We start from the raw sequence: 230,686 nt of genomic DNA, 5'->3' as shown, positions 1-230,686 counted from the left end.
TTTTGAAAAATTTCGGGACATTGACGGACTCATCGTTGCCACACCGGTAATGACGATGGGCATTCCGGGTGCCCTGAAATCATTCATGGACCGTTTTCAGGTATTTTTCATGGCGAAATATTTCCGGAAAGAACCGCTTGTTATCCCTGAAAAGAAGGCACACCGCAGGACACTCCTCTTAAGCATAGGAGGAATGAATATCGAGAATGATTTTGATGGCGTTATTCTTTCCATGAAGGCCTTTTGTGACATTATCGACTGTCCTTACTGGGATGAGGTGCTGCAAAATAATATGGATGGGGTGATAGACATCACAACACGACCTGATGTGATGAAGGCCGCCTATGATAAAGGGTATCATATGGGCGAACTTATCGTTCGTGATATGGCAGAATAGAAAGTCAGTACGGTTGTGAGCACTGCTCTTTGTGCATATGTTTTTAATTGTATTCTGAGATGGAACCGTTCGTTTTCATACGTTTAGATGAGAGATTGAGATATGATTCCCGTTAGTGGAGATGCCTGTTTTGCTCAGGAAATCCATGTTTTTTTGAGTTTGATTTCTCCGTTCAGAAGATTCCCCGTTCCTTCAGACTGGTGTGCCCTGTCTTTGCAACGATGACATGGTCAAGCACCCGGATACCGAGAATTTCTCCTGCCTCGGCAAGTGTGCGGGTGATGGTGATGTCAGCATCTGAGGGTTCTGTATTACCAGAGGGGTGGTTATGGACAAATATCACGGAAGCAGCATGATCGGTGAGGGCAGGGGCAAAGACTTCGCGGGGGTGTACCGGAGAATGAGTGAGAGTGCCCTTCGTTATTGTATGACGCCGTATAACTTCACCAGCTCCGTTGAGTGTGAATACGATGAAATATTCCTGTTGTTTGTGGAGAAGATCAGCAGTCATCATCAGGATATCTTCGGGCCGTGAGATCGTAGTGCCCGGTTTTTTGATGTAGCGGCGGGCCAGTTCAAAGGCTGCGACCATCTGTGATGCCCGACTTCCCCCGATTCCTTTTATTCCGGTCAGGTCATCGTAGGTTATTTCAGTCCCTTTCTCATCCAGAAGGCTAATAATATCCTTTGATATTACGTTAACATCACGGCCGGGGATTCCCTTGCCGATGATTGCTGCAACAAGTTCCCGGTTCTCCAGAACCGTTGGCCCGATTGCGGCGATCCGTTCGCGTGGGCGGTCAATCATGTCTGTATCCCGCATCCGTTTTAATACCATTTTATGTCATTTCCATTTTTTTGACGATTTATTAAAGATAAAATAGGAAACAGGGAATAAAATGGTAACGGTATGAAACAATTTCTCTGTGACAGGCGAAGTATTTAATAATAAGTATGTCTGTTCTATTCCCTATCCAATAAGAGGTTAGAAAATATTATGACAACAGAAGAGAATGCATGGGAAGCGTTCGCAGGGGAATCACAGGCGAACCGCAAATATGCAAATTATTCAGTGAAAGCGAAGGATGAGGGATATCCGGTTGTTGCAAAACTCTTTGCTGCAGCATCAAAAGCAGAAGAAATTCATGCGAGGCGTCTTCTTGGTGCCCTTAAGGCAGTAGGATCAACCGAGGAGAACCTTGCCGGTTCCGTGGAAGGGGAGACACACGAGTTCACCACGATGTACCCTGCCTTTGTTGAAGAGGCAACGGCTGAAAATGCTACCGAGGCACGGACTGTCTTTACCCATGCAATGAAGGCAGAAAAGGTGCATGCAGGTCTCTATACGAAAGCACTTGCTGCAGTGAAGGCTGGTGGCGATCTCGCGGAAACTCCTGTTCACCTCTGCCCGTTCTGTGGCAATGTCATTCTCGGTGAAGTGCCGGAGCGCTGCCCTATCTGTGGAATTCCAGGCTCGAAATTTGAATTGATAGAATAATCATCTTTTTTGGACTTGCTGGTAAGTCTTATCTGTTTCTGTGGTGTAGATGAGATCATGCCGAATGTCACAATATATTCTACGGAAGGCTGTCAGTACTGTCGTCTGACCAAGGGTTATCTCTCACGGCTGGGGGTGCCGTTCACTGAGGTTGATGTCGGCCGTGACAAAATTGCTGCAGAAGAGATGGTGAAACTCTCCGGCCAGTATGGGGTTCCGGTCACCGTGGTTGATGGGGAGGTCATCATCGGGTTTGATGTGGCACGGTTCCGTGAACTATTTGAGACAGCAGAGGCGCCGGCTGTCTATGACATACTCATCATCGGTGGCGGGCCTGCAGGTCTCACAGCAGCGATGTATGCCTCAAGAAAGATGCTCTCTGTGTTGGTGATATCAGAGAATATCGGGGGGCAGGCCCTTGAATCATGGGCCATCGAGAACTACATGGGGTTCCGTCTGGTGACCGGTGGGGAACTAATGCAGAAGTTTGAGGAGAAGGTGCGTGAGGAAGCGGGTATTACTCTTGAACTCGACTCTGTCATTGCCCTTCACGAAGGTGAGGAAGGCAAATTTGTGGCAGATACTGCTTCTGAGCGGAAATTCACTGCCCGGTCTGTCATCATCACGTCCGGTCTGCGTCCGCGGTGGCTGGGTCTTCCGGAGGAGAAACGGTTCATCGGCCGGGGGGAGAGTATCTGCTCTACCTGTGATGGCCCGCTATTTGCCGGAAAGACTGTTGCCGTAGTTGGCGGCGGCAACTATGCCCTCACCACTGCAATCGAGATGAGCGGTATTGCAAAAGAGGTGCATCTTATTGTACGCTCAAATCTGCGGGCAGATGAAATCTACCAGAAAGAGTATGCATCTGTTAAAAACATCATCACCCACAAACCGGCATTGGTGACTGCCATCCATGGAGAGACGCTGATGCAGGGCATCACTATCACCGACCCGGAGACGAAAAAAGAGACCCGGCTTGCGGTGGACGGCCTCTTCCTTGCGATAGGTCATCAACCGAATAACGGCTTTTTAGAAGGGTTTGTGGATACGAATGACCACGGTGAAGTTACGATTGATGTGAACTGCTCGACTTCACGCCCCGGTGTCTTCGCGGCAGGTGACATAACCGAAATTCATGGCAAACAGGTGATCATTGCCGCCGGAGAAGGGGCCAAAGCGGCGCTTGAGGCATATCAGTATCTTTCGCGGAATCACTGAAGAGAGATTTTTGTTCTCTTCTCTGCTTCCGAATTTTTCATTCTCGGAGTGTGGGATTTTTCTCTTTTTACGATATAACGGGTATATATGCGACCATCTTTGGCATTGAAAGTCGGTGTCCTCATTCTTCTGCTCCTCGCTGCCTGCATCTGCGGATGTACGGATAGCACAGGAGGAGGGGCAGGCACCAACAGCGTGATTGACCAGCAGATACAGGCACTTTCGTCTGATGATTCAGACACGGAGCTTGCAGCCATCACCGCTCTAATCCAGACAGGTGAACCTGCGGTGCAGCCAATCATCGACTCCTTTGCGGTCAGTGACAACAAGACCCGTATCTACGGGGCCTTCATCCTTCAGGAGATAGGTGATCCAGCAATTCCGTCACTTGTTGCCGCCCTGAATTCAGAGAATAAAGACACCCGTTCCATCTGCGCAACAACACTTGTGGGTATGGGTGCTTCTGCGGTGCCCTATCTGCTGGATGCTCTTGAACGTGGAGACTCAGACACACAGAAAGTAAAAGAGGTCATCATCCGCATCGGAGATCCGGCTATCCCTGCGTTGCAGATTGCTGCTCTGAGTCAGAATCCGACATTTGCTGCTGAAGCAGATGCCCTTATCAAGTCAATATATTTCTCAGGAAAACTGAAGACTGGTGGCCTGGCAGGATCACAAAATACAACCGCTGATTCAGAGGACTGAGGTAGTAGAGCACAAACACATAAAAAAGGAAGAGGTAACCGTTTTTCCTCTTATTCCTCTTTTTTCCTGTTCTATTTTTTTGTGGTTATTCAATATCTCTGCAGGGGAGATCCTTCCAGTCGGTTTCCTCTCCTGACTCTTCATCATTCTTCTCGTATGCCTCAAAGAGAAGGGTTGTGATGTTGATGACGGGGACGGCGGAGTGTTCGCCAATATGAAACTCACAGAATGGGCATGACGTAACAATTGCCGCTGCTCCGGTCTTTGCAATTGCATCCCGACGGTCACGGCCGAGATCTGCTGCTACCTCGGCCATGCCGGACCGTACACCGCCGCCTGCCCCGCAGCAGCGTGCAGGCATTTCACGGAAGTCGTCTGTCAACTGGCGGAGAATGGCCCGCGGTTCTTCAGTGATGCCCTGGCCCCGGCGGAGATGGCAGGGGTCGTGGTAGGTCAAAGGAACCGAGGATGAGACCGGTGGTTCGATGCCATATTCCATCAGTAGTTCATTGATATCGATGACACGGTACGGTGTGTCATAGTCGTTTTTCAGGGTGGAACCGCACCCGGCACACATGGTGAGCACCGTGTCAATACCACGTTTGGTGAAACAATCAATATTAATCCGTTTGAGTTCAGGAATGAAGTCTGTCTGGCCGGTCCGTATGAGGGGGGACCCACAACAGACCTGTTCCGGCGGGATGATGACCCGGATGCCGTTTCTGCGCAGGACTGCAAGCATCTTTAGGGCAGTGTCCGGCAGACGGCCGTTGTACATACAACCGACAAAGAATCCGACCTCCCCTCTGACCTCACCCACCGGTTCGATCACATCAGGCACCTGTTCCAGCACGGTGGGCATGATATGATCCACACTCCGACCAGTGGCGCGGACCATCTCTGCGACCGTCTGGTGCTTTGGGATGGTGAGCCCTTCGCGGTGTGCAATCTCCCGCAATTTCTCAATGGCCTTCCCTGGTATTGCAATATGTTTCGGGCAGACCTCGAGGCAGCGCTGACATGTAGTGCAGGTGAAAAGTCCCTCATCAACGGTGAGTGCGGCACGGTCGCGGTCATCCCTCGGGTCAAGAGCAATACGCATCTCCTGGCGCATCGCGGTTGGACCTGCAAAGTCGGCGACTGCAATCGCGGGACACTCGGATACGCAGGCAAGGCATTCGATACAGTCCCGGATGGGTCGTATTGCCTCATTTGCTTCCATTGTCAGGTAGCCGCTGAAGATACCAGGTGTGATGCCTGCAAGATCCTGCAGATAACTTTTCATCTCCACCATAAGATCACGTTCCACGGGGAGATTCAGGGGGGATACTGCCATTCCGTCATATGCCTCGTGCATGCAGGCAAGCACCGGTTCATTGTTCACACGGACAGAACAGCTTCCGCATTGTCCTGACCCACAACAGTAGCGGTAGGCAAGGGAGGGGTCACACTGTTCCCGGACAGCGTGAAGGGCATCGAGTACTCGTGCCCCCTCGTTTACATCAACAGTGTAGGTCTCAATATGCGGTGCCGGGTCTTTTTCCGGGTCAAAGCGTTCAATCGTAAAGGTAATTGTGTTCATGCTGTCCCTCGTTTGTCTTCAATGGATGTCCCGAACAGTGACTGCACTGTATGGCCAAAGGGCGAGTCTGCAGGTGTCCAGTCCTGTTTGATGTCCTGCCTGACGTGGGCCCCGCGTGACTCCTCTCTCAGGAGTGCACCGTGAACGATGAGGCGGGCAACTGTGAGCATATTGGTGACAGTGCAGCACTCGTTGAGCATCCGGCGGGTTGTTGCCTTTGGGACCAGATTCTGGAGGCGGTTGATGGTGGCTTCTGCCCTCTTCAGATCTGTTTTTGTCCGGAAAATACCTGCATTTTCCCACATCGTGCGCTTCAGTTCCCTGGTGATTTCATGTGGGGTGATGGTTCCGTTGCAATATGCCTCACATCGTGCAGCTTCGGTTGCGAGCACCTCTTTTATATCCACTGAAATGGCAAAAACTGGCGATTTCCCTGCTGATTCTCCGGCACGTTTTCCGAATACCTGTGTGTCCGCAAGGGCGTTGCCACCGAGGCGGTTTGCCCCGTGGATGCCCCCTGTCACCTCGCCACATGCATAGAGTCCCGGAAGTGTGGTGGCCGCATCCGGCGTTATCTTCAGTCCACCCATGAGGTGGTGTGCGGTGGGGGCGACTTCCATTGGCTGAACCCGGATATCCACACCGAACTGAAGGAACTGTTCAAGCATGATGGGTAGCCGGCGTTCAATCTCTGCTGCGGGGAGGTGTGTCACGTCAAGATAGACGCCACCATGTTCTGACCCGCGGCCTTCAAGGATCTCAGTCGCGATGGACCGTGAGACCACATCACGGGTGGAGAGTTCCATTCTCTCTGGGTCATATCGTTCCATAAATCGTTCCCCAAGGTTGTTTTTCAAAACCCCGCCTTCTCCACGGACAGCCTCGGTGATGAGACGGCCGCGTGAGTCTGGTGGATAAACAGCACCTGTCGGGTGAAACTGCACCATCTCCATGTCGATAAGGGTGGCCCCTGCCCGGTATCCAAGGGCAAAGCCATCTCCGGTTCCTGCAGCGCAGTTTGTGGAGATATCATAACACCGGGTGCCACCGCCGGTAGCAAGAATTGTTGCATCAGCGGTGATTGCGCCCAGATTTCCGTTTCCGTCCAGCGTGATGGCTCCTGCCACCCGCCGACCGTCCATGAGGAGATCGATAGCACTTGTCTCCTGCACCTGTTTGATGCCGGTATTTCGTATCTGTTCGGTGAGGGTTGCGATCATCTCATGGCCTGACCGATCTCCTGCATAACAGGTGCGGCTGAACCGCTGGCCACCAAAGGGGCGCTGGGCAGGAACGCAGTCACCATCCACATCAAAGACAGAACCCCAGGCGGCGAGATCACGGAAACGGTCCGGTGACTCGATTACCAGTGTCTCTGCCAGTTTTGGGTCATTGAGGTATGCTCCCCCGCGCATGGTGTCTTCAAGGTGAAGGCCGGTTGAATCGTCCTCTGAAAGGACTGCATTATATCCCCCTTCCGCCATGATGGTGCACCCTCCTTTTCCCGTCAACGTCCGTGAAAGGAGCACTGTTTCGCCGTACTGACTGGCTTCGAGTGCCGCCCTGCAGCCAGCTCCGCCGCTGCCGATAACAAGCACATGGCAGTCAGTCACAAGATCTTCAGGCATGATATTATCCATTATGCAGTATACTTACATAAAGAAATAGATAGGATTGTGGAGCCAGAATGAGGCTTTTAATGAAATTTGGAGGGACCTCGGTCGGTGATCAGGACTGTATCGGCCGGGTTGTCAAAATATTGAACCATTACCATACCGTGGGCAATGAGCTCTGTGTTGTGGTTTCGGCGATGGCGGGAGTGACTGATCAGCTTCACGCAATCGCAGCAGAAATAGAAGGTGCCAGTGACGAACCGCCCATTGATACGTTTATTACATCGATGCGGACGCGCCACGGAAAGGTCTTACAGGCAGTGGCACCCGGTGAATATGACGCCGTCATGGAGATTATCGACGAAAGGCTCTGTAACCTTGAGAATATTCTTACTGCGGTCTATAACCTGCGGGAACTGACGCCACGGTCACGTGATTATATCATATCGTTTGGCGAGCGCCTCTCTGCACTCATTGTTTCTGCGGCACTGCGAGAGGTGGGAGTTTCCTCTATGGCACTGAACGGCTGCGAGGCTGGTATCCGGACTACAGACCGTCATGGGTGTGCTGAGGTGCTGCCGGAGAGCAGGACTCACATCCAGTCCCGTATCATCCCGCTTCTTGGTGAGTCGGTTCCTGTTGTTATGGGCTATATGGGCTGCACCGGAAACGGGATTGTGACAACACTCGGTCGTAGTGGTTCGGACTACTCAGCTGCCATTGTAGGTACTGCAATTGATGCAGATGAGATTTGGATCTGGACCGATGTTGACGGTGTGATGACCGCTGATCCCCGACTTATCGAAGATGCCCGGGTGCTCTCGGCTGTATCATACCATGAGGCAATGGAACTCTCGTTTTTCGGCGCAAAGGTGCTACACCCACGTTCCATTGAACCGGCGATGCAGAAAGGAATCCTTGTCCGGGTGAAAAACACATTCAACCCGGAGGCCGCGGGCTCCTGTGTGATGGACACGAGCACTCGCGATCATCGGGTGGTGAAAGCTATCACCTACATTGACAAGGTCTCGTTAATCAATATTACCGGTTCCCAGATGATCGGACGGCCAGGTGTTGCCCGTGCCATATTTTCGGCACTGGGTGAATATGAGGTGAATATCATGATGATCTCACAGGGATCGTCTGAGGCCAATATCTCTCTTATTGTGGATGATGAGCACCTGGCTTCCGCCCTTGCTGCCCTCAATGAAGTCATGCAGAGAGGGTCTATTCAGGAGGTTGGACACGACCGCAATGTGGTGGCGGTTGCTGTGGTCGGTGTTGGTATGGCCGGTACACCTGGCATATCCGGCCGGATATTCACCGCTCTTGGGCGGGAAGGCATTAACCTCATGATGATCTCACAAGGATCATCTGAGGTGAATGTGTCATTTGTGGTGAAACAGGCAGACGGGCAGCGGGCCGTCCGTGTGCTGCACGATGAATTCGGGCTTGCAGAGGAGACAGAATAGATGAAGAGACTCATCAAAAAACATACATACAGTGAAGCGGGCGTTGATATCGGGCTGGAGGCAACTGCGGTGAAAGCACTCGTCTCCACACTGACCTTCCGGCGGTCCGGGGACTGTGCACCAGCAGGCGGCAGTGGACATTTTGCCGGTCTGATTGAGTTTGGCGACTACTATCTTGCGATGGCAGTGGATGGTGTTGGTACAAAGATGCTGGTTGCTGATGTGATGGAGGACTGGAGCACCATCGGAATTGACTGCATCGCGATGAACGTAAACGACCTCTATGTGATGAATATCGAGCCTGTTGCCTTTGTGGATTATGTGGCCACCGATAAACTCTCTCTCATGAAGATGGAGCAGGTGGGCATGGGACTAAATGAGGGGGCCCGTCAATCCAATATGACGGTCATCGGCGGTGAAACTGCGACCCTGAAGGGTATGGTGACCGGCCTTGATGTGGCGGGCACCTGTCTGGGAATCCAGAAAAAGGATGCTATCATCACCGGAGAGACAATTGCCGCAGGAGATATTATTGTGGGCGTTCCTTCCTCAGGTATTCATTCAAACGGGCTTACCCTTGCTCGTGAACTGGTGAATTCCTATGCGGGCTATGATCAGGAGATGCCGTGGGGCACAACTCTTGGTGAGGAACTTCTCACTCCTACCCGCATTTATGCAGGAGTACTGGACGTTACTGCTGCCTGTGATGTGCACGGCATGTGCCACATTACAGGAGGTGGCCTTCTCAACCTGAAACGTCTGGGTGACTGGGGCTATGAAATAACCGATCCCCTTATCCCGCAACCGGTTTATCCCTGGATGCAGTCTGTGGGCGATGTAGATGAGGCAGAGATGTACCGTACCTTCAACATGGGCATGGGCTATGTCTTTATCGTCCCGGAAGAGTCCGTGCATGTGGTGCAGAAGATCTTTACTGATGCCCGTCCGGTGGGGAAAATCACAAATACGCCTGGTGTTTTCCTCCGGGGAAAATCAATAGAATAATGATTCACCCCATAATTTTCCAATTTTTATGAGAATTATACGTATTTCCGGGTAATTCCGTCTCCCATTAAAGGGACGTCACTTCCGGATCGAGGTAGTAATACTGATGTTAGATTGGATACCTGCCAAAATATGTATGCAGATCGTCTGTGTGTGCCTCTTGTGCGACGGTCTGCAAAAATGAGGTAGGATTGCCGCCCCCGCATAGCTCCGTCAAACCGGGCGGCATCAGGATATTGTGGTATTCTGCTATTTGGATCGGGTGTTTTCCGCATCCATGTGGTATTGTTCAGTCAGATGCGGGGCATGTCTTTCTGTACAATACAGATCCGATACGTACTGTATTTTCATTGGCATTCCCCGGTCATGGTGGGTGCATCCTTTCACGGGTATATGATGAAACACATTCAGTATGGTGGGTTCTTGAGCCTCGGATTGACTCTTTATCGTTCGTGAATGCCGCCCTGACAACCTTCTTTCATGGGTAAAGAAGGAGGTCAGTATGACAGTTAATTATCAACATCTGTCTTCTGATTCATTCATCTCTGTTCTTCTCTAACCACCCCCTTTGTGGTAGGTGGTGCATACTCCATTCAGGGGTAGATATACTTTTTCCGGGGACTATCCAGAAATGAAAAAATGGATTCGAATATGGTGATAAATTGTTCTTTAACCATAGATTATGCTTATTTATTGTTTGAAAATTCTGGTAAATTCATGTTCGGGGAGACGTCCGGTTCCATACTGACTGTTCTGTTTTTTACGACATTCGCATGGATTGGATGCGATGTTTCCGCACGATCTTCAAAAATCAGGTGTCTTCTCTCATTTTCATAATAGAATATGGACTTTCTATAGAAATTTAGGCCATATCTGTCGCTAATTGGTGCATATGCTACAGAAATTTCTCTTTTTCTTTTCCCCTGCTATTCTGTTCTGCACTATTTTTACTATAAATGTCGAAATTCCAAGTTGACTTCTGTCGGTTTTTGTGTGATGGCCGCGGGCATCATGCGGGTTTATCATGTATATGAAAGAGGGCGCGAACCCGCATTTTCTGGTGGAAAAAAAGGGGAAAATGGTTGATAGATTATTCGATTCTGTCTTCATACTCGATGAATGCGCTTTTCTCTGCATTTGGATGAATGATGGCACTGTTCCCGTCCTTGTCCTGGACGATCAGAACGAAGGGCACGGTGCCTGACCGCATCTCTTCAATACGCGCTTTGAGTTCATGGGCACGATCCAGTTCTTCCCCCTCTGACCAGGTAATCACGCGATCAATGACATCTTCAATGCGGACCAGCACCCCTTCCACATTCGTGATGAATCCTTCACAGATGGGGCCAGGTTCCACGAGTATGCCCAACTCGGGGATTTCTATCGTACCGGTCGTTGATCGAACCACACGGCCTTCCATATCCTTTGGAGAGGTTACTGCGAGTGTGTAACGGGCCGGGTCGTTCTCTCCGAGTATCATTACATCAACAGAGCGGAATCCACAGGAGGGACATACAACGGTTGTAATGAGAGCATCGGAAAAATATGGGATTTCCACAGTTTTATACAGATATTCGATCTCTTCTGAACATTGAAGGCATGGGGCACGGATGACCCGATCCACCCTCACATTCCTCCGCCGATCTTGTCACGGGAAATTTTCACAGCATTTGGAGTAAGAATCACGTATTTCTGGTCACCAAGGCCAACAATATCTCCGTTGATATCGTTTGCAACGGCACGGAGATCTTTGAGAACCCGTTCATAGGTGATTTTGTCCATCTTAAGCCTGGATACGTCTACAATAACGATGTTTCCATTATAGATCTCGTCTTTGACCCGCGGAGTATCCTTAAGGTCATTTATTGCGGCAATTTTGACATACATTGAGGCCGGTGATGCATCCCCTGAAGTGGATTCAAAAGATGCAAGATCAAGCTCCATGTAATCTGACTCAGCTGCAGATGTGGAACTCTTGCCAAGGATAGAATCCAGAAATTTAGCCATGAAAATCGTTTTAGAGTGAATTTTATTTAATGGTATCTTTTTTCCGGAATTTTGTCAGATTTCAAGGTTCCAGAGTTCATCCCCAACATAGTGGAAGGTACGGACCATCTTGCCGGTCTCTGAAGCGTTAATCTCCGCTGCATCGAGTGCTGCAATGCCAACTGCAAGTGGTTTGCCATATGTCTCCTCGGTGATAAGAACTGGGTGCCCTTCCCGGATGTCATCACTCACGCGGACAATACCGGGGCGCATCACATCAGCACCCTTTGCCATGAACCGGACGGCACCTGCATCCACGACTATGTTCCGCGCCGAAAATGGGTGGGCGATGGCTCCCCTGATGGTTGGAAAGACCATCTCCTGGTATTCCATCAAAAAGGGCTTTTTTTCGATGAGATAGAGGGAAATGTCTCCGGTGGTGTCTACCACTTCTACGGTTGATGAACGAAAGAGATCGGTGTCTGGTCCGATCTCTTCTTCAAGTCCCCGGAAGAGGCGGGATAGATCAGATTTTCGTATCGTGTGTCGTTTTCGTGAGTTAATCTTTGCCATTTTTACAATTCCCCGTCATTTTGTATGTTTTTTATGATTATATTCCGGCCTGGAGGGTCGGGTCGTTATGTTTATGTATGTTACTGCCGCAATTATACTAATCCTCATCGATTAGAGCAGGGAGTCTAATGACCAGAAGACCATTGGAAATTTTAGATAAGGCCCTTAACCAGAAACCGGTTATTGTTAGTCTCAAAGGCGGAAGGGAGATCAGGGGTATCCTCCAGGGGTATGATGTTCATATGAACCTCGTCCTCGATAATGCAGAGGAAGATATTGAAGGCGTGGCTGAGAAACGCGGTACTTTAATCGTCCGTGGAGATAATGTGATATACATATCTCCGTCTGTGGAATAAGATATCATTCAGGTTGGTGAAAAAAAATGAGTAAAGGCACACCCTCAATGGGTAAACGGCAGAAAACGACGCATATTGTATGCAGACGCTGTGGTAAGATTTCATTCCACAAGCGCCATGGAGTATGTGCGTCATGCGGGTTTGGAAAATCTCCACGCCTGCGTAAGTACAACTGGATATCGAAGAACTAGATGACTCGATTTCACTGATTTTAGGAATTTATTATGTGTGGAATTGTTGGCATCGTCGATTCAGGCGATGTCTCATTCCCCCTGTATTATGCACTTTATGCCCTGCAGCACAGGGGTCAGGAGAGTGCAGGTATTGCGACATTTGATGGTCTGACACTTTATAAAGAGAAGAGCCAGGGCCTCGTTGCGGAAGTGTTCAATAAGAAGATTCTTTGTGGTCTTCTGGGAGGAACAGGTCTGGGGCATGTCCGGTATCCGACAACAGGAGAGAAGATCCCGGAGAATATCCAGCCTTTTACCTTTACCTTTCGGGGACGGAAGGTGGCACTTGCCCACAACGGAAATCTTGTTAATACCAATAATCTCAGGGAGGAATATGAGGGACGCGGGCAGATTTTCTGCACGACATCCGATACAGAAGTGATCGGCAACATAATCGCTGATGAATATAGGGTGTCTGAGGATGTCGTAGAGGCAGTTGCGATGTGCATGCGCCGCCTCCAGGGCTCTTACTCGGTAGTGATGATGCTTGACAATGAAATTTGGGCATTTCGTGACCCGCTGGGTATTCGTCCGCTCTGTATTGGAAGGACTGATACCGGGCATGTGGTTGCTTCAGAGTCTGTCGCGATTGATGCTCTGGGTGGTTCGTTTATCCGTGACGTCCGTCCGGGCGAACTGGTATGCCTGAAAGGCGGGGAGGTAGAATCTCATCAGATTGCAGAGGCATCTCACCATGCACACTGTATCTTTGAGTATGTCTACTTTGCCCGGCCTGATTCCGTCATCGACGGGCGTCTTGTCTATGATGTGCGGCGCCGTATTGGCCACTCTCTCTTTGAAGAGGCGCCGGTGGAGGCAGATCTTGTCTCTCCTGTCCCTGACTCCGGGATGGCGCATGCGGCAGGGTATGCAGAGGCATCTGGTATCCGCTATAGGGAGGGGCTCATCAAGAATCGCTACATGGGCAGGACCTTCATCATGCCCAATCAGAAAGATCGTGAGATAGCGGTCAGAATAAAACTGAATCCGGTCCGTGGTCATCTGAAAGATCGGTCGCTCATTCTCATCGATGATTCCATTGTCCGTGGAACTACTTCACGCCGCCTGGTGAACATTGTCCGCGATGCAGGGGCCAGGGAGGTACACATGCGCATTGGATCGCCTGCCATTAAGGCTCCGTGTTATCTGGGTGTTGATATGCCCACACGGGCTGAACTGATTGCAAGCGACCTCGATAATGATGAGGTGTGTTCGTCCATTGGGGCGACATCACTGCATCATATCTCTATTTCTGCATTGATCCGTGCCATTGGTATCCCTAAGGAGGACCTGTGTACTGGGTGCCTGACTGGTGAGTATCCACTTGCCATTGGGGAAGAACGGTGCTGCCCGCGTAACGTTACCTGTGTTGCAAAACACTATCAGGCGGGGCTGGAGTCATTTTCTAAGGAATGACCCGTACCGATTTTTTTGGTTTTATCTGAATTTTATTCTCTATTTTCCGTTTTAGGGGCATGTATTGGTCCCAAACATAGTGTGTGTCAGAAAACAATATCTGCTGTAAACGTAGGATATAAAAAAATTCTTAAAAATGAATGCTTAAAATAGCGAGGGATGGATTTGAACCATCGATCTACGGGTTATGAGCCCGTCGGGATTTCCTGACTACCCCACCTCGCTCCAAGAGCTACACAACTAACCTTGTGTCATCTTACTTTAACTCGTATATTGATATATGTTTTGATTTGAATCGGTTGATTCTCCACATATTAGGGTGTGAATGCTCGCGAACATCAGTTTTAAGTAAATATCCCCTCCCATCTGTTCTCATGGATGATGACAATCTGAATAAGGATAAATGCGTACAGCTGCGCGAGAGAATTCGGGAGATATGGTGGGTAAAGTGACTTCTTCTGTCAGATATCCAGGGGCTGTGGTGGAGGTGACTGATATGAATTTCACTGATTTAATACAGAGCCATCAGTATTTTGTGGTCGGCTGCTGGGCAGAGTGGTGTGGTTCGTGCACGACAATGGCGCCGATTATTGAGGAATTGGCAGGGGAGTTTGGAGGGGAGGTCATGTTCGGCACATGTGATGCTGAAATGAACCTGGAGGTGATGGCTTCATTTCATATCCTTGCCATACCAACTCTGCTCTTCTTTGCAAATGGATCTCTTGTGGGGCGTCTCACCGGTGTCCATCCGAAAGAGTCTATACATGCGTCCCTGTTGCGGGTCTTTGTGCTCTGAATTTTATATCGCCTATCGAAACGTGCCGGGTATTCTTCCGGTGATCCGGTTCTCGTGATGGAAAATCTATGTCACGAGTTTTGCATAGAGCATGTTGAGCAGGGATGGTGGAATAGTGTTATGGGGTGCTGGTGAATGTGGTGGATTTGCCTGTTCTTTATAAACTTGTGTGCGGCACTCTGGTGATCTGTCCTGAATTTTTGGGTTTTTTTCTGCGCGATCACGTGTCTGTATCTCCTTATAGGGTGGGTCTGTGGTGGTTATAGTGGCTTATTGTGGTTGAATTCCTGAAAGGTTGCCTTTTTAGTAGTTTTTTGAATCATTCGCCTGGATAATGTGCCGGTTTTTCCAAATATCGACCTGATATTGAATTAAATGTATCTCCATCGCTTTTTGTAATATTTTATGGAATTTCATGCTCATATATGGTGTTGCAATCTGCACAAAGTTTATATGTGTGGCACTGTGACTATCCTTCTGTAGAGATATCATGGGGTTCATGAGAATTACCGGAATCGAGTGCCTGAAACCAATGGGGGAGTATGATCTTGAAGAGCGTGATGAGCTTGTCTGTTCATCCGTTTCTGACGTCTATTGTCTGGATTATGAGTCGTCCTGGCATGTAAACGGTCATGATGATATCCGCATTATGGTTTCTGAGCGCGATGAAGCAGACTGAAACACAGATTCGCTATTCCTGGCCGGAAAAAATACAGGATGGCGACGCCCGGGAAGACATAGTGGGCCATTCCCGGGATTGATGAATATTCTTTTTTGCCTTGCCTGAGTGAATCTCTTTACGGTAAACCGTATTTGGGTTTATGGGGCGGGCAGTATGTCTAATCTTCTGTCTGTGAAAATGCGTGTGGTGCAAGAATGTGTTCCTTCTGAAATGTTTGTGGTACTGTAAAAATATTTTATAATCTTTTTTAGGACAGGTGCGCCTTTTTGCAGGAAATTTCAGCGTTTCTATACCCGAAGTGCCCCGTCATAATTTATTTTTGTCTATACCATTTATTTCAATCAGACTTTCAGACTTCTACCAATTTTACAGGCACGCCCAAGGAATTCGCCAATCTCCCAGTAAGAATTGTCCGGCATAGTGAGTAAAAGCGGTTTTATCTCTGTGACATCCGGTTTTCCGCCGATAAAACAGTTTTCATCCCCATATGCACCTTTTATTTCGCCAATAAATAGATAGTTGGTTGGAAGGTCAATTGTCTCTATAAGTTGGCATTCAAGAGTAATCGGGCAATTCTTAATCATGGGTGCATTGTTCAGGTCACCATAAAATATGTCAAACAATTGTGATTTATCCTTGTTTTTTCCGGATACAAGTCCACAATAATCTGTTTCTTCAATAAGGTCGGTGCCGGGAAAATTTACCGAAAATACCTTATGCATGAGAATGCCGTCTACAGACACGTTTGATTTGTTAATTCCTATGGCTATCATTGGGGGATTTATGTTTGCACGTGTCACCCACCCAACGGTTAAAAAATTGGGACGGTTGTTCAGGCGTGTTCCGACAATAGTTACCGGCATCGGGCAGATGAATACGTTCTTGCCGATCGGTATTTTCTTAGTCTCAGATAGTCTATTTCCATTGGTTTTTGTGGTCTCATTTTGTGCTATCATCGTAAATATCTCCTGATGACCTCCGCGCAGAATGGCCTTCCAAGCCCCCCGATGGATCTGCCAGGTACGGATAATCGTTGAATCGTGTTGCTGATATTTATATATATGTCAGGATGCACATTTTCCGGGGGTAATATCCGAATTTAACCCGTATTCAGAGTTATATCCTAAAAATATACGAAATTATGGAATTATTGTTAAATTTTAAAAATTTAAGCAATAATTGGCATTATAATTAAAAATAATAGTATTTTTGGGCATATTTGGATATTTTATGATCCATCTCATGGACCATCCTGCATATGCCTGTTTTCGGAGCAAAGTGTGTAATTATGTTCTGGTATGGACAAAGCCGTCCATGTCGGTTCGTTTAGGTACTGGGCAACTCTCTTTAACGGACAGGGGATTCTCAGTCGGTTTCAGTGCTGGAGATTTCCTTCCATGAGACCCGTTTCCACATGCCGTCTTCAATTCGCATCACATCAAAAGCGGGAGGGACTCCCCCGTCATCCTCAAAGACTTTTGGCCCACAGACACCCAGATACCGGATATCCCCGAATGCCTCCCGGATTTCATCTGCAGAATATCCGCCATGCCGGATTGCCTCTGCAACAATCATCACGGTGTCATAGGAATAAGGAGCCATCCAGTTGACCGTCCTGGATTTTGATCGTACCTGGTATTCATCAATAAATTCCGGATCCCGAACTTCGCTCGCCTGCATCGTAGCAATGAATCCTTCTGCATAGGATCCGACATGAGAGCAAAGTTCGGTGGTGACAATGCCGTCTGACCCAACCCATTCAACGTCAAGTCCCTGTGCCTCTGCTTCTTTCAGGATATAATCTGCTTCGGTGATATGGGAGATGAGGGCGATACCCTCAGTATTCGGGGTGATGGATGCTATTTCACGAGTGAAATTTACCTGTCCCTCCTCAAAGGATATTGTCTGCTGTACGGTATATCCCCCATCCTCTCCTGCAAGGGAAAAAGACTCCGCGAGGCCGTTTCCATAGGCATTATCGATATAGATGACGGTGATATTATCTACATCAGGGTGGAATATCCGGAAGATTCGGCCCATGCCTCTCCCCTGGTAGGTATCAGATGAGATGGTCCGGAAGACATAGTCGCCATATTCACTCAGTTTTGGTGTTGTAGCCGCCTGGGAGATGAGGACAATATGTTTCTCTTCGGCAACATCTGCGCAGGCGAGGGTACCAGCACTTGTGATGTCGCCAATGACAACGGGGATGCCTTCCTCTGCACACTCCTCCATGAGTTCTGCCGCGTGTTCGGGGAGTCCCCATGTGTCCTTAAAGACTGCCTCCACCTCTTTGCCGCCGATGCCACCGTCTTCATTTATTTCATCGACTGCCATATCCACACCAATCTTCACGTCCATGCCATATTCTGCAAGACCGCCGGTAAGGGGTACCATGATACCTATTTTTATTGTCTCATTATCCCCGTAATCAGGCGTATTTAGTACAGCACTGAAGATGAGGAAACAGCAGATAATACCTGCGATGATGAATGGGAGGTGTTCAAGGAGTGTTTTTTTCATTGTTCTTTCTCCGTTTCCAGTGCTGGGTCAATGTTGGTATTTTCCTCTTTCTCTCCTCCAAACCGGGTCGTGAGGAAATACCCCTTCATCCGGACGATATAGATGAAGAGTATTACTCCGAGCGTTATTGCAAAGACCATCGGAAGCAGGGTGGCCCGGACGATGGTCATGAAATCAGCAAAGGTGGCAATATCCGAGAAGAGTGGTACAAAGATGAAGATGTGTATCACCTCGACAATGGCGACAAGGATGAATCCACGGAGATAGGTGATGTTCCCACGGTACATCCGGGTAAAGCATCCTGCCACAATACCTGCCACGATGGTTGCTATCGCACAGGCAAGGGCGGTCTTCTCCATGCCGGGGACTTGGTAACGGTATGCCGCACCGATAATGCCCGCGCATGCCCCAATAAGGGGCCCCCCCACGATGCCTGCGAGAATTGGGCCGAGATCACGGAAATTGACAATGATACCCTCGTATGCTATTCCACGGAAGGTACCGTATATGGAGAGTGCACCAAAGATGAGAATCGTCCAGAGCCGGTCAACCCAGGTTGGTTTTCCCCTGATGACATCCCGGAAGAGTGTGGTGCCAGCGAAGACAAAGACCACAAACGCGACGACGATCATTCGCTCCGCAAGTGGCAGGCCAAACTTGATGATACCTTCCTCCATGAAAAGTGCCATCAGAAGAAAGATGAGGCTACCAATGGTCATTATGGCGGTCCAAAGGCGGTTTGGTCTCTCAGGTTCTTTGATCTCCATATTGAGGTAGATGAGGATGAACCCCATCACCGCAAAAAAGATCGACGCAATGGCTGAGACGCCGTGGACCAGTGCCATTGGTTCCCCGATGATGACGCCGGTTATGATTATTGCAGTGAAGAGGAGAAGAATAAGGCGGAAGGTGGTCTTTTTTTCCCATTTAATGGAGTATCCAGTGTGAAGAATATCAGAAATGGCCCGTGCGCGGCCGTCCATCCCTGTGAGCACCGCACCGAACATGATGAGGTAGCCTGTCACAAGAAAAGTCTGGGGGCCATAGGGGATGGAGGCAATGACGTAGAGTACCTGGGAAATGAGGGCATCGACACTGAATGTCTCCCCATGTGCCAGATAGGAGATGGAGAATCCGGTGACGCCAAGAGAAATGAAGAGGATGGTGATGATACCCACGAAAAGAAAGGCAATGATGAGGTCAAGGTTCACTCCCTTGATCGATCTTCGGTAAAATGCCGGCCCCATCTTACTTCCTGTCTTTTCTTTGAGCCATATGGAATATAAAAGGAGGTTCAGGGATGAACCGACTGCCCCCATCAGTGCCATAATGGAGAGCAGGGAGCCTGGGGGGATTTCAGGAACCATTCCCGGCAGTATTGCTGAAAAAGAGATGGGATATTGTGTGAGGGAGAAGGCAATGCCAAGGAAAAGAAGGAGTGCTATTGCAATAATCGTGTGTTCCAGCTGTTCATAGGATTCTTTCCAGAGTAGGATGAGGATGGCTGAAAGAGAGATGAATACGATAATCGCAATCGAGTTGATGCCTGGGACGATGTAATCCATGAAGATGCCACCTAATAGCAGCATCCCTGCGAAGGCAAACATCTCAAGGAGATAGATAAACATCACAAGAATCCCTCCCCAGTTCTTCGGGCCGGGAATGGAGGTGATGCCCTGGAAGATGGTTTTCCCGGTGATCATCGTATACCGGGCGATACCGTTTACGAATGCAAATTTATAGATGAGAGTAATGGCGATGACCCAGATGAGTGCGTAGCCGAAGTGTGCACCAATTTCTATTGCTTCTGCTATGCCACTTTCACCTGCAGCAGCGACTGCCAGCAGAAGCCCGGGTCCGAGAAAACGAAGATAATCGGGGATGTGTTTCTTGATTTTGTGACTATATTTTCCGACCATCTCTGTGTCTCTTTAGAATTATAGAATAGTCTCTTTTCAGGGACACTTAAGGATGATGAAATCGGTACATCCGGTGATTTGATGATGAACCTTTTTTAGTCTGTCAGCGTAGTATTGATTATTATGTGTGCACAGGTCGGTTCAGCTCCTGTTTTTGAAAATATTCAGTTCCTGTCCGTCTGGGAGGGGTGATCACGTTTGTCTGTAAGAGAGAGTATGCCACTACCGGATATATGCCGTGGATTCTGTGAGAATGCACCTCACGCCATGCTCATTGCAGATGTGGGTGGGAAGATAATCTGGGCAAATGCAGCGGCGGCCCGGACTCTCGGTAAGGAATCTCTGGATGATCTATTCCAGAAACCATTTTGTTCGTTTCTTTTCTCCATAAGAGTGGGTAGTTGGGGTGACCTCTCTTCCCGGATACGGGAAACCGGGACATTTTCGTATTCTGCTCTCCCTTCTGGCCTGATGAATGCGGGGACTTCCCTCGATGTCATGGTCTCCTGTGCGACAGAGGATGAAAAAGAAAGGTATTTCATTTATCTGACACCGGTTTCCGGAACAGTGAACGCCCCGTGTTCGACACGGAGTGATGAGGAGCGGCTCGATCTGGCTCTTCAGTGTGCTGATCTTGGAACCTGGGATATGAATCTCCGTTCGGGTGAGATGATAGTGGACGGGCGCTGGGCAAGGATGGTTGGCTACCGACTGGAGGATCTGCTGCCCCTTACCTCAGAGCGTTTTATGCAATATGTGCACCCGGACGATCGTGATGCGTTTTTCAGCCTGTTTTCTGGTTGGAGTAAGGGTAAAAACCCGACTGGTTCTCATGAGATGCGTCTGCAGCACAAGAATGGCACCTGGGTCTGGATCCGTTCACAGTGGCAGGTGTTCTGGAGTCCTGAGGATGAGCCGGTGTTGCGGGTGGTGGGTGTCCACCAGGACATCACAGATGCAGTCAAAATAAATGATGCCATTCGTGAGGCGCAAAAGAAGATCACGACGCTTTCCTCTGTTACCCGGCATGACATCCTTAACCAGGTGACGGTCATCCGTATGCTTTTTGACATCATGGAGATGACAGGTGAGGTACCCGTTGATTCGGATACATGGGTGCAGCTCTCGAAAATAAATGATGCGGCGGTTACCATTGAGCGCCAGATTGGTTTCACCCGTGACTACGAAGATCTTGGATCACAGCCACCTGCCTGGCAGGATATTGGTAACCTGGTGATCCTGATGGGTGGGATGTCTGAATTTACCCATCTCACGGTTACGTGTACCTGTAAATCCCTAATGGTATATGCTGACCCAATGCTGGAGCGGGTGGTACATGAACTCTTCATGAATGCTGTTCAGCACGGTGGTGACGTAACCACCCTTACTGTCTCGTGCAGGACAGAGGAAGACGGCACGGCGGTAATTGATGTGTCAGATGACGGTATCGGTATCACTGACGACCGGAAAAATAAGGTATTTTCCCGTGGGATTGGTATCCAGACCCGCTATGGATTGTATCTTTCACGAGAAATTCTCTCTGTCACGGGCATCACTATCCGTGAGACTGGTACAGAAGGGAATGGTGCTGTCTTCTCTCTGTTCGTACCACAGCAGAACTGGAAGATGCGAAGGAACCATCACATCCCTTCATAAAACAGAGGAAAAAAAGAAATCTTTTTTTCAGACGCTTGCGTCTGCCTCATCGTCACTCATCAGGATGGCAAGCCAGCGGGTGCGCTCATCTCCTGCAAGCAGAGTCCGGAAGATGACAGTGAGGGGAATGGCGAGGAACATGCCGACGATGCCCAGGACTGCCGTCCAGATTAACAGGGCAATAACGACTGCGAGCGGGGTGAGCCGCATGTCATTTGCGGCGATTTTTGCAAAGACAATGTTCTCAACGACGAAGTTGAGGATGGCAATCCCTGCGAGGACGAGAATGACGCCCCCCCAGCCGAACTGCAGCCATGCAAGGATAACAGCAGGTATGCAGGCGATGAAGAGACCGATATAGGGAATATAACTGAGGATGATGGCGAGGACTCCCCAGAGAATGGCAAGGTCAACACCGATGATATAGAGGAATGCCCCAAGAGAGCCACCGAGGACGACATTGGTCTTTGTCCGCACAACCATGACATCATAGGTGTTGCGGATAAGAGTGGGCAGGTTACGACTGACGCTGCTTTCCGGGCCAAATGAACGGTTCAGTTTCTCCTGCAACGTAGGCAGTTCGAGAAGGATAAATGCTGTTACCACGAGGACAAAGAATCCGTTGACAATCACTGATGAGATGTCGCCTGCTATCGTCATCGCGGGTTCAATGAAGGACTGGAGTTTAATTGTGTCCGGCCCGATTATGTCAGAGAGAGAGATGCCATATGAACCCAGAAGTGTGGTAAGTCCGGTGAGGTTTGCGTTCAGTTCTTCCTGGTATTCCGGTAGTTCCCCGGCAAAGACGACGAGTGAGGCAGCCGAGAGCACAAAGAGGCCGACTCCTATAAGGAGATAGAACAGGGTGATTATGCCGGTGCCTGCCCAGATTGGGATATTTTTCCCCTGCAGCCAGACGAGCATGGGAGCGGCGAGAAACGCCATCACAAGTCCCAGCAGGATAACAGAAAAAACATCTGTAAACATCGTGATCCCGACAAGAATCACGAAGAGGGCAGCGCCTGCAACGAGTGAACGCAGGGGCCCTATTGGTGATTCCTTATATTTTTGAATGGTGGTGGTTGACTCTGGCATATTAGTTAGTTGTTGTTAGGGATTTGGAGATATGTGTTTGTATTTAGGAGGGGAGCGTTTGAAGGGGAATAATCTGGGTTCTGAGGTGTTATTTGCCTTGTAGAAATCCTGTAGATGAGGTGCATGATTTGCATTACTTTGGGAAAAATTGTTTCATTGAAGGCCAAATGGTGCATAAATGACCTTTCCTGCGGATATTTGCCAAAAAAAACGTATCCACACAACAGGCCGGAGCGGGCAGATTTCAGTTAAGACAGTACATACGCCCTCTCAAAATTTCCATCAATGGTGACCCTTTATTAGTCCACAATAATCCATATTTTTGGCTAATGGCAGGTATTACGGCCATCATTTCCCAACAGGAATGTGAGTCCGAAAATCCGTTCATTCTAGCCTTTAATCCCCTAACGCAGGGAATTAAAAAGGGTAGGTGTGCGTGAAAAAATATAGGAAAATGCATCCACACAACAGGCCGGAGCGGGCAGATCTCAGTTAAGACAGTCCATACACCCTCTCAAAATTTCCATCAATGGTGACCCTTTATTAGTCCACAATAATCCATATTTTTGGCTAATGGCAGGTATTACGGCCATCATTTCCCAACAGGAATGTGAGTCCAAAAATCCGTTCATTCTAGCCTTTAATCCCCTAACGCAGGGAATGAAAAAGGGTAGGTGTGCGTGAAAAAACATAGAAAAATGCATCCACACAACAGGCCGGAGCGGGCAGATCTCAGTTAAGACAGTCCATACACCCTCTCAAAATATCCATCAACGGCGACCCCTTAATAGTCCACGATTCTCCCTATTTTCGGCAAATAACCGGCATTCCAATGGTCATTTCCTGGTGGAAACGATGACACAAAAATACGTCCATCCTATCCTTCAATCCCCTAATACAGGGAATCGGAAAGGGTGGGGATACGTGAAAAAGCGTAGAAAAATGTATCCACACAGAAGCCCGGAGCGGGCTGTTTTCAACCGGGACAACCCATAAAATCCTCCTAAAATATCTATCAAATGTGACCCTTTATTAGTCCGCAATTTATCGTAATTTGAGCAAATAGAAAGCCTCCCGGCTGTTATTTTCCTGCAGGAAATATGATCTGAAAATACCCCGTTTCAGCCCCAAATTTCCTCTGGGTTGGGGTAAAATAGGGTGGAAAACCTTACCTATCCAGTTCTCGCATGATATTTTATCCATTTTAATGAGTGCAATACAAACTCCCTCCCCTCAGATTGAAATGTATGTTGATCGGGTTCTTAGGATGATTGAAGGCATGGGCAACGTATGTTTGGAAAATGGTAATGAAGACGCAATCATGGGGATATCTCATGAATTAGCTGGATTTGTACGTTTTGCCAAAATGAATGGGGATGATACAACATTTTCCAAAACTTTAGACGCAATGTTTAGCATTCGTGAGAGTGCACCTCCCAGGACGCTGAGAGACCTGGCAAAAAAGACGCTGGAACAGTTGGATATTAAATATCAATAAAATGTATAGACGTCCACTTTTTGTCCATCCCGGAAACCTATCCTGCTCCCCTCTAAAAAAGAATTATTCCGGAAGAAGACTTTGGTCAACCCCGAGATGATCCATCCAGTTTTTCAGGTCGGTTTCATTGATATTTTCTTTGCAGGTATTATAGAGATATGCAACCTCTTCGGACGTACCGCGGTCACCTGGCATTAGGATGAACGGAATAAGGAGTTCGAGGGGTGCGACAAAGAAACGTTTCCCGTTCACCATAACCTTCAGCCGTTTCAGATAGGCGTAGCGGTCACTGTCCCGTGGGTTTGCCCGGAGGGATACATTGGGGAAGAATTTGTCATCGCGTGCGATGCGTACACCCGCACCGGATATGAAGAGACGGAACAACTCTTCGCCGTCTCCGGGACTCATCATATGATACCCAGCTTCATAGAGCGATTCTATCATGGAGTAAAAGCGGTCGAGGCACAGTATCGGGAGGGTGAACTCCACTTCATTACACTGTCCGGTATACCCAAAGAGGGATGCTGCATATCCGCTGGTGATGGTATATCCGCTGAACTTCCAGATATCATCTGTGAGTGTCTCAACGAATTGGTCAGTATCTGTCGGTATCTTGCCGTCAATGGTTACGTTTCTGCCATTCCATTCAATCATTAATTCCTGCATTATCTGTCACGTCCCTGAATTATCTGCCCTGTTTTCTGTGTGCCCGGTGTGCCAGAATGCGTGTTCCGATCCCGGCGGCATGGGAGATGACGGCTCTCCGTGCTCCCCATAACGGGCCTTCATATTCCTGTTGTATCTCTCTGAGTGCGTCCGTGATGGGGATCTCCTGCGGACAGTGTGTCAGGCATCTTCCGCAGTTCTGACAAAGTCCGGCGTTTCCGGGTGCATCTCCCAGTGCCCCTCCAAGGCGGGCGGCATACTCAGTTTTGGTTCCCCGCCTCTGTTCCCTCAAAGAGTGGTTGTTCCAGAGATTAAAACACTCCGGGATATTCACGCCGTATGGACAGGGCATACAATAGCCACATCCTGTGCAGGGAACCCGCATTGCCTGCCGCCACGCATCCCGTGCCCCTGCCACCATTGTCTCTTCATCCGGGCTGAGGGTTCCAGGCAGTGTATCCCGGGCAATCTTCAGGTTCTCTCTGAGATGCCCTTCATGATTCATCCCGGAGAGGACAACGGTCACCTCAGGATGATTCATCACCCAGCGCAGGGCATGGGCGGCGGGGCTTCGTTTCACCGTGGCAGTACGATACCATGCCTCTGCTTTGGGTGGGACGGCGTTTGCGAGCATACCGCCCCGCAGCGGTTCCATTATCATTACGGCAAGATCGTTTTTGGCAGCATAACGGAGTCCTTTTGTTCCTGCCTGATGTTCTTCATCAAGAATATTGTACTGGATTTGGCAAAATTTCCAGTCCCTTGCGTCCACGATTTCACGGAATGTCTCAAGGTCGCCGTGAAAGGAGAACCCGGCATTTTGTATCCTCCCGCTTGCTTCGGCCTCGTCAAGGAAGTCCATCACACCCAGAGCGAGGAATTTTTCCCAGTTTTCCCGGTTCAGACTGTGCAGAAGATAATAATCGATGGAATGAGTCTGCAGGCGGGAACACTGTGCTTTGAGAGTCGCATCCATATCAGTGCGGCTGTGTGTGGTCCACGGCGGTAGTTTGGTTGCCACCTTAACCTTTCCGCGGTATTTCCTGTCAATCACCCGGCCGACGAATGCCTCCGAGGCACCCATATGGTAGGGTACGGCGGTATCGATATAATTCACACCGCCATCGAATGCTGCATGAATGAGAGCGGTAGCCCGTTCTTCATCGATGGCCCGCCCCTTTGTGGGGAGACGCATTGCCCCAAACCCCAGTATTGAGAGCTGGTCACCTGTTTTAGGAACTGTACGGTACTGCATATGTGGTTGTTCCTCAGGGCGCATACCAAGAATCTGGTGTTGAAGGGATAATTACCTTTACCGAATCTGCGAGGGTTGACAGAAAAAAAATAGTATGTATTTTGAAGAGAAGGCGAAAGGTGTAGTGATTCGTCACATCCGGGAGGAATTGTCTGTATGTTTTGTTGGTATACAGACGTTCTCCTGTTGGGGCGGGCGACATATGGGGGAGGGGCTGATTCTGGATTGAAATTCTCCTGCAGGATTCATAATTCTTTCTGAGAATGTTCTTTTTCTCCACTTCCTGATTGACATGTGTCCCTGCAGGATTATGTCTGTATCAGATGGTGGGTGTGCATCCCCCGCATGACGATTATGCGGGGGAGATGTGGTCATATCCTGTAGATTCAGAGGAATTCAGGGCAGGCTAAAATTCCAATGACCAGGAACAAGGTGAAGATTTCAATGATTGTGGTGTCTGTTTTCATGCTCGTCTCCATAGCATGTGGATGCATCTGGCATTCACCTTATAATCTGTTAGTAATAGTATACATTTTTGTTGATCAGGTGAAATATGGGGGGGTTATTGCCGGAGATGAATCAGTTTTTTCAGACCAGCGGCCGTATCCGTGCACTTGCAAGGGCGGCAAGGTAAATTTCGCGCCTGCGGTCGTACCCTCCGTTGTCATTCCCATATGGCAGGTATTCATGTACCTTCCATCCTGAGTTTGCCATCCCTAGCATCGTTTCGGTTCCCAACCCCTTTAGAAATCCAAAGGTAATGCGTGATCGTGCTTCAGGGATCGATTCCTGTAACCACCGGATCAGATCTGCGTCCTGGGTGCCGACAGAGAACTGCGGATGCCTGCGCGAGATAAGAAATGCCTGCGTCCGGAGTGCTGATATTATTTCATCATGCTGGTTGAGATCACCGATATATGCCCCTTTCACAAGGCGCACGGGAATGCCTTCTTCTGCGGCCCTATTGATGTCTACCGGCGTCCGTTTCAGATATGCCTGAAGTGAGAGGGTAAAGGAGTATCCGTGTTCTGCTGCCTGGAAAGCACCTTCAATTGTGTCTTTTACCAGAGGTGTGCCCTCCATATCGATTCCTACCGGCACGCGTTTTGCCATTGCATAGGAAAGGATCTGTTCGAGATATTCGTGAAATGTCTCTGTCTGGAGTGCGACACCGATTGCGGAAGGTTTGACTGCCACCGATGCGTTCAGGCGATGAGTATGGATAGCTGAGATACAGTCCTCGTATGTACGTGCGGCATCCTCTGCTGCATCCTGATCTTCTACAAACTCACCAAGGGGATGCATATTACAGGCGATGCCCCGTTCATTACATGCCTTGCACCAGGACACTGCCTCCTCCAGCCCCGGGAGATGCCATCTGTTTTTTGTGTGCTGTATGCTCTTCATCATGGCGCTCATTTTGCAAGCCTCGTTTGTGCCTGTTCACGCATGTAAGAGAGGAGATAGTAAGGTCCTCCCACTCCACGCCCGGTTGAACCACTACCTTTCCACCCGCCGAATGACTGGTACTCCGGCCATCCGCCGGTGGTCGCTCCATCTTTTCGGTTGGCATAACAGACTCCGAATCGGATATGGGAGAAGAACTCTTCCACTTCTTCTGGTTTTTCTGAGAAGATGCCTGCAGTCAGGCCAAATTCTGTGTCATTTGCAAGTCTGATGCCCTCTTCTATTCCGGTGAATGTGGCCAGTGCCACCAGAGGAACAAAGAGTTCGTTTTTCATCACCGGATGGTCATGTGGAATGCCGGTTACAATGGTTGGTTCGGCGAAATACGCTCCCTGAGTTTCTGTTCCATAGAAACTCCGGCCACCAAGAAGAATATACCCCCCGGCAGCAGAAACAGATGCAACCGCCGCATCAAACCGTTCTTTTGCCGCACTGTCAATGAGCGGGCCCATGAAGATCCCTTTCTGCCGCGGGTCACCGAAGGTGCAGCGTGCAGCCTGGTCAGTCAACATCTCTACAAAGGTATGGAAGATTGGTTGTTCGATATACACCCTTGAGGTGGCGCTGCATTTCTGGCCGCTGAAACCGAATGCACCCCGTATTACGCCTTCTACCGCCTTTTTCAGGTCAGCCTGTGCTGTTACGATACAGGGATTTTTACTGCCCAGTTCAAGGATTACCGGTTTAGGATATGGTTGGTGTGTGGTAAACTCCTGCCGTAGCCACGTGCCGGCATCCCGTGATCCGGTGAAGGTCAGTCCTGCAATACCAGGCGACTGGGATACTGCCTTTCCAAATGCCAGCCCACTGCCGGTGATGCAGTTTGCTGCCCCTGTGGGTATGCCTACATCTTCAAGAATCCGGCAGAAGGTGAGCATGGATAATGGCGTAGCAGATGCCGGTTTCATGATGACTGTATTGCCGGTGATAAGGGCTGCAGCTGCTGCCCCTGCCCCCAAAACAAGTGGAAAGTTGAACGGTGAAATGACAGCCCATGCCCCAAACGGGCGCATCACACTTTCGTAGCGGTCGGTTTCTGTATCGGCGGGCATTGACCGTAAAAATCCATCATTGTCCCGGATAACAGTGCTGTGGTAACGCAACAATGCCACCGCTTCGCCGACCTCAGCAAGGGACTCGTTTCTGGTCTTTGCACATTCAAGTGTGATGAGTGCTGCAAGGTGGTAATATTCCTCTTCCAAGCGGTCGGCTGCTTCATCGATGAACGCACAGCGGGTCTCCCACGGTGTATGCGACCAGTCATCATAGGTCTCATTTGCTGCCAGTATTGCAGCTTCAGTCTCTGCCATTCCGCACTGCTGGAAAACACCTGTTTTCAGTGTCTTCCCGATGGGTGACCAGACGGTAAAAGTCTCCCGTGCATGTATTTCCTCTCCTGCCACCCGTGCAGGGTGGACCTGGCCCATGTGTGTTTCTGCTTCGATTAGGGCCTCTTCGTATTTTCGGTCAATACCAGGATCTCCTGGTCGTGACGTGTACATAATCTGTTCTTCCAAAATCCAGTTCCCCCTATGAATCATTCTCCTTGCCCCCCCCCGGAGACAGGATTGTACGCTCCTAATACCTGTTCGCACAAATAATGGTTTGCCAGAGAGAGAGAGGGAGAGGGAGAGAGAGAGACAGGAGGGACAATAATTATGTGGGGTTATACCGGATCACGTCTGAGAGGACATGTCATACAGTGTGTGCCGCCACGTCCCCTGCAGAGTTCTGCACCTGATATTTCCAGTACTTCGATACCTTCTTTTTCCATACTGCGGTTGGTATGGATATTGCGAGCATAGGCAACGATGACACCCGGTCGGAGGGCAACCACATTGTTTCCGTCGTCCCATTGTTCCCGTTCTGCTTCATAGCGGTCACCACCGGTGGGGATGATTGTAAGCCGCTCCCCGAGTGCGTCTGCCACTGCTCTGGTGAAACTAACCTCCCGTTTTACCATGACATGTGTCATACCGTCCGTCGTCTCTTTTCCGGGGTGAAGAGAGAAGGCAGGAGCTTTTTCGATCACCGGGGGGTAGATGGTGGCCGTGCCCGGATCCAGGAAGGTAAAGACCGTATCGAGGTGCATATGGGCACGATCAGGGCTGAGTTGGCAGACGATGATACGGTCCGCTGCATCTGCTGCAAAGAGCCGGGATGCAATGGTCTCGATTGCCTGTGGACCGGTGCGTTCGCTCATGCCGAAGAGTATTGTCCTTGTGCCGGCATGCATCACGTCCCCTCCTTCCATGGAAGTAGTTTCACGTGTCGCCGGTGGATGCCCGGCATCTGTAGAATCTCCTCCGTACCAGATCGGATTGTCCTTTGCAATGAAGCAGGGGTGGTGGCGGTAGACTGCAGCGGTGTTCATCGTCTCCCGACGCCTCACCGGCCAGTACATTGGGTTCAGGGTGAGGCCGCCGGCAAACCAGGAGGAAGTGTCTCGGGTATACATCGTATTCGGGAGGGGGGGGATGATAAAACTGTCCGGATCAGAGGAGGCTGCCACAAGAGACTGTTGTTGCAGATGTAGGGTGTCCCTCCCGGCAAGATCGGCAAGCCGGAGTCCTGCTGTGAGATGGTGAACCAGTGCGGCGGGTTCGCTCTCGATGAGGTATTCAAATAATTTCTCCGCAAGTGGTGTGCTGCTGCCGGCTGCCTGCAGTGCTGAGGCAGCCAGTTCACTGCGGCATGCCGGGTTCTGGCCGATACTCTCTTCAAGGAGGTCTTCAAGGCGACAGACTGTAACACCCTCTGATTTCATCAGGTGGGTGAACTCGTCATGTTCACTGGCTGCACGGTCAACCCAGAGGACATCGTCAAAGAGAAGATCCCGCCGGTTTGAGGGGGTGAGGTGGCGGAGCTCGTCGCCTGGACGGTGGACAAGTACGGTGTGCAGCCTGCCGGTTTCTGAGTATACTCCAAATTCTGACATGGTTTTGTTCTTCTTCCTCTTATTCTGTATTTTCACCTTAACTGTTGGATGTCGTCTGAAACTGTGCTCCCAAGAATACCTGGGTTCCGCTGGTTCGTGCCACCATTGTAGGGATATCTGCGAGTGCACCGATCACGGCACGTTTTCCGGGAATATTGGCAAATCGGCAGGCTGCTTCGACTTTCGGGCCCATTGAACCGTCGGGGAAGTCCCCTGAATTGAGTGCATCCGGTGAGGTAGAAACGATGCGCCGGGCATCTGGTGTGCCCCATTTTTCATATACTCCGTCCACATCGGTTGCCATGATGAGGAGATCTGCCTCTGTCTCCTGGGCAAGGAGGGCACTTGCACGGTCTTTATCGATGACTGCCTCCACGCCTGTCAGAATCCGTCTCCCGTCCGGGGCAAACATCGTTGGAATGCCTCCGCCACCGGTGCATATGACGACGGTTCCGTGTTCCAGCAACCAGCGGATGGGGCGGATTTCAAAAATTCGCTGTGGTTCCGGTGAAGGGACGACCCGCCGCCATGGTTCCCCGTCCTGCCGGAATGACCAGCCATGTGCTGCTGTGAGTCTGTCTGCTTCCCGGCGGGTATAGAGGGGCCCGACAAACTTTGTCGGATGAGTGAACGCAGGGTCGTCCGGATCGACCTCCACCATTGTGAGGAGGGTGGCAAGGGGTTGTCCTTCCGGGAGGAGGTTCCCCATTTCCTGTTCTATCAGGTAGCCGATCATCCCCTCCGTCTCGGCGCCGAGGACATCTAAGGGAAATACGCCGTTTTCCCCATTCCCTTCGTTTTCGGCGGCTGCGGCCTGGAGAGCAAGGAGACCCACCTGCGGGCCGTTTCCATGAGAGAGAATTACTTCGTGGTCTCTGGTAACCGGTGCAATCGCCTCTGCTGCTATCCGGATATTCTCCCGCTGTGCTGCTGCTGTCATCGGTTCTCCCCGGGAAAGGAGGGCATTTCCTCCGAGGGCGATTACGATTCTCATCGTTTCTCTACTCCGCGTTCCATCTCTTCGCAGGGAAGATCCACGAGTGTCGCCACCATGATGGCCTTGATGGTATGCATCCGGTTCTCTGCCTGGTCAAAGACGATGGAGTATGGTGACTCGAAGACTTCGTCTGTTACCTCCAGTTCTGAAAGGCCGGTTGCACTGAACAGTTCTTCACTTACCTCGGTGTCCCGGTTGTGGAAGGAGGGCAGACAGTGCATGAAGCGTACATTTGGATTGTCAGTGGCCCGTATGACATCCATTGTCACCTGATAGGGCAAAAGTAGTTTGATGCGTTCGTTCCACACTTCTTTGGGTTCTCCCATTGAGACCCAGACATCGGTATAGATGAAATCCACCTGTAAAACAGCCTCTGCAACAGATTCTGTGAGGGTTAGTGAGGCCCCGGTCCGGGCTGCTATATCCTGGCAGGTAGCGATGAGTCCCTCGTCAGGCCAGAGTGAGTCAGGGCCGCAGATGCGGATGTCCATGCCCAGTTTTACCGCACCGACCATCAGTGAGTTGCCCATATTGTTGCGCCCGTCGCCCATATAGCAAAAGGAGATTTTTTCCGGTGTGCGGCCGGTTTGTTCGGTCATCGTGAGGACGTCAGCGAGGATCTGGGTTGGGTGAAATTCGTCTGTCAGACCATTATATATCGGCACTCCGGCATATGCTGCGAGTATCTCTACACTCTCCTGTGAGTATCCGCGGAATTCTATTGCGTCATAGAGGCGTCCAAGGACACGGGCTGTGTCTTTGATGGACTCTTTGTGGCCAATCTGTGAACCTTCCGGACCAAGATAGGTGACGTGAGCTCCCTGATCCCGTGCCGCCACTTCAAACGAACAACGGGTGCGGGTAGAGCTCTTCTCAAAGATGAGTGCAATCTGTCGGTCTTCCAGATATTTATGTTCCGTTTTGCTCTTTTTTGCCGCTTTGAGCTTTCCTGCAAGAGAGAGGAGTGTCTGCAGTTCTTCTGCCTCAAAGTCAAGAAGTTTCACAAAACTCCGGTGGCAGACCATGTTGGTGATTGCCTGTCTGGATAGAGATCCTGTTATCTGCGTCATGAAAAATATCCTCCGGTCCTGTTTGCCGTCCTATTTACCCCCTTCTTTTGGGGATAAGAGAATCGTACGGATAATACCGGGATTTTGATGGTAGGCGAAATTTCTTCTGTAATTATATATGGTTTCTCCCATCGCCAATCGTTTCAGATGGCGGGTTTTATCCCTTCTGGCAGACATCTTTTTTTCATGGAGAGATATGATGCTATTGTGCTCCTGCAGGAACATGTGGCAAAGGAGAGCCTCATTGGTCACTGTCGTGCAACCGCCGCCATTATGCGTGCAACGGCCGAAGCGATGGGCGAAGATGCTGATCTTTGGGAAGTCATCGGTATTCTGCATGATATTGATTATGAAGAGGTGGGCGAGGACATGGAACGCCACGGTGATGTGGGTGCCCGGATGCTCATTACCGCAGGGCTGGGAGAAGAGGTGGCAGGCCCGGTTCGCCGGCACAATTTTATGAAGTACGGCGACACCGATACCCCGGTGGATGTTGCCCTCACGGCCGCAGACAACATATCCGGCCTTGTAATTGCCTGTGCCATGGTGAAAGGCGGTTCTGTGACTGATGTCACCGCAAAAACGGTCAAAAAGAAGGTTAAGGATAAGGCGTTTGCCGCCGGATGCAACCGGGAGCGTATCAGAAAAATAGAGTCATATATCGAACTGCCTGAATACTATGCCCTTTCGGTTGCCGCCCTGCAGGGTATAAAAGAGGACCTTGGTCTTTCATGAGCGTCCCCTGTTCTGTGGGAGAAAGGAATCTGGTGATTTATCAGTCCCCCTATAATGACACAGAAAAAGCGGGTAGATACTGATGTCACTCTCATCCCGCTGTGCAGAACGTCTTCCTCCCCATGTGACCCGTCTCGTGCCGGATCACTATGATGTGATAGGTGATGTGGCCATTCTCACTCTGCCTGATCTCCTTCTACCCTATGGGGAGGTGATTGGACGGTGCCTGACGGAGGAGCGCCACAGCATACGGTCGGTCTGCCTGCGGACAGCCCCCGTAGCAGGAACCCGTCGGACGGCAGGGTATGTGGTCATTTATGGCCCTGATGATATCAGGACGGTTCATCGTGAGTATGGATGTATCTATCATCTGGATGTGAGATTGGTCTTCTATAACACGCACCTTGCCTCAGAACGTCATCGTGTGGCAGGCTATGTCCGGGAAGGTGAACGGATAATAGTGCCGTTTGCCGGTGTCGGCCCCTTTGTTGTGCCCGCCGCACAACGGGGTGCGCAGGTGACTGCCATTGAGATGAACCCGGATGCATGTGGATTTCTCAATGAGAATATTCGGGAAAACGGAGTGGAGGATGTGGTCACGGTCTTTGAAGGCGACGCCATGCAGTTGCTTCCCTTCTGTGGGGGGGCATATGACCGTGCCATTGTTCCCACGCCATATGGAATGAATACTGTTCTTGATGAGGTTATCCCCCTTGTCCGCCGGGGAGGTATCATTCATTTCTATACCTTTGCTGTTCCCGAAGAGACTGACATCCTCGCAGCAAAATTTCGGGGGATGGGATGTGTGGTGGGCGGTATGCGCCGGTGTGGTAATGTGGCCCCCGGTGTATCCCGTTGGGTCTTTGATCTTCGTATACGGTAAAAGGGTTTTGGACGTTTTTTATATGGTTGAGAGTTTTGGCAGGCGATGGAGTCAGACGCCAAATGCCGGAATAATATATGCAATGCTGCATATCAATAGGATGAGGGCAAGGAGATAATGGATAAGTTTTTGCATTAAATTCACCACATTTTGGATAATAAATGGAATATTGGGTTTTTTTATTGAGTGTTATAATAATCTTGTTTGGGAAATATTTATAGCTTACTTTGTTGGGGGAATGTAAGCAAAATCTCTGTGCATGAAGATATCAGGAATCTGCATGCAAAGAGATTTCCTGCTTTTTTGCCAGAAAATGTTTCAGGTTTTCCCAAATATAATTGAGTAAGTCCCGTTTTTGGTTCCGGTATAATTATCTAATTCTGAGAAACCATTTACCTATTATCTAACGGTTGGCAATGATGGCAATTCGTAAGGGAGAATGAGCAGATGAATATGTCAGGGGAACAGGTTTTGGGAACCCCGGCGGGGGTAATCTCTAAAAACCGGATATTTTTTGTTATTCTTATTCTGATCCTTGCGGGGGCGGCGCTCACCTCTCTTTACAGCTTTCTTCTTTTTCATGTCATCACTGAGATGTTCTCCATTCTCATCGCAGGGGCAATCTTCATCATTGCATGGAATACCCGCCGGTATCTTGAGAATAACTATCTTCTCATGCTGGGGATTGCCTATCTTTTTATTGGTGGCATTGATTTCATCCATACGCTTGCCTATTCCGGGATGAATATCTTCATCGGATATGATGCAGATCTCCCGACCCAACTCTGGATTATTGCCCGGTACATGGAAGCAGTTACCCTTGTCATTGCACCCCTGATGTTTGGCAGGGCTATGAAACCATACCGGGTGTTGGGCATTTATGCAGTGGTGACAGTCATGCTCGTCATTGCTGTCTTTGTGCCCGGACTCTTTCCTGCCTGCTATATAGAGGGGTCAGGACTCACCCTCTTCAAGGTAGTGAGTGAATACCTCATCTGCATTCTCCTTCTTTTGGGTGCTTTCCTGCTCTGGCGGCGCCGTGATCACTTCGAAGAGGACATATTCTGGCTGGTTGTTGCATCAATCATCTGTACCATATGTGCCGAACTGGCATTCACCTTCTATGTCAATGTCTATGGATTCTCAAATCTTGCTGGTCATCTCTTTAAGGTGGCATCATTTGCACTGATTTACCAGGCACTTGTGGTTTCTTCGTTCCAGCGTCCATATGAGACAGTATTTCGTGAACTTCGGCAAAGTGAAGCGGAAGTCAGAAAAGAGCGCGACCGCTTTCAGCGGTATCTGGATATCGCGCCGGCCATGTTCATTGTCATTGACAGGAATGGTGATTTGAAGCTCATAAATCGGAAAGGGGCGGATATTCTGGGGTATCCGGCAGAGGAGATTATCGGGAAGAACTGGTATGCAACATTCCTGCCGTCCCCTATACGAAATGAGGTGAGTAATCGTCTTGGAAATTTGATAGCAGAAGATATCCAGCCCGGTGATGAGATTGCCGAGAACCTGGTCCTCACAAAGGGTGGCGAATACCGGAGAATCCTCTGGCATAATGTGGTGATACGCAATGCTGAAGGGATGATCACCGGAACCCTGAGTTCTGGTGAGGATGTCACTGATATCCGTGAGGCAGAGCGCGACCTCCACCTGAAGAATGCAGCCATTGAGGCGACACAGGACGGTATTGCCCTGCTTTCGATGGATGGCACCTTGCATTATGCAAATGCGGCTTTCACAGAGATGACCGGACATGATGAGACCGCACTGGTGGGACGTTCCATCCTTGAGATGAGTGAGATATGGGCGCAGGGTGATTCTGTCTTTCATGAAATCATAGAAACCGGGAGCTGGTTTGGGGAACAACACGGAACAATGCCAGATGGGCGTTCGACTAATCTGTTAGTCTCGGCCACGGTCATTTCAGACATCCGTGGAGAACCGGTGAATATTGTGATTTCATTCATGGACATCACTGAGATGCATCGTTTCCGGATGGCACTGCGGGAAGCGAATAAAAAACTGAATATCCTCTCCTCTCTGACCCGGCATGATATCCTGAATCAGGTTCAGGTACTGCTCTCATACTCTGAACTCCTTGATGAGACAACGCAGGAAGATGACCCTGGCCATGAGTATATCGGAAAACTACTCGAAGCTACCCGCCGGATTTATCGGCAGATTTCGTTTACCCGTGATTATCAGGATATGGGGGTAAAGGCGCCGCTGTGGCAGGAAGTGACGTTTGTCTGTGCAGAGGGTGCCGATGCCGTTGATCGAAATGATATTGATGTTTCCTGTGGGACGGGATCACTGGAAATATATGCCGACACGATGTTTGTGAAGGTATTCTACAATCTCTTTGACAATGCCGTACGGCATGGGGAAAGGGTCACAGAAATAAATATAACTTTCAATGAAGAGCCGGACGGTTCCGGCCTTCTCTCTGTCGTTGACAATGGTGTGGGTGTGGGAAATGATAAGAAGGAGCGGATTTTTGACCGGGGTTTTGGCTCAAATACCGGTCTTGGTCTCTTTATCATCCGTGAAGTGCTGGGCATCACAGGTATATCCATCACAGAGACGGGAACGGAAGGGGAGGGCGCCCATTTCTCCATTCATATTCCGGCCGGCACCTGGCGCTATGGGCCTCCCTGATTGTGGGAAGCGGTTCATTTTTTCCTGTATGCCTGGCAGTGGCACCACTTCGGCACCTATATATTTCAGTATCTCTGAAAATCTGCTATGGATGTGATGGGAATTGGTCAGGATTCTCAAAGGGCACTGAAATTATTTGTTATTGCCTGCCTGACGCTCCTTTCATTTGTGGTGGTAACCGCAGGCATCTCCGTTGGATTTACGATTCTGCTGGTTTATCTCTTCTTTATCCCGATCATCCTGGAGGCGTACTGGTTTCACCGGAGATTCCCTGTCTTTGCAGTCGGTATCGGTATTGTCTATCTTCTTCTCATGGCAGGATTTGACAGCAACCCCCTGGTATTTTTTACGGCCGGCGGGAGTGCGGTGCTTTTTGTCATCGTTAGCCTCCTCGTCTCGGATCTTTCGTCAGAGGTGCAACGTGAAGAACGTCGTTTCTCCCGCCTGGTTGGCAGTGTGGGTGATCCCCTGCTCTGGATGACCGGGGCAGGTACGGTTGCATATGTGAACGATGCCTATTGCAGCCTTGCGGGCACTACGCCTGACGCACTTACCGGAACATCATATCTTCCTGTATTCTTCGGGGATAGTGTGGCGGGAATGGAGGAATTTATACGCTCTCTCAGCCCCGTGCACCCTGCCGGAATGATTGAGTCAGTAATTGCTGATAGTGGCGGGGATGAGCATGTTATTCAGTGGAATGTACATGCCTACTTCGCCAGGGACGGGACCTTGTCCGGGTCGATTACGATTGGTCGTGATATCGCCCCACTACGAAAGGCAAACAAGAAACTGAATGTCCTGTCCTCTTTAACCCGGCATGATATCCTGAACCAGGTGCAGGTGCTTCTCTCGTACTCTGAACTGCTTGAGGATGAAACGCCTGATGGCGCCCCTGGCCATGGGTATATCGACAAAATTGTTGAGGCGACCAGACGAATTTACCGGCAGATTTTATTCACCCAGGATTATCAGGATCTTGGTGTTGAAGCACCCCTGTGGCAGGTGGTGGATGTTGTCTGTGGAGAGAGTGCCGATGCCGTTGACAGCAGTGTGATTCAGATATCGTGTAACGTAGGAATGCTGGAGGTCTTTGCCGATAGAATGTTTGTGAAGGTCTTTTACAATCTCTTTGACAATGCGGTTCGGCACGGAGAAACCGTCACAGAAATTCATGTCAGCTTCACCGAAGAGCCGGACGGTTCAGGTAATCTCACTGTCGAGGATAATGGTGTTGGGGTTCCGGAAAGCCAGAAGGAACGGATCTTTGAACGGGGTTTCGGGTCAAATACCGGCCTTGGCCTCTTTTTAATCCGTGAAGTGCTGAGCATCACCGGGTGCCCAATAACAGAGGTAGGGAAAGAAGGCGAGGGGGCCTGTTTCTCCATTCATATTCCGGCAAATGCCTGGCGTTATGTCCCTTCCCTATCGCAGTGAATGGTTCTCTTTCCCTGATATCAGAATGGTGGTTTTTTTGGAGAGGGTGACGGTAAAAAAAGGTTCAGGGCCAGACATGATTCCGGAGACAAGACTGGAAAAACGCGTGGTGCAGACGGCACAGGGAGACTTTTTTGTTACGCTTGTCTGTGGGGATTATACCCATCTCTATCCTGGTATGGAACGATATGGGGTGCGGGTCAGTGATGCATTGGGCCATCCCGTGACGCAGTTTTTCACCAATACCTATGAGTATACGCCAGCAATGGGTCTGGATGCAAAATCTGCTGCAATAAAACAGGCAGATGAATGGGTGGAGGAGTTTGCAGACCATCCGATTGACATGGTAGAATATTTCCGCCGTCTGCATCCCCGCTGTCTCCCTGCAGCAGAGGCAGTAGATGTGGTAATCATCCAGGGAAGTCCCCGCCCGGACGGTAATTCCGGGCAGGTAGCACGGTGGGCTGCATCAGAGGTGGTTCGATTGGGGGGAACGGTGCAGGTCATTTACCCGGATGATATGAATATCCATCCCTGTATCGGGTGCTACCAGTGCTATAATACTGGTTTCTGCACATTTTCTGATGATATGGATGAGGTATTTGCACTGGTGCAGCGCTGCGGGGTGCTTGTTGTCTGTGCTCCGGTATATTCCTGCAGTGTCCCCGGTGCCCTGAAAGTCCTCATTGATCGGTTTCAGGCATACCATGCACATCGGAACCTTATGGGTGAAGATGATACTAAATCTCAGGCAGGGCTTTTTTTTGGTGTCTGTGGCAGGGAAGGCGATGCAAATTTCAGACCCCTGCGTGATATTGCAACGGCGTTTTTTGCAACTGCGGGTATTCCATTGACCGGATCGGTATGGGCGGATGGGATGGATACGAAACGTGACATACGGCGGGTGCCGGGTTTTGCTGCAGAAGTCCGTGATTGTGTCCGCCAGGCACTGCAGAAGACAGAGTATAATGGAGAGGATTAACAAAAATTTGGGCGTTCGAAATGGATGTTCTGGAGGGGTATCTATCCGGCTACTAGTACCTTTATTATCTTGCGGCTCGTTTTGAGCCGTATGAAGATCACCGAAATAGCAAGCCTCCCGGTGGGTAAAAATCCCCACAATGTGGACGTCCGTATGGCATATGACACTGAACATGCGGTGGCGGTTGTCATCAGTCTGCAGCCCGGTGAGGAACTCAAAAAACACATCACACCGGTTGATGTTTTCTTCTATGTCCTTGAAGGAACAGGGGTCGTTGAGATCGGCGATGAGGAGGAAGAGGTGGGAAAAGACATGCTTGTTGAGAGTCCGGCAAAGATTCCTCACCGCTGGTTCAACCGGAGTGACGCCCTCTTCCGTGTCCTCGTCGTGAAGGTGCCAAAACCCACAAAAGGAACGCAGATGCTCTGAGTTTTGGCACAGAATCCCACCTTTTTATAATGGATATGGTGAGGTATTGTCTCGTACAGTTTAGCGGGAGCGATATGATGTGATATCCACTGGAAATGGTGGGAAATACAGTTTCGGGCCGCAGTCCTCTTCTTTATACCAGAATAGTGTCAATCATAGTGCAATGTACCTTTCCTGCATTCCTTGGTGTGGGCCCGCACGGGCGGGCTTTCCTCTGCTTTCGATAGGCATAGGTGTGGTTGTGGGTAGGTCTTTGGTGATTGTGAGGTGAGGGGAGACGATCATGTTGTCCTCTCAATGGCAACCGCACTCCTCTGTATTTCCCCTTTTTTAGCGGTAGATCTCACCGTGGAATGCCTCTGGGGATGTGTCTTTTTTATGGTGGGAGTCTATGGTGGCAGTCGTCTGCCTGATGCGGATGTTGCCGCCACAAAGGGGTTGCATCCAAGGAATTGCAGAGGCCTTCTCTTCTCTGGTATTAGCATCGTTATCATATCCGTCGTGCGGGTCATCTACCGGCTGATGGGATTGCGGTTTAACCGGCGACACCGACATTCTCTCCATACCATATTTGGTGTATTTGTCGCTGTATGTGTCATAGGGGGACTTACGGGTATTATCCTTGTTGATGGAGGCTGGTGGTCAGATGCTCTTTACTTATTGTATGCAGGCATTCTCTGTGGGGGATTTCTCCATCTGGCTGAGGACTGCTGTACTGTCACTGGTCTCAACCCCTTCATGCCGTTTTCTTCCCTCCATCTAAATGGTGCAATAAATACTGGCGATTATGGCGACCGGCGGCCGGTTTTGTATGCGAAATTTCTGGTATGCATGGCGGCGTTGGTTATTGCAGGGGGGTATGTGTATCATGTTCCGGCAGGAAATCTCTTCATTCCGGTGCTGGCTTTTACCGTAGTCTTCTGGTTCATTTTCTATCGCTTCTCGCAGTATCTGCATGCCTGATAGAGTTGAACGCGTTTGGACAGGACGTGACAGGATGGAGGATTATTCTGTTGTTTCCCATGCCACACATCTTTTATTGCAGGTATGATCCAAATATCGGGTATTGCACTGTATGCATACGGCATACGACAGGTGATTTTTTTGACTGAAAATAACCGGGATGAATTAAAAGGGAAGGTCCTGCATCTCGCAGACCTTGTAGAGTATCAGGAAGGTGCGGTTGCAAGTCGGATGATCGTGAATAAACCGGTGGGAACAATTACGCTCTTTTCGTTTGATGAAGATGAAGGGCTGAGTGAACATACTGCCCCCTATGACGCGGTGGTCACTATTCTTGATGGTGAGTGTGAAGTATGGCTCTCCGGGGAGACGCATATGATGAACGCGGGGGATACCATCATTTTCCCGGCGAATGCACCACATGCCCTCTCTGCGGTCACGCGGTTTAAGATGATGCTCGTGATGATCCGTGCGTAGATTAGAGGGTTTTAGCAGGATGGATTTCCGGGTGGAGAACGAGGTGATTAAATAAATGGCGGATGAAGAAGGGGAGTACTGTAAAGTCTGTGGCGGGATGGTCCCGAAGGCAGGTGATGTGCAGCAGATTATGGTGGATGGCAAAACGGTTGGTATCAAAGGGCTTGATCAGATCCTGAGGCAAGTGGCAGAGATGGACTTCTCCGGTCCTGTGCAGGTGAAAGAAGCCCTCCTTACGGCGGTGAAGGCAACAAACTATGTCCCGACAAAGAAGGTTGGGGCGTATGAGGATGCCCTGTATAGCGAATATCTGCGATATACAGAGCTGAGGGGGTGATATTATCCGGGGCATGGATATTCCGATAAAATGTGGTTCCCTGTTTCTGAAATCGGTGATCACTCTTCCGCGGATGGTATTGTATTTCATGCAGCCGATTGTGTTTAATGGATCACTCTTTCGGGACGGCTCTGAGGAGAAGAATAAGTGGTGAGGGTGCCCGCAGCAGAGGTTCCCTTTTGTTCTTCCTTTGTTTCCTGTTCTTAATCTGCACTGACCATTTTCAGCCCGACAATCCCTGAGATTATCAGGAGCAGGCAGAGTATCCGCAGCAGATCCCGTGACTCACCGAAGAGATACATACCTAATATGACGGTTCCCACCGCACCGATTCCCGTCCAGACAGCGTAAGCGGTGCCGATGGGGAGGTCACTGAGTGATTTTGAGAGGAAATAAAAACTGCCCGCCATCAGGGCTATGGTGATAACAGATGGCACAAGACGTGAGAACCCCTCGGTATATTTGAGGCCTATTGCCCATCCTGTCTCCATGACGCCTGCCACAAGAAGGGAGAGCCATGCGTTAACTGCCATACCTATTTCTCTGTCCTGCAGAAGGATGGAACTTTTCATGACTGAAAAGACTGCCCGGATTCTTATCTATTCTGATTCAGGTGTCAGTTCTGCTGATTTACGAATATGGGCAATCGTTTTTTGATTCGTTCATCGCTCCTTTTTTTTCAGGAAACCGGGTTGGTTTATCCTGTTTTAAAAGGGATACTGCCGATCAGATACACGGAGTGACGGGGATGAAAGAAGCGGATTAGGGATTGCCCTGGTGGTTGCATCTATGGTAAAGTATGACAAAACGGTATATGATATCATATGAATCGAGAGACACAGACAACGATTGATGAGTTCCTTGTGGGCAAAGAAGACGTGTGCGACGGCATCATGGATGATTTTAAGCAGACTCTCGGAGTTGTCCCCTTTATCCTGCCAATCCTCAGGGAACGGCCTGACTCCTTTGTATTCAACGGACTCGGTGATTTATATACGTTTAATCCTACATCGATGGACCGTAAAACTGTAGAGCTTGCCGCTGTTTCTGCAGCAGCTGCCGTTGGTGCAGATGCCTGCCTGAAGGTGCATATCCGTGCAGCCCTCAAAGAAGGTGCCACCCGTGAGCAGATCCGGGATATCATCAGCATTGCAGGGCTCATCGGCAAGACGGGCATCCTTGGTGCATCATTCCGGGTGATGAATAAAGCCATTCCTGAAGACGAGTAATTCGAAAATATTTATTATTCGGGCTCGTTTACGTATTGAATAGGCCGTGGTACTGTCAGCAAATGGCGGGGCAGTAACGGGCATCCTTTTTTTCTGAATTTCTTGGCATCCCCAAAGTAGTTAGGCAACGTAGATGATGCATTTGCTACTGCTGTGAAGACATATGTTCTCTTTCTGCATGATCTGTTTCGCGCCGGGTTTCCGGTCTGCTCTTTATCCCGCTGTTTTTTCCTCCCACATGCCGTTTCGTGGATTCTTTCTGTATCGCCGTTTAACCGCTGCCCAGGCGACACGGTGGGCGGTTTCTTCTCTGGTCTCTTTTCCGTGGCGTTTTTCAGGGTCTGCATACTCCTTCCATGCATTGTCAAATGCAGCCAGATAAATTTCCTGTGCGTGCAGCGGAAGGTGCAGTTTCACCCGTCCCGGGAGTTCTTCTGTCTGTTCATATGGCATAGTCCCGTCATTGTCACTGGAATGGCAAAAAATGTTTGCCGGGTGTTTTTCTGTCCATTGAGTAGTTGTGTAACAAAAAAAGAGCCAAATCTCTCTTTCAGGACCACAAAAAGGAGAGAATGGCTACGACACCGATCATGATGGTGACCCGGAGGCCGGTGGAAAGGCCCTGAATTATTGCACCTGTGCGTGGCCCGAATATTGCTGCATAGGAGGTGCCATACCAGCGGATGCCCCGGGTGGCACTGGTGAGAATATTTCCCACAAGAAGTGTAATGAGGATTTCCTGTGGTGAGAGTGTCCCTGCGGCAAGGAGGGTTGATGCGACACTTGCGCCTGCGATGAAAGAACCGAATTGTGCGGCGATGATCGCAAAACCTGCTGCAGGGACAGGAAACCAGGACCCAAAGCCCTGCATCACGTCTGCCACCGTATCGAACACACCAAGGTTGATAAGGGCGGCCACGATCACAATCGTGGGCACACTGATGAGAAGAATCTGGCGCAGGGGGGCGACAGACGCCATTAGGGCTGTCTCTGTACCTTCTTTCCATTTCGGACGGGGAGGCTCTTCGGGTGTATTTTTCTTTGTTTCATCAGGGGTAGGGAGTATTTTTCTCCCGACGATCATGACGATGACGGTCTTGATGATGCCAACGAAAACCAGGATGAGAAAATAGAAGAGGCCGGTAAGGCCCAGGAAGGGGATATACACTGGCAAAAGGGTGCGCCAGTGCATCATAACATTGGGAAATGAGTTCATCAGGGCAGCGATTACCATTTCACGGCGGGTGATAATTCCATCCCGGTGATATTTAGCAAGCATTGTGTTTGCCGCTTTGGGTGAAACAAAGGCCATCATGAATGAGATGCCGCATTCGTTGTGGAGGCTCGTCCAGACGGTGAGTGGTTTTGAGATGCGGGATATCCGGGCGGTCGCATTGAATGCCATGATGAGCTCTGCTACAAAGACCCCTGCTACCATCATGGGGATGGTGCGGGAGAGAAGGCTGAGTGCAAGGAGGGCAGTCTCCTGGAGAAATGTGATCATGGATTTCCAGGGGTTATGGGCATTCTTGTTTTTGGACTTTGGTGGGGGTTGTGATTTATCCTTGTGGTAATTCTGATGTTCTCTTTTTTTCTGTAATCAGAGAATGATTTGGGCGTTTATGCTGCCCGGGCTGTGTGCATCATGGGGAGGATTGGAATGGTTCTGAAGCGTCTGTGATGGCGTCAATGGATGGGGCATAGGGTTTGATATCAAGGACGGGCGTCCCGTCAAGGGCATCGAGCCCTGCCACCCGAATGGTCCTGCCGGTGATGCTGATGATTTTTCCGATGTCAAGGCCGATTGGGTTGGGACGGTCCGGAGACCTGGTGGAAAAGACTGGCCGGATTCCCTTTGCCCATGAAGGGCGTGCCGAGAGGGTGGTCCGTGAGGAGCGGTCAAACCAGAGGAGGACAAAGAGATGGCTGATGCCGGCAAAATCACCGATGCCATCCTTGTAGTCTTCAAATATTTCAATATCCATCTCAGTATCGGGGGTGAACCTCCCCTGCCGTGGGGCGTCACCGCGGTTCTGGTAAGGGGATCTGACAATGCCTATGGGGTGTACTTCTGCTGCGTTCATTATTGCTCCGTGAACAGATGCCAGCCAGGCCGGCGATCCATTTTGAATAACAATGATACATTTCATGCTTAACCTTACGATTTTGAATTTTGCGTTTATGGAGGGTTCCAGAGTTCCTGAGTTCCGGAGAAGAATGGTCGGCCACTCTTTTGCAGCACACCATCTCTTATCTCTGCTTCGCCTCGCATTATGAGGCTGGAGCAGATTTATGAAAATATTTCGGCATCTATGGTGATATACTGAAAAGCTCTGTGAGGGCCGTAATAATGTCTTTCGCTGTGGCAGAGCCTATTATAAGCACACGGAGCATAAATCCGGAAATTCTCTCATAAACCGCCCGCGAGTATATGGTGCAGCGCCACTCTACAACATTCTCTGCATAGTAGTCCGGCAGAAACCCTGGTGTGTCCTTGTGCTGTAGGACGGCCGCCCTGATCTCGGTGGCACCACATCGTCGGAGGTAGAAGATGGCTTCTGTGAGCGTGTCCCCCGTATCTGTGACATCATCGATCACCAGCAGGTGTGCCCCTTTCACATCGACTGCGAGCGGGAACCGGATGATGGTCTTCGATTTCTCAACGCCCGCCACTCCCCAGTGCTTGATTTTTATGCTGGTGAGCATCTCATGCAGAAGATAGTCGCAGACCACCCGTGCCGGTACATATCCGCCCCACCCGATGGCGACGATGATGTCCGGCTGGTAACCGGAATCACGGCTGGTGATTGCCAGTTGTTTTGCAAGTGCACAGGAGTTTTCCCAGTTTATGAGTTCACAAGGGAAAGTGTTGGGCAACATTAACGGGGGATAGGCAGTGGGTGTTCAAATGTATTGGGGCGGGTGGAAGAATGGGAGGGTATGTTCGGTAGAAAAAGAGCTGTTTCGTTCAGCCCGGAGGTCGGATGACTCTCTTCTCTGTTACGCCTGTTCTTTTTCAGGTGTTCAGTGTGTCCACTCGATAATTTTGATATCCGGGCCGATTGCCTTCGCCACAGCGTCCCGCATGTTTGCATAATGTGGGCAGGGATATCCGATGGGGTTACCCTTTGAGATGCAGGACGCGAAGACAATTGCCTCAGCACCTCGTTCGACAAGCATTTTTGCCCGTGGGATGGCTCGTTTTCCCGGGCAGCCGCCACATGTGACAAACCCGACAATATTGACAGGGCCGGTTTCTTCAAAGGCGCCTTTCCCTTCTGCAGTTATTTTAAAGTCCGTTGTCCCCGGGCAGATGTCTTCTGTCATGAGGCAGCGGATGATGCCGACATTCATGGTTAATCATGGAATCTGTGGTGTGCGCCTGCATAAATATTCTGGCTCTTTTTGGCAGTGAATGTCAGGTTTAATGCGTTTACGTCCCGAATATTTCGGTTTTCTGTTAAATTTCCGAACATATCCGGTGTTCCTGAAAAAAACCGAATTTCTTTTGGATGCTATTGATACCAACCGAACCACAGAACGTATATCAGACAGTTATGATCCTGAATGAGTTACATCCTGGTGAACGTGGACGTGTCACCGGGATTGTGGGCGGACGCCGTCTCCAACAAAAACTTGCCCTGCGGGGTATTGCGGAGGGATGCACGCTAACTATGGTATCATCATCGTGCGGGCCGATTGCAGTGGAGTTCAGGGGGAACACCGTAGCCCTTGGGCGCTGCATGGCTCATCATATACAGATTGTACAGGTGGAATAATGCTGATAAAACTCTCTGATTTGCCTTTTGGTGAGAGGGCAGTCGTCCGGGAGATCCGGACTTCAGCGCATGACCTGAACTGCATGGGGCTCCGGATTGGCAAGGAACTGAAGATGGTCACGAAACAACCTATCAAGGGACCGGTGGTTGTTCTCCTCGGCGAGTTGGAGATTGCAATGGGGCTTGAGACAGCCGAACTGATTGTGGTTGAGACCGGGACGGATGCATGACAGAGGAAAAAGCAAAGGGAAATGCAGATCTTCCGGAGAAAGGGACAACAGTCCTGATGCTCGGCAACCCGAATGTGGGCAAAAGTGCACTATTTAACCGGATGACCGGCGCAAATGCCATTGTATCCAACTATCCCGGCACAACGGTTGACTTCACGAGTGGCACCTTCATCGAGGGTGGGCATACCTATACAATAATCGATGTGCCCGGCACCTATTCTCTTGAACCACGGGATGCAGCAGAAGAGGTCGCCGTTCGGATGCTCCGGGATTCTCCGGATGCGACTGTGATGATTGTGCTTGACGCCACCAAAACTGATCGGGGTCTCTACGTCGCCCTTGAAGTGATGGAGCGTGGCATGCCCTGTATCGTGGCGGTCAATATGATGGACGCCGCCCATGAAAAGAAGATCACCGTCGACATTGCTGAACTCCAGCGTATTCTCGGTGTCCCCGTGGTCTCAACAACCGCAACGAGTGGCGAAGGAGTCCGTGACCTTGCAGAGATGCTCAGGAAAGCGAAGGTTGCGGACATTGGCGCCATCGCACAGCGTCTGCGGGGCGAAGAGCAGGAACGTGAATCCGTCCGTGGCTGTGGTGGCTGTGGAGGGTGCTGAAGCCATGGTCTTCTCTTCTGACGCCCGCTGGGAGATGGTGGATGCCATCACCCGCCAGACAGTCACCTATGGCACGTATAAACATACTCTTGGGGATGTGCTGGGAGACCTGACGGTCAAACCACTCACCGGAATTCCGGTGGCTTTCGCTGCACTCTATGCATTCTGGAGTGTTTTCACTTCGTTTGCCGGCACGCTCATGACCGATGGGTTCATGGTAAAGTTCTTTGACGGCTTCTGGCTGCCGTGGATGCAGTCTGTCTGGCCCGACCCCGCGAGTTGGCACTACTTCCTCTTCGTGGGGAATCCTGCAGCAGATACTTGTTTTGAAGCATTTGGGATGCTTACGTCGGGACTGTTTGTCTCGATTGGTGTGGTGCTCCCGGCAGTTCTCGTCTTCTATCTGATGATGACCCTCCTGGAAGACTCAGGGTACCTGCCGCGACTCGCGGTTCTCATGGACTCGGTGCTCCACCGCATTGGGCTGCACGGCTATGCGATTGTGCCCATCATTCTTGGCCTCGGGTGCAATGTGCCGGCGGTGACTGCCACCCGTATTCTGGAGACGAAGAAACAGCGGTTCATCATGATGACGCTCCTTGCCCTCTTCATTCCCTGCGGGGCGCAACTAGGTATCATGATGAGCGTGCTCCCTGATTTGGTGGGCATTGTGATGCTTTGTCTTATCGTCGGTTTTTGCATCTTCGGTTTTGTCTTAAACAAGGTGATCCCGGGAGAAAATCCCGAGATCCTTGTGGATGTGCCTCGCTACCACTGGCCCGTAAAAGAGTACGTCGCAAAGAAACTCTGGAACCGGACCAAAGGCTTCCTAAAGGAGGCGGTGCCCTTTGTCCTTTTCGGCATACTGGTCGTCAACCTCCTCTATCTCGGGGGTGTCATACAGGGGCTTGCAAATCTGCTTGAACCGGTCTTTGTCACCTGGTTTGGCGTTCCCAAAGAGACCGTCGGGCCGCTCATTGCGGCATTCCTGCGAAAAGACCTTGCAATCGCGCAGCTCTCGACAATTCCTATGACCACCTACCAGATGGTCGCATCTGTCGTGCTCGTCACCATCTACTTCCCGTGTGTTGCTACCTTTGTGGTCATGCTCCGCGAAGGCTGGAAAGAACTCATTGCCGCTATTGTGGTGCTTTTCGTGGTGGTATTCATCTATGGTGGTATCATCCACGGTATCGGCATCCTCCTGGGGGTCGCATAATATGGAACAGAATGAATCAAAAGAGCAGAATGAACAGAAAATTACCCTCATTGGGATATATGTCGCTTTGCTGGGCCTCGTGACACTTGCGTTTGGCATTGCCGATATCCTTGTATGGGCGGGCATCAGGCCCGGTATTCAGGTTGGCATCCTTGCCATCGCCGGTGATGACTTCTTCCGCTGGGCATGGGGCGGCTTTATCATGATCTGTGCCGGCCTCTTCATGCTTGCGGGGAGCACCCGGGTTGCGACGCTTCAGCAGTCTGCAAAGGTAGTATTGGGGGGTGTTCTTGTCTGGTTGATTGCAGGCACTGATATCTTTGCCCGCCTCTGTGTGGCGATACCTGCAGATGTTGCGTCACCTGCGTTTTTCAACTCTCTCTCTGGATTCCTCGCCGCATTCGCCCCGCCGTACACCCCGGCAGTGCTTCTCTTCCCGTTCACCCTGGGTATTCTGTATCTGATCTGGATACATGATACCGACGATTCCTGATTCTTCCGGGTTGTGCTCCCTCCTGAATCACCCATTTTATCACCTTTTGCAGATGAATATCAATGCAGGAAGAGTATGGAGGAAGGATACATTGCAAAACACCTCAGCAGGAAAGCTGAGGACTATCTGGAAGCTATCCTTAATGTGACCCTCGAGAAAGGCTATGCCCGAACAAAGGATGTGGCTGACCAGCTTGGGCTCAGCCCCTCAAGTGTGGTCGAGATGTTCCGGAAACTTGACAGTCTGGGCCTTGTTGAATACCGACGGTATGAAGGGGTGGTCTTTCGGCCGGAGGGGCAGAAGATTGCCGAGGTTATTAAATACCGCCATGATACCCTGAAGAAATTTTTACTGCTCATCGGTGTGTCTGACAGGACGGCAGAGAAAGATGCCTGTTTTATGGAGCACGAACTCAACCCGGAGACCGTACGTCGTATCCGGGTATTTTTGGAGACAATGGATGATGACCCATCCTTCTGCCGGCAGATTCAGCAGGAAATAGGACGGAGAATACAGAACCAATAATCTATTTTTTCACTGATTCCTGCTGTATTCTCACCTGGTGTTCGGTGGTGAAGGAATGGTTGTAACAGGGTGTCTTTTTTATGGCGCTATTTTTCCCCTGTGCATTGTAACAGTGATCAGGTTAATGCTCCTGCATCTGCTATCTAACTCTTTAGTTATGGTATACCAGTATCTCTTTGGGCCCGTACCTTCCAGACGACTGGGGGTCTCGCTCGGGATAGACCTTGTGCCTCACAAAACCTGCAGTTACAACTGCATCTACTGTGAGTGCGGGAAAACAACTGAACTTACAACAGAACGGGCTGAATATTATTCGACAGATGCCATCATCCTGGAGATTGATGACTATCTCTCGACACACCCGAAACTCGATTTTATCACATTTTCCGGGTCTGGTGAGCCAACGCTCCATTCCGGCATGGGCAGGATTGCCCGGCACATCCGGGAGAATTTTCCGGAGTACAGGATTGCACTTCTCACAAATGGCAGCCTCCTCACAGATCCGGCAGTGCGTGCTGAGGCGGCCGATGTGCATGTCGTCGTGCCGTCCATGGACGCGGTATCGGAGTCTGTATTCAAAAAGATCGACCGACCCTGCTCTTCGATCTCCGCAGCAGATGTCCTCTCAGGTCTGATCACCTTCAGAAAGGAGTTCAAAGGCGAGATCTGGCTTGAGATATTTATCGTCCCCGGCCTGAATGACACAGAAGAGGAGTTGCTCTTTTTGCGGGATGCGATTGCAGAGATACGGCCTGATCGGGTACAGCTCAATGCGCTTGACCGGCCGGGCATCTACGACTGGATCACGACACCCACAAAAGAGGAGATGGAAATTATTGCAGATTCTCTTGGGTTCCCTGGCATTGATATTGTGGAAGGTCTCCAATCACGTTCGGATATCGCCTCGTTTTCGCAGGATGTTCGCGAGTCAATATTAGGTACTATCCGTAGGCGCCCCTGCACCATCGATGACCTCTCTCGCATCCTCGGGCTACACCCGAATGAGGTGCGAAAATATATCGATCCCCTTCTTGCAGAGGGATGTATCACTGAGGAGCGGGAAACTCGCGGGATATTCTATCGGCCCCGGTAGAGCGGAATCGTGTGCTCTCCCGTTCAGCTTATTTTTTGATACAGTTCTGCTGCAGCACCGGCTAGTTCATAGCCACGGCAGGTGAAGAAGCGGTCACAGGGGTTCCCCATTGCCCAACTGGTGGGACGGACCAACCTCGCTTTCCTGTCGCAGGCTACCTCGCCGTGGGTATGCCTGATGTGACAGCGCTGCTCATTTTCCTCTTTTTCTACCCGTATCCCCTTGTTTATCTCGCGGTAAATGACCTTGGCGACCTGAAAAATGACCTCATACGAGGGATGAAGACTGTTTCGGTGCTGTGCTCTATGGGGAGCAGGGGACAGTTATCTGGGTGGTGGTCTGCACCGCCCTGCACGGCATTGTGGCGCTCTTCTTTGCAGGCGTTATGGGGCCTGTTGGACGTATGGGAATTTTCGTAGGGTTTCTGCTACTGGTGGCTGCAAATGTCATAATAATACGGGGAGGGACCCCGGAAGCAGGGATGCGGGCACTGCCGCTCTTCCATGGTGCAATTGTGGTGTATGCGGTAAGTATTCTGCTGGAGTTTTTTGTATGAATGCTGTCTGCATCCCGGATCTGACTGATGAATGGTTTATACCATGCTATTGGCTGTCCGGTGGTGTAGTTATCTCCTCGTCTGCGATCACAGTGGGAAGGTTGGGATAGAGCCATCCTGCAAAGGCACGGGTCATAAGCGGCATCAACAGATATGTCATCAACAGGATCGCGACTGTTGCTATCACTGCCCCGGGAAGAGGGAAGGGTAATGGTGCCATCAGAGGCATCAGCGTGAGAAGGAGAATGCTGATGATTGGGAATATCGCACACCAGCTGACGAAGGCCATCTTCTATTTTGGCGGGGGCGGTGTCACCACCGGGCCGGGGAGGGAGAACCAGGTCTCAAGCCCGGAAAGAGTGTGCAAAAAAGGGCGGTGCGTGGACCTATGTTGCGTTGTTTCTTGTTTCATCCCTCTTTGATACATGTTAATTAGTCAGGTGTTTGTATCTTTTTCAGGAGCCACGCCATGTTCTGCCCGAGGTTCTTCATCGTTGCCATGCCTTCCTCATCTTTTTCAACCTCGCCCGGTTCAAGCCCGATGCCGATGTTCCAGTAGGATGAGCCGACGGTGATCATATTGCTTATTCCGAAGAGGTGGTTGATGGTGTCAAAGGCCTGGATGGCACCGCCACGGCGGACTGCGACAACGGCAGCGCCTACCTTGCGGGTGAAGAGCCCGCCGTTAGCAAGCCCTACAAACCCGGCCCGGTCGATGAGTGCCTTTATTTCAGCGTTGACATCGGTGAAGTAGGTAGGTGAACCGATGATGATGCCGTCTGCTTCGGCCATCTTTGCGATGCATTCATTGATGATATCATTGTCGATGATGCATTTTTTGTCCAGATTCTCCCAGCATTTCATGCAGGCGGTGCAGCCATGGATATTTCTGCCGCCGATATGCATAAGTTCGGTTTCGATACCTTCGTTTTCAAGTTCGGTGAGAACAGCCCGGAGCAGATGGGTGGTGTTCCCGTCCTTTCTCGGGCTTCCGTTGATTGCGATGACCTTCATGGTTTGTTTCCTGTGTATGGATACCTGTGATATGGTTTATCTCTATCTGAGGCTAAACGAAAATAATATCCGTGCATAGGGCCGTGATGCCCTGTGGGGGTGAGGAGATTCCGCTGATATCAGTGGTCATCGCACTGGGTCACCAGGGACTGTCTGAGTGGTCCGTGAGAGGGAGGATGTTCAGTTGTCTCCACTGAATGTCTTGGATCAGTTTACCTGTGGGGAACATTTATGATTGGAAAAAATGGTTTTTAATGGGAAACAACGTTTGAAATTCCGAAAAAAGAATCTCACTGTTTTGTAATGGCACTGTGGGCACATTGGTTCATTCGCGTGTTTCAAAATCCTGACAGATAATTGTGGAAAAATCCGAAGTCAAAGGAACTTTAATGTGTTCATTTGTCCATTCACCTGTTGTGATCTGATATGGTAGGATACCCGATTTCTCTGGCTGTGCTTCTCTGTCTCGTGGCAGCTGCCGTGTGTGTATGCGGCTGCACCAGTGACGGGGGGGTAGATAACCCGGATGCTGTGAGTGGCACCGGGACGGTAGTGTATAATGATCTTGAAGGAGGGTTCTATGGGATTGTCACCGATGACGGTACCCGGTATCTCCCGCTCAATCTACCGGATGCGTTTGCAGAGGACAATCTGGCGATCACGTTTACGGGGATTCCCCGGAATGAGGTCGCAACTATCCAGCAGTGGGGCATTCCCCTCGAACTGACGGAGATCTCTTCGGAGGATATGACGGAGGTTTTGCCTTTATTTGATTAGAATCCCTTTTTTTCCATGAATTCTTCTGAAATTCGGTTTACGGGCCGGTCCTCCGGTTCCTTTTATGCTGTATCTGAATCGTTATTATTTTCCTTCCTTTTGTTTTGGAGGGTATCTACTCCCTTTGCAAGTGCGGTACCGCACTTCCCGACGAGATAGTGGTTGGGAAATTCGTATGATTTCCGAACCGGGATGCCCACCTCGCGGAGTGCATCTTTCAGGGGGGTTGCGGCCCTCCCGGCATGGGCAAAGCACGTGGTGAAGACAATCGCTTCGGTGCCTTTTTTTACCCCCCGTAATGCGGCAATAGCTCCGTTTATGACCGGTGTCGGGTGCTGTGACCACACAGGAGTGCCCACGATGATGATATCAAAGGGGGATATGTTGATCTCTGCGGGGTAGACTGCATCTTTCTGGCTTTTTGCTGCTTTCATCGCTCCATGAAGATATTTGCCCATCCTGCAATAGTGATGCTGCGGCCTGACTTCGATGAGTGTCGCTCCTGTTTTCTCCGCAGCATTCAGGGCGATGGCCTGTGTATGGCCCGTTTCGGAGTGGTAAATGATGGCAACCGCCCCTTCTCCTGATTCTGCCACAGGTATGGGTACTTTGGGTGGTGTTTTATCGGTATCCGGTGTCATGGGTGTTCCTCACCCCTTCATCAGCACGTCCGGATATATAATGGAGTGCCGGGTTATGTCACCGTTGAAGCGCTATGGTCAGTCTATGCGGTTTGGAATAATTGAGGTGAATCAGGTATACCGGCGGCGGGCCCTTCATGCTATGAAATAAATAGTATTTCTTATCCGGCGCACTGGCATCTGAGAGACAATTGAGTTTATCACTGTATACGCAAACAAGGGGTATGGTGAAGACCATGACAGCACTTACCGAAGAGATGAAAGCCGCCTTTTTAACGATGAAGGCATTTCCCGTTGCCACTGCTTCAGCGGATGGATGGCCGAACGTTGTCCCCATTGGATTTGTGGAGCTTGTTGATGACGAAACAATATGGATTGCAGACAATTTTATGAAAAAGACCCTTGCAAACATCAGGGAGAACCCGAAGATATCCATCTATGTCTGGGGGCCGGATACGAAGGGGTGTTTCCAGATCAAAGGCGATGTTGAGCTGAAGACAATTGGTGAGGATTTTGAGAAGATGCAGGAGACTGTTCGCTCGAAGATGGCAAAGGCACCCGCAAAGGGACTTATGATCGTAACTATTCGTGAAGTATTCCAGTGTAATCCAGGTCCTGATGCCGGGAATAAACTTCTTTAATCCATCTTTTCGGACGGACGGTGTATTGGTCTGCCTTTCGCTGACGCTATTGTATCAGCAGTTCAGCTGATTGTCTTCTGAATTCGTGGTCAGATTATGCTGTCTGAAAAAAGAGGGTAATATTTATTCTGGGGAGGAAATCCCGCGGGGTGTTTTTATTTGAATTCGTCTACGAGCATCCGCTCCATCCGCAGTTCTTGCAGGTGCCCTGGTTGCAGCCTTCTCCGAAGTCGAGTTCAGCGTTGCATTCCGGACAGCGGTTCTTTGTATCCCCGGCCCCTTCAGTGATGGTCCAGTTGTCAAGGGTGGTGATTGTCTCCATGTGTGCCGCAAGGTCGATGCATCTCCCTACGACATCAGCACAGGAGTACCCTTCGGATTCCGCATTTTTCACCGCTGACAGACAGTTGACCTTTCTGAACTGTTTGACGTATTTGGTGTAGGGAACACCACTCTGCAGGCCTGTTGATATCGCCCGCCCGATTGCATTGGAGTTTGCTTCGCACCCTCCGCTTCCCACGGTTCGGATAAATACTTCCCAGGGATTCCCTTCAAAGAGGTTTACTGTCACATAGAGACGGCAGCATCCGGACTGGCAGAGGTAGGTCTTTCCGATGAGTTCTTTCGGGCGGCAACGTTCCTTTGTCTCCGGTTCTGCCGGTTCCTTCTCGCTGAGTGCCAAAACGACCTCGTTCCGGCTTCCGGTACGGTAGATGGTCATTCCCTTGATGCCGTTTTTCCATGCCATCATGACGGCTGCTGCCATGTCGTCTTTGGTCGCCTCCTCGGGCATATTAATGGTCTTTGATATGGAGGCATGGACATGCTTCTGGAAGACTGCCTGCATCATGATGTGGTCCTTCCAGCCGATGTCCATCGCGGTTCGGAATACCCGCCGGAATGATTCCGGAAGCCACCCAAGGTCCTGCACCGTTCCGGTTTTGTGGACATGTTCGATGACTTCCCGGACCTGGCGGTCACATTCATCCGATGATTTTCCGGGGGTGGCAAGAACCCTGCGGAGTTCGGCGGCAAAGATTGGATGCAGAATTTCAAACGATTTATTTACCGTATTATTCCGGGTGTATGCAAAGGAGAATACCGGTTCAATGCCACTGGAACAGTTTGCCATGAGAGAGATGGTTCCTGTTGGTGCAATGGTGGTCAGTGCGGCATTCCGCATCGTTTTCTTGCCCCAGATACTTCCTTCCCATGCGGGGAAGACGCCGCGTTCTTCTGCGATGCGGTGTGACTCTTCCACCGCCGTTGTTGTGACCAGTTCCATCATTTGTTCACAGAATGCCCTGCCTTCCTCTGTGTCATAGGGAATCCCTAAGAGGAGCAGTGCATCATGGACACCCATAAGGCCAAGGCCGGTCTTCCGGGTCTTTTCTGTCGCCTCTTTTATCTGTGGAATGGGGAAGGAGTTATTGTCAATAACTGCGTCAAGGAACCGGGTGCCAATGCGTGCAGTCTTTTTGAGTTGTTCTTCGTTGATTTTTCCGTTTTCCACAAATTTTGAAAGATTAATGGATCCCAAAACACAACTTTCGAAATGCAGAAGTGGTTGTTCCCCACAGGGGTTGGTGGTGTCGATGTCCCCGAGGAGGGGGGTGGGGTTTCGGCGGTTTATTTCGTCATAGAAGAGCACTCCGGGTTCTCCGTTCTTCCAGATTCCGTCAATAACCGCATTCCAGATGTCACCTACCGTGATCTCCTCACCGGAATAGGGGTGGGTCATCCAGACCTTTTCCATTTCACCTCTCTCAACCAGTTCCATGAAGGCGTCATTCATCATCACCGAAATGTTGAAGTTTTTGACCTTCCCCTCTTCTGTCTTTGACCGGATGAAGTCCAGGATGTCCGGGTGCCAGACGTTGAGAATCCCCATGTTTGCACCGCGGCGTCTGCCACCCTGTTTGATGACTTCTGTCGCTTCATTGAAGATGTTCATGAATGAGACGGGGCCGGATGCAACGCCCTCTGTAGAGAGAACAGGTGCATCTTTTGGGCGGATATTGGAGAAATTATAGCCGGTGCCGCCTCCGCTCTTGTGAATGAGGGCACCCCATTTGAGGGCGTCAAATATCTCCGGAAGTGAGTCATCCACCCGCAGGGTAAAGCAGGCAGATAGCTGGTTGATTTCTGTCCCTGCATTCATTAGTGTTGGTGAATTTGGGAGGAATCTGAGTGATTCCATCTCTTCGAAGTATGCGGCAGTCTCTGCCTCATCGTTTCCCAAAGCGGCAGCGACACGCCTGCACACATCCTCAAATGTGGTCTCCCCATTGCGGAGATAGCGGGCACTTAGTATACTGTCAATGATTGAATCTGTCATCTGTATCTTTGATCCATTGTTATAATAATGCAGAAAGCGGGTCGTTTGATCCAATTCCATGGGAGGAATGGATTCATGGCGCCGGTGATGCATCCATCGGTCGCCATTCTTTCTGCAGGTCCCCAATTGCGCAAATGGACAATTTGACGCCACATGGGGTTTATTTTCGTCTGGTCGAATTCGTTTCAGCAGTCTTGTGTGTCCCTGGCTTTCCGGAGTGGGCCGCACTCATTTTTCCTGCTGAGTGCGACCTGCCTCTCACGGGCAGGGGTCTGTTCAGACCGGGTCTTTTGCCTCTCGTGTTGAAGGTGCCAGGGAGGTTTGTCTCATTCTGTTTGTTGGATGGTATGAAAGAGAAATGGGTTATAGCAAATACCTGATCTGATACCCCGGGTGGATGGTATTGCCCCTGTTATAGTTATTCCAGTCCATAATGGCCGATATATTGAATTTTGGTGGGTAGATTCAGTTTCTATGTTTTGCACTGTGCTGTATGTGTGCTGTTGTTTACTCTTCTCCCACTTCATATCCCGCGCCTCTCGATGTATCTTCTGGTCACTTTGGGACTGCTGAAAAATTGGTGAGAAGTGGCGGGGATATCCACTATTCAGGTACCCCGTGCCAGGTGTGTCCCCTCCGACCATGCCTTCCCAGCATACTCCCCCAGGGTCCGGTAGGCGTTGTCAGGCATGGTGAGAATCAGGGGTTTCATCGCATTTATGTCTGGTATTTTCTGGTTCAGAATATTTTCATCTGCATATCCTCCCACGATTTCGCCGATAAAAAGCAGGTGTGTGGGTAGTTCCACGGTATCGATGAGTCGGCATTCCATTGTAAGCGGGCAGTTCTGGATCATCGGTGCACCGATGAGGGTTCCACGGAAGAATTCGAAGAGGTCTGATTTATCGGTATATCTGCAGGATACCAGCCCGCAATAGTCAGCCACCCCCATCATTGCCGCGGTGGGCAGGTTTATGCTGAAGGTCCCGTTCTCCCGGATTCCCTCCGGTGTTGCATTGATTTGGTTGATACTGACGGCAATCAGGGGAGGGTCCGCATTCACCCGTGAAACCCACCCTGCCGTCAGAACGTTTGGCCGCCCGCCAATTTCGGTGCCAACCAGAACCACCGGCATTGGCAGGAATACATTGGTTCCAATTCTGATCTTCTTCATATGCCTTACTACACCGTATCTTTAATGAATGTTGGTGCCGTGGGGAGGCCGGGTTGCCTAAAATGGGCTAAATCTGCCTTTTCCTGCCCGTTAGGAATTATCCGGTACATTGGAATTCGTCTCTTAATTTATCGAAAAAATTTCCAAATATCTCTGAAATGGGTAGAATCGGAGAGTTTGATAATAATGGCTGTAAGAACAACTGATTATTTAAATAAAATGGAGGCCGGATAATCGTCATCCCGTTGGTTCTGTTCTTATCGTCACAGGAAGAGGTAGGGAGCACCTGTGGCACCAACGATCGGGATTGAGACCAAGTGGCAACTCTCCTGCGGAGGGGTGGCACTATTATCATCACCAGCTGCTGTTTCTGTGTTGGCTTTTTATGACCTGTCTTACCAAGAATCTCTCACTACGCCCCCGGCTGCACTCCCGGCGATAGCAAAGGAGGAGAGCTGGGTATCAAAAGAAGGATGCCTGCAACAATACAGAGAGATAGTATTTGGCTCATTTCAACAGTGCCTCAGATTTGGAAAATAATTATGTCCATAAAATGTTTCGATTTATATGTCAATGGGCTAAATTCGGCATAATCTGAATTATATTCTGGTTGATGAAGAACCAGGTCATCAGTGGGGTATGGTTTTTGGAAAAAATAGTCATATCCACTGTTTTTTTCTGAAATAGAGGACCATAATTCCGGCCGTAACAAGCATGGCAAGGATGGCTGCCGGATAGCCAAATTCCCATTGGAGTTCTGGCATCGATGCAAAGTTCATCCCATAAATGCCTGCGATGAAGGTCAGGGGGATGAAGATGGTTGCAATGATGGTCAGGACTTTCATCACCTCATTCATCCGGTTACTGAGGGTCGAGAGGTGAATTTCATAGAGTCCGGTTGACATCTCGCGGTATGATTCTAAAATATCATTTAACTGATAGAGATGGTCGGATACATCTTTGAGGAATACTTCCGTCTGTTCGGATATGAAATCCGGTTTACTCCTTATTATTCCGGAGATAGTTTCCCGAAGTGGCCACACCCGTTTTCGTATGTCCAGAAGATTTCTCTTAAGGGTATAAATTTCCTCCATGACATCCGGGTCTGTCCCGTCAATTATTTTCTCTTCGAGGTCCTCTATGTCCTCTCCGATTCTTTCGAAGACTAAAAAGTAGTTGTCGACAACGCAGTCAGTGAGGGCATACATCAGGTAATCCGGGCCATATTTTCGAATTCGGCTTTTTTCGTCAAAGAGTCTCGTAATAACGCTGTCGAAAATATTACTTTCGTTTTCCTCAAATGAACAGACGCCTCTTTCGGTAAGGATAATGCTTAACTGGGCAGAGGTGATGTTGTATTTTTCGTCAGATTGTTCATCATTGTCCTGTCTGATGCAGGGAGTCTCTTTTCCTGCTTCTGCACTGTTATCCCCGGTGGATGCACCCCCGTCCTTTTCGATACGGATTATTTTGAGCACCAGATACAGATAATCGTCAAACTCCTCATATTTCGGGCGCTGGTTGGTATTCAGAATATCTTCAAGTGTCAACGGATGGAGGGAAAGGAATGCTCCGATTTGTTTGATTTTTTCAATGTCTGCAAGGCCCGATATCTTAATCCAGGTACATGTGTCGGTATTGGTGGATAATTCGTCAGGATTTGTGGGTTTTTTTTCTTCAGTACCATTCTGATTATATTCAAAATATCGGGCATGGGTTGGTGCAGGATCCCTGTCACCAACGTGTATCAGGGTTCCCGGGGGAAGTCCTGATTTTGAGGACTCTGAGACTGCAATTTTTCTGCCCAATTTCATATGCTTGCATCATACCTGCAAGATGAAATATATTGCTGAAAAGAGGTAGCCAATATTTGCAAGATTCTGCTATGGTTTCAGATTATATTTCATGTCTATACGGTATCAAAGATAGTCCCGTTTTCGCTCTGATGGATCTGTTTTTTTTCACATTTGGTGAATATGTGTGGAGTATGAAACCGTATGATGTACGAATCCTGGCCATTTTCACATCATTTTGGAATCAAAATGGTGATAATTTGATTTTATTATGCGGGGGGCGGTATTGAATTGTGGAACTTCTTTCTCTCCAAACGGTTTTTCCTGTGCGACGCAGAAAAGAGGAGTATGGCAACAAACCCTGAAACAGAACGAGTCGTCCGCGAATTTCTTGATCATACCGATGCAATCTCAGATGAGATCACATCACAGGCAGAAGAGGTGCTGGGGAAAGTGCCGTTCATCTTCTCTTACATGAACGAGCGGCCCGAATCATTTGTTTTAAGCACGCTTGGCGACTTTTATACCGCCCGGCCGAAGAGTATGGACGTGCAGATGGCTGAGAAATTGCGACCATTGCCGCTGCCGCTGCTCTTGGTGCGGATGCCTGCCTGAAGATGCATATCCGGGTGGCTCTCGATGCGGGTGTCTCCCGTGATCAGGTGCTGGATACGCTTCTCATTGCCGCTTTAATCGGAAAGACATCGGTTCTTACCTCCTCTCTCCGGGTGCTGCGGGATGTGGAAGAGAGGATGTGATTATTTGCCCGGATGGACCCTCATTTTTCCGGAATCCGGTGAATTACTTCACGAACATATCTCGTGCCATCTGTTTTCTCTCTTCGAATCCCTCTCCTTCCATCTCTCTGACAATGATTTCCAAAAGGGCGGGAATGTCAATATGCTGGGGGCATTTCTCAAGGCATTCCATGCACTGAACACATTGCGAGGCAAACTGTTCCGGGCTGTTTGACAGGACACCGGAGAGCCGGACGACATAGAACATCTCTGCATCCGGGTTTTTGAACATGTATTTGTTGTTATAGAGCTCAAAACAGAGCGGGATATCCACACCCGATGGACAGGGCATGCAGTACTGGCAGCCGGTGCAGCCAACCTTCATCAGTTCACGGTATTTTTCGGTTGCCACTCCGATGATGGTCCGTTCTGCATCTGAGAGGGAGTCAGGGTGGGCTTCATGTGCCGTCCGGATGTTCTCTTCGATATGTTCCTCTCTGTTCATGCCAGAGAGGACAACGGTTACTTCCGGGTGGTTCCATACCCAGCGAAGTGCCCACTCTGCAGGTGTCCGCTGAACGGGGGAACTGTCCCAGATGTCTGCTACTGCAGGGGGAACCGGATCGGTCAGGTTGCCTCCCCTGAGTGGTTCCATGATGATGACACCAAGACCTTTTCCGGCAGCGTATTCCAGCCCTTTTGTCCCTGCCTGGTTCTGTTCATCGAGAATATTATATTGAATCTGGCAGAACTCCCACGGGTAGGCATCGACAATCGGTGCGAAATCTTCTGCCGGGCCATGGAATGAGAAGCCGGCGTTGATTATTTTCCCTGCCTTTTTTGCCGAATCAAGAAATTCTGTCAGGCCGCATGCTTCCATTTTTGCGAGTTTTTCTGTGGTGTTTAATACATGGATGAGGTAGTAGTCGATATGGTCTGTCTGCAGCTTTGCGAGCTGTGCATCGAGATAATAGTCCATGTCTTCCGGTGTCTCAACGAGCCATGATGGGAGTTTGGTGGCAAGACGCACCTTCTCCCGATACCCATCCAGAAGGGCCCGCCCGACGAATGGTTCGCTCTCCCCCATGTGGTAACTCCAGGCCGTGTCAACATAGTTCACGCCATGGTCAATTGCGTACCTGAGCTGACGGGTGGCCCGTTCTTCATCTATTTGCCCGTCTTTCTCCGGCAGGCGCATACAGCCATAGCCGAGGATGGAGAGTTTGTCACCTGTTTTTGGTATTGTGCGGTAGAGCATTTTGGATCCCTTCTGGTAGGGGAGATTAATCTTTTGTATGGTATATATGGGTTTTTGAGGGGGGGTGGTAGTGGTAGTTGTAAGTAGTCAATGATTCGATAATTAACAAAAAAAATAACAAACCATTTAGCTTAGTGCCTTGAATATCCTCAACAGAGGGAATTGCTGATGTTAAAACTTGAGGAAGTGACAATTGAGAAATATAAATCCTTCAATGAGGCGCAAACCTTTAGTGTCGATCCTAAAGTTACAGTTTTGGTGGGAATGAATGAAGCTGGGAAGAGTACTTTGCTTGAAGCGGTCGCAAAGACAAACTATTTTCAGGAAGATGATACTTCTTTTCAATTTGATACGACCTATGATTATCCAAGAAAGGAGAAGAAAAAGTACGATAAAAGAGGAATCGTGGCTGAGGTCGTGAAGTCAAAATATTCAATTTCTGATGATTTAGTTGTTAAAGTCAATCAAGATCTAGGAAGTGATTTGTTTTCTGGGACAGAGCTCACTCATATTAAGTTATATGATAATTCTGAGAAGATCGAGGGAATAGAGATTAATGTCGAGGAATTTATCAAAAATAAATCATCTGAATTTGATTTTGATGACGCAATAGTTGGGAAATTATTAGAAATAAAAAGTAATGATGAATTTGGGCAGTTAATCGGTCAAATAGAAGACCCACAATTGAAAGAAGCTTTAAAAGATTTAAGAGTATATTTTGAAAATACACTTCAATTTGAAAATCCTTTGGTAGAATATATTGTCCGTAAATGGATCAAACCAAATATCCCTAAATTCCTTTATTACGATGAGTATTATGCCCTTCCTTCGGAGGTCAACATGGAAACCCTTCGAACAAAGGGTTCTCAGGATGAATCATTAAAGACAGCTAAAGCCCTCTTTGATTTAGCTCAGATTGATTTGGATGAGGTAGTGGATGGCAAGAATTCAGAGTTATTTATTGCCGAACTTGAAGCCACATCAAATGAAATATCTGATACTCTATTTAAATATTGGAAAACCAATCAAAATTTAAAAATTGAATTCAAAACCCATAAATTACCGGTCTTGCTCATCAGAGTTGAAAATCAAAATCAGGGTTTGTCACTTCCTCTCAAAAACCGAAGTAAAGGTTTTAACTGGTTTTTCTCATTCATTGTGTGGTTCAGTAAAATTCAGGAAGACACGGATTCGAACTATATTTTATTGTTGGATGAACCGGGGTTGAATCTTCATGCTGCTGCTCAAGCTGACTTATTGAAATTTATAGAAGATTTATCTGACAATTATCAGGTCATCTATACTACACATTCACCATTTATGGTTGATTCTCAACATTTGGATCGTGTAAGGACAATTGTTGAAACAGATAATGGATCGAAAATTTCAGATTCAATTCAAGAAAAAGATCCAAATACACTATTTCCGCTTCAAGCAGCTTTAGGATATGATATTGCTCAGAACCTGTTTATTTCAAAGAAAAATTTGTTAGTTGAGGGTCCGGCCGATTTACTATACTTAGAAGTTATGTCAAATATTCTTAAAGAAAATGAACGAAAAGGTCTGAGGGAAGATGTCACAATAGTCCCTGTTGGTGGCTTAGACAAAGTTTCAACATTTATCTCATTGCTTCGGGGTAATAAATTGGATATTGCATGTTTGCTGGATTCTATCGCTGATCCTAAAAGTAAACAGAAGATGGAAGATCTTATTAGAAAAAAGATTATTAAAAGCAAAAACATCCGATTTTTCGATGAATTCGCCACGAAAAATGGCGGAAAAGCAGACATTGAAGATATGTTCGAAAAAAGTGATTATTTGAAGATTTTTAATTCAACATTTGAAAAGTATGAGGATATTAAAATTGAAGATGTCGAGAAAGATGATGGAAGGATTATTCCTCAGATTTCGAATCACCTTGGTATTGAGAGATTTAATCACTATCGTCCGGCAAATGCCCTCTTGAAAATGGGTGTTGAAATGGATTATTTTGCTCCTTCAACCCTTGATTGCTTTGAAAAAATGTTTATTGAGATTAATAAGTTGTTATAATACCAACTTTGAGTTTCAATTTTTTTCTGAACGAATTTGAATAGATTTCAATAAGATGGACTTGAATTATTTTATCTACCATTGAAAATATTTCCTTTGTTCAATCAGATAAATGGCTATAAAATGGTGTCCATGTGGGATGCGTTTGTCTTGTGTGCTGGTCAATACTGGTACAAGTTGAGTAAAGGGGGGGATATATTTGAAGTTTAAAGCCCAATTGTATTCTTAATAATCTCTTCTTCTCTGAGTATGGAAAGCAAATCCTCTATGGTTTCATTACATTCTGCTCGTATTTTCCAATGAATTTCATGCAAAACAAGGCCATATCCTTGATATCCAATTATTTTTGTACAGTGACTCAGACCTGTAGTCCTTGCAAGAATACCTGTTGCTCTATATGCTGTTTTATATGCCATATTTTCCTTTGTAAATGCGACATCTACTGCGAATATGAATAGATTCTTGTAGAAAATGTAGTAATCAGCATTTTCTTCACTATGCAATTTTTGTGATGCGATATGTAGCTCATTATAGGAGTCAATGACGGGTATAAAGGATGAAGTTTTTCTGTACAATTGTAATTGTTTGTAAAAATTCTTTGAAACATCTAATGTTTGATAATGTGTGTCAAAATTTTCATTTATTGTTTTAATTAGACGATCAAATTTTTCTGTATTCTCCTTAAAATAATCGTAATCTGTAAAGAATGCCTCATCAATTTCTCCAATCTCACAAACTCTCTTGGCAATATTATCAGCAATAATGATGTGAGTTTCATTGATTTTAGGTGGATTATTTTCTGCGAATTCAAAAAATAAATCAACAATTCCTTCAGCAGCTTCGGGTGTTAAGTTTGAAATTGTGTCAGTCATCTCAGAGGGGAGTACTGAATTCAAATCGTTGTATCCCACTTTTTCACTAATATCTTCGAAATTAAAAATTTCTGTTGAATTTAATGGATATTCATTGTTATTTTCTGTTATGCAGCCACAAATGGATATATTCGCAATTATTAGAATTATCAGAATGACATTAAGGTAAGGTTTCACTACTTGAATATCAGAATATGGAAAGAAAAATGGTTGTGCTGAATTTCATAATTTTCTCTCCACTCACATCTCATTTTCTACCATCCATGTAATTGTGTCGAAAAAGTATGAAGAAAGAATATGGCAAAAAATCAAGTCGAAAACCGCTCCGAATTGATCTCCACCGTCTCAAAATTACTGCCCTGCAACACACACTGAATCTGGGACACTGAATCACGGGGTATTGATACTGTAGCTTCCGCCCATCCACTCGCACCTTCTGAATAATCCTCCAGAACAACTGTTTCCTGGCTCCATACTTTGTCCGCACCCTCCGTCGGGGCACGTGCGGCAATATAGATAACCGGATTATATGCCGTTCCGGAACCGATATTTTCGATATCACAGTGTACCCGGTAGTAAACAGAACCGGAGTCGTAATCCTCGTATTCTGCATTCATTGACATACTCATGCGGGGAACCTGTATCATTGGTTGAATGATGACGTCCTTTCCCCCATACTCTTCAGGGATTTCACCGATATCCCAGCCTACGCCTGTCGTCTCCAGATAATAATAGCGGGAACCCTGATACTCGTAATATGTACCGTAGAAATCGTCAGAGCATTTCACCCCTACCGCCATATGGTCCGGCAGTTCGATTAATACCGAGCCATAGTCCATTTCCCTTAAGAGTGCAGCGGTAAGAATTGCCGTATCTTCACAATCACCACCGGAATCCACCAGTGTTTCCAGCGGATAACGTGGGTATTCATCATAGCCCGTGGTCACACTGTCGGAGGTATAGGGAAGGGACTGAACAAATGAGACGATCATCATAACCGTATCATACTCATCATATCCTTCCTCCCGCCCCGCTTCCCTGAATTTATTCACAATACCCTGGATATACGTTCTGTCGTAATCCGAAAGAGCATACTGAGAATAATCGCTTTCCCGATTGTGGGGCTTATCGCGGTAATAATCGTAGGCATCCCGGGGAATTATCAATGAATAGGTCCATTCGGTGTTGTCATATGACCAGTCAAAGGTGCGGTAGTAGGAATCTGCTGAATCAGTGGGGCGTGGTGTCAGTGTTGGGGTAGGAGTAAAGGTTTGAGTAAGAGTTGGCTTTGGGGTTTTTGGTGTCTGAACCGGCGTGGCTACCGTGGGAACCTGAGTTGGTTGAGTCGTAAAAGAAACCTCACTGAGGTCAGAACTGCTCCCTGTTTCCATACCTGAATTTGGAAATTCGACAAAGCCCTGAGTAAAAACAGCAATCATTGCAGCAAGAACGATGATGACAACGATTGAAATGATAAATACCAGAAGTCTGCTCCGCCCTCCGGAACCATTGGATTTACCTGATTTCACCGTGTGACGGGGTATGTCCTCACCCTGATTTGGCTGAACGACTTCTGCCCCACATTCCGGGCAAAAATGTGTGTCATCTGATATTTCTGCCCCACATTTCCTGCAAAACAAATCCAACACCTAATCTAGAGAGTATTAATGTGAATGAATCATTGTTCGTATTTGTACCTACCCCCCGCAAAGAACCTCTCCGTCTCGTCCATTTACATCACCCATGTAATCAGAATCAGGTAACACCCAATCCCGATAAAAACCACCGCAACTCCCTTCTTCATCCAGAATTCCATCGACTGCGCCCGCTGCATTAGCCGTGCCGCCTGCCCGACACCGCCAGCAAGCAGGAAGGAAACCACAATAACAGGCAGGGCCGTTGCAATCCCGAAGACGGCAGGGACGAGAAGGGCATCACCGGTCTTCAGGGCGATGGGGATGAGCATGCCGAAAAAGAGAACCGCACTGAACGGGCAGAAACTGAGTGCAAAGAGAAACCCCAGAATAAAACTCCCGGCAAATCCCTTCTCTGAATATGTCTCCATGAGGGTGGTGAGCCGTTTCCCGCCTCCCGGAAAGGGGATGTCAATGATATCAAGCATCAGGATACCAAGAACCAAAAGCAACGGCCCGAGGATCAGCTCGCCGTATTCCTGTAAGAAAAAAGAGATAGCCTGCACATTGAGCCCGGCATACACGATTGCCACAGCGATGGCCACATAACCGGCTGTTCTTCCTGCAGCATACAGCAACCCCACAAGAAGCGTATGCCGGCTGTTGTCCAGCTTCCGGGAGATGTAGGCGATGGCGGTGATGTTGGTTGCAAGAGGGCAGGGACTCATTGCTGTCATCAGCCCGATAAAAAAAGCGGCGATGAGCGGAACGCCACTCATCCCCATCGTCTGCATGAACCCCATTATGTCCATAGGGGCTCCCTATCCTCTCTGTTGCTCGATGACTGCCCTGAGATACTGTGAATACTCATTCTTATCGCTGAGCATGTACCAGGGAGTGACGAGTTCCTGCTTATAGAACCCGTTATCGTCGTAGATCCCTATCCAGAGAGAGGATCCTGTCGGAAGATACTGTTCAACAAGGTCGCTGTTCTCAGGTTCGTCGTAGTTAATATGACCGAACACCAGCCGGCCCGACTCCAGATCCGATGCATACCATTCTGTGACCGTTTCTTCGGCAAAATCACCCAGCACTACGCAGGATGTGCAGCTTCTGTCGCCATGAAAATGATAGAGCTCGACTTTTTCAACATTCGATCCCGTGTAGGTGACTTCTGTCTCTGCGGTATTTGTCGGGGTATCCGGTGTTGGAATCGCCGCCTCGGCCCCGTCTCCCGTACAACCGGCAGAGCACACTATAATGACTGCGACAACAAGGAGCATCATGCCTGTTATAATCCCGCGGAGCCGTTTTTGGTCTGTTTTTTTCACACTCATGATTCCTCTGTATATATTGCAGTATGGGGGCAGGCAAGCCGAACCATATCTCAGACAGGGCGGTGCCTGGCTATTTCAAATTATTTTGTAATACAATCTGGTGCTGTGTATTATTTTAATCATTCGCACACCGGTTGGCATGGCGGCATACGCCATTCATGGTCTGCTGTAATCGGCGGAAACTGTTGTAATCCTCAGTAATCGGGATGTTTTTAAAAAAGTGAGGGAGGTGACGGGTGTGGGCGGCTGAATCACAGGGTGGGTGGACACATCTCATCCCGTGCCCCTGAATTTCCTTTTCGGCCATGGTCACATCCACAGAAGAAACTTGATTCAAACCCGTTTGTCTTCGATGCCAGGATCTCATCCGGGGTGCCTGAGACGGTGATCAGTCCCTCCTCCATCACCGCAATCCGGTCACCGTGTTCGTGGGCATCTTTGAGGGCATGGGTGACAATTTGACCGCAGGAATCCCGGCTTCTTTGATGCACTCCCGTAGCTCTTTTCGCATCGTCGCCTTTGTCCTGACGTCAAGGGCAGCGAGGGGTTCATCAAGGAGCAGAATATCAGGGCTTTGTGACGAGTGCCCGTGCGAGGGCCACCCGCTGCCGCTGCCCGCCGGAGAGTGCATCCGGGAAGACGTCTGCAAAGGCAGCGATTTTCATCCTCTCAAGCATTCGGGCGGAGCAGTCCTGCAGTCACGTTCATGATATTTTCTTCGTATCATTTCCGCAGCATGAACCCGCTTCTCCCCCGCATCCACACGTGCCGCTGTCCATATCCTTTCCCCGCACTGCAGCAGAGATCATTGCCCATGCACACCCGACACCGCTTTCCACTTCAATTGCCTGAACCGGGCAGTTCAGGGCACAGGCACCACATTCCATGCAGGCCGAAGGAGCGGAAAGAATTGCGGCTTCTTCTCCGTGGGTAAACACACCGTGGGGGCAGACAGAGCTGCACATCCCGCAGTTGATGCATCGCTCCTGATTATAGTGGAGGGTGTTTTCAGCATATGAGTCAAACATTCAGATCACCCCGAAAAGTCGGCTTATTCCAAGAATGATGCCAAGAATGATTCCTGCCCCAGCCATGATGGCCATCACCGGCACATAGTGGAAGATCTCTTTTTTCACTCCGGACCGTGAGGCAAATGTCGTGCAACCGGTGAAATTGAGGGCAAGATACGCGGTCACCGTGGGGATGAGGAGGAACGGGACCGCTGCTGCCATCGCATTCGCCCAGGGGGGAAGTGATGGACTCATTGCAAAGGATGCCGCGAACGGGAGGGCAACAACGCCCCCGAGGATGAGGCCTTTTGTGCTGAAATCCTGGGTGGGGATGAACGGAAGAAACGCCGGGAACAAGACTGTTCCTGCAAGCACCGCAGCGATTGCGGCGAGGGACGCACCAATGCCTGCCAGAAAATATAGAATAATCGCTGCGGCTATCATAGGCAGAACGACATGAACAAACTCTACCGGTGTCAGCACGACGCGGTCCCACAGAGGAAATTCCACCCGCCGCATTGCCGGTGTCACCGTGCCAGCATCAAGATATGCGGGAAGATCACCGGCCCGCACCGGCCCGTATTCCACTTTGAATCCTGTTTTTCGTATGACATCAGGCCACGAAACACCGGGAGCACCCAGTTGAGGCAGGATAATCTTCCGGTGTCCGACAATCCCGGCAAGACCCGTGGATTCGATTTGCCGGATCAGTTCATCTGTGCCAAATGTCCCTTTCCCGGCCGCACACCAGACATTGATCCCTTTGGTATCCAGTACAATGATGTAGCAGTCGAAATCAACCAATGCGGACCGCAGGGCATCGAAACTGAGTGTATAATTGGCAGATGCAAAGACGGGTGAGTTGTTGTCCGGATTCCCGAGCCGGTACAAACCCGGTTCAACACGGTGCTCCATCCGGTTGATGCCCACTCGTGCAGAGACGTGATCAAGCCGGTTTTGTATTGTGACTGTACTGGTGGCTCTGTTGATTGCTGCGTGTGATTCAGTGAGGGAACTGCAGCAGCAATTCGATTGATTGGTCCCATCTGTGCATGAACAGCATGAAAAATTTTCCTTATTCTGTGGATGGGTCATTCAAGTCCTTCCTGATTATACCGGTTTTTCCCTGTGGATGGGATGAATGGTCTGGGTCGCTCCGGCATTTTCAGAATCCGAAGCGGGTACCATGGCAGTCCCTTAGTCATTCTCTTCTGTTTCTTTCGTCTCTTTCGGAACGATTTTTATCTCATTGCAGCAGCCGCCGCACCCTTCACCGCATTCACCGCCGCAGCCCAGCACTGCCTTTTTTAGTATTTCTGCAAATCCATATTTTTTTGATTTCTGATCTTTTTCCGGCATGGTTATGAATCACTCCTGATATTTCAATATTATTTGAACAATAATGGTAGGGGGTGACAAATAATCGTATCTATTTCAACATGTTTTGAAACAGGACATTTGAGGTCTGGCCCCGGAGTTTCCGGTGCCTGTCGGGCAGAATTCTTATTACCGGTGCCCGGTTATAGTACGTCAGATGCCTGTGAACCAGAAGAATACCGTTCTCTCTGTTCCGGAAGGTCGGGGCAGAGAAGGCCATGAAATGCCTGAAGAGGTGGCAGCAGCACTTATCGTCTGCGGCGGGGTCCGGGCAATGGAGGAGCGCCTCCCCGATGAAGAGCAGCTGGCCCGCCTCTGTGCGTTTCACCGTGCCTGTGCAGACCCGGTCCGTCTGAAAATTCTCTTTATGCTCTTCCCACAACCACTCTGTGTCTGTGTGATAAAAGAGGTGCTGGGGATTGCCGACTCAAAACTTTCCTATCACCTGAACGTGCTCAAAAAAGCGGGGCTTATTGAGGGCGAACCATGTGCAAACTGGATCATCTACTCCCTGACCGAAACCGGGCGTACGTGCGCCGGTTGCAGGCTGGTGGCCCGGTAGGTCTGTTTTTAAATTCAAAACTATTTTTTTACTCCGGGTGACATATATTCACAGAAATATCTGTGGAGACGCTGCGATGATAAAAAAATTACATTCTTCAATATGGTTTACCGCACTTGTGGGAATTTGTGTCATTCTTGCATGTGGGTGTGTAAACGAGGATACGCCTGTAACACCGGACAGCGGTGCAGTGGAACCCACTGTGACGGAACCACCGATTGTGGAGCCCACTGGGGAAGAAACCCTCAAAACTGACGTACAGCCCCTGGACTACACGGAAGACTACAACTGGCTCACCATCCCATCCATTGATAAATCAGTTGATGTATTCTATGTCTATCCGACCGTCAGCAGTAACACGACCGGCGTTATGGATATCACCAGCGATGATGAGCGGGCGCTCGCAGGAGCCACCTATCAGGGACAGGCAACGGTCTTTGAACAGGATGCCAATGTCTTTGCCCCGTACTACCGTCAGATGACAACGGGTGTGGACCTGTCCGGATACGACCTTGCCACCGATACACCGGAATTCAAACAGGGTGCCGTTGATGTGCAGGACGCCTTTGAGTATTACCTTGACAATCTCAATCGTGGCCGTCCGTTCATCATCGCCGGTCACAGTCAGGGGTCGATGGCATTAATTGAGCTCATCAAAAACCGCTTCGGGGATGACGAAGTGCTCCGGAACCGCATGGTTGCGGCATATCTCATTGGCTACACCGTAACAGACGCCGACCTCGAGAAGGCAGGCCTGAGAGCTGCAGAGCGTGCGGATGACACCGGCGTCGTTGTCACCTATAACACACAGTCCCCGACATCCGCCGGCGGCGCCATGCTCCTCGATGGGGCCAACTGCATCAATCCGCTGAACTGGAAGACGGACGACACCTATGCTCCAAAGTCAGAGAATCTGGGTGCGGTCTTCTACGATGACACAACAGGCGAGTTCCTGAGTGAAGAACTCAACTACTGTGACGCACAAATCAACCTCACAACGGGAGCACTCATAACCGTACTTCCGGAAGACAATGACCTGAATTTTGGCAATCAGCCGGAGGGCGTGTATCACCGCCAGGACTATGGCCTCTATTACCGGAACCTCGAACAGAATGTCGGGGATCGGATTAAGGCCTATTTTGAACAATAATACTATTTTTTCCTCCGGTATGATCCCGGTTTCATATATGCCGTTCCTTCTGATCACACCTCGAATTTGTTTTCTGTCTTCTCCGGAATTGCATTCCTGAAGGCAACATCCACATGCGGGTAGGGAATCTCAATTCCTGCTGCTGTCAGTTCTGCATGCAGCGAGCGCAGAATGTCCGCCCGTGTCCCGTAGTAGTCAGGAGTTTTTGTCCAGCAGCGGAGCGTGAAGTTCACCGAGGAGTCCCCCATCTCAGAGAAGATGACTGCAGGCTCAGGCGTATCCAGCACCTTTGGATGCTCCCGTGCGATGGAAAGTGTGATGTGCACGACCTCCGTCATATCAGATTCATAACTCACCCCGAACGACTGGTCAATACGGCGTTCCGGATTTCGGGTGTAGTTGATTATTGAGTCATTCCAGACCTGACCATTCGGTATCGTGATGATATTTGACCCGGCAGCCGTGATCTGTGTCGCCATGATGCCAATTTCCTGCACAAATCCCCAGTGGCCCGCGATGGTGACTTCTTCTCCTTTATCAAACAGGTTCATCGAGGCAATCCAGATGCCTGCCGCGAAGTTGTTGACCGTGTCTTTCATACCAAAGGCAACGACAAGGCCGACTATTGCAGAAAGACCAAGAACAATACCGTTGACATCCACACCCAGGAAGCTTACGGCGATGAGGATGACGATGATGTAAAGGAGAATGGAGATGATGCGTCCAAGGAGGCCCGCCGCCACTTCGGTCATATGTCCCTGCCTTCGGAGCACCCGTTTTGTCCACCGGACAATGATTTTTGCAATGATATATCCAAGAACCAGCGTAAGGACAGCAAAGATAACTGCCTCTGGTGTGATATTCAGGGAATTGTTCATTATTGATGCACCAGTCCCATCACCGGTGCTTCCTGTGATAATCTGCATTTTGTTCACCTCAATGTGCTTCAACCCTGACGGAAGAAGTGAACCGGGAGTTTACCCCGGTTATATGGCACTGGTATGGATGGGGATATAAATGCAATGTGTGTCTCCACTGGACGTTTGTCACTGGAACAGCTCCGCTGCATATTTTCTCTTTGGTATGCAAACACTGTGCCACTGTGGTTCGGAATATATGCGGGTAATTCTATCCATCAGGGAGGAGATTCTGCATGAAGAAATGCCTTTAGCTCCTTTGTTTGTTAAAATACGCCGAGAGGGAGATTTGAACTCCCGAGGTGCGGACACCAGTGGCTTTCGAGGCCACCGCCTTTCCGGGCTAGACTATCTCGGCATGAGAAATGTGCGGATTACAATTGCCCCTCCGGGAGTATAATAGTAACGAAGCAGTGCAGGGAAGGAAATGTGACAAAGAAGTGTCTGAATATGCAGGGATTCATAATATGCGTGAGAGGGAGATATCAGGATTTGGCAGATGATGTCTGCCATTTATCTGAATATGGCTAAAAATACAGGACGTGAAAAGGCCTGCCGGGGATAATAGTGGGGTCCTGAACAAATGATCATGTATTTCCGGCAGAAAGAACGGATCTAAATATAGGCGGTGCCCGGAATGAGTGTTAAATCCTTTTCTCAACCGGGATGTGCTGCACCTATGGAGTATGCTGAGGTATGAAACACGTTATCAAGGCAGACGGAACACGCCAGCCCTATGATCGCTACCGGGTGATGCGGACTGCCCGTAATTACGGGGTTCCGGATGATTATGTCACTGAGGTCGCCGCAGAGGTTGAACGGCACCTGTATGATGGCATCCGTACCCGTGATGTCCTGCGCATGATCCATACCTACGCACGCAAATATCAGCCATCCGTTGAAGGCCGGACGAATGTGCGTAGGGCAATCGCCCTTCTCGGTCCGAAACCGGACTTTGAACTCTATGTACAGGCTCTTCTGAGAGGCTCCGGCTATGAGGTTGAAGGTGGGAGGATACTGAAGGGGAGGTGTGGTGAGCATGAAGTGGATGCAATAGCCCGCAAAGACGGTATCACCTATTTTGTCGAGGTGAAACACCACCATAGTCATCACCGCACGACCGGTCTTGATGAAGGGAGAATCGCCCGTGCCATTGTCGAGGATGTTCAGGAAGGGTACAAGGCAGGAAAAAATCATTTCACCATCGATAAGGCGATGATTGTCTGCAACACCAAACTCTCCGCCCACGCAAAACGGTATGCTGCATGCTGGGACATAAAACACATCGGGTGGGACAACCCGAAAGACGAGAATATCGCATCAATGGTTGCCAATATCGATCTCTGCCCGGTGACGCTTATTAAAGGTGTTAATGCGAGGATGAGAACAAGACTGGTGAATGCAGGGATTGTGACGGTGGGACAGCTTCTGAAATATTCACCTGATGTCCTGGCTGAACAGACTGGTATTCCGGCAAATGAGACTATTCTCATGGTTGAACGGGCGAGAAAGTTGAAAAACTGATGATGAATCTTCGTTATTCCGGTTATCCTGGTATACGGAATCCCGAAAAGCGGTTCATGGTATTTTGTGGTGACACGCACTTCCATCTCACGGTATGACACCAGCCAGAAGGAACCCGTCAACCAGGAAACAGAAGATTACCAGTGCCATAATATTCTCCTGCACGAGGGGAAACCTTCCGTCCGTCTCCCCGCTTTTCATATACCCCCGGACGGCACTGGCGAGGGGAATGAGGGATAAAACGGCGATGAAAAGGATTCCTTCACTGAAGGATGAAAGCCCCATATACCAGAGTGTCGCAGCAAGTGCGGATATGAAAATTACCTGCAGACCAAATGTCCTCCCCCGTTTTGCAATAAGGGTCATCTTTCCGGCCCGGCGGTCTGCCCCCTCATCGGGAATCTCTACATTCAGGATGAAATACCATCCGTAGCAGAAAATCGGAACTGAGAAAACTGCAAAGAAGGGGTCAAACGTTCCTGCAGTTACCAGATACCCCATCCCCGGCAGTATCCAGCCGATAGCAAGGGCTGTTGACATCTCACCCCATCCCCGTTCCACAAATCGGAGAGGAGGCGCTGAGTAATACCAGCCCAGCAGGTTTCCAGCCAGAATGAGGGCAAAAACAGAGAGGGAGTTTGGGTAGAGGGTGGCATACACCAGCCCCGCTCCCAGTGAGAGTGTGATGAGGAGGATGGCCAGACGGTGTGCTGTTTCTGCTAGTTCCGGGTGGCAGACAAGCACACCGCTTCCGCCGGAAAATGACAATGGTGTCCCGAAACGGTCTGAATCGCGGTCGAAATATTCATTGCTGTAGTGGATGGAGAGATGTCCCGTCCCCACTGCCAGATACCCTAACAGAAACCGGTTGAGGGAAAAGGTGGCTCCCCCATATACTGGCAGAAGCGATCCCATCACAAAAAGCAGAAATCCGGCGATAAGAAAGCGGAAGCGTCCGATTCGTATGATCTCTCTAAGGTTTTCTGTCTCCATCATTCAGCCACTGGTTTTCTTTCTCCCTCTGTTTTTTTTGCATGAACCATACAGGAGAGTTGGGATCTATGTTTGCATAGGTCAATAGTCATATAAAGGATTATGTCATCTCTTCGTCCTTTAGGGAGAGGAAGTATCGTGGTGAGAAGTTTTGTAACCCCAACTGTCGTTGTAAGTAAATGCATTGAATTTGATAACTGCCGGTGGAATGGCAAGATAATTGCCAGTCATATCGTGAACCAGCTAAAGGGATTCGTCCATTTCATTCCTGTTTGTCCGGAGATGGAGATAGGTCTCGGCGTGCCGCGTGATGCTATCCGCATTGTTGGTGGAAAAGCTGGAGAACATCTGGTGCAGCCTGCAACCGGAAGGGATGTTTCAGATGATATGACCCTGTTTGCCGATTCTTTTCTCGATACGCTCCGCCATGTCGACGGTTTTATTTTGAGAAACAAGTCTCCCTCCTGTGGGATGAAGGATGTCAGGTTGTATGCGGGCCCGGATACGGGGGGCAGCATTGGCAAGACCGAAGGGTTCTTTTCCCGTTCTGTGTTTGCCAGGTTCCCGGGGATGCCCGTCGAAGATGATGGACGGCTCCGGAACATGCGTATTCGTGATCACTTCCTAACACGGCTCTACACGTTCTCGGAGTTTAAGACGGTGCAGGCTTCAGAGCGTATGAATGAACTTGTCCGGTTCCATTCAGAGAACAAACTGATGCTCATGGCGCACAGCCAAAAACTGCAGAAGGAGATGGGCCGGACCGTCGCAAACCAGAACCGGCTCGAACCTGTCATGGTAATGGAGCAATACAAAGAGCAGCTTGCCCGTGCACTCGCACAGGCGCCCCGCTACACTGCAAACATCAATGTCCTGCTCCATGCGAGCGGGTATTTCCGGGATGGGCTGAATCACGAGGAAAAAGCGTTTTTTCTTGATGCCATACAGAAATACCGGGAAGGCCGGGTCTCCATATGTGCACCAAAAAATATTCTCAAGGCGTGGATCGTACGGTTTGGCGAGGAGAATCTTAATAATCAGACGTTCTTTGCCCCATATCCTGACCAGCTGATGGAACTTGACCCGCTGGACATGGACCGTGGCCGGGACCTCTGGACTTAAACGCCTTTGGAACTTTGGAGTATACTAACAATGGATCTCACATTCATACAGGACCCCCAGTTTTTCTCTCTCGTCATCCTTCCGATTCTCATATTCTTTGCCCGCATTGCTGACGTCACCTTCGGGACGCTCCGTATCATCTTCATATCACGGGGAATGAAACTGCTTGCTCCCGTTGTGGGTTTCTTCGAAATACTCATATGGCTGGTCGCCATTGGTCAGATATTCCAGAATTTAGGGAGTTTTGTCAATTACATCGCCTATGCAGCAGGGTTTGCTGTCGGCAATTATGTCGGCATCATCGTGGAGGAGCGGATGGCGATTGGGATCAATCTTATCCGTATCATCACCCAGTATGATGCAAATGACCTGATCTCCGCACTGAAATCCAGTGGTTTTGGTGTGACTGCTGTTGATGCGGCTGGCAAACATGGGCCGGTGAAGCTGATCTTTTTGGTAGTGAAGCGAAAATACATCCGTTCGGTGATAAAAATGATTCATCAGTACAATCCGACTGCCTTCTATACCATCGCTGATGTCCGTTCCGTGAAGGGAGGGGTTATCCCTCATGCCTTCAAAAAGCCGCGAAAACGGTATCTCGGTCGTTTTCGAAAAGAAAAATGATGCGGGGCCGGAGGCGGAGACGGACGTATTTCATTTGAAGGTGAAAAGAGCACATGATGGGGTAATCATCTCATAAAATCCTTTTGCGGCATTTTCATAGGTCATGGGGGACATTCTCTCCCGGAACCTGCGGGCCGGAAATGTATCCATATCTGATGATGGCCGCTATCATGAAAGAGATGCAAAAAAAGTGGCAATCATACCTTGAAAAGAAGAATCGTTTTTTTTAGAATAACAAAGAAAACCGGATAACCGGTTTCTCTGTAATTCATCTATTCCCCCATCTTCCTTTTTACCGTCGCCGGAAGAGAAGTGCAGCACATGCCGCTGCTCCGCCAATGGCCGTGATAAACCCAATCGGGCTCTCCTGCGGAGTGGTGGCGCTTTCTGATGGATTTTCAGTGTTTTCTTCAGGAATGGTGACCGTCAGCGGCGGTTCTGTAACCGTCTCATTCCCAGATTCCTTTTTCACGGAAACAGTTACATCGGACGTCTCTGTCCCTGCATTGGTATTGTTATCCACAGCATCGGTCTCCATAATCAGACTATCAATTGCACCTCCGGCGATGGCAAAGGTGGAGAAACCGGGTGTTGTTGAGGTAAAGTATACCCATCCGCCCTCTTCACTGATGATGGTGGTAGAAAGCTCCTGCCATGTTCCGTTGTGGAAGCGCCATAATGCCACATCCACTGAAAGAAGTCCTTCTGCCTTCAGCCATGCAGCAGGCACCCGGAAGGAGAAGTCGGCCTCACGGATTTCATCATCTGTCATGCCGCTGAGCTGTGCATTGAGATACTGGTAGACCGGTCCTTCGAGTCCATCGGGGCCGTTTCTGGCCGGATCAACCGTGAGAAGAATTCTCCCGGTTCCAACTGCTGCCGTGACGGTGACTTCCTGCACGGCCGAGCCGGTGAAGGTGAGTGTCGCAGAATCACCAGCGCTCAGGGCCGGTGACGTTGCCATATCGGCCGAAGCATCTTCACTTCCGGAATCAGGGTTTTCGTCCAGGTACCAGGCAAATGGTTTCACCAATGGGAAGGTATCGTTCTCGGTTTCAGATATTGCAAAGGGCGTGTCCCCGATGCCATCATGGGTAGTGTCGGTGCCGTTGTAGGTGCTCCAGTAGTTTCCCATCGTCCGGGTGAATGGTTGTCCGCGGTACCAGTATGATTCCTCTGTCGGGGAGTGCCAGGTGACATCTGCCACATTGGTCTGCTGTGCAACAAAGATCGTATCGACCTCCACGCTCATTTCCCTGGATTTCCCGGTCCGGCTGAGATCGCCCGGCAGGGCGTTATCGGTGAAGAGTCTACGGTCACGTGCGATTGCTGCGATATTCGCTGCTTCCATCATGCTGTCTGTCGCAGTAGAGTCACTGAGGATGCTCCCAAATATGGGACCATCTGTCAACACAAAGTCATTGCGGTAGACAAAGGCATCTCCTTCTTCATCCATTTCTTTAATGGTTGGATACGCCGCCCCGGAGAAGTGGTTCCCGAACACCACAGAGTCGCTCAGTTCCATCTGTGCCTGTTCTGAGCAGTTCTCTATGGTATTGCCGATGATATCTGCTCCATCTACTGAGATCTGCATGCCCATTCCCGTGTCATTGCACTGGACGGCATTGCCGGAGACGGTGGCCTTCTCTGCGTTTCCAATCCGGATTCCATATTTGGTGACATCCATCGTGTTGTCGGATATGGTGATCCTGTCTGCATTTATGATGTCGATGCCGTAGCCCGTGCCGCCTTCGAGTGTATTTCCGGACACAATTAACCCGGATGTCTCATCTCCCACCACTCCCGTACTGTCTTCATCGCCACTCATGGTGTTGTTTGTTATGAGGGAGTCATTCACTCTTATGAGGGACACCCCTGCAAAACCGTACTGGTAGGCAAAATTGTTTCCTGCTACCTGCAGTCCGTTGGTTTCTTCCGCAAAAATCCCACGATACATCTCCGGACCAAACGAAGAGTCATGCACGATGATATTCTCTGAGGAAGAAACCCACACTCCGTCGCTAAATATCCTGTCCGCGGTTACATTCTCTACGTACACGTCCCGGCAGAAGATGAGGTTAATTCCGTCTCCCATGGCCTCTGTTGTGGTGTCACGGATAATGATGTCCGTAGCATTCACACAGATGACGGCTCCTGCGTTTGAGGAGGCATCGATGGTCTCCCCTGATACACCTTCCCGGTATATGACCGGCCGGCCGTCCACCGTGACGGTCTCGTCAATGGTGTTGCCGGGATTTTTGCAGTCGCTCCAGTAAAAGAAATTGTAATCATTGTCGTGCATTGTGATTGTGGATAAGGAGAGTCCCTGGACGGCGTACCTGACATACAGGCCGAATGTGCAGCCGGTGATTTCAGTGTCAAACAATGTGCAGTTATCTCCTGAGATGCCCACGGCAAGGTGTTCTCCCTCCTCTGATCCCTTTACGGTGAATCCGGATATGGTGCAGTTGTCTGCATAAATGTCAACACCAGTGCCACCCTTCGGGGTGGTGATAACCGGCATCCCCACACCGAGGAGGGTGAGGGATTTATTCAGCACCACTTGTTCGGGATAGGTGCCTCTCTCAACGATGATGGTGTCACCGTCTGCCGCGGCATTCACTGCAGCCTGAATTGTTGCGTAGTCGCGTGGGACGACAGTGACAGGGCTGGTGAACGCCTTGATGCAGACATTGGTATTCGGATAGGATAGGGTCACATCTTCCCAGGCTTCCCCATCGTCACTCACGTAACTCTCGCCCGGGCCTGCGGTGGCGCTGGATGAGTCTCCGGGAATCGGCTCCTCTACTGCCAGCGGGTGAACACTGGTTGGGGAGGAGACTTCGAGAACCACGGAAAATACCTCTCCGGGCATCAGGAGGACAGTCTTCGGCAGGGAGATGGTGTGGTAGCCCGGCAGTGCACTGGTGCCGGACGTCCAGGTGACCGGTGCGGCATCGCCTGGCGGGGTGGTGAAGTTCGTAAAGACGGCAATGGAGTAGTCTGTCTCCGGTTCGCGGGTGTAAAAACTCACGTCGGTGAGCGCTTCGTAGTTGTCTGCCGTGAAGACATTGGCTCCATAGAAGGTGGATTCTGTGCCGGTGCCAATGCTTTTCGTCCATCCGAGGGGATCGTACTGGTAAATCTGTCTCTCTGCATCGGCGGGGACCCCGGTGAAGAGTGTCGGTTCACCAGTATCTAATGTGCGGTCGTAGTAGGAGATGTAGAAGTATCCGTTCTCCCCTGAACCGGTGCCCCAGCTGTTCTTCAGAATGAAGGCGCCGTCACCCGGGGGGGTGGTGGCAAAATTTTCTTTCGGGAAGGTATCATTCCATCCGACGAGCGTAACAGCATGGCCACCGATGGTGGGATATCCCTCTTCCGGGTGGTAATAGGTGATATCGTTGTCTGAAAAACAGGACCAGTTTACGAGGAACCGAACCCGGAGGGCACCCTCATCCATGAGTGTCTGCTTTAAGAGACTGTTATCGAGAGGACCTGTCCGGGTCGGCAGAAAGGTGACTTCGTTGACGTCCAGCACGGGCGGAAGATTGGTGGGTGAGATGGTGGACGGAACCGGGAGTGCATAGAGATCATCTGCCTCCCGTATCGGCCCGCCTCCGCGGGTGAGATAGGCAGCAGACATAAGGGCGTTTCCTCCGTCGCAGGGGCCCTTGTCATATCCGTCCGGGTAGAGGTTTGATAGGAGATTTTTCATATTGTTTTCAGAGAAGTTTTCTGCGGTTTCCGTGTCGGTGAGATATGTCGACTCAAGCGAGCCATACGCGGCAAATGCCCAGCAACTGCCGCAGTTACCCTGATCACGAACCGGAGTGACCCGGTCGTCATCCCTGAGGTCAAAACGGGCGGGGAATGTATCTTCAGCCGCATTTGTCACTTGGAAAATATCTTTTGTATCAGTGTCCGGCCAGACCATAACAATAGGTGCGGGGATATCCCCGGTTGCATAGGGCATTCTGTCAGTACCTGAGGCAGGACAGGAGTCCCCGGAGCATTCGATGGAATACTGTTTGTCGTCTGTGTCCAGCCCTTCCGTGTATGCCACAAATGCCGGATTGAGCGGTGCCTGTTCAATTGTGAGTGCTGCTGACCCCTGTACGAGGATGAGAATAATAATAAGAATAATTGTTGATCTGCTGAATTGTATTGGAACCATGGCGTCACCATAAATTGTATCGTAAATCGTCGCCAGAATCAGGTATTAATGTGCAGGAATGTACCTCTTTCTTCAAATTCTCCGGGAAGCGGGCATTCAATGGACTTGTATCGCTTAAATACCCTGAAAGAGGATGTGGAAATAATTGGAAAACTGTATTGGGATTCTAAAAAGAGAGAACCGGATGTGGCCGGTTTTCAAAGATTCATTCACTCTTTTTTAGTAACGTTTCCGGAAGAGAAGAGCAGCACATGCTGCCCCGCCAATGGCTGTGATAATCCCAATCGGGCTCTCCTGCGGAGTGGTGGCGGTTTCTGCCGGAGTCTCTGTGCCTTCCTCTTCAGGAATGGCGACTGTCACCGGTGGTTCTGTAACCGTATCATTCCCGGATTCTTTTGTCACGGAAACAGTTACATCGGACGTCTCTGTCCCTGTATTGGTATCCGCAGCATCTGTCTCCATAATCAGACTTTCAATTGCACCTCCGGCGATGGCAAAGGTGGAGAAGCCAGGCGTTGTGGCTGTAAATTCTACCCATCCGCCCTCTTCACTGATGATGGTGGTGGGAAGCTCCTGCCATGTTCCGTCGTGGAAGCGCCATAATGCCACATCCACTGAAAGAAGTCCTTCTGCCTTCATCCATGCAGCAGGCACCCGGAAGGAGAAGTCAGCCTCACTGATTTCATCGTCCGTTATACCGCTGAGCTGTGCGGAGAGATACTGGTAGACCGGCCCTTCGAGTCCGTCCGGGCCGTTTCCTGCCTGATCAATCGTGAGAAGTATTCTCCCGGTTCCATCTGCTGCGGTGATGGTGACTGACTGCACGGCAGAGCCGGTGAAGGTGAGTGTCGCAGAATCTCCGGCACTCAGTGCCGGTGATGTCGCCATATCAGCTGACGCGTCTTCATTTCCGGAATTTGGGTTTTCGTCCAGGTACCAGGCAAATTCTGTCATCAGTGGATAGCTGTCGACGGTATAATTCTGGTATATGAACGGCGTCCCGATGCCGTCATGGTTTGTGTCGGTACCGTTGTATGTGCTCCAGTAGTTGCCCATGAAATTTGTGAAGCCCTGTGTACGGTACCAGTATGTCTCCTCCGTCGGGGAATTCCACACCGCCGTATCATAGCCCACATTCATATCTTCGGTATGCTGTCCGGTCGTTTCAGCAGTGTTGGTGAACGCATCGGAACTGTAATCATTGTTCCGGAATGCATTGTCATTTCCATCATCGCTCAGGAACGCATCCTTCCACATGCTGATGTCCGGAATCGCGTCTGTTGTGTCCCGCATCTCCTCCGGGAAGGTGCCTGTCCCGGTGATATCTGTGGTGAGTGTATCCGCTTCGTTCTCATCTTCTGTTAAAACGAAGTCATTGCGATATACATAGACATCCACTCCCGACTCAACGACATCGATCAAAGGATAATCTGCGCCGGAGAAGTGGTTCTCCTCCACCACCGAATTGTTCAGAATCATCAATGCCTGAATCGAAGAGTTTTCTGCAGTATTGCCGATAATTTGTGCTCCATCTGCGAGAATTATCATGCCGTACCCTATGTCATTGCACCGGATGGAATTGTCAGAGACCAGAATGTCCCACACTGATTCTGTAATGATTCCCAACTCAGGGGAATCCACCGTGTTGTCAGTCACTGCCAGGTTCTCTCCATACAGGATGGCGATGCCCAGAAGAAGGTTGTCACCACTGATGGTATTGCCGGTCACTGAACTGTTGAGAAGGATGACTCCCATCATTCCGCCACCACCGATGCCACTGGTTATGGTATTGTTTGCTATAGTGGTGTCCTCTGCATCAGTGAGTTGTATCCCTAAACCGCCATCACGGCAGACAATCTCATTTCCCTCTGCCAAAAATCCGGTAATATCGGATATTTTCATGCCATACTTTGCATCTGGGCCGAACGAAGAGTCCTGCACGATGATATTCTCTGATTCATATGCCTGCACTCCGGCGTACACCTTGTTTGCGGTGACATTCTCGACCATAATATCCCGGCAGGCAAACAGGAAGATACCGTGTTCGACGGGTTCTGTTGTGATGTCACGGATTATGATGTCCGTAGCGTTCACACAGATGACGGCTCCTGCGTTTGAAGATGCATCAATAATTTCCCCTGACACACCTTCGCGGTAGATAACCGGCCGGCCGTTCACGGTGACCGTTTCATCAATGGTATTACCCGGTTCATCCTGGAAGTCTGCATACTCGAGATTGTTGTCGTTGTCATACAGGGCAGTGGCAGATAGTGAGAGGCCCTCGATTGAGCTGATATACATACCATCTTCGTAGCCGCTGATCTCAAGGTCATACATGGTGGTGTCATTTCCCAAAATGCCAATCCCACCGCGTGCAACTCCGTTTCCGTCGAACGTGAACCCTGCGATGGTGATGTTGTCCGCTTCACTCTCAACGGCAATTCCATCCTCGGGAGTGGCGACAACCGGTGTTCCCACACCGAGGAGAGTTACTGGTTGTTCCAGTTCCAGTTCTTCCAGGTAGGTGCCACTTTCAACAATGATGGTGTCACCGGACGCTGCGGCGTCGACTGCCGCCTGAATGGTTGGGTAATCGCGTGGCACGACAGTGAGAGGCTGCGTGAACGCTTTGATGCAGACATTGGTATTCGGGACTATTTCAGCCAGGTCATACCATTCATCCCCGTCGACGCTCACATAGCTTTCGCCTGCCCCTGCGGTGGCATTGGAGGAGTAGTGCTCAATCGGCATCTCGATACTGATGGGGAACTGATCGGTCGGGGACGTGATTTCAAGGACGACAGAGAATATCTCACCGGGCATCAGGGGAACTGTGTCCGGCAGAGTGATCGTATGATACCCGGGCAGGGCACAGGTGCCGGAGGTCCATGCGACCGGTGCGGCGTCACCTGGCGGGGTGGTGAAGTTCGTGAAGATGGCAACCGTGTACTCCGCCTCCGGTTCGCGGGTGTAGAAACTCACGTCGGTGAGCTCTTCATATGTGTCTGCCGTGAATACATTGGCCCCATACAAGGTGGTGGATGGGTCGTCGGTGCCGATGCTGTTTGTCCACCCGAGGGGGTCATACTGGTAGATTGTTCTGCCTTTTTCGGCAGGAACGCCGGTGAAGAGCGCACCAGGGGTATTGGAATAGGTAAAGCCGTAGGGATTCAGGGATTGGTCATCGAAATAGCCGAGGACGGGGTCATAATATGAGATGTAGAAGTATCCGTCTTCCCCGACATCGGTGCCCCAGCTGTTTTTGAGGATGAAGGCTCCGTCACCCGGTGCAGTTACGGCAAATGCCTCTTTTGGGAAGGTGTCGTCCCATCCGACAAGGGTGACCGCATGACCGCCGTCGATGGCATATTCCTCACCCGGCCAGTAGTAGGTGGTGGAGTCGTCTGCAAAGCAGGACCAGTTTACATTGAATGCGACCCAGATAGCACCCTCGTCCCGGAGCGCCTGCTTAAAGAGGTCATTGTCAAGGGGACCTGTGCGGGGGGGGAGGTAGGTCACATCCCGGACATCAAGCACCGGTGAGAGATCGGTGGGGGATATGGTGGATGGCATCGGGAGTGCGTAGGGGTCGTCTGCCTCCCGCACCGGACCACTGCTGCGGGTGAGATAGGCGGTGGCCGTGCCTGCAAATCCGCCGTCGCAGGGCCCGGAGTCAAACCCGTCCGGGTAAAGGTTTGAACAGAGATTTTTCATATTGTTTTCAGAAAAGTTTTCTGAGGTCCCGGTATCGGTGAGATAGGTTGATTCAAGGGAGCCATAGGCAGCAAATGCCCAGCAACTGCCGCACTTCCCCTGGTCACGGACCGGGGTGACCCGTCCGGCCCCACGAAGATCAAAGCCGGTGGGGAAATATTCATCATCTGTTTCTGCTGCATATCCGTCCGGCCAGACGATATTGACAGGCGATGGGAGGAGGCCTGTCATATAGGGTGTTGTCCCTGTGGCGGGACAGGAATCGCCGAAGCATTCGATGGAGAACTGGTCTGTGTCACCTGCATCCAGCCCTTCCGTGTATGCCACAAATGCCGGATTGAGTGGTGCCTGTTCAATTGTGAGTGCTGCTGCCCCCTGTACGAGGATGAGAGCAATAATGAGAATAATTGCTGATCTGCTGAATTGTATCGGAATCATGGTATCACCTGAAGCGATGATAATTTGTCAGCAGAATCAGGGATTAATGTGTTGAATATTACCTGTTTTTTTATGTCCCACAAAGTTCAGGATCTCACGCACCATGTTTTTTGCCTGACGGATATTTTGTGTTACTCCCTCTCCGGCGATGACTGAGAATAGATGCGGGAAAGGAACCGTAAAAAAAGTATGGATTCTCAGTTGATTTTACCAGCCACGGGTGTATTCATCGAAACAAGGGATGCAGACAATTTTTCCGTCCTGCACCCGTGCCTTCTGCTCGGATACCGGCTCTCCGCAGACTGCGCAGGGAACAGAGCGGAAGATCCGGGCCCGTTCGGGGAGTTCCGGTTTGACCTCTTTGCACTCATATATCTCGTCCAGAGGTGCGGTGAGGATTTTTTCAATCATCTCTGTTCTTATTTCCTGCATCCGTGCCCTGTCCGCATCGGTGGCAGTGCCTTCGGCCATCCGTGCCTGAATGTCCACCACATCCGGGAAGAGATTTTCCTGTCCGAATGCCGGTTTCTGCGCAATGCGCACAGCTTTCTCGCCATTTCTCAGGATGAAGGTGTAGACCGGTTTGCCGTGGTCACGGAAGATCATGTTTCCTTTCCCCATCGTGCACCCGGTGATGTACTGGATGGCGTCAATCATGCAGGCGTCGTTCTCTACAATCGCGACCATCTCTTCATCCTCTGAACGATCGGCGTTTAGGCATTCTTTCGCATACTCGGAAGCACGGTACCCGAAGGCAAGTCCGGGGCAGATGTGGCCATGGAATACGGCCACCTCTTCAAACGGAGGAAGTTTCACTGTCATAATCCCATATCTTTGCCCGCCAGAGTGATAAATGCCTGTATGAACGGATATTTTTGTACAGTTGGGTGGGTATTATTTGCCGCAGGAGCAATGGTTCTGTCATGAATAAAACCCGGATTTCTTCCGATATGCGTTTGGCAGGTCTCTTCGCCTGTCTTGCCTGTGTCCTCATCGCCGCAGGATGCACCGATGCACAGCCGGAGATGATCGTGGAGGCGACAGACATCACGATAACAGACTCGGATGCCGCCTCTGAAACAATCTGGTATTCAATGACAGTTACAGCAACAAACACGGGAGAGGCGTCAGCCAACGATGTGATTGCAGGTGTTACCATTCAGACTCCTGACCCCACCCAGATGTCCCGGATGGCCCACGAAAGTGTGGAATTCGGCACCATTGCACCGGGCGATTCCCGGTTGGAGACGGTGACCATCATGCTCGAGGCAGGCCCGGTGGGATACACGGATCTCGTAACCAAAGGGATGGACCCGGTTGTGACAACGAAAATTGAACAGATGGAATTTTTCACCCTTCCCTTCTAAAGGGTGGGCCTTTGTTTCCGTCCCTTTTTTTATCCGGCACTCCCAGATAATGAGTATGCCTGTTGTCAGATTCTGTTTTTCCCGTTCCCGGACGGTACGAGAGGTTGCCTACGAAGAAGGGGAGACCTATGCAGATCTCATTCTGCGCTGCGGTCTTATCCCGGACACGGTTCTCATCTTTACAGGAGACCAGTCTCTCCCCGAGGACGCACCCGTGTGTGAAGAGGAAGTAACAATTGAAGAGACTGCATCACGGGGATAACGAACGAATCAGAACCAGAATAACAAACAGCCAAAACAAAAAAAAATCAGAAAAAAAGAATGGACCGGGGATCACTCCTCAGTTTTTGCTTTCTTCTCAACTTTTGGTGGTGCAGGTGGCCCCTGTACTAACTCCACGACCGGCCCGACGGACGATGGGTGGTAGTCGGGTTCAATAAAGATACAGTCTTTCGGGCAGACCTCTGCACAGACACCGCATATGATACAGCGGAGGCGGTCAATTTCCCATGTCCGGGCTTCACGGTCAACAACAATTGCCTGTGAAACACAGTGACGCTGGCAGTTGCCGCAGAAGATGCAGTCCTCAATGGCAATGACGATATGTCCACGTGATACATCATACTGTTTGGCAGGCGTTGCCGGGTACATCAGGGTGGCGGGTTTCCCTGTTACATTTGCAAGTGCCCGCTTTACCATGGTAAATAATGGCATCTTTCTTTCACCTCTCCGCACACCCGATACACGGGTCAATGGTCAACACAACAACCGGCACATCCGCAAGTTCGATACCTGCAAGCATCTTCACAAGGGGTGGGATGTTGGTAAATGTTGGAGTCCGCACGCGGTGGCGGACGATGTTCTTCTTGCCGTTTGCCTTTACGTAGTGCATGCACTCGCCACGGGGCTGTTCAGAGAAGGCGAAGTATTCCCCGTCGGGGTTGCCTTTTACCTTCTCTTCAATAGGGCCGTCCGGCATCTTTGCGACCGCTCGTTCAACGAGGTCAACTGCCGCAAGCACCTCTTCTGAGCGTACCAGGCAGCGGTCCAGACAGTCTCCGTGTGGGAAGGTGATCGGCTTGAAACCGAGTTCACCGTATGCTGAGTAGCCGGTGGACCGGACATCCATGTCACAGCCACTGCCACGTGCTGTAGGACCAACCGCACCGAGATCCCATGCCTCTTCCTTTGAGAGGACACCGAGACCACGCATCCGGTGCCGGACGGTCTGGTCATGGGTGAAGATGCGGTTTGACTCCTCAAGAAGTGGCCGAATACTCTTCAGGTGGTCCACCATCTCCCCGAGTTTCTCATCCGGGATGTCCAGACGGATACCACCGACCTTCGAGGACCCCTGAATGACACGGCCCCCTGTGGTGGCTTCCATGTCATCAAGAATTTCTTCTCTCAGGCGCCATGCATTCATGAAGAGATTCTCGAATCCCATCGCATCAGCTGTCAGACCAAGCCAGAGAAGATGAGAGTGCATCCTTGAGTATTCCATCCAGATTGTCCGGATGAACTGTGCACGGGGTGGAACCTCAATACCCATGATATGTTCAATTGCATTGCAGTAGGTCACCGAGTGCGTGAAGGAACAGATGCCGCAGATTCGTTCTGCAATGAGGACATAGTCCTTGAAGTCACGTTTCTCAACGAGTTTCTCAAGACCACGGTGGACATATCCTATCGTAGGTACTGCCTCAACCACTCGCTCGTCTTCCAGCACCAGGTCCAAATGAATCGGTTCGGGCAGCACCGGGTGCTGGGGTCCGAATGGTACAACAATCTGGTTACTCATTGTGCATCCCCTCCTTTGGAGACTATTGTGACTTTTGGTGGGTTTTTGAAGGGGGTAGGGACTCTCGTTTCGATGAGATGACCCTGGAAGTCGATGTTCATATCAGTCACGGAGAGACCAAAGAGGTCATGGATTTCGTTTTCGTAGATGAATGCCCCCCAGTAGGTGCCGGATATGCTGGGTATCTCATCACCATCGTGGACAGTTATGCGGAGACTCTCGAAGTCCCACGCCGTTGTGAAGGTGTAATTGATTTCATAGCGGTCACCTAATGGGGTGCAGCCGATCTGAACCAGCCGGTGCCCCTTTGTGTGGTACTCCTCCGCCTTTTTCAGGAGGTCGGTGACCGCAATTTCTATAACGGTGTGTTTTTGTTCGTTCATTGCTTATTTCCCTCCCTTTTCAGTCATCTTTGTCCGTTTCTCTTCGAGAATACCCAGAGCACGGACGACACCGTCAATGATAGACTCGGGACGGGCTGCACAGCCGGGCACATAGACATCGACCGGGATGACTTTGTCAACCCCGCCCATGATGTTGTAGCATTCCCGGAATACACCGCCGGTGGTAGCACAGATGCCGATTGCGACCACGACTTTCGGGTCAGGCATCTGATCATAGGTATTTTTGACAACTTCCCGGCTCTGTTCATTGATGCCGCCTGTGACAAGGAAGACATCAGCATGTTTCGGGTTGCCGGTATTGACAATCCCGAACCGCTCCAGATCATAGAGCGGGGTGAGGCAGGCAAGCACTTCAATATCGCAGCCATTGCAGCTGGATCCGTCGTAATGGATAATCCATGGGGATTTTGTAATATATGACATTTTTTCACTCACCTCCCTACATCAGGGTAAGAACTCCAAGGTTTATTGCACCGGCAACAAGCGCCACGAGCCATGCACTTCTGAGCATTACCTGCCAGCGAACACGTGTTGTAGTATTGTCTACGAGTATCTCAAGGAAATAAACGATGATAACGGCAAGAAGACCGACCCATGGCATGGAGGCAAAGAAAAGCCAGACGAGGCCTAAGAAGAATACCGTCTCGTAAAGGTGTGCAATCTCGACCATGCCGAGGGTGGGGCCGGCAAACTCTGTTGTTAGTCCCTTCACCAGTTCCTGGTGGGCGTGGTGGGTGGTTGCAAGGTCAAAGGGTGATTTGCGCAGCTTGATGGTGAGCACATAGACGATTCCCACAAAGAGGAGCGGGAGGGTCATGACGATGGGCTCAGGCCAGAGCGCAATGTCCCTGACTGAAAAGGACCCGGTGGCCATATAAAATCCGGCTGCCGCAAGAATCAGCATCGGCTCGACTGCCATCAGCTGTAACAGTTCACGTTCCGCCCCGATATGGCTGTATGGTGAGGTTGCTGCATACGCTCCCAGAATCAGGAAGGCGTGGGCAAGTGTCAGTGCAAAGATGACAAGCAGGATGTCACTACCGGAGAAGAAGAGCGCTCCGGTGAATACGACGAATATCAGGTACGAGAAGATGTAGAAGTTCACCTCGTTTCGTACGACTGCTTTCTCCTTTTCGAAGAGCTTGAATACATCGTAGAGCGGCTGGAGCACAGGAGGGCCAACGCGTCCCTGCATCCGGGCAGTTACCTTCCGGTCAATACCGCCGATGAGTGCACCGATGAACGGTGCGAGGATGATAAATCCTATTGCAAAAATGATTTCTGTAATCATGCGATCACCCCCAGGATGACAGTGATCATTAACATCGCAATGAATGCGATACAGAAACCGTTCCCGATGTTTGAGAGGCGCTTTTCACCGAAGTAGTCGGCAAGGTAGTAGTTGCCGAGTGCTACCGGGCGCTGCACGCCGATACTGCCCTTGAAGTGCATGTCGGGAGTTGATGACAGTCCGCCCATATAATGAGGCAGAATTTTGCGGTCTTTCCTGAAGTAAAGGAGAGAGAGCGGCATGATGAGCACCATAAAGACCATCATTACCATGATTGTCATGTTTGCCTGCCCAAGGGTTGCAGCCATACCGTAGATGCCAAAGACATATGGCACCACCAGGTATGAGGAGAGCAGGGGGAACCCGATACACACAGCGACCATGAGGACGGTGAGGGGCACCAGAGCACTGTATTCATGGTTGGATATCTTCGCTTCAACGGGTTTGGGATTCCATGCAACTTCAATTAGTTTGCCCAGCCATTTGGTCCAGAAGAAGACCGTAACCGCACTGCCGAATGCTAAGAGGAGGACAAGGATGAAACCATACTGGGCATCAAGGAATGCAACCAGGGCTGCCCACTTTGAGATGAGCATCCCGAAGGGGGCAAGGAACATACCAGCGATGCCGATGATCATCATTACCGTGACTGCTGGCAGACGGCCCAGAAGACCGGTCATGTCCTCGATGTTCCTGCTGCCAATCTTGTGCTCAACAGTTCCCACGGAGAGGAAGAGAAGAGACTTCGCGATTGCATGGAACACAATCAGAAGGATGGCTGCCCAGACTGCCGCATAACTACCGATACCGGCACAGGCGACGACGAGGCCAAGGTTTGCAATTGTTGAATAAGCAAGGACTTTCTTTGCATTGGACTGCGATATCGCAATGCCTGATGCGAGGAGGAAAGTCACACCGCCCACAAGGGAGATCATGTACCCGACCATGGTCACATTATAGATGGGGGCAAACCGGACGATCATATAGACACCTGCCTTTACCATCGTACTGGAGTGCAGGAGTGCTGATACCGGGGTGGGTGCAACCATTGCACCGACCAGCCATGAGGAGAACGGCATCTGTGCTGCCTTGGTGAGGCCGGCAAACCCGATGAGGGCTGCGGGTATCATTGCGACAGCAGGGCCTGCTGCAAGCAGGGTGTCCATCATAACGAGGCCCCCTGATGGATCGGTAAGTCCAATCCAGACAAAGGTGAACGCAAATGCGAGACCGCCCAGTAAATTCAAGAGGAGGGCCCAGAATGCATTCTTCCGTGCCTCTTCATCCCAGCTGTATCCAATCAAGAGGAAGGAACAGAGTGTGGTTACTTCCCAGAAGAAGAAGAGCCAGAAGAGGTTATTGGAAAATACCACCCCAAACATTGCCGCCAAAAAGACAAAGAGCAGGGCAAAAAACCAGCGTCGTTTGTCAGGCATGCCCTCATGGTGTGCGTGATAGTCACGCATGTAGCCGACTGAGTATACACAGATCAGGCTCCCGATGATTCCGATGATCATCGCCATGATGATTGAGAACGGGTCAATGAAGAGGTTGTTCAGTGCCGCGGTTTCATTGATGAGTGACTCCGCATAGAGTACCACTCCCAACTGAATGACAACCAGTCCGGCAATAAGATATTGTCGGTATTTTGCGGCGAGATAGAGAAGGCCGGCCGATATGATGACTTCGAGTCCGGTCATGATCTGGGAGATCATGCCGGATTCGATATCGAAATACACGGTCCCGGCCCCTGCAAACAGTACAAAGAGATACAGTGTCACCGCGATTATCACCGCTGAAACAAGTACCACAATTGTGTCCCTGAGGCGACCGTTCGGTAATATACAGAACAATAATGCCGCCAGAGCAGGGAAAAGAATCAGGAATACTAAGAGCTCCACACTATACACCTATGTGTGAAGATTGAGAATTCATCATTATTTATCATTGCCATCCTGCCAGTTCTTCCTTTTTTGGCAAAATTTGTTCACAATGTCGCTAGAATGCCATTTTTGTGGCTGGATTCATCTTGTCTTATTCGAATCCCTAAAATATGATGGGGGCCCGTGGTTCATTATTATCTAATCAGGTGCGCGGAAACAGATCTGGATAATTTATTCCGATAACTGAAAAACGAGCTTCTATTTGCAGGAAAAAAATAGAAAATGGGTTGTTGGTATTTTACATTCCCATCTGGGATGCGTTCTTTGAGATCATCATGTCATCGACACGGATGATGAGTGCAGCAGTCTCGGTTGCTGACATGATTGCCTGCCTCTTTACGCGGGCGGGTTCAATGACGCCTTCTGCAAACATATCCACAATCTCACCGGTGAAGACATTCAGACCAGCATGATTCTGGCCAGCTGCATGTGCTGCCTTGAGGGCGACCATCTTGTCGATCTGGTCAAAGCCTGAGTTCTCTGCGAGGGTGTATGGGATAACTTCAAACATCCGTGAGAAGGCTTCGATGGCAAGCTGGGTTCTGCCTTCCTGGGTTGCAGCAAATTCACTGATCTTCATCATCAGTTCTGTGTCAATGGCAGCGCCACCGACAACGAATTCTCCGTCCTCAAGTGCGTCCATCACGACACGGACAGCGTCATAGACGCCGCGTTCGAGTTCATCGACGAAGATCTGTGAGGTGCCTTTCAGAAGGATGCTCACGGTTGCCGGATTCTTGCACTCGGTGATCTTGGTGATGGTGATGTCCTTCATCTCTTCGATGAGGCCCGCTTCGCCGAGCATATCTTCGTTCAGGTCTTCGGGCTTGTTGACGATTGTTGCACCGACCGCACGGGCGAGTTTCTTCATGTCAGAATCGGGGACGTCCTGAATGGCGATGATATTTGCCTTTGCGAGGTAGAACTGGACTGCGTCTGCAATGCCCTTCTGGCAGAAGAGGGTGTTTGCACCGGATGCGACGACCTCTTCTGCGAGGCTGCGGAGGGTCTCGTTCTCCTGTTCGCTGAAGGCTCCCATCTGTTCTGAGGAGGTGATCTTAATCTTGGATTTCACCTGGGTCTTTGTCACCGCAAGAGGCTGGGAAAGCATAGCAATCTTTGCTCCTTCGAGCCGCTTTGGCATGGAGGCCTGAACACGGGTCTTGTCAAGGAGGAATCCTTTGAGCAATTCCGCATCTTCCATGCTGTCGCCGACCATGGTCTTGATCTGGACATCGTCCTCGTCGACTCTGTACTTACCGCTTTTGTCCTTCTGGGCGACAGTCAGTACAGCATCAACGACGATGCTGGTGATGATATCTTTGGCATCTTCGATGGACTTGCCGGTAACCGCGGTTCCTGCGACCTTTATGAGTATGTCGCGATCTTCACCGTTGGTTTTGATGGCCTGTTCGTCAATGACTTCCAGTGCCTTCTGCATCCCGAGACGGTATCCGTTTGCGATGATCGTCGGGTGGATATTCCGTTTGAGGAGGGCTTCTGCCTGTTCCATCAGATTGCCGATGAAGATGGTTGCGGTGGTGGTACCGTCGCCGACTTCATTGTCCTGTGTCTCGGCAACTTCGATGACAAGTTTTGCTGCCGGGTGTTCTACTGCCATCTCGTGAAGAATGGTAGCACCGTCATTGGTGATGACCACATCTCCACCTGCCTGTGAGACCATCATCTTGTCCATTCCCCGTGGGCCGAGGGTTGTGCGCACGGCTTCAGCGATTGCCTTCGCCGCCATAATATTGGATCTCTGGGCTTCGTTGCCGCCAATGCGGTCTACGTTGTCCCGTAATATAACTACTTGTTGTCCCGCTAACATAATGCAGATTCTCCTTAAAGCGTAATAAAACTGGATTTGCAATTCTATATATACGTTGTGTTTGTTTTGGGGAATTTTTGCTTTTTCCGGAGGTACGGATTTGGTATAACTACCATCAGGATGTTTTTTTTTTGTTAATTAAGTCGATATCATTTGTCGTTTTGTTGTATTACAGAGAAATTCTGCGCTTTATCTTTTGGTGAAGTTAATTATGCCGGTGCCCGGAAGGGGATGCCGGACATTCAGGAACGCCGGGTCATGACACTGGCATATCTCCCTTTAGACGTGATGTTTCATATTGCAGGGCAAATTACGAATGGTGACCGGTTGGGCGGCAGCAGTGCCGGTGAATACTCCCGTGTTTCTGTTGGTCATATTACGGGCGTTTCTGTCTTCTGTATCCAGAATGAAAGAAATATGGGGGTTGCTCTGTCTGTGAGTGGTATGGACAGGATGCGTCTTCTTTTCTATTTTGTAGTGTGCCTGCCCGGCGCCTCTGCGAAGGTGTTGGATTTGGAGCCTTTCGCATATTTTCTTGGTATGTTCCTTTTTTTCTCCGGAACAGTCCTCAATATATGTCAATCATTTTAGATTTATTTATTGGAATTGTTTTGGAAAATTATTTGACATTGGTGAATAAATATTCTGTATATGTCCCAATTTGTTGTTGAAGTGAATGATGCTAACGGCCGGCGGGGGATGCTGGACTTTGGAGGAATTCACATCATGACGCCAGCATATGTACCTTCAGACGAGGCATGTCATATGGTTGGGGAAATACCGGATGATGCCCGATTCCGTAGCAGCGGCGCTTGTGAATGTGATCTCTGGTTTCAGCGATCAGATATTGAGCGTTTCCGCCTGCATCCGGAAGAAAAAGAGATGATGGAGGCTGCCGCCTGTGGACGGATGGACGGGATGCAGTCTCCTGCCAGACTGCTGCATTTCAACGTTTTCTCCGATGTACAGGTTTTACAGAAGGAGAGCCTGATTGACCTTCTCTCTCTCCAGTGCCGGGCAAATGCCAGTGTGATTGAGATTCCCCGTGTGTTCTGTGATACACCGGCGTATGAGCGGGCTGTGCAGTGTGCTCTGAAGTGGCACCAAAATGCCGGTTGTGAAACACCACTCATGGGTATTGCCAGAACTGCCTCTGATCTTCTGATGCTGGAACAGTACCTGCCACAGTTGGGTGGCATTGGGATTGACTGCCGCCGGTTCGACAAACAGCTTCTCTATCAGGTTCGGAAAAGACTAAAACAGCAGAATGTCTGGGTGCATGCATTCTCTGCTCCCCTCAGGTATTCAGAAATAATGAATCCGGGAAACCTTAGGAAGTTCATCAACTGGTTTGGGGTGGATACCGTTAGTTCCTTTACTATGAGTGATCGGGTCATGCAGTACTTCCCGGCACCCTTTCCCGTAACGGGAAACAGGAATGGTTGAATTTGTGAAGAAGAATCGCTCCCGATCTGCACCTGTCCGGAGTTGCCTGAGACGAATGTAGTTCTTCTCTCACTCTTTTACTGGTCCGTTTCTCGAAAAACGTATTTTATGTATGTTATATTAATATCTATCCTTTTTTTGCCAATAAATAGGGATAATTTAAGTATTATGTTAATATATGTTTGGTTTGATGTCATCGTTTGTTGTTGAAGTGGATGACGCCAATGGTCGGCAGGGGGTGCTGGACATTGGGGGTAATCACGTTATGACTCCTGCGTATGTGGCGTCAGACGATGTCTGTCATGAGATGGTGGGTTTTTCGGGTGATTCACGATGCCACAACACCTGTATTGGTGAATATGATCTCTGGATGCAGCGTTCTGATGTCGAGCGCATCCGTCTGCACCCGGATGAAAAAGAGGCAATGGAGGAAGCTGCCTGTGAAAAGATAAACCGGATGCAGTCGCCGGCAAAAATGCTTCATTTCAACTTCTTTACTGACGTTGCCGGGCTGAATAAGGAAACATTTGTTGACCTGCTTCGTCTCCAGTACCGGGCGGGTGTGGGTGTAATTGAGATTCCCCATGTGTTCAGTGATACGCAGACGTATGAACAATCAGTGTTGGCTGCTCTGGAGTGGCAGCAGAATACCTGGAGTGAGGTACCTCTGATGGGTATTGCCCGGACACCTGAAGATCTTCTGATGCTTGAGCACTATCTGCCACAGCTGGGGGGTATTGGCATTGACTGCCGCCGGTTCGACAAACCCCTTCTCTATCAGGTTAAAAAGATGCTAAAAAAGCAGGATGTCTGGGTGCATGCATTCTCTGTCCCTCTCCAGTATCGTGAGGTGCAAAACAAGGGGACCCTGGGGATGCTCATCAACTGGTTCGGGGTGGATACCGTCAATACCATTGCTCTGAGCAATACCGTCAGGGACTATTTCACAGGCATCATCTCCCGGATGGATGGGCCGAAAGAGGTTGAATTCGCCAAAAGAATCCACTACTTTGCCCCTTGTGATTATAGTACGTTTTCCTTTGGAAAACTGGAGGAACGCTATGGGGAGGGGCAAAGGCTCTCTCGTTTCTGTGACTGCCCGGTATGCCGTGATCTGACGATTGGAGGGGCGGTGAAAAAACTGCCGGAGCTCTACCTGATGAACCAAGTGCACCGTGCCTTTGCGTATTACCAGGAGTCAGAAGAGTATCAGCGTGCCCTCATCAACAATGAGACTGGCATTTTTCTTGACGGAAGGCCGTTTGCTGCGGAAATTATTCGGCGATCTTCCGGCCCTCTGCCTGCCGCTGACAGGGTTGCAGGCCCTGCAGCGCCGTATGAAGCGAGATAAGGTCCTGCATGGCGTGGTGTGAGGGACAATTTTTCTCCAAAAGAAACACAAAAAAGATGGTGTGCCATGTGGCACTTCTCTGGGTTTCGATTTTCTCTGCGGTTCAGTCGATTCGTGAGACCTGGAACAGGCTGAATACCGGGACGCCGTCTATCTCTTTAATATTCTTCTTATTGAAGAGAACACAGACTGCTTCCGGCACTGCCCCGTGGTTTCTGAGGTGGCTGATGATATCTTTCATCGTGTTGCCGGAGGTGATGACATCATCTATGACGAGGCAGTGTCTGCCCTGCACCTGTGCGAAGTTGCCGGAGATGGACCCAATGGGGTCGGTGCCCTGAGCGTGCTTTTTGGGGTGGTACATGGTAAACTGTGCACCTTCTTCTGCGGCAATGATTGTGGCAAGGGGAATACCTGAGTGGGCGACTCCCACAACCAGTTCCGGTGCCGGTACCTCGGTAAGTTCGCAGTCCCGTGCGTCTGCTTCACCATAGTAATACCGCTTGAGAAGGAGCAGCGCCGCGTCACGGAGCATATCCGCATTTCCGCCGACAGTTGTCCAGTTGATATGGATATCCTTCGGTGCCTCGGTATCCTTTTGTTGGGTTAAAAGCCAGGTCACCGTCTCCATTGAGAGAGAGAGTTCATCTGCAATCTGGCTGGGGCTGTGACCCTCGGCAAGGAGCAGTTTTGCCTTTTCAATAAGTTCGTCAAGAGAAGACATCGTGAGTATATGTTCGGCGAGATGTGTCTAATACTTTTTTCCGGACTTTGCACGACGGATCTCTGCACCACATATCTGGCATTCGCCCGGGGCGGACCAGAAACGTCCGCATCCGGTGCAGCGGTATTTCCATGTTCGTTTTTTCGCCCGCCGCTGCAGAATAGGAATAACCGGGATTTTCAGACGCTGTGCTGTGTTCTGCACTGCAAAGTCGTCGGTCATGACTGCTGCGTTGAGTTCAACGGCGAGGGCGAGAATGCCGGTGTCTGTCTCTGAGAGGACGGTAAGGTCCCCGGTTTTCCGGGCGGCCTCAGATACCTCTGCCAGCGCCTCAGGGCCAGGTGCATGGACACGGAGACCCTGTTCTTCAAGCAATGCGAGACGCATCCGGGCCGTCTGGGTCTTTATCTCGTCCAGAACATCCGGGGTGGTATAGATATCCCCATCTACCGGTACTTCTGCAAAAAAAACGGATGCATCGAGCACCACCCGTTTGTTCTCTTCGTCTCCTTTTTCGTCCATTATTCCCGCATTGCTTCAGCAATCATCCCTGCTGCTGTGTAGGATGATGCTGCGGATTCAATGGTGTCAGAGGCAGCAATCGATGCAAGACCTGCTGCTGCGAGGCGGGCAAACCCGCCGGAGGCAAAGACCCCGTGCACACAGGCAGCATGGACGGACCGTGCCCCGCCGTCTTTCAGCATTCCTGCTGCGGTGGCAAGGGTTCCTCCCGTTGAGATGATGTCATCGGTGATGACGATGTCACGTCCCTTTGCGTCAACAGACGACGGTGCAATCCTGACCTCCTCACCCGAGAGGCGGGTCTTTGAGAGATGGTCGTATTCCCATCCGCCGTGTTTTGCTATTTCTGATGCGAATATCACTGCCCCTTTGTCCGGTGCAAGGATGATGGGTTCGTCACATCCAAGGGATGCAACCCACCGTGCCATCTCCGGTGCGAGAGTGATATCTATAGCCGGTGCCCGGAAGTGGGAGAGTACCGAGGGTTCGTGGATATTAATCGTAATGACCCGGGAAACACCCGCGGAGAGTGCCCGTGCAACTGCCCGGCTGCTTATCGGTTCTCCGTCATTGAATCGCTTGTCCTGCCGTGCATATCCCATATAAGGAAGGACAAGGGTGATCTCACTTCTGTCACAGGCATCGATCATCAGCAAAAGCTGGACCAAAGACTGATTGTCAGCGGTGCTTGATACAAGCAGCGTTTCTCCGTCCAGAGCCCCTGTTTTGAGGTATAATTCTCCGTCCGGAAAAGCTTTGAACTGTGAATAAACAAGTGGCAAACCAAGTGTTTTTGCAACTTTTGAGCCCAGAATCTGGGATTTTTCTGTACATGCGACCTTCATCTGGATTACCCGTATTAGAAAGTACTTAAAGTATCAAAATAGATTACTAAAGCACTACCGGTCGAAAGTGAGGTCCGGATACGATATGACTGATTCAAACATTTCTCAAGATACGATACCAGAGGACCCCGTCATTGCACCGGACACGGTTCCAACGGCCGCCCCCGATTCACCGGAGGGGCTGGACACCGATGCAGAAAAAACTGAAAGCGCGGGGAGTGATTCCCTGGAAGAGAATCCCGTGCCACTCTCTGAAGTGGCAAATTCGGGTGAGATATCTGTCCCTGAATCCCTGATTGATCAGGTGATTGGACAGGAACACGCGGTTGAGGTGATGCGCAAGGCAGCCATCCAGCGCCGTCATGTCCTGATGATTGGAATACCGGGAACCGGTAAATCGATGCTCGCAAAGGCGATGGCAGAACTTCTCCCAAAAGAAGAGATGCAGGACATCCTCATCTACCCAAATTCAGAAGATCCCAATGAACCTGTGGTCCGGACGGTTCCGTCCGGCAAAGGGAAGGAGATCGTGGGTGCCCACAAGCAGGAGGCCATGAAGCGCACCAAGACCAGAAGCACGCTTATTCTGCTTCTGATATTCGGTATCATGGGCTATGCTCTGATCTCCGGGCAGCTTCTGTTTGGTATCATTGCAGCAGCATTCATATTCATGGCGATGCAGTATTCACGGCCAAAAGAGGAGGCAATGGTCCCCAAACTCCTTGTCTCCACCAAGCCTGACTCCATCGCACCCTTCATCGACGGCACCGGTTCCCATGCAGGTGCCCTCTTAGGTGACGTCCGCCACGACCCGTTCCAGTCCGGCGGGCTGGAGACACCGGCCCACGACCGTGTTGAAGCCGGTGGCATTCACAAGGCGCACAAGGGTGTGCTCTTTATCGATGAAATTAACACCCTCACTCCCCACTCCCAGCAGAGTCTTCTGACCGCACTGCAGGAAGGGGAGTTCCCCATCACCGGGCAGAGTGAACGCTCTAGTGGGGCAATGGTCCGCACAGAGCCGGTTCCATGTCGGTTTGTGATGGTTGCAGCGGGTAATATGGACGGTGTGCAGGGGATGCATCCGGCACTCCGGTCCCGTATCCGTGGCTACGGATATGAGGTCTATATGCAGGAGACGATGCTTGATACGCCGGAGAACCGCGACAAGTTCATCCGTTTCATCGCCCAGGAAGTCAAAAACGACGGTAAAATTCCGCACTTTGACCACGAGGCTATTGAAGAGCTCCTGCTTGAGGCACGTCGCCGGTCCAACCGGAAGGGTCATCTTACCCTCAAACTGCGTGACATGGGTGGTCTCATCCGTGTGGCGGGCGATCTGGCCCGGCAGGAAGGAGCGGAGATTGCCACCGCAAAACATGTGCTGGACGCAAAGAGCATGGCCCGGTCCATCGAGGATCAGGTCTCTGACGAGTACATCCGCCGGTCCCTTGAATATGATCTCACGGTGGTCGAGGGTGCGCTCGTGGGCCGCGTGAACGGTCTTGCGGTGATGGGCAGTGACTCCGGGTCGGTGCTCCCGATTATGGCTGAAGTGACTCCTACCCAGGGTGCCACCGGCCAGGTGATTGCAACCGGTCTCTTAAAGGAGATTGCACAGGAATCCATCAAGAACGTCAGTGCCATCATCAAGAATTTCACCGGCAAAGACATACGGAACATGGATGTCCATGTTCAGTTCCTTGGCACCTACAATGGTGTGGAGGGTGACTCTGCCTCGGTGACGGTTGCAACCGCTATCATCAGTGCAATCGAGAACATTCCCGTCCGCCAGGACGTTGCCATGACGGGATCGCTTTCCGTCCGCGGCAATGTGCTTCCGATAGGTGGGGTGACCTACAAGATTGAGGCAGCAGCAAAGGCCGGTATCAAGAAGGTCATCATCCCGCAGTCAAACCTTGATGACGTCGTCATTGAAGAGCGGTATGCGAAGATGGTTGAAATTGTTCCTGTCACAACCATTGAAGAAGTCCTTGAGCACGCTCTGGTATTTGAGCGCAAGGAAGACTTCATCGCGAAGATAAAAGAGATGTCATCCCGCCGGGCGAAGGCTTTTGCTGACAAGCCCGCTCCCAAACCTGTCAGTGTGTAATCACTGCAGGTGATCCCCATTTTTTGCGTATTTTCCCCTTCCCGAATATTTACACACAGTCTCATTTTTCCGAACCATTTCCCATATCTTTTTTTAAATGCAGGTGCGTACATGCTCCAGCAGGTTTTATTCAATGGCAACAGAAGAACCACGATATTATGATGTCCGCCATCTGGCAGGGACGTCCACCCATATTGATATAGAAAACGGGACCATTGAGGCCGCGGGACAGTCATTTGCCGATACGGCTATTGTCCGTGCACTCGGTGCCACCGGGTGGGGCATGGTTGCGATAGACAACTTCTCTGAAGCCGGACAGAGTGGCCTGATGCAGGCGGTAGCAGAAGCCCTTTCTCTCTCGAAAGTGACGGGAGAACGGGTGGAACTCGCTGATGTAAAGACCGGTGTTCTACCGGTTCCCGCAATAAAAGAGGATCCGCGTGAAGTATCTTTAGAGGAGAAGACTGAAATTCTGTCCTCCATTGAGTCTGCCGCCCGGATACCGGGAATTGTGAACACCCGTGCCCGGTATATCGAGTCTGAGGGAACGGTGTGGTTCATGAACTCCTCCGGGAATGAATACCGGTATGAATCCCTTCGGTCAGGCTACTCCATTCTTGCGGTTGCAGGCAGAGGTGGTGAGATGCAGATGGCACGGGAGAGTGAGCATGCCATTACCGGGCTGAACATGCGCCACAAAGAGGAGAAAGGCAGGGAAGCCGCCGAACGTGCTCTCCTGCTTCTGGACGCGGCACCGGCACGGGGCGGCACCATGAATGCCATCCTTGACCAGGAACTCGCAGGAGTCTTTGCCCATGAGGCAATCGGTCATGCAAGTGAGGGGGACCTTGTGAAAGAGGGAGTATCTGTGATAAAAGGCATGATAGGACAGCAGATTGCAAACAACGTTGTGACCATCGTCGATGATCCCACCCTTCCTGAATTCGGGTTTATGCCGGTTGATGCCGAGGGCAGTGCCGTAACGCGTACCGAGATTATCCGGGACGGGGTGTTGAAAAACTACCTACACAGCCGTGAAACACTTGCTGCGGTGGGCGATGGTGTTGCGGGCCACGCCCGTGCAGAGGGGAGTTCTTCCCCTATCGTCCGGATGTCAAATACATTCATTGAAAACGGGGACTCCACAATGGACGAAATTCTGGAAGGCTGTAAAAACGGAATTCTTCTCAAGGGCTCCCGTGGCGGACAGGTGGATCCGGGCAGGGGCGTCTTTCAGTTCAATGCCGAATATGGATACCTGATTCAAAATGGTGAAAAGCTTGGCATGGTGCGGGATGTGTCACTATCAGGAGACATTCTCTCAACGATGCACAATATTGCTCTCTGTGGGACTGACCGGAAGATGACACCGGGATACTGTGGAAAGGGTGGGCAGAGTGTGCCCGTCACCGACGGAGCACCGCATATTCTTCTGAGAAACGCAGTGGTAGGTGGTCGCCATGCATAATGTAACGGACTATACAGATCTCGTGGAGACCGTTCTGGCAAAGGCCCGGCATGAGGCAGACGAGGCTGAGGTATACCTCGGTGTCTCAGACCATGTCTCGCTTGAACTGCGCCGTCGTCAGGTGGGAGAGGCAGAGAAGACAGTCACCTGGGCAATGGCCATCCGGACAATCACAGACGGGCATATCGGTGCCTCAATGACAATGTCCCCTGCCCGCTGGGAGGACTGTCTTACTGCTGCCATCGCTTCCGGACGGATATCCGACCCGCAGGCATGGGGCGGTCTGCCGGAACCGGTCACATTCTCCCGTGACATAGATGTGTATGACCCGTCTCTTATACCGGACGCCGACACGGCATCTGATCTCATAACATCTCTGTGCACAGCAGCAGAGAACGGCGAAGCAGAGATCGCGGGGGGTGGTGTCTCCCTTGGAAGGGGCTCATCTCTGATTGCAAACACGAATGGTGTATTGTACACCCACGATGCAACATCCGCTTCCGCTTCACTTGAAATGATAAACGGGACCTCGACCGGTTATGAGTTTGACCACGTGAGTCACCTCAACGATCTTGACACCGACAAGGTGGCAAAAGAGGCACTCTTTCAGGCGGACTACTGGGCCGGTGCCGGTGGTATCGAATCATGTGCGTCTGATGTTGTCCTTACACCGATGGCGCTTTCCCAGCTTGTAGGGGGAATTCTTATGCCCGCTCTCTCAGGCAGAACGGTTCACGCCGGCCGGTCATTTTTAGCCGACAAAAAGGGTGTTCCCTGCATGGACCCTTCCCTTGTCCTGTATGACGACCCGTATGATGGTTCAGGGGCAACCCGCTGGGACGCAGACGGGGTTGCCACGCGGAGACTTGATTTCATCCGGGATGGTACGGTGCAGTCCTTTGCCTACGACCTCCGGACGGCATACCGCTATGGGGAGACAACTACCGGCAGTGCGGTCAGGAGTGGTGCCGGTGGTGCCCCCGCAATTGGTGTGCACTGCCTGAAACTCGATGCCCGCCGCGATGAAGTGCGTGAGGAAAAGGCGGTTCTCGCAAACGGCCTTATCGGCGCTCACACGGCAAACACCATCACCGGGGACTTCTCGGTTGAACTCTCCAATGCCGCCTGTATTGAGGGAGGAGAATTCGGTGCACCGATTCGCTCTGCCATGCTCTCCGGAAACCTCTTTGATATGCTTACAGATATCGCCGGTGCCGGTGAAGAACGACGGGAAATCGGGAGTATGACCCTGCCCGAAGTAAGGTTCAAGAACCTTCATATCATTGGTACACAGGAATGATCGAAACTGTCCTCACACTGGTCATTGCTATTGTGATAGCAGTGGCGCTCTGGTTCTTCCTGAAGAACGTCACCAAACTTATAATCAACTCAGTGGTGGGTATCATCATGCTGCTGGCCTTCAATTTCTTCAATATATTTGGAATGGGGGACATCCCCCTCTCCATTGCATCCATTCTCATCTGTGCACTGGGGGGAATACCGGGATTTGTCGTCCTTCTGCTGCTCAATGTCGTGGGAATAACGGTATAAGAAAATAGAAGAGATGAGAAAAATTTTCCGGGAAAACCCCGGAAGAACCCTTTCTGTTAAATGAGAGATTCCTTTTTTCTAAAAGACACTGGCTTCGTTGTAGACGTTTATCCGGTCCTGAAGAATTTCATACGGTTTTATTTCGCGGGAGTGGTTGCTCCGCCGCATCTTAACCACCTCAATTGACGTATGCACCTCGCTGAGGTCTTTTGGCCGGATATACTGGAGGACTACGACAGTGTCTGAAAGGTATTCAATGAGGCCGTATTTGCTTGCGTAGGTATCAGTGCTGCTGTTTTCACTGGTCAGAAGGAAATTGGCATCCAGGTCACGGAGGAGTTCAGTGAAATAAAACATCTCTTTTCGCCGCTCGGACGGGTCATCAAAAATTCCTTCAAAGAGTGATATGGGGTCAATGACTATCCGGGTGGCCCCAATCTTTGAGATCAGGTCCGGCAGGTCATTTTTAATGGAATTAATCGAGAGATTGAAGTCGGTGGGGTCGAGTTTTATCACAAAGAGTGATTCATTCCGGTACTTGTCAATCCGAAACCGCCGGTCTGCCATCACGTCATAGATGCGGTCTTCACGTTCTTCCAGACTGAAGTAAATCACCTTCTCACCCTTGCGCAGACCTTCATAGATGAACTGGAGGGCGAATGTCGTCTTGCCGGTTCCGTACGTTCCAATCAGTGAACAGATGCTGTTTTTTATGAGTCCCCCGCCAAACATCTCATCCAGGCCACTGATGCCAAACTGTATACGTTCCATTTTTCCTATACCACCATTCTGATGTTGCTTACTTCAAACCCCCCGTCTGAGGTGATCCTGACGGCAAACTTCACAAAGTCCTGTTCTTCAAGCGATGGCATAACAATGCGGAACTTCTCAATAAACATTACCCGCTGCCGACGCCTGCCGCCGGTATCCTCCCATTCAAAGGTAATCACCGCATCGCAGCAGTCTTTGATCTCTGCCATCCTCCGTTTTTCAAGGATGGCATCCGAGATGAGGAGGTAATATGTTGTCTTCCAGTGCTTGGAGATACGCTGGAGTCCCCGGAGAAAACCGATGAACTGGCGCCATTCGCTCTCACTGACGGCCCCGGTGGCGATGTCGGTGAGAGAATCAAAGATAATCAGGCTGCCTTCAGCAATTGTTCCCAACTGTTTGGTGATTTCGCCTATCAGGCTCTCCGGTTCCTGGCGTCTGTTCCGGATGTTCTCTACGATATCGACGTTGCTGTACCAGTCCCGGGGGACCACTGAGGCATCAAAGTATATTTTTGAGAGGTCGATAAACCGCACTGTTCCGTCAAATATTTCGGCATCAGCATGGAAGGAGAGTTCTATCTCGCGGCGGATTGCAGATTCGAGTTTTGTGAAGGTAAAATAGACGATTTCCTCCGGGTTACAGATATTGTCCGGAATTGTATTCTGGTCGTTTTTCTGTCTCCGGGCGTGGGAGAGAACTGAACTATATGCAAACTCCACGTTACCACCACCTGGCCCACCGGAAAGAAGGATCACCGAACCCAGGGGACCTCCTCCGTTCAGAACCGGATCAAAGGAAGGAATTCCTGTTGGCATGTGCTTCATTCGAGAATCCTGCATACATTTGCTCTATCGGCAAATGGTTTAATATTTTTTGTTAAATGCTCGTTATGCTCATGGTGGGACATTTTTATAACACGCGAAGTCAATTGTTTTGATATGAACACCTGTCCCGGTTTCCGCCGCGATTGGCTGGGGGATTGAGGAGATATGGCTGGAGAGAATACAATACTGGAAGAGGATGCAGAAGGGGAAAATGCACCTGTCACACCAGAGTCCGTGGAGGATGTGCGTCCTCTGACCCTGGATAGCCGTGTTCCCGGTGGAAATACGGGACTGTCTGAAACCATCGAAGGGGAGAAATCCTCCGGGCCGGAACCTGCAGAGCGGGTGAGTTTCTATGAATCCGAACTTCCTGAGGATCTGTCTTTCCCTGAGGGGAAGCCGTCCGAGAAAATGGACGGGGACGATGCACCCGTGATGCAGGAATATCCTGGACCGGGGGCTGAATCTGAATCTTATGCGGTTTCTGAAATACCCGATATTCCGGAGATCCCTGACGCTCCTGAGGGGGGTGCATCGGTGGAAAACACGGAAACAACGGTGCTGGCGGCAGGTGCAGCGGATGCAAAACCATCTTTGAATGAGGCGGCCGAACCAAAGAAAAAGGCGAAGAAAACAAAGAAGGCAAAAAATCGCACCGGTATTCTGGCGAGCCTCCTGCACCGTAAGGATAAAACCGCCGACCCCTACGATATGGCAATTCACGGGTCGCTTGTCCATGCCGATGTCCCGGATGGCTACACACTTGCGGAGCAGTACTGGGTTGTTCCCGGCTGTTCTGAGGTGATGATCATACTAAACGGGGTGACCCGACAGCATGAATACCATCTCAATGAACCGGAGTTGAGCGAGTTTGAGTATGAAATCGTCGAACGCCTGCATGCCGACCTTAGGGATGTGCTGATTCTCACGGATGATGAGGTGACACAGGACCGGGAGGTTGTGCTCCGCACAAAGACCATCGGTCTTTTGGACGACTACGGTGTTGTCCTCTCTCTCCCATCCTATTACCGGGTCATGTACTACATGAACCGTAATTTCCTCGGCTGGGCCCGCCTCGAGCCGCTGATGATGGACCCGAACCTTGAGGATATCTCCTGTGACGGTATTGGGATCCCAATATTTCTCTACCATCGCACCTACCGTAATGTGAAGACCAATGTCTCGTTTGATGAAGAATCCCTGAACTCGCTTGCTATCCGTCTCTCCCAGCGGTCGGGAAAACATGTCTCCATCTCAAACCCGGTTCTGGATGCCACCCTTCCGGACGGCTCCCGTCTTCAGCTCACCTATGGCAGTGAAGTGACGACCCGCGGGACATCGTTTACGATACGGAAATTCCGTGAAGAACCCTTCTCCCCGGTCGAGCTCTTAATGCGGGGCACCTTCCCTGCAGAGGCACTGGCCTATTTCTGGATGGGGATTGAGAATAACAAGAATCTCCTCTTTGTGGGCGGGACAGCATCCGGGAAGACCTCTTCCCTGAATGCAGTCGCTCTTTTCCTCCCCTCCCTCTCAAAGGTCGTCTCCATTGAAGATACCCGTGAGATAACTCTCTTCCACGATAACTGGATTGCATCGGTCACCCGGGATGCGATTGCCGACTCATCCTCATCCAAAATTGATATGTTTGACCTCCTGAAGGCGGCGATGCGCCAGCGGCCGGAATATATCATTGTGGGTGAGGTCCGGGGCAATGAAGCGCAGACGCTCTTCCAGGCAATGAACACGGGGCATACCACCTTCTCGACGATGCATGCGAATAATGTGGATGCTGCTATTCACCGGCTGGAAAACCAGCCTCTGAATGTGCCGCGGAATATGGTGCAGGCACTGGATATTGTGAGCATTCAGGCTCTCACCTATATCGGGCGGGAACGGGTCCGTCGGGCAACTGAAATCGTAGAGATTGCGGGCATTGACCCGGGCACCGGAAATCTCCGGGTGAACACAGTATTTGAGTATAACCCGGTGACGGATGTGTTCACCTACAGCGGACGGTCGGTTGTCTATTCGGCAATCATGGAGCAACGGGGGTGGACGCGTGAGGCTCTCACTCGTGAGGTGAACCGCCGCATCGCAGTTCTGAATGGGATGAAAGATCAGGATATCACAGACTATATTATGGTTTCACGCCTTCTCCGGGCCTATGAGATCGATGCAGACGCTGTGATGGATTCGATAGATGACCTGAGCCAGGCATTGATATGATCATCGACAGGTATGCACAATGGGCCATCGGGCGGCGTCCGGAAAAGTATCAGTCCGTGCGCCAGAATCTTCTCTCCGCACGAACAGGGATGACAATTGCGCAGTATCTTACCTACTGTGTGCTTGTCTCTGTCGTCTTTGGAGCAATCATTGGTATAATGGGCTACCTGATTGCGATGATGCTCTTCTTCCCCGAGGTGCATACCAGCCTTTTCAATATATTTGGCACGGTGATACCTGAGATCAATATTGCCCAGCCCACGTTGCCGGAGATGCTGCAGCGGAGTCTTGTTGCCGTCCTCTTCTTTATCATAGCGACACTCTGTATCTATCAGCTGCTGCTCCGGTATCCCGGGATGATGAAGGACAACCGCTCCGTCCGGATAAATCTGACTCTGCACAATGCGGTCAGCTATATGTATGCGATGCGCCGGGGCGGGGCAGAAATTCTTCCGATATTCAAATCCCTCTCCGAAAATGCTGATATCTATGGCGAGGTGGCATATGAGTGCCGGCAGGTGGTGCGGGACACGGAGTATTTTGGCGTTGATGTCGTCAGTGCTATCCGGAATCTCTCCCTTACGACGCCGTCTGAAAAACTGAAGGACTTTCTCGAGGATTTTGTCTCAATAATTGAGTCCGGCGGGAATGTGGCGAGTTTCCTCGGGTCCCGGGTACGGGTGTATCAGGACGATGCCCGGTTCCAGCAGCAGCAGTTTCTTTCCACCCTCCAGCTCGTAGGAGAGTCCTATGTGACCCTCTTTGTGGCAGGGCCGCTTTTTCTCATCATCATCATGGTAGTGGTGGGTCTTATGGGGACGACATCCATTGTCCAGATGGCAGCGGTCATTTACGGGCTGATTCCCATCGGCTCGCTCATTTTCATTATCTTTGTGGATATGATCTCCCTGCACACAGATGATGTCCGGCGGGTGACCAGAAAGGTTGTGCTCCGTGAGTTCCGGGATGTGCATGTGATTAAACAGGAGGGTGATGAAAGTCTCTTTTCCCTTCTTCATCGCAGTGACCGGTGGAGGAATCTTCGGGAATTTATCCGTCATCCCCTCGACTGGTTTATGATCGATGCGAAACGGACATTTCTTATCTCCGTTCCCGTGATGCTTTGCTATCTTGTGTTTATCTATACCGTGGTGCCACAGTATCAGGACTTTGAACTCTATCTGAATGTGGTTGACGACCACCTGATAATCGCTCTTCTCATTGTCCTTGTGCCCTACGCTGCACTCTTTGAAATCTGGAGGCGGAAGGTCCGCGGTATTGAAGAAAGTGTTCCGGAATTCCTTTCCCGCCTCTCCGGCATAAACCGTGTCGGGCTGACACCGGCACGGGCCATTTCCGTCCTTGAAAAGACCAATCTGGGGCTTATATCTTATGAAATCCACCGAATAAAACGTGATCTTGACTGGGGTGGTCTCTTTTCCGATGCTCTTGTCCGGTTTGAACACCGGGTGCAGACAGCGGCCATCGCCCGTGATGTGACGCTGATTACCAAGGCAAGTGAAATGACCGGAGATATTGCAGAGATTCTCGCGATTGCCGCAAACGATGCCCGGATGTCTGAGACTCTGAAAAGAGAGCGTCTTGGCGATATGATCATCTATATCATCGTCATCTACCTCGCCTACGCGGTCTTTGTCTTTGTCGTGGTCGTTTTGGACTGGAACTTCCTGTCCATTCTGCGGGATATGGCAACAGGGGGAAGTCTTGATAATGTGCCTTCATCCCTCATGTCTATTGCAGAGGGAGGTTCACTTACTGTAATATCTCGTCTGCTTTTTCATGCATGTCTTATCAGTGCCTTTTTCTCAGGGCTGATTGCAGGACAGATGGGTGAGGGCTCGGTGAAGGCAGGGGTGAAGCATGCGGTGATTATGCTTGTCATCGCACTGATTATATTCAATCTGGCATTCTGAGGTGGGACAAACATATAATGATACGGTGGAACAGGATGGATGAAGACGGGATGGTGGGGATAGAGGCGGCCATCATTCTTATTACCGCCATTGTGGCCGCGTCGGTTCTTTCCATGGTCATTCTGGACCTTGGGTATTTTTCGGCAGATAAGACCCAGTCGGTGGCAGCGAAAGGTGTCAATCAGGCGGGAACAACAGTGGTGACGGTGGGCAGCATTCACGGTGTGGAACGGGGGGAGAGCCTCGGTGCGTTCCGGGTGACATTTGCGATTCCTGCGGGAAGTGATCTGATTGATTTCTCTGCGGTGCAGGTGACGGTTGCAACACCGGATACCATATCCATGTTATCTGCAGCGGACCCGCTCGTGACTGCATCGCCTGCAGCAGGCACCTGGGGCATTATCCGTCGGATGCCTGCGGCAGCGGATGGTGATCTCTTTCTGGAAGACAATGAGCGGTTCACGATTGAAGCTTCCCTGCCGGATGGAGAGGAAATCCCGGTAAAAGGTGAATTTGTGCTCACGGTCATCCTGCCCGGCGGGGGTACCTTCCGGTTTGCCGGTGTTGCCCCGTCCAAGACTGACCCGGTGATGGTTCTTACCTGAAAAAAATAGAGCTGAACAGGGGATCATCAGGATTATATCCGGTGGTGCCGTAAGAGGAACTGGTGATACCAGATGTGTTCAACAGGTGGCCCTATTGACGTAGAATTCGACGAAGGGCTGAAAGGGAAAAAATATCGATGTAATGACTGCGGAGCACTATTTGAGGCAATCGGCCGCCACCCGGTATGCCCATCGTGCCAGTCTGAGAATGTGACTGAGGTATGAAGGTCCTCCTCTCCTCCGGGTATCTTCTCATCCGGGGAGGTGCTTCTTTTTTTCTGGTCGCCCGGTCACCGGAGACGTTTGCGCTTCCTATTGAGACAACAGATGCGGAGGTATTCCAGGGTGTGCACCGCGGGGATCTGATCGTTGTGTCGGCACCGGAGGGTGGTGACCCGGAACAGGCCCGTATGCTCTGTGAACTGGTGCGTACCTACCGACAGCCTCTGGTGGTGCTCCCCAAAGGGCATCCGGGATCAGCCCGTTTGCGGATGGTGCTCTCAGTTGCCTCTTCCATCATGCCACGGACGGATATAGAGCGTGGTACTCATCCGGAACAGAATGTCATCTGTTCATCGGGGGCACTCTCCGGTCTGGGAATGACAGCAGAGGGGGATTCTGTCCGCCTCTCAGGGTTTGATCCAAGCCGTATGACGTATGGCATCTTCCCTCCCGGATCTCTGCCGGTGGAGTGACCAGAGGCTCTTTCTTTTTCTGACGGGCCGGATGCCTGAAGGTCTGTTCCGGGGAATTGCATTCAGGTGAACGATTAACCCTCCCTGACATCAACCCAGTTGACAGAAGAGGTGAACTGATGAATGTGAACGTTGCTGCAATCTCTGTCGTAGCTGTTCTGTGCGCCTTCTGTGTGATCTGTGGCTGTACGGATTATGGCGAGGCGACAGAGATGTCTTTGGTAGTTTTGCCTGCTGAGCCGACACTGACGCCTGTCATCGCAGAGGATGTCGAGGAATGGTCCGTCTGGCGTGAAGGAAGTGTTTCAATCGGGAGACTGGGGGGGTATCAGTCGTTTAAACCGAGTAAAAACGGGGATTATTTTCAGGCACTGCGTGTTGAGGTGGATGCATCCGGTCCTGTCACGCTGTTATTTTTAACACCTGATGAGCTGGTGAACTTCAAAACCAAGATGATGACCAATGCCGGGGATTATTATCCGGTAGTCCGGTATTGTGATGTGACGTCCGGCATTTACACCCGGGAAGGTGATGATGATCTTGCCATTGCCATCCTGAACGAGGAAAATAAGCCGGTGACGGCCGGGGTAAATATCTGGTATCACATCTGAGGTGGATTGCTGTCTCTGATTTGGGATAGAATCGGAGTATTCTCCCCCTGGTATCCCACACTCAGGGTTTGTGTGGATATATTCCCGTAAATCCCTTTTATTTTATCAACGGACATCCTTTAATTGCTTCTTTGAGATAGTATCCAGACTCTGTTATTCGCCTAAAATAACAACCATTAATACATTTCCTTTTCATGAGTTATTGCATTGCCGTGAGAGGAGGGATGGATGAAGACTGAGGTCTTACAGAGCATCAAAAAGACAGAAGAAGAAAGCAGATCCCTGATTCAGGCTGCACGTGAGCAGAAAACCAAAATGTTGGTTGATGCGCGCACCGAAGCCGAAAATCAGATTGCCAAAGAGACTGAAGGTGCTGAAGAGTACAAAGCCAAGCGGATTTCTGACGCACACGCCGAAGCTAAGAAAAAAAGCGCTGTTATCATCGCAGATGGTGAAAAGCAGGCTGCATCGGTGCGTGCAGATTCGAAAAAGAACCTTGAAGTAGCGGTTGACCAGCTTGTGAACCAATTCAAGGTGAAGCTCAATGTTTGAACCCCAGACAATGAGTAAGCTGCTTATTGCAGCATCGAAGGATCAGCTTGAAGCTGTCGTACGTGAGTTGTACCGTCACAATCTCTTCCATATTGAGGATTTTGTGGAGTCAGATGCACAGGGTCTTGAGGGATGTAAAATAGGCATGCCTCTCCCTGGTGCGAGTGAATCATCATCAGATCTTGTCCGTATCCGGTCGATTGAGAACACCTATGGTGTCTCTTCCAAAGGCATGGATACAGACGAAAGGAAGATGCCGACATCTGAGGTCAGGCAGCGCATTGAGCGTGAGCTGCAGGCTATTGAAGATGAAGCGGCAGGATTCGCTGATGAAAAGATTACGCTTGAGAACACCATTCGTGATTACGAGACACGGATTACAGAACTGAAACCCTATACGTTATTCCCGGCAAATCTTGCCGATCTGAAAGGGTTTGAGAATTTTGTAGTTCTTGCAGGGCTTGTTCCTGCACATGTCAGTCTCAGCGTTCCGAATGAGATGTTTATCACTGCATATGAAAAGAGCAATCTTCTGATTGCCGTTGTTCCCCGTGAAAATGCTGAAGAGGCTGAGAAGGACCTCTTTGAAGCAGGTTTCCAACCAATTCCGGTTCCGGATGAGAATGGAACTGCCGGAGAACGAACGGTATGGTATACTCATGAGATTACCCGTCTTGAGGGGGACCTCAAGGTGGTTTCCGGGCGTATTTCCGCCCAGAAAGAGAAAAACGCAACGTTTCTGGTGGCGTGCGACGAACTTCTCACGGCAGAAGTGGAGCGTGCGGAAGCACCGCTTCGGTTCGCCACCACAGAAGAAACGTTTGTAGCAGAAGGGTGGGTTCCTGCCGACATGGTAGCGGCACTCACGTCAGATCTGCAGTCGGCAACCGGCGGCAAAGTCTTTGTTTCAGAGGTCGAGTTTGACCCCATTGAAGAGGCAGTCCCGGTCGAGTATCACAATCCTGATTTCTCGAAGCCGACCGAAATGCTGATGGACATCTATTCGCGTCCTCAGTATGGTGAATTTGATCCGACCATTCTGGTCTCTATCGTCTTCCCGATATTCTTTGGTTTCATCCTTGGTGATGTCGGATACGGTATTATTCTCCTGGCTCTTGGCTATTATCTCAGGAAATTCCTGAAAGATGATGCAGGGCAAAAACTTCTTGATGTGTTTAGAAACGCAAGTATTTCGAGTATTATCTTTGGTCTGATATACAGTGAGTGCCTTGGGTTTGCCCTTCCGTGGTCGCCTATTGGTATCAATCGTCACTTAAATATCGGCAGCCATGCAAGCGGCCACGGGCCGGATGCAGTGCTGATGCTCGTTCTTACCGCATGGATCGGTATTCTTCACATCACGTTAGGCAGAATGCTCCATATGTACAACGCAGCAAATATGATGAAGCCAGGCCGTCACCGGAGCAAAGTTATCTTCGGCCAGCTCGGCTGGATTCTTGTTATGTGGGGTATACTTCTTATGCTGTGGTCTCTCTTCGAGATGCCACTGATGCCGGTTCTCGCAGGATATCCTGCAGTCTTTGTAGGAATCAATGGATTTGGAGTGGCTGGTGCTGTTCTTCTCCTTGTGGGTATTATCGGTATCGGGCAGGATTCAATGCTTGAACTCATGGAACTTCCGACTGTTATCAGTCACGTGCTGTCCTACACACGTCTTGCTGCAGTAGGTCTGTCGTCTGTTGCTATTGCAATGGTCACAAACTACATCGCCATTGAACTCATCATTGAGCCGCAGCTTGCAAACCTGAGTATCATTGGAATTGTTATCATCTTAATTGGAATTGTGATCTTTTTGATCGGCCACATTCTCAATACCGCACTGGGTATTATGGGTGGCGGTTTACACTCAATTCGTTTACACTACGTCGAATTCTTCACCAAGTTCTACAAGGGTGGAGGAAAGAAATACGAACCATTTGGAAAATTACGCAAATTTACGGAGGATTAAAATATGGCAGTTGAAACTATGACCATCGAAGTCGCACAAGCATCGGCAATCGGATTCAAAGCAATTGGTGCAGGTCTCGCAGTAGGCCTTGCCGGTATGGGTACCGGTCTTGCACAGCTTGGTATTGGTGGCGCAGCAGTTGGCGCAACCGCAGAGAACAAAGAGATGTTCGGTCTCGCATTGCTCTTTACGGTTATTCCTGAAACAGTCGTTATCTTTGGCCTTGTTATCGCACTCCTGCTCTTATTCTGAGGATTGACGATTTATGGCATTGGATGCTGTAGTCGGTGAAATCAGGGACAAGGGTATCAGGGAGTCTGAGGCTATCAAAAAAGAAGCACAGACTGAAGTTAGCGCAATCCTTGCAGAGGCACAGGAGAAGGTCATCGCAATCAAGATGGCAGCAGAGGAGGATGCAAACCGCCAGGAGGGTTATATCATGGCCCAGGAGGTTGCAGCCGCTAATCTGTCTGTCAAGCGTGAGACGCTCAATGCCCAGAAGGATGTCCTCGACGAGGTATTTGGCCGGGTTGCCGCAGATATTGCGGCACTGCCGGACGAATTCCACCGGAAGGCCATCCGCGAACTCTGCAAGACAGCGGCAAAGGAACTTCACGAAGGTCTCTTTTACTGCAGTGAACGTGACGTTCATTCAGTCGAGGATGCACTGTCGAGCCTGAAGACCCTGTCCGGATTCTCACTGGCAGGAACAAAAGACATCACCGGCGGCATAATCGCAGAGAGTAATGACGGAACGCTGCAACTCGATTACAGCTATTCCACATTTGTCTCTGAGGTATGGGAATCCGGATTAAAGGATGCATCGGATATCCTGTTCGGGTAGGTTTGGGGGGATATAAACATGAGTTCAGTTAACACAACTGGCCCTGCTCCCTACATCTATTCGAGTACTCGTATGCGTGTTCGGAAATCAAAGCTGATTCAGCACGACGAATACATGCGGATGCTCAATATGAGCCTGCCCGAGATCATCCGGTCTATCGAGGAAACGGAGTACAAGGCAGAGATCGATGAGCTTGCCTCATCGTTCTCTGGCATTGACCTCATTGAGGTTGGTCTCTCCTGGAATCTTGCAAAAGAGTTCCAGAATGTCCTTGGTATCATGCCTGGTGTCATAAAGAAATTCACGGCAAGCTACCAGCAGCACTGGGATATCTATAATGTCCTCACCATTCTCCGCGGAAAGACCCAGGGGGTCCGTGCGGGGAAAATAAAAGAGGTCCTTATCCCGGCAGGCAGCCTTGACCGTGTGTTTCTTGACCGTCTTCTGGCAGAAGATTCTCCCGAGCGTATCGTGGAAGGGCTCTCTTCATGGTCCCTTTACCCGGTTCTCGAACGGGAATTTCCTGCTGCAATGGAGAAAGGCACATTTGGCGATCTCGAAAATGAACTCTTCAAGGAGTATTATCACTATGTTCTCAAGCAGACGAATAGCGGTGTTGCCGGCGGTAAGCCGTTCCGCGACTATCTGAAGCTTGAGATCGATCTCCTGAACATCAAGACGGTCATCCGCCTCTTTAAGGGCAAGGCCCATGTTGATGTCCGTAATCTGATGGTTGAAGGCGGCGGTATATCTGTTGATGAACTGGTCCGTCTTGCTGCCTCAGAGAGCATGGATGAGATTCTTGAAGGGATTAAAAAGCGGTATCCTGAAGGCCCCATTGGTGAACTGATGGAAGAGGCTGACAAGACGATGCCGCTGCATGAGATGGAGAATGCACTCACGAGGGTGATGCTCGATCAGATGGATCGCATCTCTAAGAGATATCCGTTCTCCATCTGTCCGACACTTGTCTACCTGAAGCGCAAGCGCTATGAGGTGGCAAACCTCCGGGCGATTGCCCGAGGCAAGGAATCCGGGCTTCCCGGAGAGAAGATTGCCGAATTCCTGGTGGTGTAAAAGCAATGGAGATAGCAGTAGTCGGAAACAGCGATTTTATTCTCGGGTTCAGGCTTGCGGGTGTCGAAAAGACCGTGGCCGCCGAGGATGACGCTTCACTCACTGATGCCGTAACCAAGCTGATGGCGGATGAGACAGTAGCAATACTGGTCATCCGCGGCAGCGACATGGTACGCCTCCCCGAGCGCCTGCAGACAGAACTTGGCGAGTCCGTCAAGCCAACTGTCGTTTCAATTGGCGGAGAGGTTGGCGGGGTATCGATGCGTGATAAAATTAAGAGAGCAGTGGGTGTTGATTTGTGGAAGTGAAAGGAAATTCAAAAGGAATACTTAAGCGCATCTCCGGGCCGGTTGTCACCGCAGTCGGTCTGAATGCACACATGTATGATGTGGTGCAGGTTGGAGATGAGGAGCTTATGGGTGAGGTCATCAGGATTGAAGGAGATAAAACCATCATCCAGGTGTACGAGAACACCTCTGGTATCAGACCAGGTGAACCCGTAGCTAACACCGGCCTCTCTCTGGCTGTTGAGCTTGGTCCAGGTCTTTTGACCAGTATCTATGACGGTATCCAGCGGCCGCTGGAAGTTCTTGTTAGCAAGATGGGCAATTTCATTGAGCGTGGTGTAACAGCACCTGGTCTCTCACATGAGAAGCTCTGGGAATTTGTCCCGGTTGTTAAGAAGGGCGACTCCGTTGTTGCAGGTACTGTCATTGGTGAAGTACAGGAGACAAACATTCTCACCAAAATCATGGTGTCCCCGAGATCGAAGGGCGGCGTGATTACCGACATTAAGTCCGGTGAGTTTACCATTGACGATGTGGTCTGTACCCTCGACACTGGTGAAGAAATTAAGATGATGCAGGTCTGGCCTGTGCGTGTGCCACGTCCGGTAACAGAGAAGATGAACCCGGATATTCCACTGATCACCGGTCAGCGTATCCTTGATGGTCTCTTCCCTATTGCAAAGGGTGGTACAGCCGCTATTCCTGGTCCGTTCGGGTCAGGAAAGACGGTTACCCAGCAGGCACTTGCAAAGTGGTCTGACGCTCAGATTGTTGTCTACATTGGCTGCGGTGAACGTGGCAATGAGATGACTGAAGTCTTAACCGAGTTCCCTGAACTTGAGGACCCTAAGTCCGGTAAGCCTCTTATGGAGCGAACCGTGCTTATTGCAAACACATCCAACATGCCTGTTGCAGCACGTGAAGCCAGTGTTTACACCGGTATCACCATCGCGGAGTACTTCCGTGATATGGGATTCGATGTCTCACTGATGGCAGACTCAACCTCCCGCTGGGCAGAAGCAATGCGTGAAATTTCTTCACGTCTTGAAGAGATGCCTGGTGAAGAGGGATATCCGGCATATCTTGCCGCCCGTCTGTCTGAGTTCTATGAGCGTGCCGGCCGTGTTGAGACCCTGAACCATGAGTCAGGATCTGTTACGGTTATCGGTGCGGTATCCCCGCCCGGTGGTGACTTCTCTGAACCGGTTACACAGAATACCCTGCGTATTGTGAAGTGTTTCTGGGCTCTGGACGCAAAGCTGTCCCAGCGCCGTCACTTCCCTGCAATCAACTGGCTGAATTCATATTCACTCTACTTAGACACGCTGTCCAAGTGGTATGATGAGAATGTTTCACCTGAGTGGAATGGTCTGCGTATCTGGGCGATGGAAGTCCTCCAGAAGGAAGCAGAACTCCAGGAGATTGTGCAGCTGGTCGGATCTGATGCACTGCCTGATGAAGAGCAGATTACAATTGAAGTCGCACGTATGCTTCGTGAAATCTTCCTTCAGCAGAATGCGTTCGACCCTGTCGACACTTACTGTTCGATGGAGAAGCAGTACGACATCATGAAGGCAATCAAGAACTACGCAGTTCTTGCATACGGCGCCCAGAAGCTTGGTGTGCCGCCAACAAAGATCACCACGATCGCTGCGAAGAATGACCTGCCACAGGTGAAGTTCATGACCGAGTATAAGGAAGAAGTTGCCCGCATCAACAAGGCAATGGAAACCGAAGTCGGCAAACTCAAGGAGGCATACCAGAAATGAAAGAATACCGCACGATCAACAAGATCGCAGGCCCGCTTGTCTTTGTAGAGAAGACTGAGCCGGTCGGGTACGAAGAGCTCGTGAACATTGTCCAGTCAGATGGTACAGTGAAGCGTGGTCAGGTGCTCGATACGTCTGATGATTTTGTTGTGGTTCAGGTCTTCGAGTCTACTGCCGGTATCGGCAGGGACTCTGGTGTCCGCTTCACCGGCGAGACCATCAAGATGCCAGTGAGCCGTGATATGCTTGGACGTATCCTCTCTGGTGCTGGTAAGCCAAAGGACGGCGGTCCGGATATTGTTCCGGAGAAACGTCTTGACATCGGCGGTGCTGCGATTAATCCGTACGCACGCCAGTCACCAGCTGATTTCATTCAGACCGGTATCTCCACAATCGATGCGACAAACACGCTTGTGCGTGGTCAGAAACTCCCGATTTTCTCGGGATCAGGTCTGCCCCACAACGAAATTGCGCTTCAGATTGCCCGTCAGGCACGTGTGCCTGGCTCAACTGAGGACTTTGCTGTTGTGTTCGCTGCAATGGGTATCACCAAGGAAGAAGAGAACCAGTTTATGGCTGACTTCGAGCGCACAGGTGCTCTCGAACACGCTGTTGTGTTCCTGAACCTTGCTGATGATCCTGCAGTTGAGCGTATCATCACTCCACGTCTTGCACTGACAACCGCTGAGTACCTTGCGTTCGAGCTTGGGTACCATGTGCTTGTTATCCTCACCGATATGACCAATTATTGTGAGGCTCTCCGTCAGATTGGAGCTGCCCGTGAGGAAGTGCCAGGACGTCGTGGATATCCGGGATACATGTACACTGATCTTGCATCGCTCTACGAGCGTGCCGGCCTGATTAAAGGTCTGAAGGGATCCGTTACTCAGTTGTCCATCTTAACGATGCCCGGTGACGATATCACGCACCCGATTCCTGATCTTTCCGGATATATTACGGAAGGCCAGATTGTGGTTAACCGTGATCTCCACCGTAAGGGTATCTACCCACCGATCAATGTTCTTCCATCCCTTTCACGGTTGATGAACAATGGTATTGGTGAGGGTAAGACCCGTGAAGACCACAAGAAGGTCACCGATCAGATGTATGCAGGCTATGCGGAAGGTAACGATCTCCGTGGTCTTGTCGCAATTGTTGGTAAGGACGCACTCTCCGAGCGTGACCAGCGGCTTCTTGAGTTCGCTGACCACTTTGAGAACCGCTTTGTCCGCCAGGGACACGACGAGAACCGGACGATTGAGGACTCGCTTGATCTCGCATGGGAGCTTCTTGCAACCCTGCCAGAAGAGCTCTTAGTCCGTATCGACCGTGGTCTGATACAGAAGTATCACCCCAAGTACCGTAAGGAGGCATAATCACCATGGCGCTGAAAGATGTGAAGCCAACACGGTCCGAGCTTATTGGCCTCAAGAGGAGGGTCAAGCTCTCGGAGCGTGGGTATAACATCCTTAAAATGAAGCGCGATGGGCTGATCCTTGAGTTCTTCAAGGTATTAGAGGAAGCAAAGGGCTCCCGGGACGCGGTCGGCGAGAAGTACGACACGGCCCGGCAGATGATTGCTATCGCAAATACCGTTGAGGGTGCCATTGGGGTGAAGGCGGCGGCTATGTCTGTCCGTGAGAAACCCCAACTCACTTTAAAACAGAAGAATATCATGGGCGTTGTGGTCCCTGAGATTGAATCGTCCAAGGTAAAGAAGAGCCTTACCGAGCGCGGCTATGGCGTGCTCGGGTCATCTGCAGTCATTGATGAGACTGCAAGTGCATTTGAGGAACTGGTCGATGAGATTATCCGGGCTGCTGAGATTGAGACGACGATGAAGCGTCTCCTTTCTGAGATCGAGAGCACGAAACGCCGTGTCAACGCACTTGAGTTCAAGGTTATTCCGGAACTCAAGGAGGCCTCCGCATTCATCAAAATGCGGCTTGACGAAATGGAACGGGACGAACTCGTTCGCCTTAAGAAGATTAAGGCGAAGAGTAAGGCCTGATTCTTTTTTTTTTGTTTGATTGATTTACCTTTCAGTCCGTGTCGTCAATATAATGATGAAGAGTGTCGCTTCTCGATCATGATGTATGGTCATATTATCTAGAACTGGCTTGAATGGCTGGTGTTATCTATTTTCTCATTTATTCGAGACTAATTTGATGGTATTTTTGATGACATTTGCTTTTCTCTTATTAATTTATTATTTGGGGATACTGCACTGAGCAACCTGCAATTATCGTATATTTTGGGACATTTGAGAAGATTTTGTAAAAATTTTGTCGTGGTCTATTTGATATAATTTAGTCATTATGACTAATATTGTGCAAAATTATTTATATTGTGGCGTGTAACTATATTGCATGGACCTTCCATTTGACGAAACTCAGGCTAATGAACAATTCATTAGATTATCAAAAAAATATGGCCTGAATCCTGTTATGCTGAAGGAGATTTTGATGCTCAGAAACAAGGGCTTCAATAATGCCCAGATAGCGCAACATACTGGGATCAATAGAAATACTGTAAATAAATATGTGAGTGCTCTGAACGAGATGCAAACTGAAGACTTACTCGCACTTATCGCATTGTTTGCGATAATTGGAATTGGTATTGCTGCAATTGCCGCATTATTTGGCAATTCTAATGGGGGGAACTAGATATGGTGGATTACGGGTGGATGGGGTGCAAAGGTCCACCGGATCGTTGTGCTACTAAATTAGGGAGGTACTAGTATGACAGCAATACAAAAACGCAAGTGTGATATTAAAAAATTGAACCATGTAAGCATTAATTTGCCAAAAGAAGCATTTGCACCTGAAGCACGTACATTTTGGATTGGCGCGCTTGTCGGTGCAACTGCACTCGCAATTCTTGCAAAGAACAGCAATTAGAACAAAGAGGAAATTCCTCTTTTAACCTATTACATTCTTCTGGCCTTTATATTGAACTGATCGAACATTGCTATTGTCTGAAATCTGATAGAGGTTCATTTTCAGTGGAATGCTTTTGGATTATTTTTTCAGGTTGTATGATATCGAGACGACGATGAAGTGTCTCCTGACATAAATTGAGAGCACGAAACGCCGTGTCAACGCACTTCGGGTTCACGGTTATTCCGGAACTCAGAGGAGATTTTCAGCATTCATCAAAATGTGGCTTGACGAAATGGAACGGGGCGAACTCGTTTGCTTTAAGAGGATTAAGGCCTGATTTCTTTTTTTGTTTGGATTTTGGTTTTCTTAAATAAGTCTAAAATTTCCTAGGATTTGGTACGTAAGCATTGCAGTGGTCTGTGCTAACTACTAAACTTAGGATATGAAAAATAGGTATCTGATTGTTCTCTGAAATTTAATCTTTACGGACATCCGCAGCAAATGATCCTCGCAAATTGAAACCAATCTTACATAGGACCCTATCGTTAATTGAAGCAAAAAATCTTGGGAAAAATATAATTGGATAGTCTAAATTATCTAAAGAAAGTATTTTTATAGACCCCCTTGTTCTCTCAGCATTAATTTCGATGATTTCTCCTTCAAATTCTTTAATAACTCCATTTTCAGTAAAATAATGTGCATCAGACATCGAACTCCTGGACAATACCCATTGGGAGAGTGAGCCTAATTCAGTGAATATTCTCTTTGATTCATTATAATATTCTCTGTAAAATAATAATATTCCATAGTTGTACTGCAAATTTATGTCTGAATAAGTTTTGAACATATACCATTTATTTAATAATTCATATTGGACATCAGGATCATTCTTGTATTTCACTAGACCGATTGTCGCTTGTAATCTCAATAAGTCGGAATTAGTATCATCAACAATTAAACCTTCATCAACAATATTTTGAATGTCATTTAATATTCTTAAATTTTCTTCCGTTTCGATTAATTTTTTATTGCATGATCCGAGAAGATCTGTATACATTAAGTATGCTTTTACCTTGTAACCAATGGCGCTTTGATACTGGGTAGCAAGTGTTTCGATGAGTGCTTCAAAATCTTCAATTCTCTTTAATGATGTTAAAATTGAGAATTTTTCATTATAGAAAATGAATTGATCTTTTTCATTTAATGAGCATATTGCTTCTTCGCAGAGATCCAGTGCTTTGGAATACAGTTTAAATTTCTCTAATTCATCAGTAATTTGCTCAGATTCTCTAGAATATAACACAATTTGACCATGGTATGAATTCTTATTTTTAAAATGTCCAGTTCTGCCTCGTTTAAAATTAGATTCTGCGATTCTATATGCCTCTAAAGATTCATCATGTTCATTCTGCGCCTCTAAATATTGGCCTTTGCTTGAATACAATTTTCCAAGTGATGTGTAAATATTTTCATCTCTTTCGAAAGGATCTTTGATGCTTAATGCTGTTTTTAGTAAAGATTCAGCCTTTTCATAATTTTTATCATTTCCCTCCAATTCCAATAACGCATAATGGTGAAATAAAACTCTAGACTTAATTTTTGAACAAGCAATTTCAAAAATATCCTTTTTTAAATTTAAATTTAAATCTTTATAATGGGAGTTTGAGCCTGCACCTGTAACTAAAAGTTTCTCTATCTTTTTCACTTCAACGCTATAAGATTCATTGACTTTGCTTATGATCTCAATAAATTTTTGTGCTTTTATTGTCGGTTCCATTAATTCAAATTGGACTGTGCGTTGAGCAATTATTGGGTGATGAACCCGATATTCGATATTATCATCTTCATTAGATTCATAAAAAATCACTTTTTCTAACTGGCCTTTTTCAACTTCCTTTAGGAAAGTTTCATATTTCTGTCCGGAACATCTCACTAATAAATCTTCACTTGGATTGATATTGTAATTATTAAATAGACATACATATTCGTAGATATTTTTTGGCCAATCCGCCAATCGGATATATTGATCATGAATAATTTTGTTAAGTGGTCTTCGTGTTTCATCAATTATCGTATACATTAACGCAAAGAATGATTCATTAATATCAGGATTGTCTATTATTCCAAATAGATCTGCTTCAGTTTCGATTAAATTTAGATTTGTCAAATATTCCTTAAATGCATTAAGTTCATTATCTGATACTGTCTCAGATAGGGAATATGTAACAAAATTTTCTTTAATTTTGTTATCTAATAGATTGTCTCGATCAGCAAAAATCATTGAAAATAATCTTCCTCTAGAAGTTAGAAAATCAAATGCTCTAAAATAATCCTCGATAAAAGACGAACAGTTATCGCAGATTATTAAAGTTCTAGCCTTAGAATGGTTCTGTCTTTTCCCTTCAGTAGATTTTATCCTTGTTTCTAAATGCTCAAGGAAATAATCCAATTGTCTGTAATCAACATAATTTCCTTGGGGTTTCATAATAATTACTGGATATCCCGATGTATACCAATCATAAGCTAATCGATTTAGAATGATTGTTTTTCCAGATCCTGCCGGTCCGGATAAAAATGTAATGGCATTTTTTTCTATTTGAGAATTATTTATTAATTCGAAAAGATGTTTTTTTAATCCATTCAAAATATTTTTACCATATATTGAGCTTTTTTCTGGATTTAGAGATCCATCAAATGAATAAACTTCCCTTATGAAATCCCAATGGCTATAATATGGATAAAACGAAGTATCTTCATTATTAAAAAATGATTTCATATCTTTGCATTTCGATTCCGTTGATTCGGAATTCAAAAAAATAAAATTATCTTTTGATGATTGTGCAACAGCGAATGGTATATCAAAAGGCATTCCTCTGATATGAATCGTATTATCGCATTGGGTGAATTTAAATGGTTTATCTTTAAACATCGGATAAACTAAATCAACAAATTCCTCGCAAGTGGCTTTAATAGTCTTAATATTGTATTGATCAAAAAAACGCTGAACTTTTGGTGAAGGTTGACTCGGAATGATTGCAAAAGATTCACGTATTATATCTGGTTTATTTGTTCGATATAATTCTGCCATTAAGTCGAAAACGAGATGATCCTCAAACGAATAACCAATAAAAATTATTGGCCCTTGCCTTATACAGTCGCTTAAAATATTGTAGAAAAAATCTCGGTTTGAGAAAGAAATATTAGAGTCAGTTCTTGATAAGATTGGATACCCGGCAAGGTCACTAGGGGTATCAATAGAACCGAATATTTTAAAGTAATATAGGAGATCTTTTTTATATTCTATAGTAGATCCGTTATTTTTTACTACTCTAATTCTTCTTCCTTTTAATTCATTTTGAGGAATCCGTTCAATTATCAGATCATAGTTTGTTGTGAAAATACACTTCCAAGGTAATGCGGCAAGGTGAGAATGAATATCATTTGGGTGTAGACCTTCTAAACTTTTTTTTATGAATTTTTCTAAATCATATCTTGTATATTTTCCTGATTCAATGATATCCTGACAAACATCAAAAAAATTTGTAGATGATCCATATTCTACGTTATCAAAATGTGATGTTATTTCATTAAGTAATTGCCCCCCAGAAGGACCTCCAACCCCCATTGATGCACCTGCACCAAGAAAAAGAGTGGCCTGATTAGTACTTATTAAATTTATAGCTCTTTCCATATTTAATCGATATGCTAGTATCTGCATATAACTATCGAAACGATTTTAATAAAAATATAATTGCATCGTAGAATTTCTTATCGGTTTTGCTCAGGGATTGTATAAATTTTCCAGTCCAAATGGTTACACATATCCGAAAAAACGCGTATTCGATGTGCTGAAAAGGTATACTTACCTGTCAAACTTATCGGCGGATGATACCGAAGCTGGTCTTGAACTTATTCGTGAGGCATTGCGGTTGACGAAGAGAAATCAGGAATCTCTATTTTTGTAAGAATTATCTGACTTGATTTTTGGATATTTTGTCCTGATGCAGTCAGATCTTCGACATACAGCTTTGTTGCATCCTCTATGTTTTCCAAAGATTCTTCGTAGGTGTCACCCTGAGCATAACATCCCTGAAGTGCTGGCACATGGGCATAATAACCGTCCTCGTCCTTTTCGATGATGACACTAAACTGAGTCATTGATATTCCGTATCTGAATTTTTTAGGAGATAAGCTTTCAGTATGTCTCTGCATCAGGTTTGGATTCATGGCGTGCTCTGCACCTATGTGGTCATAGATGAAACCGCGAGTGCCTTCGAGGAACTACTCGTCGAGATCGTCCGGTTGGCTGAGACAGGGACGACAATGAAGCGTCTTCTTTCTGAAATTGAGAGCACGAAACGCTGTGTCAACGAACCCGAATTCATGTTTATTCCCTCATTATCAGCTATGGGGCCTATTATGTCGCCATGAAATGATAGGAAGATTGGAAAGAGCGAGGCAGAGAGATCCATGGTCCCACCCAAACACCTAACATGTATGCACATGTAGTATACTGTATGCAGTCCACCTCCATCCGTATCCAGACCACCACCAGGGACCGCCTGCACCGGCTGAAAAAACATCCTCGTGAATCGTTCGATGCAGTGATAACACGACTGCTTGATACAACAATTGATGACGAGCCTCTGAGTGAAGAGACGCTCGCAACCATCGAACGGTCGCTGAAGGAATACCGTGAGGGAATTTACTACACTCATGAAGAGATCTTAGCTGAACTGGGTGTGGCTGAAGACCCGGATACATCTGAGATTGTTGATATTTCTGATACATCCCAAACGGATCGTAAATCGCTAAAAGATAATGCATCCCGGAAATATGCAAAAACAGAAACGGATGTCTGATGAGATATCGGCTCACCTTTTCCTCATCTGCACGTCATTCCCTGAAACATCTTCCCCGGGAAATTATGCTGAAATTCATTAAAGAATTTCATGTGCTGGCAGATGAGGAGAATCCACGAATTTATATGAAAGAGCTTCAGGGTTCAGATAATCCGCCATTTTATTCACTCCGTGTCGGGCAGTACCGGGCGGTGATGTCGATTCTGGATGGTGAGATGGTCATTCATGTGATTGAAGTCGGGCACAGGAAGAGTGTGTACCGGAAGTTTTGAGGATGAAACCATTTGGCTGAGTCAGAAGATGATGAAGAAACTCGTTGGTGTGAATGTCAGAACAATGAACGAGCATCTGAAAAATATATTTGAAATTCAGGAACTATGTGTGTGAGGTGGCAACTATCCGGAATTTCCGGAGTACTGCAACAGTATAGTGCATACAGGGCTTACTTTACAATCGGCCGTATTTTTTATGTGCCTGCTCGATTATGACACTGAACTGAGTCATTGATATTCTGTATCTGAATTTGTTAGATTATGAGCTTTCAGTATGTTGACTTCTGATGTCGTAGATTATCAGGAACAGAAGGTTCTGAGTAAAAAAAGGATTTTGAATCATTTTGGTGTTCAATTTGAATGAAATGACCAAATGTTCTTGTTTTAGCCGCAGATTCTTTCAATTTCTTTATATTATGCATTAAAATGCAGATGGATAGTTTTATTCGTTTCATTTGGCAGTCATATATATACAGAAGATGATTATGTGTCTCTAACAAAAATCTATGTGATCGCTATTGCGATCTGTTTTATTCTCTTTGCAGGGTGTGTGGGGTCCGATGATTCAAACATCCCCCCTGAAGATACTACTCCCGTTCCCACTGCCACGTATGAACCAGATCCTCAACCATCCGAGACCGTTGCGAATACTATCGATGTCGAAACTGTCGGACTAAATGAAATCCTTACGATTCAGAATCCACAGGTAAATGCTGAGATTTCCGTAGATGAGGTCATCAGGGGCAGTCGTGCAAATACCATTGTTGCTGAAAGTAGTCCTGAAAGTGATATGTTCAGTTCCGAACCCGTTCACGGGTATGAGTATCTGATGGTTCATATTCGTATAAAAAATACTGATGATTATTCCTTAGCCGTAAGTCCATATTTTGATCTTCCCGTTTATGCGTCCGGGGGCAGTTATGATCAGGAATCTGTCGACCTCGAAGGGTATCAGGTTCTGGAACCTACGACTCTCCTTTCGGATGAAGAGATAAATGGATGGATTGTCTATATGGTTCCGGTTGGGGAACGTGTCGTATTAGCATATGAACCTCTCCTTCCAGATGAGCCTCTGGGCTTCATTCGTCTGAGCTGATCTCTAAATCTACCGAATAGAACCGGATAAAATCTTTTTATCCGGCAATTTTTTCTTTCATTTTTGTGGTTTTGTGCGTTATGATGCCTCTTTGCGAGCCATCGGGGTCCCTCCACACAGCAGGGCTGCCGGTGGCTTTTCGGGGCAATGATTCTCAGGGATTGTATTCCCGGTATCCGGGATGGTATATGATTTCGGGTCTGTTCATGTGTCTCCTCTCTGATATTGAGAGTACGAAACACCAACGCACTTCAAGTTCACGGTGATTCCGAAACTTGGAGAATATTTCAGCATTCATCAAAATGTGGCCTGACGAAATGGAACACGACGAAAACGTTTGCCTGAAGAAGATCAGGGCGAAGAGTAAGAGAGGTAAGGACAGGGATAGGAAATCAATATTATTTTGTAATAAAATTCATAATATTTTATGATTATGAAAAAGGCAATTGTTTTTTTATTATGTCTATTCACTGCTCTGCTATTCTCTGTCGGATGTGTGCAGTCTGATGTATCCGCACAACCATCAGAAAACCAGTACCTGAACGCTCCTCCGGAAGATGTAAGCAATGAACTGCAACAGATTATTGATTCAGGGTTAGAAGAGACAGGAATTCCTGGCATGCAGATTGAAATATCATCCCCGCAATGGACATGGAATTCAGCAGCCGGTAATGCCTCGTCCATAAGTGGGGAAAAGGCAGAACCCGGAATGAGGTTTATAATAGCCAGTGTCTCAAAGAGTTTTACATCGGTTGCCATCCAGAAACTTTCCGAATCCGGAAAACTCTCACTTGAAGATAAGATTAGCAGCTGGCTGCCTGCTGAACTGGTTGAATCCATTCCTAACGGAGAGATAATCACTATACGCCAGCTCCTTGATCACACAAGTGGCATTGCAGATTATGATGAGGATTCAATCATTCTCATGGAGTATAATGAACCTGAAAAACCGGTAAGTTATCAGTTTAGTCTTGAACAGGGGATAAAAGAAAGCCCGCTTTACCCGCCGGGAACCAGCTATACATACTCAAACGTAAATTACATCCTTCTTACGTTAATCGTAGACAATGCAGCAGGAATCCCATATGCTGATTATCTCCAGCGTGAAATTTTGATTCCTGCCGGACTGAATGATACCTTCCTCCAGCAAACCAACCAGATTCCGGGTTCTCATATGAAGGCAACACTTCTCGGAGAGAATGGAAGTATAATGGATTGTACCAATCTTTATGTCCTCTTCGACAGGGGAGCAGGAGACATAATAAGCACAGCCTCGGATCTAAACAAATTCCACCGTGCACTGCGTTCCGGAGAGATAATTGATTTGGATACGCTGGCGATAATGGAAGAACCCTCAACGCAATCGGGTTATTATGGGCTTGGCTATGCAACGAATCAAATCAAATCTCTGAACATGACAATAATGGGCCATGATGGAAGTTATCCCGGATCAATTACATGCTGGTATTACATTCCGGAATATGATACGTATATTGCCTTCAATTTAAACTGCATGGATGTCTCTATTGAGAGACCAGATAAAGTCCTGAAGTCAGTTCTCTTGTATCTGGAAAGTGTAAATTAAGAGGTAATATCGGGTCACAAATAATTTTGGCTCTTTTAATTTTTTCTCCAATTTTTAAAGAGTTATATTGTGGAGAACCATTCATATCTTCAATTTTTCATATGGCTGGACTCTTTTTTCCCGATCGAACGGTGTATCCTTCTCTTAAGAATAAAAAAACCGTTTTACCCGGATTCCTCTGGTCATGTCTTTCCTGATTGAAATGCCTAAACTTCACCCTCCAGTAGATTTACCTGAGTTACTATTCGCCCCAGTTTATCAACAGGAATTACTGTCACCGGCACGCTAAAAATCCCCAACTACGGCACAATAAAATTCCTCACTGGTAGGACACATATTTCCGTTCGAAGCATCATTGACGTGTCGCACTGGATCACTTTTTCGTGAGCGTTTTCAATCATAATTCCAACACGGAACGGCCGTTTCCATAATAAAATTAAATATAGTTCATTAACGAACACATTCCCATGAGAAAAGATATCAGCATCATATCCGCTGCCATCCTCGTTATTCTTGTGGCAGCAGCCGTAATATCGGCAGGATGCACCGGGAACACCGATACGACCAGCCCGGTTACGGCTACCCCGACACCGGAGGCAACCGCAGTAGAAACACCTGAGACGACCGGCGACGTGACCCCCGCCCCGACAGCTGTGGCAACTGAAGCCCCCGCGACCACCTTTAGAGGAACGGGCAACGAAAATGTGACCGTCTCCCTTGCAAAAGGCGTGCACCTCCTGACTGTTAAGCAGGATTCTTCCGCTGAAAACACTGTTTCTGTCGAAACTGAAAAAGACTACATCAGCGTGAAGAGTACGCTCAATGAGGCCGTCGCAGACGAAGCGGTGCAGGATGGCAAATACACCTGGAGCTATGCTTTCATGCTCGAAGAGGACGCCGAGGCTGACGTGCAGGTCGAAACCACTGGAAACTGGACGCTTTATTTCTCCTTCCCGCAGCAAATCAACGGCATTGTCCCACAGACTTTCAAGGGCATCGGGAACACGGCAACACCCTTCTTCCAGATCAACGAGGGGACGTATAATTTCGCCATCATCGCAGCAAATAATGACGTTGTTGGCGTCCACCTGATGGATTTTGAAGGAAATGATATTGAGGTCGATTACCGCGAGATGCCTCTTGCATTCCATGAAGGATCCTATGATGATGTGGTAACAGTCGCTGTGAACGAAAGCAACAATTATCTCATGAATGTCATCTGTGACGGAGACTGGACGGTTTCTGTTGCAGAAGCGTGATCTTTGTTGATCATATTATCTTTTTTTCGGCAGAATCATGTCTCTCTGATTATTGTCCGTTTTATTGATGTGTTTGCCCTTGCCTCTATGAAATATCCCTTCCCTCTTCGCCATTTGTCAAACCTCTGAGGTCTTTAACCGGGGTCTGATTTTGAGTATTTTTATACCGGCATTGACATTGGTCAGGGACTTTTTTCCCATTCACAATTTTTTCAGTATTTCATGCCTGAATTGTTACCCATGAACATGCGTAAAAGAAGAATAGTAATTGATAGACTCCCAAAAAAGGAAGTCCCAAATATTTTCAACTGATTAGTTTATCGTTTCGCCGTGCTGTGAAATATCAAGTCCGACATATTCCTCCTCTGTTGTCACACGAAGACCAAATACCATATCAACCCCTTTTGCGAGTATCAGTGTCCCGATAAACGCGAATAGAATGGCAGCAAGTGCACCAACTATTTGAAGAACGATCTGAGAATATCCCCCCACAATGAGACCACTTATTCCACCGATTGCAGGAACGGCAAACAAACCGATTGCAATTGTGCCCCACACTCCACCTACACCGTGTATTGCCCATGCATCCAGTGATTCATCCCAGTTGTGTTCAAGTCTGAACAGCAGCGCCCCATAACACAAGAGTCCCGATATGGCTCCAATACATATTGCAGACATGGGACCCACAAATCCTGCAGCCGGAGTGATGGCACCAAGACCCGCTACAGCTCCGGAGATCATACCCAGTGAACTTGGTTTTCCATGAATCCAGGATGCAACCATCCAGGAAAGGGCACCTGCTGCTGCGGATATATTTGTCACAACAAATGCATTTATCGCAATTTCATTCATGGCAAGGGCACTTCCTGAATTAAATCCAAACCAGCCAAACCAGAGCAGGGCACCACCAAGCAGGGTCAGGGGAATATTATGAGGTTCCAGATTATGTTCCCCAAAACCAAGTCGTGATCCGATTACAAGCGCAAGGGCGAGAGCTCCAAATCCGGCTCCGATGTGGACCACAATTCCGCCGGCAAAATCGAGAATTCCCATGGAATAAGCCCAACCGCCGCCCCACACCCAGTGTGCCAGTGGATCATAGATGAATGTCGTCCACAGAAGTCCAAAGATAATAAATGAGCTTAGCTTAATTCTCTCTGCAACAGCGGATGTAATAATTGCCAGTGCTATTGCTGCAAATGAGAGCTGAAACATCATAAAAAGCATATCAGGCACAGGTTCACCAGACATCCCAACTCCCTGAAGCATGAAGTAGTCAAGACCCCCTATGAGACCTCCGATATCAGGCCCGAAAGCGAGGCTGTATCCAACTACTACCCACTGAATCGATACAAGTGCAACTGACACAAAAGAGAGCGTAAGCATTGATATCAGATTTTTCTTTCTTACAAGGCCTCCATAAAAAAATCCCACTGCCAGCGTCATCAGGATAACCATTGCAGTGCATATGAGTATGAAAACCGAATTAATCATAACAGTGTCCGTTTCCATAATCTTAAATCCTCAATTTATCTTTCAGGAAGGAAGGTGGTTTCCATCGCTTTAAAAGATTAACTCAAAGTCACTCACGAAATACCATAGGGGGGGTATAATCACTATAGGTTCTGAATGGTATGATCACATCTCAAAAAATACCTGAAATAAATTGGTATTTCTGGAAAAAGAGTCTGATTGTGTCATATTTTACACGCTTTGATGGAATATCCCTGAGTAATTATCCGGGTACATACGTCTGGAGTCATACTTCATAAATATCATTCTAAATCATGAACGGACGAATTATCCTGCCGGAATGGGTGAAATGCTGCCACCGTACAAGATCGAGAGATAATGACCTGGTGCCCGTTAAGGGGGGCCTGTATCTTGTTTTATTTCTCGTCTCCGCGCAAAATTATTCCTCAATACTCATATACGTGGACAATCATCGTTAGAACACAGAACGGTCGCATTTACCGCATCCCTTTGAGTGGTTTCAACGTGTTGCTCGTGGTGAGGCGGTTTCTGCACCATTCTTTCCGATCCGGATACCCCATCCGGATGATGAAATGTTCATCCGTGCTATAGGATCTCTATTATGATTATCGCACATACTGTTGGAATGCCGGGTAATGAATAAGGAGTCCTGGGGAGGGACGTAACGATACACAAAAAATTGTCTCTTAAAATGACTTCAGGAGATGTTTTCACAGGAGTGATGTATCTGATCTCATGAATGAATTGAGAGGCTCCGGTTTGTTTTCGGTCAAATGAAACCGGGGTTCCTGTACGGCCATTCTTCTGATCTCTGTTTTATCTGAAGATTTTTTGATAGCCTAAAAACGATTTTTTCCTTCTTCCCGTATTTTTTTGACCGAATGTATGGATTCTGTTCACTCTCTTATGGACACGGATCTCTCAACATCATAGACAAATATTTTACCGTCACCGGGCATGCCTGTGTGGGCCGCTTCCTTAATTAATCCAATAACCTCTTCAACATCCGTGTCTTCGATAACCAGCTCAATCTTTACCTTGGGAATAAGATTTACCATAACTTCCTTCCCTCTGAACTGGAGAGCAATTCCACGCTGTTCCCCTCTGCCGTGTATTTCAGTGACAGTTATTGCATTATGGCCATTTTCAATAAGGGTGTTGGATATCTGATCAAACTTTTCAGGGCGGATCATTGCTTCAATCTTCTTCATTTTGTTTTTACACCTCAGAGATAGTATGGGAACACCGTTTTGTGCCATACCTACAGTCCGACTTACATTTCATATCTATCCATGCGAAGACCTGTGAGATCGTATCGGCGATCAGTGAAAGTATGTATGTCCCAATGATGACATAAGCATTGCTGAAAATGGTCACGTACCGGGTTTTTTGGAAATGTGATTGATTCTGTATCCGCACAGTATCATTCAGAATCATTCAGATTATTGGAATTGGGGATATGTCAGTTTTGTCGCTTTCTGACATTCTTCACTCTGTTCACTCAGATTACTCTGTTTTCAGCTCATGCCCTGCCTGTTTTATCTTCTCCGTGAACTGCTGCTCTTCTGCCACGACCCATGGCAGATTCGGCCTGCATGACAGGATGACGAGTGCGAATGCGAGAAAACAGATGAGACTCATGAGCCATTCCTGTGCCTGTGCCATCCGGATTCCACTGGAGAATAGGAAAAGGAAGAAGGCCATGGTGATGAGGATGACGTATTGTTTGAGGGGTGAATCCCCGGCAACCATGCCATACATCCCCGGAAGGACGTGCCGGAGCAGGTAGTAGAGCATGATCAGAACAAGAGGCATTCCCACAACAAGGGTGATCCATGGGTTGAGTCCCAGGCCATGGTTGATGTTGCCGATGTCGCCATGGAGGGAAAACGCCCGTATTGGCATGTAGGCAATCAGTTCTGCCAGGTTCACGATGATGAACCAGAATACGAGGTGATATGCCCACTTCTTCTGAAGCAGGGCCCTGGACAGCAGGAGGTAGATCCCCCCGGTGACAACAATCGCGTGGAAGATCAACGGCATCACCGCGATTATCGCAGCATGCACACCCTCCCCTGCTGCAAAGAGGGCTGAATATTCAACCCCCTCGTCCCAGCCGGAGAGGGTTATAGGATTTCCCCAGTATATCGCAAGAGGATTGGCCATGTTTCCAAGGAGATATGCGGTTGTGCTGTGGATGTGCTCGTGAATGATGACGATGAGGGTCTGGCAAAAGAAATAGGTTGCAAGAACGATTAGCAGATATACGAAGGCGTCCCGTATTTCCTGCTTCCTGTTCATGAAACCGGATGATGTCATATGTTTGTTTTTCATTCCTGTGGTAATAAGTGGTGGTATGGGAGATTTGTTGAATAATTGACCGGGGTGTGGCAGTATGGGTATTAATGCGGTCAAAGCCGGGTTACATTTATGTGATTTGTTTTGGTGAGAGGGTGGGTTTTGGGACGACGGTTTGAAAAAATTGGGATGAGACCACCGGACGCCTGACTTCTTGTTCCCGCAGCAGATAAATGGCATCGTGCCGCAGACATTTACGGGAGCAGCAAACAAGGCAACACCGTTCTTCCGGATCGACGAGGGAACATACAATTTCTCAATCATTGCAGCAAACAATGACGTTGTTGGCGTCCACCTGATGGATTTTGAAGGAAATGACATCGAGGTCGATTACCGCGAGATGCCTCTTGCATTCCACGAAGGATTGTACGATGATGTGGTAACAGTCGCTGTGAACGAAAGCAACAATTATCTCATGAATGTTATCTGTGACGGGAACCGGACGGTTTCTGTTGCAGAAGCCTGATAATTGTTGATATAATCATATTTTTATTTTTTAATGGCAGAATCTCGCCATTTTTATCAGTATTGGCTTTATTGTCGGTTTCCTGCTGAATATGGTCAGTCCCTTTCACATGGATTTCCCCTGTCTCCCATTCCTTTATACCTGAATCTGGCAAAAGGAATGGATAGATGAACGGCCTGGACATTGATGGTTTTTTCCACCGTGAGGGGATTGAGGTTTTTACCGAGGTTGGTATTGCAGATATTCCCGCTCCCGACTGTGATTACGTACGTGAATTTTTCCCCGGAGCAGATTCTGTAATTATTTTTGCAAAAGAGATTCCTGCTCCGGTCTACCGGATGCCGCCGAAAGAAAAAACAAGGGAGATGCTTCAAATTGCCGAGGCACTGGACAGGACTGCCGCTCGCCTATTTGATCTTTTCAACGAGAGAGGTATCCCTGCAAAGCCGGTCCCTCTCTATCTGCCGGTAACGATAACGGATGGGACGGTCCGGGGACTCGTCCGGTTAAAGAAGGTCGCCGCTGCCGGAGGGCTCGGGATGATTGGCAAAAGTTCTCTTCTCATAACGCCCCAATATGGCCCACGGGTTTTTCTAAGTGGGGTGGTGACCGGTCGTGAGGTTCCTGCATCTTCTGAATCTCCGGTATCTTCTGCATCTCCGGTATCTTCTGCATCTCCGGTTTCTTCTGATTCCCCGCTCTGCACCGGCTGCGGGCTCTGTACCAAAAACTGTCCCGGAACCGCATTCGGGCCCGACGGAAGGGTGGATGCATTCCGGTGCATGACCATCCGCCCGTGGGTTCCTCCTGTGGTTGTTCCGGTGGCAAAGTGGGTTTTGGGACGACCTGTGCTGCTCAGATGTATTGCTCCCTTCGCCCCGTGTATTGCACGGTTTGCAACGATGCCATGCAGTGAGTGTGTGACGGGGTGTTTGAGGTTTTGATCATCTGGGCTCTTTTCTTATGGACGGCTGTTTGAAAAAATTGAGATTGAAACCACTGGAAACTGGACGGTTTTTGTTACAGATGCGTAATCTTATTTTTAATATTTTTTAATTGTCATAAATCAGTAATTTTTGAAAATATTACAAAATTGAATTTATCTCAATGGATTAATTCTGGTTCTAATCTTTTCCAAGCATCCTGTACAGGTAATGGTAATTCTCTGGCTTTTTCCACTTTAAGATTATGCTCAAAAAAAACATGTTTTATTTCTTCTTCTGAAAGATTCAGATCTTTATTGATCGTTTTGATATAATTGATAATTCCAGGAGCAATAAAAGCAGATCCAGAATCGTTTGGATTAAAGGGAGGGTAATCTCTCAAAAAGTCTGAATCGTTTTTTAACCCTCCACAATTGTTTGGCCCGTTTAAATCAATATAGAGCAATTCAAGATAAAGAGTCATAGCATTTTGTGAGTTCCCCGATGCTTTTAATATGTCAGCTTTACTGAGTATTGTATTCCTGAATAAACCCATGTCAAGGTTATTGAAATGATTTGACCCACTTCTGTCAATCATCTCCAAAGCAACTTCTTTCTCAGAAGGATCTCGTCCCATAATCATTTTCAGATTATCTGTAATACGACCAAATTCTCTTGATTCTGCATAATTTGTTCCAAGGATTTTTTCAATTGTTTTGTGAGTCCGAACCTTACGCACTTTCTCTTCAAATCCCTCGATTTGATCAGTTCTCAATAGAATCTTTGTTTTTTCAACTGGATCGGTTCTGACACTGATTTCTTCTTTGCAGTGTGGACATTTTCTCTTGCCCTTAGGCATTTTGTCTAATAATTTGTGACAATATGGACATTCCGGTTTTGGTCCGGAATCCGATATTTCATCAGACTTGGATTTTGGAGCTGCTCCGGTTTTCCTCATTTCTGCAAGAGACTGTTTTACTCCGTTATGTGCTGTGGAAAGAATGGATTTAATTGATGAAGAGAATTCAGGACTTTGCATTAGGTCGGGGAGAACAGGTGATCGGACATCTCCATCCAAAGAAATATTTGCAAATGACATGATGGGATTTGATGGGTATTGCATATTTAATTCGTAAATTGGATAGGTATCTTTTCCAAATTTGTCCATAAGAATTGATTCAAGTGATTCTTTGAATAGATCGGGGTATTCTTTGATATATCGCTTATTTGTGAAACCGACAGATGAACTAATTGAAATTATCTCGTCAATTGTCAAATCCATCTGCATCAGATACTTACCCAGAAGAACAACGCTGCTACTGTAACTGGTCTCATTTACATGTTCTAATACTCTGGATAGAGTTTCTTTATCTTTGTGCAAAATTGCAGACATTATGAGGGCATTTGCGGAATAGGAGAGGAATGAGTTGTTTTTGTGATATTGACGAAGATTCAAAATTGTGTCTGTCGCATCTGAATATTTCCCTGATATCAGATGGCGCTCTAATCCATAATAAAAAATAAATGCATATCCGATATCAATAGGTTTTGTGGTATCTTTGAGCCAATTTAAGTAAACGAATCTCTGTTGAGGATTGAGTCCTTCATAGGATGGATAATACCCAAGTTCTTCTACATTCTTAGGATTTGTTCTCAAATCAATGGGCAATTTGGTGTAAATCAGGCTGGGTTCTGTAACGTCATGAAATGAAAATGTAATCCTGAACAGTTCATTCTCGTATGAAGTGCTTTGGTCACTCCTTGGATTGTAATTTTTAAATTTCCCATCACCAAACCAGAGAAGTTGTTTGATATTTTCAGATATCTTCATATTTTCGAAAAATGGGGCCGGTTTTTGGGATGTTAGTATTTCAGTATTATTTTGTTTTTCAGTTATTTTTTGAACGTTTTTTTCATTCACCCGACCTTTTTTATTTAGAAAGTCAAATAATCCCATTATTTATCACTGATTTTTGATTGAGGTTTTCACACCTTAAAGTTATTTATAATCGGAATAATCCCCATAATTATCAAGGATACAAGATTCAGTTGCTAACTGAAAACTATCACTAATGATCCTGTTACTCATAAATTCCAAATTTAAGACAATAAACAGCTAATATTAAATTCAATATTCTGCTATTTTGTTTGAATTATGATGTTATGCTGTTGTTGGGACAATAAAAAAATCCATTAATATTTACAGACGTTTGGTTATACTACCATTTTCGGTTCCATCAACATGAGGATGTTGATCTAGCTTATTTAAAATCTCACCACTTTTTTCTTCAAGTAAACTATTCCAAGAATATAATTCACTTATAATATTGTAAAATTCAACTCCGAATAAAGGATACCAATATTCCTTTTCAGTTTCGATTTCCATTATAGTTTCATGAAATGCTTCTGAGTTTTCTAAACATAACTCTAAAAATTCAAAATAATCGGCTATTTCTTTTTTATCGTTTGATGAATAGTGAGGAATAGAGGTCCAGTTATTTTTCTTTAAATAGCAAAATCCAATTGATAGCAATAAAAATTTTTGTCGATATTCTATAGGGTCAACAAAAGAGTTTGAATAAAGTGAAGTTTCAGGTGATACGTAATAATATTTATCACCACTTCCATGATAGAAATAGGCACACAATAAATGGAATGGATCAAGGATAATTGGTGGTTGATTTAGAATATTTGTCATATTTGTTCGCGGATTTGTACAGTCAAATAATTCCTTTAAATAGGATCTTGCATCGATTTTACCAATATCTATGCAATAGACCAAATATGATCCGACATCAAAAAATAGATTGTGAACGATCAAGGTTGATTCTAAATTTGATAAATTAAATATAAGTTTGTCGGTTTCAATCTGAATATTGGAATCCTTATTATTATTGATGTTATCGCAAATTTCAAATATTTCACTCTCAATTTCACTTTTTGCATTAATATCTGTGTTTATTTTGAAATTAATTAGATAGTTTAATTCTTTTATTTCATCTCTATATCTTATCTGGTTAATTTGGGATTCAAATGAGAATGATATTGAATTAATATTAGAATTGTAGCAAAATGCGTGGATTTCTCTCTTATATTGATTGTATTGTTCACTATCGATTATTAGTTTTGTAAAAGTTTGAACATATTTTGATGTTTCGTTTTTAATGTTTGAGTCTAACGAATAATGTAGAATTTCATTAAAATGAATCCAATAGCGATCGAGAACGGGTGAGTCTTCGAAAATTGATTCTTCAAAAATATTGTATAGGTTTTTGTATATTATTTGCACAAATTTTATCCTTTCTTTGTTTTGAATTTTGGTATTTTTTGTGTTTATTGCCAGCGAACGAAGTATGGATATGTAAGATTTAATGAAATTATTTGCTGACTCCCGATCCCTTGCTCGAAGACATGATTTTGTAATTTCTGTAAGAATTTCCGAATTTTTCTCAAAACAATCTATCCCATCATTATTATTTCCATTAAGGCATTTTTGAAGGGAACTTTTAATTCTGTCTGCAATTTTGTCGGCTCTCAAGTATGAATCAAAATTAAAGTAATACATTATCAGAGATGTTAGGAAAATTAAAAAATATACAAAAATTATGGCATAGTATTGAGGACCAAAATTCACCCATATTCCAATTAATGATGAGATTATTGTTGAAAATCCAAATGACAGAGATATCAGGAGGTATCTGTCCTTATAGAAATATTCTGCAACCTTGATACTAAATTTTGTTGAGGATTGCTGGATCAGTATCTGTGATATTGCGAATATCAATGCAATCATAGTTGCAACAATTGTTGCTGTTAAAGAGAGAATTGCCATTGTATCAAAATTCGCAGGGAGAAGTTCTAAAAAATAATCGTGTATGGGGGGACTCATTGTTTTAGGATTATAATTTTTTTATAATTTAATATTTGCCTTAATTTAGATTACTAATCGGGTGTTTCAGAAATATACAGGCGATACAAATGACCCATCTTGTAAGTGTATCAAACACTGTCTTCAAAGTGTTTCTCGAAATCTGCCACCGGTGAGAACCGCTCTTTTCGGATTTTTGCCAGCTTTTCAATGTACTCTTCTCTCAGGGCAAATTCTTCTTCGAGCTGGAACTTCATGAAATTCTCAATCTGTTTGCTCATATTAAGGCCAAGACGTTTGCATTCGGTGGAGTATTTCTCATAGACACTATCTGTTATGCTGAAGCTTTTGACACCCATACTGGTTCCCCTGATTCGATAATCTCCATTAAAATTATTTAATTTTATGGAACATCCCTCCCTCAGTTTTTCTGCCGGGCACATCCGTATGGTCCGGCCCGACCCGACCCGACCCGACCCGTTCTCTCAAATAAATGTCTGAACATTCTTCAGGCTGGGAAATGATGTTTGAGATTTTGCTGCCGGAATGATTTTCCCATCCTGGCAAGGATGACACAGGGAATGATAATACCATGGCAGCAATCGCAGCCATAATTCCTATGACGAGAATAATCGGGGTCTTCACTTCGTTCAGGATATCCCCGTATCGTAACAGAACGTTTGGTGACCAAAGCAGGAAAAAACCTATATTTCCGCTGGAAAAAGGAAAAGAAACGGGCAAAATTGAACGCGGCAATTCGTTACATAAATTCCCATTTTACCGTATTGTGCGATTCATATCTGATATAAAGAATTATTCTTTTGATTTCTAGTGAATGAAGTAAAATATAGTAATTTAACAAGATAAAAAAGGAGTATTGCCGTCTGAAAAATTGGATTCCACCGGAAATAATAGGCTTCGCGCCCGCCTTTGGTACACCGAAAATACCCGTTGCAGGGGCGCGGGGCTGTGGGAAACAAAATTGTTCAACTGTCATATCGTTTTGGTAGGTGAGGAATAAATGACGCTGCCCGGCGGGTGCCTTCATCGACAGGTTTTCAGACGGTTTCAGGGATGTGTTCACCAATCTGTTCTCACCCATTTTTCCGGTTGAACCACCATTAAATTCGGTTTGATGTCCTGTTTTTTCCTGGGAAATGGTCCATGGTAAAGGTAAGTTAATATTACCTGGGGTAATAGTTTTATATGTCAGTCGCCACCGGGTAAACGACTGGCAGAAGTGTGCGTACGTGTGTGATTTCACGCGGACTTCTTCTGTATGCCCCGCTGGTATCTCCTTCTGTGATAGTGGATACTATGCGATTCGTGCGAAGAGAAGATGAATCTCATGAAGACAATTGAAAAAACAACATCCGGAACAGAAACCGGTACGAAATCCAGAACAGAACCCAGAACAGAAACGAAAACAGAACCCGGAACGAAATCCAGAGGAGAACCCAGAGCAGAAACGAAAACAGAACCCGGAACGAAATCCAGAACAGAATCCAGAACAGAAATGAAAACAGAACCTAATACCGAAAAAGGCAGCCCCACAACAATCCCCCGCACTACCAGTGGAATGTACGGAACCGCCGATGAACAGTCAACGGCTGGGGATATAAAATCCCCGCAGAATAAACGAACAGTCATCATCCCAGGAACGGTTCCCCTTGACCGCCTCCCGCAGGCCATCTCCAAAGAGATCCACACCTATGGGGGACTCATCTCTGGGATCATTGTCCAGCGGATAGATCAGGATGGCTATGCCATCAGCCTCATCAACCGCATCCCGAAGGTTCGCTCCCCCAAGACCGATGCTGACTCCTCCCCGCGAGGTGATGGGCATGCAGACTGAACCAGGGACCCCCGCCGCTGGGAATGTGAGCGAAAGTGGAAGTGAAAGTGGAATTGTAAGTGAAAGCGGAAGTGTAAGCCCAGTCAGGCAGGCCCTCTCCCTCCTCTTTTCCGACGGTGACGTGGTCGAAATCCGTGCCCTCGGCGACGGCGGCGTCCACAGCGGCTACTTCACAAACTTCGACACCCTTGCCGAACGGGCGCAGGCGATGGACGTATTCCGTGATATCAAAGGAGTGTATGTCACCTTAAACGAGGTGAACCCGGCCCTTCTCTCACGACGTGCAAACCGCGTCAAACAACGTCTCTCCCGAAACGATGCCACCACTGCCGACGCCGACATCATCCGCCGCCGGTGGCTCCCCATCGACCTTGACCCGGTCCGGCCGAGTGGGGTCTCCTCTAACGATGAGGAACACACCGCCGCTCTCGAACGGGCCGGGGAGATTGCCGCCTGGCTCACCGGGAAGGGCTTCCCCGAACCGGTCATGGCAGATTCGGGGAACGGTGCCCATCTCCTCTATGCGATTGATCTTCCCAACGATGGTGAATCAACCCGGCTCGTGAAGGGATGTCTTTCCGTCCTTGATGCCCTCTTCTCAGATGATAGTGTCCACTGTGACACCGCGAATTTCAACGCCGGACGTATCTGGAAACTCTATGGGACGATGGCCTGCAAGGGTGACAACACCGACGCCCGGCCCCACCGGAAGGCCTGCATCATCTCCGCCCCGGAAAGACCGGTGGTCGTACCGGATACCGTCCTCCGAAACCTGGCTGATTCCATTCCCCTGTCTCCCCCCGCAGTTGAAAAGGGCAGGCGTCGTGAATCGCCTGACCTCTGTTACTGGCTTGAAAAAAATGGCATCGCCGTCAAAAACGAACAGCCCTGGCAGGGGGGAACACTGTATTCCCTTGCCGAATGCCCGTTCTCTTCCGCTCATAAAGACGGGGCGTTTGCCATCCAGTTTGCAAACGGCGCCATCTTTGCAGGATGCCATCACGATTCCTGCGGCGGCGGGACACAACGGTGGCAGGAACTCCGGGCCATGTATGAACCGGAACGGGCCGTTGGTGGACAAAAGACCGGGACGAAATCATCCAAAATAGAGCCATCACACGGTTCTGACAGACCATCGGAGAATCTCCCCTCCCCCTCTCTTCCTGCGGACACTTCTGCGGAGAAGCAGGAGCACCGGAAGCGTGCCACGGAAATCCTCACTACCGGTGATCCGATCCGCTTCCTCCTTGACGTCTTCCACCGTGACCATGTCGGCGACCGGACCATCGCAGAATGTCTCATTATGTCCGTTGCTTCACAGTCTGTAGAGAACACCTCCGGGCTGCACGTTGCCATCTCCGGAAACTCCGGCAAAGGCAAGACCCATGCATGTAATACGATGGTCAGTCTCCTGCCGGAGGAATACCGGTTGACGGGCACGGTCTCGGATAAGGCGCTCTTCTATTACGATGATCTCCGGCCCGGCACCGTCCTCCTCTTCGATGATATTAGTCTCTCGGATGACATGCAGGAACTCCTGAAGTCTGCCACCGCAAATTTCCGGGAACCCATCGTACACCGGACCCTGACCCGTGAACGGCAGCTGAAAGTCTGCACCATCCCGGAGCGGTGCGTCTGGTGGCTCGCAAAAGTCGAAAGTATCGGCGACGACCAGGTGATGAACCGGATGCTCACCGTCTGGATTGATGATTCTAAAGAGCAGGACCGGGCGGTGCTTGAGCATCTGAAACAGGCTGAAGCACGCAGGCGTGGGGAGAAACATACAGACATCAGTGTCAGCGTCTGCCGGGAAATATGGATGATCATTAAACAGCAGATCCATCATGTGCGGATACCCTTCTCACCACGGATCTGCTTTCGTGCGACTAACAACCGGCGCAACCCCGCGATGCTCTTTGATCTCATCAAGTGTCATGCCCTGCTGCATTTCTGCCAGCGGGACTGTGATGAAGAGGGGAGCATCATCGCGAATCGTGCGGATTTCATATATGCACGCAGTCTCTTTCTCTCCATAAGCAACGATTCCGGAGGACAGAAGACAAAACAGACACGCAACGAAGCGGCAGCCCTGGAGACGATTATGAAGATGGGTCTTGAAATATTCACCATCAGGCAGTTGCAACAGGCGCTTGGGCTCTCCTATCAGCCAACGTACCGGTTGCTCCATGGCTACACCAATAATAAGGCGACGTATACTGGTATCCTTGACAAGTGCCCGGCAGTTAGTCTCATTGATGCAACCGTGGCAGAAGAGATATGCGGGATTGCACTGAAGCGACGGGAGCATTACTTCTCTTTTGACCAGGAAATATATCGGGAATGGGTGGAAAAGGCCGATGTCTGGCTTGATGATACTGATGATGAGGGGAACCATTCCGATCCGGATGATTTCACCCCTTCACCCGGTTTTCACCCACAAAATGAAAAGAACGGCCCATCCGGAGACGACTGTATTGGAGCTTATTCTTCTAAAGAAGTACAATATAGAGATATATGTACAGATAGTAAGGGAACTTTACATGAGTCTGCGGGGTCATTCAGCGATGTCGATACGTGCGGAGGAACATCCCCCTGTCTCTCTGATCCAGAAGTGTGTGAAAATGAATGCATAACCTCTGAAAAAAAGCAAATAACAACTTCGATTGACAAAAAAGGAAATATTGGGCAATATAATTGCAAAAAAGAAACAAAAAAAACGTGTGAAAAGATGAAAATCAACCGGCTGCCGGGACACACTCTCCCCCTCCCCGGCATCCTCGACCACCGGGACTTTGAGCGTTCATCCGTCTCTCTGGGGCACTGCACACTCTGCGGCAACGGTCCTGCTCTCTACCAGTCCAAAAATCAGCGGGCGAGTATCTGTGAAACGTGTTATGCCCGGCTCGTCCGGGAGTGGAACCTGAGTGAGGGGGTGCGGTGAAAAACAGACGGGAAAAAAGAGAATATCTCTCCCTGTTATCTGGTGTAATACATATTTCTAAGCCTACCGCTGCCATGTTGCAACAAAATTCTGCAGGTATTTCCATGATCGGTATCCATGCACTTTCCGGACCGTTTGTCATGGAAGATAATGGTGGTGTTATCAGGACAGATGAGGAGGACAGCGTCCTGGTCGTTGAGAATTCGAAAAAAATGGTGTCCGCGTTCACTGCTCAGACATCTCTTTCACCACAATCTGCAGCCCGGGAATTTTGTTACGGACAATATCCCATATAATTTCATTGTGGACTCCAAAATATGCGTGAATGAGGATGTCCCGCAGTCCTGCAATTTTTCTCCATGACATTTCAGGGTTTTTCTGTTTTAGCGGTTCAGGAATGAGTTTTACCGCCTCACCAATGACCATGAGGTTTCTTATCACAGCATCCTGTACGAGATCATTATCCCTGAAATTCTCATAGGACATTCCATGTGTATACCTCTGTATTCTGTCAATAGACTCCAAAATGTCATTGAGATAAAGGTTATAATCCCGGGACATATCTGACACTCCGGAGGATGTATGGTCTGAGACCCGGTTTTATAGCATCGCGGTCGACAAGATCGACCTTTCTTCTGAAGAGATCTTCAAGCAAGAATTTGAGGTCCATATAGGTGTCAAACGAACGGCCCCCCTCGACAAATTCGACAAGGATATCAATATCGCTCTCTTCACGTGCTTCACCGCGAACAAATGACCCGAAGAGTCCGATTCGCCGAACCCCAAGGTCTGTTATACGCATCTTGTTTCCGGCCAACTCTCCAAGGATACTCTCTGCTGTGAGCATAGACTATTCATATTCATCTTACTCCCCATCTCGGATAACGTTTTTCCCCGGGATAATTCCTGGAAAAAATACCATCATACCATCTGAAAATCAGATATATCATATATATACAGTATCGGATCTCTTACGGTGAGCCCGATACCGATACGTGACTCCCGATTTCTGTACAGGTAACACCTGTCGGCCCGGTTTATCTGTGTTCGGTGTGAATGAGGCAGTGGTGCAATTCAGCCACCTGTGGGGACACATCCCTCCTCACAAGCATTTATCTTTCCACCGGCAGATACCACCCCCAGCAAACAAAAAACGGGGGAACCAAAACCATGACCATAAAAACGATATTCTATTCCTATACCGGGGTGACCCGTGACATAGCAGAGAAGGTAAAGAGCGAATGCGGCGGAGAGCTTATCGAGGTAAGGGCCGTGAACCCCTATACAAAGTTCACGGCATACGCGAAGGGATGTCTCCGGGCAATAATGGGGGAACCGGATGCCGTGGAGCCGTCAACAATTGACGTCTCTGCATCTGACATAATTGTCATCGGCACACCTGTCTGGGCGTTTCGGGCCGCCCCGCCGGTAAACGGTGCGGTGCAGGCCCTCACCGGATGTGAAGGAAAGACCGCTGTCATCTTTGCAACCTGTGGGGCAGAGGCGAAAGACACGCTCCTGCATCTTGCAGAGACACTCGAGGCAAAAGGCGTTCATGTCGCAGAACAGGTTGTGCTTGACAGGGATGACGTGCTGGACAAAGAAAAGGTCGGTGTACTCATTGCAGCGGTCAAATCTGCTGTTGCGTCATCTGCTCCGTTTCCAGAGCCTCTTGTCACTCCGCCTGCTATGTAGTCCGTCGTACGGTAGGGGCCAGACATACAGCTGAACATAACTGGGAGTGTCAGGTCCATTTGACATACAGGCGATTATACCTGAGAGTGTCAGGTCTACTTGACATACAGGCGATTATACCTGAGAGTGTCAAGTCTACTTGACATACAGCTGAACATACCCGAGAGTGTCAAGTCCACTTGACATACAGCTGAACATACCTGAGAATGTCAGGTCTACTTGACATACAGGCGAACTATAGCCGGCCACAGAGCAATACTAAAAAACCCTGTCCCATCCAATATCAGGTATCGTGACACCTTCCACCCGCATTCAGACGCCCACCTGCCTCCTCCGCCCGTGGAGACCGGAAGACGCCCCGTCGCTTGCAGAGTATGCCGACAATCCCCACGTCGCTGCCACCCTGCGTGACTCCTTCCCCTCTCCGTACACGCCGGACGACGCGAACCGGTTCATTGCCTATGCAATCTGGCTTGCGAACGGTTCAGGGTCCGGGCCGCTCCCCGGATTTCCCTTTTTTCCGTCACCCGGAGTATCGTCCGGTCCGTCGGACATATCATCGTCTGAACCATCAGTCGCATCATCATCCGGTCCGTCATCTCCATTCCCATCTTCATCCACGGCATCCGTTGTTCCTTCCCCACCGCAATTCCCCTCCACTCCCGGCTCGCCCGGTGGATCATCATGCCGGACGCCAACCGACCTCCTCCTCGCCATCGAGGTGGAGGGTGTTGCCGTTGGGGGGATTGCGGTGACCCTTCTCGACGACGTCTACCGGCGGACTGCCGAGGTTGGCTACTGGCTGGGCGAACCCTTCTGGGGGAAGGGGATTGTGACGGATGCCGTCTCTGTCATTGTGCCGGTGGCGTTTGAACGCTTTAATATTGTCCGGCTCCAGGCGGGGGTGTTTGGCAACAATCCGGGCTCTATGCGGGTTTTACAAAAATGCGGTTTCGTCCGCGAAGCGGTGCTCAGGAATGCCATCACGAAGAACGGTGTTGTCATGGATGAAGTGATGCATGCCCGGTTCCGGGATGGATAAAATTATTGAAATAATAGTTGTGGAAGACGGGGAAAAGGGCAGGGGGTGAATATTTTTCAACCGGAAAACTGGTTGAAAAAATCCTATTCACTTCCTTAATGATAGGATATAGAGAATGCCCGTTATTTCTTCATAACTGGAAACGTCAGGATGCAAAACGATTCACAAAAACAGGTCGTAACGACCTCCATCCTGGTGGCAGTTTATGTACAAACCGTGCCACGGTGAGCCCGTAGATGAGGGGCACCTCTCCTCCTTACTATCATCCTGCTCTTCCGGGGCCAGCAAAAAGAAGCAGGAACCGGAGATGAGATGATATTCTGACCCAAAATACAACAGGCAGATGCACAACAGATGGTGATGGTTTCATGAGAGAGGGGCTGAAAAAGAATCAATACAGTCAATATTTATGGGGCGGTTTGTGTGCGGCTATCCAACAGAGGTGGTTTGAATGAACAGTGAATTGATTTACATCGGGTTGGGCCTCATAATCGGCCTTGGCATCTCAATGCAGTGGGTGGCAAAGATCTTCAGAATCCCGGGCATCATCCTTCTTTTGCCTGCTGGTATCATTGTTGGCCCGGTACTGGGGCTGGTACATCCACAGGAAATCTTTGGAGATGCATTATTTCCATTGGTGACCATTGGTGTGGGAATTTTATTGTTAAAGGGTGGATTAGAGCTTCGCCTGAATAATCTGCAGCCCAGTATGAGCCGTTCTGTCTGGCTTCTCGTAACGGTCGGAGTGGTTTTGACACTGGTCATCGGTACCGTGTCTGTACTGTTACTCCTGAATGTCCCTCTCCCACTGGCATTTCTCCTGTCTGCTCTCTTAGTGGTATCAGGTCCCACCGTGGTCGGACCAATCCTCAGCTTTGCCCGGCCAAAGGAACCGGTAGGCACGGTTTTGCAATGGGAAGGGATCATTATTGACCCGATTGGCGCTGCTCTTGCAGTGGCCGCGATCAGTTATATTACGGCTGAGAATCCGAACCCGTTCCTGGATATATTTTTGACCATGGCAGTGGGCGTGATTCTTGGTATTGTGGCAGCGTTAATTTACACCTACGCGGATCGTACACGCAATATACCCAAAGGATTGGGCGGCCTCATTGCCCTGATGCTGGGAATAGTTGTTGTCGCCGTGGGAGAACTGATATTTTCAGAGGCAGGTCTCTTCGCCGCGTTAGCCATGGGGTTTGTCATAGCAAACCAGCGCCTGACACCATTTGGCAACATACGCGTCCTGACTGAAACACTTGAACCGCTCATCATCGGCATTCTGTTCATCATGCTGGCTGCAATGGTTGATCTTTCTGCTATGGTTCACTACCTGGTACCCGCCCTGGCTCTGGTGGCGATATATGTCCTTATTGCCCGACCGCTGGTAAGCCTCATAGCCACTCATGGTCTGGGGTACAGCCATGCACAACAGATATTTATTGGAGCTTTGCACCCGCGAGGGATTGTCGCTGCAGCCACTGCCTCATTATTCGCCCTTAATTTAACCGAATTCGGGGTTGATTTTCCCGAGATGGTCCCTGTTGTTTTCATTGTGATACTGGCAACAGTAGTTATCTACGGACTGGGAACTCCCGTCCTCTCCCGTGTGCTGAAGATTGCAGACCCCGAACCCATTGGTATTGCTATCTATGGGGAACAGCACTGGGCTCTTGACCTGGCAGCAGCCCTGCATACGGCAGGAGCAACGGTGATGGCGCTGGCACCGGGCAGTAAGAGTCTTCAGAGTGTCGCAGATTCCGGAAGGATACCGTTTGAAGCGTATACCGGTTCTCTGGTAGACCTGGGAGATGAAGAGATTCTGGACGATGCACATTTTTTCAAAATGAAAATTACGTGGCTCCTGCTCGCTTCTTCCAACAGAGACAGCATCGGTTCAGCTGAGGACGCATTTATCGATTCAATAGGGCCTGAGAATATGATCATATTCGGGACGGCACGGGATATGCAGGATAGGAGGGTTTTTGGAGGGAATATCGACATATTGGCGAAAACGCCGTACGGCCTTTTTGGTCGCAACGAGGATGAACTGCTGGACATGCTGGAGAATGGGTATAGTTTCAGGGCCATCGACAACAGAGAACAGCCGGAAGATGGTGGTACCCCTGAAGGAGCAAAACCCTTCATGAGAGTGAACAATGACGGAACTCTTGCCGTACCCGGAAGTGATTCCCGTCTTGAAGATGGAGAATTCCTTATTATTGTCGCAAAAAAGCAGGATCTCCCAAAAAAATGAGAGGTATTGACCTTAATTTGACTGTTTGAGGCTGATCACCTGAAATTCCATCTGCGAAAGTGATCAATTTTTCCGGACAGTGGTCCGGAGAATGAATGTTGCAGTTGGGATTTCTCCCTTTTTCAAATCACGTAATTATCAAATTCTGCTGCAGAATTATCGCGTTAGTGGCATCAGAATTCCCCGAATGTGAAAAATGGTAGAGCAGTTACAGTTTCATTTTGGGATGAATTTGTTTGAAACAGTCCGTATCTTACCCCATATAACGAGAATTGTGTTCCTCGCCTGCATGAGGAAGGAAACAACACAACCGGAGGCCGGTATCCGAAAACAAACCTCCAATTCCACTGTAGATAAACGGAAAATGAGGTCCCCCAGTAACAGAGCAAAAAAGACATGGATTCTCTATTAAGACAGGCAAATGAAATTAAACCGGGTATTGATCTAAATTTTCTTTTGTATTGCAATTGAAATAAAATAGTACGGATGAATGGGATGAAAATGACGAAACAGCCGTCCGAAAAAAGAGGATTCCACCGGAAATAATTCCCTTTGCATCTTTCTTCAGGACCACCTGAGATACAGAGGTATGATTAGGTATGATTGGATATGCCTGCCTCTCATGCAATGGAACGATTGCGTTGAGGGTTATGCACGTCCAATGTGTAATAATCTCCTCAAAAAAACGCAAAATGTATCATTATAATGTAATTCTTACCTGAAGTAATGCTCAAATGCCAATCCATTCAAAAAGCACCATGAATGGTGAATATAAAAGGAAAAAAGAACGAATCGATATATATTTTGTGTTCTAAATCATTCTGGATCATAATGAGCTACTGTGTTGGGTGTGGATTAGAATTGCCAAGGAATGATGCGAAGTTCTGTCCATACTGCGGATGCAAACAACCGGCACGAACAGACTCTGTCAAAACCCGAAAATCACGTTCTGTGGCATCATCATCGACACCACATGCATCATATTCCTCTTCACAACCGAAGAAAAAGAGTGTCGGAGACATCCTTCCTGGCACTATTGGAATCATCGTGGCGATATTTATTGTGATTTCCCTTGCAGGTGGTATCGCAGTATTTGTATTCGGAATACCAATTGATGTAGAGAACCCATTCGATTCCTTTGCATCAACCACAGATTCCGCATCTGCTCTCGAATCTGCATCTGGCATGCAAACACCTCAGGATGTTTTTACCATTTATGAGAACGGTTTTCAAACGCTGAATGAGGATGCCGTCTGGGGATTATTATCTTCTGATGCTCAGACAGAGTCTTCAAAAGATAAGATAAAAACAATTATCAACGCGTATTTTTCAAGCGGGTACACCATTTCAGATTATACCATCACCGATGTACAGGTTGATGGAGATAATGGCCAGTTATTTGTTACCTTAGATGCTCTTGCGAGTGGAACTGAATATCCGTTATATAAGGAAATTCCATTTATTCGTGAAAACGGGGTATGGAAAATTGATGATTTTGTTGTGCTGGCATAAAAATCTGAAAAGAATTATTAGATAACTCCAATCCATTCCACTATTCTCAGATGGTTTGATACCACTATTTTAATCAGTCCCATCTGAAAAATCAGCAAAAGAACACCAAACAATGGAATCGGCTATTCCGGGGACTTGGTCCGCCTTTTTCTCCCGGAAGGATAGTCTGAAAAGAATACTACCACATTTTTGGCATAATCCACCCATTACGCCCCCGGTATCCGTATCTTCCCCCACATAGCAAGGATTGTTACCCGTACCTGCAGGAGAAGGCAAACAGCACATCCTGCAATCAATATCCAGAAACCAACCACAGCTTCCACTGAAGAAAACCGAAAAACGAGGGCAATCAGTAAAGCAGCAATAATAAACCGGAATCCCCATTCCGCCGGGTAGAGGAGTTCACGCCAGGTTTCGGTCATAATCTCTTCTTTACGGTAGAGATAATAAAAGAATGTGGATGGACGGGGTGAAAGTGATGGGCCTGTTACCCGGAATGAACAGGATTCCACCGGAAATCATAGCCTTCACAGCGGGTTTCGGTGTCACCTGAAAATACTGAGGCATCCCTCGTATCCTGCAGTCAGTCTCATTGATGCGACGGTGGCAGGGATACCCGGCGATATGGATGGAGATTCTGATAATGACAATAGTGATGACGGGGAAGATGACGTTTTCACTTTTTCACCACGTTTTCACCAAAAAACGGTCAAAAGTGAAAAGATGTGTTAATGAGTGAAAAAATGTGAAGACAAAGAAGGCGGGAACGATTCTGCCACTCCCTGTATTTCGGATTTCCGGAACGTCCCGTGTTGCACAGTACCTCCTGGACACTGCTCCCTCTTTTTTTTGGGGTTTGTATCGCGTCCCTGAATGATAATGTGTTATTTGGGCTTGTGTTTGTTTCTCAGATTCCGTGTATCTGTGTGGATGGTTTTGTGTGGATATTTTGCATCTCCTTTTTTACTGCAGGATTATTCAAAAAGGTATATTAAAAGTTTTGAGAAGCATCAACGGTTGATTTTGCTCCTGAATTCCCGGCTGCCTAACGATTATTCTATCAATTATGATTAGGGGTATGAAATAGACACATGTATTAAGAATGCGAGAACATGGGGAACCTTTATTGCCTGGTTACTCCATCCAGATATAAGTTTACATGAATTTTATAGATCCTGAGTATCTATTTTTTCTATTTGTGGTAATTATAGGTCTTGAAATTGTACATCGCAGGAAGTATCAACATTTGATTTTGCTGTGTGCGAGTTACTTTTTTTACTGGTATACCAGTCAGGCACTACTATTATTGTTGGCAATTGTTACGTTGATTACCTATTATTGTGGTCAGGAAATTTATCTTTCAACAGATCTAAAAAAGCGTAAAATACTCCTTTTTATAGCTGTTTCGTCCACTCTGGCCATATTAGGATATTTCAAATATTTCAATTTCACCATTGTGACGATTAATAACATCTTAAACATCTCATATCCGTTATCTGATATATTACTCCCAATCGGAATCTCATTTTATACATTCCAGGCCCTTTCGTACGTTTTTGATATTTATAGAGAGACATTAGCCCCTTCAGAATCATTGAAAGAATATGCTCTATTTGTTTCCTTTTTCCCTCAGCTTGTTGCAGGACCTATTGTACGGGCATCTGAATTACTTCCCCAGTTAAAAGAATCAATCTCAATAACCCATCAAAATCTTCAATTGGGAATTACCCTTATTTTATGGGGCGCTTTTAAAAAAGTCGTAATCTCAGACAATCTTTCCCCCATAGTAAATGCAACGCTGTCCAATCCCATTGGACATAATTCGATTGATATTATTGGTGTAACATTTCTCTTTGGTATTCAGATTTACTGTGATTTTTCAGGATATACCGATATTGCCATCGGTACAGCCAGAATAGTGGGAATTAATTTGCCGATAAACTTTTTACGCCCCTATCTCTCACAAAATCCCACAGATTTCTGGAGGCGATGGCACATTACTCTTGGACGTTATATCAGGGATTATTTGTACATCCCTCTTGGAGGAAACCGAAAGGGAAAATTCAGAACCGACATCAATTTACTCTGTACTATGCTGGTATGCGGACTCTGGCATGGTGCTGCATGGAACTATGTAATCTGGGGCGGTTTTCATGGGGTTCTGCTCCTGGTGGATAAGTCTGTTCATAAGATTTCATTTAAAACTGCCAATGTGGAAAGGGCACGTAAACTGAAAAATCCGAAAATCATTATTTCAATATTGATAACCCAGTATTTTGTATTTTTAGGATGGCTATTATTCCGGGTAGGCGATCCTGACAATTTGATATACTGCATAAAAAAATATGTATTATTTGATTTTGATCTGACGATGAGTGAAATAATTATTGTAGTCTCACTCATATCAGTAATCTGTATCATCATTATGGGTTCAGTGAATCAGAAGATTTCATCGTTCTTTGATGGTGTGATAACGAAGGACTGGCTTGAACTGATAGGTTCATGCAGGTTCACATGCTGGGTGGCATATGTTGGAATAATCGGGGTTGCATTTTTAGCGTTAAGTCCGAATCAAAGTACAGAGTTCATCTATTTCCAGTTTTGAGAGGTGAAGAGGTTGAACAAAGAAAAATATTTTAAGAAAATTGTGTATCTCTCAATTTTCGTATTATTGATTGGTGAATTAGTTTCTTTTTGCATCGTTAGTCCATCAATAGGCCCCCCGAATTTAAAAAATCAATATTATACCGATGAATATTCACTTATTGGGATACAGGGCCCGACAAACTATACATCTAATTCTTTGGGTATAAGAGGACGCGAATTGTCAGTTTCCCGTGAATCTGAATATCGGATTTTAACCGTAGGCAGCAGTACAACGAAATGCGAATATCTGGATGACCAGAATGAATGGCCCCATAAGGTTGAGGAATTGCTGAACGAAACATCTGATGGGAGGAAGGTTTGGGTAGGTAATATTGGAGTAAGCGGATTTACAACACGAGAAAATATTCAGCAATTATTGAGTATCCCTGATAAAATTAATCCTGATCTGGTAATTGTATTGGCTGGGGCTGAGGATATACATTATCTGAATAACTCGAAACAAATAGATGTTTATTCTACCCGTTCTGATGAGAATTTATTGGATTTATTAAAGGAAAATCAACGCGGAGATATTTATACCGGACCCAATGTTGGGGACTTTTTCCATCCCAAAGAAACATCACTCTCATATTTTGGACATTACTATCTAAAATCTTTCATCTATGATTTTTTTGAATTTGATGAAAGAAATAAAATTAGCGCTGATGAATATGCCAAAAAAACGATGGAGGCTCATCTGAATTGCACAATTGAAACAGAAATAAATCGGGTTACTATTGCAGAAGAAAATGATCTGACCGAATTTTCCCGGAATCTAAATATGATGGTTGATATTGCAGAAGAAAAAGGGTTCCGTCTCATTTTTGTGACACAACCATTTAGTGATGCGTCGTTGTTATTGCTCAATCATGAGGTTCTGAATGTTTCCTGGCACAGAGATGTGGAATGTATCAATGTTGGAGCAATGATCCCCGCGAATCATTACATCTATTATGACACAGAGCATTTCACTGACAACGGAGCGAATATAATGGCGGAGAATATCGCTCGCTATCTGGAAAATACCAACCCATTCTTCTGAATTTTGCTTTTCAATAAATGCCTCAGTGATTTTGACAGGAAAATTCTGGCTGATTAAATTGTCTTTGTTCGGGTCATCGCTGTTTCCTGTGGGTATTCATTTAACCGAATTGAAAAGCAAGGGAGGAGGTGTCCCCTCCCTGCAAGATTCACCCCACCCACACAGGATTCATCCCGTTCGTCTTACAGGAGTTTGGGTGGTTAGGGGTATGGGCATACACGTGTGGGTACCGATGAAGATAATGATGATATGGCCGCGCAGGTCAGGGGGTATATGGTGAAATATCAAAACACTCGTAAAACATCGGTTGTAAAAATTAATGCCTGTTTTCATTCTTATATTGAATATTTATGGATAATACTCGCAAAATAGCACTATAATTTATAAAAGCACAGATGCCTATATTTATTATGTTCTAGATTCCTTGAATCATTATGGACTGCTGTGTTGAATGTGAATCCGAATCGCCAAAAAATGATATGACATTCTGTCCGAATTTGGGATACAGGCAACCGGTAGTAACAGACTTCGTAAGAACCCCAACAATAGAGCCGGTAGAATTGCGATCTGCCTCAACACCATTGGCTCAGGATGTATCCTCTCCTGAAATGGAGGCTAATACAAACGGAATGGTAAAAATTCTTCTTGCCATTGGTTTATCAATTGTAATTATCGGCATAATGATGACCGTGGCTTCCATTATTTTCATTTTAGTCTCCTGGATGTAGAGCACCGTCTTCCGGATTCAGCCGTTCTTCTTTTTCATCACCACAACCACCACAATACGTTTTTGAACCAGACTTCGTTCTTTGCAATTGAAATATGGATGTGATGTCTTATTCTGATCTCCGTCAGAAGATTGAAATCTCGAAAAAAAGGTATGGCAGTATACCTGACACTGACAGGTGTGATACTTTCTCCTGTTCAGAGGAGCGTATCTTCTTCCTCCTCTTTTAGTCAGGTTCAGGCTTCCCCGTCACATCATCCAGCTGGAAGAATCTGACCTTGATATGTGCGATAGAGGTAAACATCCTGAAAAGCCAGCGTGCCATCCCGTGCCGGTTTTCATCCACCAGTAAAGCTATTCGTTCGACTGACCTGGCTTTTGGTGAGTATACGAAGTCATCCCAGGCTCTGTGAGCCGTCCGGCCTTTAAAATTCTCCATATGGAAAAGGGGACGGATTTTTTATACAATTTTTGATTGCTTCTTCCATCGCAGGGACGATTGTCTGTTTGTAGTCCTCATCGGTGGAGTACCGCAGAGAATCTGATGCACCTGCCACCTACGGGGAAGCAATAAATGATTAAACAACACAGAGGGAAACAGAACGGAACCAGAGTCGAACCATAAAGGAACCCGAAAGGAACCAAAAAAAGAATCAAAAGGATGGTGAAGAAATGGCAACCATACTCGTGGACGAAGATCTCTGCACCCGGTGCGGAATATGCTCCGTCGTCTGCCCGATGTCAATTATTGACCCCGCTGTAGATGAGAATACCCTTCCCGTGGTCAGGGATGTGAATGCCGACATGTGCATTGCCTGTGGAAACTGTGAAGTCACCTGCCCGACACAGGCCCTCACCCTGAATCTCCGGCCGGACGAAAAAGAGGATATCCCGGCTGATGCCGGCAGAATATCAGCCGAAGATATTGGGTCTTATCTGAAAAAACGCAGGTCAGTGCGTAATTTCACGAAGATACCGGTGGCGAAGGAGGAGATCCTTCAGATGCTTGATATCGCACGGTACGCACCCTCAGGCAGCAACGGCCAGCCGGTGGAGTGGATTGTTGTGCATGACCCTGAAGATGTCAAAACGGTTTCCGCTCTGACCATTGAATGGATGAAAACCCTGATCGCTATCGCCCATCCCCTGAATGTGTATGCACCGGTACTGATCCGTGCCTGGAAGAATGGCCATGATGTCATCTGCCGCGATGCCCCGCATATGTTGGTTGCACATATTCCGGAGAATACGCCGATTGCATCTGTTGATGCCATCATCGCCCTCAGCCATTTTGATATAGCTGCTCCGGCGTTTGGTATTGGCACCTGCTGGGCAGGATTCGTATCAATGGCTGCCCTGTCCTATGAACCGCTTCGGGACGAACTGGGTATTCCCCCTGGACGGACGTGTGCCTTTGCGATACTGTTCGGTCACCCGAAGTACAAAACCTATGGCCTCCCCCGGCGCAACCCGGTGCAGGTGACGTGGCGGTAGGAGTGCTGTGCGTGCTCTTTCTCCGGGGAAGGCCTCCCATTTTCCCGGATGATTTATATTATCTGCAACAGTATACATCCGCCACCGAACCGTAGCCTACCGGATTCTTTTACTCTGGTGACGGTATGTCCCCTGCAGGCATTCATCCGGGGCACGGTGGCGGGCTGCAAAATTGAGAGAAAAAAACGGTGAGGGAAACAGGGGGAGACAAACCATGGCAATAACAACTATATTTTATTCATATTCCGGGGTGACCCGGGGCATAGCGGAGAAAATCAGATCGGAATGCGGCGGAGAACTTGTTGAGGTTGAGGTGGTGAAGCCCTATTCAACAATTATTGCCTACTCAAAGGGATGTTACCGGGCAATGAGGGGGGAGCCTGATGTGATTCGCCCTTCAGCCATTGATGTTTCCGGATCTGATCTGATCGTTATCGGCACACCTGTCTGGGCATTCCGGGCCTCTCCGGCAATAAACGGAGCTGTTGAAGCACTGACAGGATGTGTGGGAAAAACTGCCATTCTCTTTGCAACATGCGGTGCAGATGCGAAAGATACCATCCCGCACCTTGCAGAAGCGCTCAAAGCAAAAGGCGTGGATGTCAAAGAATCGTTTGAGTTCGATAAAAAAGGTGTAGAGGACAAGGATCAGATTGATGCCCTCATCGCTGCGGTCAAATCTGCTGGTGGGGTTGAGACACAGACTGCTGCCTGATAGTGCACCGGCATCCTTTGTCTGGCACTCTGTGCTTTTTTTTCTCTTTTTTTCCTGACTCTTGTATGGGGTAGCGGTTGTTATCTGAAGCTGGTAAATGAGCAGATATTTTCTCTGGTTTCTGGGGATGTCCGTTTGATATGAAAATGCCTGAAAAATATTTTTATTAAAAAAGGATGCCTGATTTTCTGTTATTCATGCATAAATAATAAAATCATCGTCAAAATGGCACTAAAAAGCATATGAATTATTATAACTACATTTATTATGTTCTACGTTCTTTTGAATTATTATGGCGTCCGGTGGTGAATGTAGATTAGAAATCCCCGTAAATGATACGGTGTCCTGTCCGGATTGGATCCCCGACAGACTATCAGGGGTTGTTTCTCCTGAAACTGCCACATTTGATGATATAGATCTGGATTCTGTCTCGTTACCATCGGTCAATGATGCTCTCACTCCTGAATCAGAGCCTCATACAAAAACGATTGTGGGTTTTCTTCTTATCGCCGGGGTAATTCTTGTCTGTCTGGGCATTGTGATTACGGTGGCTTCAATTATTTTTCTTCTTGTGTCCGGGTTATAGTGTTCGTTTTGGCTTCACCCCCCTATAATAAACAGCAATATCAACACCACCAGATGGTTTTGAACCATATTTTACCGGTTTACACGTATTCAGCGATATTTCAATTAAATCAATTCCTGATGTGATATCTGTATTTAAGGAAATATTTGATAATTTTCAAAACAAATCCGGATGTCTGGTTATTGGATGATAATCTATGATTATCAACCCAAAACATAGTATCTGCTTATAATATGATAAATTGAAAATATCTAATTTAAACCAGATATTTTTTGGGGCATGAAAATGAGTAAAAGGATATATGCGGTAATAACCGGTTTTTATGTTGACCATTCTCAGTAGGAAGTCAGGGATTGGGTGGATTATGTAGATGGTCTCCGGGAATGCATTTATTCTTCTGAATATCCCTGATTTTCTCAATCTACTTTTCTTCCGGTTCGCATCCTTCTGTTCTCTCAATGAGTTTCTGCACAATCTCCTCATGCGTATAAAAAATCCCTTTTCTCAATTCTGCAAGTGATTTCTCAATTGTCTTTAATGTCTCCTCACTCAGCGGTTCATCATCAATTGCCCGATCAGTCAGGCGTGCAATAACTGAGTCATAGGACTCGTCGGAACTCTCTTTCAGGAAGTCAAGCCGTTCCTGTGTGCGGGGGCTTATGAGGATGGTGACAGATGCAGGTTCTGCAACAGGTTTGGTGTCCGGTTCAGTATCAGGGTTGGGAGACTGGTGCATGGATGACATTGGATTCGCCTCATGAAAAGCGTGTATGGTCGCAGAGCAGGGACGAAACGTATGATCTCTCCGTTTATTTTCGGCTGAATCCCGGCAGATACGAAAAGAAAAGAGTATGAATTGCAGGGGGTGAAGTAATGATACTGAAGAGGGAGGATATAAAAAATGGAAAAATCAGAAAATAATCGCGTAGATGATCTGGTAACCGAAGGAAATGCTCTGGCAGATCAGAAAAACTACGAAGAGGCAATTGCGGTATATGATCAGGCGATAGAGGGCGACCCGGAAAATGCCGCTGCCTGGTACCATAAAGGCTGTGCCCAGTATAACCTGACCCGATACGAGGAGGCAGTTCAGGCATACAGCCGTTCACTCGCATCTGATCCGGATATTGTCGAAACATGGGATTCTCTGGGGGTTTCCCTCACGAATCTGAAACAGTATGAAGAGGCATGCGAAGCCTTTGACCTGGCCCTTGCCCTTGATAGAACGATCACTTCCGTCTGGTATCACCGGGGATTTGTCCTTGGTGAAATGAAGAACTTTGAAGAGGCAGTCAGATCGTATTGCCGGGCACTTGAAACAGATCCGGATGACATTATGTCATGGGTAAACATGGGAACCGCCCTCAATAATCTGGGACGCCATGCGGAAGCGGTTGATGCAAGTGATCTTGCTCTTGCTCTGGACCCAAATTATGTGCCTGCCCTGAACACCAGGGCGGATGCCATGATGGGTCTGGAATGCTATAAAGAAGCACTTGCAGGCTATAACCAGGCACTGGCAGTTGACCCTCAGGATGCCCATGCATGGCACAATAAAGGGTCCGCCCTGGTGAAGCTTCGTCCGGGCGACACCCCCTGAAGAAAAGGCAAAAATACGATACCTATCCCGGTATCGCCGGGGTACCTGATGGTGTTCATTGATGTCCGTCTGGTGGCGGCATGAATGCCATCGCATTATTTTTTGAATGTGCGTGGAGGGAAAAAAGGTTGCGAGTGCCCTTCCCAACGCAAAACCACGTATTTGTTTGGTAATTTTTGGACGATACATGCATACAGAGACTGTGTGTCCGGCCCTTCTGGGATGTAGGCGGGTATATATACAGAAATGCAGCGAGAGAGATACACAGAAATGAGCCGCTCCAAACAGGAAAATTGAATCGGAATTCCTGGTGTTCCACCCTTTTGGCATTCATTTTATTTCGAGTGAAATGAGTAATTATTAAAATAATCTGCAATTTTGCACTATCTATCGGAACCCGGTCAGTATGGAATTGGCACCTGCATAAAATATTTATGACATGATAGGAAATTACCACAGAAAGATAGAAGATCTGGTCTTTTTTTTAAGAAAATGTGAGGATTGTGAGAGAAAACGGGATCTACATAAGAGTGTGATATCATGTACAGGTTCAAAACCGATCAAAAGACGTTTGACATTGCAGGTGTCAAAGTGGGCGGGCAGCCAGGAGAACGTCCGACTGTCCTCGTCGGGAGTATGTTCTATTCCCGGCACAAGATCGTGACCGATGAAAAGAAAGGGATATTCGACACCGATGCAGCTGAAGCATTGATCCGGAGACAGGCAGAACTTGGAGAAATAACCGGAAATCCTGCTCTCATCGATATTATCTCATCATCATCTGAAGCAGTCATCCGCTATATTGATTTTGTGGCGGGCATGACCGACAGACCATTTCTTATAGATTCTGCCAGTCCGGGCGTAAAAATAGCCGCTATTGAGTATGCAAAAGAGACGGGGCTTGAAAAAAGAATCATCTACAACTCCGTATCTGCGGAGACCAAAGAGGATGAATTTGCTGCCCTGATGAAAAATGGCATCGAAGCGGGCATTCTTCTCACCTATACGAAAGATCTCATGAGAAGCAGGTCACGCGAAGAAATGGTTGAGATCCTCGCACCAAAGATGGAGGACGCAGGTGTCACCAAAATTCTGGTGGACACCTTTGTGATGGACGTCCCGTGTCTCACCCCCTCAAATAAAGCGACCATTGAAATAAAGAGCCATACTGGTCTTCCCTGTGGGACAGCGGCGCACAATGCCATATCCACGTGGAAAGGGCTGAAGAAGATGCTCGGCAAAGAAGGGGTGAAAGCAGCGGACCTTACGGCAAGCCTCATGCCGGTCTTCGCAGGAGCGGATTTTGTCCTGTATGGGCCGGTCGGGGCCTGTGAATATATCTTCCCTGCGGTATTCACCGTAAATACCTCATACCGATACGCAGCCAGGATGAAAGAGACAATAGAAGTGTGATATGGAAGACGACATTACCGTAACCTTCGAACCGGAGGGAAAGACCGTCATTGCCTCTTCCCACACGCTCCTTGAACTGGCGCAGTGTGCGAATATTGGTCTTCGCGGAGAGTGTGGGGGAAAGGGCGGGTGCGGGAAGTGCAAAATTAAAATCGTAGCACTGAATGGTGTACTCAACGAACCGATGAAAAGTGAGCGGGTTCACCTGACAGATGACCAGATTGTAGAGGGGTACCGGCTGGGCTGTCAGACCCGGCTCCTCTCCGGCAGGTGCACGGTGTACGTCCCACCGGAAAGCAGGACCGGCAAGCGACTGATCTCCGGTGTCGGACTGGATGAAGATGTCCCTCTTGAGCCCTTAGTGCGAAAATTCCATCTCTCTCTGGTACCTCCGACCTTTGACGACACCCGGCCTGACCGGAAAAGGCTGGAAGATGCACTGAATAAACCGGTGTATGTCCCCCTGAGCATTCTTGCCACCCTCCCCACCACACTTCGCACCGCAGGCTGGGACGTGACAGCCGCCCTATGGAATTCCCGTGTCATCGCTGTCGAGCCGGGTGACACCACAAAAGAGGTATTCGGTGCCGCAGTCGACATCGGTTCGTCCAAGGTCATCTGTCACCTCGTCAGCCTCGCAACCGGGGAGACGGTCGCATCTGCCAATGCGGAAAACCCCCAGATTATGTATGGTGAAGATGTCGTCTCCCGGATTACCTATGCCTCAAAACGACCGGAACACCTCCAAAAAATGCAGGACCTCATAATAAGCACCGTGAACCGGCTCCTTGATGCGGTCTGCCAGAAGAGTGGCATTCCATCTGAACAGGTATATGAACTGGTCTTTGTTGGGAATTCGGTCATGCACCACCTGTTTTTGGGAATATCACCGAAACATATCGGTGTCGCTCCTTTTGTTCCGGTAACCGGTTCGCTGGAGAGTTTCCCGGCAAAAGAACTTGGTGTCCGGATGAATCCGGAAGGGATGGTAACGGCGGTCCCCCTTATTGAGGGGTATATCGGGTCTGACGCGGTCGCAAACCTCCTGATCACAAGAATTTATCAGAGTGAGAAGGTCTCTCTCACTATTGACATCGGGACAAATTCAGAGATCCTTTTGGGCAATAACGAACGGATTTTCGCATGTTCTGCCCCGTCCGGGCCTTCATTTGAAGGAGCGCATATCAGTTCCGGTATAAAAGCAGTCACCGGTGCAATCGAGAGCGTGACCATCGAGGGGGACACGCTCACCTATACTACCATAGACGATGCAAAACCGAAAGGGATCTGTGGAAGTGGGGTCATCGACCTCGTTGCAGAACTATTCCTTGCTGACGTGATCACGAAGACCGGGAAGTTCAGGGACCTGAACCATCCACGTATCATTGAGGATGGTGTCCCGAAGTTTGTCATCGCCTGGAATAAGGAAACTGCGACAGATGGTGATATTACCATAACGGAGAAGGACATCAACGAATTTCTCCTTGCGAAAGGGTCACTGAATACGGGATGGACCATTCTTTCACGGCACTATGGTATCAGTCCGTCTGATATTGATTCGATATATCTGGCGGGGTCATTCGGGACGCATATTGATATTGAAAATGCCATCACCCTCTCCCTTATTCCTGATATTGACCGCAAACAGATCTTCTTTGCCGGAGAGACAGCCGTTGGCGGCGCGAAAATGGTGCTGAAATCTGTATCTGAGAGAAAACAGCTCCCTCAGATTTTACGCTCAATCGTTTATATCGAGCTCTCGGTTGAACCGACCTTCAACACCGTGTATATCAAATCTATACCACTCTCCCCCAAATGAGAGTGCCTTAAACAGACACATTTTTTCTCGTCAGAATGAGCGTTGTTCATAATCTTTACCCATTAGGTGCTGATTATGTATCACAAGAACAATGTGACTGAAATCAATTATTATTGTCCAAATTCACTTTGTTCTGGGGCAAACGTATATGTGCAACTTTGACCAGATTACCCGCTATCTCACATTATCAGTGAGAAGGAGGAAGAGTATGACAGATGAGAGAGAAAATTTCATCAATGCGCTTGTCGACCTCGATGAGACAAAATGCATCGAACTCCTGAAACAGCGGGTTGCTGCAGGTGAGGACCCGGGTATTGTTTTGGAAGACGTGAGAAAGGCGACCGACATTGTGGGCGAGAGATTTGAAGACGGGCGGTTCTTTGTCTCAGACCTGATGATGGTCGGTGAAATTCTAAAGCAGATCATGGAGATCCTCAGGCCCCTTTTCGAGACCGGTGACATGGAGGACAAGGGTACGATTATCATCGGGACGGTGGGGGGAGATGTGCATGATATCGGCAAAAATATTGTCACGGCACTTCTTGAGGCAGAAGGCTTTACGGTCATTGACCTTGGTATTGACGTCCCTCCCGAAGCGTTTGTATCAGCAATTAAAGAGCACAAACCTATCGTCGTTGGGCTGAGCGGACTCCTTACTGAAGCCATAGAGTCGATGAAAGAGACAATCGATGCAATCTCTGCGGCAGGTCTGCGTGACCAGGTGAAGATCATCGTCGGCGGTGGGCGTACCGACCTTGAGACAATGGAATATACCGGAGCAGATGCCTGGTCTGATAATGCCACATCGGGTGTCACCACATTCCGGAAACTTGCGGGAGTGGAATAAAATGGATGCTGCGGCAGTATACCGGGAGAAGCTGGACCGGCTTGAAGCAGTGATAAACGGAAAAGAACCGGATCGTGTGCCGGTAACCGCCATGATGAGCCTGTTCCACGCCCATTATTCCGGATATAAGGCAACCGAGACCATCTTTGATTTTGCTAAGAATAAAGAAGCGGCTCTGAAAGTGGCCCGGGACTTTGATTTTGATTCGCTCTTGGTTTTGACCGGTCTTGAAGCGACCTTTATGAGCATGGCTTTTATGCATTCAGGGCCGGACCTTGTCCCGACCGCACGGTTTATGGAGGGGCGGTATCACGATATTCTCAAAGATGTCTATACCAAATGGCCGGGACGGGAACTCGCTGAAGATTCCCACCCCCAGTTCATCGGGAAGGAGATACTGAAGGTTGAGGAGTATGGGCAGTTTACCGAAGACCCGTCCACCTTTATGAACCGGGTCGCTCTGCCGAGGATCTGTGGTGCACTCAGTGATCCGGGTTCTCCCGAATCGATAGCCGCCCTTGCCCGGTATGGTTCAGCGTTGGCAGCCTCCGGTGCAGCAATGGGTGATCTCGTTTCGGAGTTTGCCGGGTGCGGTATTCCAACCTTTCCGATGGCATTTAGTTATTCCCCTCTTGATGTCCTCGGTGATTTCCTGCGGAATATCAATAATCTCGTCCTTGACTGTTACCGCCATCCCGATGAGGTGAAGAAGGCTGCTGAAGCGATAACGCCTCTTCTGATTGAATCGGCACGGATTACGGGTGCCGTCCCGCCGGAGATGCAGAAGGCCCTTGGGACGAATGTAGTGGAGTGTTTCTTCCCGCTTCATCTCAATGAGTATCTGAACCCAAAACTCTACGAAGAGTTTTACTGGCCATATCTCCGGAAGGTGTTTGAAGCGGTCATCGATATGGGGCAGACGCCATATGTGTTCTTTGAAGGCAGACATGATGCCCATCTTGAAACCCTGCTCGACCTTCCGAAAGGCAAGATAATTGCCGTGTTTGATAAAACCGATCCCCGGAAAGTGAGAGATGTTCTGGGCGATCATGTGATCCTCTCAAGCGGTCCGCCCAATTCACTTCTTATCGGAGGGACGCCACAGAAAGTGGATGACTACATGAAGAGTATGCTTGATGACTGCAAAGAAGGCGGGCTCTTGATCTTCCCCGGTGTTGACGGTGGTATCTCCGGGGAAGCCAAGCCTGAAAATGTCCGGGCAGTCATTGATGCAGTCAAAAAATACGGGACATACTGAAAATATCCCCGATAATGCCCATGAATCGATTCCTCATTTTTTCGGTGACCCCTCCCTTTTTTCTCTGCGTGTCTGAATTGGGCTGCTAAATGCCTCTTTGGATAACGGTGTCTGGAAATCCCCGGATGGGGGAGAGGTTATATCACCTGTGACAGACTGCCTGTTTCAAGATCATAATACAGACCATGTACCCCGATTCTCCCCTCATCAATGGCCAGCCGAACGGATGGATAGGTCATCAGGTGTTCAACCTGGAGCCGGACGTTTTCCCGCTCGATCTGGTGAGAGCGTTCCTTTTCTTCTTCAGGAGTCTCCGGCGTCAGCATCCGGGCATCAACCCGTGTCTTTGCCTCACGGGCATCGTTGAGCCAGGGTGTGAGATAGGGGTCCTGAAGATCGGCATCCATCGCTTTTATGGCACCACAGTCGGAATGGCCGACGACAACAATCTCTTCGACCTTCAGGTAATTGATGGAATATTCGACAACCGCAAACAGGCTCCAGTCATGACTTGACACGATATTGCCGACATTCCGGGTGACAAAGATTTCGCCGGGACTGGAACTGGTAATCCGTTCCGGGTCCGCCCGCGAATCCGAACAGCCTATCCAGAGGATGCCGGGACTCTGTCCCTGGGCAAGACCCTGGTATCGTTCGGGATCTTTATTGAAGACATTCTTTCTGAACTCTTCGTTTCCCTGGAGGAGCTGTTCTACGAGCAGGCTCTTCGTTTTTGTGGCGGTGGCCGGATCGGTGCTCGTATATGCCGTGATGATATTCCCGGTTCCGGGCAGACCAGGTAAGAGCATGTTCTCCCCGGTACTGATCGCGAATAGCTGAGGGTCAGGCGTGACTGGTGCATTCAAATCAGCCGCTGAAGTTATACCGGCAATTGCCCCCGGCAGCAGGCTGATAACGAGGACCAAAATGACCATGGCCAAAAAGACATTCGATCGCATACCCCTACGGGATACTTCAGATGCATAATAATTTCGATCACAGGAACCGGATGGTGACCGTTGTTTGTCCGGGTGGCAATGCCGTCAGGACCATTCTGTACAGATATAGATTATACGGAAGCCCGTCCTGCCATATTATCATACACTGTCGACATGTCGCCCGTGAGGTAGTGCCGGGCAACCCTCCCCTCCTTTCTCTGCTCGATAATCCGGTCGTTTAACAGGAAATGCATGTGCCAGCTGACAGAAGGCCCGGAAATTCCGACCTGACTGCTGATCTCACGGCGGGATATTCCGGGATGGTGGAGGACCGTCTCAATGATTTTTTTGTCACTTGAATGACTGAGATACATCAGCATTGCCCGCTCTTCATCCGAAAATTTGCCGGAATTCTCAAAATACCGGGTCGTATTCTTGCATTCTTCTGACTTTATCACATGAAAATTGGTGAGGACATTGAGATGGTAGCTCAGGTTCTTGTAGCTAAACCCGGTGGAGCGTTTCAGGTCAGAGAGCTGGATGCCGGGATTTTCCTTTACACAGGAACAGATCATCTTACGGGGAGTATTATCCAGGATATTGTTATGGGTAACTCTTTTGAACCCCCCGATGATGGGTAGATTGGCCGCGGAGAGATATTTTCCCAGGTAGATAACCCCCGGTGTTACTGCAGCAACACCCAGGATGACAAGTACCCCGGACGGTAAATCCGCCAGGCGGATGGGCGTGGGTTCAGGATCATTGAGAAGTATGGTCTCTGCTGAGCGGGGGGTAAAGTAGACATCGCTGTATTCCGGGTAGATATCATACGCCGGTTCGACCACATAGCCGCCCGTTTCAACAGCAGTGACAGCAGGTGTTATCACGGTCACAATGAGCAGAACGAGAACCAGATTTGTTAATCGCGGGGAAATCATCTCAAACCTCACACGACAAGCAGCATGAACGGCTGGGTGCCGTCAACCTGTTCTCCTTCGACAACCGCGTACCAGTCACCCGGTTTGATACCATCCGGGCGGGAAATCTGAAGATAAATCCTGCCGTTTACCTTCCCGTCGCTGTCGTCATAATATGGCCCCATCATCCCGTCCGGGGCAAAGATGGTAAGTTTCAGGGAATCCTTTGTATTCCCCCAGAGCAGATCATACGTGAACCGGCTGAGATTCTCCGGCATCTGACGGTGAAAGGGTTTTAATTCTCCCTCTTTAATGGACTTGTCCATGTAGCCGATGACACAGTAGCCGCTCGTATCGGTCACCGCATTCTCCAGACCCATCTCCTGTTTCTGTGAGAGGTTCAGTTCCCGTATGTTCACCGGCCCGGTCTCGTCCCATGCTGTCGCACCGAACGGGCATTCGGGATGTTTTTCGTCGTCCCCCGGATGATGGCCGCCCCAGTGGTAGGGCTGGCTCCATATTTCTTCGAGCAGTTTTGGATCAACGTTTGCCTTCATTTTTTCATAATTTTCTGTGGTATAGGCAATCCGGGCCACGTCCCCTTCGGTGATATTCTCTCCCCAGTGCTCATTCAGCCATTCCATCCCTTCTTCGGTATAATCTCCTGAGATTTGAAAAGCTGCAGCTCCGGTAAACAGGAAAAGAAGTGCCATCAACACACCGACAATCAGGTATCTGTTGTTCATCTGTTATTGCTCCTCATCCGGGGTCCCCTCAAGTCCCCCGGATGTTTGAGTATTCCATATGTGTTTATAAATAGATTATTCCCAATCTCTCTACATATCGCTGACAAATAGTGCATCCTGATGGCAGGTGATGTGATTCGGATCACATCCGGGTGAGTGCTGCCTTCTTCATGAACACCAAAATGTATGATTCCTGAAATTCGGAAGGATTACCAATTCGATCATTTTCTCATTGCTATGTTCCGAACCTTCGATTTTGATGAGTAGTAAATAACATATGTAGAGCGTTCTGGAATAAAAGGTATTTAATAATAAAGAAAATCGGTAATTGTCGGGTCAGAGGAAAGAGCCGGATTACCATGTCACTCATCTTCTCCAAAGACTTATGACAGCAGGCCCAGCCGGGCAGACCGGAATCACCGAACCGGCCGGGATGGACGTGAAAAAAATGAACAGATCACTAAAACTTTCAATGCTTGCAGGGCTCATGGTCCTGCTGGTATTCGTCGCCCCTTCTGTGAGCGCCTTTGAAATATCAGGCACGTACACAGAAGAGGGTCAGAAATGGCTGAATGAACACTGGGGAGAGGAGATTACGCTTGGTGAACTGGCGAAGATCGCGTACACTGAGGAAAATTATGAGAAAATAAAGGCAAATGTTGACGCAAAACTGCTTGAAGACGTGTGGAGTCAGCCGTATTTCTGGGGAGAACGCTACCCCCTGAAGGTTGTTACTCCCGGTCCTAAGATCTTTGATGAGAACAGCCAGCCTGTTGACGACCCGGACGGTTCGATCCTTGCAGGGATCATGGACGGTAGTATTAAATCCCTGCGGTCAGGTATCGTCGTCACAGCAGACCCGGTTAGTTATTCCGGAGGGTATATCAGGCATGGTGGGAGCGGATACGTGTATGGCGAAGTATATGTTGGTTCTCTAAGAGTTGAATCCCAACTTCACGGGAACGGAGATTGGCTGTCTACATCATACAATGTTAAATATGGCTATGATAACGATCCTCGTATAACATTATTGACATCCGGCGCTCGGAGCCCGGTTCATGACACCCTGTACCAATCCCAGACAGTTGCACAATCAACGAATCCAACTGCAAGTGGAAGCACGTGGTCTCCTTCATACTATTATTCATGAAGGAATACCTATTTTTTTACCGGAGCAATTATTTATGAAACTATCAGGGAAAGTGTCCTTTATCTTTTTGTTAATTTCTTTTTGTTCATTAGTTATCATGCCTTGCATCGCTGCATCCTTGGATATCCGTATGCCAATTGCAGGTTCAAATAAGGACTGGATTGACAGCCATATTGACAACAATCGTATTGCCACATATGTAAGTAGCTCCGTACCTGCGGCAATAATGGTATTCAATGCAGATGGTACTTTGTACCAAAGTATCCCTCTTTCCAATGATCAAATGGATCTTGACTCTTTGGAATTTTCTGACGGCAGAATCTATTATTCTGAATACGACTCTTCCGAACTGTCTTATTCACGAACGGAAACGGTCTATGAATTTGATCTTTCTACCGAAGAACAACGGACAATCTACAACACTACCGGGCCTCAACAAAGAGTCACAAATATTGCCGCTGATGGGGATCATGTAGTATTACGTGGGGGAGTTGATGATCAGGATCTCATCCTGCATACTCTTTCAACCGGCACGAATCAGATAATCTTCGATTCCAGAGACATTATTTATGGCCTTGCTAAAGATGGTGATCGGATCATGTGGGGATGCGAACGGACCGATGGGGAACCAGGGCGGGAGATTCATGTCTACACTGTCTCTACCGGTGAGGATGATATCATTGAGGAAAGTCAGTCAATCAGAACGTTGGGATATGGTGATATTTCAGGTGACCGGGTTGTCTGGATTAGAACAGCAGAGGAACCGGACACATCACTAGGATACCCGAGTCTTACGACTGCAGGTGGGGATATCCGTTTGACCAACCTGTCAACGGGAGAGACGTTTTCTATCGAAATCATCAATGCACTGAGCTCCACGTATATTTCCGAAGATATAGTTGTCTATGTAAAAAAACCGGAAGTCGATTACGATAATCCGAATACCGGAACGATCAGGGTATATGATATCGGGACAGCTACCTTCAGCGACATTGCATCAGAGGTTGCAGGAGTCACTGATTTTGACAATGGACTGGTTATCTGGCACAGGTACTCACCACGGTCTGACTGGCTCACCACTCTCCCGGGGATGGTCCCGAATGCGGTATCCCCGGAGAATACGCAGAATGTAGAAGATATTCAGGGCGGCGTAGCGCAAAATAATTCTCCACAGAATAACCCGGTAAATATGGTTGTTCTTGTACTGGTCCTTATCGGTGGCATCGCAACTATTTCGCTTCTGAAAAAAAGAAAATAACCTGTAAACCCAGGATATATAATTCTCTTTTCTATGTGTTTCCTTGCTTGTATGATTTGTTTCATCGTTTAATGATTGAGATAGATCATGGGAAAAAAGATCTTCATGGAATGAGAGTCTGATCAGGTACATGTGGTCTGACTCTTTCTCCCCAATTCCACCCGCAGGGCATCATTCATACAAAAACGGCCGCATCGCAGGACTCTTTCTGACCGTCTCTGTGACTGCCTGCCGGAAAATGCCCCACAGATATATCGGATGCCATGCACCAGCATTATTCAGGAAGAACGGGTATGAGTAATGTTGAAGGCTTTCTTTTTATGGTGATACTTTTTGAGATTGTTGCCGGTATTATGGGCGTTGTGCTGCTCTCTATAGTCTATGCAGTTCTCAGCAGAACGGAAAACCGGATTATTCGCCTCGGGCTCCCCGCCCTTGTCATGGCAGCGGGCTTTGTCCTTTTTATGCCGATTGATGTCCCGATGCTTCTTGTCGGGGCACTGATATTCGTGGTGCCCATGGCAGTGCTCATTTTCCCTTTCGTGTTTTCCCATTGGTTCGGTGAGGATGTGCGGTTCACCCGGATTCTCATCTGCGATATCCTCGTCTCAGTTGTGGGGGTTTTTCTCCCGCATCTCCTTGTCTGGTCCGGCCTGTCGATGGTTCCGGCAATCTACTGGCACACCCCTCTTTCCAATGGCATAGTCTATGCCTGTGTAATTGCATTGGATATTGGCCTGGCGGCAATAATCTATCGTGGCCTGGGATGGGGAGGGAAAATACCCCGGCCGGATATCTGAGTGGCTGTATAATAAGGCTGATGATATTTTGGAAGGGAGCCTCGCCTGTTTCTCTGGGAGTAAAGCGGGATACCCGGCCGGTCAGACCACCTGTGACAGACTGCCCGTTTTAAGATCATAATACAGACCATGCACCCCAATTCTCCCCTCATCGACCGCCTGCCGGACGAAAGGGTAGGTCATCAGGTGTTCAACCTGCAGCCTGATATTTTCAAGTTCTATCTGGTGGGTGCGTTCTTTTATTTCTTCAGACGTTTTTGGCGGTGAAATCCGGGCATCGACCCGTGCCTTTGCCTCACGGGCATCGTTGAGCCAGAGTGCGATGTAGGGGTCCTGAAGATCTTTATCCAGTGCTTTTACCGCCCCGCAGTCGGAATGGCCGACGACAACAATTTCCTGCACTTTCAGGTGACTGATGGAATATTCAACAACCGCAGAGAGGCTCCAGTCATGGGCCGGCACGATATTTCCCACATTCCGGGTGACGAAGAGTTCACCGGGAGGGGCACTCGTTATCCGTTCCGGGTCCGCCCGTGAATCCGAACAGCCTATCCAGAGGACGCCCGGACTCTGTGCCTGTGCCAGCATCTGGTATCGTTCGGGATCTTTATTGAAGTCATTCTCGGTAAATTCCCTGTTCCCCTGAAGGAGTTGATCAATGAGCGGGCTTTTTGCCCCGGTGCCAGAACCGGAACCGGACATGGTATCTTTCGTGACTGAACCCGTGGTTTTGGGTGGCTTTGTAACAGGTGTTTTTGCCTCTTTACTGCGTGTGAAAGGCAGAGAATCAGTGAGGGATGGTGCACTTAAATCAGCTGTTTCTGTTATTCCGGCACTCACACCGGCCGGCCCCCCGGAAATGTCGCTTAGAATGATCCTGACGCCAAAAGCATTCGATCGCATACCCTTAGGGGATAGTGCAAAAACATAATACTTTGGATCAGACAGAACCGGACACTTCCCGGAAGAGAGAATGAGTATTTTCTCTCTCTGTTCATCTCCTATGGACAGGGAGTGTCTCCGACCGTTTTCCCTCCCTCTTTCTCCCTGACGGGTGGGTACATATCGTAGGTTTTTATCCTCATTCAGACAGACGTACTGAATTACTGATTACCTATGCATACCAGCGATTACCGAATTTATTTTCACCGTTTATCATGGCTCATTGTCCTCTCAGTCGTCTTTCTTTTGACTGCAGGCACTCCTGTGAACAGACGGCAGGAAGAACCCACAGATGGTTTTGTTCCGGGCGAGAACTGTCCCATACAGACACACTACGCTCCGGGTGAAATCCCCCGCCTGAATGAAGCTGCAGAACATACGGCACGTGCAACGCTTGATGCACTTGCCAAAATCCCGCCGGAAGAACGCACCTTTGACAACACGTTCATCGCATTTGACCGGATTATGACTGACTACGCCGATGCCGTTTTGCCCCTGTGCCTGATGGGAAATGTGTATCCGGATGCGGGAATTGCAGCAGAAGGTATGTCCTGTGAAGAATCTTCATCTGTTTTCAGTACCGGTGTGTATACCCGCCGTGATCTGTATGACGTTCTCCGTGAACAGACGCCGCGGACGCCTGAGGAATCCCGGCTTTATGACGTGACCATCAGGGAATTTGAGAAGAACGGACTGAAGCTCTCTGAAGAAAGCCTCACAAAGGTCAGGGAATTAAAAACAGCGTTGAGTGGACGGGAAACCCGGTACTCGGCAAACCTGAACAATGATACGACAACACTTGAATTCACTGCTGATGATCTGAAGGGGATTCCTGCGTCATCGATGGCCACGTTTGAAAAGACCCCACAGGGTACCTGTCTCGTTACCATGAAGTATCCCGATTATCTGGCGGTGATGACCTATGCCAAAATGAGCGGAACCCGCATGAGGATGTATGAGGCGTACAACAACCGTCAGGCGGATACAAACACCGCTCTTCTGGAAGAAGCAATCGTTCTTCGTCAGAACATTGCATCGGAGCTGGGATACGCCACATGGGCGGATTACAAAATTGACGGCAGGATGGCAGGGGACACTGCGACAGTCATGGAATTTCTTACGGCAATGCAGGAGCCCCTGAAGGAAAAATACCGTGATGAGATGGCAAACCTTCTGTCTATAAAACAGCGTCTGGAACCGGTGGCAACTGCAGTCAGTCCCTGGGATGTCGCCTATCTCCATGAGATACAAAAGAAGGAGCAGTATGCCTACGATGAAGAGGAGGTCAGGGAATACTTCCCGGTCGACACGGTTCTTCAGGGACTCTTTGACACCTACGGGACCCTTTTTGGCATCCGGTTTTCCGAAATCAAAGATGCACCGGTGTGGTCGCCTGATGTCCGGCTCTATGAAGTGAACAATCTGGCAGAGAATGACAGAATCGGCTATCTGTATCTCGACCTCTATCCCCGTGAGGGGAAGTACGGACATTTCTGTGCCGCCGAGGTTATTAACGGAAGGCAAAAAGATGGCACATATACGGTTCCGGTTATGGCGATTATCGGGAATTTCCGCAAACCGGAGGAGGGAAGGCCGTCGCTTCTGACCATAAACGAGATAGAAACACTCTTTCACGAGGCCGGACATGCAATGCACTATCTGTTGACAACCGCACCATATGGCACCCTCTCCGGGTTTAGTGTGGAGTGGGATTTTGTCGAGACTCCCTCCCAGACGCTTGAGGAGTGGGTCTGGGATCCTGAGGTGCTGGAATCAATATCGGGCCATTATACCAATCCGTCTGAGAAGATTCCGTCTGATCTTCGCGACCGGATCATTGCGGCCCAGGATGTTGGGATGGGGAGTTTATACAGCCGTCTGCTGCTCAATTCTCTTGAGGATATGCGGTTTCACATTGCGACAGTTCCTGTCGATGTGACGGAAGTGTGGTATCAGATATATGAGGACATAATGGGCACACGCCCACTTCCGGGCACTCATCAGCCTGCATCATTTGGTCACTTAATGGGTGGATACGATGCCGGATATTACGGCTATCTCTGGTCGAAAGTGTATGCATTCAATATCGTGAACGCATTCAAAGAGACTGGCATGACGAACCCGACTCTCGGTAAGAAATTCCGGGATGAGATTCTTTCAAAGGGCAATATGGAGGAAGGGATGGTGCTTCTTGAACGCTTCCTCGGAAGAGAGCCGGGGGCAGAGGCACTGTATGAGCATCTGGGGATACCCATGCCTTCTGATGAAACACTTCCGAAAGAACAAAAAAATAGATAATGCAAAAGGGAGGGGGAATGTTCCTCTCAATGTTTTTTATGGACATTTTCCAGGCCATTCATACGGGTTTGAACAGACAAAAAGGCTCTGTTCTCCCTTCTTCAGTTCTTAAAACTATGAATCGGTGCGGGAATCCTGCCGCCGCGATTAATAAAATCCTCACAGCTGAAAGTATTGACCCGCTGAATGGGTGCATACCCGAGAAGCCCGCCGAACTCAACGGTGTCACCGACGTCTTTTCCTATAACAGGAATAAGACGAACAGCAGTTGTCTTCTGATTAATCATCCCGATTGCCGCTTCATCGGCGATAATGCCGGAGATGGTGGCAGCGGACGTCGTTCCGGGGATGGCAATCATATCAAGGCCAACCGAGCAGACGCAGGTCATCGCCTCCAGTTTCTCAATGGTGAGAGCACCGCGGTTCACGGCATCGATCATACCCTGATCTTCACTCACCGGGAGGAAGGCGCCACTGAGTCCACCGACAAACGAACTTGCCATCACGCCTCCCTTTTTGACCTGATCGTTCAGGAGGGCAAGTGCCGCTGTTGTTCCCGGTGCACCCACCGACTCAAGGCCCATCTCCTCTAAAATTTCTGCCACACTGTCACCCACGGAAGGTGTGGGTGCAAGCGAGAGATCGACAATGCCAAACGGCACTCCCAGCCGATCTGAGGCTTCCTGTGCGACGAGCTGCCCCGCCCGGGTCACCTTGAATGCGGTCTTTTTCACGGTTTCACAGAGCACTTCAAAGTTCTCGCCCCGGACACTTTCAAGGGCACGCTTTACCACACCAGGGCCCGATACACCCACGTTTATCACCGTATCTCCCTCGGTTACGCCATGAAATGCTCCGGCCATGAACGGATTGTCATCTGGAGCGTTGCAGAACACAACCAGTTTTGCACAGCCCATTGAGCTGTTATCTTTGGTTGCTACTGCTGTTTCCTTTACGATTTCTCCCATCAGTTTTACCGCATCCATGTTGATGCCGGTCTTTGTGGAGCCAATGTTGACTGAACTGCAGACCCGTTCTGTGGAAGCGAGCGCCATGGGAATGGAGCGAATGAGATTTTCTTCGGCAGGTGTCATGCCTTTGGAGACAAGGGCAGAGTAGCCTCCCAGAAAATTCACCTCTGTCGCTTTTGCAGCCTCATCCAGCGTCTTTGCAATGGTGACAAAATCCTCCGGAGAATGGCAGGCCGGCCCTCCGACAAGGGCAATAGGGGTGACTGAGATTCGCTTGTTTACAATCGGAATGCCGTATTCACGTTCAATATCCCTGCCAACAGAAACGAGATCTTTTGCTGCACGGGTGATTTTATCGTATATTTTATTGTTTACGGTATCAAGATTAGAATCGATGCAGTCCAGAAGACTGATGCCCATCGTAATTGTACGGACATCCAGCTGTTCCTGCTCGATCATCTTGTTTGTTTCATAGACCTCGAATATATTGATCATCTAAAATTCCTCTCAGATCCGGTGCATTCTGGTAAAAATATCTTCATGCTGGCATCTGATTTTAAGACCAATATCGTCGCCTATTTTCTTTAAATCGCTGACCATCTCACCAAAGGGTTTGGTGGATTTGCTGGTGTCAACGATCATCATCATGTTAAAGTAGCTCTGTATGATAGTCTGGGAGATGTCTTCCACATTCACATCGTTGTCTGCAAGATAGGTGCAGACTTTCGCGATGATTCCGACGGTATCTTCTCCGACGACAGTAATGATGGTTTTTGTCATGGTCTCTCGTTCCCTGATACTATTATTGGCATTCTTTTGAGATTAAAACCGTCACAAACAGGCATCAGGTGTGGGTCGGGAATGATCTCTTCCTCTGGTATCTCCAATGTTTTTTTTTGAATGTGGATACAAAACAGTCCGGCATCGCATGGTCGGGAAAGAGTATATAAACATCTTTCGCACTGTGGGGGTAACGGAATTTTTCGAGAGATTGTCATGGAGAGAAAACAAATGAAGGCAACATTTGCCGGTGGCTGCTTCTGGTGTATGCAGCTGCCATTCCAGCAGGTTGAGGGGGTCGTTTCGGCCGTGTCCGGGTATACCGGTGGAACAACGAAGAATCCGACATACCGGGAGGTTTCTTCCGGCAGAACGGGGCATCTCGAAGCAGTGCAGGTGACGTACGACCCCGAAACCGTCTCATACGAAACACTTCTTTCTGTGTTCTGGACGCAGATTGATCCGACCGATGATGCGGGACAGTTCGCAGACAAGGGCTCCCAGTACCGGACTGCCATATTCTTTCACGATGAAGAACAGAAACGGCTGGCAGAAGAGTCAAAGAAGGCGCTTGACGATTCCGGGAAGTTTTCCCAATCCGTTGCGACCATGATTCTGCCGTACGCACCGTTTTACCCTGCTGAAGAATACCACCAGAACTACGCAGTGAAAAAACCGCGGGAATACGGGAGATACAAGAAATATTCCGGGCGTGAGGCGTTCATTGAGAGAACGTGGCATACAGACAAAAAAGTCATTGTCTACTCAACACCACAATGCCACAACTGCAATGAAATAAAAGCATATCTCCGGGAGAAAAAGGTGGCATTTGAGGAGATAGATCTCACGGAAAACGAAGAGGCGAGGGATCTTCTCATCGAAAAGACCGGGCATATCGGGGCACCTGTAGTCCAAATCGGAGACGAGTTCATATTCGGCTTTGACCGGGAAAAAATGGAAGTTCTGCTGCAAAAATAACGAAAATTGGCAGGTCATCTGATTTATCAGATGAACATCTCAGAAGGTAATGAAAAGAGGACAAATTCCCCCATACGGGAGATGAAAACAGACATGACGGATACAATTCCCTATGAAATAACGGGTGAGGCAGGAGAGATTGAGTTCCGGAGATATCCTGCTCTGGTGATTGCAACGGTTGAGAGTACGTTAAATAACGCCGGTTTCAATCTGCTGTTCTCCTACATCACGGGTAAAAATTCCACACAAAAGAGCATCCCGATGACCTCTCCGGTGATCACATCGGAGCAGATTGCGATGACGGCACCGGTTGTTTCCGATGCGACGTCGATGTCATTTGTCATGCCACAGGGGTTGACCAGAGATGAAATCCCGGAGCCCCTGGACGGCCGGGTGCAGATAATGACGCTGCCAGAGAGGGAGGTCGCTGTCATCCGCTTCAGGGGTTATGCCCGCGAGAATGAAGTGACAGCAGCAGAGGGACGGCTGCGGGAAGGACTTAAGCAGGCTGGAATTGTATCGGTCGGAGAGTCGTTTCTGATGCGCTACAATCCTCCCTGGACACCCGGTTTCCTGCGGCGAAACGAGGTGGGTGTCGAAGTAAAACGGTGAAATACAGGCGGTCGGAGACAAGGCAAAATGATCGTTTCCATGGTGTCATTCATTACCGTGATGCTCCCCAAAACACCTGAACACCCACTGTTGTGTTCCCTGAATCTGTCCGGAAACAAAAAAAACTGAAAATTGAGAGAAGAGGCGGTCAGCCGTTTTTCAGGGCAACAATATCTTTCACATCAACCAGTTTCCAGACCGCGGAACGCTCCCCGTTGATGATGATTTCCGGGGGGTCATCCGGGCCGTATCCCAGTGCGGAGAGGACCCGTGGAGAGAGCCGGTGTCGTGCCATCATGGCTACGAACTGTTTTCGTACGTCCTTTTTTCTGGCCGGATCTTTAACCTCTTCGATTTTTCCCTGGAGGCTTACAAAGGTAAAAGACGAGAGGTCGGGCAGATACTCTTCTATCTCGACTGATACCTGTGGGTTTGCAGAAAAATATTCCATCTTCCTGCCGTATTTCGTGGAAAGGAAGTACAGGTAATTTTTGTCAAAGACGTACATGAACGGTGCAATATAAGGGTGTTCGGTCCCTGCAAAGGCAATACGGGATATATACTGCCGTTCAATCAGGGAATCATACTCAGGTTTGGTCATCCGGGGAATTTTCATCAGGTCCATATGCATATCCTCTTACAGACCTGCTATCGGTTGTAATGTTGATAAGGATGACGGCGGGTCGGAAAAAAAGGAGGTTACTTTTCTGCTTTGTGGATTTTCATCCACATCTCTTTGTCCAGCGGGTCGATTTTATGAACTTCGCGGGCGTGCCGGGCAATTTGTTCATCCAGTTCCTGCACATTGTCTGCGGTTGCCTTGAAATCGCAGTCCATACCAATATCTTTGCACTTAAATGAAACCATGGTCTGTCACTGGCGGCACTATTGTTTTATATGTTCTTATAGATTTGCCAGTCAATAGCACGAATCAATCTCTCCTGTTCCTTTTTGAGGATTTGATTTCACCTTTGGTTTTTTCCATCCGTGGTTCTGTTTCTGTGTACTGAAAAGTATTGGAAACGGCGTAACCCCTTATCTCAGGAGGATTTAATCTCCTGATTTGTTTGAACTTTCCTGTCCCAAAAACACAAGGGCACGTTTTTGGGGTGATTTATTGGAATTACATCTGAGGAAATGTGTTTTCTATCCGGTCTGAAACGCAATGAGCAGACACATTGCAGGAAGTGAATTAATGAATGTAGAGATTGAATGAGATTATAATGGAAAAATCTGAAAATATCTGCGCAGAAGACTGGATTGCCGAGGGAGATGCGCTCAGTAATAATGAACAATATGAGGAGGCAGGTGAGGCATACAATATGGCGATAGCATGTGACCCGGATAGTGCCACTGCCTGGTATAACAAAGGAAATACCCTGCTCTTTCTTGACCGGTATGAAGAGGCTTTGGCGGCATTTGACCGGGCAACAGCAATCGCTCCGGAATTTGCCTCTGCATGGTACAACAAAGGATATGTCCTGGGGAAGCTGCAGCGATATGAGGAAGCTCTTGCGGCATCCTGTCAGGCAATCGCCATTGAACCCCGAAAGGTATCGGCATGGCAATACAAAGGATACGTCCTTGAAGAACTCGAGCGATATGAAGAAGCCCTTGAAGCATACGATCAGGAGATCGCTCTCGATTCGGATACCGCCACTGCCTGGTATGGCAAAGGAAATATCCTTGACAGGCTTAGCCGATATGATGAGGCGCTTGCGGCATACCGTCATGCACTCAGTTTTGATCCCGATTATGCCGCTGCCTGGTACAACAATGGATGTACTCTGGAGAAGCAGGAGCGGTATGAAGAGGCGCTGACGTCTTATGACGAGGTCATCCGGTGTGATCCCGGTCATGCTCCTGCGTGGACAGGCAGGGGATATGCCCTGGAAGAGCTTGGCAGATATGAAGAGGCGTGTGCAGCACATAAACATGCGATTCTTCTCGACCCGAATGACGCCGCAGCATGGTATGGCAAAGGGAACGCTCTCACTGAACTGGGCAGGAACGAGGAGGCTCTCGCGGCCTACACCCGTGCACTTGAAATTGACCCGGAAGACGCTTCTGCGTGGTACAACAAGGGATTTGCCCTTGATGAACTGCACCGTTACAGTGAGGCAGTTCAGGCATACAGCCGGTCACTCGAAATCAATCCCGATGACACTTTAGCATGGGATTCCATGGGTGTGTGCCTCATGAATCTGGAACAGTTTGAAGAGGCGGCCGGTGCCTTTGACCTTGCACTCGACCTTGACCCGGAAGACGCTTCTGCATGGTATCACAAAGGCTGTGCCCTCGATGAACTGCACCGCTATGAGGAGGCGGTTCAGGCATATTGCCGGTCGCTTGAGATCAGTCCGGATGACACTGATTCATGGTTAAATATGGGGATGGCCCTCTATAATCTGGAACGATATGATGAGGTCATTGATGCCTGTGACATCTCTCTTGAAATAAGTCCGGATGACGCAGATGTCTGGAGTATCAGAGGGGATGCCCTGATGCGTCTGAAGCAATATGAAGAGGCACTCTGGACGTATAACCGGGTGCTTGCAATCGACCCGGAACATGCCCATGCGTGGTACAACAAAGGAATTGCACAGAATAAAGTTCGCCGATGCCCCTGCTGTTAGATAATGGCAAAAATGGGTGAATCCGGTTGAGTGCCTGTTTTTCTGCGTGAAATTTATTTCCGTCTGGTGGGCAAAACAACGCCAAAAGGTAGTGCTGCAATCATGATTCCCAGTATGACGAAGATGACTGATCCTGGGGATGTGGTGGGAGGGGGAACGCTGTTGGATGGAGTGACAGTTCCGGAAGAATCCGTTTCCAGATCTGACTTTCCGAACGCCTGAATGCGGTTATTGTAGGTGTCAGCAACGTAGACGGTGCCGGAACGGTCAACGGCTATATCCTGTGGGGTGGAAAACTCCCCATTGCCTGAACCCTCCGATCCCCACTCTGTGAGATATGTGCCGTCGGATGTGAATTTTTTGATGCGGTTATTTCCGGTGTCAGCAACGTAGACATCGCCGGCGTCGTCAACCGCAACACCATAGGGAGCATACAGCTGTCCCTTCCCGAACCATCCTTCTCCCCACTGTGTGAGAAACGTGCCGTTGGACGCGAATTTTATGATGCGGTCATTTCCGGTCTCAGCAACAAAGACATTCCCTGCATTGTCAACGGCAATCCCGGTTGGTCCATTCAGCTGCCCTTCGCCTGACCCCTTTGATCCCCACTGTGTGAGATATGTGCCGTTGGATGTGAATTTTATGATGCGGTTATTCTCGAGGTCAGTGACGTAGACGTTGCCGGCATTGTCAGCGGCAATCCCAAAGGGAACATCCGGCCACCCATCGCCGGAACCTTCCCATCTCCACTTTTTAAGGAACTCCCCCTCTGACGTGAACTTCGTGATGCTGTGATCCTGCAGGACGGTAACGTAAACAGTATCGGAATCATCAATGGCAATCCTGATTGGTGACGAAAACCCCCCGGTGTCTGTCCACTCATGTCCCCACTCGGTGAGAAACGTGCCGTCGGGTGTGAATTTCTGGATGCGGTTATTGTTGGTATCAGCAACGTAGACGTTCCCGGAGGAGTCAACGGCTACCCCTAATGGAGTATCAAGTTGCCCGGTGCCGAGCCACTCCGCTCCCTCTGTTCCCCAGGATGTGATGAATTCATATCCCCGGTCTCCCTGTGCTGTTGCCACCCCGCTGAAAACGAGCAACGATATGACCAGCACTCCTGCCAAAAAAATCCTTTTACTAGTTTTCAAAATGTATCTCCCCGATTCTGAGACATCCCTGTGCCAATGTGGATGAGTCGTTGTTGAATCTCTTTTAGACAATACCTTAAATGTGACTCAGGATCTGTGTTTCGTGTCTTTGTTCAACCATCTTCGCGGATATTTTCAGGCATATGATTTTATTTGTGGAATTCACGGATATCACAGTCACAGATTAAAAAATGCTGAACCTCATTGCCTATCACTTCTGCCATTAGCATCTTTCCGGATGTGAGAGAGAGAGAGAGAGAGAGGGATGGAACGACAACGTCCTATTGAAGACGGGCGGTGTATTCCCCATGAAGCCGAATGACATTGAGTCCCTCAGGATGGAATGATACAGACGATTGTCTTCTTTCTCGAAAAGAGCCCTCAACCTGGGAAATGCCGGAAGGAGTTCTCCCTTCAATAATTCCGGATGATATTCAGATACGATTCATTGTATTTCAGGGAAAAAGGAACATTATATTGAGTGAATGTCTACAGATGTATTGCACATATGAATCAAATATTTGTATTATAAATATATTTTCATGTGAACCATATTTTTTATAAAACATATTTTCGATACATTTATACATTTCCATAAGAGAGTGTAATTTATCACATATGTTTATGGAGGGGATTTCCTATGAATTCTGAAAGAAAATATAAGTTTGACTGGTCTATGATTGGAGATCTGGAAATTGGGCGTCCAAATCTGGGGTGTAGAACAAGAATTGAGGCGTACCGGTTAATGCAGTATACGTTTCGTGATGTTATTGAACTCGAACTGGGGCATGAAAAAACAGATCAAGTATTCTATGATGCGGGTAAACTTGCGGGAGAGGAATTTTACCGCCATTTAATCGGGGATATGCCCGACCTTTCTACATTTGTCAGTAAACTACAGCAGGTGCTAAAAGATATGGAGATAGGAATCCTTCGCGTTGAAGAAGCAGACAGTGAAACAGGAAAATTCATCATGGCAGTATATGAAGACCTTGACTGCTCAGGACTTCCTGAAACAGGAGAAGGTGTTTGCACATATGATGAAGGATTAATTTCCGGCCTGATGGAGCAGTTTACCGGGATCCCCTATAATGTAACAGAGATTGATTGTTGGTGTACGGGAGATCGGACATGCCGGTTTACCGTTGACCCAGCTGAGTTGTCTCCCTGATCATATAATCAGAGATCCCTCAGATGTTCCATATTCCAAATATGTCCGAAAACCAGGAGACTGACAGATTATTCCTTGAAAAATTTGCAGTCGCTCTTGCAAATGGTGATCTTTCCGGGGAATTGAAGATGAAGGGCACCATTGCGGGTAGTCTGAAATCCCTTCAGTCCAGCCTGCGCCATCTCTCTTGGCAGGCGAAACAGGTAGCAAAAGGTGATTTCAGCCAGCGTGTGGATTTTATGGGGGAATTCTCAGAATCCTTTAACTACATGGCAAAAAGCCTTGAAAAGGCCGCAATTGAGAGGGAAGAAAGAGAAAAAAAACTGAATGAGATGAATTTCCAGCTCTCCCGCGAAGTTGTAAAACGGAGGGAAGCGGAAGAATCTCTGCTGAATGCAAGCACAAAATACCGTGTGATCACATCTGTGACACGGCATGATATCAAAAACCAGCTTACTGCATTGCAGGCGTATCTGGATTTTTTATCTGATGACATCGATGAACCTCAGGGAACACAGTACATTAATGAAGCAAACCACATTTCGGATAGAATTGGTCACCTTGTTGAATTTACCAAGCAATTTGAAACCCTGGGGATCCACACACCATTATGGCTCGATATTGGTGAGGTTATTGAGAGAGTAAATGAAAATTTTTTTGTTGGCTCCATTTCGTTCCGCAATGAAATATCCAACATTGAAATTTACACCGATCCGCTGATTGAAAAAGTAATCTACAACCTTGTTCAGAATTCGTACACCCATGGTGGCCATGTTTCAGAAATTACATACTCATGCAAAACAGAGAATGATACACTTACACTCATATACATTGACAATGGAGTGGGAATACCTGCTTCAGAGAAAAATAAGGTTTTTACAAAGGGGTTTGGAAAGAACACCGGACTTGGAATGTTTTTTTGTAGAGACATACTCTCGCTTTCTGAAATATCAATTGAAGAAACCGGCACCCCCGGGGAAGGGGCTCGGTTTGAAATGACGATTCCTGCAGAGAAATTCCGGAAAAACATTCCTGATATTCTGATGGATCACATGCACAAACAATGAACGTGAGCTCGTGACCCACATTTGAATGGCTCAATAAAATCATTTTTCTCATTGGGTAGGGAGGTTGTAATCTTTTTGAGCTTTTCGCTCGGGAAAAGACGAACTCGTAAATTGATATTGGAGGCGCAAATGTGACTTGGATCACAGATGTAAAATTGCTCCTTCTTAGGTCAATTCACTGCCCATTTTAATTAATGGATGTGGTTCGATGCCATCAAAAATGCACAAATTGTCCATGCAGCAGTGCGGACTAATAAAAGCAAACTGAAGTTTCTCTCCGAAAGAAGGATTCAATCGGATTTGGCAAGGAAATTTTATCGCACTTGCACGAAAGATTGTAACCATCATCTGGCATCTCATTACGAATGGTGAATTGTACGAAGATGAGCGGTTCACGGGCAATCGGCCCGTATCTTCGTACCGACGGTTCGAATCTCTCATGCAGTTTTAATGTGCTGATAAGGGGAATCCGGGATATATTCGGAACAGTGTAATTACACTGTTCAATGCAGTGAGGGTGGAATTGTGTGGACACTCTTATCTCCCAAAGAGAGACGCAAGGTCAATTTCATAATTCAATAATCGAATCCATACTGTCCTTCCCCGAACATCAGCCCGGCAACCACCTGACATGCAGTTCGGAACCGTATCTACATAAGCCAGACGAAAACAATAATGAGATGATAATAATGACCACACCTGACACAACTATCACTTCCGTCCATGCCCGTGAGATCCTTGACTCACGTGGCAACCCGACTGTCGAAGCAGAAGTCACCCTCGCCTGCGGGATAATCGCGCGGGCCGCTTCACCATCCGGTGCGTCCACCGGGATTCACGAGGCAGTCGAACTCCGTGACGGAGATCCCGCCAGATACGGTGGGAAAGGGGTGCAAAAACCCGTTAATCTGATTAACACCACCATCGCAGCTCACGTGCAGGGTCTCGATGCCTGCCGCCAGCAGGCGGTTGATGAGATGCTTTGTAAGCTTGACGGAACACCTAACAAGCAGAACCTCGGTGCCAACGCGACTCTCGCAGTTTCGATGGCAGTCGCCCGTGCCGCTGCCACCGCAGCAGGGCTCCCGCTCTGGGAATACCTCGGAGACGCAAATGAGGCAGTCCTGCCGGTGCCGGCGATGAACATCCTCAATGGCGGTGTCCACGCCAACTGGCAGGGCCCGGACTTTCAGGAGTACATGATTGCCCCATACGGCGCCCCGACATTCGCTGAAGCTGTCCGCTGGGGAGCTGAAATATATCACTCCCTTAAGGCACTTCTGAAAGAGAAGGGATTTTCCACTGCTGTCGGCGACGAGGGCGGGTTCGCACCGGTCGTCTCCTCGAACACCGAACCCTTAGACCTCATCGTGGAAGCAATCAAACGGGCGGGCTATGTTCCCGGTGAACAGGTGGGCATCTGCCTTGACCCGGCATCAAGCGCCTTCTATGAGGACGGGATGTATGAACTCAAAACCGAAAACATCAAACTTGACTCCGCTGGGATGGTGAAGCGTTACGAGGAACTTGTGGCAGCATACCCCATCGTCTCCATCGAGGACGGCCTCGAGGAAGACGACTGGGAAGGATGGGCTCTTCTGAACAAGGCCATCGGCGACCGGGTGGAGCTTATTGGTGACGACCTCTTTGTCACCACCGTCGCCCGTATCGAGCGGGGAATTAAGGAAAATGTCGCAAACTCTGTCCTCATCAAACCCAACCAGATAGGGACTGTAACAGAGACCATTGCTGCCGTCCGTCTGGCACAGAAGAACGGCTGGGGTGCTATGGTCTCCCACCGGAGCGGTGAGACCGTCGATTCCTTCATCGCCGACTTCACCGTTGCACTGAAGACCGGCCACCTCAAGACCGGGGCACCGGCACGGGGCGAGCGGGTGGAAAAATACAATCAACTCATTCGGATTGAAGAAGCAGCAGGCGAGCGGGCACAGTATGCTGGCCGGGCCGGATTTGTCCGGTAAGGTTTCCGGCTTTATGCCAGAGAACGGGGATGCTCACAATACCGTCCCCAACAGGGCGTGAGGTGTCACCTGTATAGAGTGGCAACAGAGGGAATTGCTGCTTCCAATGCCTTCTGCCATTTCGGTTCGCGGGCAGAACTGGCAATTGTGATCTCCAAAATCTCTTGTGACCCGAATACCTGTTCTTTTTTTATGTGAAACAGGGATGGTTCCTTCTGTATGGCTGACCATTCTGGTAAATCGTTATTCAACTGATCAAACGATTGTTCATCTCATTGAATAACTCCGGAATTCACCGACACAATTGTATCAATCATCCACAAGTCAGGCATACCCCGTTATTCAGGCCTTTTTTTTCCATATACAATCGCACCTGCCCCCGCTGCGAACGCACAGACCGGACCCACAAGCAGCCCCGCCCACATGAAGAGGCCCACAATACCGACTGCGATCATCGAAATCCCGTTCGTCTTTGATCCCCAGCCAGTGCTTCGCAGGCCGATTCTGATGGCAAACCCTCCTGACAGAATGGCGACGGCGATATAAACTGCGGGGAGAATGGCCCCTCCCGTCATCCCGGCCTTTGAAAGTGCCAGCAGTGTCTGGACGAGAAGCATCATCCCGGTACCCAAATAGAAAAGGCCCGCTGTTACAGCAAGCCACCCAAATGGGCCAACAATAGTTGTTCCGGTCTTCCTTTCCCGTCGCCCCTGCCAGAAAAGAAGGCCGAAACCTGCAATCACGGTGAGAAGGAGCGGCCCGAGAATGGTCACCCATGACTGCCCCTCCCACCGGTGGATACCAATAACTGAGAACGGGACGAGCAGCCACTCGCTGAACGTGAATTCCTCACGGTAGCCGACAGCAAGCCCGAAGTTCCCGCCCGATGCTGATGTCTCCGGTGCATACACTGCGACATACCATGTGCCGGGGGCGGTCACCTGCTGGGAATATGCAGCTGCAGGATAGAGAGCAGATGGGGTGAACGGTTCAAAATCTGCCCCGGCAGGCATGGTTCCTTCGATGACCACCGTCCCATAGATTGCTGGTTCCTCACTGGTTTCGTGCCCGTCCTCCGCGTGAAGCATATCCATGGTATCGTCGAGGGGAATATCTTCTTCATGGTGTTCCTCATCAGGATGAGGCATCTCCACAAACGAGGGAGGTGTCCCGGATGAAGACAGTCCGGGCCCCATCACGACCAGTCCCGGAACAAACGCTGCCGTTCCTTCCGGGGTAAAGAGGCTCAGGCGCAGTTCATCCCCTGCGACCATCTCCATTTGATAATACCGGACATCTCCCGCACCCGCGAGGTCACCATAAATCACCCATGACTTTGTCGGGTCAGTGACAGGGAAGGCATCGTCGATATGGGTATTGTCTCCGGAGGTGAGTGGGACATGAGCAGCGGCAGGCAATATGAGAAATGAGCCGAGGATGAGAAGACCTGCAAGAATAAGGAATCCGGCTGTAGGCAGAGATACCTTTGCGTTATTGTTTGTCTCAAAAACGCTCCGCATCATTTCCTGTGTTTCTTTTTCTGTCATGATGTGTATGGGTCGTATCCTGTGGGAGTGGGCTGTATGTATCCAATGGGAATTATTCAGATCTTCCGTCAGGATTGATGTATTTCACCGGAATCAGTCCCTGCAAAAGGGAGAGGTGAATGAAATTCTAACGAGTCATTTCCCTTCAGCGAACCGAACACCCATCTCAAACGCCGCCCTGCAATCCTTTGGGAATATTTCATCGTACTGCTTTTTCTTTGCCGTCGGACTGAACATGCTGCTATCGTAGAGGGTATAATCACTGAACTGGTAGGTATCGCAAGAAAAAAGTGACTCCGCATGGCCGTAAACCAGGTGCAGAAAGAACTCGTTCAGGTCGGCTCTGCTCCGTAATCCGGTGTCATCCAGATCTTCGTCTTTCATGTTCATCGTGTAGATGAATCCTGCACGGAGTTCTTTGGGAAAGAGGGTCGGCCCGCTGCTGTAAGAGATGTAGGGGAAGAGGAGACGCTCCATGAAGTTCCGCATCAGGCCTGTTTCTGCACCGAAATAGATGGGCGAGCCGAGAATGACTGCATCCACCTCCTCTATTTCTGCAAGAAGTGGGGTTACGTCATCATCGATGGCACACCTCCCATAACTGTTCCCGCCCAGCCGTTTGCAGGCAAAACAGCTCGTGCATCCGGAGAAATTCAGATCTGAAAGATGGATGAGCCGGGCTTCTCCTCCCACCGATTCGGCCCCCTCGCAGGCATGTTCGAGCAGCGTTGCCGTATTCCACGTTTTCCGGGGACTCCCATTGATTGCCAGCAGTTTCATTATCTTCACCAGTATGCCAGCAGATGGCGCTGCACGTCAATTATTCTTTCCCCTCGTGCCGGAATCTGCCGATTTTGACCACTGATTTGTGTTATTTGAGATAGAATGAATTTGTTTATGTATTACACGGTGGAGCGGGACCTCTGAAATAACATATTTGTGTCCGGAGGAGACGGGCCGCAAATGAAAAACAGAATCAGAGATTGGTGGTAAAGAATGCCACCATATTCTTCCAGGCATCTTCCAGTGCCCGGGATGATTTTTTGGACGTTCCACCGAAAATAAGGGTGTCTCTTACCTCCGGTGCCGGCAGTCCGGGGAGTGTGGTGAGGTGACCTGCGCCGGTATATTTCAGATGAATCACATCCTTTCCTGCCTCTTTCAGGGATTTTTCAATGGCATCTCCCATCTCACCGGAAGGCCATACCCCATCCTCAGTTCCGGAAACCAGAAGGACCGGGCCTGAAATATTTTCGACCGGAATGTGGGCGGCTTCTGTCTGTTCCGGGTGTTTTTCCATGCCCTGTTCATATATTTCCCGGAATGCAACCGGGCGCCCGGTCATGATCTTCATGATTTTCATGCCTGAGAGGTGCATCCTCACAAAGGGGAGTGGTACTCCGCCTGCTGTCCAGGAACTCTTCGTTGCTCCTCCGTTCGGGCTCTGCCAGACAACAGACGATGGAGAGTATGCAGCCACTGCACGAATCCGTTTGTCCCGTGACGCAAGAAGGAGTGCCAGTTCTGCACCTTTTGAGTATCCGTAGATGCCCATCCGTTTGGTATCCACCGCCGAATATTTTTCAAGCCAGGCAACCGCACGGTCAAAGAATTCTAGTGGCACCTCGGAGAGTTCCTCTGTCAGGGGTTCCCCTCCGAAGTAGGCAACCGAAAAGGTGGCGATACCATGGGATGCAAGCAGTGCCGGGCGGGGTTCGGTGAACCAGCCGTCAGAACCGCCGAGGCAGATTACCACCGGAAAGGGCCCGTCCCCTTTTGGACAGAAGAAGGTTCCCTGCAGGGTGCCTTCCCGGACCTCTTCCCTGATTGTTGTGGCATCATCAAAGACGTGAAGCCGCAGACTGCTCCGGGCAGAATCACCGTTTGGGGCGGTGGCACTGATATCAACGAGAAGCGGTTCTGTCGTCGTCTTTGCAAACATGGGAACGTTCCCTCCGGGGAGATCTACCGGACGCATGGAATCAAAGATTTCCCATGGGTCGATATCGTCAAACCGTTCCCCCTCTGATTCTGCAACGGCTATCTCAAGGCACCCCTGCGGGTTGAGGGTATACGGCGTCACACTCTGCCATTTTCTGCCATTGTCATCCACCGTCTCTGCGGTGACATCCACATGACTGTGAGATTCAAATCCACGCACCCATATGTCGGCTTTTTTGTCCATAATCACATTCCGGGACGCAATCTCGATTCTTGGCCCCGGTTTTTCATGTATTTTTGGCTCCATCGATGTTTCTGCTCCTGACCAGATTCCCTGTTCTGTCCTTGCAGGGTAGACATAATAAAGGGATGGGATATACGAAAAAAAGGGGATATTTTCCGGTTTGATAAATTCAGGCCACCGGATACTGGATCTCGGTGAGGAGATCTTCTTCCGGTGTCTCAGAATGATTATTCAGGTAATATGAATGGGGGGGGCTGTTTTCTTCGTGAACACGCTCTCTTCCAGGTTTGCGACCATTCTCATGTGGGCAAGGCCAGGGTTTCCGTATGGTCCCTTAAACAGGCGTTTCCCGGGGGAAAATTATATGCAAAAAAAGAGGGAGGTTATGCTCTGCGTGAGAGCAGAAGAGCACCAACTGCAGCCAGTCCGAAGATCCCTGCCACAGGGAAAGGACTCTGTGTCGGCTCCGTTACCGGGATCATCACAAGGTCAGCGGAAATCTGGACAATTTCGCCTGATGCCGGGTGCTGGGCGAGTGTTCCGGTGTAGGTGGTGTATCCGGGCTTCTCCACTTTGTAGGTGGTGTATGGGGTGCCGGTTGTGTAGATATCGATTGTGAGGGTACCGTCCTCACCAGTTACACCCTTGAAGTCATTGCCAAAGTAGACGTTTGCATCAGGAACGTTGGTGGTGAGCTTGTAATATCCCTTGTCGCCACCGATCATCTGTGGTTCAAGAGTAGCGGTGAGTGTGACAATCTGTCCTTCTGCCGGGTAATCTGTTATCTTTCCGGAATATGTCTCATATCCCTGCTTCTCTACTTTGTAGGTGGTGTATGGGGTGCCGGTCACATAGACATCGACAGTGAGGGTGCCGTCAGCGCCTGTTACGCCTTTGAGGTCATCGTCGAAGTAGACGTCTGCACCGTCAATACCTGCATCAACCGTGTAATATCCGATATCTCCGCCGACGGTTCCTGTCATGGCAGCTGCCATTGAAACAAGGAATGCGGCTGAAAGAAGTATTGTGAAAGTCTTCCGTATCATAACGAATTTTTTGGTATGTATGTGTACTTATTACTGACGGTATGTTGTGAAATCGAATGGGTGGTGTTTTCCGAGCATTATTACTGCCATCTCACGTTCTCTTTTTCTCCGGAACATATTCTATTCCAGCATCAGAATGTATGGGATTATCATGGTTGTACTAAAGAGAATGAAGAGATAATCAATTCTTACATTATTTGTATTGAGTCTGATATCCAGCAGTGATACTGTGATTATCCCGGAAAAAAACCCAATGACGTGGGCCGGTCCGTTCACAAAACCTCCACTATTGGTGACAATACCACCTGCTGATAATCCATGGGCCAGTACAAGAACAATGGTAATCAGGATCAGGGATAATGCCAGGATATCCCTCTTTGGATACGGATGAGATGATCCACTCTCAAAGGGTAATGGAGGCATGCCAGGCATGACAAGTGAGAAGAATGTGTACAGTCCGAGGGCGGTAAAGGAGTAGGCAACCGCAGAAAATCCCTGAGAATACAGTGGAATACCGAGATTCACAGAAAGTTGCATCGTCACAACAGATGTGAACAACGGAACGAAAATAAACAGAATAAGGGATGAATAGTGCAGCAGTTTCGGGTTTTTGCAGCAGGTAAAGATCATCGCCATAGCCAGCAGATATAATCCGATATTGTTACTGATATGAGAGATATCTGAGTGTGTATACGAACTCAGGATGATACTTGTCCAATGGGGTGATGTGGTATCAAGGATGAAGTGTCCGTATTTTATATCCGGGGGTAAGGACCAGACAATGGTCAGTATAAGAGGGACAATGCCCCAGTAGAACAGCCATGATGCGGGTTTCCATAATCCCAGATTGGTCTGAATCGTTTTGATTTTCTGGTGCAGTATGGGGTAAATATGTTTTTTGGCTGTTTGCTTCATTGGCTGCGCCTGCAGCACCCATCTATATGGTATGCAACGCATGTCCGGAATTGATCTCCATGCATTTGATTGTTTTGACGGTGCTGTGTAGGATTTGGTAAAAAAAGCGTTAAATTTCTGAATGATGGCCTGATAAGGCTTTATTTTGAATGTATTGCTCTGGTTTTTCCTGTATTGCCGGTGCCCCGGAAGAAATCCTGTAATCCGGGTTTTAGATGGAGTATTTCCACCGTTTTTGCTTCTTACGGGACAATGAATTATTTAGATGTCTGGCAACAAAACCCCGTTTCAGCCTGTCATGAGACTACCTATTTTCTGTATATTTCATTCCCCGTCTCCTTCTTCATGCATTATCTTCATGCATCTCAGAACGCCTTCGCTGCACCATACAGGCGAAGATAAAAAATTCTGCGCCGAGGACGATTTGCACGCCTCCCATGATGGCAAAGGAAAAAAGATACATAACGGCCGGAGGGAATGCGGGGTTACCTACGCTTAAAAATGCGGTGATGTTCAGAACCTGAAGTACTCCTGCTATGGCTGCCGCACAGAAGAGCGACACAATCACGCTCAGAAGTCCCGCATACGGGGCGTAGTCCTTCTGTTCTGCAAGAATGAATATGGGTGAAAGTATGATGAGGGGTCCTGATACTATGAAAAATAGTGCGACTAAAATATAGGCGGGCCCTGTCCCGGAAACATTCCCCATCGCTGCAAAGATGATTGCTCCTGCGATGGCACAGCTGAGGGTAAGTCCTGCCTTCACCCACCCTTTGGCAGGTATCCGGTTGAGGACTGCATAAAAAAAGCCACCAACAATAGCCGCCGTAAGGCCCTGCTGGAGAACCAGAAATACCAGAATAAATGCAAGGGATGGGGCAGACATCATGAGAGAATTGTCAGTATCGTTTCACTTCACTCTTTTGGTATGCATGCCCTTATCCCCTCAAACCGAATCTCCACGTTATCTTCGGGGAATACGTCCCGTCATTGTTCCGGCAGAGGGGGTGCCTGTCTTTTCTGCAGGAAAATCTGTCCCTCGCATGCACCGGTAAAGAACACCACCGCAAGGGATGCGTCAACAATTCCTCTCAGAAGTGCATTGGAGAAAATGGCAAAATCAGACATGCCCGTCACCGAAGGTAAGGCGACATAGAATCCCGTTCCCCCCAGCACTGCGGTGATGCCTGCGGTGAAGAACAGAGCAGAAAAGACCGTATCTTTTCTTAGACAGAGAAGATATCTGCTGAAGCCGGAGATGACGAGGGCACCTGCCGCAAAGAAGAGCGGATGAATGAGAAATCCGGTGATTGTGGTAAGAAGGGGTATCGGAACAAATGGTGTGGGTGGCATCTGAAGGTTGTAATACACTGAAACTGCACATCCCAGAAAGAATACTCCCAGTCCTGCCACCCGCCGGTCAACGGGAATATATTGGGTGGTATATACGATGGCAGTCCCCGTGATGCCGAAGATGAGGCCGAATCCCAGAAAGAGGAGAATATAGAAGGGGTCCATACGAGAGGTATCACCCTTTCGGTACATAGTCCTTTCTCAGCGGAATGTATCCGCTTCTCGGCTTTCATTTCGTCAGGATGGGCGTTTTACTCCTTTAAATCCCGGGAGAGGGGATCCGTGAAGGAGAGTGCCCCTTCAACCGGGCATACCTCAATGCAGCGTCCGCAGAGGTAACATTCCGGCTTCCTATCCCACGGCCCCGCTTCCCCGGTCGGGCAGACTTTTTCACATTTCCCACACCCGATGCAGGCATCCGTCCGGGCGATACAGGTCTTTCCTACCGCAGTGCAGGCTGAGAAGACCGCCCCGAAGGGACAGAGAAACCGGCAGAGTGGGCGGTAGACAAAGACCGAGATGGCAAGAATCAGTGCAAAGATGAGAAATCCTGTGGTGAGGGCGAAAGAAAAGAATGACTCCATCCCGGTATATGCGAGAAGATTCACTGAATATGCTGTCCCGATGATAGCACCCGCAAGCACCACCAGCCGGATTGCCTGCGGAACGGCACGGTTCTGCACCAGATATTTCTTTCCGGGAATGCGGGAAGCAAGTTCCTGGATGGTCCCAACCGGGCAGATGTGGGCACAGAATGTTCTGCCGGTTACCAGTGTCAGCAGAATGAGAATAATGATTGCTGCCATACCCGGCGCAATAATCCAAATATTTCCCAGGGCTGCTGCAAGGCCGTAGAAGTATACCGGCATCATGGGGGCGGTGAAGACAAACCCGAATATGGTTGTCACACCTAAGAGGAGGAGGGCGGTTTTTTTGGTCATGAGGCCCCGGGACCATATATATGTGGCAAGGATGGTCCCTGCAAGCATGTACACGACAGCCCCCATTGACCCAAGTGAAACGTCTCCGGTCAGGAGGAATACTGCAATTCCGGATATGGCAAGGGAAAAGAGTGATGAAAGGGCAATTGTTCCGGCATTCAGCTCTTTTAATATACCTGTTCTCTCGGAGTGAATAAACCAGAGAAGGGCGACGTTTATGCCAAGAAAAAGTATTGCCCAGAGAAGAGCGGGGCTTGCAGACAGGATGTCTGCGCTCCCTGCAAGAGCGTTTTCCGGTGAAACAGATGATATGCTGTCGATGCCTGTTCCTGCCGCAGAAGCCCCGTCCCCGGCAGATTCGGCGACGTCCGGTGCTGTAATTCCCCCGTCTGTCGGGGTGAAATCACAGATCCTGTTGCCATCTGCATCGGTGAAGAGCATGCACCTGCCGGGATAGGTACAGTTGCCGATGCCCTTTGGGCATACTGCTGCACAGACAGGTGCAGCAACCACTGCAGTTCCTGCAATTCCCGCCGGGAGAATTCTTCGGATTTTGGGGATATTCATCACAATCTCCGGATTTTTTTATTATCTGAGTATGAGGGTGGTGTTAATAAAAATATGTTGAATATAATGGGTTGTAAAGGTGTTAGCTGTCGTCCAAACCAATTGTCAGGATAGGTTCTTACCGTGTGTTTCTGCCCGTTGGAGGCTCAAACTGAAATCAAAAAACCCTTCTGCGTCAAAAATGAATCAAAAAAAATAATCCTGAAAAAATATTGAGAAAGAATCACCTTAATGCCGTCCCAAAAAGTAGACGCCCACACAGATGACACAGATGGAGATTGCCATTGCCAGCATGTCATAGGACGTGGTAAACTCCATCGAGAGAATCCGCTGGAAGAAACTCACGATTAAGACCATGATTATCACCTTCACAATCTTGTTTTTGAGGTCATCGAGGTTCTCCACCTCGAGAATATTGCCGAACTCCCCTTCCTCATGGGCGATGTCAATTTTTGATATAAAGAGTTCATAGATGCCGAAGGTGAAAATCAGCAGTACGAGAGCTATCAGGTAGAAATCAATAGCGCCGATGATTGCAATCAGAATCTCTTCATGGCCGACGTGAGCATCAGCTGCAAAGATGAAATCAACGAGTGTATTGTAGATTTCAAGTGAGCCAGCAACAAAAAGAACGATGGCTGAGAGGGCACCGAAGAGAACGCCCAGAAGCACAATATATCGGATACTCCAAAGGCCTTTTCAAATTTCTCTTCAATCGGGTGCTGACTTTTTTCGTTGGTATGTCCGGGTGTATCCGTATTTTTCATTTCATTTCGTCCCCTGGAATCTGGTGGGTATCGGTTATATCAGGTAATGGAGATGGTGGGCATCTGTTATCGTGTGGGTGACACCGCTTTTTTGCCCGTCTCCTTCTCTTTCGAAGGTATTGGGTTGGTATTGTACAAATATCCTCTTTGTTGTGAGTGGTGTGTGCTCCGGACCTGGCTGGGAAAAAATGGCAGGCTACACATCATGGGTGGCCGGATGCCGGGGGACTAAAAAAATCCAGAACCTGCCGCCGCGCTTCATGTGTATGTGCCCTCACCCGCGCCGCTACATCATAATTTGCGGAAAAAAAGATGGACAAAAAATGATCTCTCAATAGGGGATTTATACAATTTTGACGTATAATCGCCCGTATTTTTGTATTTCAGGTGAATTGCTGGTGTTACGCCAAAAATGGGTGCGATGCAAATCTCTATTATCTCAGACGACGTTTTATCATTAGAGTTTATCTCATGAACGACAGAAACAATTACCGGGGCGGTAGCCGTGGTCAGGATAGCGGACGTTCCTTTGGCGGTCCCCGAGAAATGCACAAGGCAACCTGCGCAGACTGTGGAAAGGAATGTGACGTTCCATTCAAGCCAACAGAGGGAAGACCTGTGTATTGCAACGAGTGCTTCCCAAAGCACAGAAAACCAAGATACTAATTTTAATTAGTACCTTTTTTTCTAATTTCATTTAACAAGAGCTTATGCTCTCGTTTTTACGTTTATTCTGAGTTGTATACTATTTTTCTCTATGTCGTAATATACAGGAGTATAGCGGCTGCTGTATTCTTTCTTCCGCGTCTGAGCGTGGGCTATAAAGAGAAGATATTTTCCCTGTGTAGGTAAGAGAAAGAGAATACTGGTTTTCTATATGACTGATGAGCTGAAGCAGAAGATACAAGCCAAATGTCGTGAGATGGAGATTCCCCTCTTTGGCATTGGCGATGTCTCCCGATGGGAAGATCCCCTCTTAAATCCCGATATGCCAGAGGCATTTTTCCCCTGTTCTATCTGGCCGGAGGCACAGTCTGTGCTCGTGATAGGCCTTCCTGTTCACCTCCCTGCCCTCGAGACGTCACCTTCCATTTGGTACCGTGAAGAGTACCGGGCCATTAACAGTCTCATTGATCAATACACCTACCGGCTGGCAGAATATCTCAACAGGCAGGGGTACCCGTCTGTCTCTGTTCCCCGCGATGGGTATGGGCATGTAGGCGTTTTGGTGGAAAACCCTGTATCATTCTTTTCGCACCGGCATGCAGCATATCTTGCGGGACTCGGGAATTTCGGTGTCAATAACATGCTCCTTACTCCGCAGTACGGGCCGCGTGTTCGGTTTGGATCTGTTTTCACGGCAGCACCCCTGCCGGCTGACCCGATGATGGAGGGAATGCTCTGCACCCGGTGCATGGAGTGTGTCAACCAGTGTCCGGTAAAGGCACTTAATGCTGATGATTATCCGGACGGTCTGACCGATAAGGTGACCTGCGCTAAGTACAGCCAGACGCTTGAGAAGCATTACCGGTCCCCCTGCGGTGTCTGTATCAAGGTCTGCCCGGTGGGAGAGGACCGAACGCATTACCATCGGGAAGACGTTGGAATCTACCGAAAACGAACTGGTGCAGAGGATTATCACACGGCCTGGGACCATGTCCGGCGGTATGGGGTGAAGTGACCGGTGGCAGACCTGCACCGTATCTTCCTAAGAAACCAATATTGCAAATCCAATCTAAATGGTAATTCATACAGAGAATCTTTTGTTCTCTTTCGTGCTTCCAGGTGTAACAGAATATGAAATTTGCAACGCTCACTGAAACGGAAACTGCCGGTCAAACCGTCCTATTGCGTGTCGATTTTAATTCCCCTATTGACCCTGCATCAAATACTATCCTTGATGACAAACGGTTCCGGGAACATGCGCCGACGGTGCAGGCGCTGGGCGATGCAAAGTGTGTGGTCATAACGCATCAGTCCCGGCCGCAAAAAAAGGACTTCACCACGCTTGAGGCTCATGCGGCACGGCTGGAACGCCTCATCGGCCGCCCGGTCACGTATCTGGATGATATCTTCGGGCGGTGTGCCCGTGAAGCCGTGGCAGAGATGGATATAGGCGATGTCCTGATGCTGGAGAATGTCCGGTTCAATGCCGAAGAAAATCTGAAGATGTCGGGTGCTGACGCCCTCGGAACGCATCTGGTGCGCAATCTCGCTCAGATGGGTGACATCTATGTGAACGATGCATTTGGCACTGCCCACCGTTCACAGCCAACGATTGTCGGCCTTCCTCTGGCGATGCCTGCTGTTGCGGGACTTCTTATGGAAAAAGAGATCGCCACCCTGTCGCGTGTTCTCTCCGGAGCACCGGGGCCGGTGACCTTCGTTCTCGGGGGCACGAAAGTGGATGACTCCCTCGATGTGGCAGCAAACGTCCTCTCGGGTGGCATCGCAGACCGTGTTATAGCCGTTGGCGTGGTCGCCAATGTCTTCTATAAGGCACAGGGTCTCAATATCGGAGCCCCGTCTGAAGATCTCCTCCGTAAACTCGGCTACCTCTCAGAGGTGGAGAAGGCGGGGGATATTCTTGCCAAATTCGGAGATCAGGTGATTTTACCGGAGACGGTTGCTGTCCGAGACGGAGAATTTCGTGACGAATGCCCGGTTACGGCCATCCCTGACCTGCCTGTTCTTGACTGCGGGCTTGACTCTATCGGCCAGCTGACGGATGTTATCCGGAAATCCGGAACGGTGGTCTTAAATGGGCCTGCCGGTGTCTTTGAAGACTCCCTCTTTGCAACCGGTACCAATGAAATCCTGCGGGCGGCTTCAGCAGCAGAATTCTCCGTGGTGGGCGGCGGGCACACAGCAGCGGTCATCGAATCGATGGGTATTGATAAGAAATTCTCCCACATATCCACCGGCGGCGGTGCCTGCATCCAGTTTTTAACCGGCAGAACTCTTCCTGCAGTAGAGGCCCTTGCGGCTTCAAAGGCCCGCTTCTGGTAAGGTCCCCCTCTTTTATCCCTCCCTTTGCACAGAAGGTATATATTTCACGTAATGCATTGAGACACGCATGGAGAAGAAAACAATTCTGGTTCTGCTCCTCATTGCTCTTGTGGGTGTGGCAATTGTGGGTGTTCTGCTGTTCCCCGGTGATCCGGGAAAGCCGGATGCGTCTGATATTTCATCAGCAGAGTGGCTGAACGTTCCTTTTACTGTCTCCCTCACCGGTGATTCGGTAACCATCCAGGGCCTTCGTGACGGGGGGCGGACGGTGGTTGTGCAGACCTTTTCTATTGCCTGTTCCATCTGCACGGATCAGCTTGGCGAACTCTCCCGCCTGCAGCGTGACCACCCGGACGATATTGTTGTTGTCGCGCTTGCCCTTGACCCGTCGGTGTCAGACAGTACCCTGAATGCCCATGCAAAGGACAATGGGTTCACGGTGATTATGGCAGCATCCCCGACCTCTGTAACCTCAGGTCTTGTCAAAGGGTGGGGACGGGATATGCTTGTTCCTGCGAATGCCCCGGTTGTTCTCTTCTGTCCGGAGGGAAATACCGCGTATAAACTGAGAAACGGGCTGAAATCTGCTGAAGAAGTGTGGCAGTCGGTATCTGACTCCTGTGCATGACCGCATCTTTTCTCCTCTCCTGGCCCCTCTCTTTTCTTGCCGGTGTCCTGACTCCTCTCGGTGCTGTCTGTGTCCTTCCGCTCTATCCGGGGTATCTGGCTTTTCTTGCCGGACAGTGCGCTGCCGGCACACGTGCACGGCCTCTTTATCTTGGACTCTGTGTCACCGGTGGAGTGCTTGCGGCAAGTCTGCTCTTTGGGTTTATCGTCATCACCCTCTTTGGCCTCTCCGCTGATGATGTGACGTTTGTTATCTCTCCCCTGCTCTTTGGGGTGCTTGCCGTGGTGGGTGTGCTGATGATTGTGGGTCTCGATTTCTCCCGTATCTTGCCACATATTGCCGTTCCCGGTGCCGCATCGCCGTATACCGCCGCTGTACTCTTTGGTCTCTTCTTTGGTCTTATCGCTCTCCCCTGCAATCCGGCAGGCATTGTTGTCCTCTTTGCCCTCTCCGCAACCGTCACCGCGTTTCTCGATAATTTCGTCAATTTCATCTTTTTCGGGTTTGGGATGGCTCTTCCTCTTCTTCTGCTCTCTTTGTTGTCAGAGGAACGCACCAGACGTGTCACCGGGTTTCTCACCCACCGGGCGGTTCCCATCCGCATCGGTTCCGGCATTTTCATGCTCGCTGTCTCGCTGTATTACCTCTTTCTGGTATTCCACATCGCCGGGTAGGAGAATGTCGGTGGAATACTGAATCGGCCTGATTTATGTATTTTCCATTCAGACTACTGCATGTTCTGAATATATCCGGTGCATCATGAGAGATAATGAGAAGAATGAGACAAAGGACGTGCTCTGTGAAACTGCAGGGGGGGAGACGGTATATTGTGACGGGACGAGTATCGTTGCCGTTTTGCCGCCGGGACGGGCAGTCCTCTCGACTTCATGGCTGAATGGTGGTTACCATGAAGATGTCCGGATGGTCTTTAATCATCATCTTTCGGAGGATGCCTGCCGTGCGGATACACTGGAAGGGGGGAGCGTTGAAGGATACCTGCGTCTCACTGCCTCCCGACTCGGGTTTGATCCTGACCAGTCAACCGGGATGCTCACAAAAGCGGATATGTGCAATGCCGCTGTTGTCACCCATACCTTTCGTGACCTCACGGTGACAGCGGTTGTAACGGGCGGCATCGAGGCGAATGGTGGCCGTGCTGGTGATCCTGCCTCGTTTTACGAAGAGAGCGGTAATTTTTGTGACCTCGGCGGCACCATCAATACCATGCTTTTCATCGGTGCCTCTCTCCTGCCGCAGACTATGATCCGTGTGGTGATGACGGCCGCGGAAGCGAAGGCGGCAGCACTCCAGGAACTGATGGCACCATCCTGTTACTCGACAGGTATAGCGACAGGGTCAGGGACTGATATGATTACGGTGGTAAGTGCTCCCACCCATCCTCTTATGCTCACGAATGCCGGGAAACATGCAAAACTGGGGGAACTCATTGGTCGGTGTGTTAAGGAAGCGACCCGGGATGCACTCGCCCGGCAGACCGATCTCTTCCCTGAAAATCAGCAGAATATGCTGGTCAGGCTTGGACGGTTTGGCATCGGAGAAGAGAATTTCTGGGAGACGGCAACAGCCCTTCCCGGTGAGCACTGTAGGGAGGAGTTTTGTGCACGACTCACTGAGATGGCAGGTGATCCGGTTCTTGTGGCCGCCACTGCCTCCGTTCTTCATATTGCAGATGAGGTGGCATGGGGGTTGCTGCCTCTTAACGCTGGAAGACGGGCCGTTCACTCGATGATGATGGGTATTTCTGCCACCCCCGGGATTGATTTGCCGGGATGGTCTGATCTGATGTGCACCGGTAATTCTCCGATACCCGAAGAATGGGTCCGGTTTGTGGCCTGGTGCATTGAAAACCGTTCCTGATGTATGGTGCCTGCGATGCAGTTCCCGTTCTAGATCATAATTTTTTCTAAGAGATAAAAACAGAAAGATTTTCCCATTCTCTTATAAAATGCAATCCTGATGAACCTAAGGGTCTGAAGTGCTTTTGGAGGATGGGTATCGTCGAAAGTATAGTGCTGACCTCAAAAAAGAGATGACCCTCTACTATGAAGGCCCGATACGAATTGATTTGTATGGGAATATGGTGAACGCCGATATCCTCGTATATGCTGACCGGTGAATTGGCGGTTGGTTTCTCTGATTCTTTCTTTTTTTGTTTTATTGTTTCCTTCCGTCTATGTTTTCCTGTCTTTATGTGTGAAAAGAAGGTGGTGCATGTCTGCATTGTGCCCCTTCTCCTGAGATATATGGAAGGCTGACTGGGGTAAGAGGTGTCTCACAAATATTTAGAAAATGGACCGTGGAGAGAAATGAATCTGTGGTCTCTCAAGAGGGTGGTATGTTGTGGATAAAAGTCGCTGTTCTGCATATGAATGAGAAAAACAGGGTTTGAATTCCGGGATCTGTTCTGCGAAAAAAAGGAAAATGAATTATTTAATTTTTCAGGCTGTTTTATGCACTGTCGTACAGGTTGCTGATGAACCGTGCATAGAAGATGTTCAGGAACGGAACCGCAGCAAACAGAATTATCCAGCCAAGGAATGGGATGAGTGCGATGATTCCGAGGATAATTGCTATGATGAATATCACAATGAACATCACGATGAGTGCGATGATGTAGTTGGCCCAGCCAATTGCCCCAATTTTATCTTTGATTGCGCCGAATGCAAATGCCTCGCCGAACTTTCCCATCCGTGCAAACCGGACTACCCCGATATAGGCAAACAGTCCACAGAGGATGGCGACGATGAAGGTAATCGGGATGCCGATGAATATGCTTCCCGCTCCTGCAATACCTAATGCATCAGAGCCGGACATCAGTGCAAGGAATGCCCCGCCGAAGAAGACCACGGCGACAATCAGCACAGGAATCATCCATATGAACATGATAATTGAATACAACAAACCGTCAATGAAGAGCTGCACATAGTCTTCCAGTTCCGGTGCCGGTTTCGTTCCCCGCATCACCCGTATAATGTATCCATTTGAGATAAAGTTCACAATTGGAATGATACTGATGATGACTAAGAGGATCCACCTGACCCATTTTCCGATAAGAGCTTCCTTTGTATAGCCAAAGGATTCGCCAATATTTTTGCCAATTTCCATAATAATCACCTTTTTTGGGGTTAGTTAGCACTATTGTCTGAAATTATTTAACCGTATTCAATAATGCCAGTAATTCCGGATTAAATAAAAAAATATGGTTATTTTTCGCGATAATTCCTAAAATATTCTGCATCCCGTTGTTGTATTTCCTGGTATGTCCGGTATGTCATCCGGGTTTTTATGTGAGGATGTCTCGTTACATGCTGGCAGTAATGTCCCTTTCTGGTGGCCAATACGTTTGTACCGGGTTCTGATTTTGTATGAAGAGCCATAATAGAGCCAGAAAACAGAGTATGTGAAAAAAATACATCATCCCGGTATCCGGATGACAGGAAAAAAGAGGGATTTTTTTTGAGTATTTCAGGCTGTATCAGCGCTGTCGTACAGGTTGCAGATGAACCGTGACGAGAAGATGGCAAAGAATGGGAGTGCGATGAACATGAGCAACCATCCGATGAACGGGATAATTATCAGGATGAAGTAAATTACTGAAACCACAATACCCATCACAATGAGAGCGATGATGTAGTTTGCCCAGCCAATTTCGCCGATCTTATCTTTGATTGCACCAAATGCGAATGCCTCACCGAACTTCTCCATCCGTGCAAACCGGACGATGCCGATGGTGGCAAACAGTCCACAGAGGATAGCAACGATGAATGTGACGAGGATGCCAATGCCCATCCCGGCAATCGCTGCTACATTTACCATATTTGGATCAGTTGCCACCAATGCAAAGACTGACCCGCCGACAAGAAGCATCCCCACAATGATTGCAGGTATCATCCATATGATCGAGATTACCATATACAACAGCCCGTCGATGAAGAGTTGCACATAGTCTTCCAGCTCCGGCGCCGGTTTTGTTCCCCGCAGTACCCGGATGGTGTAGCCATACAGAATAAAGTCCACAATCGGAATGATGCTGATGATGACTAAGAGGATCCACCTGACCCATTTTCCGACCAGTGCTTCCTTTGAATACTCAAAGGATTCGCTAAGATTTTCTCCAATTCCCATAATTATCACCGTATTTCAGGGTATGTAAGGCTTATTTTAAAATTATATAATAGTAATCCTGAACGGCAGCAGCTCCCGGTTAAAAAAAAGGTAAATATACGATTATTTACTCTGAATATAGGTCACACATACTATCATGATTAATTGGGTGGTATGTATTTTTATTCTGATATGAATGCGCCCGGTGAGGATGCCGGTTGCATTCGGGGATATCATTCTTTGCAGGTAGTGATGAATGAATGCCCTGTCAGGGTTTTGAGCACTGCTCATGTTTTAAATTTATAATTTCGATGAAACATCCTCTGATCCCTGTGATCCGGATGGTTTCTCTTTATCCTGGGCAATGGGGACGAAAAAAGGAAAAAATTGATTTTTTTGTGTATTTTCAGGCTGTATCAGCACTGTCGTACAGGTTGGAAATGAACCGTGAAGAGAAGATGGTAAAGAACGGGATTGTGATGAACATGAGCAGCCATCCGATGAACGGGATAATTATCATGACGAAGTAGATGACTGAAATCACAATACCCATCACAATGAGAGCGATGATGTAGTTTGCCCAGCCAATTTCACCGATCTTATCTTTGATTGCACCGAATGCGAATGCCTCACCGAACTTCTCCATCCGTGCAAACCGGACGATGCCGATGGTGGAAAACAGTCCGCAGAGGATGGCGATGATGAGTGTGACGAGGAGACCAAAGCCCATGCCTGCCACTCCTGCCATTCCTAATGCATCAGAGCCGGACATCAGTGCAACAATTGAGCCCCCGATGAGAATGCCACCAACGATTAATGCAGGTATCATCCATATGATCGCGATGATAAAATACAACAGCCCGTCAATGAAGAGCTGCACGTAGTCTTCCAGCTCCGGTGCCGGTTTTATCCCTCGCATCACACGTAAGGTATAACCGTACATGATGAATTGCACAATCGGAATGATACTGATGATGATAAGGAGGATCCATCTGACCCATTTCCCGACCAGTGCTTCCTTTGTATACTCAAAGGATTCGCTAAGATTTTCGCCAATTCCCATAATAATCACCTTTTTTAGGGTAAATACCACTCTCTCCTGAAAACATATAATATTATTCCTGAATATCCATAATTTTGGCGTAAATAGGTAAACCAAAGGTCATTTACTCTGATATTTGAAAATTAAGTATCATACGGTATTTCCTTGGATGTGGCAGGATGTCTGGTGGTGTATCCGGGTGTTGGAGAAATATGATTGCATTCAGGGTGACCATTTTATTCTTTGCGGGCAGTATTGAACGAACCGCCCGAACAGGGAGTGGAGTCAGACCTGTGTACCGTATTTTGATTGTGGATGAAGAACCTGAGGTACTTGCCGTAGCCCGCCTCTTTGTGGAACGGGACGGAGACATTGTCGCAGAAACGGCCCCTTCGCCTGCCTGTGCTCTCGCCAGGATGGAAGTCACCACCTATGATGCTGTTGTATCTGATTACCGGATGCCGGGAATGAATGGCATTGACTTTCTTCGTGAAGTCCGGTCGCGATATGGTGATATTCCCTTCATCATTATGACTGCCCATTCACGGGAAGAGGTGGTAATAGAAGCACTCAACAGCGGGGCAACCGGGTATCTGCAGAAGGGGGCGGATATAACAGGGACGTTTACCGAATTGATGCATCTCATAAGAAATTCAGCTGGCAAACGGGATGCGGAACGGGCCCTTCTCGAGAGTGAAGGCCGGTATAATGACCTTGTTGAGAATGCCTATGACCTTATTCAGAGTGTGAGTCCTGACGGGAGGTTTTTGTTGGTGAACCGTGCCTGGTGTGAGGCGCTTGGATACGCCGCAGAAGAAGCTTCTGTAATGACGGTCTTTGATGTGATTGCACCCGAAGCACTGGATGCTTATATGGAGATGTTCTCTGCCCTTCTGCGGGGGGCCATGCAGGAAGGATTCGAGACAGTATTGCAGGCAAAAAATGGCAGACGTGTTTGTGTCCAGGGAAATATTAACTGCCGGATGGCAGGTGGGATTCCGGTTGCGAGCCGTGCTATCTTTCGGATTATTTCCGGGATGCCGGAGGATGAGGGGGCGACCCGCACCATGCTTGGTGCCATCCGTTCTCTCCCTTTGCCCCTCCTCTTTACCAACGGAAACGGGATTATAACCTGGGCAAATTCGCATGCTCATCGGCTATTCGGAGAGAACTGTCCCTCGCTTGGAGGCGTGGATGTCAGACGTCTCTTCTCTGATTCTGCCTGTTGGGATCATATAATTCCCTCCCTTCATGAAAAGGGAGAGTGGCAGGGAGAGGCATTGATGCAGTCAGCAGGTGTACGCGATGGATGCTGTCTGTCACTCTCTTTAGCAGCTTCAACCGGCAGTGGCGGGGTTCCGGAAATAATCGGTGTTGTCTTTCACCGATAGCGTCCCTGCCTGTTTTCCGGAATCCGTGGATTAAAAAAAAGTCAGACATTCTCTTCTTCAGGAGAAGAGAGTCTCTTCAGACATTCTGCAGCATCTTCATAGCGTCCGATGGCCATGTATGCGGCTGCAAGGCGGGACTGTGAGGCATCGTCTGCCGGGTTTGCTTTGATTGCCTCCTCAAAGCAGGTGATCGCCTGTTCATGCCTGCCTGTCTCGGCCGCCGCCCGTCCTTTCCCGTACCATGAGGCAGCTGTCTCTCCCCGGATGAGAGTAAGCTTATCAAATGCCTTTCCTGCATCCTGGTATTTTCCTGCGGTCATATAAACCGCTCCGAGTGCTGCCCAGTACGTGCTGTTCTTTCGGTCTGCTTCAATTGCTGACTGGAAGGCAGTGACTGCATCGTCAATTCTTCCGGTCCGTTCGTAGAGAACTCCTGCCATAAAGTGGGCATGGGCTGAGTTCGGTTCTGCATCCCTGAACGCTTCTGCTGCTGAGAGTGCTCCCTTCAGGTCTCCTGCTGCAAGGGCTGCTTCACTCAGGAGATACTTCAGTTCTGCACGGTCCGGTTCTGTTGCCATTGCCTCTGAAAAGACTGCTGCGGCTCTGGCATAGTCCCCGGAATGCATCAGCATTGCAGCAAGATGCATCTCCATCAGAATACTTTCCCCGCCGGATGAGATGGCTTTCTGGTAGGAATGAGCGGCCTCTTCGTACTGGCCGAGCTGTTCCATGGCAGACGCCTGATACTCCCATGCCTGACAGTTCGAGGGGTCGATTTCAGTAATCTTTCCGGTCACGTCAGTGACTGCTGCATACTCGCCGGTGATAAGGAGGCAGGCGGCAAGGGAGAGCCAGCTGTCGGTATCGTGTGTGTTGACAGCCAGCACCTCCCGATATTCTGTTACCGCGTCGGTGAATCGCCCTCCCTTCTCATAGGCACGGGCACGAAGTGTGCGTGCGGTATTGTCGGCGGGGACAATCGAGAGATATGTGGTAAATCCGTCCGCTGCTTCCTCTGCCCGGCCGGTTGCAAGAAGGGCTTCTGCCCGTTCCAGGAGAGCCGGTGCGTGATCCGGCTTCATGCTGATCACCATATCAAAGGAATCCAGTGCCTCATCGGTGTTCCCGAGGGCAAGGCTGATTCTCCCGGCTTCATAGTGCACCGCCGGATCTGAGGGCCGGGTCTTTGCAGCGGATACGAGACATTTTTGTGCGTCTTCCATCATCCCTTTGCGCAGATAGGTCTGCCCGAGGGCAATCCAGGCATCGGTATTTTCCTTATTGCGTTCAAGGGACCGCTGGAAGAAGAATATCGCGTCATCATACTTCCCTAACGATGCAAGGGATTCCCCGAGACGAAGTGATGCCCCTGCCCGGCCTGGTTCGGCTTCAACGACCTGAATATATACCTCGGCTGCCTCCTCCAGTTCGCCTGCCTTCTCTAAGAGTGATGCCTTCTGCGCAAGGAGGCTGATATCTGCCGGTGCAATGGCACGTGCTTTTTCGATTATCTCCAGTGCCTCACGGTATCTGCCCAAATATTCCAGGGACGATGCCATCTGGCGCTTTATTACAAGATCCATCCCGTTTTTTGCATCAACCGGTTCAAGAGCTTCAAGGGCTTCCTCATACCGGCCCATCTCAATGAGGGAACTGCCCTTTAATGCGAGAATCTCCGAATCGTCCGGGTGATCTTCAAGAATAGTGTCAAACACCGTAAGGGCCTTTTCGTGCTCACCGGATGTCTGGTAGATTATTCCCAGTTTCCGGTGTGCATTCTGGTCTTTGACGCCTGCCTGAATGGCTGCGGAATAGTATGCGGCGGCCTTTTCTGTGTCGCCGGTATGCATGCAGGCATCGCCCAGAAGGATGATGGATGTCCAGTCATCCGGTTCAGTTTCCGTCACATGGGTGAGGACTTCAATTGCCCGTGTGTAGTCACCAATATGCATGAGTGCTTCGCCTTTCCGGCGCCAGGCACTGATGTCACTCCGGTCTGCATCAATGAGGCGTGAGTATAGGGTGATGGCCTCACGTTCACGCCTGAGATGCATGAGTGCATCTGCCTGCAGGGCTGCAAGGGCGTCCATCCGGACGTCAATATCCATCGGCCGTACTCCCTTATTCCGTTTGTCGCTGGAGAACAGACTGAGTTCAGCTTCTGTGTTGATCCATGAAACCGCCCCATCGCTGCCTTCATCGGTGACTTTCCCGAAACTGGTATAGGCCTCGTCATACTGGCCCAGACCAGAGAGACACATTCCCCGGTGATACCATGCGAGACTGTTTGTCTGGTCGACACGCAACATTGCATCAAAACAGTCTGTGGCGCGGCGGAAATCACCGGTGTGTTCCAGGGAGGCACCCATCAGATACCAGGCCTGCACATCCTCCGGGTTTTTTTTCACCACTATTTCAAGAGACTGTGCACATTCACGGAAATCACCATTCCAGAAGAGGGAGGCTGCCCGATAGTATCCGGGCACCGGATTCTCCGGCATGGCCATTGCAGCCCTGCGGTAGATGTCCGCTGCCTCACCAAATCGGCCGAGGGATTCATAGAGTGCTGCAAGCCGCATCATAACAGCAACGGGGGCATCGTCCCCCTTCAGGGCATGGGCATACATATCTGCCGCTTCTTTTCGCCTGCCAGCACGTTCCAGGGCATCCCCGGTGAGGGTGAGCAGTTCAGTATTGTCCGGGGAAAATTTCAGCACCTGTGTGAGATAGGTGAGTGCATCTGATGTATTGCCGGCCCGCAGGTGCAGGCGTGCAGCCCGTTCGCGGAGGACGCGGTCATCGGGGTCAATACCGAGTGCTGCCTCAGCTGCTGTTGCTGCCTCGGTGTAGCGGGCAAGCCGTTCAAGGCATTCTGTCTTTCTCAGCCATCCGTTCTGTGCCTGCGGCCGATGAGTGGTGACCACATCGTAGCACTTCAGCGCCTCTTTATAATTACCCGTGCGCAGCAGGGCTTCACCGAATGATTCCCATACAGTGATATCGTCGGGATTTTTCTCCACACATACGCGGAATTCCCGGGCTGCCTGTTGGGCCTCCCCAAGGTAAAAGAATGCTTCACCCCGCATATAGTGGGTTGCCGTTTCGTCGGATATTTCGAGAGCTTTCCCTAAATCCCTGGCCGATTCTTCGTATCTTCCCTGATTGAAGTGATTTTTCCCTTTTTCAATCCAGGGATTCTGATCCCCCTGTCCGAATAAATTATCAAAAAGTGCCATGAACAGATCACCCACTGTGGTTACGTACACTATGTGTGTCCTGCTATGAAGTAAAATGTGTTTCTCTTCATGGGAAGCAGGATGTGTTCCCCTAAGCCGTCTCATGTGCACACGTTTGGATAATTATTCAACTGTACCTGAATTGCCCGTTTTCAATGGATAACGAATGAAATCAGGATTAAATGTCCAGAATGTGGTGGAATTTAAAAGGGCAAAGGCTCCTCGAAATGAACTTTCAGAAAGAGGTATGGGTCTGAAGGGAGGTCAGTAATGCTGTTAATTGAGCAGTGAATCATTCCGCTGCTTGTCCTATTTGGTGGCAGAGACACATGCCCGGGTTCCCTTCGGACCATATGTTTGTCCCCCGGGGATATTCTCCTCTGTTTCATTTTGGGGGGTGTTGTTGAAGAGGTGAACAACCTTCCGTTAAACCAGCCGCAATTTGTTGGGGGGGGGGTAGCGACTGGCAGGAAATTACTGAATGTTGTTCATATATGTGTTTGGATGGATCATCGACACCGAAGGACAATGATCATACCTCTTTCCTGCGTCATATGGACATGACTCTGCCAGCCTTTTAGTTGCCTGTCAAAGGTATTTAATATTTCGTTGGTACGCTAGGCACTTATGCCATGCAGATGTGCCCGGCAATTAAGGTATTAATCTAATGAAAAGAATACTATCCTCTATGCTGCTTTTGAAAGCAAATATGCCGTTTCTGTCAGTTTTGTGGGGTGAGGGTTCTGGCTCCCGCTGAAAATACAGGGATGGCGCTTGAAGATATCCTTCTGCGTACCGGGGAAATGGACCATATGGAAAAACTGATCCGTCACCGTGCACGCAACAAATCGGGATTGAGTCCGCAGGATATGCTTGAAACAGTTATTCATCCTTTGTTGGATGAACTGGAGCAGCATGTGATTGCCGAAGTCTCCGCGACTGAAGATCCTGTGCACCTGAAGGCCGTTGTCCATCAGTGGATAGTTTCACGAATGGATAAATGATATAAGGTTTTCTCTTAAATTGCTAAATTAATCCATTAAATGGTAAATTGGCCATGGAATGCCAATTATATTGCAATTTAAAGGTGATTATTGGGGCATTCGCTAAAACAAGGCTTATCAGATATATAATCTGTCTGGTGCGCGCTCGTTTTTGAGATAGATATATATGGTATCGTTGTGCATTGTCGCGGTACCTCAAAGGGGTGAGAAGAGATGGAAAATCTATATAAAAAAATGATTGACGAGGCCATGGGAGCCCAATGGGCCGATGTAAATGTTCTGAAGGAGAAGAGAGGCAAAGAATTCCATGTGAAGGATGGTAAGCCGTACGTTGATGCCGTGAACAAGATGACTGTGGGGGACGGTCAGTCGAAGACTGTCATTGATTTACACAAGCAGTCAGTGAATGCTCATTATGATTCACTTACGGGACTTACAAACTACGTGAGGCCTGAAGACGACCCGTTTGTAGAGCACTACCAGACACCGGTGATGCTTGAAATTCTCTGTGATCAGGATGCAAAATTCAAGAAGAGCGTGGAGACGTTCATTGCAAAGATTGGTGATATGGAAGCAATGATTGGCCTGGAGTCTGCCCGAAGGTACGCCGGATTCTACGGGCCTACCTGTGTGGTTGACTTTGCGATGATTCCCGGTTCAACAAGCAATGTGGTGAACCAGATTCTCAAGAAGACTGATATTCCTGCAGATCACAAAAAGACCCTCCTTGCAGCCAAATCCTGGGGTATGAACACATCCTATGGTGTGGGAGAGGTCTTTGCACAGTCTGTTGAAGGCGGTGACACCCTTGCAGTGGCAGTTGATAAGGAGATTGCCATGTTAAAGGATATCTATCAAAATCCTGTCGAGGCACAGGCGAAGCTGATGGACAGTCTTGGCATGAACTCGTTTGATCCACGGAAGTACATGGCGGATTACCGCAAAAAGATGGAGCCTGTCGTAAAAGCGGCTGTTGCGGATGGTGTGCACTATGCAAACATCGTAACCATTCCTGCCTATTGTGTGGGTGACATCTCACACCACATCGCACAGTCGACGTTCAACATGTGCAAGGACGATATGGTGATGGCGATCATCGAAGCAGTGACTCAGGTAATGGACAACTCCCTCCGGGCTGCTATTCCGAAGTTCAAGAGTCCGGGCCAGGTGCTCTCGCTTGCCACCGGAAGTGGTGCTGCTGCAGCAGAGTGCCTGCTTGAAATGGATGGGTTCAGTGGGCCGTCTGTTGTTGAACTCCTGACGCGCCGGTTCCACAACTATGTCCAGCTCTACCCGACACGCGGTGCTGCAGCAGAACTGCACAACTGTGACTTCATGGACATGGTCTACCGCGGCTGGGGTATCATAGACCGGGCACGCAAGGTGAAAGCAGGAACTGCAGCTGACTTAAAACCGAGTGTGAGCGGTCTTGCCATTGACCTTGGGCCAGTCATGGAAAATGATGTGATCATGAATCCGCAGCGGTATGTCTATCCTGCCTGTGCCATCACGGTCCGGTTTGCAGCAATGATGAGCCTTGCTGACTATCCGTGCCTGCTCACGTCAGAACCCGTTACGGCGACGATGATGACCAATGTCATTGCCCTTGACAAGGCAACCCCGGCAGCACCGGTTCGTGCATGCAAGAACTGTGCCTCTGCCTCACTCGTTGACTTCCGGCACCAGTACTGCGAGTACCGTGAGGCGGTGTGAGGGGAATACCCCTCATGCCCGTTGTCCGGGAAGGAATCTGACCGGACGGGGTGGTATGAAATGAAATGCTATGTATGTGCAAAAGAGGGCAGAGATACCGATGCTGTTGCTGTCTGTATCGTCTGCGGAATGGGGCTCTGCATGGATCATGCAATCCGTGAAGAGAACGATATCTGGGAAGGTGGATATCCTTTCCCGGCAAAAAAGGTTAAACAGCAGCTTCCGCGTATCCTCTGCCCTGAGTGTTCTCTTGCATTAAAAGGAGACAAGTAAAATGGCCTCCCTCATGAAGCGTTCAGTAGCTGAACTGGTGGGTACCCTGCTGCTGGTCTACTTTGGCTGTGGGGCAGCAGTGATAACCCTGACAACTGCCGCACGCGAGTCGGGTCCACTCCAGTCTCTTACGATCGGTTCGCTGGGGGGTCTCGGGGACTGGCTGGCCATTGGTCTCGCCTTTGGTATTGTGATTGCAGCGGTTATTTATGGTCTTGGCCGGGTATCCGGTGCCCACATAAATCCCGCGGTAACGATTGCCCTCTTTGCCTCAAAGCGGTTTCCGGTCACTGACACAGTGGCATATGTCGTAGCGCAGATGGTGGGCGCTCTTCTCGGGAGTATCTTATTCTACCTCTCAGCAGGGATGGACGCCGTCACCATTGGCGGGCTTGGCGCAACTGCACCAGCGGGAGGAATCACGTTCGGGATGGCAGTTCTTGCAGAGGTCATCGGCACCTTTGTCCTGATGATGGTTATCATGGGGGTGGCGGTGGATGAAAAAGCGCCTCCCGGATTTGCTGGCCTTATTATTGGTCTTACCGTGGCAGGCATCATCACCACCATCGGTGGGCTGACCGGTTCTTCCCTGAACCCTGCCCGCAGTTTCGGCCCTGCGGTGGGTGACCTTCTCCTGGGAGGTCCTGATGTGATGGGGGCGTTTCCCATCTATATCATAGGTCCTGTCATCGGAGCACTCATTGCTGTCTTCTTCTACGACTGGGTCGTAAAAGAGAACTAAATATAACCTTTTTTCCCACTGAAAATTATATGTCTTCGCGTTGTTCAGCACAATATCTCATCAGCCATGCAACCCCCTCGGATGATGGGTGCACTTCAATATATGACTCCATTGTATCGACACTGATTCCGTTATTGATGAGGTATGCAAGGTAACCCGCCGCAGATGATGACTGCGGTGCGGCCTCATAAAACCCAGTCATTTTTCCGGTTTTTTTGTCTGCCATCAGAAGTGATTTCCCGGTATGGCGGTCCGGGACAAGCCAGAATGAGCCTGGTCCTGCCGGCGACGGGATCCTGATTCCGTTTCCTTCTGCATCCGGATGGATGGCAAAGGAATGTTCATGGCGCAGTTTTATTGTTTGTGGAATACAGGGTGGGAAAGGTTTCAGGGGTATTCCAAGGATGGCATCGGCCGCTGCACGGCCTTCTCTGCGGGCCAGAGGCGTGAGATACGGGGGGCCGGTCACATCGCCTGCTGCATAGACGCCGGGGACATTCGTCTCCATCCGTTCATTCACCTGTATTTCCCCGCCCGGCCCGAGAATGATGCCGGATATTCCCTCTGTCCGGGGGACAAGGCCTGCTGCAATGAGGACGGTGTCACAGGGTATTTCCTCTTCATTCCCGCCGGCCCGAATCCGTACACCGGTGACCGTGCCTGCGCCTTCAATCGAAACAACCTCTGTTTCCTCGCGGATGTGCACTCCCACAAGGTCCCGCCGGGCACCTTTGGCCACTGGTTCGGGGATTCCACGAAGAAGAGTGCTCCGGGCAATAACTGTTACATCAGCTCCGACGGCATGGAAGATGTATGCATACTCGGCTGCGATGACTCCGCTGCCGATGATTACCATTCGCCGGGGTGAACGCCTGAGGGAGGTGAGGGAATGTGCGGTATACACTCCCGGAATCCTGGTTCCCGGAATGGCAGGAATACGGGGGACAGATCCTGTTGCGATAAGGATTGCCTCAGATTCATATTCCACGCCGCCGGCATACACCCGTTTTCCTTCAACGCGGGCGTGTTCACTGACGACAGTGACACCTGCTTCTGTTGTCTCAGTATCAAGGACACCTGCAATTGTCTCCTGAATATCTGTCATCCTCTCCTGCAGAGAGGCGTAGTCAATGACAGGTCCGGTATCAGTGATCCCGAACCGTTGGAGATCACGGACTTCTTCGCAGGCACGTGCCACATCATTCTGGGCACAGATTACCATGCAGCCCTGGTGCAGACACTGGCCGCCCAGACCCTCTGCCCGGCTGTCAAAGAGGCAGACTTCTTTCCCGTGTGCGGCAAGGCGCATTGCTGCAATCCGTCCCGCAGGCCCTCCGCCGATAACTGTGATCATCGTGTTTTGTCCCCTCTTTTCAGAGGACCTCTACACCATCGTCCATCGGCATCTGGAGGAGGTCACCGGTGAATGCGTTCACTTCAGCGATTCTGTTGCCACGAATCTGCCAGACGGGGACATACACAATTTCACAGGATATGGAAATATTTTCCGGGTCAGGGGAAAAACTGCGATTTTCATAGGAGATGGTGTCTCCCTCTGACTGGCTGAGACGCACCGTCTGTGAGAGTTTTTCAACGAGTGCAGAGAGCACCCGCTCTTTTATCTCTTTTTTGGTGAGTTTTGGAGGCAGAATATCTGCATCACCGGGTACTGCCTTTGTCTCGGTAATTTCTGCAGTGAAGTCTCCTTTCATGCCATTGATGGCACTCACAACACCGCTCTCCTCACGCTCAAAACTAATGATGTGACTCTTGTATATCTTTTCCCCGTGGCTCTCTGCCTGATATGCCCAGTAGGGAATAAATCGCAGCAGGGCGGTTCCCTTTACGCCGCAGACGGCATGAGCCCGTGAAGCGGTGATTGTCACCGGTAGGTGTGGAATCTCGGGGCCTGGTTCTGGTTCGGTTTCGGTGTGTATCAGTCTCGCCGCACGCGGTGCGGTAGTCTCTGCAGATGGCGAGAGGGAAAAACTGAATGTTTCCTCCCGGATATAGGAGCCTGCAGCACGGGCAAGTGTTTCTGTAAGATCCTTCTCTTTCCAGACGGTACAGGACTGCACCGACACCGGCGGTGCGAACGATACCAGCAGTTTTTTACAGAGAACCGGGCCGGAATCAAGGCTGATCCGATATTTAAGCCGGTCAAAATCTTCGATTTCACGGGAATCTTCAGAACAGAGGATCACAACACACTCATCACCACGGAATGCAGAGAGGTCTATTGTTCCATCGCCGTCATCCACCTCATAGGAAGCGGATTTGAATATCCATCGAACAACGTCTTGGGCTCTTCGGGGAATCATTAAAGGAGATTGTTGGGTTCCGGATACAACAAACTTTCCGGTTCTGCAGCTGATTTTTGGAATTTATTCAGGGAAGGGAGACATGTCCTTTGACAAATCCCCAGTATCCGGTAAAAAGGTTCACAAATCCAGGGGACTCGGAGTAGAGTGCGCTGGGAATCTCGGCATCATCACTCACAAATGCCATTACCCGCTGCCGGTCAACGATGATGATGCAGGGCGGCTGTTTTTCGCCTAGGATGTTCTCCGGGTGGGGAACCATTCCTATTTTAAGTTCCTGCGCATTCGGGGGTATGTCATCACGGGCACTGGTACCTGCGGTAGCAATCTCTACGTTTATCCCCGGACCAAGTGAGCTGATTATCTTCTGGATGGGCAATGAAAGGACAGTTGTAACGCTTAAAATTGCTACACTTGACTCTGCCGACCTGATAAGGTCAACCGCACGACTGCCGATATTTTCTGATCCATGGATGTTCCAGATCATCTCCTGTCGCTCTGCGTGGTTCATGCTGGTCCGCTCTTCGTAGATGGTAGTCAGTTCGTGTTTAACGGCAGTTGAATCCTGAGTGATGCGCGCTATAAGGCTGTCGATGGCTTCATCCGGCGGGGTGGCTGCAAATCGTTTCGGGGATGTGGTGGTGACATTGACGAGCTGCTTTTTGCTGAGTTTGTCAAGGACAGGGTATACCGATGCCCGTGGAACTCCGGATATTTCGTGTATTTCGGTTGCAGTGGCTCCATCGACCTGGAGAAGTGCGATATAGACAAGGCTTTCATATTTTGTCAGACCGAGGGATTTCAGGTGTTCCTGTATCATTGTGGTGCTGGGGATTGTCTTAGCCATTGGCATAGGAATATATAATGAGAATGCAGATAAATGTTGTTACAACTACAACAACAGGGGTATTATGAATTTTACACGGACTGCAATTATGGGAATTGTCCTCATTTTGTGCCTTTGTGCACCGGTGATGGCCGCAGAGAAAGTGATCTCCGGACCACCTGATCTGCGTGTCAGTATTGAGGGCAGTAACGAGTACTATCCGGATACAATGGTGACGATTCCGGTAAAGATAGAGAACATTGGAACAATCGATTATTCCTCACAGAATCTGGCCAATGTGGCCCGCGAAGACAGACCTAACACCGCGAAGAACGTGGTTGTTAGTCTTGCTGACGGTGATGCACCGGTATCAGTGAAGACCGATTCACAGCTTGTGGGGGACATCGCAGGTGGTTCACGTACGGCGACATCTTTTGATGTCAGAATAAATGACGGCGCAACTGCGGGAACATATGTCCTGCCGGTAACGCTGGAATACACGTATCTCTATTATGCGGATGAGCTCAGCAACGATGCCCTGAAGTATCAGTACCGGACCAAAACCGAGACCCTCTCCGTTGAGATTGTCATCAAACCGGATGTGCAGGTCACGGTCATCTCTGCAGATGTAATTGAACTCAATGCCGGCACGGAAGGCTATCTGACGGTAGCTGTGCAGAACGGTGGACAGGACACCGGGCAACAGGCGACACTCGTTCTTTCGTCTGTTTCCGGAAGTCCGGTTACCCCAACAGACGGCAGCTACTATATCGGTGAGTTTGCACCCGGCGAAACGGTAACGGCAAATTTCAAGGTAGCAGCATCATCAGATGCTTCAGATTCATCCTATCCGCTGAATATTGCTGTTACCTACGAGAACAGTGACGGCGACAAAGTCACCTCTAAACTGGTGACCATCGGTGTCCCTGTGGGAGGAGAAATTACCTTTGAAGTTGTCTCTGAGGCATATGTGATGTATCCGGCTGAGAAGGGAACCATCGAAGTTGTCTATAAAAATACCGGCGGCGCCACCGCTTATGATGCAACGTCCCGTATCAGTGCCGTTGATCCGTTCACAAGCAATGATGACACTGCATATCTTGGCGACATGGCACCCGGTGAGACGGCAACAGCCTACTACCAGGTCAGTGTCTCTGATGATGCCACCATCAAGGCATATGGTCTGGACACTGAGATCCGGTACAAGGATTCCCTGAAAAACAGTGTCATATCTGAACCGATGAAAGCTAAAGTTACCATTCAGAGCAGAAGTGGCATTGGAACCATGTTGACGGATCCCATTGTTCTTACGGTCCTTCTCTTTGTAATCCTCGGTGCAGGGTACTATCTATATCAACAGCGAAAACAGAAACAAAAGTAATGGAATTGTACCGGGACATTGACCTACCCGAACCACATATACGAACAATAGGCCAGATGCGTCCGGTCCTTGCCAAAGCAGGGTGTAACGCATCCGGCCCCCTCTATTTTATGTACCGAAATCTTGCCCGGACGGCAGAAGACCGGGAATGGCTGAAAGCCAACAGGATCCGATTTGATTATACGGTCATTCCCCCGATGACCCTCTGTGGGGAATTTGCAAAGACCAAGGGTCATTACCACCCGGCAGCACCGGATGGTACTGGCTACCCTGAACTTTATCAGGTACTCTCCGGCAGGGCGGAGTATCTCCTGCAGACACCGGATGCGTCAGATGTGATAGTTGTACTGGCAGGGCCCGGTGAGGCAGTTCTTGTTCCGCCGGGATATGGGCATGTGACCATTAATCCGGCAGATTATGAACTCTGTATGGTCAATCTTGTTTCAGAAGGGTTTGAAAGTGAATATGCGGTGTATGAAGAATTTCATGGGGCAGCTTATTACCACTGCACTGACGGATGGAAGAAGAATCCACGATATCCTGAGGTGGGTGAACTGAAGATTCACAACGCCCCGGAGTTTCCTGAAGCGGGTATTGTCCATGGCAGGGAAATATATGATCTCATCGGTGGGGATGCCCTTGGATACCTGAACCATCCAGCAGATTATGCAGACCTGTTTCGTGCCCTGAAATGAGTAGATATCTGTCAGGTTTCTCATGTTTGATGAGAATCTTCACTAGATATACACACACACTCACACTGAAAAAATGTTATTTTGGGTTATTTAGTTTAGCCTTTTATTGAATTTCCAGCAGATTTGGCGGGCTCATGCGTTTGTGCATGGATGCCTGCACTTTTCCGAGGATGAGCTCTTCCTGTGTGTTTGATGCTGTCCAGTTGTTTACCTCAAGGGAGGCGAGTGCACTGTCGATCTCTGCATAGGTGAAGCCAATGTCCGCCTCATCACTCTGGCCCGGCCAGAGACCTGCCGAAGGCGGTTTTTCAATGATTGGTACCGGCACGCCGACTTCCTCTGCCAGTGCATATATTCGTGTCTTGTAACAGTGCAAAATTGGCTGGATGTCGGCTGCACTGTCTCCATATTTGGTAGAATAACCAAGCATGTACTCTGACCGGTTGGAGGTTCCGCAGACAAGATAGTGCAGACGGTTTGCCTGATAATAGAGTGTTGTCATACGGATTCTTGCCATCAGATTTCCGCTTAGGTAGGGGTTATTCTCAAAATCCTCCATGCCGGCAAATGCACTGAGCATTGGTTCGATGGATATTGTTTTGAAGGGAATGTCGAATGCTTCGCAGAGGTCAGCCCCGTCTTTCAGGTCTATTTCCGGGGTGACCGGGGACGGGAGTGCGATACCCATCACCCGTTCTCCGCCCACCGCCCGTGCACAGAATGCAGCAGCAAGGGCAGAGTCCACCCCGCCGCTGATTCCCACGACAATACCTTTGGCCCCGGATGACCAGAGGGTATGGCGTATCATCTGTTCAATACGTTCACATTCGCAGCCAATTTCACATGTTGGTTTCATTTCTGATCTCCTGGTGATGTTAGATGGATGAATTTCTTCAGTTCTTCCCGGGTACCGATGACTATCACTTCGTCACCTCCCATTACTATCTGGTATTTTTCCGGGTGTATTACATATTTTCGGCGACCGCGGAATCCGATGACCTTCACACCGGTTCGTCCTTCGATACTCTCAACCGTAAATGGCAGCTTATTCATATTATGTCTGGCTGCGATCTGTTGTCCCTGTACTCCCGGCAGGTCAAGGATGAGGTGGATGAGGTCAGCGAGAACGATGTTTGCTGCAAGAATTGCCCCGTGAGTCGGGAGATCGACCACATAATCTGCCCCCGCCCGGTAGAGTTTCTCAACTGACTCCGGTTCGGTTGCAACCGAGAGTACCCGCATCTTCTGGTTGAGCGTCCGCGCCATCAGGGTGCTGAAGATATTGGCATCATCATCAGATGTCGCGATGATACAGACGGATGCATGGCTTATGCCTGCTGCGATGAGGTCTGCCTCCGACTCTCCGCTTCCGTGGATGCCGGGTACCTCGGCCGCCACCGGATCGATGACGGTGGCACGGATACCAATTTTTTCAAGTTCCTCATATACTGTTCTCCCGATACGGCCAAATCCAACGATCACTGCATAGGCTTCGGTCTTTCCGGGGACGAGGCTCTCATCGAGGGTGGCGTGGACATCCCCTTCTGCCCCGTGCACAAAGAGGATCATCGACTTGTCGATGACCTCGGTATCGTCCGGGTACATCACGAATGTGTTTCCCTTCCAGTATGAGACAATTTCAATCGGGTGTTCGTCATTTTCGTTGATATCACCGATGGTATGGCCCACGAAACGGAACCCTTCGAGAACAGGGAGCATGAATATCTTGCGTTTATCCTCCTCTTCTTCAGTGGGATCTACAGATTGGAGGGTGGCATACGGGTTTTCATCATAGATGGTCTCGAAAAATGGGCCGGGAATGGCATAACGTGCAAGACTTTTTCCGGTGACGTTTTTTGGGGAGAGGATATACTCAGCACCGGCATAGCGGAGAAACCGGTCTTTTGTGATGTCTTCTACGATGGTGATTATCTTCGCATCGGTCATCTCTGTTATTCCCAGAATGATTTTTGCGGCAGTGTGCTCTTCCTCATTAATGATGACAAAGTCTGCTTTTGAAATCCAGGCATTGTTCCATGTCTCCTTATCATTGTATTTTCCCCAGATGACCTGCGGTGCATCCCGTTTCATTCTGAGTGCCTCTTCTGCCAGGGCTCTGTCTTCTTCAACGAGGATGATGTCAGTTTCTGCAATCGAGAGCATGTGAAAGAGGGACTGGGTGACCTCATTGAAGCCAACCACAATGACATGGTTGTCGGGGTGGATGGAGGTTCGGCGGGGGGGGCTTGCCCGAAAGGCCCGTTCCAGATAGGGGGAGAGCAGGGTTGGGATGATGAAGAGCACCGTTGTCACACCGGCAACGATGATGATGATGACGAGAAGATGGGTGAGATCACTTTCCATCGGAAATGTGAGGCCATATCCAACGGTTGAGATGGTCATGATCACAAAGTAGAGCGATTCTATGGGGGTGAGGGTATAGCCCTCCAGTACTGGTATCAGGAGGTAAACAAGGAGCGCATAAACGACAATCTGGACGAAAAGGGCGGTGACATAGATACGCAGGCGTTTCTGTGGTACAATGCCCTGAATAAATCGCCGAAATGCCTCCAGAGGTTTCATCGTATTTTGCCCCGCCTTACTTCATTGAGGACCGCACAGGTTTGGCATGTGCCGAATGCCGGCTCGCCGCATTCCGGGCAGATTTCCGGAATAATGGCAGGGCCGGTGCCCCGTCCCTTCAGGTCTTCTCCCAGGGTCCGTACCGCGTATTTGGTGGCCGGGTGCTGCCAGGTATATTCGTTTAAGAGCCGCCGCACATCGCCACGGAGGGCATTGTGGGCATAGGGGCACCCGTGGTCAGCAAGGGATCCTACATGCAGATGGGCGTAGAGTGCGACCTCCCGTTCTGGAATGACCGCAAAGGGCCTTATCCGTGGGATCATTCCCGGATTCTCCCGTTGTTGCATAGTCAGGCGTTCGGTGTCACCCCGGAGGACGTTCATCATCACTGACTGTGCCTCGTCGTCCAGGTTGAATCCGAATGCGAGTTTCGTGCACCCGGCCTCCCGTGCGATTCGGTTTACCACCCGGCGGCGCAGGACTCCGCAGAATGAGCATGAACGCCGGTCGTCTCCCTGGCCTTCCACGATTCCGTCAAGGGTGATGTCGTATTCCTCAGCAAAGGATGCGGTATGCCAGGGAACCTTGTAACGCTTGATAATATCTTCCATCTCTGAGAGGTCACGGTAACCTGCAATGCCTTCGTCAATGGTGATAGCAAGGATGGTGATGTCCGGGCGGTGGCCAAAAGTTTTGATGAGAAAATGCAGGAGAGAGGTTGAATCCTTCCCGCCGGAAAGGGCAACCCCTATTGTGTCCCCGCGTTCTACCCAGTGGTGTTTACGTATCTCCCGTTTCACCCGTGACTCCACACTGTCAGTAAAGTGGTCGCGGCAGAGGTGCATTCCTGAGTACCGCTGGTATATGATCGCCTCCCGGCGGCATTTTGAACATTTCATTCGGGTGTCAATCAAAGATATATCATCTCTGATGTTAAATGCATACTACAATTATGTCGCTCTGTGCCGATGATGTGCGTGATCTCCACCGCTTCGAGATAAAGATTCTGCTTGCTCTGGAAACCCTGATGAAACGCTACCGCTGGGTTCCGGAGGATGTTCTCTGCCACCAGACGAAGCTCTCTATGTCTGAAATGAATTACCGTCTTGGACACCTGATGGGACGAAATATGGTGAAGAGCAGTTCGGTTCCCTATAAGGGATACCAGATGGTCTTCACTGGTTTAGATGCCCTTGCCCTGCACGGTGCGGTGCGCAAAGGGTCGGTGACCTCCCTTGGGTGCCTCCTCGGTGTCGGGAAGGAGGCGACGGTCTACGAGGCGATGGGTATGGGTGTCGTTGCCCTGAAGTTCCACCGGATTGGGCAGCAATCGTTCCAGACGGTTCGCCGGTCGCGGAGTTATATGCCGCAGTACAAGCATTTTCCGTGGATATTTGCCTCAGGCAACTCGGCCCGGCAGGAGTATGACGCTCTTACCGCCCTGCACGCGGATGTCTCTGTGCCGGTGCCGGTGGACATCAACCGCAACCTCGTTGTGATGACGTTCATCCGTGGGTTACCCATCGTCCAGGCGACCCTGGAGAATCCGGAGGATGTCTTTGCAGAGGTGGTGGAGAATGTATCCAAAGCCTACCACCTCGGGTATATTCACGGCGATCTCTCGGAATTCAATGTTATGGTGGACGGAAAGAAAACCTGGCTGATTGACTGGCCACAGTGGGTTGACCCCACGCACCCGGCAGCAGAAGAGATTCTTCTGCGTGACATCACCAATCTTTGTACCTACTTTACCCGGAAGTACCGGGTCGACGCGCCGGTGGAGGAGGTCCTTGCGCAGGTGGTTGGGTGAAGGTATTTGGTATTGATATTATCCATGGCTCAGTACGATCGCGGGGTGAGAGGCCCCGCTTTGCCCTTGTAATCCATGAAGACGGGCAGGAACGGGAGACAACCGAGGTCTCGGTCTTTCGTCTGCTCCGCCTGATTGCCCGGGAAAAACCCGAAATTCTTGCGGTCGACTCGGTGCAGGAGATTGCCCGCGACCAGCAGGCCCTTTTTTCGTTTCTTCAGTCTCTCCCTCCCCAGACAATGCTGGTGCAGTCCACGGGGGGAGAGAAGCAGCAGTCCCTGCCGCGGGTGGCTGCCCGCTACAATATGACGTTCAACCGACTGGACCCGTATGCTGAGGCCCGTGCCTCAGCGGTGGTCGCTGACCTCGGTGGCGGTGCGGAAGTGGTGGCCTTCGAGAACACGACTGATGTCACGGTATCGCGGGGACGGTCGCTCGGGAAAGGGGGATGGAGCCAGAACCGGTATGCACGCAAGGTGCATGGTGCGGTGCGGCAGACGTCCCGTGGTGTGGAGGCAACACTGCGGGAACACGGACTTTCTTTTACAACAGAGGAAGTGAAGGCATTCGGTGGTCTCGGGCGGGTGCACTTTACGGTTTCATCCCCACGGGAGGATGTGCCGGTGACGAATGCCCGGTCTGCGGATGTGCAGGTGAAGGTAGCGGGCCGCCGGCTTGACCGCATTCGCTACCGGACACGGGGCGGCGGGCAGCGGTATCTCTTTGTGGGTATCGACCCCGGGACGACGGTGGGCATTGCCGCGGTGACACTTGACGGTGAACCGGTGCTCGTCAAAAGTTCCCGGACGATGGCGATGCCGGATGTGGTTGAGGCGCTTTATACCGCAGGGCGGCCGCTTGTGGTGGCAACCGATGTGCACCCGATGCCGGCTTCTGTGGAGCGTATCCGCCGGGCGTTTTCAGCGGTTGGCTATACGCCGAAGGTGGACCGGACGGTTGAGGAGAAGAAGATTCTATGTGGTGATATTCCCTATGGGAATGATCATGAACGTGACTCTCTCTCGGCGGCGATGGATGCGTTCCGTGCGTATCAGCCAAAGTTCAGGAATGTCGCAAAACGGGTGCCGCCCGGCCATGATATGGATGAGGTGCGGGCTGGTGTTGTCCGGGGTCTTTCCTTAGAACAGGTCCTCGGAAGGAAGGGGCCGGTTGCTGTTGTGGAGGGAGATGAAGAGGAGGAAGTCCCTGCTCCCGGCCCACGGGATGATCGCCTTCTCCAGCTCGACGGGATGGTGAAGTCCCTGCGGGGGCATGTTACGGATTTACAGGCGGAAGGGGAGGCAAAGGATTTGGAGATTGCCCGTCTGAACGCTCTTCTTGAGAAGGAACGGGGGGAAGGGAGCCGTGCTCTCCGAAAGGATACCGAGGTCGGAAAGCTCGATGTGATTATTGCCAACCAGAAGAAGAAACTCCGGCGTGAAGAACGGAAAACAAAGAAACTGAGAAAACAGGTGGACCGTCTCCGCCGTCTGTCTGAAAGTCAGGCGGGTGATGACCGTCTGCTGGTGAAGGCAACAGAGTCCCTCTCCCGCGATGCCATTCGTCAGGTGGATACTGATTTCGGGATTGTGGAAGGAGATATTATTGCAGTGAAGACGACGGCCGGATGGGGAACGACGGTGCTTGACACTCTTGCTGAGCTGCAGATTCGTGCTCTTGTCGGGGGAGGAGACGGGCGGCTGAAAGATGCCTGCCTTGAACGGGGGATTGTCCTCCTCGGCTCAAAAGAGACGGGTCTTGAAATTCATGGGCCGGTCGGGAGTGTGGATGCCGACCGGTTTGCGGCGGCAGTTGAGGCGTGGCAAAAAGAGATTGCCCTCTATGAACAGGGGAAGAAGTCAGAGATGATTGAATCAATTTTCCGGGAGTACCGGACAGAACGGGAACGTGAGGTGAAGAAGGATGGATGATCGGGCTCTCGTCAGGGCGATTCGGGCAATTATTGGGACGGATGCAACGGATGATGACTGTGCGGTCATTGATGATGGTGAGAATTATCTTGTGATGTCAACGGATATGCTCCATGAGACGACCGATTTTCCGAATGGGATGACATCGTGGCAGATGGGCTGGATGGCTGCCGCGGTGACACTCTCTGATGTGGCGTCGATGGGGGCTCACCCTATCGCTCTCCTCCTTGCTGTCGGGGTGGACCGTGCGGAGCGGGTGGAGGAAATAACCCGTGGAGCGGACGACTGTTGCCGTGCGTATGGCTGTCGGTTGATGGGCGGTGACATGGATGCCCATACGGAGTGTACACTCGTTTCAACTGGTCTCGGGCGTGTTTCTCCTGAATGTCTGGTGCGGCGGCGGGGAGCACAGCCCGGAGATGTTGTGGCGGTAACGGGCATCCCTGGTCAGGCACAGGCAGGGCTGGACGGGTATAAGGAGTACTGGGAGGCGCTGGTTGTGCCCCGCCCCGGTGTTTTTGAAGGGCAGGCTCTCGGGCGTGCCGGGGCGACCGCCATGATGGATGTCTCTGACGGGCTTTCGATATCGCTGCATGACCTTGCTGAGGCATCGGGGGTGCGGCTGGATGTAACAGAATCTGTGATCCCCCGTCCGGAGGGAGTCCCGGCAGAGGACGCGGCCCGCTACGCCCTTTTTGGCGGCGGTGACTTTGGCCTCCTGTTCACCTGCCCGGAAAGTGTTTTCCCGATTGCAGGGGTGGATGCCACCGGTATCGGGCGGGTTTCCGCCGGGTCAGGGGTATACCTGGACGGTATGGCGCTTGAGAAGGTCGGTTACTCGCATTATTGGGAATAGGTCCAAAAAAATGTGGTTAGCTTCTGGCTTTTTTCCCCAGGTTTGCATGTTCGGTTTCCGATAATTTCTGGTTTAAAAGTGCACGAAGCTGTATGTCCTGTTCCTGAAACAGCATGAGGGTCCTGTCCAGGTTGCTGATGTCGGTGAGGATATTTGCGGCTCCGTATATGTTCCCTTCTTCATCCCTGAGCGGGAAGAACCATATATCATATTCGCACCCTCCCGGAAATGTCTGGACGGTATGGTATTCATCGCCATCCAGGACACGTTTCCATAATGCGAGACCTTTTTCGAGTTCAGCCGGCATGTGGGAGAGAAGGTCTACAACCTTTTTTCCGGCCTCCGGTTTATTTCCCCACACCCGCTCAAATTCATCCTGATACAGAGAATTTGACGAAACAAAGGTATAATCGGTGTCAATCGTGGCGATCATCCGGTTGCTTCCCTCGATGATGCCGGTTAAAAGGGTGTTCGTGAATTTGATGGCATTCTCTTTTCTCTTCCGGTCAGTCACATCGTTGATGAGAAGGAGCCAGTTTTGTCCGTCGGTGTCAGGTGCCCGGATGGGTGTAGATATGATTTCGGCGTGCACTGTTTTCCCATCCCGGCTAAACAGCTGGATATCCCCTTTGTCATCAGTATTTTCGGTAAAGTGTGACTGTGCCCGCCGGAGAGTTTGTACGCCTGCATCGTTGGTGAGGGTGAAAACAGAGCGGCCAAGCATCTCACTGGTGGTATACCCCAGCATAGCAGCCATTGCCGGGTTGACGAAGGTAATGATGCCTTCCTCTGCGGTGGGAATAAGAATTCCCTCACGGGAATGTTCAATGAGGGTGCGATTGAGCTGTTTGCTTTTATTTAGTGCTGTCCCGATTTCATCGTGGCTTTCTGCTTCATTATTGAGTTCGTCGGCAGTGGTGGCAGGTCTTGCCCTGTCAGCGTGGATTTGTTCCTCAAGGTGTGCCTGATACATCTTCCGTTCGGTGATGTCCTCCAGCATGATGCCGACGCCCCCTGCCCCTCCTTCAAGAGCAGTGGGAGTCATCTTTGCCCGGAACCATCGCTTTGTTCCGCCCTTTGTCACAGCATATTCGGTCAGCGTCTCAACACCCTCAAGCGCCTGTTGGACGCGGCCAGTTAGGTTGGGAAACGGAAGAAGTGAGAGGTTAAGGTGGGATATCGCTGTTCCGATGACATCGTCCCGCCTGAGCTTTTCGTCATTGAGGAGGTTGTCGTTTGCATAAACCACCTCATGCCTGTCGTTGAGGACGATGATGAAGTCAGATGAGAGGTTCAGCATCGAGGCGACAGGAATCCGGTCGGTGAGAAAGAAGACCTTTGCGTTCCCTACCTGTTTCATCCCCACCCTGCCGGAAAGGGTGAGGACGTCGAGATATTTAGCCACACGATTCCGGCCGATTTTGCTTGCAGCAGCAATAGAGGTGATCGTCATCCCATACTGCTGTTCAGTGATAAGATGGGTAATTATTCCGAGTTCGTCCTTATAATCAAGCATCGAAAGTTGTCACCACAATGGAACCTATCCGGATTGGTATTATAAAAGGTATCTCTGATCTCTGTCCTTCCCCCCCTCCATGATCCCGTTGTCAGGTGCTCCCGGCCGGTTTTATGACCATGCGATGTGAGCGTGATCAGGGGGGATACGTGCTCTTGGGGCTTTGTTCTTTCAAACGCTGAATAATATATGTTTATTTGTATCTGGGGCTGTTTTGGTCTTTGTTTCTTTATATGGGCATATTAATACTCGTAAATGCGCGCGCGCGTTTTATTTTGGGGTTATTTTGGCTTGGCCCATAGGTGTTCTGCATGGGTGGGTTCCCTTTGTTCAGCGCGTTTTGTGCGTTATTTCTTAAAAAAAAGATGAATGTGTGGCAATTGTGGTTTCCAACAATTCATTGGAAACGGGTGGGATGACGTTCTCTTCCCGGTGTCCGCCAGATGGTTCCGATGGCGATGCCTGTGTGTTGCCGCAGGGATGTTTTGAGAGGGGGTATAAGAGTGTTGCACCCTCATTTCCATTCATGATCGGGAGTATGTCGCATGTTCACTGTCAAATTATCCATTTTGTCAAAATATGGTCCTTGTCAGGATAACGTATGCTCCATATGTCAGGTATTGCGGAAAAAATCAATATAATGCGCATTTTTGTAATGCATGCACTACTGCACGTAATTGCCTGTGCGCTTGCGAATTCAGTATTGGGGCGGGTATTGGCCTTGCAGAATGTTAATATGCTCCGAGAAAAGAGTTCAATTGTGTAAGGCTTCCAAAGGAGTGCCGCCTCCTCCCCAAATGGTGGTGGCGGCACCCCAGGCTTCGCAGGCCGTCCTTCGCAAGCGGCAAGCGGGGAAGCGGGGAGTTCTTGCAAGTTAAAATGTCGGGATCATTCCGATCCCTAACATGAAGGAGAGTTTTAAACATGAAAAAGTTTGTTATAGCAGCAGTGCTGCTTGTTGCCCTGGCGATGGTGCCTGGGGTTATGGCGGATGTTGTAAACGTTAATGGAACAGTGAGTACATTTGCTCAATTTACGGCTCCTGGTAATGTTGAGTTTGGTGATCTTGCGTTTGGAGCAAATGCTCCAGTATATGCAAATGATGGCAATGTAAAATCCAATCAGCCATGGTCTCTCGGAATTTCCGTTCTGAATGGTGGATGTATGTGCTGTGGTAGCAGTGTCATGACCACTCCATCCCAGATAAGTCTCGATAATGGTAATACCTGGCAGAGCGCAGCTCTTCCTCTGGCGTATACCTTTGTAGGGCAGTTAGGCGACTGGGATTTGCCCATTGGTGCAAGACAGACTGTTACTTATGCTGACACGGATGGCGATTATTGCCTTCATGTGACATACACGTTCGCGCCTGTCTGAATATTCATCATCTTCAGGATGGGTCACTCCATCTTGGAGACATTCGCATGTTAAAAAAACCATGGGAGAACTAAAAAAATGAAGGCGTATTCATCAATCATTCGAAAGTACCTGATCTGTATTACCATAGTTGGATTCTTTTTCCTTGTATCCACTGCTTCAGCAACGATCACATTCGACCCTTTTTCAACTATTGATACCACCGTCAGTCCGGGCGAAACGGTATCACACACAATGGAAATCGGTCTGGGGAAACTGGACGAACCAATGAAGATGGATGTAGAGGTAATTGAAGATCCTGTGATTGCAGGTGATTCCGGATCGCAGTTTTCCGCGGTGAATTATATTTCCCTTGATAAATCATCAATTATTCTTGAACCTGGGAAGACGAACAGTATTAGTGCGAAGATAACTGTCCCTTCGAATCCCGGTGGGGGAGGGCGCTACGCGATAATTCACTTTGAAGAGGTCATATCAGAAGAAGGATCTGGTTTTGTTGGCGTTGCGAGTAAAACAGTGATCAATATTAAAGTGAGATTGACACTTGATGGCAAAAATCTGATTCACGAGGGAATCATTACCAACCTTGAGTCGGGAGAAGCAACAAGTAATCAGCCCATTACAATTGTGACAACGTTCCAGAATTCTGGGAATCACCACTTTAAAATTTTAAATGATGTTGATATTCTTGATCTGAATGGGGAGATAATTACAACGATTTCGTCTGATGAGATGCTATCTCCCATACTTCCAAGCCAGGTGGTCACAATGGAATCATCATTTTCATCAGAGAGTGAACTCCAACAGGGGCAGTATTCATTCAAATCAAGAGTTGTTTCTGAAGATGGAACACTGATTGATGAAAAAGAAGGATCTTTTGAGATCAAAGAAGCATATGTTCCACCATTCCAGCCTGTTACCCAGACTATTACACCCTCAGAAGAGTCTGTTCTCTCAACTGATGATGGAAGAATTCGTGTTGATTTCCCGAGAGGTGCACTTCTCGGAGCTGTAGATGTTACATTAGAGGGTATTGTTCAGAAAAATCTTGGAGTCATCCCTGACAATTGCGCATTGGCAACGAACTGGTTCCGCATAAGCGGTATCACGGGTCTCTTAGCAAAGGATGCCACCCTGAATGTGGCATACTGCGATGATGATGTGTCGATTGCCGGAGGTGATGTTGGTTCTCTTATACTGGCCAGATGGGATGATTTAGATACTGAATGGATTATTTATCCCACTTCTGTGGACAAAGCAACGAAAACGCTGAAGACGACTGCAAACCAGATGGGTACCTGGGCAGTGATGTCTGCGTCCGGTGATGTGGCATCGCCACAGGCCGAAAGCACAGGCAACACTGGTAACACCGGAAGCCAGGAAGCAACGCCATTGTCTCCCATCCTGAGCCTTGCTGCAGTCCTTGTGGTTGCTGTTGGTCTGAAGATGCGCCGGGAGCGCTGAGAAGATGAGGGGCAGATTCCTTTTCCTCCTTCTTTTGTGCCTTACCATACTGCTTATGGGCACAGCAGGAATTACAGGGGCTGCCCTCACTGATACAGCAACTGTTGTCGTCTCTGGGCATGTACCGCTTTGGATCTACGATGTGCAGGTCGTTGATGTAACCTCCCATGCGGTGGGGATCGCGTGGAAGACCAACGGGGCATCTACCTCGCAGGTTGCGTATGATACTGAGTCTCGTTCCAGGTTTGAGGACTATTTTTACCCGGCATCCGGGAATGTATTTTCCCCGGTATATGAGCACATAGTATTGATTGAAGGTCTCACCGCTGATGAGACATACTTTTTCCGGGTGCGTTCTGAGGTGGATAGCAATGAAGCAGCCGTCTCAGATGAATACACTTTCACAACTCCTGAGGAAGAAGAATCCAATAATAACTGCTGGCGCTGGAGATGGCGCCACGGCTGGGGATGGACCTGGGGCTGGGGATGGAGAGGGGGTTGTTGAGAATGAAAATACATGAACGTGTGTGGATAGAGCTTTCGGGAGGCGGGTAGATGCAGGCACTGAAGGTTCTTCTGCTTTCTATGCTTTGCTTTGTGGCATTGTGCTGTGGTGCGGCCACTGCTCTGAACGTGAGTATGAACGATGTCACTGTGTCTGCCGGTGAGGAGGGCGTGCTTGAAGTCATCCTTGATGCGGCTCCTGCCGGGCTAAGTGCATATAATCTCACCCTCTCATTCGTGAATGATTCAGTGGCTGAGTTCACCGGGGTTGAGTTTCCTGAATGGATTGTGTCTTCTGGGAACAGTACATTCCCTGCTCCATTGGTTAATTTGACGGGAGTGAATGAATCCCCATCGATTGAAGAAATCCCTGGTCCTGTCCTTCTTGCGACAGTGCGTGTGCGGGGCATTGCTGTGGGAGAATCTCCTGTAGAAGTATTCGTTCATCAGATGGATGATGGCAACGGCACAATGATGGATGTTGAGTGCATGGTATCCATTATTTCTGTCAACGAAAGCTTGGCTGATACACCCATAGACAGTCCACTGCCAATTGGCCCTGGTGAAGACAATGCGGACGTTCTGAGCGTGGGCATACTCAATGTCACCGTGAATGCCGGCGCAGAAGAGGTGGTTAATGTCACATTTGATGCAGTGCCTCAGGGGGTTAATGTGTACAATCTTACTGTTTCGCTTGAAAATGAGTCCGTGGCGGAATGGGTTGGTGTAGAATTACCCTCCTGGGTGACTTCCTTTGAAAACATCACATTCCCCAATTCTTCGGTGAATCTGCAGATAACAGGAGATTCCCAGATGGTGAATGAGAGTGCAGATCCGATTCTCTTGGCATCGTTGCATGTGAGGGGGATTACTCCGGGTGTGTCCCCTGTCATAGTTATCATTCACCAGATGGATGTTGAAAATGGCACTGTAATGGATGTTGAGGGCGTCCCTGGTTTTGTCTATGTTAACGGGAGCATTGACGTTCCTGTTGAGGAAAATGATCCTGTGGAATCATCTTCAGATGATGGAGATGGAGGTGAGGGGTATCGGTACATCTGCAATATTGCGGGAGATATTTCCTTTGGCACCCTGGAAGAGGGTTACAATGAGGAATCTGTCTTCTTTGATATTGAGACCGATGATCCGGATGTGACAGCGGTTAAGATTACCGTCCGTGATACAAATCTGCTTACACAGGGATTCCTTGCCTCAGATAGGGATACACTCTCTCTCCCGCTTCAGGTGAAGGGTGGGAACATCATTGATTACCAGAACCTGAATTGTTCAGAAGTTGTCCTGACGTTCCCAATCTCAGAAGACGATTTAGGTGGTCTGACAATTGAGCCGCTCATCCTTAACCAGCCGGTTCCCAGTATTAATTCCTGCCTGGCCGGGGATTACCGCATCTCGCTCTCATTTGATTCGGTCTTTGTCTGATAAAAAATCAAGACAGGCAGGCGCGTCGCCATTTCCTGCACCTGCTCTTTTTTCACTGATTTATTTGAATAATACTTCATCCCCCAAAAGCAATCCTCAAATATCAACCTGAACAACCGTTTGATACAAAATAAAAAGCCTTCCCCATGGAAATCATCACCGAGATGTTCTCCTGGCACTGGATCTTTTTGATCAACGTCCCGGTGGGCATCCTTGCCTGCGTCCCCGGTGCGGCCCTCGGATTCACCTCGCCCCCGATCCTTGGGGCACCGCATATCTTCCCTGATTAATCCTGGGGGGGAAGAACCAGATGTCATATTCGTTTTCTCCCTCTAGTGTCTGCACAGTGTGGCATTCCTCCCGGTCAAAGACCTTTTTTTATAATGCAAGCCCAATTTTAAGGTTCACCGGCATGTGGATGGGAAGGACCTCGACTTTTTCCCGTGTTCTGCTTCTTTTTCCCATACTTGTTCACATTCTTCCTGATACTAAAAATGTGATTGAAATATGGCATTTCACACAATTCATGAGGCTGGGGGGAATTGCTTTCCCAAAAAAATCTGCCATATTCGAGGAATATACAGAATTTTGGGGCCAATCTCGTATTTTTT

Annotated in this window: 226 protein-coding genes, 2 tRNA genes and 2 pseudogenes (1 of these 230 only partly in view); 126 read left to right on the top strand and 104 right to left on the bottom strand. The window is 49.0% G+C overall.

The genetic code is table 11. The features are described from left to right. Positions 1–397 carry the 3' portion of a flavodoxin family protein gene (locus L0665_RS06835; protein WP_274924949.1) on the top strand. 209 nt of this gene lie to the left of the window's left edge, so the window shows 397 of its 606 coding nt (coding positions 210–606); the start codon falls outside the window, past its left edge; the stop codon is at positions 395–397. 172 nt (positions 398–569) lie between these two features. Here the strand turns inward: L0665_RS06835 and radC are convergent, their stop codons facing one another. After that, the gene (radC, locus tag L0665_RS06830; protein WP_274924948.1) at positions 570–1,235 is read right to left on the bottom strand and encodes a RadC family protein; all 666 of its coding nucleotides are present in this window, start codon (positions 1,233–1,235) and stop codon (positions 570–572) included. A 159-nt stretch (positions 1,236–1,394) separates the two neighbouring features. On the opposite strand from radC, the gene L0665_RS06825 reads away from it, so the two are divergent. The 3 genes from L0665_RS06825 to L0665_RS06815 all read left to right on the top strand — a co-directional run bounded on the left by L0665_RS06825 (position 1,395) and on the right by L0665_RS06815 (position 3,818). After that, a complete protein-coding gene (locus L0665_RS06825; RefSeq protein ID WP_274924947.1) occupies positions 1,395–1,895 on the top strand; it encodes a rubrerythrin family protein in 501 nt (166 codons plus the stop codon). Positions 1,896–1,952: 57 nt separating this feature from the next. Then, on the top strand, positions 1,953–3,113 hold the full coding sequence (locus L0665_RS06820; RefSeq protein ID WP_274924946.1) for an FAD-dependent oxidoreductase: 1,161 nt from the start codon (positions 1,953–1,955) through the stop codon (positions 3,111–3,113). A gap of 99 nt (positions 3,114–3,212) precedes the next feature. Further along, positions 3,213–3,818 carry a HEAT repeat domain-containing protein gene (locus L0665_RS06815; protein ID WP_274924945.1) on the top strand — a complete coding sequence of 202 codons (606 nt, stop codon included), beginning with the start codon at positions 3,213–3,215 and terminating at the stop codon, positions 3,816–3,818. An 85-nt stretch (positions 3,819–3,903) separates the two neighbouring features. On the opposite strand, the gene tfrB is transcribed toward L0665_RS06815, so the two are convergent. Next, a complete protein-coding gene (tfrB, locus tag L0665_RS06810) occupies positions 3,904–5,400 on the bottom strand; it encodes a fumarate reductase (CoM/CoB) subunit TfrB (RefSeq protein WP_274924944.1) in 1,497 nt (498 codons plus the stop codon). Continuing rightward, positions 5,397–7,040, bottom strand: coding sequence for a fumarate reductase (CoM/CoB) subunit TfrA (gene tfrA / locus L0665_RS06805; RefSeq protein WP_274924943.1), 1,644 nt, complete (start codon positions 7,038–7,040; stop codon positions 5,397–5,399). Before tfrA ends, tfrB begins: the two co-directional genes overlap by 4 nt. A 59-nt stretch (positions 7,041–7,099) precedes the next feature. Between tfrA and L0665_RS06800 the strand changes: the two genes are divergently transcribed. Together L0665_RS06800 and purM are read left to right on the top strand one after the other, a co-directional pair. Then, complete coding sequence (locus L0665_RS06800; protein ID WP_274924942.1) at positions 7,100–8,485, top strand: aspartate kinase; 1,386 nt, start codon at positions 7,100–7,102, stop codon at positions 8,483–8,485. Then, positions 8,486–9,490: a phosphoribosylformylglycinamidine cyclo-ligase gene (purM, locus tag L0665_RS06795; protein ID WP_274924941.1), complete on the top strand. Its 1,005-nt coding sequence runs from the start codon at positions 8,486–8,488 to the stop codon at positions 9,488–9,490. A gap of 1,090 nt (positions 9,491–10,580) precedes the next feature. Here the strand turns inward: purM and L0665_RS06790 are convergent. From L0665_RS06790 to L0665_RS06780, 3 genes are read right to left on the bottom strand one after another with little or no spacing between them, the layout of a single operon-like run. Next, positions 10,581–11,114 (bottom strand): ZPR1 zinc finger domain-containing protein, encoded by a 534-nt coding sequence (locus tag L0665_RS06790; RefSeq protein WP_274924940.1) that lies wholly within the window; start codon positions 11,112–11,114, stop codon positions 10,581–10,583. A gap of 2 nt (positions 11,115–11,116) precedes the next feature. Continuing rightward, the gene (locus L0665_RS06785) at positions 11,117–11,497 is read right to left on the bottom strand and encodes a cell division protein SepF (protein WP_274924939.1); all 381 of its coding nucleotides are present in this window, start codon (positions 11,495–11,497) and stop codon (positions 11,117–11,119) included. Between the two features lie 54 nt (positions 11,498–11,551). Continuing rightward, positions 11,552–12,049, bottom strand: coding sequence for an RNA-binding protein (locus L0665_RS06780; protein ID WP_274924938.1), 498 nt, complete (start codon positions 12,047–12,049; stop codon positions 11,552–11,554). Between the two features lie 128 nt (positions 12,050–12,177). Here L0665_RS06780 and L0665_RS06775 point away from each other — a divergent pair, with 128 nt between their 5' ends. Genes L0665_RS06775 through purF form a run of 3 tightly spaced genes read left to right on the top strand, consistent with a single transcriptional unit; the run spans position 12,178 to position 14,054 of the window. After that, the gene (locus L0665_RS06775; protein WP_274924937.1) at positions 12,178–12,405 is read left to right on the top strand and encodes an LSM domain-containing protein; all 228 of its coding nucleotides are present in this window, start codon (positions 12,178–12,180) and stop codon (positions 12,403–12,405) included. Between the two features lie 26 nt (positions 12,406–12,431). Further along, the gene (locus L0665_RS06770; protein WP_274924936.1) at positions 12,432–12,596 is read left to right on the top strand and encodes a 50S ribosomal protein L37e; all 165 of its coding nucleotides are present in this window, start codon (positions 12,432–12,434) and stop codon (positions 12,594–12,596) included. A 33-nt stretch (positions 12,597–12,629) separates the two neighbouring features. Then, positions 12,630–14,054: an amidophosphoribosyltransferase gene (gene purF, locus L0665_RS06765; protein ID WP_274924935.1), complete on the top strand. Its 1,425-nt coding sequence runs from the start codon at positions 12,630–12,632 to the stop codon at positions 14,052–14,054. Positions 14,055–14,204: 150 nt separating this feature from the next. Here purF and L0665_RS06760 read toward each other — a convergent pair. Continuing rightward, positions 14,205–14,279: transfer RNA gene (locus tag L0665_RS06760), tRNA-Met, on the bottom strand. A gap of 178 nt (positions 14,280–14,457) precedes the next feature. Here L0665_RS06760 and L0665_RS06755 point away from each other — a divergent pair. Both L0665_RS06755 and L0665_RS06750 read left to right on the top strand, forming a co-directional pair. Further along, on the top strand, positions 14,458–14,850 hold the full coding sequence (locus L0665_RS06755) for a thioredoxin family protein (RefSeq protein ID WP_338036425.1): 393 nt from the start codon (positions 14,458–14,460) through the stop codon (positions 14,848–14,850). Positions 14,851–15,349: 499 nt separating this feature from the next. After that, positions 15,350–15,529: a hypothetical protein gene (locus tag L0665_RS06750; protein ID WP_274924933.1), complete on the top strand. Its 180-nt coding sequence runs from the start codon at positions 15,350–15,352 to the stop codon at positions 15,527–15,529. 344 nt (positions 15,530–15,873) lie between these two features. On the opposite strand, the gene L0665_RS06745 is transcribed toward L0665_RS06750, so the two are convergent. From L0665_RS06745 to L0665_RS06735, 3 genes are all read right to left on the bottom strand, one after another. After that, positions 15,874–16,488, bottom strand: coding sequence for a flavin reductase family protein (locus tag L0665_RS06745; RefSeq protein WP_274924932.1), 615 nt, complete (start codon positions 16,486–16,488; stop codon positions 15,874–15,876). Between the two features lie 409 nt (positions 16,489–16,897). Continuing rightward, on the bottom strand, positions 16,898–18,055 hold the full coding sequence (locus L0665_RS06740) for an ABC transporter substrate-binding protein (RefSeq protein WP_274924931.1): 1,158 nt from the start codon (positions 18,053–18,055) through the stop codon (positions 16,898–16,900). Next, positions 18,052–19,974: an Nramp family divalent metal transporter gene (locus L0665_RS06735; RefSeq protein WP_274924930.1), complete on the bottom strand. Its 1,923-nt coding sequence runs from the start codon at positions 19,972–19,974 to the stop codon at positions 18,052–18,054. The genes L0665_RS06740 and L0665_RS06735 overlap by 4 nt, the downstream gene beginning before the upstream one ends. Before the next feature lie 198 nt (positions 19,975–20,172). Between L0665_RS06735 and L0665_RS06730 the strand changes: the two genes are divergently transcribed. After that, positions 20,173–21,630 carry a sensor histidine kinase gene (locus L0665_RS06730; RefSeq protein ID WP_274924929.1) on the top strand — a complete coding sequence of 486 codons (1,458 nt, stop codon included), beginning with the start codon at positions 20,173–20,175 and terminating at the stop codon, positions 21,628–21,630. A gap of 27 nt (positions 21,631–21,657) precedes the next feature. Here L0665_RS06730 and L0665_RS06725 read toward each other — a convergent pair whose 3' ends face one another. Then, the gene (locus tag L0665_RS06725) at positions 21,658–22,725 is read right to left on the bottom strand and encodes an AI-2E family transporter (RefSeq protein ID WP_274924928.1); all 1,068 of its coding nucleotides are present in this window, start codon (positions 22,723–22,725) and stop codon (positions 21,658–21,660) included. Between the two features lie 1,207 nt (positions 22,726–23,932). Here L0665_RS06725 and L0665_RS06720 point away from each other — a divergent pair. Next, positions 23,933–24,223, top strand: a complete 291-nt coding sequence (locus L0665_RS06720) for a hypothetical protein (RefSeq protein ID WP_274924927.1) — start codon at positions 23,933–23,935, stop codon at positions 24,221–24,223. A 63-nt stretch (positions 24,224–24,286) separates the two neighbouring features. Here the strand turns inward: L0665_RS06720 and L0665_RS06715 are convergent, their stop codons facing one another. The 7 genes from L0665_RS06715 to argF form a co-directional block, all read right to left on the bottom strand. Then, a complete protein-coding gene (locus L0665_RS06715) occupies positions 24,287–24,889 on the bottom strand; it encodes a hypothetical protein (protein ID WP_274924926.1) in 603 nt (200 codons plus the stop codon). A gap of 19 nt (positions 24,890–24,908) precedes the next feature. Continuing rightward, a complete protein-coding gene (locus L0665_RS06710) occupies positions 24,909–26,144 on the bottom strand; it encodes an aldo/keto reductase (protein ID WP_274924925.1) in 1,236 nt (411 codons plus the stop codon). Positions 26,145–26,732: 588 nt separating this feature from the next. Then, positions 26,733–27,554, bottom strand: coding sequence for a proline dehydrogenase family protein (locus L0665_RS06705; protein ID WP_274924924.1), 822 nt, complete (start codon positions 27,552–27,554; stop codon positions 26,733–26,735). Between the two features lie 5 nt (positions 27,555–27,559). Beyond that, a complete protein-coding gene (locus tag L0665_RS06700; protein ID WP_274924923.1) occupies positions 27,560–29,152 on the bottom strand; it encodes an aldehyde dehydrogenase family protein in 1,593 nt (530 codons plus the stop codon). A gap of 125 nt (positions 29,153–29,277) precedes the next feature. Beyond that, on the bottom strand, positions 29,278–30,549 hold the full coding sequence (locus tag L0665_RS06695; protein WP_274924922.1) for an arginine deiminase: 1,272 nt from the start codon (positions 30,547–30,549) through the stop codon (positions 29,278–29,280). A gap of 37 nt (positions 30,550–30,586) precedes the next feature. Continuing rightward, positions 30,587–31,543, bottom strand: a complete 957-nt coding sequence (gene arcC, locus L0665_RS06690) for a carbamate kinase (protein WP_274924921.1) — start codon at positions 31,541–31,543, stop codon at positions 30,587–30,589. After that, the gene (argF, locus tag L0665_RS06685; protein WP_274924920.1) at positions 31,540–32,616 is read right to left on the bottom strand and encodes an ornithine carbamoyltransferase; all 1,077 of its coding nucleotides are present in this window, start codon (positions 32,614–32,616) and stop codon (positions 31,540–31,542) included. Before argF ends, arcC begins: the two co-directional genes overlap by 4 nt. Before the next feature lie 186 nt (positions 32,617–32,802). Here argF and L0665_RS06680 point away from each other — a divergent pair, with 186 nt between their 5' ends. The 9 genes from L0665_RS06680 (at position 32,803) to L0665_RS06640 (ending at position 41,532) form a co-directional block, all read left to right on the top strand. Continuing rightward, positions 32,803–33,351, top strand: coding sequence for an HDIG domain-containing metalloprotein (locus tag L0665_RS06680; protein WP_274924919.1), 549 nt, complete (start codon positions 32,803–32,805; stop codon positions 33,349–33,351). Between the two features lie 82 nt (positions 33,352–33,433). Further along, positions 33,434–34,234: a class I SAM-dependent methyltransferase gene (locus L0665_RS06675; RefSeq protein WP_274924918.1), complete on the top strand. Its 801-nt coding sequence runs from the start codon at positions 33,434–33,436 to the stop codon at positions 34,232–34,234. A gap of 453 nt (positions 34,235–34,687) precedes the next feature. Continuing rightward, complete coding sequence (locus tag L0665_RS06670; RefSeq protein ID WP_274924917.1) at positions 34,688–36,907, top strand: MASE3 domain-containing protein; 2,220 nt, start codon at positions 34,688–34,690, stop codon at positions 36,905–36,907. Between the two features lie 87 nt (positions 36,908–36,994). Continuing rightward, complete coding sequence (locus L0665_RS06665) at positions 36,995–38,344, top strand: sensor histidine kinase (protein WP_274924916.1); 1,350 nt, start codon at positions 36,995–36,997, stop codon at positions 38,342–38,344. Between the two features lie 76 nt (positions 38,345–38,420). Continuing rightward, positions 38,421–39,326, top strand: coding sequence for a flavodoxin family protein (locus L0665_RS06660; protein ID WP_274924915.1), 906 nt, complete (start codon positions 38,421–38,423; stop codon positions 39,324–39,326). Positions 39,327–39,416: 90 nt separating this feature from the next. After that, positions 39,417–39,755 (top strand): cupin domain-containing protein, encoded by a 339-nt coding sequence (locus L0665_RS06655; RefSeq protein WP_274924914.1) that lies wholly within the window; start codon positions 39,417–39,419, stop codon positions 39,753–39,755. Between the two features lie 267 nt (positions 39,756–40,022). Next, positions 40,023–40,718 (top strand): metal-dependent hydrolase, encoded by a 696-nt coding sequence (locus tag L0665_RS06650; RefSeq protein ID WP_274924913.1) that lies wholly within the window; start codon positions 40,023–40,025, stop codon positions 40,716–40,718. Between the two features lie 84 nt (positions 40,719–40,802). Beyond that, on the top strand, positions 40,803–41,195 hold the full coding sequence (locus L0665_RS06645) for a cupin domain-containing protein (RefSeq protein WP_420847026.1): 393 nt from the start codon (positions 40,803–40,805) through the stop codon (positions 41,193–41,195). A 55-nt stretch (positions 41,196–41,250) separates the two neighbouring features. Next, a complete protein-coding gene (locus tag L0665_RS06640; RefSeq protein ID WP_274924912.1) occupies positions 41,251–41,532 on the top strand; it encodes an NAC family transcription factor in 282 nt (93 codons plus the stop codon). A 203-nt stretch (positions 41,533–41,735) separates the two neighbouring features. Here the strand turns inward: L0665_RS06640 and sugE are convergent, their stop codons facing one another. After that, the gene (gene sugE / locus L0665_RS06635; protein WP_274924911.1) at positions 41,736–42,104 is read right to left on the bottom strand and encodes a quaternary ammonium compound efflux SMR transporter SugE; all 369 of its coding nucleotides are present in this window, start codon (positions 42,102–42,104) and stop codon (positions 41,736–41,738) included. A 252-nt stretch (positions 42,105–42,356) separates the two neighbouring features. Between sugE and L0665_RS06630 the strand changes: the two genes are divergently transcribed. Further along, entirely contained in the window at positions 42,357–42,761 is a 405-nt protein-coding gene (locus tag L0665_RS06630; RefSeq protein ID WP_274924910.1) for a carboxymuconolactone decarboxylase family protein, read from the top strand. A gap of 213 nt (positions 42,762–42,974) precedes the next feature. On the opposite strand, the gene L0665_RS06625 is transcribed toward L0665_RS06630, so the two are convergent. The 5 genes from L0665_RS06625 to L0665_RS06605 form a co-directional block, all read right to left on the bottom strand. Then, complete coding sequence (locus tag L0665_RS06625; protein ID WP_274924909.1) at positions 42,975–43,214, bottom strand: ChaB family protein; 240 nt, start codon at positions 43,212–43,214, stop codon at positions 42,975–42,977. Positions 43,215–43,311: 97 nt separating this feature from the next. Continuing rightward, a complete protein-coding gene (locus L0665_RS06620) occupies positions 43,312–44,265 on the bottom strand; it encodes a nucleoside recognition domain-containing protein (protein WP_274924908.1) in 954 nt (317 codons plus the stop codon). 139 nt (positions 44,266–44,404) lie between these two features. Next, a complete protein-coding gene (tsaA, locus tag L0665_RS06615; protein WP_274924907.1) occupies positions 44,405–44,845 on the bottom strand; it encodes a tRNA (N6-threonylcarbamoyladenosine(37)-N6)-methyltransferase TrmO in 441 nt (146 codons plus the stop codon). Between the two features lie 226 nt (positions 44,846–45,071). Continuing rightward, the gene (locus L0665_RS06610; RefSeq protein ID WP_274924906.1) at positions 45,072–45,641 is read right to left on the bottom strand and encodes a phosphoribosyltransferase; all 570 of its coding nucleotides are present in this window, start codon (positions 45,639–45,641) and stop codon (positions 45,072–45,074) included. Between the two features lie 144 nt (positions 45,642–45,785). Further along, positions 45,786–46,115: a CGGC domain-containing protein gene (locus tag L0665_RS06605; RefSeq protein ID WP_274924905.1), complete on the bottom strand. Its 330-nt coding sequence runs from the start codon at positions 46,113–46,115 to the stop codon at positions 45,786–45,788. Between the two features lie 203 nt (positions 46,116–46,318). Here L0665_RS06605 and L0665_RS06600 point away from each other — a divergent pair, with 203 nt between their 5' ends. The 8 genes from L0665_RS06600 (at position 46,319) to L0665_RS06565 (ending at position 51,273) form a co-directional block, all read left to right on the top strand. Continuing rightward, positions 46,319–46,540 carry a FeoA family protein gene (locus L0665_RS06600; protein ID WP_274924904.1) on the top strand — a complete coding sequence of 74 codons (222 nt, stop codon included), beginning with the start codon at positions 46,319–46,321 and terminating at the stop codon, positions 46,538–46,540. Next, positions 46,540–46,770, top strand: a complete 231-nt coding sequence (locus L0665_RS06595) for a FeoA family protein (protein ID WP_274924903.1) — start codon at positions 46,540–46,542, stop codon at positions 46,768–46,770. The genes L0665_RS06600 and L0665_RS06595 overlap by 1 nt, the downstream gene beginning before the upstream one ends. Continuing rightward, on the top strand, positions 46,767–47,387 hold the full coding sequence (locus L0665_RS06590; protein ID WP_274924902.1) for a FeoB small GTPase domain-containing protein: 621 nt from the start codon (positions 46,767–46,769) through the stop codon (positions 47,385–47,387). Before L0665_RS06595 ends, L0665_RS06590 begins: the two co-directional genes overlap by 4 nt. Beyond that, entirely contained in the window at positions 47,359–48,606 is a 1,248-nt protein-coding gene (locus L0665_RS06585; protein ID WP_274924901.1) for a nucleoside recognition domain-containing protein, read from the top strand. Before L0665_RS06590 ends, L0665_RS06585 begins: the two co-directional genes overlap by 29 nt. A gap of 1 nt (position 48,607) precedes the next feature. Continuing rightward, positions 48,608–49,099, top strand: coding sequence for a hypothetical protein (locus L0665_RS06580; protein WP_274924900.1), 492 nt, complete (start codon positions 48,608–48,610; stop codon positions 49,097–49,099). 75 nt (positions 49,100–49,174) lie between these two features. Next, positions 49,175–49,624 carry a metal-dependent transcriptional regulator gene (locus tag L0665_RS06575; protein ID WP_274924899.1) on the top strand — a complete coding sequence of 150 codons (450 nt, stop codon included), beginning with the start codon at positions 49,175–49,177 and terminating at the stop codon, positions 49,622–49,624. A gap of 124 nt (positions 49,625–49,748) precedes the next feature. Then, positions 49,749–50,717, top strand: coding sequence for a radical SAM protein (locus L0665_RS06570; protein ID WP_274924898.1), 969 nt, complete (start codon positions 49,749–49,751; stop codon positions 50,715–50,717). A 298-nt stretch (positions 50,718–51,015) separates the two neighbouring features. Then, the gene (locus tag L0665_RS06565; protein ID WP_274924897.1) at positions 51,016–51,273 is read left to right on the top strand and encodes a UbiA prenyltransferase family protein; all 258 of its coding nucleotides are present in this window, start codon (positions 51,016–51,018) and stop codon (positions 51,271–51,273) included. Between the two features lie 46 nt (positions 51,274–51,319). Here L0665_RS06565 and L0665_RS06560 read toward each other — a convergent pair whose 3' ends face one another. Next, complete coding sequence (locus L0665_RS06560; protein WP_274924896.1) at positions 51,320–51,562, bottom strand: putative antibiotic biosynthesis monooxygenase; 243 nt, start codon at positions 51,560–51,562, stop codon at positions 51,320–51,322. 143 nt (positions 51,563–51,705) lie between these two features. Continuing rightward, positions 51,706–52,287: a flavodoxin family protein gene (locus L0665_RS06555; protein ID WP_274924895.1), complete on the bottom strand. Its 582-nt coding sequence runs from the start codon at positions 52,285–52,287 to the stop codon at positions 51,706–51,708. A 426-nt stretch (positions 52,288–52,713) separates the two neighbouring features. Between L0665_RS06555 and L0665_RS06550 the strand changes: the two genes are divergently transcribed. After that, positions 52,714–53,064, top strand: a complete 351-nt coding sequence (locus L0665_RS06550; RefSeq protein ID WP_274924894.1) for a hypothetical protein — start codon at positions 52,714–52,716, stop codon at positions 53,062–53,064. Positions 53,065–53,126: 62 nt separating this feature from the next. Here the strand turns inward: L0665_RS06550 and L0665_RS06545 are convergent, their stop codons facing one another. Next, positions 53,127–53,705 (bottom strand): flavodoxin family protein, encoded by a 579-nt coding sequence (locus L0665_RS06545; protein ID WP_274924893.1) that lies wholly within the window; start codon positions 53,703–53,705, stop codon positions 53,127–53,129. A 236-nt stretch (positions 53,706–53,941) separates the two neighbouring features. Between L0665_RS06545 and L0665_RS06540 the strand changes: the two genes are divergently transcribed. Continuing rightward, complete coding sequence (locus L0665_RS06540) at positions 53,942–54,346, top strand: pyridoxamine 5'-phosphate oxidase family protein (protein WP_274924892.1); 405 nt, start codon at positions 53,942–53,944, stop codon at positions 54,344–54,346. A gap of 169 nt (positions 54,347–54,515) precedes the next feature. Here L0665_RS06540 and L0665_RS06535 read toward each other — a convergent pair whose 3' ends face one another. From L0665_RS06535 to corA, 3 genes are all read right to left on the bottom strand, one after another. Further along, positions 54,516–56,684 carry an adenosylcobalamin-dependent ribonucleoside-diphosphate reductase gene (locus L0665_RS06535; RefSeq protein WP_274924891.1) on the bottom strand — a complete coding sequence of 723 codons (2,169 nt, stop codon included), beginning with the start codon at positions 56,682–56,684 and terminating at the stop codon, positions 54,516–54,518. A gap of 607 nt (positions 56,685–57,291) precedes the next feature. After that, positions 57,292–57,858: a flavin reductase family protein gene (locus L0665_RS06530; RefSeq protein WP_274924890.1), complete on the bottom strand. Its 567-nt coding sequence runs from the start codon at positions 57,856–57,858 to the stop codon at positions 57,292–57,294. A gap of 659 nt (positions 57,859–58,517) precedes the next feature. Next, on the bottom strand, positions 58,518–59,672 hold the full coding sequence (corA, locus tag L0665_RS06525) for a magnesium/cobalt transporter CorA (RefSeq protein WP_274924889.1): 1,155 nt from the start codon (positions 59,670–59,672) through the stop codon (positions 58,518–58,520). A 327-nt stretch (positions 59,673–59,999) separates the two neighbouring features. Between corA and L0665_RS06520 the strand changes: the two genes are divergently transcribed. Continuing rightward, entirely contained in the window at positions 60,000–60,266 is a 267-nt protein-coding gene (locus L0665_RS06520; RefSeq protein WP_274924888.1) for a hypothetical protein, read from the top strand. 2 nt (positions 60,267–60,268) lie between these two features. Then, the gene (locus L0665_RS06515; RefSeq protein ID WP_274924887.1) at positions 60,269–60,409 is read left to right on the top strand and encodes a carboxymuconolactone decarboxylase family protein; all 141 of its coding nucleotides are present in this window, start codon (positions 60,269–60,271) and stop codon (positions 60,407–60,409) included. Positions 60,410–60,452: 43 nt separating this feature from the next. Here L0665_RS06515 and L0665_RS06510 read toward each other — a convergent pair whose 3' ends face one another. Further along, on the bottom strand, positions 60,453–61,646 hold the full coding sequence (locus L0665_RS06510) for an aldo/keto reductase (protein WP_274924886.1): 1,194 nt from the start codon (positions 61,644–61,646) through the stop codon (positions 60,453–60,455). 168 nt (positions 61,647–61,814) lie between these two features. On the opposite strand from L0665_RS06510, the gene L0665_RS06505 reads away from it, so the two are divergent. Next, entirely contained in the window at positions 61,815–63,698 is a 1,884-nt protein-coding gene (locus L0665_RS06505; protein WP_274924885.1) for an AAA family ATPase, read from the top strand. A gap of 206 nt (positions 63,699–63,904) precedes the next feature. Here L0665_RS06505 and L0665_RS06500 read toward each other — a convergent pair whose 3' ends face one another. From L0665_RS06500 to L0665_RS06460, 9 genes are all read right to left on the bottom strand, one after another. Beyond that, on the bottom strand, positions 63,905–64,747 hold the full coding sequence (locus L0665_RS06500; protein ID WP_274924884.1) for a hypothetical protein: 843 nt from the start codon (positions 64,745–64,747) through the stop codon (positions 63,905–63,907). Between the two features lie 131 nt (positions 64,748–64,878). After that, complete coding sequence (locus L0665_RS06495; protein WP_274924883.1) at positions 64,879–66,219, bottom strand: zinc-ribbon domain-containing protein; 1,341 nt, start codon at positions 66,217–66,219, stop codon at positions 64,879–64,881. An 83-nt stretch (positions 66,220–66,302) separates the two neighbouring features. Then, positions 66,303–67,016 (bottom strand): aromatic aminobenezylarsenical efflux permease ArsG family transporter, encoded by a 714-nt coding sequence (locus L0665_RS06490; RefSeq protein WP_274924882.1) that lies wholly within the window; start codon positions 67,014–67,016, stop codon positions 66,303–66,305. Between the two features lie 9 nt (positions 67,017–67,025). Beyond that, entirely contained in the window at positions 67,026–67,535 is a 510-nt protein-coding gene (locus L0665_RS06485; RefSeq protein WP_274924881.1) for a nitrophenyl compound nitroreductase subunit ArsF family protein, read from the bottom strand. A 257-nt stretch (positions 67,536–67,792) separates the two neighbouring features. Further along, positions 67,793–68,032 (bottom strand): hypothetical protein, encoded by a 240-nt coding sequence (locus L0665_RS06480; protein WP_274924880.1) that lies wholly within the window; start codon positions 68,030–68,032, stop codon positions 67,793–67,795. 75 nt (positions 68,033–68,107) lie between these two features. Continuing rightward, the gene (locus tag L0665_RS06475) at positions 68,108–68,218 is read right to left on the bottom strand and encodes an ATP-binding cassette domain-containing protein (RefSeq protein ID WP_274924879.1); all 111 of its coding nucleotides are present in this window, start codon (positions 68,216–68,218) and stop codon (positions 68,108–68,110) included. A gap of 27 nt (positions 68,219–68,245) precedes the next feature. Beyond that, complete coding sequence (hgcB, locus tag L0665_RS06470) at positions 68,246–68,569, bottom strand: mercury methylation ferredoxin HgcB (RefSeq protein WP_274924878.1); 324 nt, start codon at positions 68,567–68,569, stop codon at positions 68,246–68,248. Then, positions 68,570–69,646 carry a mercury methylation corrinoid protein HgcA gene (hgcA, locus tag L0665_RS06465; RefSeq protein WP_274924877.1) on the bottom strand — a complete coding sequence of 359 codons (1,077 nt, stop codon included), beginning with the start codon at positions 69,644–69,646 and terminating at the stop codon, positions 68,570–68,572. It lies immediately after the preceding gene. Positions 69,647–69,748: 102 nt separating this feature from the next. Continuing rightward, the gene (locus L0665_RS06460) at positions 69,749–69,910 is read right to left on the bottom strand and encodes a hypothetical protein (RefSeq protein WP_274924876.1); all 162 of its coding nucleotides are present in this window, start codon (positions 69,908–69,910) and stop codon (positions 69,749–69,751) included. Between the two features lie 175 nt (positions 69,911–70,085). Between L0665_RS06460 and L0665_RS06455 the strand changes: the two genes are divergently transcribed. Continuing rightward, a complete protein-coding gene (locus L0665_RS06455) occupies positions 70,086–70,490 on the top strand; it encodes an ArsR/SmtB family transcription factor (protein WP_420847025.1) in 405 nt (134 codons plus the stop codon). 76 nt (positions 70,491–70,566) lie between these two features. Then, entirely contained in the window at positions 70,567–71,640 is a 1,074-nt protein-coding gene (locus tag L0665_RS06450; protein ID WP_274924875.1) for a DUF3089 domain-containing protein, read from the top strand. Between the two features lie 53 nt (positions 71,641–71,693). Here the strand turns inward: L0665_RS06450 and L0665_RS06445 are convergent, their stop codons facing one another. After that, entirely contained in the window at positions 71,694–72,566 is an 873-nt protein-coding gene (locus tag L0665_RS06445) for a mechanosensitive ion channel family protein (RefSeq protein ID WP_274924874.1), read from the bottom strand. Positions 72,567–72,831: 265 nt separating this feature from the next. Further along, positions 72,832–72,915 (bottom strand) — tRNA-Ser (locus tag L0665_RS06440). A gap of 338 nt (positions 72,916–73,253) precedes the next feature. On the opposite strand from L0665_RS06440, the gene L0665_RS06435 reads away from it, so the two are divergent. Further along, the gene (locus tag L0665_RS06435) at positions 73,254–74,081 is read left to right on the top strand and encodes a restriction endonuclease (RefSeq protein ID WP_274924873.1); all 828 of its coding nucleotides are present in this window, start codon (positions 73,254–73,256) and stop codon (positions 74,079–74,081) included. Between the two features lie 87 nt (positions 74,082–74,168). On the opposite strand, the gene L0665_RS06430 is transcribed toward L0665_RS06435, so the two are convergent. After that, positions 74,169–75,077 (bottom strand): prenyltransferase, encoded by a 909-nt coding sequence (locus L0665_RS06430; RefSeq protein ID WP_274924872.1) that lies wholly within the window; start codon positions 75,075–75,077, stop codon positions 74,169–74,171. 138 nt (positions 75,078–75,215) lie between these two features. Between L0665_RS06430 and L0665_RS06425 the strand changes: the two genes are divergently transcribed. Both L0665_RS06425 and L0665_RS06420 read left to right on the top strand, forming a co-directional pair. Next, a complete protein-coding gene (locus L0665_RS06425; protein ID WP_274924871.1) occupies positions 75,216–76,196 on the top strand; it encodes a YbgA family protein in 981 nt (326 codons plus the stop codon). A gap of 30 nt (positions 76,197–76,226) precedes the next feature. Next, positions 76,227–76,820 (top strand): DUF2179 domain-containing protein, encoded by a 594-nt coding sequence (locus L0665_RS06420; protein ID WP_274924870.1) that lies wholly within the window; start codon positions 76,227–76,229, stop codon positions 76,818–76,820. Between the two features lie 292 nt (positions 76,821–77,112). Here L0665_RS06420 and L0665_RS06415 read toward each other — a convergent pair whose 3' ends face one another. The 3 genes from L0665_RS06415 to L0665_RS06405 form a co-directional block, all read right to left on the bottom strand. After that, positions 77,113–80,997: a lectin like domain-containing protein gene (locus L0665_RS06415; protein WP_274924869.1), complete on the bottom strand. Its 3,885-nt coding sequence runs from the start codon at positions 80,995–80,997 to the stop codon at positions 77,113–77,115. 219 nt (positions 80,998–81,216) lie between these two features. Then, positions 81,217–85,149, bottom strand: a complete 3,933-nt coding sequence (locus L0665_RS06410; RefSeq protein ID WP_274924868.1) for a lectin like domain-containing protein — start codon at positions 85,147–85,149, stop codon at positions 81,217–81,219. 207 nt (positions 85,150–85,356) lie between these two features. Beyond that, entirely contained in the window at positions 85,357–85,971 is a 615-nt protein-coding gene (locus tag L0665_RS06405) for an FmdE family protein (RefSeq protein ID WP_274924867.1), read from the bottom strand. Positions 85,972–86,072: 101 nt separating this feature from the next. On the opposite strand from L0665_RS06405, the gene L0665_RS06400 reads away from it, so the two are divergent. After that, positions 86,073–86,516 (top strand): hypothetical protein, encoded by a 444-nt coding sequence (locus tag L0665_RS06400; protein WP_274924866.1) that lies wholly within the window; start codon positions 86,073–86,075, stop codon positions 86,514–86,516. Positions 86,517–86,571: 55 nt separating this feature from the next. After that, complete coding sequence (locus L0665_RS06395; RefSeq protein WP_274924865.1) at positions 86,572–86,778, top strand: thiamine S protein; 207 nt, start codon at positions 86,572–86,574, stop codon at positions 86,776–86,778. Between the two features lie 71 nt (positions 86,779–86,849). Here the strand turns inward: L0665_RS06395 and L0665_RS06390 are convergent, their stop codons facing one another. From L0665_RS06390 to thsA, 7 genes are all read right to left on the bottom strand, one after another. Next, positions 86,850–87,230, bottom strand: coding sequence for a 4Fe-4S dicluster domain-containing protein (locus tag L0665_RS06390; protein ID WP_274924864.1), 381 nt, complete (start codon positions 87,228–87,230; stop codon positions 86,850–86,852). A gap of 7 nt (positions 87,231–87,237) precedes the next feature. Then, entirely contained in the window at positions 87,238–88,317 is a 1,080-nt protein-coding gene (locus L0665_RS06385) for a hydrogenase large subunit (protein WP_274924863.1), read from the bottom strand. Continuing rightward, a complete protein-coding gene (locus L0665_RS06380; protein WP_274924862.1) occupies positions 88,314–88,700 on the bottom strand; it encodes an NADH-quinone oxidoreductase subunit C in 387 nt (128 codons plus the stop codon). Before L0665_RS06380 ends, L0665_RS06385 begins: the two co-directional genes overlap by 4 nt. A 3-nt stretch (positions 88,701–88,703) precedes the next feature. Beyond that, complete coding sequence (locus L0665_RS06375; RefSeq protein ID WP_274924861.1) at positions 88,704–89,144, bottom strand: NADH-quinone oxidoreductase subunit B family protein; 441 nt, start codon at positions 89,142–89,144, stop codon at positions 88,704–88,706. Between the two features lie 16 nt (positions 89,145–89,160). Further along, complete coding sequence (locus tag L0665_RS06370) at positions 89,161–90,012, bottom strand: respiratory chain complex I subunit 1 family protein (protein WP_274924860.1); 852 nt, start codon at positions 90,010–90,012, stop codon at positions 89,161–89,163. Then, positions 90,009–91,913, bottom strand: a complete 1,905-nt coding sequence (locus tag L0665_RS06365) for an NADH-quinone oxidoreductase subunit 5 family protein (protein ID WP_274924859.1) — start codon at positions 91,911–91,913, stop codon at positions 90,009–90,011. The genes L0665_RS06370 and L0665_RS06365 overlap by 4 nt, the downstream gene beginning before the upstream one ends. A gap of 280 nt (positions 91,914–92,193) precedes the next feature. Continuing rightward, the gene (gene thsA, locus L0665_RS06360) at positions 92,194–93,786 is read right to left on the bottom strand and encodes a thermosome subunit alpha (RefSeq protein WP_274924858.1); all 1,593 of its coding nucleotides are present in this window, start codon (positions 93,784–93,786) and stop codon (positions 92,194–92,196) included. A 231-nt stretch (positions 93,787–94,017) separates the two neighbouring features. On the opposite strand from thsA, the gene L0665_RS06355 reads away from it, so the two are divergent. The 3 genes from L0665_RS06355 to L0665_RS06345 all read left to right on the top strand — a co-directional run bounded on the left by L0665_RS06355 (position 94,018) and on the right by L0665_RS06345 (position 96,583). Beyond that, on the top strand, positions 94,018–94,377 hold the full coding sequence (locus L0665_RS06355; protein ID WP_274924857.1) for a hypothetical protein: 360 nt from the start codon (positions 94,018–94,020) through the stop codon (positions 94,375–94,377). Positions 94,378–94,437: 60 nt separating this feature from the next. Then, entirely contained in the window at positions 94,438–95,232 is a 795-nt protein-coding gene (locus L0665_RS06350) for a hypothetical protein (RefSeq protein WP_274924856.1), read from the top strand. A 190-nt stretch (positions 95,233–95,422) separates the two neighbouring features. Further along, positions 95,423–96,583 (top strand): hypothetical protein, encoded by a 1,161-nt coding sequence (locus tag L0665_RS06345; RefSeq protein ID WP_274924855.1) that lies wholly within the window; start codon positions 95,423–95,425, stop codon positions 96,581–96,583. Positions 96,584–96,686: 103 nt separating this feature from the next. Here L0665_RS06345 and L0665_RS06340 read toward each other — a convergent pair whose 3' ends face one another. Genes L0665_RS06340 through L0665_RS06330 form a run of 3 tightly spaced genes read right to left on the bottom strand, consistent with a single transcriptional unit; the run spans position 96,687 to position 98,674 of the window. Further along, on the bottom strand, positions 96,687–97,307 hold the full coding sequence (locus L0665_RS06340) for an orotate phosphoribosyltransferase-like protein (protein ID WP_274924854.1): 621 nt from the start codon (positions 97,305–97,307) through the stop codon (positions 96,687–96,689). Positions 97,308–97,334: 27 nt separating this feature from the next. Then, the gene (locus L0665_RS06335; protein WP_274924853.1) at positions 97,335–97,829 is read right to left on the bottom strand and encodes an NOB1 family endonuclease; all 495 of its coding nucleotides are present in this window, start codon (positions 97,827–97,829) and stop codon (positions 97,335–97,337) included. Further along, positions 97,829–98,674: a ribose-phosphate diphosphokinase gene (locus tag L0665_RS06330; RefSeq protein WP_274924852.1), complete on the bottom strand. Its 846-nt coding sequence runs from the start codon at positions 98,672–98,674 to the stop codon at positions 97,829–97,831. The genes L0665_RS06335 and L0665_RS06330 overlap by 1 nt, the downstream gene beginning before the upstream one ends. Before the next feature lie 85 nt (positions 98,675–98,759). Here L0665_RS06330 and lonB point away from each other — a divergent pair, with 85 nt between their 5' ends. The 4 genes from lonB (at position 98,760) to L0665_RS06310 (ending at position 103,806) form a co-directional block, all read left to right on the top strand. Beyond that, complete coding sequence (lonB, locus tag L0665_RS06325; RefSeq protein WP_274924851.1) at positions 98,760–100,787, top strand: ATP-dependent protease LonB; 2,028 nt, start codon at positions 98,760–98,762, stop codon at positions 100,785–100,787. A gap of 133 nt (positions 100,788–100,920) precedes the next feature. Continuing rightward, positions 100,921–102,255, top strand: a complete 1,335-nt coding sequence (locus L0665_RS06320; protein ID WP_274924850.1) for a TldD/PmbA family protein — start codon at positions 100,921–100,923, stop codon at positions 102,253–102,255. Next, entirely contained in the window at positions 102,248–103,555 is a 1,308-nt protein-coding gene (locus L0665_RS06315; RefSeq protein WP_274924849.1) for a TldD/PmbA family protein, read from the top strand. The genes L0665_RS06320 and L0665_RS06315 overlap by 8 nt, the downstream gene beginning before the upstream one ends. Continuing rightward, a complete protein-coding gene (locus L0665_RS06310; RefSeq protein ID WP_274924848.1) occupies positions 103,552–103,806 on the top strand; it encodes a pro-sigmaK processing inhibitor BofA family protein in 255 nt (84 codons plus the stop codon). The genes L0665_RS06315 and L0665_RS06310 overlap by 4 nt, the downstream gene beginning before the upstream one ends. Before the next feature lie 78 nt (positions 103,807–103,884). Here L0665_RS06310 and L0665_RS06305 read toward each other — a convergent pair whose 3' ends face one another. Continuing rightward, positions 103,885–104,577, bottom strand: coding sequence for a KaiC domain-containing protein (locus L0665_RS06305; protein WP_274924847.1), 693 nt, complete (start codon positions 104,575–104,577; stop codon positions 103,885–103,887). Positions 104,578–104,582: 5 nt separating this feature from the next. Further along, a complete protein-coding gene (locus L0665_RS06300; protein WP_274924846.1) occupies positions 104,583–105,419 on the bottom strand; it encodes an RAD55 family ATPase in 837 nt (278 codons plus the stop codon). Between the two features lie 150 nt (positions 105,420–105,569). On the opposite strand from L0665_RS06300, the gene L0665_RS06295 reads away from it, so the two are divergent. From L0665_RS06295 to L0665_RS10855, 18 genes and pseudogenes are all read left to right on the top strand, one after another. Then, on the top strand, positions 105,570–107,633 hold the full coding sequence (locus tag L0665_RS06295) for an ATPase, T2SS/T4P/T4SS family (protein ID WP_338036424.1): 2,064 nt from the start codon (positions 105,570–105,572) through the stop codon (positions 107,631–107,633). Then, the gene (locus L0665_RS06290; RefSeq protein ID WP_274924845.1) at positions 107,630–109,567 is read left to right on the top strand and encodes a type II secretion system F family protein; all 1,938 of its coding nucleotides are present in this window, start codon (positions 107,630–107,632) and stop codon (positions 109,565–109,567) included. The genes L0665_RS06295 and L0665_RS06290 overlap by 4 nt, the downstream gene beginning before the upstream one ends. Positions 109,568–109,584: 17 nt before the next feature. After that, on the top strand, positions 109,585–110,172 hold the full coding sequence (locus tag L0665_RS06285; protein WP_274924844.1) for a hypothetical protein: 588 nt from the start codon (positions 109,585–109,587) through the stop codon (positions 110,170–110,172). Between the two features lie 72 nt (positions 110,173–110,244). After that, positions 110,245–110,397: a hypothetical protein gene (locus tag L0665_RS06280; protein ID WP_274924843.1), complete on the top strand. Its 153-nt coding sequence runs from the start codon at positions 110,245–110,247 to the stop codon at positions 110,395–110,397. Next, entirely contained in the window at positions 110,394–110,867 is a 474-nt protein-coding gene (locus L0665_RS06275) for a hypothetical protein (RefSeq protein ID WP_274924842.1), read from the top strand. Before L0665_RS06280 ends, L0665_RS06275 begins: the two co-directional genes overlap by 4 nt. A gap of 119 nt (positions 110,868–110,986) precedes the next feature. Beyond that, positions 110,987–111,478, top strand: coding sequence for a hypothetical protein (locus tag L0665_RS06270; protein ID WP_274924841.1), 492 nt, complete (start codon positions 110,987–110,989; stop codon positions 111,476–111,478). Positions 111,479–111,706: 228 nt separating this feature from the next. Beyond that, positions 111,707–112,030: an ATPase gene (locus L0665_RS06265; RefSeq protein ID WP_274924840.1), complete on the top strand. Its 324-nt coding sequence runs from the start codon at positions 111,707–111,709 to the stop codon at positions 112,028–112,030. Beyond that, positions 112,023–113,999 (top strand): V-type ATP synthase subunit I, encoded by a 1,977-nt coding sequence (locus L0665_RS06260; protein ID WP_274924839.1) that lies wholly within the window; start codon positions 112,023–112,025, stop codon positions 113,997–113,999. Before L0665_RS06265 ends, L0665_RS06260 begins: the two co-directional genes overlap by 8 nt. A 3-nt stretch (positions 114,000–114,002) precedes the next feature. Continuing rightward, complete coding sequence (locus L0665_RS06255; protein ID WP_274924838.1) at positions 114,003–114,251, top strand: ATPase; 249 nt, start codon at positions 114,003–114,005, stop codon at positions 114,249–114,251. 13 nt (positions 114,252–114,264) lie between these two features. Continuing rightward, a complete protein-coding gene (locus L0665_RS06250) occupies positions 114,265–114,843 on the top strand; it encodes a V-type ATP synthase subunit E family protein (RefSeq protein ID WP_274924837.1) in 579 nt (192 codons plus the stop codon). A gap of 18 nt (positions 114,844–114,861) precedes the next feature. After that, positions 114,862–115,920 (top strand): V-type ATP synthase subunit C, encoded by a 1,059-nt coding sequence (locus L0665_RS06245; protein WP_274924836.1) that lies wholly within the window; start codon positions 114,862–114,864, stop codon positions 115,918–115,920. A gap of 5 nt (positions 115,921–115,925) precedes the next feature. Further along, a complete protein-coding gene (locus tag L0665_RS06240; RefSeq protein ID WP_274924835.1) occupies positions 115,926–116,228 on the top strand; it encodes a V-type ATP synthase subunit F in 303 nt (100 codons plus the stop codon). After that, positions 116,219–117,976: an ATP synthase subunit A gene (locus tag L0665_RS06235; RefSeq protein ID WP_274924834.1), complete on the top strand. Its 1,758-nt coding sequence runs from the start codon at positions 116,219–116,221 to the stop codon at positions 117,974–117,976. The genes L0665_RS06240 and L0665_RS06235 overlap by 10 nt, the downstream gene beginning before the upstream one ends. Further along, positions 117,973–119,352, top strand: coding sequence for a V-type ATP synthase subunit B (locus L0665_RS06230; protein ID WP_274924833.1), 1,380 nt, complete (start codon positions 117,973–117,975; stop codon positions 119,350–119,352). Before L0665_RS06235 ends, L0665_RS06230 begins: the two co-directional genes overlap by 4 nt. 5 nt (positions 119,353–119,357) lie before the next feature. Beyond that, on the top strand, positions 119,358–119,987 hold the full coding sequence (locus L0665_RS06225; RefSeq protein ID WP_274924832.1) for a V-type ATP synthase subunit D: 630 nt from the start codon (positions 119,358–119,360) through the stop codon (positions 119,985–119,987). Positions 119,988–120,345: 358 nt separating this feature from the next. Next, entirely contained in the window at positions 120,346–120,642 is a 297-nt protein-coding gene (locus L0665_RS06220; RefSeq protein ID WP_274924831.1) for a terminase gpP N-terminus-related DNA-binding protein, read from the top strand. Positions 120,643–120,717: 75 nt separating this feature from the next. After that, a complete protein-coding gene (locus L0665_RS06215) occupies positions 120,718–120,876 on the top strand; it encodes a hypothetical protein (protein ID WP_274924830.1) in 159 nt (52 codons plus the stop codon). A gap of 139 nt (positions 120,877–121,015) precedes the next feature. Further along, a pseudogene (locus L0665_RS10855) lies at positions 121,016–121,195 on the top strand (V-type ATP synthase subunit D); the annotation flags it as partial. A 138-nt stretch (positions 121,196–121,333) separates the two neighbouring features. Here the strand turns inward: L0665_RS10855 and L0665_RS06210 are convergent. Both L0665_RS06210 and L0665_RS06205 read right to left on the bottom strand, forming a co-directional pair. Further along, positions 121,334–124,576, bottom strand: coding sequence for an SIR2 family protein (locus tag L0665_RS06210; RefSeq protein WP_274924829.1), 3,243 nt, complete (start codon positions 124,574–124,576; stop codon positions 121,334–121,336). Between the two features lie 191 nt (positions 124,577–124,767). Next, positions 124,768–125,016 (bottom strand): type II toxin-antitoxin system HicB family antitoxin, encoded by a 249-nt coding sequence (locus tag L0665_RS06205; protein ID WP_274924828.1) that lies wholly within the window; start codon positions 125,014–125,016, stop codon positions 124,768–124,770. A gap of 42 nt (positions 125,017–125,058) precedes the next feature. On the opposite strand from L0665_RS06205, the gene L0665_RS06200 reads away from it, so the two are divergent. From L0665_RS06200 to L0665_RS06175, 6 genes are all read left to right on the top strand, one after another. Next, the gene (locus tag L0665_RS06200; protein ID WP_338036423.1) at positions 125,059–125,289 is read left to right on the top strand and encodes a V-type ATP synthase subunit D; all 231 of its coding nucleotides are present in this window, start codon (positions 125,059–125,061) and stop codon (positions 125,287–125,289) included. A 62-nt stretch (positions 125,290–125,351) separates the two neighbouring features. Then, complete coding sequence (locus L0665_RS06195; protein ID WP_274924827.1) at positions 125,352–125,720, top strand: DUF7557 family protein; 369 nt, start codon at positions 125,352–125,354, stop codon at positions 125,718–125,720. Continuing rightward, complete coding sequence (locus L0665_RS06190; RefSeq protein ID WP_274924826.1) at positions 125,720–125,992, top strand: type II toxin-antitoxin system RelE family toxin; 273 nt, start codon at positions 125,720–125,722, stop codon at positions 125,990–125,992. The genes L0665_RS06195 and L0665_RS06190 overlap by 1 nt, the downstream gene beginning before the upstream one ends. 487 nt (positions 125,993–126,479) lie before the next feature. Then, positions 126,480–127,088, top strand: coding sequence for a DUF4352 domain-containing protein (locus tag L0665_RS06185; protein WP_274924825.1), 609 nt, complete (start codon positions 126,480–126,482; stop codon positions 127,086–127,088). A gap of 427 nt (positions 127,089–127,515) precedes the next feature. Further along, the gene (locus L0665_RS06180; RefSeq protein WP_274924824.1) at positions 127,516–128,673 is read left to right on the top strand and encodes a serine hydrolase domain-containing protein; all 1,158 of its coding nucleotides are present in this window, start codon (positions 127,516–127,518) and stop codon (positions 128,671–128,673) included. 467 nt (positions 128,674–129,140) lie between these two features. After that, positions 129,141–129,932: a hypothetical protein gene (locus L0665_RS06175; protein WP_274924823.1), complete on the top strand. Its 792-nt coding sequence runs from the start codon at positions 129,141–129,143 to the stop codon at positions 129,930–129,932. A gap of 312 nt (positions 129,933–130,244) precedes the next feature. Here L0665_RS06175 and L0665_RS06170 read toward each other — a convergent pair whose 3' ends face one another. From L0665_RS06170 to L0665_RS06160, 3 genes are all read right to left on the bottom strand, one after another. Then, positions 130,245–131,444, bottom strand: coding sequence for an ammonium transporter (locus L0665_RS06170; RefSeq protein WP_274924822.1), 1,200 nt, complete (start codon positions 131,442–131,444; stop codon positions 130,245–130,247). A gap of 878 nt (positions 131,445–132,322) precedes the next feature. Continuing rightward, positions 132,323–132,637 carry a P-II family nitrogen regulator gene (locus L0665_RS06165; RefSeq protein ID WP_274924821.1) on the bottom strand — a complete coding sequence of 105 codons (315 nt, stop codon included), beginning with the start codon at positions 132,635–132,637 and terminating at the stop codon, positions 132,323–132,325. 295 nt (positions 132,638–132,932) lie between these two features. After that, positions 132,933–133,745 (bottom strand): hypothetical protein, encoded by an 813-nt coding sequence (locus tag L0665_RS06160; RefSeq protein ID WP_274924820.1) that lies wholly within the window; start codon positions 133,743–133,745, stop codon positions 132,933–132,935. A gap of 220 nt (positions 133,746–133,965) precedes the next feature. Between L0665_RS06160 and L0665_RS06155 the strand changes: the two genes are divergently transcribed. Then, positions 133,966–134,250: a hypothetical protein gene (locus L0665_RS06155; protein ID WP_274924819.1), complete on the top strand. Its 285-nt coding sequence runs from the start codon at positions 133,966–133,968 to the stop codon at positions 134,248–134,250. A gap of 167 nt (positions 134,251–134,417) precedes the next feature. Next, complete coding sequence (locus L0665_RS06150; protein WP_274924818.1) at positions 134,418–135,194, top strand: hypothetical protein; 777 nt, start codon at positions 134,418–134,420, stop codon at positions 135,192–135,194. Between the two features lie 160 nt (positions 135,195–135,354). On the opposite strand, the gene L0665_RS06145 is transcribed toward L0665_RS06150, so the two are convergent. The 4 genes from L0665_RS06145 to L0665_RS06130 all read right to left on the bottom strand — a co-directional run bounded on the left by L0665_RS06145 (position 135,355) and on the right by L0665_RS06130 (position 140,305). Continuing rightward, entirely contained in the window at positions 135,355–137,094 is a 1,740-nt protein-coding gene (locus L0665_RS06145; RefSeq protein ID WP_274924817.1) for a TerB N-terminal domain-containing protein, read from the bottom strand. 279 nt (positions 137,095–137,373) lie between these two features. Further along, complete coding sequence (locus L0665_RS06140; protein ID WP_274924816.1) at positions 137,374–139,062, bottom strand: DUF2254 family protein; 1,689 nt, start codon at positions 139,060–139,062, stop codon at positions 137,374–137,376. 110 nt (positions 139,063–139,172) lie between these two features. Beyond that, positions 139,173–139,400 (bottom strand): hypothetical protein, encoded by a 228-nt coding sequence (locus tag L0665_RS06135; RefSeq protein WP_274924815.1) that lies wholly within the window; start codon positions 139,398–139,400, stop codon positions 139,173–139,175. A gap of 401 nt (positions 139,401–139,801) precedes the next feature. Continuing rightward, the gene (locus tag L0665_RS06130; protein WP_274924814.1) at positions 139,802–140,305 is read right to left on the bottom strand and encodes a hypothetical protein; all 504 of its coding nucleotides are present in this window, start codon (positions 140,303–140,305) and stop codon (positions 139,802–139,804) included. A gap of 252 nt (positions 140,306–140,557) precedes the next feature. Between L0665_RS06130 and L0665_RS06125 the strand changes: the two genes are divergently transcribed. Both L0665_RS06125 and L0665_RS06120 read left to right on the top strand, forming a co-directional pair. Beyond that, positions 140,558–140,896: a hypothetical protein gene (locus L0665_RS06125; RefSeq protein ID WP_274924813.1), complete on the top strand. Its 339-nt coding sequence runs from the start codon at positions 140,558–140,560 to the stop codon at positions 140,894–140,896. Then, positions 140,886–143,837 carry a hypothetical protein gene (locus L0665_RS06120; protein ID WP_274924812.1) on the top strand — a complete coding sequence of 984 codons (2,952 nt, stop codon included), beginning with the start codon at positions 140,886–140,888 and terminating at the stop codon, positions 143,835–143,837. The genes L0665_RS06125 and L0665_RS06120 overlap by 11 nt, the downstream gene beginning before the upstream one ends. A 225-nt stretch (positions 143,838–144,062) precedes the next feature. Here L0665_RS06120 and L0665_RS06115 read toward each other — a convergent pair whose 3' ends face one another. After that, positions 144,063–144,398: a HepT-like ribonuclease domain-containing protein gene (locus L0665_RS06115; protein ID WP_274924811.1), complete on the bottom strand. Its 336-nt coding sequence runs from the start codon at positions 144,396–144,398 to the stop codon at positions 144,063–144,065. Then, positions 144,382–144,684 (bottom strand): nucleotidyltransferase family protein, encoded by a 303-nt coding sequence (locus L0665_RS06110; protein WP_274924810.1) that lies wholly within the window; start codon positions 144,682–144,684, stop codon positions 144,382–144,384. Before L0665_RS06110 ends, L0665_RS06115 begins: the two co-directional genes overlap by 17 nt. Before the next feature lie 323 nt (positions 144,685–145,007). Here L0665_RS06110 and L0665_RS06105 point away from each other — a divergent pair, with 323 nt between their 5' ends. The 3 genes from L0665_RS06105 (at position 145,008) to L0665_RS06095 (ending at position 148,831) form a co-directional block, all read left to right on the top strand. Further along, complete coding sequence (locus L0665_RS06105) at positions 145,008–145,532, top strand: flavodoxin family protein (RefSeq protein ID WP_274924809.1); 525 nt, start codon at positions 145,008–145,010, stop codon at positions 145,530–145,532. A 292-nt stretch (positions 145,533–145,824) separates the two neighbouring features. Beyond that, on the top strand, positions 145,825–146,574 hold the full coding sequence (locus L0665_RS06100; RefSeq protein ID WP_274924808.1) for a GNAT family N-acetyltransferase: 750 nt from the start codon (positions 145,825–145,827) through the stop codon (positions 146,572–146,574). A gap of 451 nt (positions 146,575–147,025) precedes the next feature. Continuing rightward, complete coding sequence (locus L0665_RS06095) at positions 147,026–148,831, top strand: cation:proton antiporter (RefSeq protein WP_274924807.1); 1,806 nt, start codon at positions 147,026–147,028, stop codon at positions 148,829–148,831. Positions 148,832–149,667: 836 nt separating this feature from the next. On the opposite strand, the gene L0665_RS06090 is transcribed toward L0665_RS06095, so the two are convergent. Next, positions 149,668–149,877 carry a hypothetical protein gene (locus L0665_RS06090; RefSeq protein WP_274924806.1) on the bottom strand — a complete coding sequence of 70 codons (210 nt, stop codon included), beginning with the start codon at positions 149,875–149,877 and terminating at the stop codon, positions 149,668–149,670. A gap of 16 nt (positions 149,878–149,893) precedes the next feature. Here L0665_RS06090 and L0665_RS06085 point away from each other — a divergent pair, with 16 nt between their 5' ends. Next, positions 149,894–150,343, top strand: coding sequence for a hypothetical protein (locus tag L0665_RS06085; protein WP_274924805.1), 450 nt, complete (start codon positions 149,894–149,896; stop codon positions 150,341–150,343). A gap of 206 nt (positions 150,344–150,549) precedes the next feature. Here the strand turns inward: L0665_RS06085 and L0665_RS06080 are convergent, their stop codons facing one another. Beyond that, a complete protein-coding gene (locus L0665_RS06080; protein WP_274924804.1) occupies positions 150,550–150,765 on the bottom strand; it encodes a hypothetical protein in 216 nt (71 codons plus the stop codon). Positions 150,766–150,799: 34 nt separating this feature from the next. Between L0665_RS06080 and L0665_RS06075 the strand changes: the two genes are divergently transcribed. The 4 genes from L0665_RS06075 to L0665_RS06060 all read left to right on the top strand — a co-directional run bounded on the left by L0665_RS06075 (position 150,800) and on the right by L0665_RS06060 (position 154,759). Next, positions 150,800–151,075 carry a hypothetical protein gene (locus L0665_RS06075; protein WP_274924803.1) on the top strand — a complete coding sequence of 92 codons (276 nt, stop codon included), beginning with the start codon at positions 150,800–150,802 and terminating at the stop codon, positions 151,073–151,075. A 427-nt stretch (positions 151,076–151,502) separates the two neighbouring features. Beyond that, entirely contained in the window at positions 151,503–152,948 is a 1,446-nt protein-coding gene (locus L0665_RS06070; protein WP_274924802.1) for an MBOAT family O-acyltransferase, read from the top strand. Positions 152,949–152,960: 12 nt separating this feature from the next. Continuing rightward, positions 152,961–154,031 (top strand): SGNH/GDSL hydrolase family protein, encoded by a 1,071-nt coding sequence (locus L0665_RS06065; RefSeq protein WP_274924801.1) that lies wholly within the window; start codon positions 152,961–152,963, stop codon positions 154,029–154,031. Between the two features lie 434 nt (positions 154,032–154,465). Then, positions 154,466–154,759: a hypothetical protein gene (locus L0665_RS06060; RefSeq protein ID WP_274924800.1), complete on the top strand. Its 294-nt coding sequence runs from the start codon at positions 154,466–154,468 to the stop codon at positions 154,757–154,759. A gap of 225 nt (positions 154,760–154,984) precedes the next feature. On the opposite strand, the gene L0665_RS06055 is transcribed toward L0665_RS06060, so the two are convergent. Together L0665_RS06055 and L0665_RS06050 are read right to left on the bottom strand one after the other, a co-directional pair. Continuing rightward, positions 154,985–155,197 carry a hypothetical protein gene (locus L0665_RS06055; RefSeq protein WP_274924799.1) on the bottom strand — a complete coding sequence of 71 codons (213 nt, stop codon included), beginning with the start codon at positions 155,195–155,197 and terminating at the stop codon, positions 154,985–154,987. Continuing rightward, positions 155,184–155,315: a hypothetical protein gene (locus L0665_RS06050; RefSeq protein ID WP_274924798.1), complete on the bottom strand. Its 132-nt coding sequence runs from the start codon at positions 155,313–155,315 to the stop codon at positions 155,184–155,186. The genes L0665_RS06055 and L0665_RS06050 overlap by 14 nt, the downstream gene beginning before the upstream one ends. Positions 155,316–155,430: 115 nt before the next feature. On the opposite strand from L0665_RS06050, the gene L0665_RS06045 reads away from it, so the two are divergent. The 3 genes from L0665_RS06045 (at position 155,431) to L0665_RS06035 (ending at position 157,553) form a co-directional block, all read left to right on the top strand. Next, positions 155,431–156,252, top strand: coding sequence for a nitroreductase family protein (locus tag L0665_RS06045; RefSeq protein WP_274924797.1), 822 nt, complete (start codon positions 155,431–155,433; stop codon positions 156,250–156,252). A 214-nt stretch (positions 156,253–156,466) separates the two neighbouring features. Further along, positions 156,467–156,967, top strand: coding sequence for a flavodoxin family protein (locus L0665_RS06040; protein ID WP_274924796.1), 501 nt, complete (start codon positions 156,467–156,469; stop codon positions 156,965–156,967). Between the two features lie 292 nt (positions 156,968–157,259). After that, positions 157,260–157,553 carry a hypothetical protein gene (locus L0665_RS06035; RefSeq protein ID WP_274924795.1) on the top strand — a complete coding sequence of 98 codons (294 nt, stop codon included), beginning with the start codon at positions 157,260–157,262 and terminating at the stop codon, positions 157,551–157,553. Positions 157,554–157,974: 421 nt separating this feature from the next. Here L0665_RS06035 and L0665_RS06030 read toward each other — a convergent pair whose 3' ends face one another. Beyond that, positions 157,975–158,298, bottom strand: a complete 324-nt coding sequence (locus tag L0665_RS06030; RefSeq protein ID WP_274924794.1) for a DUF7557 family protein — start codon at positions 158,296–158,298, stop codon at positions 157,975–157,977. Positions 158,299–158,454: 156 nt separating this feature from the next. Between L0665_RS06030 and L0665_RS06025 the strand changes: the two genes are divergently transcribed. The 5 genes from L0665_RS06025 (at position 158,455) to L0665_RS06005 (ending at position 164,490) form a co-directional block, all read left to right on the top strand. Further along, positions 158,455–159,153: a tetratricopeptide repeat protein gene (locus tag L0665_RS06025; protein ID WP_274924793.1), complete on the top strand. Its 699-nt coding sequence runs from the start codon at positions 158,455–158,457 to the stop codon at positions 159,151–159,153. Positions 159,154–159,693: 540 nt separating this feature from the next. Beyond that, positions 159,694–160,566, top strand: a complete 873-nt coding sequence (locus L0665_RS06020) for a tetrahydromethanopterin S-methyltransferase subunit H family protein (protein ID WP_274924792.1) — start codon at positions 159,694–159,696, stop codon at positions 160,564–160,566. Position 160,567: 1 nt separating this feature from the next. Then, complete coding sequence (locus L0665_RS06015; RefSeq protein ID WP_274924791.1) at positions 160,568–162,385, top strand: ASKHA domain-containing protein; 1,818 nt, start codon at positions 160,568–160,570, stop codon at positions 162,383–162,385. Positions 162,386–162,593: 208 nt separating this feature from the next. Beyond that, positions 162,594–163,232 (top strand): cobalamin B12-binding domain-containing protein, encoded by a 639-nt coding sequence (locus L0665_RS06010; RefSeq protein WP_274924790.1) that lies wholly within the window; start codon positions 162,594–162,596, stop codon positions 163,230–163,232. Between the two features lies 1 nt (position 163,233). Next, on the top strand, positions 163,234–164,490 hold the full coding sequence (locus tag L0665_RS06005; RefSeq protein ID WP_274924789.1) for a uroporphyrinogen decarboxylase family protein: 1,257 nt from the start codon (positions 163,234–163,236) through the stop codon (positions 164,488–164,490). 137 nt (positions 164,491–164,627) lie between these two features. Here the strand turns inward: L0665_RS06005 and L0665_RS06000 are convergent, their stop codons facing one another. The 3 genes from L0665_RS06000 to L0665_RS05990 all read right to left on the bottom strand — a co-directional run bounded on the left by L0665_RS06000 (position 164,628) and on the right by L0665_RS05990 (position 167,091). Beyond that, positions 164,628–165,449, bottom strand: coding sequence for a carbonic anhydrase (locus L0665_RS06000; RefSeq protein WP_338036422.1), 822 nt, complete (start codon positions 165,447–165,449; stop codon positions 164,628–164,630). Positions 165,450–165,559: 110 nt separating this feature from the next. Continuing rightward, a complete protein-coding gene (locus L0665_RS05995; protein ID WP_274924788.1) occupies positions 165,560–166,366 on the bottom strand; it encodes a winged helix-turn-helix transcriptional regulator in 807 nt (268 codons plus the stop codon). Between the two features lie 8 nt (positions 166,367–166,374). Then, entirely contained in the window at positions 166,375–167,091 is a 717-nt protein-coding gene (locus L0665_RS05990; RefSeq protein WP_274924787.1) for a hypothetical protein, read from the bottom strand. A gap of 385 nt (positions 167,092–167,476) precedes the next feature. On the opposite strand from L0665_RS05990, the gene L0665_RS05985 reads away from it, so the two are divergent. The 3 genes from L0665_RS05985 (at position 167,477) to L0665_RS05975 (ending at position 170,299) form a co-directional block, all read left to right on the top strand. After that, positions 167,477–168,241: a hypothetical protein gene (locus tag L0665_RS05985; protein WP_274924786.1), complete on the top strand. Its 765-nt coding sequence runs from the start codon at positions 167,477–167,479 to the stop codon at positions 168,239–168,241. Between the two features lie 130 nt (positions 168,242–168,371). Then, entirely contained in the window at positions 168,372–169,499 is a 1,128-nt protein-coding gene (locus L0665_RS05980) for a hypothetical protein (protein WP_274924785.1), read from the top strand. A 293-nt stretch (positions 169,500–169,792) separates the two neighbouring features. After that, a complete protein-coding gene (locus tag L0665_RS05975) occupies positions 169,793–170,299 on the top strand; it encodes a hypothetical protein (protein ID WP_274924784.1) in 507 nt (168 codons plus the stop codon). Positions 170,300–170,380: 81 nt separating this feature from the next. On the opposite strand, the gene L0665_RS05970 is transcribed toward L0665_RS05975, so the two are convergent. After that, positions 170,381–171,202, bottom strand: coding sequence for a carbonic anhydrase (locus L0665_RS05970; protein WP_338036421.1), 822 nt, complete (start codon positions 171,200–171,202; stop codon positions 170,381–170,383). A 213-nt stretch (positions 171,203–171,415) separates the two neighbouring features. On the opposite strand from L0665_RS05970, the gene L0665_RS05965 reads away from it, so the two are divergent. Beyond that, positions 171,416–173,539, top strand: coding sequence for a M3 family metallopeptidase (locus L0665_RS05965; RefSeq protein WP_274924783.1), 2,124 nt, complete (start codon positions 171,416–171,418; stop codon positions 173,537–173,539). Positions 173,540–173,640: 101 nt separating this feature from the next. Here the strand turns inward: L0665_RS05965 and L0665_RS05960 are convergent, their stop codons facing one another. Together L0665_RS05960 and L0665_RS05955 are read right to left on the bottom strand one after the other, a co-directional pair. Next, complete coding sequence (locus tag L0665_RS05960; RefSeq protein WP_274924782.1) at positions 173,641–175,005, bottom strand: PFL family protein; 1,365 nt, start codon at positions 175,003–175,005, stop codon at positions 173,641–173,643. Positions 175,006–175,017: 12 nt separating this feature from the next. Beyond that, the gene (locus L0665_RS05955; protein ID WP_274924781.1) at positions 175,018–175,290 is read right to left on the bottom strand and encodes an ACT domain-containing protein; all 273 of its coding nucleotides are present in this window, start codon (positions 175,288–175,290) and stop codon (positions 175,018–175,020) included. Between the two features lie 231 nt (positions 175,291–175,521). Here L0665_RS05955 and msrA point away from each other — a divergent pair, with 231 nt between their 5' ends. Together msrA and L0665_RS05945 are read left to right on the top strand one after the other, a co-directional pair. Further along, entirely contained in the window at positions 175,522–176,268 is a 747-nt protein-coding gene (msrA, locus tag L0665_RS05950; RefSeq protein WP_274924780.1) for a peptide-methionine (S)-S-oxide reductase MsrA, read from the top strand. 81 nt (positions 176,269–176,349) lie between these two features. Beyond that, complete coding sequence (locus tag L0665_RS05945; RefSeq protein WP_274924779.1) at positions 176,350–176,880, top strand: SOUL family heme-binding protein; 531 nt, start codon at positions 176,350–176,352, stop codon at positions 176,878–176,880. A gap of 148 nt (positions 176,881–177,028) precedes the next feature. Here the strand turns inward: L0665_RS05945 and L0665_RS05940 are convergent, their stop codons facing one another. Further along, a complete protein-coding gene (locus L0665_RS05940; protein WP_274924778.1) occupies positions 177,029–177,505 on the bottom strand; it encodes a pyridoxamine 5'-phosphate oxidase family protein in 477 nt (158 codons plus the stop codon). A gap of 74 nt (positions 177,506–177,579) precedes the next feature. After that, entirely contained in the window at positions 177,580–177,747 is a 168-nt protein-coding gene (locus L0665_RS05935) for a DUF1059 domain-containing protein (protein ID WP_274924777.1), read from the bottom strand. 356 nt (positions 177,748–178,103) lie between these two features. Between L0665_RS05935 and L0665_RS05930 the strand changes: the two genes are divergently transcribed. After that, positions 178,104–179,516: a tetratricopeptide repeat protein gene (locus L0665_RS05930; RefSeq protein ID WP_274924776.1), complete on the top strand. Its 1,413-nt coding sequence runs from the start codon at positions 178,104–178,106 to the stop codon at positions 179,514–179,516. 53 nt (positions 179,517–179,569) lie between these two features. Here the strand turns inward: L0665_RS05930 and L0665_RS05925 are convergent, their stop codons facing one another. Continuing rightward, positions 179,570–180,667: a 6-bladed beta-propeller gene (locus L0665_RS05925; protein WP_274924775.1), complete on the bottom strand. Its 1,098-nt coding sequence runs from the start codon at positions 180,665–180,667 to the stop codon at positions 179,570–179,572. 640 nt (positions 180,668–181,307) lie between these two features. Between L0665_RS05925 and L0665_RS05920 the strand changes: the two genes are divergently transcribed. The 4 genes and pseudogenes from L0665_RS05920 (at position 181,308) to eno (ending at position 184,887) form a co-directional block, all read left to right on the top strand. Next, the gene (locus L0665_RS05920; RefSeq protein ID WP_274924774.1) at positions 181,308–181,838 is read left to right on the top strand and encodes a V4R domain-containing protein; all 531 of its coding nucleotides are present in this window, start codon (positions 181,308–181,310) and stop codon (positions 181,836–181,838) included. A gap of 41 nt (positions 181,839–181,879) precedes the next feature. After that, positions 181,880–182,905, top strand: coding sequence for a HAMP domain-containing sensor histidine kinase (locus L0665_RS05915; RefSeq protein ID WP_274924773.1), 1,026 nt, complete (start codon positions 181,880–181,882; stop codon positions 182,903–182,905). Positions 182,906–183,130: 225 nt separating this feature from the next. Then, a pseudogene (locus tag L0665_RS05910) lies at positions 183,131–183,293 on the top strand (IS110 family transposase); the annotation flags it as partial. Between the two features lie 301 nt (positions 183,294–183,594). After that, positions 183,595–184,887 carry a phosphopyruvate hydratase gene (eno, locus tag L0665_RS05905; RefSeq protein WP_274924772.1) on the top strand — a complete coding sequence of 431 codons (1,293 nt, stop codon included), beginning with the start codon at positions 183,595–183,597 and terminating at the stop codon, positions 184,885–184,887. A 338-nt stretch (positions 184,888–185,225) separates the two neighbouring features. Here eno and L0665_RS05900 read toward each other — a convergent pair whose 3' ends face one another. The 9 genes from L0665_RS05900 to L0665_RS05860 all read right to left on the bottom strand — a co-directional run bounded on the left by L0665_RS05900 (position 185,226) and on the right by L0665_RS05860 (position 194,113). Beyond that, a complete protein-coding gene (locus tag L0665_RS05900) occupies positions 185,226–186,434 on the bottom strand; it encodes a hypothetical protein (protein ID WP_274924771.1) in 1,209 nt (402 codons plus the stop codon). A 135-nt stretch (positions 186,435–186,569) separates the two neighbouring features. Continuing rightward, a complete protein-coding gene (locus tag L0665_RS05895; RefSeq protein WP_274924770.1) occupies positions 186,570–187,214 on the bottom strand; it encodes a flavodoxin family protein in 645 nt (214 codons plus the stop codon). 196 nt (positions 187,215–187,410) lie between these two features. Then, on the bottom strand, positions 187,411–188,682 hold the full coding sequence (locus L0665_RS05890; protein ID WP_274924769.1) for an acyl-CoA thioester hydrolase/BAAT C-terminal domain-containing protein: 1,272 nt from the start codon (positions 188,680–188,682) through the stop codon (positions 187,411–187,413). A 320-nt stretch (positions 188,683–189,002) separates the two neighbouring features. Next, positions 189,003–189,665 (bottom strand): hypothetical protein, encoded by a 663-nt coding sequence (locus tag L0665_RS05885; RefSeq protein WP_274924768.1) that lies wholly within the window; start codon positions 189,663–189,665, stop codon positions 189,003–189,005. Between the two features lie 120 nt (positions 189,666–189,785). Further along, a complete protein-coding gene (locus L0665_RS05880) occupies positions 189,786–190,580 on the bottom strand; it encodes a hypothetical protein (RefSeq protein WP_274924767.1) in 795 nt (264 codons plus the stop codon). A 343-nt stretch (positions 190,581–190,923) separates the two neighbouring features. Further along, a complete protein-coding gene (locus L0665_RS05875) occupies positions 190,924–191,469 on the bottom strand; it encodes a hypothetical protein (RefSeq protein ID WP_274924766.1) in 546 nt (181 codons plus the stop codon). 98 nt (positions 191,470–191,567) lie between these two features. Beyond that, entirely contained in the window at positions 191,568–192,125 is a 558-nt protein-coding gene (locus tag L0665_RS05870; RefSeq protein ID WP_274924765.1) for a hypothetical protein, read from the bottom strand. 59 nt (positions 192,126–192,184) lie between these two features. Beyond that, positions 192,185–193,441, bottom strand: coding sequence for a 4Fe-4S binding protein (locus tag L0665_RS05865; protein ID WP_274924764.1), 1,257 nt, complete (start codon positions 193,439–193,441; stop codon positions 192,185–192,187). A gap of 228 nt (positions 193,442–193,669) precedes the next feature. After that, on the bottom strand, positions 193,670–194,113 hold the full coding sequence (locus L0665_RS05860) for a YqhA family protein (RefSeq protein ID WP_274924763.1): 444 nt from the start codon (positions 194,111–194,113) through the stop codon (positions 193,670–193,672). 566 nt (positions 194,114–194,679) lie between these two features. Between L0665_RS05860 and L0665_RS05855 the strand changes: the two genes are divergently transcribed. The 7 genes from L0665_RS05855 to L0665_RS05825 all read left to right on the top strand — a co-directional run bounded on the left by L0665_RS05855 (position 194,680) and on the right by L0665_RS05825 (position 199,982). Next, positions 194,680–194,874, top strand: coding sequence for a CxxC-x17-CxxC domain-containing protein (locus L0665_RS05855; RefSeq protein ID WP_274924762.1), 195 nt, complete (start codon positions 194,680–194,682; stop codon positions 194,872–194,874). 211 nt (positions 194,875–195,085) lie between these two features. Next, complete coding sequence (locus L0665_RS05850) at positions 195,086–195,889, top strand: epoxyqueuosine reductase (RefSeq protein ID WP_274924761.1); 804 nt, start codon at positions 195,086–195,088, stop codon at positions 195,887–195,889. Positions 195,890–196,005: 116 nt separating this feature from the next. Continuing rightward, complete coding sequence (locus L0665_RS05845) at positions 196,006–197,217, top strand: phosphoglycerate kinase (RefSeq protein ID WP_274924760.1); 1,212 nt, start codon at positions 196,006–196,008, stop codon at positions 197,215–197,217. A gap of 67 nt (positions 197,218–197,284) precedes the next feature. After that, on the top strand, positions 197,285–197,845 hold the full coding sequence (locus L0665_RS05840; RefSeq protein WP_274924759.1) for a peroxiredoxin family protein: 561 nt from the start codon (positions 197,285–197,287) through the stop codon (positions 197,843–197,845). Continuing rightward, positions 197,842–198,519: a sulfite exporter TauE/SafE family protein gene (locus tag L0665_RS05835; protein WP_274924758.1), complete on the top strand. Its 678-nt coding sequence runs from the start codon at positions 197,842–197,844 to the stop codon at positions 198,517–198,519. Before L0665_RS05840 ends, L0665_RS05835 begins: the two co-directional genes overlap by 4 nt. A gap of 85 nt (positions 198,520–198,604) precedes the next feature. Next, complete coding sequence (locus L0665_RS05830; protein ID WP_274924757.1) at positions 198,605–199,723, top strand: adenosylcobinamide amidohydrolase; 1,119 nt, start codon at positions 198,605–198,607, stop codon at positions 199,721–199,723. Positions 199,724–199,847: 124 nt separating this feature from the next. After that, the gene (locus tag L0665_RS05825; protein ID WP_274924756.1) at positions 199,848–199,982 is read left to right on the top strand and encodes a hypothetical protein; all 135 of its coding nucleotides are present in this window, start codon (positions 199,848–199,850) and stop codon (positions 199,980–199,982) included. Positions 199,983–200,314: 332 nt separating this feature from the next. Here L0665_RS05825 and L0665_RS05820 read toward each other — a convergent pair whose 3' ends face one another. The 3 genes from L0665_RS05820 to L0665_RS05810 form a co-directional block, all read right to left on the bottom strand. Beyond that, entirely contained in the window at positions 200,315–200,971 is a 657-nt protein-coding gene (locus L0665_RS05820) for a DUF4013 domain-containing protein (RefSeq protein WP_274924755.1), read from the bottom strand. A 360-nt stretch (positions 200,972–201,331) separates the two neighbouring features. Beyond that, positions 201,332–201,991, bottom strand: a complete 660-nt coding sequence (locus tag L0665_RS05815) for a DUF4013 domain-containing protein (RefSeq protein WP_274924754.1) — start codon at positions 201,989–201,991, stop codon at positions 201,332–201,334. Positions 201,992–202,376: 385 nt separating this feature from the next. Next, a complete protein-coding gene (locus tag L0665_RS05810) occupies positions 202,377–203,033 on the bottom strand; it encodes a DUF4013 domain-containing protein (protein ID WP_274924753.1) in 657 nt (218 codons plus the stop codon). Between the two features lie 191 nt (positions 203,034–203,224). Between L0665_RS05810 and L0665_RS05805 the strand changes: the two genes are divergently transcribed. Continuing rightward, positions 203,225–204,403: a PAS domain-containing response regulator gene (locus tag L0665_RS05805; RefSeq protein ID WP_274924752.1), complete on the top strand. Its 1,179-nt coding sequence runs from the start codon at positions 203,225–203,227 to the stop codon at positions 204,401–204,403. A 41-nt stretch (positions 204,404–204,444) separates the two neighbouring features. Here the strand turns inward: L0665_RS05805 and L0665_RS05800 are convergent, their stop codons facing one another. Beyond that, positions 204,445–207,639 (bottom strand): tetratricopeptide repeat protein, encoded by a 3,195-nt coding sequence (locus tag L0665_RS05800; RefSeq protein WP_274924751.1) that lies wholly within the window; start codon positions 207,637–207,639, stop codon positions 204,445–204,447. 734 nt (positions 207,640–208,373) lie between these two features. Between L0665_RS05800 and L0665_RS05795 the strand changes: the two genes are divergently transcribed. From L0665_RS05795 to L0665_RS05780, 4 genes are all read left to right on the top strand, one after another. After that, on the top strand, positions 208,374–208,643 hold the full coding sequence (locus tag L0665_RS05795) for a hypothetical protein (protein ID WP_274924750.1): 270 nt from the start codon (positions 208,374–208,376) through the stop codon (positions 208,641–208,643). A 213-nt stretch (positions 208,644–208,856) separates the two neighbouring features. Continuing rightward, entirely contained in the window at positions 208,857–210,356 is a 1,500-nt protein-coding gene (locus L0665_RS05790) for a DUF2193 domain-containing protein (protein ID WP_274924749.1), read from the top strand. 60 nt (positions 210,357–210,416) lie between these two features. Further along, a complete protein-coding gene (locus tag L0665_RS05785) occupies positions 210,417–210,629 on the top strand; it encodes a DUF2180 family protein (protein ID WP_274924748.1) in 213 nt (70 codons plus the stop codon). A 1-nt stretch (position 210,630) separates the two neighbouring features. Next, positions 210,631–211,371 carry an MIP/aquaporin family protein gene (locus L0665_RS05780; RefSeq protein WP_274924747.1) on the top strand — a complete coding sequence of 247 codons (741 nt, stop codon included), beginning with the start codon at positions 210,631–210,633 and terminating at the stop codon, positions 211,369–211,371. A 25-nt stretch (positions 211,372–211,396) separates the two neighbouring features. Here L0665_RS05780 and L0665_RS05775 read toward each other — a convergent pair whose 3' ends face one another. From L0665_RS05775 to L0665_RS05765, 3 genes are all read right to left on the bottom strand, one after another. Further along, positions 211,397–212,725: an FAD-dependent oxidoreductase gene (locus tag L0665_RS05775; protein ID WP_274924746.1), complete on the bottom strand. Its 1,329-nt coding sequence runs from the start codon at positions 212,723–212,725 to the stop codon at positions 211,397–211,399. Between the two features lie 19 nt (positions 212,726–212,744). Then, positions 212,745–213,692, bottom strand: a complete 948-nt coding sequence (locus L0665_RS05770) for a hypothetical protein (RefSeq protein ID WP_274924745.1) — start codon at positions 213,690–213,692, stop codon at positions 212,745–212,747. Positions 213,693–213,759: 67 nt separating this feature from the next. Next, positions 213,760–214,539: a TrmB family transcriptional regulator gene (locus tag L0665_RS05765; protein WP_274924744.1), complete on the bottom strand. Its 780-nt coding sequence runs from the start codon at positions 214,537–214,539 to the stop codon at positions 213,760–213,762. Between the two features lie 64 nt (positions 214,540–214,603). On the opposite strand from L0665_RS05765, the gene L0665_RS05760 reads away from it, so the two are divergent. Continuing rightward, complete coding sequence (locus tag L0665_RS05760; protein ID WP_274924743.1) at positions 214,604–215,899, top strand: COG1361 S-layer family protein; 1,296 nt, start codon at positions 214,604–214,606, stop codon at positions 215,897–215,899. Beyond that, on the top strand, positions 215,899–216,594 hold the full coding sequence (locus tag L0665_RS05755) for a glucose-6-phosphate isomerase family protein (RefSeq protein WP_274924742.1): 696 nt from the start codon (positions 215,899–215,901) through the stop codon (positions 216,592–216,594). The genes L0665_RS05760 and L0665_RS05755 overlap by 1 nt, the downstream gene beginning before the upstream one ends. 103 nt (positions 216,595–216,697) lie before the next feature. On the opposite strand, the gene L0665_RS05750 is transcribed toward L0665_RS05755, so the two are convergent. From L0665_RS05750 to L0665_RS05740, 3 genes are read right to left on the bottom strand one after another with little or no spacing between them, the layout of a single operon-like run. Next, positions 216,698–217,450 (bottom strand): NAD+ synthase, encoded by a 753-nt coding sequence (locus L0665_RS05750; protein WP_274924741.1) that lies wholly within the window; start codon positions 217,448–217,450, stop codon positions 216,698–216,700. After that, positions 217,447–219,177, bottom strand: coding sequence for a potassium channel family protein (locus L0665_RS05745; RefSeq protein WP_274924740.1), 1,731 nt, complete (start codon positions 219,175–219,177; stop codon positions 217,447–217,449). The genes L0665_RS05750 and L0665_RS05745 overlap by 4 nt, the downstream gene beginning before the upstream one ends. Beyond that, complete coding sequence (locus L0665_RS05740; protein WP_274924739.1) at positions 219,174–220,076, bottom strand: PP-loop family protein; 903 nt, start codon at positions 220,074–220,076, stop codon at positions 219,174–219,176. Before L0665_RS05740 ends, L0665_RS05745 begins: the two co-directional genes overlap by 4 nt. A gap of 38 nt (positions 220,077–220,114) precedes the next feature. Here L0665_RS05740 and L0665_RS05735 point away from each other — a divergent pair, with 38 nt between their 5' ends. From L0665_RS05735 to thiL, 3 genes are read left to right on the top strand one after another with little or no spacing between them, the layout of a single operon-like run. Next, complete coding sequence (locus tag L0665_RS05735) at positions 220,115–220,987, top strand: RIO1 family regulatory kinase/ATPase domain-containing protein (RefSeq protein WP_274924738.1); 873 nt, start codon at positions 220,115–220,117, stop codon at positions 220,985–220,987. Continuing rightward, the gene (locus L0665_RS05730; RefSeq protein ID WP_274924737.1) at positions 220,984–222,918 is read left to right on the top strand and encodes a DUF460 domain-containing protein; all 1,935 of its coding nucleotides are present in this window, start codon (positions 220,984–220,986) and stop codon (positions 222,916–222,918) included. The genes L0665_RS05735 and L0665_RS05730 overlap by 4 nt, the downstream gene beginning before the upstream one ends. After that, positions 222,911–223,774: a thiamine-phosphate kinase gene (gene thiL / locus L0665_RS05725; protein WP_274924736.1), complete on the top strand. Its 864-nt coding sequence runs from the start codon at positions 222,911–222,913 to the stop codon at positions 223,772–223,774. Before L0665_RS05730 ends, thiL begins: the two co-directional genes overlap by 8 nt. A 16-nt stretch (positions 223,775–223,790) precedes the next feature. Here thiL and L0665_RS05720 read toward each other — a convergent pair whose 3' ends face one another. Further along, positions 223,791–225,290, bottom strand: a complete 1,500-nt coding sequence (locus L0665_RS05720) for a PAS domain-containing protein (protein WP_274924735.1) — start codon at positions 225,288–225,290, stop codon at positions 223,791–223,793. A gap of 924 nt (positions 225,291–226,214) precedes the next feature. On the opposite strand from L0665_RS05720, the gene L0665_RS05715 reads away from it, so the two are divergent. From L0665_RS05715 to L0665_RS05700, 4 genes are all read left to right on the top strand, one after another. Beyond that, positions 226,215–226,667, top strand: a complete 453-nt coding sequence (locus L0665_RS05715; RefSeq protein ID WP_274924734.1) for a hypothetical protein — start codon at positions 226,215–226,217, stop codon at positions 226,665–226,667. A 78-nt stretch (positions 226,668–226,745) separates the two neighbouring features. Beyond that, positions 226,746–228,131: a hypothetical protein gene (locus L0665_RS05710; protein WP_274924733.1), complete on the top strand. Its 1,386-nt coding sequence runs from the start codon at positions 226,746–226,748 to the stop codon at positions 228,129–228,131. A 4-nt stretch (positions 228,132–228,135) separates the two neighbouring features. Beyond that, the gene (locus L0665_RS05705) at positions 228,136–228,636 is read left to right on the top strand and encodes a fibronectin type III domain-containing protein (RefSeq protein WP_274924732.1); all 501 of its coding nucleotides are present in this window, start codon (positions 228,136–228,138) and stop codon (positions 228,634–228,636) included. Between the two features lie 50 nt (positions 228,637–228,686). Beyond that, complete coding sequence (locus L0665_RS05700) at positions 228,687–230,075, top strand: hypothetical protein (protein ID WP_274924731.1); 1,389 nt, start codon at positions 228,687–228,689, stop codon at positions 230,073–230,075. On the opposite strand, the gene L0665_RS05695 is transcribed toward L0665_RS05700, so the two are convergent. Beyond that, a complete protein-coding gene (locus tag L0665_RS05695; RefSeq protein ID WP_274924730.1) occupies positions 230,036–230,392 on the bottom strand; it encodes a hypothetical protein in 357 nt (118 codons plus the stop codon). The genes L0665_RS05700 and L0665_RS05695 overlap by 40 nt on opposite strands. Positions 230,393–230,686 lie beyond the last annotated feature (294 nt).

It is taken from the genome of Methanogenium marinum, assembly GCF_028912405.1.
In the GTDB taxonomy this organism is placed as follows: Archaea; Halobacteriota; Methanomicrobia; order Methanomicrobiales; family Methanomicrobiaceae; genus Methanogenium; species Methanogenium marinum.
This window is presented reverse-complemented; position numbering and strand designations above follow the sequence as displayed.

Excerpts from the sequence above, each read along its gene's own strand:
- L0665_RS05815 (WP_274924754.1), bottom strand. The coding sequence starts at position 201,991 with ATGGGAATTGGAGAAAATCTTAGCGAATCCTTTGAGTATTCAAAGGAA.
- L0665_RS06250 (WP_274924837.1), top strand. The coding sequence starts at position 114,265 with ATGGCATTGGATGCTGTAGTCGGTGAAATCAGGGACAAGGGTATCAGG.
- L0665_RS06205 (WP_274924828.1), bottom strand. The coding sequence starts at position 125,016 with ATGACTCAGTTTAGTGTCATCATCGAAAAGGACGAGGACGGTTATTAT.
- L0665_RS06315 (WP_274924849.1), top strand. The coding sequence starts at position 102,248 with ATGCATAATGTAACGGACTATACAGATCTCGTGGAGACCGTTCTGGCA.
- L0665_RS05745 (WP_274924740.1), bottom strand. The coding sequence starts at position 219,177 with ATGAAACCTCTGGAGGCATTTCGGCGATTTATTCAGGGCATTGTACCA.
- L0665_RS06345 (WP_274924855.1), top strand. The coding sequence starts at position 95,423 with ATGTCATCGTTTGTTGTTGAAGTGGATGACGCCAATGGTCGGCAGGGG.
- L0665_RS06310 (WP_274924848.1), top strand. The coding sequence starts at position 103,552 with ATGATCGAAACTGTCCTCACACTGGTCATTGCTATTGTGATAGCAGTG.
- L0665_RS06105 (WP_274924809.1), top strand. The coding sequence starts at position 145,008 with ATGACCATAAAAACGATATTCTATTCCTATACCGGGGTGACCCGTGAC.
- L0665_RS06820 (WP_274924946.1), top strand. The coding sequence starts at position 1,953 with ATGCCGAATGTCACAATATATTCTACGGAAGGCTGTCAGTACTGTCGT.
- L0665_RS05850 (WP_274924761.1), top strand. The coding sequence starts at position 195,086 with ATGACTGATGAGCTGAAGCAGAAGATACAAGCCAAATGTCGTGAGATG.
- msrA (WP_274924780.1), top strand. The coding sequence starts at position 175,522 with ATGAAGGCAACATTTGCCGGTGGCTGCTTCTGGTGTATGCAGCTGCCA.
- L0665_RS06725 (WP_274924928.1), bottom strand. The coding sequence starts at position 22,725 with ATGCCAGAGTCAACCACCACCATTCAAAAATATAAGGAATCACCAATA.
- L0665_RS06705 (WP_274924924.1), bottom strand. The coding sequence starts at position 27,554 with ATGATGAAGAGCATACAGCACACAAAAAACAGATGGCATCTCCCGGGG.
- L0665_RS05740 (WP_274924739.1), bottom strand. The coding sequence starts at position 220,076 with ATGAAATGTTCAAAATGCCGCCGGGAGGCGATCATATACCAGCGGTAC.
- L0665_RS05800 (WP_274924751.1), bottom strand. The coding sequence starts at position 207,639 with ATGGCACTTTTTGATAATTTATTCGGACAGGGGGATCAGAATCCCTGG.
- L0665_RS05770 (WP_274924745.1), bottom strand. The coding sequence starts at position 213,692 with ATGATTCCCCGAAGAGCCCAAGACGTTGTTCGATGGATATTCAAATCC.
- L0665_RS06280 (WP_274924843.1), top strand. The coding sequence starts at position 110,245 with ATGTGTTCAACAGGTGGCCCTATTGACGTAGAATTCGACGAAGGGCTG.
- L0665_RS06520 (WP_274924888.1), top strand. The coding sequence starts at position 60,000 with ATGGCAACAAACCCTGAAACAGAACGAGTCGTCCGCGAATTTCTTGAT.
- L0665_RS06115 (WP_274924811.1), bottom strand. The coding sequence starts at position 144,398 with ATGTCCCGGGATTATAACCTTTATCTCAATGACATTTTGGAGTCTATT.
- L0665_RS06380 (WP_274924862.1), bottom strand. The coding sequence starts at position 88,700 with ATGAACGAACAAAAACACACCGTTATAGAAATTGCGGTCACCGACCTC.
- L0665_RS05775 (WP_274924746.1), bottom strand. The coding sequence starts at position 212,725 with ATGATCACAGTTATCGGCGGAGGGCCTGCGGGACGGATTGCAGCAATG.
- L0665_RS06665 (WP_274924916.1), top strand. The coding sequence starts at position 36,995 with ATGGATGTGATGGGAATTGGTCAGGATTCTCAAAGGGCACTGAAATTA.
- sugE (WP_274924911.1), bottom strand. The coding sequence starts at position 42,104 with ATGAAAAGTTCCATCCTTCTGCAGGACAGAGAAATAGGTATGGCAGTT.
- L0665_RS06610 (WP_274924906.1), bottom strand. The coding sequence starts at position 45,641 with ATGTTGCCCAACACTTTCCCTTGTGAACTCATAAACTGGGAAAACTCC.
- L0665_RS05865 (WP_274924764.1), bottom strand. The coding sequence starts at position 193,441 with ATGAATATCCCCAAAATCCGAAGAATTCTCCCGGCGGGAATTGCAGGA.
- L0665_RS06095 (WP_274924807.1), top strand. The coding sequence starts at position 147,026 with ATGAACAGTGAATTGATTTACATCGGGTTGGGCCTCATAATCGGCCTT.
- L0665_RS06430 (WP_274924872.1), bottom strand. The coding sequence starts at position 75,077 with ATGATGGAGACAGAAAACCTTAGAGAGATCATACGAATCGGACGCTTC.
- L0665_RS05720 (WP_274924735.1), bottom strand. The coding sequence starts at position 225,290 with ATGCTTGATTATAAGGACGAACTCGGAATAATTACCCATCTTATCACT.
- L0665_RS06385 (WP_274924863.1), bottom strand. The coding sequence starts at position 88,317 with ATGAGTAACCAGATTGTTGTACCATTCGGACCCCAGCACCCGGTGCTG.
- L0665_RS06355 (WP_274924857.1), top strand. The coding sequence starts at position 94,018 with ATGCCGGACATTCAGGAACGCCGGGTCATGACACTGGCATATCTCCCT.
- L0665_RS05960 (WP_274924782.1), bottom strand. The coding sequence starts at position 175,005 with ATGATCAATATATTCGAGGTCTATGAAACAAACAAGATGATCGAGCAG.
- L0665_RS06245 (WP_274924836.1), top strand. The coding sequence starts at position 114,862 with ATGAGTTCAGTTAACACAACTGGCCCTGCTCCCTACATCTATTCGAGT.
- L0665_RS06445 (WP_274924874.1), bottom strand. The coding sequence starts at position 72,566 with ATGCAGATTATCACAGGAAGCACCGGTGATGGGACTGGTGCATCAATA.
- L0665_RS06595 (WP_274924903.1), top strand. The coding sequence starts at position 46,540 with ATGCTGATAAAACTCTCTGATTTGCCTTTTGGTGAGAGGGCAGTCGTC.
- L0665_RS05805 (WP_274924752.1), top strand. The coding sequence starts at position 203,225 with ATGATTGCATTCAGGGTGACCATTTTATTCTTTGCGGGCAGTATTGAA.
- L0665_RS05870 (WP_274924765.1), bottom strand. The coding sequence starts at position 192,125 with ATGTACCGAAAGGGTGATACCTCTCGTATGGACCCCTTCTATATTCTC.
- L0665_RS05930 (WP_274924776.1), top strand. The coding sequence starts at position 178,104 with ATGGAAAAATCTGAAAATATCTGCGCAGAAGACTGGATTGCCGAGGGA.
- L0665_RS06775 (WP_274924937.1), top strand. The coding sequence starts at position 12,178 with ATGACCAGAAGACCATTGGAAATTTTAGATAAGGCCCTTAACCAGAAA.
- L0665_RS05760 (WP_274924743.1), top strand. The coding sequence starts at position 214,604 with ATGAATTTTACACGGACTGCAATTATGGGAATTGTCCTCATTTTGTGC.
- L0665_RS06710 (WP_274924925.1), bottom strand. The coding sequence starts at position 26,144 with ATGCAGTACCGTACAGTTCCTAAAACAGGTGACCAGCTCTCAATACTG.
- L0665_RS06645 (WP_420847026.1), top strand. The coding sequence starts at position 40,803 with ATGATCCAAATATCGGGTATTGCACTGTATGCATACGGCATACGACAG.
- L0665_RS06330 (WP_274924852.1), bottom strand. The coding sequence starts at position 98,674 with ATGAAGGTCGCATGTACAGAAAAATCCCAGATTCTGGGCTCAAAAGTT.
- L0665_RS06390 (WP_274924864.1), bottom strand. The coding sequence starts at position 87,230 with ATGCCATTATTTACCATGGTAAAGCGGGCACTTGCAAATGTAACAGGG.
- L0665_RS06165 (WP_274924821.1), bottom strand. The coding sequence starts at position 132,637 with ATGAAGAAGATTGAAGCAATGATCCGCCCTGAAAAGTTTGATCAGATA.
- L0665_RS06160 (WP_274924820.1), bottom strand. The coding sequence starts at position 133,745 with ATGACATCATCCGGTTTCATGAACAGGAAGCAGGAAATACGGGACGCC.
- hgcB (WP_274924878.1), bottom strand. The coding sequence starts at position 68,569 with ATGTTTGACTCATATGCTGAAAACACCCTCCACTATAATCAGGAGCGA.
- L0665_RS06575 (WP_274924899.1), top strand. The coding sequence starts at position 49,175 with ATGGAGGAAGGATACATTGCAAAACACCTCAGCAGGAAAGCTGAGGAC.
- L0665_RS05810 (WP_274924753.1), bottom strand. The coding sequence starts at position 203,033 with ATGGGAATTGGCGAAAATCTTAGCGAATCCTTTGAGTATACAAAGGAA.
- L0665_RS06020 (WP_274924792.1), top strand. The coding sequence starts at position 159,694 with ATGTACAGGTTCAAAACCGATCAAAAGACGTTTGACATTGCAGGTGTC.
- L0665_RS06090 (WP_274924806.1), bottom strand. The coding sequence starts at position 149,877 with ATGATTCCAATAGTGCCAGGAAGGATGTCTCCGACACTCTTTTTCTTC.
- L0665_RS06210 (WP_274924829.1), bottom strand. The coding sequence starts at position 124,576 with ATGCAGATACTAGCATATCGATTAAATATGGAAAGAGCTATAAATTTA.
- L0665_RS06515 (WP_274924887.1), top strand. The coding sequence starts at position 60,269 with ATGCATATCCGGGTGGCTCTCGATGCGGGTGTCTCCCGTGATCAGGTG.
- L0665_RS06195 (WP_274924827.1), top strand. The coding sequence starts at position 125,352 with ATGTATGCACATGTAGTATACTGTATGCAGTCCACCTCCATCCGTATC.
- L0665_RS06375 (WP_274924861.1), bottom strand. The coding sequence starts at position 89,144 with ATGTCATATATTACAAAATCCCCATGGATTATCCATTACGACGGATCC.
- L0665_RS05700 (WP_274924731.1), top strand. The coding sequence starts at position 228,687 with ATGCAGGCACTGAAGGTTCTTCTGCTTTCTATGCTTTGCTTTGTGGCA.
- L0665_RS06475 (WP_274924879.1), bottom strand. The coding sequence starts at position 68,218 with ATGCTTGAGAGGATGAAAATCGCTGCCTTTGCAGACGTCTTCCCGGAT.
- L0665_RS06010 (WP_274924790.1), top strand. The coding sequence starts at position 162,594 with ATGACAGATGAGAGAGAAAATTTCATCAATGCGCTTGTCGACCTCGAT.
- eno (WP_274924772.1), top strand. The coding sequence starts at position 183,595 with ATGACCACACCTGACACAACTATCACTTCCGTCCATGCCCGTGAGATC.
- L0665_RS06750 (WP_274924933.1), top strand. The coding sequence starts at position 15,350 with ATGAGAATTACCGGAATCGAGTGCCTGAAACCAATGGGGGAGTATGAT.
- L0665_RS06530 (WP_274924890.1), bottom strand. The coding sequence starts at position 57,858 with ATGAAGAAGATCAGAATTGGAACCAATGTATTCCTGCCAATGCCGGTG.
- L0665_RS05835 (WP_274924758.1), top strand. The coding sequence starts at position 197,842 with ATGACCGCATCTTTTCTCCTCTCCTGGCCCCTCTCTTTTCTTGCCGGT.
- purF (WP_274924935.1), top strand. The coding sequence starts at position 12,630 with ATGTGTGGAATTGTTGGCATCGTCGATTCAGGCGATGTCTCATTCCCC.
- L0665_RS06785 (WP_274924939.1), bottom strand. The coding sequence starts at position 11,497 with ATGGCTAAATTTCTGGATTCTATCCTTGGCAAGAGTTCCACATCTGCA.
- L0665_RS06265 (WP_274924840.1), top strand. The coding sequence starts at position 111,707 with ATGAAGACTGAGGTCTTACAGAGCATCAAAAAGACAGAAGAAGAAAGC.
- L0665_RS06700 (WP_274924923.1), bottom strand. The coding sequence starts at position 29,152 with ATGATTCATAGGGGGAACTGGATTTTGGAAGAACAGATTATGTACACG.
- L0665_RS06570 (WP_274924898.1), top strand. The coding sequence starts at position 49,749 with ATGCTCCTGCATCTGCTATCTAACTCTTTAGTTATGGTATACCAGTAT.
- L0665_RS06435 (WP_274924873.1), top strand. The coding sequence starts at position 73,254 with ATGAAACACGTTATCAAGGCAGACGGAACACGCCAGCCCTATGATCGC.
- L0665_RS06220 (WP_274924831.1), top strand. The coding sequence starts at position 120,346 with ATGGACCTTCCATTTGACGAAACTCAGGCTAATGAACAATTCATTAGA.
- arcC (WP_274924921.1), bottom strand. The coding sequence starts at position 31,543 with ATGAGAATCGTAATCGCCCTCGGAGGAAATGCCCTCCTTTCCCGGGGA.
- L0665_RS06120 (WP_274924812.1), top strand. The coding sequence starts at position 140,886 with ATGCAGACTGAACCAGGGACCCCCGCCGCTGGGAATGTGAGCGAAAGT.
- L0665_RS06670 (WP_274924917.1), top strand. The coding sequence starts at position 34,688 with ATGTCAGGGGAACAGGTTTTGGGAACCCCGGCGGGGGTAATCTCTAAA.
- tfrA (WP_274924943.1), bottom strand. The coding sequence starts at position 7,040 with ATGGATAATATCATGCCTGAAGATCTTGTGACTGACTGCCATGTGCTT.
- L0665_RS05940 (WP_274924778.1), bottom strand. The coding sequence starts at position 177,505 with ATGGACCTGATGAAAATTCCCCGGATGACCAAACCTGAGTATGATTCC.
- L0665_RS06620 (WP_274924908.1), bottom strand. The coding sequence starts at position 44,265 with ATGATCACATTTCTCCAGGAGACTGCCCTCCTTGCACTCAGCCTTCTC.
- L0665_RS05965 (WP_274924783.1), top strand. The coding sequence starts at position 171,416 with ATGCATACCAGCGATTACCGAATTTATTTTCACCGTTTATCATGGCTC.
- L0665_RS05880 (WP_274924767.1), bottom strand. The coding sequence starts at position 190,580 with ATGAAGCAAACAGCCAAAAAACATATTTACCCCATACTGCACCAGAAA.
- L0665_RS06370 (WP_274924860.1), bottom strand. The coding sequence starts at position 90,012 with ATGATTACAGAAATCATTTTTGCAATAGGATTTATCATCCTCGCACCG.
- tfrB (WP_274924944.1), bottom strand. The coding sequence starts at position 5,400 with ATGAACACAATTACCTTTACGATTGAACGCTTTGACCCGGAAAAAGAC.
- L0665_RS05830 (WP_274924757.1), top strand. The coding sequence starts at position 198,605 with ATGAGAGATAATGAGAAGAATGAGACAAAGGACGTGCTCTGTGAAACT.
- L0665_RS06230 (WP_274924833.1), top strand. The coding sequence starts at position 117,973 with ATGAAAGAATACCGCACGATCAACAAGATCGCAGGCCCGCTTGTCTTT.
- L0665_RS06745 (WP_274924932.1), bottom strand. The coding sequence starts at position 16,488 with ATGATAGCACAAAATGAGACCACAAAAACCAATGGAAATAGACTATCT.
- L0665_RS05855 (WP_274924762.1), top strand. The coding sequence starts at position 194,680 with ATGAACGACAGAAACAATTACCGGGGCGGTAGCCGTGGTCAGGATAGC.
- L0665_RS06395 (WP_274924865.1), top strand. The coding sequence starts at position 86,572 with ATGCCTGTTGTCAGATTCTGTTTTTCCCGTTCCCGGACGGTACGAGAG.
- L0665_RS06290 (WP_274924845.1), top strand. The coding sequence starts at position 107,630 with ATGATCATCGACAGGTATGCACAATGGGCCATCGGGCGGCGTCCGGAA.
- L0665_RS05750 (WP_274924741.1), bottom strand. The coding sequence starts at position 217,450 with ATGAAACCAACATGTGAAATTGGCTGCGAATGTGAACGTATTGAACAG.
- L0665_RS06030 (WP_274924794.1), bottom strand. The coding sequence starts at position 158,298 with ATGTCATCCATGCACCAGTCTCCCAACCCTGATACTGAACCGGACACC.
- L0665_RS05785 (WP_274924748.1), top strand. The coding sequence starts at position 210,417 with ATGAAATGCTATGTATGTGCAAAAGAGGGCAGAGATACCGATGCTGTT.
- L0665_RS06755 (WP_338036425.1), top strand. The coding sequence starts at position 14,458 with ATGCGTACAGCTGCGCGAGAGAATTCGGGAGATATGGTGGGTAAAGTG.
- L0665_RS06300 (WP_274924846.1), bottom strand. The coding sequence starts at position 105,419 with ATGCAGGATTCTCGAATGAAGCACATGCCAACAGGAATTCCTTCCTTT.
- L0665_RS06695 (WP_274924922.1), bottom strand. The coding sequence starts at position 30,549 with ATGTCAGAATTTGGAGTATACTCAGAAACCGGCAGGCTGCACACCGTA.
- L0665_RS05945 (WP_274924779.1), top strand. The coding sequence starts at position 176,350 with ATGAAAACAGACATGACGGATACAATTCCCTATGAAATAACGGGTGAG.
- L0665_RS05920 (WP_274924774.1), top strand. The coding sequence starts at position 181,308 with ATGAATTCTGAAAGAAAATATAAGTTTGACTGGTCTATGATTGGAGAT.
- L0665_RS06110 (WP_274924810.1), bottom strand. The coding sequence starts at position 144,684 with ATGCTCACAGCAGAGAGTATCCTTGGAGAGTTGGCCGGAAACAAGATG.
- L0665_RS06135 (WP_274924815.1), bottom strand. The coding sequence starts at position 139,400 with ATGGGTGTCAAAAGCTTCAGCATAACAGATAGTGTCTATGAGAAATAC.
- L0665_RS06180 (WP_274924824.1), top strand. The coding sequence starts at position 127,516 with ATGATTATGAAAAAGGCAATTGTTTTTTTATTATGTCTATTCACTGCT.
- L0665_RS06545 (WP_274924893.1), bottom strand. The coding sequence starts at position 53,705 with ATGACACCGGATACCGATAAAACACCACCCAAAGTACCCATACCTGTG.
- L0665_RS06035 (WP_274924795.1), top strand. The coding sequence starts at position 157,260 with ATGGCGTCCGGTGGTGAATGTAGATTAGAAATCCCCGTAAATGATACG.
- L0665_RS06415 (WP_274924869.1), bottom strand. The coding sequence starts at position 80,997 with ATGGTTCCAATACAATTCAGCAGATCAACAATTATTCTTATTATTATT.
- L0665_RS06150 (WP_274924818.1), top strand. The coding sequence starts at position 134,418 with ATGAACGGCCTGGACATTGATGGTTTTTTCCACCGTGAGGGGATTGAG.
- lonB (WP_274924851.1), top strand. The coding sequence starts at position 98,760 with ATGACTGATTCAAACATTTCTCAAGATACGATACCAGAGGACCCCGTC.
- L0665_RS06580 (WP_274924900.1), top strand. The coding sequence starts at position 48,608 with ATGGAACAGAATGAATCAAAAGAGCAGAATGAACAGAAAATTACCCTC.
- L0665_RS06190 (WP_274924826.1), top strand. The coding sequence starts at position 125,720 with ATGAGATATCGGCTCACCTTTTCCTCATCTGCACGTCATTCCCTGAAA.
- L0665_RS06080 (WP_274924804.1), bottom strand. The coding sequence starts at position 150,765 with ATGACCGAAACCTGGCGTGAACTCCTCTACCCGGCGGAATGGGGATTC.
- L0665_RS06770 (WP_274924936.1), top strand. The coding sequence starts at position 12,432 with ATGAGTAAAGGCACACCCTCAATGGGTAAACGGCAGAAAACGACGCAT.
- L0665_RS06555 (WP_274924895.1), bottom strand. The coding sequence starts at position 52,287 with ATGAAGGTCATCGCAATCAACGGAAGCCCGAGAAAGGACGGGAACACC.
- L0665_RS05980 (WP_274924785.1), top strand. The coding sequence starts at position 168,372 with ATGCCAATTGCAGGTTCAAATAAGGACTGGATTGACAGCCATATTGAC.
- L0665_RS06070 (WP_274924802.1), top strand. The coding sequence starts at position 151,503 with ATGAATTTTATAGATCCTGAGTATCTATTTTTTCTATTTGTGGTAATT.
- L0665_RS06000 (WP_338036422.1), bottom strand. The coding sequence starts at position 165,449 with ATGCGATCGAATGTCTTTTTGGCCATGGTCATTTTGGTCCTCGTTATC.
- L0665_RS06285 (WP_274924844.1), top strand. The coding sequence starts at position 109,585 with ATGATACGGTGGAACAGGATGGATGAAGACGGGATGGTGGGGATAGAG.
- L0665_RS06680 (WP_274924919.1), top strand. The coding sequence starts at position 32,803 with ATGGAGAGATATGATGCTATTGTGCTCCTGCAGGAACATGTGGCAAAG.
- L0665_RS05790 (WP_274924749.1), top strand. The coding sequence starts at position 208,857 with ATGGAAAATCTATATAAAAAAATGATTGACGAGGCCATGGGAGCCCAA.
- L0665_RS06335 (WP_274924853.1), bottom strand. The coding sequence starts at position 97,829 with ATGGACGAAAAAGGAGACGAAGAGAACAAACGGGTGGTGCTCGATGCA.
- L0665_RS06605 (WP_274924905.1), bottom strand. The coding sequence starts at position 46,115 with ATGAATGTCGGCATCATCCGCTGCCTCATGACAGAAGACATCTGCCCG.
- corA (WP_274924889.1), bottom strand. The coding sequence starts at position 59,672 with ATGAAATTGGGCAGAAAAATTGCAGTCTCAGAGTCCTCAAAATCAGGA.
- L0665_RS06060 (WP_274924800.1), top strand. The coding sequence starts at position 154,466 with ATGGACTGCTGTGTTGAATGTGAATCCGAATCGCCAAAAAATGATATG.
- L0665_RS06320 (WP_274924850.1), top strand. The coding sequence starts at position 100,921 with ATGGCAACAGAAGAACCACGATATTATGATGTCCGCCATCTGGCAGGG.
- argF (WP_274924920.1), bottom strand. The coding sequence starts at position 32,616 with ATGACGCAGATAACAGGATCTCTATCCAGACAGGCAATCACCAACATG.
- L0665_RS05875 (WP_274924766.1), bottom strand. The coding sequence starts at position 191,469 with ATGATGTCTGCCCCATCCCTTGCATTTATTCTGGTATTTCTGGTTCTC.
- L0665_RS05755 (WP_274924742.1), top strand. The coding sequence starts at position 215,899 with ATGGAATTGTACCGGGACATTGACCTACCCGAACCACATATACGAACA.
- L0665_RS06005 (WP_274924789.1), top strand. The coding sequence starts at position 163,234 with ATGGATGCTGCGGCAGTATACCGGGAGAAGCTGGACCGGCTTGAAGCA.
- thiL (WP_274924736.1), top strand. The coding sequence starts at position 222,911 with ATGGATGATCGGGCTCTCGTCAGGGCGATTCGGGCAATTATTGGGACG.
- L0665_RS06735 (WP_274924930.1), bottom strand. The coding sequence starts at position 19,974 with ATGGTCGGAAAATATAGTCACAAAATCAAGAAACACATCCCCGATTAT.
- L0665_RS05970 (WP_338036421.1), bottom strand. The coding sequence starts at position 171,202 with ATGCGATCGAATGCTTTTGGCGTCAGGATCATTCTAAGCGACATTTCC.
- L0665_RS06200 (WP_338036423.1), top strand. The coding sequence starts at position 125,059 with ATGTCTCTGCATCAGGTTTGGATTCATGGCGTGCTCTGCACCTATGTG.
- L0665_RS05845 (WP_274924760.1), top strand. The coding sequence starts at position 196,006 with ATGAAATTTGCAACGCTCACTGAAACGGAAACTGCCGGTCAAACCGTC.
- L0665_RS06305 (WP_274924847.1), bottom strand. The coding sequence starts at position 104,577 with ATGGAACGTATACAGTTTGGCATCAGTGGCCTGGATGAGATGTTTGGC.
- L0665_RS06405 (WP_274924867.1), bottom strand. The coding sequence starts at position 85,971 with ATGACAGTGAAACTTCCTCCGTTTGAAGAGGTGGCCGTATTCCATGGC.
- L0665_RS06590 (WP_274924902.1), top strand. The coding sequence starts at position 46,767 with ATGACAGAGGAAAAAGCAAAGGGAAATGCAGATCTTCCGGAGAAAGGG.
- L0665_RS06295 (WP_338036424.1), top strand. The coding sequence starts at position 105,570 with ATGGCTGGAGAGAATACAATACTGGAAGAGGATGCAGAAGGGGAAAAT.
- L0665_RS06740 (WP_274924931.1), bottom strand. The coding sequence starts at position 18,055 with ATGAAAAAAACACTCCTTGAACACCTCCCATTCATCATCGCAGGTATT.
- L0665_RS06640 (WP_274924912.1), top strand. The coding sequence starts at position 41,251 with ATGGCGGATGAAGAAGGGGAGTACTGTAAAGTCTGTGGCGGGATGGTC.
- L0665_RS05840 (WP_274924759.1), top strand. The coding sequence starts at position 197,285 with ATGGAGAAGAAAACAATTCTGGTTCTGCTCCTCATTGCTCTTGTGGGT.
- L0665_RS06505 (WP_274924885.1), top strand. The coding sequence starts at position 61,815 with ATGTTAAAACTTGAGGAAGTGACAATTGAGAAATATAAATCCTTCAAT.
- L0665_RS06490 (WP_274924882.1), bottom strand. The coding sequence starts at position 67,016 with ATGGACATAATGGGGTTCATGCAGACGATGGGGATGAGTGGCGTTCCG.
- L0665_RS06040 (WP_274924796.1), top strand. The coding sequence starts at position 156,467 with ATGGCAATAACAACTATATTTTATTCATATTCCGGGGTGACCCGGGGC.
- thsA (WP_274924858.1), bottom strand. The coding sequence starts at position 93,786 with ATGTTAGCGGGACAACAAGTAGTTATATTACGGGACAACGTAGACCGC.
- L0665_RS06025 (WP_274924793.1), top strand. The coding sequence starts at position 158,455 with ATGGAAAAATCAGAAAATAATCGCGTAGATGATCTGGTAACCGAAGGA.
- L0665_RS06460 (WP_274924876.1), bottom strand. The coding sequence starts at position 69,910 with ATGCCGGAAAAAGATCAGAAATCAAAAAAATATGGATTTGCAGAAATA.
- L0665_RS06720 (WP_274924927.1), top strand. The coding sequence starts at position 23,933 with ATGAGTGCAATACAAACTCCCTCCCCTCAGATTGAAATGTATGTTGAT.
- L0665_RS05900 (WP_274924771.1), bottom strand. The coding sequence starts at position 186,434 with ATGACAGAAAAAGAAACACAGGAAATGATGCGGAGCGTTTTTGAGACA.
- L0665_RS06630 (WP_274924910.1), top strand. The coding sequence starts at position 42,357 with ATGAATCGAGAGACACAGACAACGATTGATGAGTTCCTTGTGGGCAAA.
- L0665_RS06255 (WP_274924838.1), top strand. The coding sequence starts at position 114,003 with ATGGCAGTTGAAACTATGACCATCGAAGTCGCACAAGCATCGGCAATC.
- L0665_RS06715 (WP_274924926.1), bottom strand. The coding sequence starts at position 24,889 with ATGCAGGAATTAATGATTGAATGGAATGGCAGAAACGTAACCATTGAC.
- L0665_RS05780 (WP_274924747.1), top strand. The coding sequence starts at position 210,631 with ATGGCCTCCCTCATGAAGCGTTCAGTAGCTGAACTGGTGGGTACCCTG.
- L0665_RS06125 (WP_274924813.1), top strand. The coding sequence starts at position 140,558 with ATGAAAACAGAACCTAATACCGAAAAAGGCAGCCCCACAACAATCCCC.
- L0665_RS06240 (WP_274924835.1), top strand. The coding sequence starts at position 115,926 with ATGGAGATAGCAGTAGTCGGAAACAGCGATTTTATTCTCGGGTTCAGG.
- L0665_RS06800 (WP_274924942.1), top strand. The coding sequence starts at position 7,100 with ATGAAATTTGGAGGGACCTCGGTCGGTGATCAGGACTGTATCGGCCGG.
- hgcA (WP_274924877.1), bottom strand. The coding sequence starts at position 69,646 with ATGACCCATCCACAGAATAAGGAAAATTTTTCATGCTGTTCATGCACA.
- L0665_RS05765 (WP_274924744.1), bottom strand. The coding sequence starts at position 214,539 with ATGGCTAAGACAATCCCCAGCACCACAATGATACAGGAACACCTGAAA.
- L0665_RS05890 (WP_274924769.1), bottom strand. The coding sequence starts at position 188,682 with ATGGAGCCAAAAATACATGAAAAACCGGGGCCAAGAATCGAGATTGCG.
- L0665_RS06780 (WP_274924938.1), bottom strand. The coding sequence starts at position 12,049 with ATGGCAAAGATTAACTCACGAAAACGACACACGATACGAAAATCTGAT.
- L0665_RS05990 (WP_274924787.1), bottom strand. The coding sequence starts at position 167,091 with ATGAACAACAGATACCTGATTGTCGGTGTGTTGATGGCACTTCTTTTC.
- L0665_RS05710 (WP_274924733.1), top strand. The coding sequence starts at position 226,746 with ATGAAGGCGTATTCATCAATCATTCGAAAGTACCTGATCTGTATTACC.
- L0665_RS05975 (WP_274924784.1), top strand. The coding sequence starts at position 169,793 with ATGAGTAATGTTGAAGGCTTTCTTTTTATGGTGATACTTTTTGAGATT.
- L0665_RS06655 (WP_274924914.1), top strand. The coding sequence starts at position 39,417 with ATGAAGATCACCGAAATAGCAAGCCTCCCGGTGGGTAAAAATCCCCAC.
- L0665_RS06410 (WP_274924868.1), bottom strand. The coding sequence starts at position 85,149 with ATGATTCCGATACAATTCAGCAGATCAGCAATTATTCTCATTATTGCT.
- L0665_RS05695 (WP_274924730.1), bottom strand. The coding sequence starts at position 230,392 with ATGACATCTGGTTCTTCCCCCCCAGGATTAATCAGGGAAGATATGCGG.
- L0665_RS06350 (WP_274924856.1), top strand. The coding sequence starts at position 94,438 with ATGTCCCAATTTGTTGTTGAAGTGAATGATGCTAACGGCCGGCGGGGG.
- L0665_RS06825 (WP_274924947.1), top strand. The coding sequence starts at position 1,395 with ATGACAACAGAAGAGAATGCATGGGAAGCGTTCGCAGGGGAATCACAG.
- L0665_RS06140 (WP_274924816.1), bottom strand. The coding sequence starts at position 139,062 with ATGAGTCCCCCCATACACGATTATTTTTTAGAACTTCTCCCTGCGAAT.
- L0665_RS05715 (WP_274924734.1), top strand. The coding sequence starts at position 226,215 with ATGAAAAAGTTTGTTATAGCAGCAGTGCTGCTTGTTGCCCTGGCGATG.
- L0665_RS06400 (WP_274924866.1), top strand. The coding sequence starts at position 86,073 with ATGAATAAAACCCGGATTTCTTCCGATATGCGTTTGGCAGGTCTCTTC.
- L0665_RS06215 (WP_274924830.1), top strand. The coding sequence starts at position 120,718 with ATGACAGCAATACAAAAACGCAAGTGTGATATTAAAAAATTGAACCAT.
- L0665_RS06455 (WP_420847025.1), top strand. The coding sequence starts at position 70,086 with ATGCCTGTGAACCAGAAGAATACCGTTCTCTCTGTTCCGGAAGGTCGG.
- L0665_RS05995 (WP_274924788.1), bottom strand. The coding sequence starts at position 166,366 with ATGATTTCCCCGCGATTAACAAATCTGGTTCTCGTTCTGCTCATTGTG.
- L0665_RS06270 (WP_274924841.1), top strand. The coding sequence starts at position 110,987 with ATGAATGTGAACGTTGCTGCAATCTCTGTCGTAGCTGTTCTGTGCGCC.
- L0665_RS05705 (WP_274924732.1), top strand. The coding sequence starts at position 228,136 with ATGAGGGGCAGATTCCTTTTCCTCCTTCTTTTGTGCCTTACCATACTG.
- L0665_RS06550 (WP_274924894.1), top strand. The coding sequence starts at position 52,714 with ATGGTAGGATACCCGATTTCTCTGGCTGTGCTTCTCTGTCTCGTGGCA.
- L0665_RS06535 (WP_274924891.1), bottom strand. The coding sequence starts at position 56,684 with ATGACAGATTCAATCATTGACAGTATACTAAGTGCCCGCTATCTCCGC.
- L0665_RS06510 (WP_274924886.1), bottom strand. The coding sequence starts at position 61,646 with ATGCTCTACCGCACAATACCAAAAACAGGTGACAAACTCTCCATCCTC.
- L0665_RS06560 (WP_274924896.1), bottom strand. The coding sequence starts at position 51,562 with ATGGCCTTCGTCAGCTGGTGTGCGATATTCCCAATCATCAGCATTCTC.
- L0665_RS05985 (WP_274924786.1), top strand. The coding sequence starts at position 167,477 with ATGACAGCAGGCCCAGCCGGGCAGACCGGAATCACCGAACCGGCCGGG.
- L0665_RS05915 (WP_274924773.1), top strand. The coding sequence starts at position 181,880 with ATGTCCGAAAACCAGGAGACTGACAGATTATTCCTTGAAAAATTTGCA.
- L0665_RS06045 (WP_274924797.1), top strand. The coding sequence starts at position 155,431 with ATGGCAACCATACTCGTGGACGAAGATCTCTGCACCCGGTGCGGAATA.
- L0665_RS05735 (WP_274924738.1), top strand. The coding sequence starts at position 220,115 with ATGCATACTACAATTATGTCGCTCTGTGCCGATGATGTGCGTGATCTC.
- L0665_RS06015 (WP_274924791.1), top strand. The coding sequence starts at position 160,568 with ATGGAAGACGACATTACCGTAACCTTCGAACCGGAGGGAAAGACCGTC.
- L0665_RS06175 (WP_274924823.1), top strand. The coding sequence starts at position 129,141 with ATGAGAAAAGATATCAGCATCATATCCGCTGCCATCCTCGTTATTCTT.
- L0665_RS05820 (WP_274924755.1), bottom strand. The coding sequence starts at position 200,971 with ATGGAAATTGGCAAAAATATTGGCGAATCCTTTGGCTATACAAAGGAA.
- L0665_RS05885 (WP_274924768.1), bottom strand. The coding sequence starts at position 189,665 with ATGATACGGAAGACTTTCACAATACTTCTTTCAGCCGCATTCCTTGTT.
- L0665_RS06450 (WP_274924875.1), top strand. The coding sequence starts at position 70,567 with ATGATAAAAAAATTACATTCTTCAATATGGTTTACCGCACTTGTGGGA.
- purM (WP_274924941.1), top strand. The coding sequence starts at position 8,486 with ATGAAGAGACTCATCAAAAAACATACATACAGTGAAGCGGGCGTTGAT.
- L0665_RS06275 (WP_274924842.1), top strand. The coding sequence starts at position 110,394 with ATGAAGGTCCTCCTCTCCTCCGGGTATCTTCTCATCCGGGGAGGTGCT.
- L0665_RS05955 (WP_274924781.1), bottom strand. The coding sequence starts at position 175,290 with ATGACAAAAACCATCATTACTGTCGTCGGAGAAGATACCGTCGGAATC.
- L0665_RS06675 (WP_274924918.1), top strand. The coding sequence starts at position 33,434 with ATGTCACTCTCATCCCGCTGTGCAGAACGTCTTCCTCCCCATGTGACC.
- L0665_RS06600 (WP_274924904.1), top strand. The coding sequence starts at position 46,319 with ATGATCCTGAATGAGTTACATCCTGGTGAACGTGGACGTGTCACCGGG.
- L0665_RS06055 (WP_274924799.1), bottom strand. The coding sequence starts at position 155,197 with ATGGAGAATTTTAAAGGCCGGACGGCTCACAGAGCCTGGGATGACTTC.
- L0665_RS06540 (WP_274924892.1), top strand. The coding sequence starts at position 53,942 with ATGACAGCACTTACCGAAGAGATGAAAGCCGCCTTTTTAACGATGAAG.
- radC (WP_274924948.1), bottom strand. The coding sequence starts at position 1,235 with ATGGTATTAAAACGGATGCGGGATACAGACATGATTGACCGCCCACGC.
- L0665_RS06225 (WP_274924832.1), top strand. The coding sequence starts at position 119,358 with ATGGCGCTGAAAGATGTGAAGCCAACACGGTCCGAGCTTATTGGCCTC.
- L0665_RS06420 (WP_274924870.1), top strand. The coding sequence starts at position 76,227 with ATGGATCTCACATTCATACAGGACCCCCAGTTTTTCTCTCTCGTCATC.
- tsaA (WP_274924907.1), bottom strand. The coding sequence starts at position 44,845 with ATGAACGCAGCAGAAGTACACCCCATAGGCATTGTCAGATCCCCTTAC.
- L0665_RS05935 (WP_274924777.1), bottom strand. The coding sequence starts at position 177,747 with ATGGTTTCATTTAAGTGCAAAGATATTGGTATGGACTGCGATTTCAAG.
- L0665_RS06260 (WP_274924839.1), top strand. The coding sequence starts at position 112,023 with ATGTTTGAACCCCAGACAATGAGTAAGCTGCTTATTGCAGCATCGAAG.
- L0665_RS06340 (WP_274924854.1), bottom strand. The coding sequence starts at position 97,307 with ATGTCTTCTCTTGACGAACTTATTGAAAAGGCAAAACTGCTCCTTGCC.
- L0665_RS06625 (WP_274924909.1), bottom strand. The coding sequence starts at position 43,214 with ATGCCATATGAACAGACAGAAGAACTCCCGGGACGGGTGAAACTGCAC.
- L0665_RS06660 (WP_274924915.1), top strand. The coding sequence starts at position 38,421 with ATGATTCCGGAGACAAGACTGGAAAAACGCGTGGTGCAGACGGCACAG.
- L0665_RS05895 (WP_274924770.1), bottom strand. The coding sequence starts at position 187,214 with ATGAAACTGCTGGCAATCAATGGGAGTCCCCGGAAAACGTGGAATACG.
- L0665_RS06170 (WP_274924822.1), bottom strand. The coding sequence starts at position 131,444 with ATGGAAACGGACACTGTTATGATTAATTCGGTTTTCATACTCATATGC.